Genomic DNA, 230686 nt, shown 5'->3' on the forward strand with positions numbered 1-230686 from the left:
AGGCTCCACGGCCAGCAGCTCCATCACCTCATCGAGGTAATCGTCGACCGGAACGGCCGCCGGGTTGAGCTTCGCCATCGCCGGGGTCGCGACGGCCGGTGGCACGAGCTCGGCCACCTCCACGCCGGTCCCGGCCAGGTGCGCCCGCAGCGACTCGGTGTAGGAGTGGACCGCGGCCTTCGTGGCGCCGTAGGTGGCCATGAGCGGGAAGGGCAGGAACGCGATTCCCGAGCTCACCGTGATGAACGTTCCGGCGCCGCGGCCGATCAGGTGCGGCGTGAAGGCGTCGATCACCCGGATGGTACCGAGCAGGTTCGTGGCGACCATGTTCTCGGCGTCGGTGATGTGCGCGGGGTCGCGCAGGTCTTCGGTGAGCAGGACTCCGGACATCGTGACAACAACGTCGAGGTCGGGGTGCGCGGCGAGCACTTCGTCGCGGGCCCGCAGGACCGAGGCGGGGTCGGTGACGTCGATCTGAACGGACTGCAGGCCGTCCCGTGGCTCGGGCTGGCGCCCGCCGACGACGACCGTGTTGCCGTCCTTCGCGAACCGGTGCGCGAGTTCGAGCCCGATGCCAGAGGTGCCACCGACGATGAGCACTGTGCGATTGGTGAGCTTCACCAGAACCTCCCTATAACGTTCGGTAGCCGTCCAACAACTACCCGTTCTTCCGCAACCAGGCTCGCTCACATGCTTTGGAACTAGAAAGGCCCTGCCGATCCGGGGTGTGCCAGGACCCCCTCTGCGACCGTCGGCCGCGGCTACCGTGGGAGGTATGCCTCAAGACGACGCGAACCGGCTGGGCAAGTACCTGCACGCCCGCCGCGACCTGGTCACGCCGCAGCAGGCCGGCATCCCCGGTGGCGCCAACCGGCGCGTCCCAGGGCTTCGCCGCGAGGAGGTCGCGATGCTTGCCGGTATCAGTGCGGACTACTACCTGCGGCTGGAGCGCGGCAGGGATCACAACCCCTCCCCGCAGGTGCTCCAGGCCATCGCCCGTGTCCTGCACCTCGACGACCTGGAAACCGAGTACCTGCTCGGACTCAACGTGCCCCGCCCGCCGGCCCGCCGCAAGCAGCGCACGCCGCGCCTGCCCGCCCGGTTGCACCATCTGTTGGCGGCCGTGGACGTGCCGGCGTTCGTCGAGGACCGGCACTTCGACGTCCTGGCCTCCAATCGGCTCGCGATGGCGCTGTCGCCGCGGCTGCGGCCTGGCGGGAACCGGCTGCGCTCCCTGCTGCTCGACCCCGAGGAACGCCACTTCCAGCACGACTGGGAGGCGGCGGTCGTCGACTCCGTCGCGGCGTTTCGCCGTTCGGTGGACGACAGCGTCACCGACCAGCGCTCAGTCGAACTCGTCGGCGAGCTGTCCCTGGCCAGCAACCGCTTCCGCACCCTGTGGGCACGGCACGACATCAAAGCGCTCGGCTACACCAGCACCGTCAACCATCCAGTCGTGGGCGAACTGCACCTCAACCGCGAGAAGCTCGCCGTCGGAGACCTGCTGCTCGTGCTCTACTACCCGGACCAGGACAGCGACGCCGCCGAGAAGCTCCAACTGCTGACCTCCCTCGCCCCCGCCGGCGGGCAGCAGCCCGCTGCGGCCGTCGACCCGCTGACAGGCCGCGACGCCGACGCCTGCCACCAATCGCAGGGCAGTCGGGGCCGACGCAGACCGTGACGCCCTGCTCGCTCCGACCGTTGCTGAGGCGGTCACAAGAGACTCGGGGCATGCGGGTCCGCCGCCTGTGTGACCGGCCTCAGCCGCCGGCACCGCGATTCCTCGCCGCGATGTGTCCTAGGGGCTGTTTGGGATTCGGATCATGTGGTTGCGGTCAGGAGTTTCAGCCACATGATCGATCCTCGGAGGTGGAGTCCGGCCTCGAAGCTCGCGGGCGTCTTGTCGTAGCGGGTGGCCAGGCCGCGCCATGTTTTGATCTTCTGGAAGCAACGTTCAACGGTGTTGCGCTGTTTGTAGCGTTCGGGGTCGTAGGTGACGGGCCGGCCGCCGGCCGAGCCCTTCTTCTTCCGATTAACCTGCTGGTCGGTCTTCTCCGGGATGACACCGCTGATGTGGCGCCGGCGTAAGTAGGCCGGTTGGCCCGGGAGGAGTAGGCCTAATGGGAAGCGAAGGTCGGCGGGAGCTGATCTTCAGGGCGCGAGCCGAGCCTTTGAGTAGGCCCGGGCCTGAGAGTCCTGTTGACAAGACGAGGCTGGCTCGCGCCCAGCAGCATGGACCTCAAGTGGGCAAGAACAGGTACAGATCCGTCTCCGACGGCATTCACGTGGTCCCGTTTGTGTAGGCAGGCCCGTATCTGACTGCTCCGCGGTTTGCTGTTCGTAGTCCGAGCCGGTTATGCGGATCACCTCTCACCTCTGCCTGAGCCCTCAGCTCTGACACGGACCGAGGACCGTATGACTCGCTGGGGTTGCGAACGGCTGGTGGGATGACGTGCCTTGAGCACTTCCATTAGGGAGCACGCGCACCCTGCACAGGCTCTGGCCTGGGAAAAGAGCCGGGACGAAGGAGAGCCGGATGGAGATCGTCGGGTTACCGACGCCAGTTTTCTGTGGGGTGGACTGGGCCGAAGGCCACCACGACATAGCCCTGGTTGAGGCCGGGGAAAGCAACTCGCCAAAGTGCGGATCAGTGACGACGCGGCGGGGTTCGCCCAGCTCACGGCCCTGCTGACTGAACATGGCGATAGCGAGGACGCCCCGATCCCCGTGGCGATCGAGACATCGCGCGGGCTCCTCGTCGCCTGCCTGCGGGCCACCGGCCGGCCGGTCTTCGCGATCAACCCGCTGGCAGTCGCCCGCTATCGGGACCGTCACTCCGTCGCCCGCAAGAAGTCAGACGCCGTCGACGCCGCGGCCCTGGCCAACATCCTGCGAACCGACATGGCCGCCCACCGGCCGCTGCCCGCGGACTCCGAGCTCGTGCAGGCCATCGCCGTGCTCGCGCGTGCCCAGCAGGACGCCGTCTGGGCCCGCGGCCAGGCCCAGAACAAGCTCCGTTCTCAGCTCAGGGAGTTCTACCCGGCGATCCTCGACGCCTACGCCCAGCACAAACACGGCCTGTGCTCGAGAGAAGCCCGCAGCATCCTGGCTGCAGCCCCGACCCCGACCATGGCGGCGAAGCTGACACGGCGACGCCTGCAGTCCCTGCTCAAGCAGGCCGGCCGGGTCCGCGGCATCCAGACCGAAGCCGAAAGGCTCCACGAAGTCTTCAAGCGGGAGTATCTCCACCAGCTCCCGCAGGTCGAAACAGCCCTCGGGCATCAGACATCCGCCCTGCTCAGGCAGCTGAACACCGCCTGCGATAACGCTGAACAGCTCGAAGAAGCCGTCACGCAAGCCTTCGCAGAGCATCACGATGCCCCGATCATCCGCAGCTTTCCGGGACTTGCCTCACTGACCGGCGCCCGGATTTTGGCAGAGATCGGCGATGACCGGACCCGCTTTGCCAACGCCCGATCCCTCAAGGCCTACGCAGGAAGCGCCCCGGTCACCAGGTCCAGCGGCAAGAGCTGCATGGTCATGAGTCGGAAGATCAAGAATCAGAGATTGGCTGCCGTCGGCTATGTCTGGGCCTTCGTCTCCCTTACCCGCTCACCAGGCGCCAGAGCCCACTACGACCGCCGCCGAGCGGCCGGCGACCGCCACGTTGCCGCACAGAGGAACCTCTTCAACCGCTTCATGGGAATGCTGTTCTACTGCCTCCAGAACGGTCACATCTACGACGAAACAATCGCCTTCCCGCAGCCGTCACCCGAACTTGCTGCAGCAGCGGCTTGACGCTTATCGGCGTGGGATGTCTTGTCTGCGGCCACGGCGTTCGGTCGGGTGCGGGGGCGGCCGACAGGTCCGGGGATGCGGATCTTGTCCAGCACGGCCTGGAACTGCGGGCAGTCCCCGGCCTGTCCGGGGGTGAGGACGAATGACAGGGGCAGTCCGGCGGCGTCGACTGCCGCGTGGATCTTGCTGCTCAGTCCGCCTCGGGACCGGCCGAGCCCGGCGGCGTCCGCCTTGGCCCTGCGGCGGCGACGCGCTGCGGCCCGATCCTCGTCCGAGGCCGCGTCCGCCGTGTCCGGATCGGCAGTGGCTGTTGCCGGATCACCCGCAGCACTGGTGGCTGCTGCGGAAGTGGAGCCCCCTTTTCCTCGGTCAGTGCCTGCTCCAGCGCGTCCAGGGTCTCTCCGGCCCCCGCCAGCCCAGCCGATTCCTGGTGTGCCCGCACGATCGTGGAGTCCACGCTGACCAGTTCCAGACCGACCTGCCCCCGCGCAGCGGCCTCGGCGATCAACGCGTCCATCAGGGACTGGAACACCCCAGCCTTGGCCCAGCCGTTGAACCGGGAGTAGATCGTGGACCAGGCCCCGTACCGCTCCGGGACATCACGCCAGCCCGTACCGGCGCGGAACCGCCAGAGCACCCCGGAGCGTGTCCCAGTAACCAGCGCCCCGCCTGTGTTTCGTGATCATTCGTGCGGGATGATGGCGGTATGCGTGGCGGTGATGGGTTGTTCGAGGTCGAGCCGGTCGAGAAGAGGCAGCCGCAGGTTCGTCCGGCGGTGGTGGACAAGCAGTTCCGGGCGTTCGACCCGCACTAGGTTCTGCTGCTGCCCCCGTCGCTGGACGACTGGCTGCCCCAGGACCACCTGGCCCGGTTCGTCGCCCTGGTCGACGATGTGCTGGACCTTACGCCGGTCCTGGCTGACTACACCGAGAAGCGCGGCTATCCGCCCTACGACCCCAGGTTGATGGTGCGGCTGTGGACGGGGAGTCGGTCATGACGACCTTCCAGGTTGCGCTCCGGTGGGGTTACCCGGCGCACTGAGCAGCCAGCGCCAGCGCGGTTGTTCGGTGACTGTCACGGTCAGGCACAGCACGGTCGCTGCTGTGGCAGCCCACCAGGGCCAGAGCGCCCACGTTGCCGCTGTGGCGGCTGCGAGCTGCATCAGCACCAGGAGGATCGTCACGATACCGGGCACCAATACGGGCGTGCGGCCGCCGGGCCTGTCGCCCGGCGTACTGAAGACCGCGGGCAGCCCGATCAGTATCACCACGGCGCCGATCGCCAGGGCTATCGAGTGCGGCCACAGGGCCCAGGGAGCGCCCACCCACGCGATGAGTTCGGTGAGGAATCGCAGTGCCCCTCGGGCATAGTCGTTCTGGGACGGATTCTTGTCGATCACAGTAGTGGCCGCCTGTCGTTTGTCAGGGCGTGGGCGCTGCGGGCCCGGGGGTTGGCGTGGTGGCCTGGAGTCCTTGGTCGATGAAGGTGATCATCCAGGTGAAGCTGTCGTCGGCGTCTGTGTCGTACTGGAAGCCGCCTGCGACTTCGAGGGTCGAGAACCCGTGCAGCATGCTGCGCAGCATCCGCAGGGCGTGGACCTCCTGGGCGGGGTCCAGGTGGTATCCGCGCAGCACGGCCGAGAGGGAGCTGAGCGCCCGGTTGCTGGCTGGGATGAACGGGTCGTCGGGCCCGTCCGGGCGGGCACTGTTGACTGCCGCGTACCGGCCGGGATGTTCTCTCACGTATGTACGCATGGCCTGCGCGGCGGCGGCGAGGGCGTCGCCGCCGGCGCGGCCCTGCGTTGCGTCGCGGATGGCGTCGCCGAGCTCGGTCACGGCCAGGATGGCGATCCGGTGGGCGAGGTCGGCCTGGCTGGTGAGGTGCTTGTAGAGCGAGGGGGTCTTGACCCCGAGCCGTTCGGCGACCAGGCCCATGCTGAGCTGGGCGAACCCGATCTCGTCGACCAGCATGGCGCCGGCCTCGGTGATCGACGCCGGGGACAGTCCGGCCCTAGGCAAGGGTCAGCGTCCTGGCCAGGAAGGGCAGGGCCAGCGCGACGACCTTCTCGGGTGTCTGGGCGTGCATGTAGTGACCGGCACCCTCGATGACCACCAGTTCGCCGAGGCCCTGGGGCAGGTCGGCGATGATCCGCTCGCCCTCGGCGCGCGGGTCGGCCCAGTCGGGGTCGGCGCTGCCCTCGATCACCAGGACCGGGCAGGCGACGTTGGGCAACTGCGCGCCGGCGTCGGCCGCGGACTGACACATGGCCTGCAGAACCTTCATCCGGCCGGGCTCGCTCATCTTGGCCTCGATGCGCGCCAGTTCGCCGTCCCAGTCGGCGGGCTTGACCGGGTACGCCAGGTCGAGGTACTTCTTCCAGGCTGGCAGACTTCCCAGCAAGGCGACCCGCCCCATCAGAGTGGCACCGGCCCGGTAGCGCTTCACCCGCACCAGTCCGCCGAGGTCGTTCAGCTGTTTGCGGGTGAACGGTGCCAGTTCGATGACGCCGGTGATCAGGTCGGGCGCGGTGGCGGCCGCGATGGTCGCAGCTCCGCCGCTCATCGACTGGCCGATGATGACGGCCGGGCCGCCGAGGAGGCGCACCAGGGCGACCAGGTCGCCGGCGATGTCGGAGCGGCTGTAGCCGTCCCAGCCGAGGCCGGAGTCGCCGCAGCCACGCACGTCGACGTTCGCGACCCGGTAACCGGCCGCGGCCAGGGCCGGGGCGACGAAGCGGTAGGAGTGCCGGCTGTCGCCCAGGCCGTGCGCCAGAACGACGAGAGGGCCCTCACCAATCAGGTCGTAGGCGATGGTGTTGTCGCCGATGGTCAGGTGCTCGGTCATGACTTCCTCCATTGGGAGTTGGCTAACTGCATTAGCTAGAGGCTAGTGACGTTAGCTGCATGTGTCAACGCACCTCCCCGATCATCGGCTGGTTCCAGCACCCGAGGGTGGCGGAGTAGCGCTGGGCGGCGGGGCAGCTGCCCGGCGCGTAGTCGTTGGTTCCAGCAACCGGCAACCCGCCTACGTTTCGTGATCATTCGTGCGGGATTATGGCGGTATGGGTGGTGGGGATGGGCTGTTCGAGGTCGAACCGGTCGAGAGGAGGCGGTCACAGGGCCGTGGGGCGGCGGTGGACAAGCGGTTCCAGGCGTTCGACCCGCACCAGGTCCTGCTGCTGCCCCCGTCGCTGGACGACTGGCTGCCCCAGGACCATCTGGCCCGGTTCGTCGCCGACCTGGTCGACGAAGTCCTGGATCTGGGGCCGGTCCTGGCCGACTACACCGAGAAGCGCGGCTACCCGCCCTACGACCCCAGGTTGATGCTGCGGCTGCTGATCTACGGCTACACCACCGGGGTCCGCTCCTCACGGGCGATCGAGCGCAAGTGCGCCGACGACATCGCGTTCCGGTTCCTGGCCGCCGACCAGGCCCCGGACTTCCGCTCGATATCGCGGTTCCGCCGCCGCCACCTGGACGCCCTCGCCGACCTGTTCGCCCAGTCCCTGCACCTCGCGCAGAATCTGGGCATGGTCAAGATGGACCGCGTCGCCCTGGACGGCACGATGCAGGCCAGCGCCTCCAAGCACAAGGCGATGAGCTACGGCCGGCTGGTCGACAAGGAAGAACGGATCGAAGCCGAGATCGCAGCCCTGGAGGCCCAGGCCGCCGCTCTGCTGGCCGACGCCGAGCACGTCGACACCGCCGAGGACCACGCCTTCGGCAGTGACGGCAAGGACACCGACCTGCCCGCCGAACTCGACCGCCGCGAGAAGCGCCTGGCCAAGCTGCAGACCGCCCGCGCCCAGATCGAGGCCGAAGCCGCACAGAAGGCACGCGAGCACGCCGAGGACAAGGAATGCCACCGCCAGAAGCGTGAGCTGCCCGTCACGTGGCCCCTGCTCGTTGACGGCACTCTCGGGGCGGGCCTCAAGGCCGGGTGGACAGGCGGCGCAGGGCGCGGGCGGTCGGTGTGTCGGGGTCGGCCGTCATGAACAGCACTTGCTGGTCGTCCTCGGGGAGATTGAGCACGTCGCAGTTGAGGCGAAGCTCGCCGAGTTCGGGGTGGACCAAGGTCTTCATCCGGTGCCCGGGGATCCGCAGCGGGTGGGAGGCCCAGATCTCGCGGAACTCCGCGCTGTTCGCCGTAAGGTCCGCCAGGAGGCCGGACAGATTTTCGTCGTGGGGGTAGCGGTCGGCGGCGGTGCGCAGGCGGGAGACGACGATCTCGGCGAAGTCCTCGTGGCCAGTGGTCAGGACCTGCTCGCGGAGCAGGAAACGGCGGTGCGCAAGGTTCGGCCGCCGGTCCAGGTCGCCGAGCAGTGCTTGGGCCAGCGGGTTCCAGGCCAGGACGTCGTAGTTCGCCGCGGTGACCAGGGCGGCGGTGTCCGGGAGCCGGTGCAGCAGGTCGGCAATGTGCCTGCGCACGCGCCGCGGGGGTGCCGTGGGCGGCTGGGGGGTCTGGCCGGCCAGCTGGAAGAGGTGAGTGCGCTCGGCCGGAGCCAGTCGCAGCGCAGCCGCGAGGCCGTCGAGGATCCGCGGGGAGGGACGCGGCCCGCGCGCCTGCTCCAGGCGGACGTAGTAGTCGACGGACATGTGCGCCAGGTCCGCGATCTCTTCCCGGCGCAGACCGCCGGTGCGGCGCCGGGGCACCGCGGGCAGGGCGACGTCCTCGGGGCGCAGTCCCGCACGACGGTCGCGCAAGAAGCGGGCCAGTTCGTCTCGGGCCACCGGGCATCTCCTCGGGCTGTGTCTTCCTGGTATCGATTGTCCCTGGTCGCGTGCCGGGCCGGCGGCGAGGCTGGTGGCATGGAAATCTTGACTGCGCTGGTCACCGGCGCGAACAAAGGGATCGGCAAGGAAATCGCCCGCCAGCTCGTCCAGGCGGGACTGACCGTCTACGTCGGCTCGCGGACCGCCGAACGTGCGGAACATACCGTCGCCGACATCGGCGGTGACGCGAGGCCTCTGGTCCTCGATGTCACCGATCCTGTGAGCATCGCCTCGGCGGCGGACCGTATCGCCGCTCTGGACGTCCTGGTCAACAACGCGGGCGTCTCCCCCGCTGAGGGTATGGGCGCGCAGGACGAGGACGTCGATACCTTCCGCCGGGTCTATGAGACGAACGTATTTGGCGTGGTGGCGGTGACCAACGCGCTACTGCCGGCCCTGCGGCGCTCCGCCCACCCAAGAATCGTGAACATCTCCAGCGGGACCGGGTCGCTTGCGGCCGCCGCCACCGAGCACTCCGGGTTCCGGGGTGCCTTCGCCTCCTACCGCTCATCGAAGGCGGCCCTGAACGCGTTGACCCTGTTCTATGCCCAGAGCCTTGCCAGCGACGGATTCAAGGTCAACGCCTTGGCACCTGGTCTGCGACGAACCGATCTGAACGCCGCCGCGGCTGCGGGCGGGGACCCGGCCGAGGCGGCCGCCGGCGCGGTCCGGCTGGCAACGCTGACTGACGACGGACCCTCCGGCGCGTTCTTCTCCTGGGACGGAACACCGGTCCCCTGGTAGCCGCCCCATGGTCATCGGCAAGGCACACCGCGCCACCGGGACCCCTTCATCTCTCGGGTGAGGCTTCCGGTGCGCCGATCCACTCCTGGACTGGCGAGCGATGTCACCGCGATGGGCTCCGCTGGCGTCCGGCTGCGGACTCGGCGCGCATCCCGGTGGCCTCGAAGGACACGCGCTTGCCCTGGCCGGCGAGTACGACCGTGTTCCCGCCGAGGGCGGCGGCGGTTGGGGGCCGGCCGGACCAGCCGTCCACCTCGACGTTCTTCACGCCGATGCAGACCAGGACGGACTGTCGCGCCAGGCCGGATTGGGTGCGCGGGGTGGCGGGGCGGCGAGGCGTGTTCGCGGTGGAAGGATCAGTGGACGCGTGAGGTGGAGTTGTCGGGCAGGGTTGAATGAGGTCACCTCCCTCTCTGAGAACTGCGGGCAGCGGTCTTGGCCGGGGCCGCCGGGGCGGCTGGGGCTCTGGTGGTGTCCTTCTTGCTCTTGCGGGGCCGCATCACGGACCACAGGGGACTGCCAGGGAGGGTCTTGTTCTCCGCTGTCTCCAGCAGCGTCAGTTTGTCCTGGTGGGTGAGGCGGCTCAGCTCACGCTGCCCGGTCTTGTCCCCCATTTCGCGCCAGGTGGTGACCCCCTCCTCACGGGCCGCCTTCTTCACGCTCCCATGACGAACGGCGCCAGGTAGCCGAGTTTCTCGGCGCGTTCCCGCTGCGCCTGGCGCTCCGCTGCCTCCTCTTGTTCACGCTGCACGGCCAACGCCCGCTCCACCCGCTCCCGTCGGGCGGCCTCGTTCCGCTCGCGCCGCTCCGTCAGCTGCTGCTCCGTCTGTTCGCGCCGCTCCTTCTCTCGCTGAGCCGCACGCCGCTCCTCCTGCTCACCCGCCACCTACGCAGCCCGCCTCTTCGACGCGCAGGCCGCCGGCGCCCCGGAGCAGCAGCTCCAGGCCGTCCTCGCCGAAGGCCTCCAGCAGGAGTACTTCAAGGACCGCGGCCGCCGTGCCGACGGGGTCCTGGTCGAATTCACCGACATCGACTACGTAGAACTCAGCTTCTGAATGCCTCCGGCCTGATGGTCGGATACACCCCATATGAGCCGAGGCGCGATAGCTGTCACATAAGCAGGCTTGCGGTGGGCAGGGAGCGAACTCGGGAGGCGCGCACGCGGTCAGGGGGTCGTCGGCGTGAGGTCCTGCAAGCCCACCACCCGCAGCAACTGCAAGCGCTCGTACGACGCCGTGCCCGGGCGGGCCGTGTGGATGACGAGCTGCTGGTTGTGGTCGGAGTTGACGAGGATCTCGCAGTCGAGTTCGAGGATGCCGATCGTAGGGTGCCTGAAGCGTTTCGTGGCGGCGCGGCGTACGGCGACCTCGTGTTCGTCCCAGAGGTGGGCGAACTCCTCGCTTGCGGCACACAGTTCGGCGACGAGGGCGGCGGGTTCGGGGTCCGTGGGGCGGGCCGAGGCCACCGCTCGCAGGCCGGCGACCTGCTCGCGGGCGCGCTCCGGGCGGTCCTCGGGCGGGAACAGCTCCTGGGCCGCCGGGTCCAGGAAGAAGCGGCGGATCATGTTGCGTTCTCGGGGCGGGCGGGCGAGAGCGTCTCCGCTCAGTGCCCGCGACAGCGCGTTCTGGGCCAGGACCTCACCGCAGTCGGTCGCCACCATCGCCGGGGTGTCGTACAGCCGGTCCAGCACCAGGAGCAGGCCCGGGAGCACATGCGTGCTGGTTGCCTCCCGGCGCGGCGGCTCTTCACCGGTGAGGTGGAAGAGGTGGTCGCGTTCGTCCTCCGTCAGGCGCAGGGCGCGGGCCAGCGCAGTGAGCATTTGGCGGGAGGGACGCGGGCCCCGGGACTGTTCCAACCGCGTGTAGTAGTCCACGGACATGCCGGCCAGCTGGGCCACCTCCTCGCGGCGCAGCCCCGGCGTACGGCGGCGGGCGCCGGCCGTCAGACCCACGTCGGAGGGGTCCAGGCGGGCACGAGCGCGGCGCAGGAAGTCGGCGAGTTCGGCTCGGTTCACCTCGCCAGGGTGCGGGATGCGGGCCGGCTTATCCAGGGACTCCCGATCCCCTGATGAAGAGGTCTCTCCCGGTCGTCCCCGCATCCGCCGAGGCTGGTCATCAACGACAGGCGACACAGTGCGTTAAGGAGCACATCATGCTGATCTTGGTGACCGGTACGACGGGACAAGTTGGACGGCGCTTCGTGCCGAGGCTGCTGGCCCAGCGACAGCCGGGCGAGCAGGTGCGGGTCCTGGTGCGGGACGCGGCCCGTGGCGAGCGCTTCGCAGAGCTGGGCGCCCAGGTCGCCGTAGGAGACATGCGCGACGAGGAGGCACTCGGCAAGGCACTCGCCGGTGTGGACGCCGTCGTAAACGTCGCCGCCGCCTTCCGCGGGGTGCCGGATGAGGAGGCGTGGGCCGTCAACCGGGACGCCGCGGTGGCCCTGGGCCGCGCCGCGCAGACCTCCGGCGTGGAGCGGTTCGTGCAGGTCAGCACGAACAATGTGTACGGCCTCGGACGGGGCCGCCCGCTGACCGAGGAGGACGAGAGTCGGCCGGGCGGCGCGATGTGGGGCGCCTACCCCGAGTCCAAGGCCGAGGCCGAGCGCGAACTGCTCGCGCTCAAGAGCCTGGACGTACGCATCGGGCGGCTCCCCTTCGTCTACGGCGAGGGCGATCCGCACCTCGCCAACTCCTTGCATTGGGCCGCCCGCTGGGCGCCGCACCAGCGCCTGCAGATGGCCCACCACGCTGACGTCGCCCAGGGCCTGATGCGTCTGCTGTACGCGCCGGGTATCGCCGGCCGGATCTACAACATCGCCGATGACGCTCCCGTCACGACGGTCGAGCTGTACCAGCTCAACGGCGTCGAGGTGCCCGCCGGACTCCACGAGCTCACGGACCCCGACCCGTGGTTCGGGATCGTGTCCAACCAGCGGATCCGCCGGGAGCTCGGCTTCCGGCCGATCTACCCGAGCGTCTGGACGGCCCGGGACGCCGGAGCCCTGTGACGGTCACTGCGCCGTCAGTCCACCCTTGTGATCCGCCCAACCGGCATCCGTCCGCGGGGTGCAGGGGCGGTGACATCGCCTCTGCTTCACGTGCTGCTGGTGACAGGTGACCTTCCAGCCGAGTTGCCCGGCCGCTTTGCGCATCGCGGCCCGGATCAGCTCCACCCCGCCCAGTCCGACGGCTTCCTCATCGTCCAGGCTGGCAGTTCCTTGTCCAGCCACTCCTCGACGGTCCTTCGCCAAGGCTCCGAGGGATCACTGTCGGCGACGTCGGCCCAGGCGTCCTCCGCCATGCCGGGGTCGATGAACAGGCTGTCGAGGTAGGCGTGCCGGCAGCCCGCGGAACAGGCGCCTTCACTGCCTGTGGAGCACGTCACCGTCGGGGCCGGGCTACGAACGAAGGCCCCTGGCCGACCAGGCCGGGCCAGCGCGCACTTGGAGCACCAGCAGCCACACCGGTCTGTCGACCACTCCTTTGGGCACGGCTTCGCACGCGAGGTGCCACTCAAGTTTCACCGTGCCTGCAGACGTTCCGGGCCGGCCGCGATCTTGCGGGTCTGCCTGAATGACGGCTCCACGACGTCAGCATCCACGCACCTGCTCTGGAAACGGTTCGGGTACCTGCTGCTTCGCACCTGTGCAACTGCGCTTACTGGCCCCGGAGATCCCCTTGTGGTTCATCTGCGGGGCGACAAAGGTGCAGTCCGAGCCGCGGGCGCGATGGTGCGCCGATTATCTGATGTCCCACTACCGGACCCGGGCTGTACCGGGCCGTCGGAGGCACTTGTACATGTCATCACACATACGGCATCGGCCTGCCCGCAGACCCGGACGCGCCGGTCTGTCGGCGCTGCTTGCGGTCACAGCGGCCCTGAGCGTCACCGGCCTGACCTCTCCCGCGCAGGCGACCGGGGCGGCCACACCGAGCGGGGACACCGTGCCGGGTACGGAGACACCCGCCGCGGCCGCCTACGGTGCCGCCCATGCCCCCGGTGCCCATGTGGCTTATGAGGGACACGGCGGCTCTCAGAGTGCGCCGATCACGGTGACGCTGATCACGGGTGACAAGGTGACGTTGGCTCAGGGCAATGGTCGTGGCCCTCTGGTGGACGTGGAGCGTGCGCCGGGAGCCAAGGGGTCGGTTCGCGTCGCCACTGAGGGGGGTGACACCTTTGTGTACCCCGATGAGGCCATGCCCTACATCGCCTCCGGCCGACTCGACAAGCAACTCTTCAACGTCACACAGTTGGTGGCCCAGGACTACGACGACGCCCACACCGGCGCGCTCCCTCTGATCATCACCCGGTCCGATGGTGTGTCCGCTCACAAGAGCGGCGCGTCCGACGACGGACTGCCGTCCGCTGCCGCGCTGCCGGGGGCGAAGACCACCTTGGGCCTTCCGTCCGTCCGCGGAGCGGCCGTCGAAGCCCAACGGTCGAAGGCCGCAGCCTTTTGGTCGGCCCTCACCGGCCCCAGCGGGCAGGACCCCTCGCGGTCGACGGCGCGCACCGGTCCAAGCTCGGACAACGACGTAGCCGCGCCGTCCTTCACCGCCGGTGTCGACAAGGTGTGGCTCGACGGCAAGGCGGAGGCGGCACTGGCCGACACCACGGCGCAGATCGGCGCCCCGCAGGCATGGGGGGCGGGGGGCACGGGTGCCGGGGTACGGGTCGCGGTGCTGGACTCCGGGGCGGACACCACCCACCCGGACCTCGCCAAGCGCATCGTGGCGTCCCGCAGTTTCGTCGCCGGTGAGGACGTCATTGACCGGAACGGCCATGGAACGCACACCGCGTCCACTGTCGCCGGAACCGGCGCTGCCTCCCACGGCTCGGAACGGGGTGTAGCTCCTGGCGCGGATCTGCTGGTGGGCAAGGTCCTCGGCGACAACGGATCAGGTCCCATCTCGGGGATCATCGCCGGCATGGAGTGGGCGGCGCGGACCGAGCACGCCAAGGTGATCAACATGAGTCTGGGCACGCCGGTGTGGCACACCCAAGACGATCCCCTGAGCCGGGCGGTCAACCAACTGAGTGCCGAGACGGGTGCGCTCTTCGTCATCGCCGCGGGCAACTCCGGGAACAGCCCCCACAGCGTAAGCTCGCCGGGAACTGCGGACGCCGCACTCACCGTTGGCGCGGTCGACTCGTCCGACCAACTCGCCCCGTTCTCCAGCGCCGGGCCACGCCTCATGGATGACGCCCTCAAGCCCGATCTGACAGCCCCCGGTGTGGACGTGCTGGCGGCGCGTTCGCAGTACATGGACGGCGGGGGTGAAGGCTACTACCGCACGGAGAGCGGCACCTCCATGGCGGCTCCCCATGTTGCCGGGGCGGCGGCCCTGCTGGCCCAGAAGTATCCGAAGTGGACCGGGCAGCAAATCAAGGACGCTCTGATGAGCACCAGCGCGCCGACCCCCGCCTACACTCCTTACCAGGCCGGCACTGGTCGCTTGGACGTCGCCGCCGCCTACCTGAGGGACCAGGTGATCGCGAGCGGTTCGGTGGACGCGGGACTTGTGCGGTGGTCGGCGGACCAGAAGCGGAAGCCGGTCAAGCGGAAGATCACCTACACCAACACCACCGACCGCCCCATCACGTTGCAGCTCTCGGTGGACCGCGGAGACTCGCCCGCGGGGGTGTTCACGTCGGCCACCGACCGCGTCACGGTACCCGCGCGCGGAACCTCGACGGTCGACCTCGTGGCGGACCCGAAGGACCTCGCGCCGGGCCAGTACGCGGCCCAGGTCACCGCACGCTCCGCGGCCGGTGCCGTGCACACGGCCGTGGGACTCTCCGTCGAGTCCGAGAAGTATGACCTGACCGTCCACCTGAAGGACCGATCCGGCAAGCCCGTCAGCGGCGACGTCGAGATCACAGGTGCCGACGGGAAGACCACCATCATGTGGGCCCCGGACGGCACGCTCACCAGCCGCTGGGCCCCCGGCTCCTACACCGTCGTCTCCACACTGGACGTGGAAGGCCGCCACGGTCCGCACTCCCTCGGATACGCGGTACTGACCGTTCCCGAACTCGACCTGAGGTCCGACCGGCAGGTGGAACTCGACGCATCGCGCATCCGCCAGATCAAGGTGGCCACCCCCAAGCCCACGGCTGTCACCACCAGCAGGATCGACCTCTTCCGCTCCTTCACCTCAAGTGAGCCCACACCCAACGATGGGCAGGCTCTGCACCAGATCCTCTTGCCATCCGCCGAGTACGACAGCCTGTGGGCGCTTCCGACCAAGGGCAAGGTGAAGAACGGCAGCTTCGTCTTCACCACCCGCATCCGTGCCAAGCAGACCCCACTGGAAATCACCTACGGCCGCCGCAGCCTCGACGACACCCTGCTGGTGCAGCCGGGATCCGCTCAGTTCCGCGACGGCACCGCGCACGTCAACGCCGTCTTCGCCGGTACCGGCAAGCCCGCCGACTACGCCGGTCTGTCCGCCCGCGGCAAGGCGGTAGTCGTTCGCAGCGGCGGCGCCGTGGTCCCGACGGGCCAGGCAGCCGCGGCGCGCGCCGCGGGTGCGGCGATGCTCCTGGTGGTCAACGACGGCAACGGCCGCAGCACCGACTGGTACGGCGACGCGGACGGAACGACGACCGGACGGATCCCGGTCGCCTCGCTCACCATGGATGAGGGCGAGGATCTGATCAAGAGGATCGGGTCCGCAGGAAATTCCGGCACCAAGCTGGCAGTTGAAGCTCATCCCACGCCGCAGTACTTGTACGACCTGGCCGACTACCACCAAGGCGGCGTGCCGGACGACCCCTCCGCGGCAACGGATCCCGGCAGCCTCGCCCGCATCGACAACAACTTCGCCCCGCCCGCCGGCAAGCAGGTCAGAGAGAGCCGGGAGGACAGCCCGTCGTACGAGTACTGGCCGGCCGCCTATCCCTATGCCGGCTACGGGATGACGCGCGTCCCGCCGTTCCCGAGGGAGCCGGTCGCCGCAGGACACCGTACCGACTGGGTCTCCGCCGGAAACGGCGTCAAGTGGCAGCAGTACGCATCCATCGACGGCTGGTCCACCTTCACCGACGTCGTGAGCTACCGTCCGCGCAGCGTGCAGAGCGAACACTGGTTCGGGCCCATCACCCGGCCGCGTATGGTCAGCTTCGAGGTCCCGCACCGTTTCGGCAACGCCATGGGCGGAATGATCGCCGGATTCGGCGACGGAGGATCCGCCCACAGCGGTGACACCGGCATGATGTCGCGGAGCTTCTCGCTCCACCAAGGAGACAAACTGCTGATGCAGAACGGGGCACGACCCGAATTCGGAGTGGGCGACCTGGAACCGCAGAAACTCCCGTACCGGCTCGTCGTCGACACGAAGGGGAACACCGACTCCATTCCTTACTCCACCACCACACACACCGAGTGGAGATTCCTCTCCGGCACCACCAACAACCTAGCCATCCCGCTGGCCCAACTCGACTACGGAACGGACCTGGACCTCGCGGGGCGCGCGAAGCGCAAGTCGGCCTTCTCCATCACACCCGTCGTCCTCGGCAGTGACGCCGCGAAGGACGCGGTCTCCTCCCTCAAGCTCGAGGTCTCCTACGACGATGGGGCATCCTGGCGACCGCAGGACCTGAAGGAGAACAAGGGCACCTGGCAGACGACCGTCAACGCGCCCTCCCGGGCGAGTTACGTGTCCATCCGGATCACCGCCAAGCAGCGCAACGGCGGCGGCATCACCCAGACCATCACCCGGGCCTTCGGCCTCAAGTGACCGTCGAGAGCAGCCGGCGCCCCCCCACCTTTGATGGCATAGGGCACCGGCTGTTCTGCCAGATCCCCCTTAGTGAGTGTCCGGAAAGGCCGGATACCGGCACTGGAGGCCCAGACGACTCTGCAAGGGTCGGGGATCGACGGATGAACAGGCTTCGGCCTGGGAAGCCGCCGCAGGCGGCTTCCCAGGCCATGGTGGAACCTCAGCCCGACCGCATGACTACTCCGCAACGTTGGTGCTGTTCGGGGGATTGAATACGCAGAACTCGTTGCCCTCCGGGTCGGCAACGACGATCCAGCGAAAGCCGTGTTCGCTGAGTTCTTCAGAGAGCCTCGCAGCGCCGAGCCGTTCGAGGCGATTGACCTCCGACACCAGGTCTGCGGTCCCAAAGTCGAGGTCAAGGTGCATGCGGTTCTTGCCCTGCTTTGGTTCTGGGACGTGCTGCAGGAGAAGGGTTGGTGCAGGAGCGGGCCCGACCAGGCTCAGGTAGGGAGGTCCGTGGAAGCCGCGCCGGTAGTCCAGCGGGGCGAGCGCGGAGAGCCAGAAGTTCGCTTGCGCTTCGGTGTCAACACAGTCCAGCGTCACAACGATCTGCATGGCGGAACGGTAGGAGGCTTTGTCCGCCCTGGCGATCTATTTTTCGGCAGCACCCGAGGCGGTGCTGCCGCTCTTCAGGCCCAGGTCGGACCGAAGGCGATCCAGGTACGTCGGCGGAGCTTGTATGGCGGCCATCTGCCGATGATGCCGCACGCCTCTGACAGTCCAACAACACTCAGCGCAGCCCCGGGCCCCGGCCGACACACTGCAACACGGTGGTGCAACATCGGTCCCAGAAGCCTGATCCGGGGTTCCGCAGCAGGTCAGGGGTGAAACGCGCGGCGGTGTTTCCTTGGCCGTGTTTCAGTGCCAAGAGCTGGGGTTGCAGTCGGCGGCGCCGGGCTGAGGAGAAGCTCTGCGAGGCCGGGACCGGCGCGGCTGCGTCGTGATCACCGAACGCCGACAGAGGACGCGTTAAGAGGCTCCGCCAGTAGGTGCGGATCGATCTGAGCGCGGGGGCCCTCGGCGGTGCAGTCCCGGGACCTCAGTAGGGTCGTGCAGGGGAAGGGGGGACCACGTGTGGCGGGCCCGAGTCCTGCTGCTGGACGCGGCTCCTGGAGAATTGCTTGGTCGGGAGCTGGAGCGTCTGCTCGGCCACGGGCTGGCCGTCACGCTGAACCTCCGGCGGGTGGCCGATCACGCCGGGGCGCGGGCTGCCTGGGCCGGCCGGGTGGACTTTACCGACTTCGACGCCTTCGACGAGTCCGCGCTGCTCGCCGAGACCGTCCGGGACGGACTCGGCTACCACGCGGTCAAGTCCCGTGCCGGTGTGCCGCTGCGCGCCGCGTTCCTCGCGGCGGCGACCGACGCGATGCTGATCAACCGGCTCCGCGTGGTCGGGCGGGCCGGGGCGGGCACCGATCACGTCGAGTTGGCAGCAGCCGCCCGTCACGGGGTCACGGTCACCCATACCCCGGGGTCCAACGCGAACGCGGTTGCCGAGTTCACCCTGGCCCAGCTACTCTCCCTGATCCGAGATCTCCCGGCACACAACGAGGCCTCGCACGACGGGAATTGGCGCCCACCGGCCACACCGGCGATGGAGCTGCCGGAGCTGACCCTGGGCATCGTCGGGCTGGGTCGGATCGGCCTAGCACTGGCCGAGCGGGCGACCGCCCTGGGCATGGAAGTCCAGGCCCTCTCGCGGCGTCCGGCCGAGGCGTCGGTGCCCCGGGCCCACTCCCTCACCGCACTGCTAGCGACGAGTGACGTCGTCTCCCTGCACGTGCCGCTCACTGCGCAGACCCAAGGGCTGGTCGGGCGGGCGGAACTGGCACTGATGCGTCCAGGGTCGATTCTGCTGAACACAGCCCGGGGCGGGATCGTCGACGAACAGGCGCTGGCCGACGCGCTGCGCGACCCCGCACACCCGCTCGCGGCAGCCGCCATCGACACCTTCGAGCACGAACACGCCGCCTTCGCCTCACCGCTTTCGGCCTGCCGAACGCCCTGCTGACCCCCCATGTCGCCGGCATGACCAGGAGCGCCATGGCCACGGCCACCCTACGTTGCGCGGACCACATCGCGGCTCTGCTCGCCGACCGCCCGGACGGCGTACCTGTGGTGACCGTATGACAGTCGCTATCAACGCAACGAGGCCCACCGCCTCGCAGAGTCGGGCGACCGACTGCCCGTCTGCGTCCGCCGCGTGGGTCATCGGATGCTGGGGCTCCGAGCGCAAGTAAACGGGTGCTCTCAGACTGGGAATCGTGAGCCGTTCCGGGGGTGCCGCCCTGAACCGAGACCTGGCGCGAGGCGGGCTGGACCGTCCGCGCCCTCGGACGCCCCTGAGCCCCTCACCGCCTGCCAAGGCCCGTCCAGGGAAAGCTCCAAGGTCACGGGCTTGCAGTCATTGACAGGGCCAGACTTAAGGACAAGCGGGGACCAAGGGCAGTGGGCTACTCCATTGCGGCCTGCGGCCCCCGGACCGCCAAGGAGGAAGCCAGAGACTCCCCCGCTTGCCGTTGGACCGCGCGGCGGCTGTGCCGCGAACTGGGCATCGCGGAGGCCGCGACGGTCGGAAGACGGCTCGCCGCCGCAGGCACGGCCACACCGCCACGCTGCGGCAACTGGTCCTGCAGGCACCGCCATCTGCGGTCGCCGAGATGCTCGGCTACCACACCATCCACGCTGAGGCCATTGCCGCCGAAGCCGCCGGAACCTGCCAGCACTTACACCCCCGGCGACCACACTCGATAGCGCTGACGCCGTCACCGGCCTCAGCCCGTCAGCGCCCGGAGGCAGCAGCTACCGATTCGATGACACCGTGCCAGGTCCTGCGATAGCCCTCGCGAAGCGGCTCGCCGACCAGGTCGAGGATCCCTGATGCCGCGTCCATCATGGGCCCCGAGTCCCCCGACTTACACAGGTTGGCTTTGTTCATGAGAACGGACAGCAGATGTTCACCACTTCGGGAGGCGGGAGCAGCGCCAAGAAATCGAACGATGCTTGATCTACGACCGCGCAGGGCGGAGCGTTCAGTCCCACCAGTCGTCGCCGGTGTGCCAGCGCTGAACCCACTCCTCGAAGCCCCATGCCTGGTCGCCAGGCGCCGGGACGGCACCGACGTCGGCGACCATCCAGACCTCGCCACGGCGGGGACCGGTGGTCAGTAGGAGCCAGAAGGAGAGCCCGTCCTCACAACCGAGAACGATGGACCCGCTGTTGAATGTGGCTTCGATTCTGGGGTCCTCGGGGTCCACATCGTCGCTCTCCCAGTGCCAGGCTGCCCGCAGAGGGAACGGCTTCCCTGGCTGGCGGGGGCCGAGATCGGGCCAGGTATCGGGCAGCCAGCCGAGTGGCTGGAGACCACCGTCGCCGGCGGGGCCAAGGCTCGATCCGTTGCTGATGTCCGCGACGAAGGTCCTGTACGGCTCCGGAAGGGCCACGCCGTTCTCCGCCTCCCACGCTGCAACGGCTTCATGGCCGAGCGCCGGTTCGCGCCATTCCAGCGGGAAGGCGGAGCGCAGGAAGTCCAGAGTGGCTTCGGCGGGACGCTGATCATGTGTGGTTGTCACGGCAGCATGCTGACAGAAGGGGCTGACAGCCGATCTCGGCACCGTCCAGCGCTGGTGCCGTCCGAAATCCCGAACATCGAACACGGCCCGGCCGAGGCGCCTCCCGAAGTGGTGAACATCTGCTGTCCGTTCTCAGGCTCTGGCTCAACTTGTGTGACGCGGCCACTCTGAGTGACAGTTGAGCCGCTTCGGAACGTACTCAAAGTTGCCCGAAAACGGCCGGTGGAAGGGCGGTTGGGCTGACAGTTCGGGGCCGTGGAAGAGGTCATGCTCCGGCTGAAGGAATTGTTGTTCCCGTCGATCGCGGACGTCGCGGTGCTGTCGGTGCACGTGAACATCGAGACAGTGCGCGTTGATGCGCAGTGCACCACGGGCGGCGCCGTGTGCCCGGGCTGCGGAGTCTGGTCGAGCCGGGTTCATGGCTCTTACCTGCGGTTTCCCGCTGATGTTCCAAGCGGTGGACGTAGCGTTGTTCTTCAGCTGAGGGTTCGTCGCTTCGCCTGCGGGGACTCGGGGTGCGCACGCCGTACCTTCGTCGAGCAGATACCCGGCCTGACACGCCGACACGGTCAGCGGACCGAGCGGCTGCGGTCGACCCTGGCCGCGGTCGGTCTGGCCCTCGCGGGCCGGGCTGGAGCCCGTATGGCCCGCGTCCTGGGGGTGTCCGTCAGCCGCAGTACCGTGCTCCGGCTGGTCGATGCTCTTCCCGAGCCTGAGGTGTACGCCCCGCGTGTGGTCGGCGTCGACGAGTACGCCACCCGCAAGGGCCGTCACTACGGCACCGTCCCCATCGACCTGCTGCCCGACCGGGAGGCATCGAGCCTGGCGGCCTGGCTCGCCGAACGGCCAGGCGTTGAGGTCATCTGCCGGGACCGGGCACCGTTCTTCGCCGAAGGCGCCACCGCCGGCGCCCCGCAGGCCGTCCAGGTGGCGGACCGGTGGCACCTGTGGCACAACCTGAGCGAAGCCGCCGAACGGGCCGTCGCCCAACACCGCCATTGCCTGCGAGCCCTGGTCCCTGCGGCCGCCGAATCCGAGCCGGAGTCCGCCCAGGAAGCGGAGCAGTCCGGCTCACCGTGGCCGACCGGCCACAGGTTCGCCGACCGAACCCGGTCCCGGCACGCCGCCGTCCACGCACTGCTGGAGGCCGGGCACAGTCACCGCTCGATCCAGCGGCAGCTCGGAATGACCTGGCGGACCGTCAAACAGCTTGCCGACGCCGCCCGGCCGGAAGAACTCTTCACTGGCCAGTGGCAGAACCGACCCTCCATCCTCGATGAGTACAAGACCTACCTCGACGAACGCTGGAACGAGGGCTGCACCAACGCCTGGAGGCTGTGGGAGGAGATTGTGCCGCTCGGCTACAAAGGCAGCTACCAGCGCGTCCGCGCCTACCTGTACAAGAAGCGCACCTCGCCGCGGCCGGTGACCGCCCAGCCGCCCTCGCCTCGAGCCGTCGCCGGATGGATTCTCAGCCGCCCAGAAACCCTTACTGAGCCCGAACAGCTCCAGCTCAAGACCGTCCGAACCCACTGCCCCGAACTCGACGCCCTCGCCCGGCACGTCCGCTCCTTCGCGATCATGCTCACTGAGCGCCAGGGCGAACGTCTGCCGCACTGGCTCGACGCCGTCCGGCAGGACGACCTGCCCAGCCTCCACACCCTCGCAGTCGGCATCGAACGCGACCTCGACGCCGTTATCGCCGGATTGACCCTGCCCTGGAGCTCGGGCGCGGTCGAAGGTCATGTCAACCGGATCAAGATGCTGAAACGCCAGATGTTCGGGCGCGCCGGATTCAACCTCCTACGGAAGCGCACCCTGCTTTACACATGACACCCCGCGCCACGCCGACTCGACGACGCTATAGCCTCCGGCTGTGACCTATCGCCGCAGTCGGACCGGGCATCCTCGTCCTCACGAGCTACCTCACTATCAAGCGCTCCTGGACGATACAGACTGGGCGTCGCTCGCCACCGTACGCGGGACAGGCGAATCCCTGCCGACAGCGCTGGCACACATCATCAACTCCGACCCGGCCGTCAGGGCGGCCGCCACCGACAACGCGCTCAGACAAGTGACCCACCAGAACACCATCTACGAAGCCACTGTGCCCGTAGCGCTCTACGTCGCGGCCGTCCTCAACCACCCGGCCATCGCGGTAGACGACTTCGGTCACTACGCCGACACGCCATCGCACCGCCCGACCCTCGTGAGACTACTTGAGTGGCTCAGCGACACCGCCTACGACGCCGACGACGAGTGCGTCGCCATCGGCGAACGCCACTGCGGCAAGGGGTTCCTCGACGAGGACAGGGAGATGCGAGCGTTCCGAGACCTGCGCCCGGCGATCTTCTCCGCTGTCCATGCCCTTCTCAGCCACGACAACGCGGACGTACGCGACGCGGCCCTCGTCGCTGCGATCCCCCTCGCAGAGCACCCCGTCCTCACCGCGCACCGGGCCGAGCTGGTCGACCACGCCCGTCGTGTGCTGACCACCAGCACCGACCGCCACAATCGAGACCGCGTCCTGGACGCCATGAAGGCATGGGGTCACGACACCAGCGCCCTGGAGAACGCGGACGACATCGCAGCCCGCGAGCGTTACGCCCGTCTCAAGGCGGAACATGATTCCTGGTGGGCGACCGACCGGACAGGTGGTTACTCCGAAGACCCACCGTTCTGACTCAGGGACACGCAGCACCCCCAGGCATCTGTTGATCACTCAGAGTGGCCGCGTCACACAAGTTGAGCCAGAGCCCGTTCTCATGAACAAAGCCAGGTCAAGGCACACGGCGACACCGAGGGCACCCGGGCCTTGATCGAGGTGCTCCTGATGGCCCGGCACATCCCGCACGAGTACCTGGTCGCCGGTCTGGCGACCGCGTTGCGGGCCGGGGCCCTGACCGCGGACGCGGTCGCCCTGGAGGCCCGCAAAGCCGCCCAGACCGAGGATGAACCCGGTCCAGCCACCTCGTCTGCGCTGGCCACCGGGCAGCCGCCGGCGACCGTGACGTTCCTGCACGAGTGGAAGCTGAACCACCTGCCGCCGGACACCAGGCCACTGCCCTCGGTGACGCCCTACGACCAGTTGCTCCGACGTCGCGCCAGCGGCGGTGACCACCGAGAGGGAGAAGCACAGTGACCCTGCCTCGCCAGCGAGGACTGACCGAGCAAGCCGCCACCACCGCCATCGACACCGCCTGCCGTCTGCTGCGGCTGCCGTCGATCCGCAACAAGTTCGCCGACATCGCCGACCGGGCCGCCAAGGACCAGATGACCTACCGCGGCTTCCTCGCCGAGCTGCTGATGGCGGAGTGCGACGACCGGGCCCGCCGACGCTCGGAACGGCGGATCAAGGCGGCCGGGTTCCCGAGGGAGAAGTCACTACGGGCCTTCGACTTCGACGCCAACCCCAACGTCGACGCGGCCACCATCAACACCCTCGCCAGCTGCGAGTGGATCAAGAAGGGACAGCCGCTCCGCCTGATCGGCGACTCCGGCACCGGCAAGTCCCACATGCTCATCGCCCTGGGCACCGAGGCCGCCATGAAGGGCTACCGCGTCCGCTACACGCTCGCCACCAAGCTGGTGAACGAGCTGGTTGAAGCCGCCGACGAGAAGCAGTTGAACAAGACCATCGCCCGCTACGGCCGCGTCGACCTTTTGTGCATCGACGAGCTCGGGTACATGGAACTGGACCGGCACGGCGCCGAGCTGCTGTTCCAGGTTCTGACCGAGCGGGAGGAGAAGAACAGCGTCGCCATCGCCTCAAACGAGTCGTTCGGAGGCTGGACGAAGACCTTCCCCGACCCCCGTCTCTGCGCCGCCATCGTCGACCGGCTCACCTTCAACGGCACCATCATCTAGACCGGATCCGACTCCTACCGCCTGGCCAGCACCCGAGCCCGTGCCGAACACGCAGAAGCGGGCTGATCAACCGCTCCACCGCCTGGCCGGCAACCGTTAAAGGTCGGCCAGGCCGACATCATCCGAGCGGGACAGGCCCTCCAACCCGGGGACCAGCGTCCAGATGAGCTGCGATGCGCGTAATCGTCCGGGCATTGTCCTGGAACAGATGCGCCTGCATGCCCGCCGCCTGAGCAGCCTCAACATTTACTGCGAGATCGTCGATGAACAGACAGCTCTCCGGCCGCACCTCCAGGCTGGCGCATACGGTCTCGAAGGCACGCGGGTCCGGCTTCTCGATGCCGATCTCGTGCGAGTACACGATTTGCTCGACCAGTTCGTCGAAGTGATACAGCGCGGTCTCCCGTTCCCGGGCACCGACGAAGCTGTTGCTTAGGATGCCCAGCCTGCAGCTTCCTCGCAGCCCACGCACGTAAGCGATGAGCTCCTCGTTAGGCGTTCCCAGGTACTCCGCCCAGAGATCAGCCATGAAGGCTTCAACCTGGGGCGCGTCGAGCCCCAAGCGTGCTGCCACCTGCTCGTGAACCTCTCGTTCACTGATACTCCCGACGCTCCCGGCTTGCCACACGTCGCGCATCCGCTCATGCACAGTGCCGAACGGCAACCCCAGCCGCTCTTCCCACCGCTGCACACACCCCGTTTCCGGCGTGATCTCCAGCACGCCACCGATATCGAGAATGACGCAGGTCGCCGTCACTCGAACTCCCCCTCTTCGTCCAGCCCGGCTGGCGAGCGCACACCGCTCGCTCGTGTGATCTACGGAGACACTGTCGCCCTTCCCTCTGGGGCAAGGTCAAGCGATCTTGAAACCTTGTGGCAGCCCTGTTGCGAGCCTGCTGCTGCCGAAAACCTCATCCGCCCAGTTCAGGCGGCATGTTGGTACTCGTGGAGGATGCCGCCGAGTCGTTCGCGTTTCCGTATGTCGAGGCGGGTGATCTGCTCCGGATCGGTGATCGGCACCGGCAGCGGGTGCAGCGGACGGGCGTTGGCGATGCCCTGATGCGGCCGGTGGGAGTTGTAGAACTCTTCGAACTCCCGTAGCGCGTGGAGCAGGTGCCGCTGGTTCCAGATCAAGGTGCGGTCCAGCAGCTCACACCGGCAGGTCTGCACCCACCTTTCCATGATCGAGTTCATGCGCGGCATCCGTACGCCGCTGAGCACGACCTCGATCCCCGCGTCCTTGAGGACGGTGTCAAACAGGGCGGGGAACTTCCCGTCGTGGTCACGGATCAGGAACCTTGCCCGGCATTCGGCGTCTTCGAGGTCCATGACGAGGTTTTTCGCGGCTTGCGTCACCCACGCGGCGGTCGGGTGCGCGGTGGCGCCCAGGATCCTGATCCGCCGGCTGGCGTGCTCGATCACCGCGAACACATACAGCCGCGCCCCGGACAGCGTGACCGTCTCCAGGAAGTCGCACGCCAACAGGGCGTCGGCCTGCGAGCGCAGGAAGTCCGACCACGTGCTGGAGGCCCGTTCGGGCGCCGGATCAATCCCGGCCTCCTTGAGGATTTCCCAGACGGTGGAGGCGGCCACCTTGATACCGAGAACGAGAAGTTCACCGTGGATGCGGCGATACCCCCAGCTGGGATTCTCTTGGGCGAGCCGCAGGACCAGGGCGCGGATGGAGCGCAGGATCCGCGGCCGTCCCGAGCGCTTCGGCCGGGACCGGGCCGCATGGCGGCGTGCGACCAGATCGCGGTGCCAGCGCAGCACCGTGTCCGGACGCACCAGCAGCCGCACCCTGCGCAGCACCTCAACCGGCATCCGATGCAGCAACGCCGCCAAGAACGCGCGATCGCTCGGGGTGAACCGGATCTTCTCGCCACCGAGTTGACGCTCCAGCACCGTGATCTGATGGCGCAAGGCGAGGATCTCCGCGTCCTTGTCCCGATCGCTCATCGGCAGCACACGCAGCATCGCGAACGCATTCGTCACGGTCAGGTAAGCCAATCGCAGCAGCACGATCGGCAATCATGCCGGGGCGGTTACCAGTCGCGCGAGAGGACCAATTCGAGCCCCCGGGCCCGAGACCCCGCACACCCCGCACACCAAGCTCCCACCAGGGCGGATGAGGTTTTCGGCAAGGGCACGGTTCGTGTTCGGCGTAGTCCTGCAGGTCACCCCAGGTAGCGAACAGAACCAGCTCAGGGTGGGAGGTACGGCGGCCTTCTTTGAGGTCGTTGGCCGAGCGGGCCAGTGCCATGAGCGCGGCATCGTTCCTCTCGCGGTCTGGGTGGTGACTCTGACCATCGGCGGTGTCGCGGATGTCGTCGGCGCCGCGAGCCCCACTGCCACAGTGGTCGAAGTGCTCCTCGTCCTTGGCTCGTTGCCGTTGCTGGTGTTGCATGCACCATCGCGTGGTTCAACCGGCCAGAGTCCCTGGTGCCGCCCCACCGGCGCGGCGAGACGGGATCGGTGACCGAGTGGTGGCGTCACCGCCGAGCCCTCCGCGCGGCCTGATACCGGGCGGCGCCGTCCTGACCCTCGATAAGGGCAATGTTCCGACGGCCCGCCGGTGGTGCGCCAAGTCGCCGCCGCTGAAGTGGCATCGTCGAGCGCGTCGAGCGGCGTGTGCGCACTTTGACGACAACTCCCAGCCTTCACACGGATTCGACGAGGCCGAGCACATCCAGCGGAGGCAGTGGTGCGCGGTCCGCCCCGCGACGAGGTCAGTTCGCCCGCCACCAGTCGGTGACGATCCTGGCGTAGTCGTCCGCGCCCTCCTCCCAGGTGTAGTGGCCGACTTCGAGGACATCGAGGGTGCTGTTGGGCAGGTGCTCGTGCAGGTATTCGGCGTTCGCCACGGGCACCACGTGGTCCCTGCGGCCGGCGATGATCTGTACGGGCGTCTCGATCCCGGGCAGCAGCTCGCGCAGGAGCGGCAGTTCGATGGGGAAGGCGCGGAGGTAGGCCATCTGGTCGACGATCCGCTGGCCCACGTAGGGCGCGAGATAGTCTTCGCGCACGATCTGCGGCAGCTGGTAGCCCTGCATCTTGTCGAGGGCGATCGTCACGATGTCCTTGGGGCCCAGGGCCCGGTACGGCGCCAGGTCCTCGGCGTGCACCCAGTCGTTCACCGGACTTCCCAGCTGCACCGGGGCCGCGGCCGCGCCGCTGCCCACGACGGCGCTGCGGAATCGGTCGGGGTGGTGGGCCGCGGCGAAGAGCACCGCGCTGGTGCCGATGTCCGGGCCCACGACGTGTGGCTTCGCCAATTCGAACTCGTCGGCGAGCCGCACGATGAATTCGCTCATCGCCGTGGGCGACAGCAGGTCCTCCCGGAGTTCGGAATGCCCGAACCCCGGCAGGTCCACTGCGACGAGGTGAGCGTGCTCGGCCAGCCGCGACCAGGTCGCGTCGTAGGCATACAGGCTGACCGGGAACGGGCTCAACAGCAGGGCTACGCGGTCGCGGGGCCCCTCGCTCTCGGCGTACCGGACGGACAGCCCGTCGATCGTCCGGAACCGGGGTTTGATCTCACTCATGCGTTCGCCCTCTCGTGTCATCGGGGTTCACGCGTGGATCGCCCCACTAATACGAGTATATACTCCTAACTGGCGGATGCGTACGCGCGCCGGACCATGTCCCCTATGGAGCGGCCCCGTCGAGGCGCCCTCCGGCAAGACCCAGCGCCGCAGACTCAACCGAGGCAGTGACCGACAGGCCAACGCCACCCTCTACAGGATCACCCTCAGCCGCCTGCGCCGGGAGGAGCGTTCCCAGGACTACCTGCGGCGACGCCTCACGGAGGGCAAGACCAAACGCGAGATCATCCGCTGCCTCAAGCGGTACGTCGCACGAGAGATCTACCGACTCATCGTCCCCACCAACATCGCGGCCAACGACACGGAACCAGCTCGAGGTGCCGCCTGACATCCATAGGACATCAACGCCCCGCCCGAGAGCCTGTGGCAGAGCCTGAAACGCGAGGCCCTGACCGGACGACGTTCTCAACAATGAGCCGGGCCCGGCTGGAAATCTTCCGCAGGCTCACGCACTACAACGCACGTCGGCGTCACAGTGCGCCGGCCTACCTGTCCCCCATGGAGTTCAAACAGCAACACCACGCGACGGCTAACTCTCACTCGCGGCATAAACCCCCGCGTCCACGTTCCGGGGGTCACCTCACTAGCACCTGGACAGCGGTCAGCCTGTCTCTCGAAGTGTTCTGGCGAGCACGGAGCGGTGTGTGGGTTGGGCCTCCAGATAACGCTTGCGGCCCTCGTCGGTGAGGACGGCGAGGATGCCGCGGCGGTCGGCTTCGCATATGGCGCGCTCGAGGAAACCGTCGCGTTCCATTCGGGCGATCAGTCGGCTCGCGGCGCTCTGGCTCAGGTGCACGACGTCGGTGAGGTCCTGGGCGCGGCACTGGGTGTTCTCGGAGCAGGCAAGGGCTTCGAGCGCTTCGAACTCGCTGACGCCGATGCCGTGCCCTGCCTGCAACTCACGCTCGAGGGTCTGGTACACGACGGCATGCCGAACCTGGAGATCGCGCCACTCCTTGACCAGGTGCCGCTCGTCACCAGCATTCATGCGGCCACCGTATCATGCACCGACATTTAATGCGTTTGCATTAGATGCACTTGCATTCGAAGTAGGAGCATGTCAGCGTATCGGCATGAGTCCTTCCGCACCACCACCCTTGTCCACGTCCTCGCTCGCATGGAACGTGCGGCTGTGGGGGATCCTGCTCACCGTCTCGATCGTCGGGTTCCTCGACGCGCTGGACGTGAACATGGTGGGTGTCGCCCTGCCCTCGATCCAGGCCGACCTCGGCCTGTCCACAAGCGCACTGCAGTGGATCGTCAGCGGTTACGTCCTCGGCTACGGCGGCTTTCTGTTGCTGGGCGGACGCGCCGCCGACATCCTCGGCCGCCGCCGCGTCTTCCTGACGGCGGTCGCCGTCTTCGCCCTGACCTCACTGGTCGGCGGCCTGGTCGACGACGGGAACCTTCTGATCGTCGCCCGTCTCCTGAAGGGCGTGTCGGCGGCGTTCACGCTACCCGCGGCGTTGTCCATCATCACGACCACGTTCGCCGAGGGGCCGGCCCGCAACAAGGCGATCGGGATCTACACGCTCATGGGTGCCAGCGGCTTCTCAAGCGGCCTGGTGCTGTCCGGTGCACTGACCGAGCTCGGCTGGCGCTGGACGTTCCTCCTGCCTGTGCCCGTGGCGCTGATCGCCCTGGCAGCGGCCATCCGCGTCCTGCCCAAGGACGGCCCGCGCACCGTCGGCAGCTATGACCTGCCCGGCGCACTCACCCTGGTCGCCGGAATGCTGCTGCTCGTCTACGTCGTGGTCGAAGCGCCGCAGAAGGGATGGACCACGGCGAGCACACTGGTGGAGTTCGGGCTCGCAGCCGCACTGCTGGCCGCCTTCGTGGTGATCGAGCTCCGCGGCGCGCAGCCGCTGATCCGTCTGGGCATCCTGCGCTCCAGCTCCCTGGTGCGCGCCAACGTGGGCCTGTCGATGTTCTTCGGCGCCTATGTCGGCTTCCAGTTCGTGGTGACGCTGTACTTCCAGCAGGTGCTGCAGTGGTCGGCGCTGCAGACCGCGTTCGGCTTCCTTCCCGCCGCCGCCATCGTCACCTTGGCCTCGTCGCGCATCCCGCACCTGATCGCACGATTCGGTACCTCGCGCAGCATCATCGCCGGCGTCATCACGCACGTGGCCGCCTACGCGCTCCTCCTGGCCATCGCCCGGGACCACTCCTACGCCGTGGGTGTGCTGCCCAGCATGCTCCTGCTCAGCATCGGCATGACACTGGCATTCGCGCCCTTCCAGATCGAGGGCACCTCGGGAATCCCTGACCACGAACAAGGTCTGGCCGGCGGCCTGTTGAACACCTCCATGCAGATCGGCGGCGCGATCGGCCTCGCCATCGTCACCGCGGCCCTCACCGCAGGAAACGAAGGCAAGAGCGGGCCCGACGCCCTGCTCGCCGGTTTCACCCCCGCCATGATCACCGTCAACGTGCTCGCGGCCATCGGCCTGCTCGCCGCCCTGTCCGGAACGCTGGGGCGCCGCAAGACGACTGCGCAGACGGACAGGAGCGCCGACCAACTGGAGCTCGACAAGGTGCCCGAGATCACCAGGTGACGGCCGACCGCCGAGCCTGAACTGCCACTTCCTTCCGCAGACTTGAAAGGCAAGACCACTCACATGAGCAAGATCGTCCGATTTCACGCCACCGGCGGCCCCGAGGTCCTGACCCTGGACGACATCGAGGTCCGCGAACCCGGACACGGCGAGATCCGCGTCCGCACCAGGGCTCTCGGGGTGAACCGAGCGGATTCCGTGCTCCGCAACAACCACCTCGTGGAGCTTCCCTCCGGTATCGGATGGGAGGCCTCCGGTGAGGTCGACGCCATCGGCCCGGATGTCGAAGGTTTCACCGTCGGCGATGCCGTCAGCCTGATCCCCTGCTTCAGGCCCATCGACTACCCCATCCACGGCGAGCTGGCCATCGCGCCCGCCACCGCGGTGGTCAAGCACCCCGACACACTGTCCTGGGAACAGGCCGCGGCCCTGTGGGGGCAGTACCTGACCGCCTATGGCGCCCTCATCGAGACCGCGGACCTGAAGGCCGGTGACACGGTGCTCATCCCGGCGGCCTCCAGCAGCGTCGGCCTGGCCGCGATCCAGATCGCCCGCAGCGTGGGGGCCCGGCCCGTGGCACTGACCCGCACCAGCGCCAAGCGCCAGCGGCTCCTGGACGAAGGCGCCGAGGCAGTGATCGTCACGGGCGAGGAAGACGTGGTCACCCGCGTGAACGAGCTCACCGACGGCCACGGCGCCCGCGTCATCTTCGACCCCGTGGGAGGACCTGCTCTGGCGGGCTTGATCGGCGCCGCCGCGCCCGGCGGGACCGTGATCATCTACGGTGCGCTGAGCAGCGAGGCCACGACAGTGCCGGTGTGGGAGTTGATCGGCAAGAGCCTCACCATCCGGGGATACAAGGTCTTCGACCTCACCACCGACGTCGAACGCCGCAAGGTCGCCGTCGACTGGGTCCTCGACGGCCTTGCCCGCGAGACCCTGCGACCGGTCATCGACACCGTCTTCCCGCTGGAGGACATCGTCAGGGCCCACCGTCGTCTCGAGTCAGGATCCCAGGTCGGCAAGATCGTCGTGACCGTCCCCCGCTGACCCGACACACCTCATAGGCGCCAAGAACCGCGTCTTTCCTTACACAACGCAAGTTACTCGTCTTAGGAGATGTCCACCCATGCGATACACCACCTTCGGGCGCAACAATGGCCTGCGCGTGTCCGAGTACGGCCTCGGCACCGCCAATTTCGGCACCGGCTGGCGCGCCGGTGGCGGCTGGGGCCCCGGTGCCGAGCCCGCCGAGGCCCGCAAGATCTTCGACCGGTTCGCCGAAGCCGGCGGCACGCTCATCGACACCGCCGAGAACTATCAGGCCGGCGAATCCGAGCAGCTGCTCGGCGAGTTCCTGGGCGCCGACCGGGACCACTTCGTGCTGACGGGCAAGTACAGCATGAACGGCGTCGGACCGCAGACCGTCTCCAACACCGGCAACAGCCGCCGATACATGGTCCAGGCTCTCGAGGCCAGCCTGCGCCGCCTGAACACCGATCACCTGGACATGTACTGGGTGCACGCCCCTGACGGCCTGACCCCGATGGAGGAGATCCTGCGCGGCCTGGACGACCTGGTCAGCGCCGGAAAGATCCGCTATTTCGGGCTGTCGAACTTCCCGGCCTGGCGGGTGTCGCGCGCCGCCGCCATCGCCGAGCTGCGCGGCTGGTCCCCGGTCGCCGGTATCCAGGTCGAGTACAGCCTGGTCGACCGCACCGCCGAGCGGGAGCTGCTGCCAATGGCGCAGGCGCTTGGCCTGGGCGCGGCGCTGTGGAGTCCGCTCGGCGGCGGTCTGCTGACCGGCAAGTACCGCCAGGGCGCCACCGGCCGGATCAGCGACCTCAAGGCCGTCGGGTTCTTCGAGGACACCGCGCAGAAGACCGCGATCGTCGACGCCGTCCTCGACGTCGCGGCCGAGCTCGGCGTGCCGGCCTCCCATGTCGCCATCGCCTGGATGCGGCAGGAGGGCGCGCGGGCGGCCACGGCGTACGTGCCGATCATCGGCCCGCGCAGCGTCGCGCAGCTCGACGACTACCTGGGCGCGCTGGAAGTGACGCTGACCCCGGCGCAGTTCGCCCGGCTCGACGAGGTGAGCGCGATCAGGCTCGGTACCCCGCACGAGCTGAACGCGTGGAGCGTGAGCCCCATCCGCGGCGGTGACGCAAGCGTGATCGACGAGCCCACGATCCCGGTAGCGTGATCTCAGGCGGCGGACCAGTTTGGAGGACATGGAGTGGCCCGATCGCGCGCAGCCTGGAATACGTCGGCGAGTGATGGAGCATGCTGATCATGCCTGATGCCTTCGACGGCTTCACCCACTTCGACGGGTTCGAGCGCAGCCTCGGCATCGCCCCGAACATGCTGACCGCCGCTTGAAGTCCCTGGTGGACGCCGGCCCGCTGGAGCGCCGGCGTTACCAAAACCGGCCGCCGCGCTACGAGTACGTCCTCATGATGACCGGGCGCAGCCCGCGCCCGGTCATCATTGATTGAAGGGCCGTCTGCTGGGGTGGGCGTGCCGTGGACAACAAAGCTTGTTCGAGCGCGGCACCGCCGTCGATCAGGGCCGTCTTGCCTCATGAATTCACCGTGCCGGCCAGCTCTGGTAACGGATCGTGAGATCGGCAGGGAGGGTGCCTGTACCTGTGATCTGGTTCGACCAGAACTGGATCATGCTGGGAAGGAGGCACCCTCCGGGTGTCGAAGTTTACCGAGTGGGCGGAGGGCCTGTCGCTGTCGGCGGGTGGGCGGAAGCTGGTGGGCAAGGCGGGGATCGTGCCGGTGCGCAGGGTGGCGGACAAGACCGGGCTGACCGACGCGCTGTCGTCGGCGCTGGTGCGCAGGGACTTGGAGTTTCCCCGAGATCGGATCGAGGGGAAGCTTCAGACATGACAGCCCACCAGCCCCGCCCGATCGCCACCGCTATCCCTAACCAGCGGGAACTGACGCTCTGCGAAGAGGAGAACGCAGAGGCCGAGAACGGCTGCGGTCTCCTCATCGTGGAGGCCCTGGCCGGACTGTGGAACAGCTCCCCGAACGGCCGGGGCAAGACAGTCTCGGTGGAGGTGCCCATCTTGGAAACCTGAGCCAGAACGCTCCTGTGCTGTCAATGCAAGCGCCTGATGCGGCGCACTGGAGGCCGGTCGGTGGACAGGAATCCGGTGACTACCCGGCAGCCGGGGCTAGGCTCTCCTGCCCTCTCGGCAGCGGTGCAGAAGTCGTACCTCACTCGGCCCAGGGCGTGAAGCCGGTCTGGAGGACGGCTTCGAGGGCTGCGCGCAACCGGGCTGCATCGTCGGCTCCGAAGCTCTCCTCGAACCGGTCCTGCATCTCCCGCCACAGCGGCAGCGCCGCCTTCATCCGGGAGACCCCATCCGGCGTGATCGTGACGATCCGTGCGCGGCGGTCGGCCGCCGACGGCTCGACGGTCACCAGGCCCTCCCGCGCCAGCGGCTTGAGGTTCGAGGCCATCGTCGTACGGTCCATGGCGATCATGTCAGCAAGGCCGGTGATCGTCATTTCTCCGTGAACACTGAGCTTCTGCAGGATGCTGAACTGCGTCGCACGAAGACCCACCGAAGCCAGAGCCTTGTCGTACGTCGCGCCAAGATACCGGGCCGCCTTACGCAGAGCCAGGTTGTTGCACGAATCGCCGGGGTCCGTCGGTGTAGTGACCATCATCCCCTCCAGAGCTTCCTCACCCAGGATAAGAGTATATACTCGCACCGTAAAATGCCAGCTCAGACATACAGTGGCAACGATCCGCAAACCGGCCGGTTCGACAATCAGCTCTTGCCACCGGGCACATAGCGCGCAGCGAAGGGCGGCGTTACGTGCGCCGGATGACCAGGACGGCCACGTCGTCGAGGTGGTCCACCGCGACCGCGGCGTCGAGGATGCGGTCAGCGGTCGCCTCGGCGTTCAGTCCGTCGTGGAGGGCTTGGGCGGCCAGCATTCCGGCTCGTTCCAGTCCGGCTTCCAGCGTCAGGCCCGGCCCTTCGACCACGCCGTCGGTGACCATGACCAGCGCGGTGTCCTCCTGCGTGAAGCTCGGAAAGTCGTCGCTGCAGGTCAAGCCGCATAGCGGTACTCGTTAATGGCGCCGCCGAGGATGCGGGTGCGCAGGAGTCTGCGGACTTCGAGGTCGTGCACGGTGATGGGCTGCTGGTCGGCGCCCGGAGGTAGTTGGTTGCGTGCTCGGTGGGGGCGGTGCTCGTTGTAGCGCCGCTCGTAGGCGGCCAGGACGTGCCGGGCGTGGGCCTCGTTCATGATGAGGACATGGTCGAGGGCCTCACGCCGGATGCTGCCGATCACCCGCTCACAGTGGGCGTTCATCCGAGGAGCTCGCGGTGCACTCTTGAGGATCTCCATCTCCTCGGCCTCGAAGACGGCGTCGAAGGACTGGCCGTACTTGCCGTCGCGGTCACGCAGGAGGAAGCGCAGGGGTTCCATGCGCGTGCACAGGTCGGCGGTCAGGTTCCGCGCCTGTTGCACTGCCCACTCGCGGGTGGGGTGGGCGGTGATGCCGGCGATGTGTAGGCGCCGGGTGCCGTGTTCGAGGAACGCCAGCGCGTACAGGCGTCTGCCGAGGACAGTGCCGATATGCAAGAAGTCGACGGCGATGATGCCCTGGGCCCGGTTCGTGAGGAACTCCCGCCAGGTCGGGCCGGCGCGGCGTGGGGCCGGGTCGATGCCCGCCGCGTGGAGGATCTTCCATACCGTGGATGCGGCGACGGGATGTCCGAGTCGGGCCGGCTCGCCTTGGATCCGCCGGTGCCCCCACTGTGCGTTCTCTCGAGCAAGCTGCAGGATCAGCTTCTTGAGCGCTGCCTTGGTCGGTGCGGTTCCGGAGAGCGACATCAAATGGACGGGCCAGACCCCCACGTACACAGGCAACGGCGAACTTAGCTACTGGTGAGCCCCGCCTCGCCAGTACCCGAGCACGAGCAGCCCCAAGGCCGTCTGACCGCATCCTACGTTCCTCGACGGCCACCACCCTGGCGGACGGCTGGCCGTCTCGCGTTCGCTGTGTCCTTGGAAGAGGTCTCAAGAATCGAGCACGGCGGCGACCGCTTCGATCTCGACGAGTTGGTCCTTGTAGCCGAGCACGGTGACACCCATCAAGGTGCTGGGGGCATCATGGTCAGCAAACAAGTCCCGGACTACCTGCCAGGCAGCCACCAGATCCTCCCGCCGGGCCGATGCGACGAGGACCCGGGTACTGATGACGTCCTGCAGCGACGCACCTGAGGCAGAGAGGGCAGCCTTCATGTTCTCCATGGCTTTCGCTGCCTGGCCCGCGTAATCCCCGATCGCTGCCGTGGAGCCGTCCTCGTTCAGCGGACACGCCCCAGCGAGGAAGATCAGGCGTGACTCGGCGGGCGCCGTGGCCGCGTAGGCGTACTCGGCGATGTCGGACAGAGAGGCGGAGCGGATCAAAGTAATGGCACGAGCCACGGTCGTCGGGTCCTTTCCTGTCGGGTGTTGAGCGCGGCCATCCTGCCAACGCGCCGCTGGTTTCCGCCTCCCCATTTATCGCCGCCTCCACGGCAGCGCCGTCATGTCTGCTCGACATTCACGGGCCGAGTGATCACGAACTCACTCCCGCACCTGTCGACAAACGCTGTTTTTTAGAGATCAACTCGTCGTGGCTGATGCCCAGGACCTGCCAAACGAGCGGTGTACTGGGTTTGTTGGAGTTATTGACGGGCTGCGGAGAGGCGCCCGTCGACGCTGATGTCGAAGGCGTTGAGTGCGGTCTTCCAGCGCATGGTCCAGCGGGCTTGTCCCTTGCCGGTGGAGTCCAGGGACATGATCGCCATGTAGACGCACTTCAAGGTGGCCTGCTCGTTGGGGAAGTGTCCGCGGGCCTTGACTGCCCGCCGGATCCTGGCGCATCTGGCGGACACCTTCAAGCTGTCGACGGACCCGTTGTTCGTGGAGAAGGTCTACGACGTCGTGGGCCTGTACTTCAACCCGCCATGTCCTCCTCGGTCACGTGCACGATACGCGTGACGTCGTTGGACCGGCACAGCCCGTCGAGCGCTTCGTCCACGCCGTCGCTGTTCGGGTAGTCGTCGACCTCGATCAGCGTTGGGAACCCGTCCCGGTAGCCGTCGGCCGCCTGCAGGCTCGTGACGAGCGCCACGTCGTCCGCGACTTCGGCGAGCCATTCGCTCAGCGGTGTGAGGCTGGCAGGAACGCGATTCATTACCACGATCACGGCACGACCTCCGCTACCGGTGCGCGGCGGGCGATGTTCCGTACGAGCAGGGGAACACACCCGAAGATCGCTACCGCCATGGTGACGAAGTAGATCGTGGCGCCGATCGCCAGCAGACCACCGCCGATGACGGGGCCGACGAAGAATCCGACGTAGCGCAGCTCCGCCAGCCCGAAGTAGGTGCCCTTCTGCCCGTCCTCCGCCATCTTGTGGATGGCGATGTCGGGCATGGGCAGCAGGATCGCCTCGCCCAGGGTCCAGAGCACGATGCCCACGTAGAGGAACACCGGGCTCACCTGCATGCCCAGGAACAGGATGAGCCCCGCGGCGAAGGCGACGCAGCCCATCACGACGAGGGACCGCTCGGGCAGCTTCTTCCCGAGCCATGCGATGGGCGCCTGCACGAGGATGCCGAGGACGGCGTTGACCATGAGGAGCGAGGCGATGATGGCCACCGCCCGGTCCTCGTTCTCCGCCTTGATGAACAGGGGGATGATCGAGTCGATCTGGGAGAACACCAGGAAGATCACCATGCCGGCACCGATGGCGGCCATGAGTCGGCGGTCGCGGACGAGGCCGCGGAAGAGGTCGGCGTAGGACTGCTTGGCCTCACCCTCGCCGGTGGCGGCCGCCTCCGGCTCCAGTGCGATGAGGGTCGAACCCCGGACCGCCAGGAGCAGCAAGTACGCGGCGAACAGCGCGGCAGGGCACACGAAGAGGTAGACCGAACCGCCCAGATAGAGAAGGCCGCCGACGGCCGGCCCCACGATGGCGCCGATGCACAGGGTCATGTACCGGAAGCGGAAGATGCTGCCGTCGTCCCCTCCGGCGAGGGACATCAACTTCTTCATCGCCGGCTCGATGAGCAGCCGCCCGAAGCCCAGCAGCATGATCAGGGCGACGATCACGGCCGTCGCCTCCACCAGGGCGAGCAGGAGGTAGATGACGATGTAGATGGCCAGGCCCGCCCTGATGCAGATCACGGCGCCGAGGCGGTCCACCATGACGCCGCCGACGATGCCGCCGATGGCGCTGATCAGCGCGATGCTTCCGACGACCCCGCCGATCACCGCCAGGCTGAGCTGGCTGTGGTCCTTGAGGTACAGGGTCAGAAACGGTGAGGCCGAGAAGAAGGCAATCGCGTTGAGCAGACTGCCTGCGATGATTAGATGATTCGCTTCCCGATGTTTCTTGGCATTGCTGTCCTCGGGAGCGGACTCCTGTGCGGGTTTCACGTGTATCCCCTGGTCTTCGTTGCCGGCAATGTGATGCTTGTGCGTCAGACGATGGGGAGGGAGACCATACGGCGCTCGCCGTCCGTGATGCCCCGCACGCGGTCCTTCAGCGCAACGAAGTCGTCCAGGATCTTCTGGTCCGAATCGGGGGACATGTAGTACATCATGTTGACGTACCAGTACCAGCCGAGCTCGGTGATGCGGTATTCGTCCGTGTCCTCGACGATGAGACCCTCGGCGATGAGGTTCCCCAGCTTGTCCTTGAACTCCTGCGGAATACGGTCCCATTCAAGGCGGCTCTTGGGTACGTAGCCGAAGAACGGGAGTCGGAAGACCAGGGACTTCTCGTAGGGGATGTCGTCGGCCTGGATCAGGTTCATCCTGAAGTCGCCGGTCTCCAGGAGGTTCTTGGTGTAGGTGGCCCGGTTCTCGTCGTTCGAGATCGTGTAGGCGCCGGTCTGCGAAACGGCAGAGTTGCCGAAACCGATGAGGTCGTCGTCGCTGTGGGACCAGAAGAAGCTGTTGTAGAGGTTGGTGTACGCCCGCGAGATGAAGGTCGGGTCGGGCTGCCGACCTTCGGGGATCCGGTAGAACCCGTTGCCGTTGTGCTGCTGGAAGCCGCAGGCGCGGATGTAGTGGTTGAGATAGATGGACATCGCCATCTTGTTCATGAAGCTGAGCGGCTTGAGGTTGTTCCGCACATATCCATGGTGCAGCGAGGCCTGCGTCACGATGTTGGTGATCGGGTAGAACTCGATCGTTTCGGTGCCCATGTCGACGGCCGACTGTATTTCCTTGCTGAACTGCTCGATGGTCTGGCCGTGCATGCCGTAGATGATGTCGAAGCTGGTGTAGTCGAAGTACTTGGAGCAGGGCGGCGGCTTCGTACGTCTGGTCCAGCGTCGCGGTGATGTTGAAGAGCTCCCGGTAGACCGGGTCGAACGTCTGCATGCCGAAGCGGGCCTTGTTCACTCCGATCTCCCGCATCGCCACGACCTTCTCCTCGTCGATGCTCTTCACCTCCATCTCGAAGGTGAACTCTTCGATCTGGGACATGTCGAAGTGATCGTGAATGGCCTTCCCGATGCGGCGAATCTGCGCCGGGGTCAGCGTGGTCGGCGTTCCTCCGCCGAAGAAGATGGCCTTGATCGGGCGGCACGTGACCGACTCGTACTGGGCCTTGATCTGGATTTCCTTGATCAGCGCCTGGACGTAGAGCTCGATCGCCTCGTCGCCGGTCGTGCCGAGACCTCGGTTCAGTGTGCAGAAGGAGCAGATGGTCTCGCAGAACGGGATATAGAAGAAGCATCCCGGACAACGCGCTGAACTAATTGCAGGAAAATGCACGAAACCAGAGTCGGCGACTTGGTGGAAGCCGATCCGCTGGATGTGGAAGTCGTTGATCTTGCCCCCCGTAATCCCGAGGCATGCTGCCAGAGCGCCATCGGCAGCGCAAGCATGGATGCAACAACTCGATGGACGTACAAGGAAGTTGGAGGTCAGACACGGCAGCTGTAGATCGTGATCTTTGCGGGTGGTGGTGTCACGTGGCGGCCGCGGTGAGCTCGTTCCACTGACGATGGCCGGCTCTCTCACTCCGAGCAGGCGGCGTGGAGCCCGGCCCGGCGCGAGACGTACGCGAACGTCCAAGACGGCCGCGACACTCATGGCTGGGCCGGCACCGCGCAAAACCGACACCGACCACCGTGCCGCCGCACAGCCACCGAAGGATCAGAAGCGCCGTTCAAACAAGGCGGGGTGTACCGCCCCATGACAGCCACGACGGCACCAGACACCGCTCCATGTCAGTGACTCCCCCGTGCTCAACACCCCACCAGCAGCAAAAAACAGCCTGGCCTGACATGCCGTCACTGACACCCACCCACCGACACCAAACCGGCACATCGCAGTCAGGCGCGTAGACCCGCTTGCCGCAGGCCGATCGCCGCCAGGTCGGCGATGACCTGTTTGTCGCCGCGCCGCCAAGCCTCTGCGAGGCCGCCGGGTGGCGTGGGCAGCGCTGCGAGTTCGCGCTGCGAGCCGGTGAGGACGCGCAGCGCGAGGAGGTCGGCGCCGCCCGGATCGGCGGCGAGGCGCCGGGTGACGGCGCTGCGGCGGATCCAGCGCAGGCGCGGGGGCAGCCACAGCAGCAGCACGAACACCACCGGGATGACGATCAGGGCGACCGTGGTCAGCATCGCCACGTGGCCCACCGTGTCCTGGAGCGAACGACCTGCGTCGGCCAGCCCGGTGCCGGCCTCGGCGGCGGACCTGAGCGGCTTCTTCAACTGACCTCCGACGAACGGCACCTTCGAGGCGGCGTCGCCCGCGTCGACGAGTCCGTCGGAGAGGCTGTTGCCGGCACTTTCCGCCTTGCGGCCCGGACCGGCCAGTCGCCCGATCGCGTCGTGCACGGCCAAGGCCAGCTTCACCGCGGCGTAGATCAGGGCCGCCGCGATCAGGTCTGCGAGGACCTGGCGGCTCCGACGTGCCGGGGTCTGGGCGTAGAGGCGCATGGGCGTGCTCCTTTTCCGGTAGGGCATCGGCGGGCGTCGGCTGCCCGCACGGCTACCCCGATCGGGAGGGCGGGACACCGGGCCACCGTCGGCCCATGGACCTTCAGAGATAGACCAGGCCCTGCTGCATTTTCGCGCGAAGGCGGTCGGCACCGTCAACCACACCCGTTCGCGAGCCTCATCTGATCCATGTGGGCCTCTCGGTGAGCCAGACCGCTCGACGCCGCCACGGCATCGGCGCCGCCCTGCGCCCCGGGGCCCGTCACCGCGGCCACCCGGATCGACGGTGCGCAGGTGACATGTCCGCGTGATCGAGGTTGTGCCGGTGCGCGACAGCAGGTGGTGATCCTTGCCCGGGCTCTCCAGCACCTTCCCGACCGCCGACCACCTCGCCGCCTGCGCCGGCCTCGCCCCGGCGACCCGCAGTTCCGGGTCCTCGATCCGCGGCGAACAGCCCTCCCGGAGGGGAAACGAACAGCTCAAACGGGCCTTCTTCCTCTTCGCGTTCGCTGCCTTGGGCGACCCGGCATCGCGGGCCTACTACGACAGGAAGATCAGCCAGGGCAAGCACCACACGCAGGCCCTGCTCTGCCTCGCCCGGCGCCGGGCAGATGTCCTTTTCGCGATGCTCCGAGACGGCACCTTCTACAAACCGCAGCCGGTCCGGGCCGTAGCTCCGTCGAGGTGATCTCCGAAGGGCAACGGACGAAGTTCAGGTCATAGCAGCCCGGCATTCGTGACGTCGCGCCGTTGGACGTGACCTTGTCGCCTTGCAGCACTTCCTAGCTGGAAGACTCATGAAGATCGCCAGCACCTTGAAGTGCAGGGCCCATCCGCCCTGCTCGGCAATGACGAACCGATCGCGGCCCGGCATCATGCAGATCATCGAGGTGACCGGGTATGCCGTGCGATCTGCTGTGATCACCATGAGGCGGACAGGGACGCCACTTGAATTCGTGATCTTCCCGATGCTGCATGTGGCGTCGCCGACGTTCTACTCCCAGGTCCGCATCAGGCTCAAGTCATCGAGGGCCCCGAACTCGTTGTGCTGCGGCGCGCCTGACGCCGTCCGCTCCCCATGCGGGCCGGCCCAACATCACGACGCCGTGGCATGTAACCGCGCCACGGCGTCTCAAAGTCTTGGCGAATCGGCCGCACCCAGGTGAGGTGTCACCTGGGTGCGGCCGAGCCGAATCAGCAGGTGGCGTTCAGACCGGCCCAGTTGGCGCGGTCGTTGTAGCCGCCGTCGCCGCCGTCGCCGACCACCAGGTCGAGCACGCGGACGCCGGTCAGGTCAATGTCGGCCTGGCGGGTGTCGTCGCGGGTCAGCACACCGCTGTCGAACAGCACCCGGCCGTCACCGATCACCTGGAAGGTCGACGTGCCGCCGTCCGGGCCGACGTTGCGCACCGCATCGTCGATGCCGACGGTCGCGGTCAGCCGGCTGCACTTGTCGCCGAGGTAGTAGCGGACCGCGGAGGGTGAGGCGACCCCGATACCGGTCGGGTGGACCTGGCCGAGCATGCTGATCGGCGACGAACCACCGACGCTCAGGTCGACCGTCGGGCTCATCCACCCGCTGGTGGCGCTGATCCACTTGTGGTGCGACAGTACGACGTCGCCGTCCGGCGCTGCCGGTGCGACGACTACCGCCGTGGCCGTCTCCTGCCGCAGGCGTCCCTTACCGATCACCTTGTACGACGTCTTGCCGGTCAGCGCGGTGCTGCCCGGCGCGGCGGTGGCCGGCAGGGTCACCGTGAAGGCGAAGGTCGCGGAATGGTTGGAGCGCAGCAGCTTCGGCGCTTTGCCGAGCGGACGGGCCGTCCAGCCGGCGGGCACCGTCAGCTCAACCTGCGGCGCGAAGACCGGCTGCGCACCGTCGTTACGGACGGTGACCTCGACCCGGGCCTGGTCGCCGCCGGCGACCAGCGGGGCGGCCCCGGCCGGCACCGCGTCGCCACCGACCTGCGTCACCTGCGGAAGGCCGGCGACGACGTGCGGGACACCGGGCTTGCCCGTGGCCGGGCCGACCCGGAACAGGGCCGCGCCGTGGGCCGGGACGGCGGCACTGATGGTGCCGGCGCTCTCGGTGACCCGGTTGGTCCAGGCGTTCTTCAGGGTGAACCGATCCCCGGACAGCCCGACCGACGACGCCTTCGTGGTCAGGGTCGTTGGGCTGTCGCCCCGGTTCAGCAGCATCACGGCACGGTCACCGTTGACCAGCCGCTTCACCCAGGTCTCCGTCGTACCGGCGGGGCCGACGCGGACGGCCTGGATGCCGGCGGTGTCCTGGTTGATCGCGAGTACATCGGGGTCCGCGAGAATGTCGAGCGAGGTCTGGCTGAGCTTACGGACGTCGCTGCCGATCAGCAGCGGCGCGGCCGCCACCGACCAGAGCGTCATCTGGGTACGGAACTCCTCGTCGGTCATCCCCAGCTCAGGTCCCAGGTAGTCCGGGTCGTTGAAGTGCCCCGGCCCGGCGGCCTCGGGGTGCCGCGCGTTCGCATCGTAGTTCCGCAGCACGTCCTTGAACTTGATCTCGCCGACGAAACCCACATCCGTGTACGTCCGCCAGGACTGCGCGATCGCCGGCGCGTAGGTCCAGGAGTGCGTCGACTGCTGCTCCTCCGGGTAGTTGCCCCAGTCCGGGGAGGTCACCGGGTTGCAGAGGTTGAAGATCATGGGGCGCCCGCTGGCGTTGTTCCGCAACGCCTGCGCGAACTCGGTGTAGACGGTCTTCGGGTCGAGGTCCGCGGCGATCCCGCAGAGGTAGTCCACCTTGACCGCGTCGAACTCCCAGGCGGCGAACTGGTCCGCGTCGCGCTGATAGTAGCCGTGGCTGCCGAGTCCGCACTTGCCCGGGATGTACGGGCCGGCGTCGGTGTAGATGCCGGCCTTCAGGCCCTTGGCGTGGATGTAGTCGACCAGCGGCTTCAGCCCGTTCGGAAATTGGTCGGGGTTGGCCACCAAGTCGCCGGCCGAGCTGCGTGGGGTCGGCGCCGCCCAATTGCCGTCGATCCAGACGTACTGGTAGCCGGCGTCGCGCAGACCGCTGCTGACCAAGAAGTCGGCTATTGACTTGACCTCGGCCTCGGTCGGATCGCCACCCAGCGCGTAGTAAGTGTTCCAGCCCATGTACGGCGTCGGGCTCAGCACCTGCTGAGGTGCTGGCGCCGTGACGGCGACAGTGCCGGCCGCCGGCCCGGCGTGGGCGGGTGCTGCCACGACCAGCAAGCCGGTCAGGAGGGCGAGGAGGACGGTGAGATGTCGTTTCACATCGGATCCTTCGATCAGGCGTGCCGACCCGGACTGGTCGTGAGTCTGAGGTACCGCTCCCTCGTGGAGGGTGCGGCGGTCGGCCTTCGGACCAGTCAATCCCCGCGCGCCTGCGGTCGGTTTCCAGGATCTTGCAGCGGTTACCGGCGCGTGTCAATAATAATTCCTAAATTACGAGTTACTAGTAGAGCTTCGTTAGGTACCCCAACTGCCGTCTGCCGGGTACCGCGTGAGCTTGTATCAGGTGTGACCCCTGAGGAGATGTGCGAGGTCCGTCCTCGCTTGAGGCATTCACGGCAGAGATGGTGGCGCCGTAGGAGCGCAGCATCGACCTGCTCGGGACTCTGAGCCGCGCAGCCGGGCCCGCAGCCGCTCAGGGCGTTAGCGCCGGAATGCGCCGCAACCCCCTGCCAGCACGCTCGCCACGGTGAGCAGACTGCCAGCGAGCGCCAGTACGCCGGGCCAGCCGGCGTGCGACCACGCCGTACTGCCGAGGTTTCCGAACATCGACGAGCCGATGTAGAAGGACACGAGTTGAAGTGCTCTCCTGGCTGAAGCCGGGAGATTCCTGCTTACCTTGCGGCAGCGGGCTTGACGCGCTTCGCGCGCCTGACGACTGCCCTCCCGGCAGCCGGGATGAGCGCGAGGCCCATGCGGTACAGGTGCAAGATGTTCCGGGCTGCGTTGTGGTCGGCGTTGCCCGACCAGCCGCAGTCCGGGTTCTTGCACACGAACACGGCCTGGTCCTCCCGGTTGCCGGGCGTGGTGAAGCCGCACGCTGAGCAGCGTTGGGAGGTGCCGGGGGCGGGGACCTTGTGCAGGGTGCCGCCGAGCTGGGCGGTCTTGTACGTCAGCATGGTGACCGTCCGGCCCCATGCCTCCCCGCTGATGGAGCGGTTCAGCCCAGACTTCTGGGCAACGTTCTTCCCCGGCTCCTCGATGGTTCCCCTGGCTGACTTGACCATGTTCGTGATGGTGAGTGCTTCGACCACTACGGTGCCGTACCGCTTAGCGATGACGGTGGTCGTCTGGTGCTGCCAGTCCAGGGCCCGGCGCTTGGCTTTCGCGCGCAGTCCTGCGATCTGGTCGTAGGTGCGGTGCAGCCGGCGGCTGGTGCGCTCGCCGGGCTTGCGGTGCCGCTTACGCTGCGCGGCGCGCTGCTCCAGGTGCAGAAGCCTGGCCTTCTCCTTGCCGGTCAGCCATTCGCCGTGCTCGTACGTTTCGCCGTCCGAGAGGGCCAGCGGCACGGTGACACCCACGTCGATGCCGACGTCCGGCCCCCGGTGAGGCTCGGGCCTGACCTCCAAGGTCTGAACACGGAAGGCGATGTGCCAGCCGAGCGCGTCCTTGACCAGCCGTGCCCCGGTGATCCGGTTCTCCGCGCCTGCACGCTTGCCGACCGGAAGGTCTCGGGTCCACCGGAAGCGGACCCGGCCCACCTTGGGAATGCTGACCACGCCCCAGCGGCGGTGCACACGGACGACGTTCAGGTCCCGGCCCTGCGGGATGTCCACCGACATCACCGTGCGGAAGCGGCCCTTGAAGTTCGGGGCGTCGGCGCGACCCTCCCAGCAGTTCTTCCACGCCTGGAAGTACGTCTTCAGCACGGCCTGCGCGGCCTGGGCCGGCAGCACGGCGAGGAAGTCAATGTCCTTACGTGCCTGACGGATCGCTTCATCCGCGTTCGCGAGCGTCCGCCTCTCCTTCGGCATCATCCGCCACCACGCGTGGAGAAGATTCCACATCGTGCGGGCCGCGTGCGCCTGATCATCCGCCGTGCGAATCCCAGCAGGAGACAGCGAAAGCCGGGCACGGTGCCCGAACTGCCGCTTTACCAGGGTGCCTTGACTCACAACCGAGAGCATAGCATTGGTCTATGTCACCGCGCTGGAAACCCAATCCCGATGTGCGCACCGGACGTCACGTCGTCTACAACCTGCACGTTCACTTGGTTTTTGTCACGAAGTACCGGCGGAAGGCGTTCACCGACGCCATGCTGACCCGCACCGAAGAGATCATGCGGGAGGTCTGCGCCGACTTCGAGGCCGAGCTTAAACAGTTCAACGGCGAGCAGGACCACGTCCACCTGCTCGTGCACTACCCGCCCAAGGTCCAGCTCTCCAAGCTGGTCAACTCCCTCAAGGGCGTCAGCTCCCGCAGGCTCCGCCAGGAGTACGACAGCCACGTCCGCCGGTACCTGTGGGGCGGACACTTCTGGTCCGGCTCCTACTTCGCAGGATCATGCGGCGGGGCACCCCTGACCGTCGTAAAGCAGTACATCGAAAACCAGCAGCGTCCCATCTGACCGTCACCCCGCAGCCGCAGAGCACTCCGGCGCTGCGCGCCTCCGGGCCAAGGATGGCCTTCACCCCCGCCCTGAAGGGCGGAGCACTGGCCAAGAACAGAGGTAGAAGGACGCGGCCTGGCCGGTGCTGATGTCGGCGGCGCGGGCCGTTACCCAACCGCTCGCGAGTCCGTGGATGATGAAGAATCCGATCACCAGGACGCTCAGGCCGCCCACGACGAACACGAGTGCGTCAACCGACATGAGGGCGACTCCGGCCAGGGCGAGCACACACCCCAGCGGCAAGACGGCACGCCGGCCGAGCCGGTCTGCCGCGCGGGCTCGCCCACCGGACCGCACCCCGCACTCGCCTACGATCGACCTCGTGTGCGCAAACGTGATAGTCGCCGAAGACGACGAGAAGCAGGCCGAACTCGTACGCCGTTACCTCGAACACGAGGGCCACGCGGTCACGGTCGTCGGGGACGGGCTCGCCGCGCTCGACGAGGTGCGGCACAAAGACAAAGAGCCCGACCTGCTTGTTCTCGATGTGATGATGGAGCGGGCGGACGGTCTGGACGTGCTGCGTGTGCTGCGTGCCGAGCGCCGGGAACTGCCCGTCCTGATGCTGACGGCCCGCACCACCGAGGACGATCTGCTGCTCGGCCTCGACCTCGGCGCCGACGACTACATGACCAAGCCGTACAGCCCGCGTGAGCTGATGGCCCGGGTCCGTACGCTCCTGCGCCGCACCCGCCGGACACCGGATGTGCCCCCCGCCACCGGCGCCACCGGCGCCACCGACGAGGTGCTGTCCGTGGGCGCGCTCCGGGTCGACCCCGTCCGGTACGAGGTGTCGGTCGACGGGGCGTACGTGGAGTGCACCCCCGGCGAGTTCCGTATCCTCGCCGCGATGGCCGCCGAACCCGAGCGGGTCTTCAGCAGACAGCGGCTCCTGGAGGAACTGCACGGCTTCGACCGGTACATCAGCAACCGCACGGTCGACGTGCACATCATGAACCTGCGCAAGAAGATCGAGCCCGCGCCGCGCAAGCCGACCCGGCTGCTCACCGTCTTCGGTGTGGGTTACAAGCTGACCGACCCGGCCGCCAAGAGGGCGCCGCGTGCCTCGTCGTAGCCGGAAGGACCGGCGTGGCCGGCCGTGGGACCCGCAGCGGCTGCCGCTCCGCAAGAGCCTGCTCGGACGGCTGCTTGCCGTATCGGTGCTGGTGGCGGCCTGTTCGGTGGCGGCCACCGCATGGCTCGCCGTCCAGACCACCTCCGGCGCGATCAAACAGGAGCAGGGCCAGAACCTGACCGCCGACGCCCGGATCTACAACGAACTGCTCGGCTTCGCGGCGGGCCACCCCCGATGGGACGACGTCGGGGCGACGGTGCGTGATCTGGCCCGCCAGTCGGATCGCCGGATCGCACTGACCACCCAGAACCGGGAGGTCATCGTCGACTCCGCGGCCGGGTCCTCGCCGCCGGCGTTGCCCACGCAGGCCTCCGCGATCGTCGACCCGCTGTCCGTGGACACCGCGCTCGCGGCGCAGACCACCGGTACGAGCGACACAGCGGCCGACCGCGTCGACCCGCGGGCCGTCGGGCCGTTCCGGTTGCCGACGGCGGAACGTACGCAGTTGCGCCGAGCCGCCGACGAAGTCGTGTCGTGTCTCAATGATGTAGGGATCGCCTCGGACGTCGTCGAGGGGCCCAGCGGGCGCCCTCGCATCCAGATCGTGGGCAACGATCCCGACCGCATCCTGGGCACCAGATGCAGCACCGACGCACTGGACGAGCCCACCAGGACCGAGAAGAAGGCGCTCGGCACGCTCAACAAGCTGGCCAATGCCTGTCTGGACCGCCAGGGCCGGATGGTCGTCGACCTGCGGCTGGACCTCTCCTGGGACCAGGGAAGCAAGCCTGAGCCGAGCGCGGCACCGGTCCGCCGGTCCTCCGCCCCCACACCCGTACCGGCCGTCCGGAGCAGTGACGCCGACCGGGCCATCGCGTCGTGCGTGGGCACCGCCCGCCACGAGCAGTTGAGCTCGTATGTCGCCTCGCCCGCGCTGCTGTTCATCGGGGACGCGAACGGCGCCACCGTGCCCGGTTTCGACCTCTCACCGGCGAACACTGCTCGGATCGCAGGCGTCGCCGCCCTCGTCCTCGCCCTCACCGTCGGTGCTTCGGTGCTGGCCGGGGCCCGGCTCGTACGTCCGCTGCGGGCGCTCACGGGGGCCGCCCAGCGGATGCGGGACGGTGAGGAATCGGCGGCCGTACTGGTCGCCGATGACAACGAGATCGGGCGCCTGGCCGCAGCCTTCAACGACATGACGGCGCACCGTGCGCGCCTCGAGGAACAGCGGAAGATGATGGTCAGCGATGTCGCCCACGAGCTGCGTACCCCGCTGAGCAACATCCGCGGCTGGCTGGAGGCCGCACAGGACGGCCTGGCCGACCCCGAGCCGGCGTTCATCTCCTCGCTCCTGGAGGAAGCGGTCCAGCTGCAACACATCATCGACGACCTCCAGGACCTGGCCGCGGCCGACGCGGGCGCGCTGCGTCTGCACCCGGAGCCGGTACGGATCCTCGACCTCTTCGGACAGATCACCGCGGCGCACCGGGCCCGGGCCGAAACGGCCGGTGTCACCCTGACGGTACGCAAGCCGGCGCCCGGATCCCCGTCCCCCGAACTGACCGCCGACCCGGTGCGACTGCGGCAGGCCATCGACAACCTGGTGTCCAACGCGGTGCGTCACACGCCGTCGGGGGGACGCGTGACCCTGTGCGCGTACGGCACCGAGTCGGGTGACGAGGTGGTCGTGGACGTCGCCGACACGGGAACCGGTATCTCGGCCGAGGACCTCCCGTACGTCTTCGACCGCTTCTGGCGAGCCGAGAAATCCCGGACCCGCCGCACCGGCGGCAGCGGTCTCGGCCTGGCGATCGTCAGGAAGCTCGCCGAGGCGCATGGTGGCGGCGCGAGCGCGGTGAGTACGCAAGGGGAAGGCTCGGTCTTCACGCTACGGCTGCCGGCAGGCCGGCCAGCGAGCGAGCCGGTGCAGGTCCCGGGCCGGCGACCAGAGGGCGCGGACCGTCGGGGATCGTCCGCCGGTCATCCGGGCTGATGCGATGACCACAGCGCTCTGACAGCTTCTTCACAAGGTCCCGCCAGGCTGACGGCATGTCCGGCGCCTGGTGCGAATCGGCGTCCAGGCACCACCAAAGCCGGGCTGGAACTGGAGCCACGTATGTCCCACCGTCCCCGAATGTCCTTGCGCACCGCCGTCCTGACCGCTGTCGCGGCGGGCGCGGTACTCGTCCCGTCGGCCACGGCCGTCGCATCGGTCGCCTCCGACGCAAAGCCCAAGCCATCGGTGGCCGCCACCGAGCGGACCCCGGCGCCCACCAGGGGAACCGATGCGAGCAAGCCCACCCGGGGCGAGGCGCCGTCGGCGGCACCCCGTGGCGGCGTGGCCGCGGGCGACCGGCCCAGCGCGGTCCCGGCCCGTCCCTCGAAGCGCGACTCCGCCGAGCCCCGTGGCGGCGTGGCCGCGGGCGAGCGCCCGTTGGGACCGACGAGCGACAACACCACTGCCCTCGCGGGCTCGGCCGCTGCCGCGTTCGTCCTGGCGGGCGCGGGCACCCTCGTACTGCGCCGCCGCGCGGCCGCGCACCGCAACGGCTGACCACCAGCAGTGGCGCCGCCCCTCAGGGCGGCGCCACTGCCTGTTCCCGCACCACCTCTCCGCACTGGAACCCACATGCCCCGTACGCACCACCGGCTGCGGCGATCCGCCGCACACCCGACGCACGTCTGCCTTGCCCTCGTCCTCGCTCTCGCCCCACTCACCGGCTGCATGACCCACGCCGCGGAGGAACCAGCCCACGCCCCCTCGCACCGCTCCGCCACCACGCCGCCGTCCGGCTCCTCCGTCACCCCCAGGGCCGAACAACCCGCGGCTCCCACCCAAGTGGCCATCCCCTCGATCGGCGTGACGAGTTCCCTGATACGACTCGGCCTCAACGCGGACGGCACCGTAGAAGTCCCGCCGGCGGAGAAGGGCATGACAGCAGGGTGGTACACGGGAGGCGCGATCCCCGGCGAGCGCGGAGCAGCCGTGGTCATCGGGCACAACGACACCCGATTCGGCAGGGCCGTCTTCCACGATCTGAAGAAGATCGGCAAGGGCGCGGACATCGTCATCCGCAACGAGCGAGGTCAGGTGGCCCACTTCACCGTCACCGGCACGGAATCCGTGAGCAAGAAGGCGTTCCCCACGAAGAAGGTGTACGGCGCGACCGACGACCGCGTCCTCCGCCTCATCACCTGCGACGGCGCATTCGACGCTCAGGGCCACCCGGTGGACAACCTCATCGTCTACGCGACGCTGCGCTGAGGCACCTCCACAGCCGTTGGTACGCCGATGGAAGGACTCCCGACATCCAACTTCTGCCCGTGAGTAACTCCTGCTGATGTGATGTGTGTTGCCTGTTCCACACCTCATCAGCAGAAGCAGGAGACCCCGTGCCGCTCACCGCGCTCCGTCGCACCTCCGGCGTGGCTCTGACCGCCGCGCTCGTCGCCGTCACGCCGGCCGCCAACACGCCGCGCGCATCGGCGGCGGACACCCCGTCGCTGCGGGTTCTGACGTACAACACGTTCCTGATGAGCAAGAACCTGTACCCGAACTGGGGTCAGGACCACCGGGCGGCGGAGATACCGGCTGTGGTGTCCCCGGTGCGTATCACGGTGGCCCGGGTCCGGACGTGCTGTTTCAGACTCATATCGCCCCCTCTGTGTGCTTGTTATTGCGTGTGGGGGTGGACGAATCATGTACCCGATTCGTCGCAAAAGTAGGCCGAGGCTTAGGACTCCTAACAAAAGTGGTGGGCTTTGACCTGGTCAGAGGTCGGTGTCGTGCACGAGACCGCCGGGTATCGGGACGTGGTCAGCCGTGTAATCGCACGCGATAAACCCGGCGACGTCGGCGATCATCCCCGGGATACTGGTCGCCCATGGATGAGGTCGAAGTCGTTGTCGCCCATTCCGAGCGCGCGACCCTGCGCGTCGGCGACGTGTTCCTGAAGGTGGACGCCGATCAGGCACGCATCGACGTCGAGGTCGATGCGATGTCCCTCGCGCCGGTCCCGACCCCGGAGGTCCTGTGGCGCAAGCCGCCCGTGCTCGCCATCGCCGCACTCCCGGGGACGACGCTTGGGCGCCTCGGCGGGCCGTCGACCGGGTCGTCGGCGGCGTGGGCCGCGGCGGGCGCCGCCATCCGGAAGCTGCACGACGCGCCGCTGCCGCCCCGGCCCGGCCGGGCCGGCCGGAGCATCGTCGCGCTGGCGGCGGAACTCGACGACGAGTGCGAGTTGCTCGTGACGAACGGCCTCCTGCCCGCTGACCTGGTCACCCGCAACCGCCAGGTCGCCGAGGCCGCGCTCCGGCCGTGGACTCCGGCGTTCACGCACGGCGACCTGCAGATCGCGCACGTCTTCGTCGACGGCGACGAGGTCACGGGCGTCATCGACTGGTCCGAGGCGGGCCAGGGTGATGCCCTGTACGACCTCGCCACCTTCACGCTCGGACACGAGGAGCACCTCGACGACGTCATCGCCGGCTATGGCACCGACATCGACCTCGACGTGATCCACGCGTGGTGGTCGTTGCGAAGCCTGCTGGCAGTTCGCTGGCTGATCGAGCACGGCTTCGACCCGTTCGCGCCGGGCTGTGAGGTCGACGTGCTGAGATCCCGGATGTGAGGCTGCGCGGGCCCGACTGCTACGAATGCGTTCTGACGCATCGAGCAGGCCATCCCCTGGGGCGCATCGCCTGCCCTTACTCTCGACAAAGTGCGGTGCGCAGTCGTCGCCAGCAGATGGCGGCGCAGCCAAGGGCGACGAACGCGTGGTGGATGTCGTCGCGGATCTCCCAGCGGATGCGCAGGCGGCGGAACCAGTCCGGATGCCGCCGCGCCGTCTACGACGCGATCTGGGCGCGTTGCGGCGCCCGGTAGGCCGGGAGATTGGCCACGTAGTCAAGGGCTGTCCCGTAATCCCTGGCGGGCACACGACGACAGCTCCGCTGAGGCCGGGGGCTTGCTGACGGGGCACGCGCTGAGTTCTTGTCGATCCATTCCCGGAGAGGAACATTGGTGGTGTCGTCGACAGAGGGGTCATCCACTGCGGGGCTCGGTGTAGCGGTCGGCGATGATGCCGCGGAGCCCTGCGGCGTCCCGCAACCGCTCCTGGCGAGACGTGACGTCCTGCAGTATTGCCGTGTCGGGAAGCGTGGGTATGGAGACGAGTTCGCCGAGGTCCAGACCTACGAGCGCGGCGCGGACGAAGTCGTCCGCATCGACGAACGACTCCTGCGGGAATGCAGAGGACTCCATGCCGGCGGCGTCGAAGAACTCCGTGCGGACGGGGCCGGGCAGCACCACCTGGACGCGGATTCCGCTGCCCTCGACCTCGTGTTGCAGTCCACGCGAGAAGAGCAGGTCGTACGCCTTGGAGGCGCCGTAGGCTGCGCCGTTGGGCGGGACTTTGAACGCGCCGATCGACGACACGTTGATCAAAGTGCCGGAGTCGCGCTTGGAGAAGGAGAGTAGCGCCGCGCGGGACAGGCGGGTCAGCGCCAGCACGTTCACCGCGACGACGTGGTTGAGCGTCGCGGGCTCGATCTGGAGCACCGGGCCCAGTCCGCCTAGACCCGCCGCGTTCACGACCACGGCAAGGGTGTCGTGGTCGATGACCACCTTCTCGACCCTTGCCAAGCCGGCCTCCTCAGCCAGGTCGGCGGCGAGCACGGTGGCCTTGAGTCCCGTGTCCCGGTGGATGGTTTCAGCGAGTTCGGCCAGCCTGTCCGCGCGGCGGGCAACCAGGATTGGCGCGTACCCGCGCCGGGCCAGCTGCTCGGCGTAGGAGCATCCGATCCCTGAGGACGCGCCTGTGATCAGTGCGGCCGGTGCGTAGGTCGTAGTCATGGGAGCCTTCCAAATGGTGAGCAGCAGCCTGCCGCCCCGGAGAGGACTAACCGTCCGCGTCCGGTCGGCGCGCGGGCCGGGCCGTCTGGCCAGCGACAGATGAGTCTGTGTGTCATCTGCGGCATCCACTGAGCCGTACCTCGCCTTTGAGGCTACGGCCCTTCGGCCGCGCTGTCCGTCGGGGCCGGCAGCGGACGCCGGGCGGCGGGAGGGGACCACCGGGCCGAGCACGATCAGCACGCCGATCAGGGATCCGTACCCGGTCCAGGAGTGGCCCCGCCATTCGTCGAGTGGAGACCGGCTTACGGTGCGTCCGAGCCCCTTGTTTTGTCCTGTGCGCTCACCGTGGAAAAGGTGGGGCTGAGGACCGATTTCACGCGCCCAGCCTATTAAGGCTGCCGTGGACTATGAACGGAGCGATCATGTCCGACACGGGGACCCGGCAGTCGGGCACTTCCCCCAGGTCGAGGCCCCCGAGATCGTTGGCCCGCTCCTCACCGGCTGGCTCAGCGACCACGCGTAAGACTTGCCGCACGGAGAAGTTCCCCTGACGCCGACCCGGACCGGTCCCGAACAGCACGACATATGAGCTCACGCCTACGACCGCACCGGCACCCAGTCGTCGACCACCGGGGCGGGTCAGGCACTCCATCTGCGACCCGCCCCTCGCAAGGCACGCCCAACCAAGATGTCTCATATCAGTTGGCGGACCCCACGAAGCGTCCTGCCTGCTTCACCTTGCCCATCCACACCCCGGGCGGGCCCCGGCCTCTTCCTGCGCCTGATCCAGGTTCTTTTCCCCCCGGGGCCGACGGCCGTCGCCGACCGCGACCTGGCGCAGGTAGTAACGGTACTCGGAGCCCGTGCTCACTTGCCTGAACGTCATCATGCAACCCAGCCCACCCCCTTAAGGGCCTGTCCGGCGGATCGGCTCCCTTCATCGGCCCGATCGGGCTGCGCCGACGCAGTCGCCCTCACCCGCTGGTCAGCACGCGCCGGCGCAGTGACCTACCCGATCAACTCCGCCAACCACCTATGAGACGCCGCGAGTTCATCCGCCCTCATACTGGCGGCGGACCACCAGAGCGCACCGCCCGTCCAGACACCTGACAAAGCCCTACCGGAGCGGCTTCAGGCAGCCATGCGGGGGGATGAACTGCTGGGGTGCCTGAGGGCAAGGAGGTCCCGTGCGGTCATTGTGTCCGCGATCCTCATGTGCGGAGCGGCCTCGGAGCAGCGGTGCTGGCGTTCCAGGACGCGGGCGAGAGCGAGGTGGGCCGAGGCGTGGGTGGGTTCGGCGCGCAGGACTTTGCGCAGCTCCGCCTCGGCCAGGGAGAGCTGTGCCGTGTAGTAGTAGGAGCGGGCGAGGAGCATGCGGAGGTCCAGGTTGCGGGGTGCCGCGGCAACCAGGTCGGTGAGGACCCGGGTAGCCGCGCGGTAACGCTGGGATTCGAAGAGACGGCTCGCGTATTGCCGCCGCTCGTTCCAGGTCACTCCCTGTACACCGGCCATCACATTCTCCGTTCCTTCTACGAGCATCCGCTCAGTCGTCCAGGCGCCTGGCGCCCGAGGTCTTCCGGGGCGAGGAGCCGATGGCCCCCTTGCCCGCCTGTTCAGGCTTCGTTCGAATTCGAGTCATGGAATCCGGGTTGGTCTCGGTTTGTTGTGTTCTGGCTGGATGAGTGGAATGCGTCGCCCCGGTTTGCCATGATACGAACCTATTACACACTTACCTCTTGCACAAGCAAAGCTTGGGGGTTGAGAGTGTGACAAAGGAATCATTCGGTCAGTGGTGCAGCGACGGCGTCTTCGGTCTGATCAATGCATGGACGGGTGTCTGGCCTGGCGGAGAAGCGGGGAAGAAAGGTGAGGGCCGTGGCTTTCGGCTCCTCTGACCGGGGCTATGGCTGCTCAAGGGAGGCGTAGTGAACTTCAGGGCTCTGCTTCTCTACGGGTTGCTGCCCGCCTTCGGATTACTGCTTGCCTGGCACGTAGCCCGCTCCGATCGTTGCCGAGCCGCGGCAGGCGACGAAACAGCCCACCCCGCGCCGCCATTCTGGCGGGAGTACCTGAGGGCGTGGGGCATCGTGCTAATGGCAGTGCTACTGCTCATCCTCCACATTGCCTTCAGCGGCCACATTCCCTGAACAACCCGACCCCACGTGACGTTCGCCCCTCGGGCCGGGAGAGACAGCCACACTCGTCCACCCGCCCGACACGGCGAGACGACAAGACGTTGAGGTGTTCCCGACTTCCACGTGGACTCTCTGCGCATAGCGCCCCGCGGACTCGGCCGTCTCGGCCGTCTCTGCCGTCTCTGCCACGGCGGGCTCTCCTTGAAGCAGCGCGAAGCGAGGAAGCCGGGCGCGGAGCGGCCGATGACCGGCTGCCCCAACCCGCAGCTCGTGAGAGCGCGGGATGCCCGGCACACGGTGAGACGGTACGGGGAAGCGCAGCGGACCCGCACCGCCGCGCGGCACGGACGGCGCAGCGCCCCGCCCCGCCCCGCCCCGAAGCAAAAGCACGAACGCTGCGCCCCGCAGCGCCGCACCCTCCCCGCCACACCGCGCCCCGGTTACCGCCCAGTGGGGCTGGGCGAGCTGCCGCGGTGCCCTGACGGCCTCCTGGCACCGCCTGGATCTTCCCCGGCTATAGCGCAGGAACCCATCGTTCCGCCGCCACCCTCGCACGCAAGCTCCGCCGCCATGGCCTGCCCGCCCACCCTTGTCGGTACACCGCGCTTCTCGCGCTGGCCACGGGATCACCGGTTCTCCTACGGAGCAGGAAAATGCCTGCCCGTCCCCGGATCCCACCACACCGCAAGGGCCACAGCATGAGTGAAACAGCGCTCTTCGCCCGCGAGTTCCTGCGCAGCCCGCTCCGGACGGCCTCCCTGATCCCGAGTTCGGCCCGCCTGGTCGAGCGGCTCATCGCCGCCGTGCCGGAGCGGGGCGAGCCCGTGGTGGTGGAACTCGGTCCGGGCACCGGGCCGGCCACCGAGGCGATCCAACGCAAACTGGCACTGATTCTCACTCGCCCTTGCACGATCCTCCGGCGTGGCGCGGCCTGCTCAAGGAAGGACACCTGCCGGGGTGCGCACAGCCTGACGCAGGCGGGCGGCGTCCCGGCTGGGCGGCGCGCCGAACTGGCGGCGATACTCCCGGCTGAACTGTGACGGGTTGTCATAGCCGACGCGGTGTCCGACCCCGGTGACGTCGCCCGGGTGCGTGGCGAGCAGCAGCCGGGCCTCCTGCAGCCGGATCTGCTTCTGGAACTGGATGGGGCTCATCGCGGTCACCGCCTGGAAGTTGCGGTAGAAGGCGGAGACACTCATGCCGGACATGCGTGCCACCTCGTCGACCCGGAAGGGCTCGGCGTAGTGCTCGCGGATCCAGCGCACGGCCCGGGAGACGTGGCTGAGGCTGCTGTCGGCCAGGTCACGCGCCGCCGCGCCCGCCCCAGAGCCGGGCGGGAGACCGGCTGATCACCCGGTCTCCCGCCCGGACGGCGGACGCCACCAACGGGGAAGCGGCGCACCATCCAGCCTCGATGGCGGGTGCCGTGGTCGCCTCAGCCGCGTGGCCGAGGTCGCGTCTCCCCTCAACAGGTGAGCGCGCCGCGGTGGTGGTTCTTACGGCGGACCGGGTATCCGTCACTCGTGGGCAGGGGCGTCGACCGGGGCGCACCACGAGGTCCCGATGTGTGGCAGGTGTGACCGCTTCGGGCAGCGACCGTGCCAGGTCCGCGAGCTAGATTCGGCGGTACACCGTCCCGGGGCGATACCGGCCGATAGGGCCGGCCCCGTGGGTCGGGGCAGACGCATCGACGACTGCCCGACCGCCCCTGAGACGCCGCCCGCCTGCCGGGGTTCTCCTCGGCAGAGGTACGCAAGTACCCCCCTCCTAGCGGAACGTCGTCGCGCTGGACGTCGTCCGCACCGTACATACGAAGGACCGCTATGCCGGCCGTGACCGTCGAGGATCTCCTGGTCCTCCCCCGCCTCCCGCGCCTTGACGCGACCGCCATCGACCGCCCCGTCCGCCGCCTGGTCACCGCACCCCAGCAGCGGGAGGGGGCCGGCTTTCTGGTGCACCGCCCGTTCCCGAGTGCCGCTTTGCCCGATGCGGACCCGTTCTTGCTGCTCGACCACGTCGGTGAGACCGTCTACCAGCCCTACGAGGCCAAGGGCGCCCCCTGGCACCCGCACCGCGGATTCGAAACTGTCACCTACGTCATCGACGGCACGGTGGTGCACCACGATTCCAACGGTGGCGGAGGCGTGATATCGGACGGGGACACACAGTGGATGACCGCAGGGTCGGGGATCCTGCACGACGAGGTCCCCAGCGAGGAGGTCCTGGCCAAGGGCGGCCTCAGCCACGGCATCCAGCTGTGGGTGAACCTGCCCCGCACCCGCAAGTGGGCGCAGCCGCGTTACCAGGACGTCCGGGCGGACAAGCTGCGGCTGCTCACCTCCGATGACGGCGGGGCGCTGGTACGCCTGATCGCCGGTGGGCTTGGCGGCTACCAGGGACCGGGCGTGACCTACACCCCCATCGTCTATGCGCACGCGAGTCTGCTTCCCCAGGCGCAGTTGCGTACCGGGTGGGATCCGCAGTTCAGCGCGATGGTCTACGTCCTGCAGGGAGCGGGGAGCGTGGGCGCCGACAGGCGCCCCGTCGGGGATGGGCAACTGGCGGTGTTCGGTGCGGGCGATGTCCTCACCGTCCAGGCGGGGGCCCATCAGCGCGGCCGCACCGGCCGCTTTGAGGTGCTGCTGCTGGGCGGCGTGCCGCTGCGGGAGCCGATCGCCCGCTACGGCCCGTTCGTGATGAACACCGAGGCGGAGATCCGGCAGGCCGTCGAGGACTACCAGCAGGGCAGGAAACCACCGCCGCGACCAAGTTCGATTTCCGGCATAGCAGGCGCCACGTAAGGAACATGCAGCTGCCGGTGGAGCGCCGCTACGTTTCCGCCCAGGTCAGACAGTTGGGCCCATAACTCGTTGGTGAACGCGAAACCACCACGCCGCAGCGACGTCGTCTCAGCGCACCCCGACGCACGGGCCACGGCCAACCAGCGCCACACCGTACGTACACAGACCCCCGCCGTATCGGCGGCGATCCGCACATGCACAGACGCCAGCTTGCCGGGCTCATCCAGAGCGAGCAGACGACGCACCACCACCTGGCGTGCCAAGACCCGGTCGCGGGAGGGCGACACAATGGAATTCAACTCGGCGACGATGTGCCTGACCCGAGGTGCGGTAGGGAGACATCACCTGCAGGGCGTAGGGCGACCTGCGCCGCTGGCCGGGGTTTCATTCAGTCAGTTCTTCAGTGCGGGTAGGCCGGCCAGGCCAGTGTCGCGCATGATCCGGTCGACGGTCTCGGGCAGGGAACTGTCCGCCCCGATGACGGTTTCAACGCACCCGGGCAACACATCACGTTCCCGGTACCAGTCGCGCAACGCCTCCTCCCCGACATCGTTCACGATCGGCTTGGTCGCGTGCCGGGCAAGGGTTTCCGCGAACGGCACGTCCAGGTAGTAGCCGCGGTTCGGGCCAAGGTGGTCGGCGCGCAACTGGGCAAGCACGGCGCCGTCGTGGCCGGCGTACAGGATCCCTTCGAGAACAACGTGGTACCCGTGGTACCCCGCGTCCAGCGCGTAGCGGGCCGTCAGGTCGATCAGGCCGATGTCCGCCACACCGGCCCGGTCCCGCTCACGCAAAACGATCCGGCGGAGGTTGTCCTGACCCACGAGCGCCAGACCGCGGCCAAAACGGTCGCGGAGGCCGGCCGCGACGGACGACTTCCCCGAGGCACTGTTCCCTCGCAGCACGACCAGCCTCGTCCTTTCGTTGGCCACCATCACCCGGGCGAGGCTACCGACACCACCCGTCCGTCGGCGCAGCTCTACCCCTGTGGGCCTGGGCGGAGGGGGCACGGATGGTGACGTTATGCTCACGCGGTGGGCTGGAATCCCGTCGCGCCGTCGTCGGGGCTGTCGGAGGATCGGGGAAGGAGCCGGTCCGGTCGAGGGCCGTGCCAGGGGAGGCGATGGGATGCGACAGGCAGGTGTGCTCGATGTCGGGTGCCACAGTGCGTTGCTGACGGTGGTGCGACGGCGCCCGGGGACGGTGCTGGAGCCGGTGTTCTCCCGCAAGGTGCGGCTGAGCCTGCACGAGACCCTCGACCGCAAGGGACGGCTGGACAAGGCCGGCGTGAAGAGCGTCGAACGGGCAGTGGCCGAGGCCGTCGCCGCTGACCCGCGTCTGCGCGGGCCGGAAGTGTTCGCGTTCGCGACCTCCGTCATCCGGGACGCGCCCAACCGCGACGAGATCATCGCGCGGGTGGCACGCACCACCGGCACCCGCCTTCGCGTGCTGACCGGCGAGGAGGAGGCGCGGCTGGCCTACGTGGCCGCCCGCCAGTGGGCAGGCTCGATGGCCGGGCAGCTGCTGGTCCTGGATATCGGCGGCGGTACTGTAGAGATCGCCTCCGGCACCGGAGACCGGCCCCGCGTCGTCTACTCGCTGCCGCTGGGCGCCCGCAGGATCACCCGGGACTGGCTTCCCGGCGGCACCGCACCATCCCCACACCGGCTGGCCGAGGTCCGGCAGCACCTCCGCCGGTCCCTGGAAGCCGTCCCCGGCCTGCCGCGGGCCGAACCGGGCGGGCGGGTGCTGGCCTGCTCCAAGACCTTCGAACAGCTCGCCCGGCTCGCCGCCGCTCAGCGCAAGACACCGCAAGCCGGACAGCAGCTCGCGCTACCCCAACTACGCGCATCAGTCTCCCTGCTGGCCGCCGCGGGACCGTCCCGCCGGTCCAAGCTGCCGGGCATCTCCCGACACCGCGCCGAACAGTCCCTGGCCGGAGCCCTGATCGCACAAGCCCTCATGGAAGCCTGCGGGGCCAAGAACGTCGAGATCTGCCCCTGGTCCACCCGAGAAGGACTGCTGCTCGAACGCCTCGGCGTGCCCCACACCACAGCCGGGCGCTCCCGAGCACACTGACTGGCTACACAGGTGGGAGCAGCACATCACCGGCAGAGCTCCGGTGCTGCACCGGATGCACGCCCCATGAGCGAGCAGACACCAGCAGACGAGTCGGCTGAAGGCCAACCAGGTGACGAACACACCGCCCGCTCGCGCGTCACCACCCACGCACCCCACCCGGCACGGAGAGTGAGTCAGCAGCGCCCAGGCCGACCCTGTATGGCGCCAGCCCCCTGAAGCTCCCGGAACGGCGCCGTGTCACCGCCCTCCCGGGAGCCACGGCACCCACGACCGGCAGGCGGGCGACCTTCGCCAGCCGCACCGCCGGCCGGCCGTGGTGAGCCCCGAAAAAACCACCACAGCTCGTGGCCACAGCCCGATAGCGACTTCCACACACCACACCCATCCGCAGACGACCAGCATGGACTCCCCGCAGTGGCAACGGCGGGAATTCGTCCCGGAAAGCGCGCGGTGAAGTCCTCGAAACCGAGCAGCACCTCGTCCTTCGGACGGGAAGACCGTTTGCCGGGGCGCGGCTGGCGGACGTAGCCGGGCAGGGATGCCAGCAACATCGTCTCCACCGCACGGTTCAGGCCCTCGACCGTGCCCTTGAGGTGGGGGGTATAGGCGGGCAGATCCTCCACCGTCACGTCCAGGACCTCAAATGCGGCAGTCACCGTCCTGGACAAGAAGTCCTTGCCGCGATCCACCCGCACTTCCTCCGGCAGCCCGCCGAACGGGCCGTAGGGGTCCTCACGCAGCACCGCGGAGCGCAACGCAGCCAGCACCGACTCCCTCGACGGATACACCGGCGTCACCGTGACGCCGGTGATCGCGTTCGTCGCGCAGTCGGTGAACCACGTGATCCACGGCTTGCGCGTCACACCGTCGACATCGACCAGCACCGGCGCCTGGACATGATTCGGTCTCCCACACCTGGTTACGCCACCCCCGCGGCCGCGCCAAAAACACGTCATGCTTACGGGCCTCACGCTCCCCTCCTCGTAGCGGCAGCACCGGACCATGCAGGCGTCGCCTCGGCTGGGGTGCGCGTGGGCTCACTCGTGAGGCGCCCCGGTCCGCGAAGGGCCTGATCTCGCCGACCATGAGGCAGGCCACCGTGCGACGACGGCGGGTGCCGGGGATCTCACCCCAGGCACCCGCCGCGACGGTCCGGCGAGCGCCTCCGCGGGAATCCCGCGGAGGCGCTCGCTCACTTGCCGAGCAGGTAGGCCCGCTCCACGGTCTGCCGGACCGTGTTGCCCGCCTTGTCGGAGGCCGTGACCCGCAGGGTCACGTACGCGCCCTGCCGCTGGTCGCCCGGCCGCTCGACGGTGGCGGTGAACCGGTTGTGGCCGCGGTCCTTGACGCGGACCTGGCCCTTCCAGGTCTTGCCGTCGTCGAAGGAGGCCTCGACCTTGAGCTCGACCCCGGTGGGGGCGGCGAGCCCGTCCTGGTGCCGCACCGTCAGGTCGAGCTCGTGACGCTTCCCGCCCTCGACCCTGTTCCACAGGTCGGCCGGGACCCCGTAATCGACCTGGAGGAGAGGCAACAGCGTGTCCTCCGCCGCGGTGTCCGAACGGAACGTCCACGACGTGGCGGTCCTTGTACCGGTCTGCCAGTACTCGGTCTTACGCTCGGTCGTCAGGTCCAGCCGGTAGTCGGCCGCTCCGGCAGGAACCTCGAAGTCTCCCCAGGCGGCTGCGGCCTCGCCGACCTTCTCGCCGTCGCGGTAGAGGACGGCCGCCACGGTGTCGCCCTGGGGGTAGGTCGGTACGTCCATCGTCCCGGGCGTTCCCGCCCTCCCGATGCCACCCAAATCGAGGGGAAGCGCCCGGCGCGCCCAGTGGCCGGTCACCGCGTCGGTGAACTCCGGGATCGCCAGGCTGAGGACGTCACCGGAGCGGACCGAGTGACGGTTCCAGCCGCGAGGGATGGACGGCCGCACCACGGCCTTGTACCACTCCTCCTTGAGCTGCTCGCCCGACGCGAAGGTGCGGGGGGCGTCCCGCAGGCCTGACAGCAATGGGATGTCCGCCCACGGGTTGGGGAAGAAATCGACGTGGTGTCTCCACTGCGTGTCCCCGGAGGTGACGTACTCGGTGCGTGTCTTGCCCGTCGGCACCCAACGCGAGGTCTCGAAACTGTAATCCGAGTAGGGGCGCCAGCTGAAGCGCTGCTCGCTGGACCAGTCCAGTGCGCCGGTGTCCGTGTAGGTCGCCTTCACCTGTGCGGTGTTGCGGTCCGAGACGGTGTAGGTCACGTCCTGCGGGATCTGGTGCTCCCAGATCGCCCGGATGTCGTACAGGTACGGGCTTTCGACCGTCCCGGAGATGTCGATGACGGCCTTGTGCTTCTCCATGTACCGCAGCAGCTCCGCACCGTCGGTCGCGTCCACCCGGATTGTGGGGATGGCAGAGCGCGTGTCCGTCGGCTTCCAGGGGGTCCAGGCCAGCATCCCCTTGGGCAGGACGATCATGAGGCCCTTGGCGCCCGCCTTCGCGGCCTTCTCCGCGAGGTCGTACTCGGCCGCCGCGGTCTCGTCGCGGATCACGGCGAGCTTGCCCTGCACGGTGCTGGACCGCAGGTCCGGATTCTCCCTGGTCCCCGCGTCCACGGCGGTGAGCTGCTCCCCCTTGGAGTCGAACGGGGTGGACAGTTGGACGTAGTACGACTTCAGGTCGATGTCCGTGCCGCGGACCTCAGTCCTGATCTGGGGAGCCGTCATCTCCCAGCGGGAGTTGAACTCGAACTCGCCGTCGGTGACCTTGGACGTGGGGTTCACGTACAGGTCCACCGCCTCGGCCCCCCCCAGGGCGAACTTGAGGGTGGCATTCAGCGATAGCCCGTCGATCTTCCGGTACATCTGGTACGTCAGGTCATTGCGCCGCACGGCGGGCTTGGGCGTGCGGACGCGCACCAGCTTGGTTTTACGCGTGTCCAGGGTCACGGTCATGTCCTTGGTGACCTTCACCTCGGGCTCCACGACCTGGACCATCCGTGCGCCGTTGGCGGTCCATTCCACCGTCGTGCCATCGACCTGGTACGTGCCCTCCTCGACCTCGACGACCAGGGGGTCCAGGCTGGTGACCTGGGTCTCCGCGTCCCCTCCAAAGAGGTTCAACAGTTCCCACCGAATGGGGTCGCCGGTCGGTCCGTGGGACTCGATGGTGAGCTTGTGCATCGGGGCGCGCACCCACAGGCTGACGGTGGTGTGGACCGGCACGCCGTCGGCGGACGTGGCGGTGACGTAGCCGTAGTAGGAGCCGCGGCCCGCCTTCGAGGGGTCGATGCCGACCGGCACCTCCGCGGTCGCGCCCGGGGCGACCCGGACCGTTTCCGCGCCCAGTGTCAGTGCCTGCGCGGGGAGTGCCTTGCCGCCCCTGGTTGCCAGCGCGGCGCGCAGATTCAGCGAGACCTCGTCGTCGGAGTGGTTGGTGTAGCGGACCACGCCGGCCCGCTCCACCGGGGAGCTGTCCCTGTCGACCGGGTCCAGGACGATTGTGCCGGTGGTGGTGACGGGGGCGGAGATTGCCGCCTTGACGTCGACGCGGCCGCCGCCCTGCTCGGTCGGCACCTGGTCGGACGCCGTACGGGACGTGCTGATCAGCGCGTCCTTGAGCTGCTGCGCACTCCAGTCCGGGTGCTGCCCGGCAAGCAGCGCCGCCGCACCGGCCACGTGAGGCGTGGCCATCGAGGTGCCGCTCATCTTGACGTAGTGGTCGCCGACCGGGTCGCCGAGTAGCGTGCCGGCGGCGCGCGCGGCGACGATCCCGACGCCCGGTGCCGTGATGTCCGGCTTGGCCGCCCTGTCGCCGAAGCGCGGACCACGGCTCGAGAAGGAGGCCAGCTTGTCGTCGCGGTCGACGGCGCCCACAGTCAGGGCCGCGTCGGCCGCACCGGGCGACCCGACTGTCGTCGGGCCTGGACCGCTGTTGCCTGCGGCAACGACGAAGAGCGCCCCGCTGCTGCGGGAGATCTCGTTGACCGCCAGGCTCATCGGGTCCGTGCCATCGGTCTCCATGTCCGCGCCCAGGCTCATGTTGACAACCTTGGCGCCCTGCGCCGCGGCCCACTCCATGCCCGCGATGACCTCGGACTCGCCGCCGGAGCCGTCGTCCCCGAGCACCTTGCCGATCAGCAGGTCCGCACTCGGTGCGACGCCCTTGCGCAGGCCGTCCGAAGCCGCGCCGCTGCCGCCGACGGTGGCGGCGACATGCGTGCCGTGTCCGAAGTGGTCCTCGGTCGAGCCGCTGCTGGAGAAGTCCTTCGCCTCGGACACGCGGCCCGCGAGGTCGGGATGGTTCTGGTCGGCTCCGGTGTCGAGGACCGCGACCTTGACTCCCTTGCCGTGGTAGCCGGCCGCCCACGCGGCCGGCGCGTTGATCTGCGCGGTGCTGCGGTCCAGTGTGGGACGCACCTTGTGGTCCAGCCAGATCTTCGGGGTCGTCGCCGCCGCACTCGTCATGGACGCGCCCGCCGCAGGTGCGAGCTGCTTCCAGAAAGCGGCCAGGTCCTGGTCGGCGACGCGCAGCGCCTGGGCGTCGATGCTCGGCAGTTGCCGCGGCCCGGCGGAGCCCTCGTGGAACTTCGCGAGGGCATCCAGCCGGTTGACGGCCGCACGCGCCGAGCCCTTGGGCGCGGATATGATCAGGGGCAGGGCCTCGGCGTGTGTTTCGTCGTACCCCTGGGCGATGAGACTTGTAACGTTGAAGAGGTCCGCATCCAGCTGCTCCGTGCGGACCAGCATTGCCGCATCGGAAGGCAGAACGGTCAGAGCGCCGTCCTTCTCGGTGATCCGGAAGAAGACCTTCTCACGGCCCGGTGCGCGCTGCACCGATGCTGTCTTCTTGCCGTTCGGCGCGCCGCTGACGGTGACCAGGTCGCCGGTGATCAACCGCACGGTGGTCGTGCGGTCGTGCGGTGCCGGCGTCCGTGCCTCGGTCCCTGGCGGAGACTGGGCGGCAACAGGCACCACCGCGCCCGTCGCCATCACTGCCGACATCGATATCACCGCCCAAAGGCGGATCCGTCTCATGGGTGTCTACTCTCCTTCTGTCATATCGGCATCTGGGCAGAACATCTGTGAGTGGGCGTCATGGCGCATCGCCGCGGCACCCGACCGCAGTTGACGGTGTTGCGGGTCAGGGCCGAGGTCGACCGGCCCCGCCGGCCTGCGACCAGGCCTCGCCGGTGACCGCGGATCCCTCGATCACACGAACCGTGAGCCGGTGGCAAAACCCTTCGTACACCTGCGGTTCACTGCCCGTCCGGAATCATCAGCCACACCAAGCGGACGTGTCACCGATCTCACGTGGCACGAATGGCCATGTCCCAGAGGCGCCATGCGTCGCCTGAACCGTCTTCAGGACGTTCAGCGCGGTCGTGTGACGAGAAGTCGACGCCGCTGCTTCGAGCCCCGGGGCCTGCACGCCGACGAAGCCCACGAGGTCCCTGGTTTGCGAAGTGGCTACTCGGCGGAGGCGTCGGCCTGTGCATTGCCCGCGACGGTATCGAGTCCGGTGAACGGCCGGGCCACCACGGGTGGTGTGCAACGGCGGGTGGACCGCAGGTCGGTTGGAGTCGTATTGCCCGTGTCCACGGTGTCCATTCTGTGAAATGGCCAACTCTGCTAATTTCAACCGGTTCTGCGGCTGACCGTGACGTTGCCAATCTCCGGATTCCCATCCGAAATCCACTCACAGTGCTGTGTATTGCCCAAGTGCTGCTGGCCCTGGCGTCCGCCATGGCCTCGGGGTCGCCCGCACCGCCCCCTGCTCCGGGGCCTTCGGCCTCAGGTGACCTCACCCGCGTAACGAGGGGACCGCAGCCTGCGGTCCTCCCTTCCATGGGTCTCCGCATCCGTCCCACGGGTGCTGTCTGAGGGGCCACGTAGTTTCCGGACAGGGCCCCGTCCCCAAGCAGGGGCGACGGCCACCCACGGTGACTACCAGGCGGCAGACCACACCGAATTGCAGGACATCGGCGACGTCCTGGCCCTCGTCGAGTTCGCCGAGAAGGGGACGGCGATCGAAGCCGGTCCCATGCCGATGCCTGCGCCCAGATGGTTCGACGCGGACACGAGCGACGCCACGCCGGGCTGGGGGGTGTCCGGGGTCCCGGGCTCCGCCGGAATCAGCATGATGTATCCCGTACGGCGACTCCCGGAGCTGCTCAACCAGGCCACGACGATGGAGGACAGGGCGTCAGGGCTGCCCGGTACTGCGTCATGCTCCCGCTGCGCGCCCACGCCCTGGTGCTCACGGCTGCCAGTGAGGGCCGTCTGTGGGTCCTGGGGCACAGCGGAGAGTCCTCCAGGCTGGTCCGTAACCTCCACGGGGCCGGCCTGGACGCCCAGACGCTGGCGGCCAAGGCCTACCGTGGTCGCCCCCTCTTCATCTCGGACGGCCGGCCCTCGTTCTCCGACTGGGACTCCACCGGTTCACAGGCCGAGGCGCGCCTTCCCCTCACGGGAGGCGGGGAGCTCCTGAAATTCTCTTTCCTCAAGAGCCGCTACGTGGTCGGCGTCTGCTGCCTCTCCTTCCAAGGGCCCCGTGAAACTGCCGTCGGCGCTCCCTGAGTCGCCCAGGCTCACCATCTCAGGCGCGCTACCGCCCCGCCACCATCACCTCCAAGGCGGGCGGCGACTGGTACGACGTGATCAAGTTGCCGGACGAGCGGATGGCTCCGACGACCTCATGGCACCACGCACGGAGAGCCTGCACATCCAGCAGCGTGACCTGCAGGGAGTCAAGGCGGCGCGCAGTTTCGTCAACCAGCAGTTGACCGCCTGGGGGTTGACCGACATGGCGGACAGCCTTCAGCTGATCGTCTCCGAGATCGTGACGAACGCGCTCATCCACGCGGGTAGCGACGTCGACGTCCGCCTGCGGGCGTTCGACGACCATGTCCGGCTCGAGGTACGGGACTCCGGCAGCAACCCGCCTGTCCCGTCACCGCTGGCGCTCTGCGAGGAAGGCAACGCGGAGGCGGAGCACGGCCGCGGTCTGCTGATCGTGGATGCATTGGGCGGAGTGTGGTGCAGCTCGCCGAACGGACGGGGCAAGACGGTCTCGCTGGACCTGCCCATCGACGTACCCGAAGAAGAGGCGATCGGCGGTCCTGATCCGAAGGGGGACTCTAGACCCAGCCCCGACGGGTGGCGTGCCATGCGAGCTGCATGCGGGTCGTGGCGCCGACGACGGCCATCATGTGCTGGATCCGGCGTTGGACGGTGCGGCGGCTCAGCCCCATCTGACCGGCGATCGACTTGTCGGCGAGGCCGGCGAACAGCAAGGAGAGCAGCCTCCGGTCGGCCTCGGGCAGGAACCCCGTGGCCTCGGTGTCGTCCGCGCCGGCGATGGTGCCTGAGTCGCTGAGGTGCAGGGGTGCTGCGTCCTCCCAGTAGCGCTCGAAGAGGGCGGTCATGGCTTCCAGGAGGCTGCTGTCGCGCAGCAGTGCAGCCGTGGGCTCGTTCGGACTGCCGTGCGGACCGCCGGGCACCAAGGGGCAGATGGCTATCTCTCTGTCGGCGATGGCAAGTCGCAGCGGGAGATGGGGCACGGAACGCGCGAGTTCCCCGGCACGTACACCGGAGATAACGTTGTCGACGGCGCCGTGATCGTTGAAAAAGGCTCGCTCGTACAGGACCCGGTAGCGAACCCCGCGGGCCAGGGCTTCGAACTCCGCGCGATTGCTTCCCGAGGGCATGGCCACGTACTGGGCCTTGCAGAACCACAGCATTTCGTGTCGTGCGTTGTCTTGGAGTTGACGCAGGTGCTGGCGCAGTGCCCCGGCCCCGGTGATGACCTCGATGAGATGGTCGGCTTGGTGCCGCCGGGTGCTGCGGTAGCTCTCCAGGAGGTCGGCGATCGAAGCCCGGGCCAGGTCGAGAGCTTCCGCACGGCGTTGCAGACGCGGCAGCAATGCCACGTCGGGAGGGGACGCGGTGAAGTGCAGGGAATTCCGGTCACTGCGGTTGGCCAGCCCTTTGACGGTGAGCGCCGCGAGCACGCTCTCGACCTGGTTGAGGGCGAGTCCGGTCTGTGAGGCGATTTCGTCGGCCGAGGCCGTGGACGTCATGACCAGAAGCCGGTAGACGGTCTCTTCGACCGATGTGAGGCCAGCTGCTTCGAGCATGGCGGAAATCCTCCCGCTTTCTTTCGAGCTGCCACGACGCTCGTGGTTCACCCGGGATGGCTGATGCGACCTGATCGCGGGCCCCAGAGGCAGCAGCCCACCCTGCGGTCAACTGCGCTTCTGGGTGGAGATCAGGTGATTGCGTCGTTGTAGGGGTAGCTCAGCAAAGACCAGGTGTTCCAGGGCGCGAAGTACCCGTAAGTCCCCGTGAAATTCGCGTCATTCCACGTCTCCGTGGCGGCGGCAGAGGAATCGGCGGTGGCCGGTACCGCGACAGCGGACCCGCTGGTAGCGCCGACGAGGCCGCCAGCCAAAGCAAGGCTCGCAGCCGCCCCCAACAGGACCTTCTTGAATCGCGTTGACATTTCCCTCCTTGACGATCGAACCGCGACGGGTACCCGTGGCGAACCTGATTTCACCACTGTCCTGAAGCATTCATTAGTCTCGTGCAAATTGATTAGATCATCAACTAGCCAAACGTGGCAACCTGCGTACCATTTGCGTATTAAGTCCCTCAAACATCCTCAATGTGACGGGCGCTAGGGGTTGTTCCAGGTTCGGATCACTGGTTTCTGGATTCGCCGGTGCGCGGGAGGCTGGGCCTGATAGCTGTCGAGGGTGGCGCGTGGTGAAAGAGGGAGTGAAGGCCCAGGTGAAGTGGGCCCGCGCCTCAGCGCTAGGTCCGTCCAATGCCGAACGCCGGTTCAGGTCCTCCGTCGTAGTTCCCCACTGGGGTGGGCTCAGTTCAGGGTCTGGGCGGCGTACAGAGCGCCGAGGGCTGTGGCGAGGGTGCCGAGCAGAAGCCGTAGGGCTCGTTCGGGCAGGCGGGGTTGGAGGCGGGCCCCGAGGTAACCGCCGATCAGTCCACCGATGCCGCAGGCGAGGCCAAGCCACCAGTCGGGGGCGACCTCTCTGGAGCTCACGAGTGACAGCAGCGCGTAGGCGGCGGCGCCGACAAGGGACGTGGCGAAGGTAGCGGCGAGCGCAGCCGGGGCGAGGAAAGCGCCGCCTGCCGCAGCTCCTCAAAGGGGGCCGACAGGGGGACGAACCAGGTCGATCCGGTGCTGCGGAGACTGGTCGTCCGGCTGGCGGAGGTGGTCAGCTCGGCGAATGCCTGGGACGCTCTCGGGGAGGCTTCACCACCAAAATCCACCTTGTCGCAGAGGGGCGATGCCGGCCCCTCGCTCTCGTCCTGACACCCGGCCACTACGGTGACGGCCCTCAACTCGAGCGCGTGCTGGAGAGCAGGTCTCCGTTCCCCGTGCCGGAGTTGGACGGCCTCGCACCCGTCCCGACCGCCTGTTGGCGGACAAGACATCCCACGCCGATAAGCGTCAAGCCGCTGCTGCAGCAAGTTCGGGTGACGGCTGCGGGAAGGCGATTGTTTCGTCGTAGATGTGACCGTTCTGGAGGCAGTAGAACAGCATTCCCATGAAGCGGTTGAAGAGGTTCCTCTGTGCGGCAACGTGGCGGTCGCCGGCCGCTCGGCGGCGGTCGTAGTGGGCTCTGGCGCCTGGTGAGCGGGTAAGGGAGACGAAGGCCCAGACATAGCCGACGGCAGCCAATCTCTGATTCTTGATCTTCCGACTCATGACCATGCAGCTCTTGCCGCTGGACCTGGTGACCGGGGCGCTTCCTGCGTAGGCCTTGAGGGATCGGGCGTTGGCAAAGCGGGTCCGGTCATCGCCGATCTCTGCCAAAATCCGGGCGCCGGTCAGTGAGGCAAGTCCCGGAAAGCTGCGGATGATCGGGGCATCGTGATGCTCTGCGAAGGCTTGCGTGACGGCTTCTTCGAGCTGTTCAGCGTTGTCGCAGGCGGTGTTCAGCTGCCTGAGCAGGGCGGATGTCTGATGCCCGAGGGCTGTTTCGACCTGCGGGAGCTGGTGGAGATACTCCCGCTTGAAGACTTCGTGGAGCCTTTCGGCTTCGGTCTGGATGCCGCGGACCCGGCCGGCCTGCTTGAGCAGGGACTGCAGGCGTCGCCGTGTCAGCTTCGCCGCCATGGTCGGGGTCGGGGCTGCAGCCAGGATGCTGCGGGCTTCTCTCGAGCACAGGCCGTGTTTGTGCTGGGCGTAGGCGTCGAGGATCGCCGGGTAGAACTCCCTGAGCTGAGAACGGAGCTTGTTCTGGGCCTGGCCGCGGGCCCAGACGGCGTCCTGCTGGGCACGCGCGAGCACGGCGATGGCCTGCACGAGCTCGGAGTCCGCGGGCAGCGGCCGGTGGGCGGCCATGTCGGTTCGCAGGATGTTGGCCAGGGCCGCGGCGTCGACGGCGTCTGACTTCTTGCGGGCGACGGAGTGACGGTCCCGATAGCGGGCGACTGCCGGCGGGTTGATCGCGAAGACCGGCCGGCCGGTGGCCCGCAGGCAGGCGACGAGGAGCCCGCGCGATGTCTCGATCGCCACGGGGATCGGGGCGTCCTCGCTATCGCCATGTTCAGTCAGCAGGGCCGTGAGCTGGGCGAACCCCGCCGCGTCGTCACTGATCCGCACTTTGGCGAGTTGCTTTCCCCCGGCCTCAACCAGGGCTATGTCGTGGTGGCCTTCGGCCCAGTCCACCCCACAGAAAACTGGCGTCGGTAACCCGACGATCTCCATCCGGCTCTCCTTCGTCCCGGCTCTTTTCCCAGGCCAGAGCCTGTGCAGGGTGCGCGTGCTCCCTAATGGAAGTGCTCAAGGCACGTCATCCCACCAGCCGTTCGCAACCCCAGCGAGTCATACGGTCCTCGGTCCGTGTCAGAGCTGAGGGCTCAGGCAGAGGTGAGAGGTGATCCGCATAACCGGCTCGGACTACGAACAGCAAACCGCGGAGCAGTCAGATACGGGCCTGCCTACACAAACGGGACCACGTGAATGCCGTCGGAGACGGATCTGTACCTGTTCTTGCCCACTTGAGGTCCATGCTGCTGGGCGCGAGCCAGCCTCGTCTTGTCAACAGGACTCTCAGGCCCGGGCCTACTCAAAGGCTCGGCTCGCGCCCTGAAGATCAGCTCCCGCCGACCTTCGCTTCCCATTAGGCCTACACGTCCCGAAAGAACCGACGCTACCTGCGACGACGCGGAATCCAGCACATCATCCCCGAACGCCTCGACCAGCAAAGACACCGGCAGAACCGAGGCTCCCGAGGCGGCCGGCCCACTGGGTTCGACAGCGAGCGCTGCAAGAAACGCAACACCGTCGAACACGCCATCAACCGACTCAAAGGCTTCCGCGCCGTCGGCACCCGCTACGAGAAACGCGCCTACATCTACCTCGGCACCATCACCCTCGCGACCCTCTTCATCTGGCTCCGCACATGATCCAAGAAACAGCGCCTAGTTGATCGATTCCAAGGGGTCAGTGGTCCCTACCTTGTTGATCGGGATGAGCGAGCCATTCGTAGGGTTGGCTCACCCAGGGGTGTCGGGTGTGGCTTTCAGTGGTCTGCCGTCCGTGTGGCTTCCTACGATTCGCCGCCCGACACCCCCCGACGACTCGGCTGCTGATTAGGAATTGCGATCCGATCGCTGAGTAGGGACTCGCCAGCGAGGTCGTCTGTGGTGCATGTAGGCAAACGACCCGTGGAGAGCGCGTGACAGCGATCTGGGCCGGCATCGACGCCGGCAGGACCCATCACCACTGCGTGGTGATCGACGACACCGGCAAACGGCTGCTGTCGCGGCGCGTGGCCAACGACGAGCCGGAACTGCTGAAGCTCCTGGCCGATGTCCTCGCCCTGGGCGATGAGGTCACCTGGGGCATCGACCTTGCCGACGGCGGCGCCGCCCTGCTGATCGATCTGCTCCTCAACCACAGCCAGCACACGCTCTACATCCCTGGCCGAGCCGTCAGCCGCGCCTCCGAGGGCTACCGGGGCGAAGGCAAGACCGACGCCAAGGACGCCGCGATCATCGCCGACCAGGCCCGGATCCGCCGGGACCTGCAGCCCTTGCGGCCCGGCGACGAACTCGTCGCCGAGATCAAGGTACTCACCGGCCATCGCCGCGACCTCGCCGACGACCGCACCCGCGTGATCAACCGGCTCCACAACCACCTCACCAGCATCTTTCCCTCTCTGGACCGGGCACTGGACCTCACCAACACCGGCCCGCTGATCCTGCTGACCGGCTACCAGACCCCGGCCGCCATCCGCAGGACCGGCGCCCGGCGACTGCAGACCTGGTTGCGCAACCGCAAGGTCCGCGGTGCTGCCCAGCTCGCAGAGACGGCCCTGGCGGCTGCCGAGAACCAACACACCAGCGTGACCGGGGAGAAGCCGACGGCCCAGCTCGTGCACACGCTCGCCAGGGAGGTAATGCGCCTCAATGAGCAGATCGCCGAGACCGACAAGCTCATCGAGGCCCGGTTTCGCGAGCACAAACACGCTGAGGTGATCGCGAGCATGCCCGGCATCGGACCCCTGCTCGGCGCCGAGTTCCTCGCCGCCACCGGCGGCGACATGACGGCCTTCGATAGCCCGGACCGCCTCGCCGGGTTCGCCGGCGTCGCCCCCGCTCCGCGTGACTCGGGCAAGATCAGCGGCAACCTGCACCGGCCCAGACGTTACAGCCGACGCCTCCAGCGCGTGTTCTATACCTCGGCGTTGATCAGCATCCGCTGCTGCGAGGAGTCCCGCCGCTTCTACGACCGCAAACGCGCCGAAGGCAAACGCCATACCCAGGCCGTCCTCGCCCTCGCCCGCCGCCGGGTCAACGTCTTGTGGGCCCTGTTGCGCGACGGACGGTGCTACGAACCCATACCCCCCATCACGAACGCCGCTTGACAAAAAGATTAGGAATCGAAGGCGGTTGGTGATTGCAGTACTGGCTGTCCGGTATGGCCGTTGTGCCAGATCGCGCTCCTGCGGTGCCGACAGCGAATCTGCGGTGGCTGGCCGGCGAGGGCGTGAGAGCGCGCAGCGCTCGGACCGGGCCGCAGCGCAGCGCCCCCGCACCGCCACCCGGCACGGTCCGCGCAACGCCCCACCCCGAAGGCGAGAAAAGGCGCTACGCGCGCATGCAGGCGCTGCGCGCGTCAGGCAAGGGCGTGTTGGTGCGCAGTCGCGAGTTCGGTCAGGTCGGGGACTCCGAATGTGTTGCGCAGCGAGTGGAAGGCGGCCACCTTGTCGTCACCGAAGCGGCTGACGTAGGTGGCGTCGGAGTCCGCGGTGACGAACTTGGGCGGTGTGGTCCTGTGTGGCGGGCACGATCGGGCAGGCCCACGCGGTACAACTGCCGCGTGACGGACCAGGGATCATCAGGCGATTGTCAGAGGGGCATGGTCCGGTGGTGAGCCGTGACGCACTGAGCTTCAGATGCGCACCGCGGCCTGGAAGCTGCCGATGGTGTTCATCGACTCGTAGCGGACGTAGGCGCCCGGGTACGGGGCGTGCAGCACGGTGTTGTTGCCTGCGTAGAGGCCCACGTGCGTGGTGTTGTTGAAGAAGACCAGGTCGCCCGGCTTCAGCTGGCTGCGCGCGATCCGGGTGCCCTGGTTGATCTGGGTGTACGTGGTGCGGGTGATCTGGGCGCCGGCCTGGGCGTAGGCCCACTGGGTCAGGCCCGAGCAGTCGAAGGAGCCGGGACCCGTGGCGGAGCGGACATACGGCTTACCCACCCGGGTGTCGGCGGCCTGGAGGGCGGCGGCGCCGAGGGCGGAGGCGGGGACCTCGTTGCCGAGGTCGACCCGGTCACCGGCGGCGCGGCTGGCACGCAGGTCGTCCTCGCGCATCTTGTTGCGCTCGGCGACGGTGAGAGTATTGAGCACCTCGCGGGCCTCGGCGAGCTTCGCCTGCTGCTGCTTCTTCTTCTCGCCGAGCGTCTTGCGGACGTCCGCGAGGTCGCTCAGCTTGTCCTGGGCCTCCTTGCGCTGCTGCGCGAGGGACCGCTGCTTCTCCTGGATCTTCTCCAGCGACTCGGTCTGATTGGCCGTCAACTGGTCGAGCGCGGAGGCCTGTTCAAGGAAGCTGTCCGGGTCTGAGGCAAGGAAGAGCTGCACGGAGGGGTCGATGCCTCCGGAGCGGTACTGCGCGGCGGCGAGGGAACCGAGGCCGCTGCGGAGGTTGTTGAGCTCCTGCTGACCGCGGGCCACCTTGTCCTGGAGCGCGCCGATCTGCTTCTGGAGCTTCTCCTGCTTCTCCTTGGCCAGGCTGTGCTGCTCGGTGGCCTCCTCCGCCTCGTGGTAGAGCTTGTCGACCTTCGCCTTGACCTCGCTCTTGGTCGGCTTGGGGTCGGCATGGGCGGCCTGGGAGGTCAGGGCAACGGCCGCAGCGGCGGTCGCGGTGAGCACGGTCACGCGGGTACGGCTCGGCTGCTTGGGACGACGGTGGGACGCCACGGAGGCGGGCTCCTTCTTCCTCGAGCCGCCTACCGGGCTATGAGGGGATGTGAATCCCCGGCTCCGTGCACGTCACGGACTCGGCGGTTCCTTCACCGCCACCCCGAATGGGTGATCAATCGAGCGAAGGTTCGAGGCTCGACCCTAGTGACCATCTTGTGATCATTCAAATCTTCACGGGAAGAATCTCGTCACAGGATGCACTTCTTTTACTCACATCACACAGGGTGTAGCGGTGACTTGACGGACCGTTCGGTGATTTCCGGCAAGTCGCACGGTCATGTCTCCGCCCACCGGTCGCCGGCGACTGCCAGCCGGCTGGGTCGCCCACTTGGCGACGGTGTGGGCCTGCTCGACCGGGACCTCATCGGCGATGGCGGAGAGGTTCAGGGTGTCGGCGATGGGTAAAGGGTGCTCGCATTCTCCTGGGGTTTCGGCCGGTTCCTGCCGCACGGGCCCTCCGCGAACGCGCGGATCAGGTTCTCCGTGGTGCGGGTGACGAACAGTCCGGTGCGTGCGTCCATGCCATGGTTGTGGCCGTTGTCCTGAGTTCCGGCCATGAGGGCCTCGACCCATCGCATCGTCCCGGATGCGAAGACGCCCGCTCCGCTCGGGACGGTGTAGTACGCGGAGTCGGCATGGCTTGGCGCGCCCTTGCAGAAGACTGGGGAGTGCGCAATGACCTCGAGCGGCGCCGGGGTGGGCGTCCCCGGGGTGACCCGGTCGTACTCCACCCCGACCAGATGGTCGAAGGAGTCTCCGCGTCTGACCCCGGTCCCTTCGAAGAGCCAGTGATTGTCGGCGTGGACCACATACGGAGCGTCGACCGGATAGCCCTCGTAGAGGACGCCGGTCAGGGAGGATTCGGGGTCGGCTCCGGGCTGCCGTCGGAAGTCATTGGTCGGCATGGTCGGATGGTCGGTCAGGTACGGGTCCGCCCGGTAGTCGGTTTTGTAACAGACCACTGTGCGTGCGTCGCCGGTGGGTCCCCGCTCCAGCCTGATCCGGCGGAAGCAGGCATTGGCACCGAGGAAGGCCACATTGGTACCGGAGTCACGAGCCCGGGTCACGTGGTCCCGTTGCTGTTGGCTCCAGTACTCGTCGTGCCCGAGGGAGAGCACCGCGTGCGCGCCGTGAAGCACGCCGGGTTCGCGGTGGACGTCCACCCCCGTGGTGTAGGCGAGCGGAATTCCCAGCCGCTCCGCGAGCACCACTACCGCCCTCTCGTAGACCATGAACTTCTCGGCGCCGCTGCGATCGTATGGCCGGTCGAAGCTGACCGCGAGCGACCGTGTCCCGTACGCACCGTCCTCGCCGTGATAGAGGCTGTACCCGCCCCATGCGTTGTATGCCTGCCAGGTCGACACCGCGTGCATCAGGACGGTCCTGCCCGCGCCGGACGCCGAACGGACGATCAACGGCACGTAGCGCTGGTGCCCGTTGTCCGCTTCCAGTCGAAGCAGGTACGCCCCCTCCGGCCAGCCGTCGGTGCGTACGCCGAGCGTGCGGTTCCAGTCGGCCCGTACGGTACGAGTGACCTCCAGCAGGCGGCGCCGGGCCTGAACCGATCCGGCGATACGGGGCGAACGCCACACCAGGCGCGCCTGCTGTCCCCCGTACCAGCCGACCCGGAAGGCCGAGACCCGGAAGCTGGAAGCGGTCGTGGACACGTACAGACCGAACTCCTCGCCCGGCAGCACGCTGGATCTGTCGGTGTACCCCTGGACGGCCTCGGGCGTTCCCTCCCCACGGATACGCCAGTCGGGGTTTCCTGCCCGCGTTCGCTCACCGTCCCCGGTGAACCGGGTGGAGCCGGGCGAGGCGGTCTCGGTGTGGGGCCCCTTGGGGCCGGAGGAGCGGCAGCCGGCCGCCATCGCACCAGCCACAGCAACGGCGAGAAAATGCCTGCGCTCCAGACGACCGAGCGCCTCGGCATCCTGCCTTCCGGCCCGCTCCATGCCATCCACCACGTGTTCCCGCCGCGACACCGTCACAGCCCATCGTCACCCGGCGCGCGCCGGCGGACGAGCCGAATGGGGCACACGGGTCGACTGACGCCGCACTCCGCGAGTCGCTGGCGAAGCTGAGTAACCCGCACTTGTTCAAGCGTTGCGCCGAGTTGGAACCTCAGCGCTCAAGTGGGCCGGCCGGGGCTGCCCGCCACACTCTGAGGCTGCCGGCCCGCCGTATCCGGCACCTGTCCGAGGAAATCGACGAACTCAACAAGCGGACAGCCGAGCCGTCGAAGCGAGTACGCCGGGCCTGCGGGAAGTCCGTGGTGTCGGACCGGACAGCGCCGCAGCCCTACTCATCACGGCCGGCGACAACCCCGAGCGACTCGCCAACGAGGCGTCCTTCGCAGCCCTATGCGGCACCAGCCCGGTCGAGGCGTCCTCCGGCAAGACCCAGCGTCGCAGGCTGAACCGCGGAGGCGGCCGTCAAGCCAACGCCGCCCTCTACCGCATCGTCCTCAGCCGCCTGCGCTGGGACGACCGCAGTGACCCGATCAACGCCACGTCATTGAACCGCCTGAACGGTAGGGGGTGCATACCCCCGGACATCACAGCCCCGGGTCACGGGCTGCCAGCGCGCCAAGCAGTCTCAAGCCGTCCTGCCTCGGCACGAGGGCAGGACACGGCGTGCGGATGTGAAGGCGCGGGTCTGCCCAAAGAATCTTCCGAACATCGGTAAGGAGCCGTGGCCGCTGCACATAGACAGGGTGGAGGGGAAGTGGAGACTACGAGCGACGAGCAGCGGTTCACCGAGCTCTACAGGCGGCACTATTCGGCCGTCGATGCCTACGTGCGCCGGCGGATCCACGGCGACCACGTGGCGGACGTGGTCGCCGAGGTATTCCTGGTCGCCTGGCGCAGATTTGCTGAGCTGCCCGAAGGCAAGGCGTTGGCCTGGCTGTACGGGGTGGCACGCCGGACCCTGGCCAATGCCTATCGGTCGGACGAGCATCGATTGCGCGTGTCCGAGTGGTTGAAGGCCCAGCCGCACCACGAGGGCGGGGATCACACCCAGGATGTCGCGCTGCGCCTGGAGATGGCCACTGCGTTCGACGCTCTGAGCGAAGCGGACCAGGAGGTGCTTCGGCTGGCGTTGTGGGACGAGGTGGCTTCCTCGCAAGGAGCCAAGATTCTTGGCTGTGGCGTGGGTGCTTATCAGGTACGTCTCCATCGTGCACGCAAGCGCCTCAAGAACGGGCTCACTCTCCGGCTTCTTGATGAAACTGCACCGCAATGGGATGCCTTGGTGCAGTCGGCAACGACGAAGCGGGGTGAAGCAGGTGCGTGAGATGGATCGTGTCTTGCGGTCTTTGGACCCGGCTCGAGAGGCAGCCATGCCGGCTGACGAGCGGGTGCTCACATCGATTCTTTCCACGCCGGCCGAGGGCGCGCATGCGAGTGTTCGCCGTTCGCATCGGCGTGGCCGGCGTTGGCTGCTGGTCAGTGGCCTGGCCACGGCTGCTGCGGCTTTCGCTCCGGTGGTCACCAACATGTGGGGGACGGCGCCCCAGCCCGCGTACGCCATCACCCCCAAGCCCCTGGCCTACCAGGCCGGTAACCGTCCGGCCGCGGAAGTCCTGGAGGAGATCGCCCAGCGCATCGAGGGGCTTGCCAATGATGCACCCCACGGTGGCACACAGCGCTTCGTCCAGGAGAGCTGGTCACTGTCCACCCGGATCGACGGCGCGCAGGTGACCTCGGCGATCATTCCGGAGCGGCGCACGACCTGGAAGAAGCCCGACGGGTCGCAGAAGTGGACCGTCCGTACCCTCAAGCCTCAGTTCCAGAACGACGCGCAGCGCGAGAGGTGGGGAGCAGCCGGGTCAGTGGGCGCCGATCCGCAGGAGCACTCGGATTCCTCCGGGCCCGCCGACATGTCCGACCCGAGAAACCACGAGGCCCCCACCGGCCCGAGCGCCATGAAGCGCTGGCTCGCCGAGGGCTACGAAACATCCGGTCCCGGCGAGACGTTCGACTCCGTCGCCGAGCGCCTCCTGGACCGGCACTTCTCGCCCGCCCAGAGGGCAGCCGTCCTGCGTGCGCTCAAGGACACGCAGGGCATCAAATATCGGGGCAGCGTCGAGGATCGCGCGGGCCGGGTCGGTGCCGCCTTCACCGTTGCATCGCGATACGGAGGACTCCCCAAAGAACAGACCCTGCTGTTCGACCCGAAAAACGGGAATCTCCTCGCCTATGAGGAAGAACTCACCCACGACGCAGGAAAGTTGAACGTCAAACCACCCGCTGTCGTCCTCTACATCACCTACCTGTAACCCGCTCGGGACGGGCCCTGCAAGATCCGCGCCCCGGAAGCGGCCGACCTCTGGACCTGGCTCATCCTCGCCGCCTGCACCCGACTCCGTCTCGCCCGCCCGCCGGCAGCAGCACGCCTCCCACGAAGTGGATCTCGAAACATCAAGAACCACTTCTGAGCGCACCCTAGTGCCAGCCGTGCCCGGACCCGGGCACCGTCACCGGCTTCCCCCGGAAACATCCGATGGAGTACGGATACTCTCCGTTGAGGTGGTAGTGGTACATGACGACCTTCTTGCTGTCCCACATGATCGCGTGTGTGTGACCGTGACAGACGTCCAGATCCCTGTTCCTGACGATCTTTCCGCCCTCGCCGCGCGGCCCGAAAATCCCGAAGCCGTCGATGGCGTATCCCACCAGCGGTGAGTGCCGGGAACGGGAACGGGTGCTCGCGGACCCCCTCGAAGGCTTGCTGCCGAAGCAGGTCTGCGAGGGGCCGTGGTAGTGGTACTGCGTGTCGTACGGATGGCCCCAGCAGCGGTCCAGCGGCAGGGCTGCGTTGGGGTCGACCGGTCGGTCCTCCGCGTCGGTGGCCACCTCCAGGTGAAAGGTGCCGCCCGCCAGAGCCATCCCGGTCGTCAGCTGGTCGATGCACGTGGGCTGCGCCTGGACCGACGGATCGCGTGGAACGGTGACGTCGAGGTTCCACGGCTTGATGGGGATCGCGGCGGCGTTGGGGTACCCGTGCGCGGGAATCTCCGCGTAGTACTTGTAGGCGGGGGTGCCCTTCTGGACGGGGAAGCGCCCGGTGGGATGGTCCGGGAGCCCGTTGCCCTTGAAGCGCCTCTCGGTCGCGGTCGTCGTCACCCTCAGGTACTTGTGCCAGTGCATGGTCCCCGACACGAACGGGCGCTTGAGTACGTCGATCACACCGCGTGCGTCGATCCACGGGCGGTCGGGTCGAGTGAGGGTCCCCCCTTTGCAGGCGAAGAGGGTGTCGCGCGCGGGTCAGGCGATCGACGTGCCGGTACGGGGTGTGCGCAGGCGGGTGATGAGGGTGCCGTCTCCCCCGCCTCGTACGTCCTCGGCCGCCCGTACGGGGGAGGCGCGACCACCGCCACGGCGCCGGAGTCGGCCGGGAACATCGCTGGACCCAGCAGCGCACAGGCGGCACTGGCCGTCACGGCAACGGATCTGAGTGCGCCGTACATGAACGCTCCCCATCTCGACAAGGAACAGACGGGCGGCGAGCCGGCCGATCCCGGCCCGGTTCCCGCCGCCCACATCACCTCAGCACGCCCGGCTACCGATGCCCCACCGACACGTACGCGCGTTCGGGTGAGCCCGCGTCCGGAGCGGGTCGCGCCGCCGCCTGCACCCAAGGGAGCAGAGGCGCTCGGCCTCGGTCTCCCAGCCCTGCAGATGCCCCAACCCGCGTGGCCTTACCGGCAGCACCCGCTCAGGGACAGGGCGAGTAGTGCGGCGGGCGACGGGCTTCGTCGGCATCGGCGGGGACTGGCGGAACGCGTCGATCGTGTCCACAACCGCCAGAGCGTGCGGGGCGCCGGCCTTCGCCGCGTCCCTCGCGGTGCCGCCCATCTCCGGGACCGGCCGCCCCAGCTCCGACGCAGCCGCCGCCAACCCGGCCGTCGTCAGGCTCCACAAGTCCCGCCGCACCGGCCGCCCGTTCGCCCCCGGACTGGACGTCCGACCGACCGACTCCGCCAGCCCGGCGTGCCGCAGGTCCTTGCACGCGTTGCGTACCGTCTGCAGATCCGCAGTGCCCGGCAGCACCAACTGCCGCAGCTGGTCCACCGTCGCGACCTTCACCACCCCCCGCGCCAGCAACACCGCGCCGAGCCGTCGAGTTGTACGGCCACTCCGCCATACCCACCCCGCTCCCTCCAACCCTGGCCAGCACCGCAACGGAGAGTTCGCGGCTACTCGTGGCCCGCGGCGCCGCGTCTCCTCAAGTACCCCTTCACCGACAACAAACAGTCGGTAAAAGGGTGTCGGAGCGGCGGGCAAGCCCCGAAGCGGGCGCTGATGTGCACGGAGACCGGTCATCTCGCGCTCGATGGCGAGGGCAGAGGCGGACACCGGCGCCGAGGAGCTCCGGGACTTCGTTCGGGAGCGGGTTGCCGCTTATAAGTACCCGCGGGAGGTCTGGCTGCTCGACGCCCTGCCCAAGGGTCCCACCGGCAAGATTCTCAAGCGGGAGATCACTGCCGCCCCGGCGCCAGGAGTCTGACGCAGCCGTCGGGCGGTACCGAGTGCGAGCACTCGATACCGCCCGATCGTCCCTCCTTGGGCGGGTGACCTGCATCACCGCGGACAGGGCGGTGCGGACGCGCCCAGCAATGCCAGCTTGTCGAGGCACCGTTGCGCGCGTGCGTGTGCGCCGGGCAGATCAGACTGTCCCGGCGCACACGCACGCGTGGCGGGGCTCTCAGCCCGCCGTCGACAGGCAGACACTCACTGCCGGGTGTCAGCGGCGGTAGTGGCCCCAACCCCGGCCCCAGGACTCGGTGTCGACAGTGCGGCCACGGTCGTCGCGCAGGGTCGCAGTGTCGGAGCGGTCGCCCCATACGTAGTTGCGGCGGTCCTGATAAAGGTCGGTGCGGGTGTCACGGCCGATACCGGTGTGGATACGGACGGTGGCACGGCCGGCGAGGCGGACATCGTCGAAGCGGTAGCGGCGGCCGTTCTCGCCGCGCAGCGTCCAGCCATCCAGGTTCACCGCGCGGCGGTCGTTGTTGGTGAGCTCGACCCACTCGGCGTTCAGCGACCGGTTGGTGCGGGTGTCGCGGCCGGGGCTGTCGGCCTGCACGGCGCTGATCTCGACCCGCGGCTGCCGGTGGCGGTCGTTGTCATGCGCGGAGGCCGGCAGGGCGACAGCGGAGACGACGGCGCCGGCGGCCAGGACAGTGGCCGCGATACGGCGGGCGGATACAGAAGCAGACATGGTGATGCCCCCTCAAGAACAGTGCCCCACCAGCCGATACAGGCCGAAGGTCGGTACGGGTTCCCGGCCTCTCGTGGGCCGAGGACCCAAACTGTGACCCGTCGGCGAGGCCAGCAGCAGGCCCATCGCAGCCGGTTACCGAATGCGGATATTTCCGTTACTGTCGCCTGCAGCTGACACCCATACACGGCGGGCGCGCCCCCAGCCTTCACTGGCCGCTACACCCACCCCTTGAATGATCAACAGCAAGCCCTTCCACGCTCCGGCGCACAACCCACCACACCACCCGGCGCACCACCCCCAGGACGGGCACGATCTTGGTAACGGGCACCGTGCACGTTTCTTCGCACACCCAGGCCCACATCGCACAACAGCACGGGAAACAAGGGCTCCTGTCGCGACGGGGGAATACGCGACAGGAGCCCTCACCGGACCGACTGCCCCGAACTCCGCCGGCAACACACAGCGCAGCCCACATGCAGCCGCTCCGCACACGGCTCTGCGCATTCCCCTGAACGCCGACACGGAAAGGAGGGACGCGACGCCAGATGATCAAGGTTACTGAGGCCGAAGATTGACCTGGAGCCGCGCCCGCATGCTCTTCTCTGATCAGCGTCCTCGCGCCCCACTGCGAGGACGCCCGTGCCCTGCCTGTCCGTGAGCTCATGCGAACTGGCTACGCTGGCCGCGGTGCTCGACCGCCTCCCGGATCGCGCCGTAGACGCAGCGCAGCTACCGCCTCGGCTCGCTCCTTCGCGCTGCGCGGGTCAAGGTGGCGCTGGCCCGGGCGGTCCCGACGCTGCCCGAGGGACCGGGGTGGTGGTACGAGCCGAAGTTCGACGGTTCTCCAGACATTCAGATGTGTCTCGCGTCGTTAATCACTTGCCTGGTACGACCTCACCGGTGAGGATCAGCGGGTGCTTACAGCTGGTGCGGACGGGCGCGCGGGAATCAACACCGCCCTGGTGAAGCGGTTGATCACCACCCAGTTCCCTCAGTGGAGCCGTCTGCCCGTGGTCCCGGTGGCTGTGGACGGCTGGGACAACCGCACCTACCGCCTCGGTGACGGCATGACGGTCCGCCTGCCCACCGCAGCCGGCTACGCCCCTGCGGTCGACAAGGAATGCGACTGGCTGCCTCGCCTGGCCCCCGCGCTGCCGGTGGCTGTCCCCACCGTCCTGGCCAAGGGAGCCCCCGGCGCGGGATACCCCTACCCCTGGTCCGTGCGCGGCTGGCTGCCCGGCGAGACGGCTTCTCCCGAACGCGTCGACGACATGACCCAGTTCGCCACCAGTCTCGCCGGGTTCATCCTCGCCCTTCAGCGCTGTGACCCCACGGGCGGTCCTCTCGCCGGGGCGCACAGCGGCTATCGCGGCGCGTCACCCGCCCACTACGACGACGAGACGCGTCGCTGCATCACCGCTCTGAGCGGCCGGATCGACACCGTGAGGGCCACCGAGACCTGGCAAGCGGCACTCGAGGCCCAATGGCGTGGAACTCCGGTGTGGTTCCACGGCGACATCGGCGGCAACAACCTTCTTGTCACCGACGGCAAGCTGTCGGCCGTCATCGACTTCGGCACCTCGGGCATCGGCGACCCCGCCTGCGATCTCGTGATCGCCTGGACGATGCTCCGCGAGGAAAGCCGCGAGGCATTCCGGGACACAGTCGACCAGGATGACGGCACCTGGGCCAGGGCCAGGGGCTGGGCGCTGTGGAAGTCCCTGCTGACGTTGACCCAGTGCTCCGATCCCAGGGACGGGCAAGTCGCTATCCATCTCGATGTGATCGACGCGGTGCTGGCGGACCACGAACGCTTCGCGTAACCCGGACCGACGCCGGCGCACTCCCTCACCGCCCAACGCCACCCACCAGCAGGTCACTTCGTGTCTCATGAGACACACCGAAGTCTGGAGAACAGCAGACGCCGAGTCGTGCTGCGGCGTACCGATGACACGGTGATCCTGTACGCCCGGTCCGGGAGGGTCGTCACGCTGTGCTGGATGGACCTGGCCCTGGCCGGCATGGCGCTGCGGCCGGACACCGCGCTGGACGGCGAGGCAGTGATCTGGTGCGACGGGCGGCTCGACTTCGGGGCCGCTCAGTCGCGGGCCGCGTCGTCCGTGACCCGGTGCCCGCTCACCGGCCGCCCGGCACCCGGCCTCGTACGCCTGCTGGGACCCCGTGCAGCACCCCGACCCGGCCATCGGCGACACCCGGGCAACTGCGCTCCCGGCAGCCGCACCCCACCGGGCAGATGACCGGCGTGGCTGCCTGGCGGTGGCATCGGCTTCGAGGGGACAACACCGCCAGGCACGAATCACCATCGCAGACCACACCCGCTTACTGAGATCGCGTAGCGCCCCTGACTGGGCGTCAGCGTCGACCGCTGCGGCTTGTCAACCCCAGATACGGGAGGCGACCGAGCTGGTTGGTGACCGGGGCGATGATGAAGGAATCCGGCTCAGTGAGGCTTTCTCAACGGTGATCACTTCCAGCTCCCGTTGAGAACGAGGGCAACGCAGGCCACATCACCGATCCTGCTGGGACTGAGAATGACGTGCTGCGCGAGGCGGCAGGCCGAACGCCGGGCGCCGGCGAACTCACCCCTTCATAAGACTGCTCATTTAACGGGATCGAGGCAGAGCGTGAAGTCCCGGCCGGAGCCGCCCTGGGTGTATCTCCTGTGCTGGGGGTCGCAGGTTCCGTCTGTGCCGGATTCTCTGCTCATGACCTTGAACTCGGCCTTGGGGTCACCGCAGTCCACGATCTCGAACTCAGGATCGCCGACGCTGACCACGCTGGTGGCCGTCCAGTTGGCAGCGTTCAAGCAGTCGCCCGCATCGGCGGTCGCGGCGCCCGCAAACCAGGTTTCGTAGATGCCGAAGACGACAACGGCGGCCACGACGACACCGCCGACTCCCCTCACGATTCCCTTGAGACTCATGCGGCGGGCAGGGACCGGCGCGACGGCGGGGTGGCTGTACGGGTTGCCGCCCTGATGACCGTAGGGAGCGTTGAGGGGCTGGGTGTGCGGATCACGGCCAGGCGGCGGAGTGGTCAACGTGGTTCCCCTTTGAGGTGTCGTATCGCAAGGTCAATTGGCCGGTGAAATTACCATCGGGACGTATCCGGGGGGCTCAGAAGTTGAGACCTGTGGCCTTGACGTGACAGTCGGACGCGACGACGGCTGCCGGGCCTTCGGCCAGCGCCGGCGGGGAAGTTGTGGCCAGGATCCGTCAGCGGGGCATCCAGCCGGGAGGCCAGGGATTCGCCGAGACCAAGACCACCCTCGGCCCGGCCGCCGCATCGCGCAGCGGACGGCAGCACATGGCTTCTCAGCCGGAGTGTGAGAGGCCCTCCACGAGCTGGTTCAGGACGCTCAGCAGGGCGGGACGAAACCGCGGAATCGTTGGTTTGGTCTCCCGCGTCACGGGGAGTTGGCAGCCACGTTTCCCACCTCGGCTCCAGACCGGCAGAGCTCCGGCACCACAGGAAAGTTCACGACGCCGGCGCATGGGCGTCTGGCCAATTCCTGTTGCGGGTTGGACGCAAACCGGCGCGTTGGCCAGCCGCGAAACTCAGATCATGCGTCGTAGCGCGGTCTCAACGGCATCGATCAGCGGATCGCCTTCGGATCGTGGGTGCCGTGCGAGGCCGAGCTCGACGTCCGGCAGGGTGGGCAGGGCGTCCGCGTCGTGGCAGGCCATGGCCGGTTCTAGGTTCGTGGGCATGAGCGCCGCGACGCCGAGCCCTGCCCGTACTGCGGCGAGCACACCGACCAGGCTGTTGCTTTCGAACGCCACCCGCCAGGGCCGATCGGCGCGTTCCAGGGTTTCCAGCACCGCCGTACGCCAGGAGCACATGTTCGAGAACAGCACCACCGGCAGCGGATCGGCAGCCACGTCCACACCCTGGCCGATCGCCCAGACCAGCGGGCGGCGTACCGTCCAGCGCGGCGGTCCGGGAACGGCCGGCACCTCGTTGAGCACGAGTTGGACGCGGCCCGTGTCGTAGGCCTCCCGCATCGCGGCGTTGGACATGCTGAGCACTTCCAGGGTTGCGCCGGGGTGCAGCCGGGCGAGGTCGGCGAGGGCCTGCGGAAGCTGGGACGCAGCGAGGTCTTCGAGCAACCCGACGCCGCAGCGGCCGGTAAGCGTGCGCCCGGTTTCGGTGAGTGCCTGTGCGGAGAGCGAGAGAATGCGTTCGGCGTACGGCAGGAGCTCCTCGCCCGCCCGGGTCAGCGAAACACCGGACGGTGATCGGTAAAGCAGCGGACGGCCGATGGCCCTCTCAAGCTTGCGCACCTGCTGGCTGAGCGCGGACTGGGTATGTCCAAGCGTGGTCGCGGCGCGGCTGATGCTGCCCGCTTGCACGATGGTGACGAAGGACCGCAGCAATGCGGTTTCAAGATCCCTGGCCATAACGATTCATTATGTCAGCCCCAGTAAATGAACCACTACCTATGGCATGGCGGAGGATCTAGCGTCACGCAAGTGACCGGATACCGGCAGATACTCGCCGTGCCAGGGATGGCATCGCTGTTGGGCGTTTCCCTTCTCGCCCGTACCGCGATCACGGCTGTCGTGATGGCACTGACGATGTATGTCGTGCTGGGCCTGAATATGAGCTATGCGGCAGCCGGCGGTGTCACGGCGGCTCTGACCACCGGGCTGGCGCTGGGCGGGCCGCTGCTTGGCCGCGTGATCGATCGGCGGGGCCTGCGTGCGGTGCTGCTGGTAACTGTCGCAGTGCAGGTCGTGTTCTGGCTGAGCGTGCCGATCCTGCCGTACAGGGCCCTATTGGGTGCCGCCTTTGCGGCGGGTCTACTGATGGTGCCGGCCCAGCCGGTGACCAGGCAGGCGATCGCCGCGATGACGACGGCGGAACAGCGCCGGGCCGCGTTCGCGCTGGAGTCGGTGCAAGGCGAGCTGTCGTACATGGTGGGCCCGGCGGTCGTGATCCTGTGCGCCGCGAAGGTGTCCCCCGGTGTGGTGGCGTGGGGGCTCGGCGCCGCGATCGTGGCCGGCGGAACCGGGATCGCCTTGCTCAACCCGCCGCTGCGTGCCGAGGACGAGGCGGATGCCGGCGCGACGGGACGGCCCCCGCGACGGGAGTGGCTGCGCGTCGGCATGATGGCCGTACTGACGATGGCGTTCGGTACTACGACGCTGCTCAGCGGCGTCGACCTCGCCATCGTCGCCACGCTCGAAGAAGGAGGTCAGGTGTCCTGGGCCGCCGTGGTCGTGGCCGTGCTCGGCGTGACCTCTGTCGTCGGCGGGCTGATCTACGGCGCGCTGTCCCGGTCGGTGCCCACGTGGTTGCTGCTCGGCTTGCTCGGGCTCGTGACGATTCCTGCGGGGCTTGCCCACGACTGGCCCTGGTTGTGCGTGGCCGTTGTCGGCACCGGGTTTCTCGCCGCGCCGACCCTTTCCGCGGTGGCCGACGCGGTGAGCCGACTGGCGCCGGCCAGCGTGCGGGGTGAGGCGACAGGTCTGCAATCCTCGGCGCAGAGTGCGGGTTTCGCGCTCGGATCCCCGATCGTCGGGGTGGTAATCGACGCCTCCGTGCCGGCGGGCGGCTTCGCGGCGGCCGGGCTGGCCGGCCTCGCCGCCGCGCTGACTGGATGCCTGCTGTCCCGCCGCTGTCCGTCGCCTCGGCCGCCCACTTCAGCTCGTCGCGAGTCGGCGAGAAGAACAGATGCAACTCATGTTCAGTGATCAGCCGCTTGAACCACGGGGCACCGAGCCAAGCGAGTGACGATCTCGGCCCTTCACGGCCTCGAAATCAAAAGCCATCAGTAAACAGCGTCATACGATCACGCGGATCTTCCACCGGCTCGTCGAGGAGCGCTGTTTCCTACCGGATGGTGCGGCGCAACGTCTCTGACCGGAAGCCGGAGATCCTCGCGGCCTCGGGCAAGGCCCCGGTGGAAGCGTTCGTGCCGTAAACCCACCTGCCCGGCCACGAGGCGGAGGTCGGCCCGCGCTCGCGACCGCGGGTTCACGGCCGGGGCCAGGGGCGTCCGGCGAGACGTTCGATGTCGGTGTTGAACCGTTTGAGGTAGGCGGCGAAGCCCGCGATGTCCTCGTCCGACCAGTCGGCCATGACCCGGTCCAGGTTGTCGACGGTGCGTTCGCGTTCCTCGTCGAGCAGGCTCGCACCCTTGTCCGTGACGCGGAACTTGCGGGCCATCCCGCCGTCGGGGTCGGGGATGCGGTCCACGAGGCCGGAGCGCATCGCTGCGCCGGTCTGCCGGTTGAGAGTGGATGTGTCGAGTCCGAGGGCGGCGCTCAGTTCACCGATGGACATGGGTCCTTGGACACGAATGCGGCTCAGCAGTATGTAAGCGCTGCGCTCCAGCCCGCCTTCGCGCCGGACGTTCCTGTGGTGAACGAGTCCGTGGCGGCTGAGCAACATCTGCTCGTACTCGACGTCACTCGTGGGCCTGACCATATGCCTGCTGCCTTCCCTTTCCTGCCAGTCCGACGCGCTGACCTTGTCCTTCGCGACGGCCTTCTCCTGCATCCTCTCATGCGCATATGTGTCACGCACAAGATGTGATGGATACATGAGACGTGTACGATGCATATCGTTCTCTCATCATGCAATCAAGGAGTCCTCTATGGATGCCTCCCAGGCATCAAGCCGCTCACGCGGTGTGGTCGCCACGCTGGCCTTCGCGGGCATCACGGCAGCGATCATGCAGACCCTGGTCACGCCGCTCATCGCGGAGCTGCCTCAGATCCTCCACACCACCTCGTCGAACGCCGCCTGGGTCATCACCGTCACCCTGCTCGTGGCGGCCGTCTTCGTGCCGGTCTCCGGACGCCTGGGCGACCTGCTGGGCAAGCGCCGGATGCTTATCGCGTGCTCGGTGCCGCTGATCGCGGGGTCGGTGGTGTGCGCACTGTCCTCCTCGGTCATCCCCATGATCATCGGACGTGGTCTGCAGGGCATGGGCATGGGCATGCTGCCGCTCGGCATCGCCCTTCTGCGTGACGTGGTCCCTGCGGAGAAGCTCAGCTCCTCGATCGCTCTGGTCAGCGCTTCCATGGGCATCGGCGGTGGCCTCGGCCTACCGATCGCCTCAGCGGTCGCCCAGTACACGAACTGGCGCGTGCTGTTCTGGGGCTCCGCGGTCCTGGCCGTAGCGGTTGCGGCTCTCATCTGGTTCCTGATCCCGGACGTACCGGCCGGCGCCAAGGGTCAGCGCTTCGACCTGCCGGGAGCGCTCGGCCTCGGCGCCGGCCTGGTCTCCCTGCTGCTCGCGGTCTCCAAGGGCGCCGACTGGGGCTGGGGCTCGGCGACCACGCTCGGCCTGTTCGCCGCAGCCGTCGTGATTCTGGTCGGATGGGGGATGTGGGAGCTGCGGACCCGCGACCCGCTGGTCGACCTTCGCACCACCGCCCGCCCCCGGGTGCTGCTCACCAACCTCGCCTCGATCTTCGTGGGCACCGCCATGTACGCCAGCATGCTGGTCGTGCCGCAGCTGCTGCAGTTCCCCGAGGCCACTGGTTACGGTCTGGGCCAGTCGATGCTCGCCGCCGGCCTGTGGATGGCTCCCGGCGGGCTCATGATGATGATCGTCTCCCCGCTCGGCGGGAAGCTCACCGATGCCCGAGGCCCGAAGTTCACGCTGATCTCCGGGGTCCTGGTCATCGCGGCCGGTTACGGTCTGTCGCTGGCACTGATGGGCTCGGCCTGGGGTCTCATGCTGGTCACCATCGTGACCAGCAGCGGTGTGGGCCTCGCCTACGGTGCGATGCCCGCCCTGATCATGGGTTCGGTCCCGCTCTCCGAGACCGCCGCCGCCAACGGCTTCAACACGCTGATGCGCTCGCTCGGCACCTCGGTCGGCTCGGCCGTGATCGGAGTGGTCCTCGCCCAGATGACCACCACGATGGGCGGCTACACCTTCGCCTCCGAGGACGGCTTCCGCACTGCTCTGATGATCGGCGGCGGCGTCGCCCTGCTCGGCGCGGTGATCGCAGCTGCCATTCCGGCAGTCCGCGTGGTGGCAGGCTCCGGCGACGAGACCGCCCCTGTCACCGAATCCGATCAGGCCGCGGTCAAGGCCTGACGGCTCAGTAGCGCCGGACGAGCCCGGCATCTGCTCGACCGGCCGGCCCGGTCCTGTATCCGGCATCTCGCCGCGGATCCGACATCGAATCCGCGGCGAGAGGTCTCTGTGGGCGAGCTGGGCGCTTCCTCACGGGTGGATCACTCGCGCCCCTCACGCGGCAACGTATGTCACCGGCACGGTCTCCGCGGGTCCCAGCTTCGGCGCAGATGTGCCCCCGTCCCGGAGACGGCGAAGTTCCGTGAACCGTGCGAGATCTGTCCCCACGGCCTGTTCCACCCCATCCGCTCGGCCAGCTGCCACGGTGTTAGCGGGGTGGCCAACAGCGCGAGCAGGCCGGTCAGCCGTTCCTCGTGATGGTCGAGGAGTTCCCGTACGGCCCTGCCGCGTCCGTGAACGCGTACTGGTGGGCCAGCAGCACCTCGGCGACCCCGAGCCGGCCGATGCACTCCAGTGAGTCGAGATAGTCACCCAGGGGGTCGGTGGGCGTGAGACATCGCCGGGGTGTGGCCGGGGGCCTCGCCGACCCGGAGGGCAACGAGTTCTGCGTTGAACAGCACGACCACGTCAACAGCCATCGGTAGAGCGCGGGGTTCACTGCGGTGGCTGAGTCGTTATGCGCCTGTCGTCGAGCCGGGGCGGACGATCATCAGGACCACCACGATCAGCCAGGTGAGGGCGAACAGGCCGGTGATCATCGACAGGCGGGGCAGCCGGGCGATCAGGGACTCCGCGGCGGTCGACGTCTGGTCGGGCTTGTCGAGCTGGGTGACCACGTTGTCCTGGGTGCCGAGCACCGCGATGCCCAGCAGGACGGCGGCCACCGCTGTCAGAGCCATGGAGGCGATGAGCCAGGCGCTGCCCATCACGCCCATCACCTGGGCGGTGCCGATACCGAAGGCCGGGACGGAGACGCCGGCCACAGCGTAGACCCGGCAGATCCGGTGCAGCAGCCGGACCGATCCCTTGGCCGATTGCTGCTCGGGTCCGTCGGCCAGTGCCTGGCGTGCAAAACGCGGGAACAAACTCGCCGCAATGGTGACCGGTCCGATGAGCAGGATCGCCGCCAGCACGTGGATGCTGAGCAGGAATTTGGCCATGGCGGTGTCTCCCTTTCGCGCGCACGCTGACGCGGGACGTCAGGCGCACGGTTTCAGTCTGGCTTGAACTGGGCCGCCGGTTGATCACGGCGTCGCCCGGGGGGCCGGCCCTCCGTTTGACCGGTGCTCGGTTCGCGGCCGGTGCCGGTGTTGATGGTTGTGCTCAGCGATCAACACCGGCTGTTCGGGGGGACGTTGTTCGGCCAGAAGTCCTGTGGCCGCCTCACACCGTCCCGTTGACGTGCCGCTTACGCTTCGGCGGATGTCCGGGGACTGTGAACCTTGTGGCGGACAAACAGCGCCGTAGGCACGGCCATGACGATCAGTACAACTCCGCCTATGACGTTGCCCAAGTGCACGGCGTCGGTGAACGCCCTCGGTACCGCGGTTCCCACCACGCGAGCGAGGGATGCGGGGAGGTCTGTCGCGCTGCCGCCGTGTGACGCACCCTCCACGATCCTGTCCGCCTGCGGCGACGGGACGCCTGCCTCGACGAGACGGTCATGGAGGTTCCGGGGGAAGCGACTGGTGACGACAGTTCCGAGCACGCTGGGGCCGAGCACCGTTCCCAGCTGACGAGCCATGTTCACCGCTGCTGCCGCCATGCCCTCCTGTTGTGGCGGGACACTGTTGACTGCGGAAGCCGTCGAAGGCGCCGTCAGCAGGCCCGCGCCGATGCCCGCCACGAGCAGCCCGGGCCACATCGCCCCGTAACCTCCCGAGGCATCGGTCGCGAGCAGAGCGAGAGACCCGGCTCCGATGAGGACCAGGCCCGCAGTGATCAAGGGTGTGAAGCCGACCCGGTGTACCAGCACTCGGGCGGCCGCCACGGTGACCAGGAGGAACGTTCCGAACAGCGGCAGCAGGCGCACGCCGACGTCAAGGGGGCTGGTCTGTCCCACACGTTCCATGTAGAGCACGCTGAGCAGGGCGACACCGACCAGTCCGAAAACGCTGACAGCAGCCACGCCCATGACGGCCGAGAAGGAAGCGCTCCGAAAGAGCTTCAGGTCCAGCATGGGGTCGGGGTGACGGAGTTCTACGCGTACGAACATGAACAGAGATACGGCGAAGACCACATACATGGTGATGATCGGCGCCTTGGTGTATCCGGTGGCGCCACCCTGAATGATCGCGTAGGTAGCCGAAGCCGTCATCACTGTGCCCAGGACGAGGCCCGCAAGATCGGGCTTGCGCGTGGGGTGCCTGGACTCGGCTACGAAGACCGGGGCCAGGAGGAGGGCCGCGCCGGCGATGACGATGTTGGCGATGTAGACAGCGTGCCAGGAGAAATGTTCGAGCAGGGCTCCGGCGAGGATCGGGCCGATGGCCAGGCCCACTCCGGAGCACGCGGCCCAGATGCCGATCGCGGAGGTGCGCTCGTGCGGGTCGGTGAAAGTGGCACTGACAATCGCCAGGCTTGTCGGCAACACGGCTGAGCCGCCGAGGCCCGCGATCGCCTGTGCGGCGATGAGCATGCCGGCGCTGTCGGCGAAAACAGCGACTACGCTGCCGGCCAGGAAGACGGCGGCACCCAGGCTGAACACGCGCCGACGCCCCACGAGGTCGCCGAAGGTCCCGGCGGACATCACGAAGCTCACGACAGCAAGGCTGTACGCGCTGGTGATCCATACCAGCGTGCTCGCAGTGACGTGCAGGTCGCTTTGTATATCGCCCAGGGCCGAGATGGTGGAGGTGACGTCGACGAAGGCCATCATGACGCCGAGACACACCACCAGAAGGCCAAGCCAGCGGGCCTGTCCGCTGCCGGGGTCCGCGGCGCGGGAAGCCTGGGCCGGAACGGACGCCGTCATCCGGCTGCCGCCCTTTTGATCTTGCGAAGACATGCGTCTCATCCGTTCTGCGGGATGCCGTGAGTGACGGACACCAGGGTTCTGGACCGCTCTGTCAGGAACCGTAAGAAGTTGTGGAACGGAATGTCAAGAATGCTCGTGCGGCCTGTAGGCTGGCCCCCATGGGGCGCCCACCAGGATTCGACAAGGACAAGGTCGTACAGGCCGTCGAGCGACAGTTCCGCCGTACCGGATACGCCGGTACCAGCGTTGACGACATCGCCAAGGCCGGCGGGCTGGGCCGCGGCAGCCTCTACGCCGCCTTCGGCGACAAGAGCAAGCTGTACCTGCGGACGCTGCAGGCGTACTGCGACCGCAACGAGACCGCCTGGGTGGCCGTACTCGAAGGCCCCGATGACACCGCGCTGGAACGGCTGCACGCGTATCTCGTGAAGTCAGCGCGGTTTGTGCACGATGACTCCGACGGGCTCGGCTGCATGGTGACCGGCTTCGTCGTCGAGGGAGCCGACCACGATCCGCAGGCCACTGCACGCGTCCGGCAGGCCTTCACGAGAATTGAAGGTTCACTGACCGAGTGCGTTCAGGCTGCGCAGCGACATGGCGACCTCGACCCCGAGGCGGACGCCCCCGAAATCAGCCAACTGCTCATGGCAACCAACCGGGGCATGGAAGTACTGGCCAGGGCCGGGTTCGACGCGGTCGCACTGGAGCGCGTCGCCGATCAAGCATTCGCAGGACTCCCGCTCACGGCACGGGCCCGGTCCCAGCAGGCGCCCCGCCCGCTCGCCTCGGACGCCTCCTGAACGCTGCTTGCTTGAGGGTCACAACTGCTGGGCACACAAGCCGCTTTGGCGAACATGGGCACGAATGAGCGAACGGTGCGACGGTCTGTGGGCATGGCTGGCGGGGTGTGCGTAATGTTCGCGCTGCGATCTGGGACGCCGGGTGTGGCGTCAGCAGTCGGGGCCCCCGTGTCACCAGCGAGATGGTTCGGGGCCTCCCCGTCGCCTCTGGCCACACCCATATGGCCAGATCGTAGGGATCCCGCCCACCCGGGACGGACCGCATACGGGATATGCGTCGCCGACCGGGACGCGAAAGCGGAGGACCAGCGCGCCCAACACCGTTCGGAGCGCGCCGGTGAGCCAGGACTCACTCCTGCTCACCGCCCAGGAACGGTCCGTACTCCGCAGTGCGGTCAGCGTTCTGCGGCGAATGACTCGACGTAGGCCAGGGCCCCGTACAGCGCGTCACGCAGGGGTGTGGACTCGCCGGCCGCCTGGTCCAGCAGCGCTCCGCCCTGGAACGCGGCGGCGAGCAGGTGGGCCAGCGCGGCCGGGTGGGCCTCCGGCCGCAGTTCGCCGCGCTCGCGCATCTTGCTCAGGCCGCGCTTGAACAGCTCCTGCCACCGCTCGAAGCCGTCGGCCACCACGTCCCGGTGGGAGGGCTCGATCTTGACAACCTCGGCGGCCAGGGAGCCGAACGTGCAGCCGCCGCGCATCATGTCCTGCGAGGCGATGTAGGAGTCGGCCCACCGGCGCAGGGCGGCGAAGCTGTCCAACTCTCCCAGCTCCGGCGCCTGGTGGCGGGCGACGATGCTGTCGGCCTGCCAGGCGAGCACCGCGTGCACCAGGGACTCCTTGGTGGGGAAGTGGCGCGTCAGCTGTGAGCCGCTGACTCCGGCGGCCGCACGGATCTGCTCGTTGTTGGTGTTCTGCGCCCCGTGCTCGTAGATCAGCTCAGCTGCCGCCCTGACGATGCGTTCGCGTGTGGCCAGGCCCTTGGCGGTCAGCTTCCGATCCGGCGCTTCGCTGGTGGCGGTCATGGTGTCCACCCTACCGCAAAAAAGGGGCTTGACAACCCATTCTGTGAGGTGTCTCCTGGGGGCAGGCGGAAAAAGGGCTACCAAGCCCATTCCTTTGGAGAGGCTGACAGGATGTCCACACAGGCTGCACCGCAGGCGGTCGCGACGACACCGCGCACCGGCCCGGCCCCGGCCGTCACCGAGGCGGGTCACCCGCGCCGCTGGAGCATCATGGCGGTGCTGGGTGCCGTCGCCTTCATGGCGCAGCTCGACTTCTTCGTCGTCAACGTCGCCCTCGATGGGATCGGCCGGTCGTTCCCGGGCACGGGAGTCGCGAGCGTGTCGTGGGTTCTGTCGGCCTACGCGATCGTCTTCGCCTCCGTGCTCGTGCCCGCGGGCCGGATCGCGGACCACTGGGGGCGCAAGAAGATGCTGCTGTCCGGAGTGGCACTCTTCACCCTCACCTCCGCCGTCGCGGCCGCCGCACCCAGTCTCGGCGTGCTGGTCGGTGCCCGGGCTCTCCAGGCCGTCGGCGCGGCGATGATCGTGCCGACCTCGCTCGGCCTGCTCTACCCGAGCTTCCCCAAGCGCCGGCACACCCTGGTGGTCGGCCTGTGGGCGGGCATGGGCGCGATCGCGGCCTCGGCGGGCCCGCCCGTCGGCGGACTGCTCGTCACCCTCGACTGGCGGTGGATCTTCCTGATCAACGTTCCCGTCGGCATCGCCACCCTCGTCGCCGGCGCGCTGCTGCTGCCCGAGGTGCGCCAGCCCAAGGGGGCCGCTGTGCCGGACGCGGCTTCCGCCCTCGCACTGCTGCTGGCCGTGAGCCTGCTGGTGCTCGCCACCGTCCAGGGATCAGGGTGGGGCTGGACGGACATCCGCACCGTGGCCCTGTTCACCGCAGCCGCCCTGGCCGCTGCCGCGACCATCGAGCGCACCCTGCGCGCCAAGGCGCCGGTGATCGAGAAGCAGCTGTTCGCCGGCAGGCCGTTCACCGCCGCCACTGTGGCCCTGTTCCTGTTCTCCGTCGGCTTCGCCATCGTCCTGCTCAGCACCGCCCTGTTCATGCAGGAGGTCTGGCACTTCAGCCCGCTGCGCGCAGGCGTCTCCATCGCCCCGGCTCCCCTGGCCTCGATCGCCTTCGCCATGAACGCCGGCCCCATCCAGAGCCGCTTCGGACGCACCGCCCCCGTCGTGACCGGCACGCTGGCCATGGCACTCGCCGCCGCCTACTGGATCGCGACCGTGCACACCACCCCCGACTACTGGGGCGGCATGTTCCCAGGCCTGATCCTGGTCGGCCTGGCCGGCGGTCTGGCCCAGGCGCCGCTGTTCGCCGCCGCCGGCACCCTCGCACCCGAACGAGCCACCACCGCCAGCGCCGTACTCAACATGAGCCGCCAGATCGGCAGCGCCGTGGGCGTGGCCCTGCTCGTCGCCCTCACCCCCCAGGCCACGACCACCGGGTTCGACCGCGCCTGGTCCGTCCAGGGCGGCGCCGGAATCGCCGCGGCCACCGCGCTGCTCGCCCTCCGGCCCCGCCACACACCCTGACCACACGGCCGCGGCCACTCGGGCCGGGCCCGCAACCACAGCCTCCTGCTGGACGGGCATCGCACCGCCTCTCACCCATCTCGTGCGACACCCGCTCGAAGGACTGACGCTGAAGTTCCCACCAGCTCCCTCTCGAACAACGGAGATCACCATCATGGAACGCAACCTCCTCGTGATCGGGGCCACCGGCAAAACCGGCGGCCACACCACCGAACTCCTGCTCCAGGGCGGACACCGCGTCCGCGCACTCGTCCGCGGCCTCGACGGGCGCGCCGAGCGGCTCGCCGCCCTCGGAGCGGACGTCGTGGAAGGCGACGTCCTCGACCTGGACTCCCTGGCCCAGGCGGCCAAGGGGATCGACGCCCTGTACTTCACCTATCCGATCCGCCCCGGACTGATGGACGCCACTGCGAACGTGGCCCAGGCGGCGGCGGAGAACGGGGTCCAGGCGATCGTGAACATGTCGCAGGTCTCCGCCCGCCGCAAAACCGCCAGCAACGCGGCACGTCAGCACTGGGTCGCCGAACGCGTCCTGGACCACGCCCCGGTCCCCGTCACCCACATCCGCCCAACCTTCTTCGCCCAGTGGCTGATCGACACCTGGGCCGACGGAACCGGCGAACTGCGCCTGCCGTTCGCCGACGGACGCCACGCCCCCATCGCGGAAAGCGACCAGGCGAAGGTGATCGCGGCCATCCTGGAGGACCCCGCCCCGCACGCCGGCCAGATCTACCCGCTGTACGGGGCCGAGGAACTCAACCACTACGAGATCGCCGAGAAGATGTCGCGGGCGCTGGACCGTGAAGTCACCTACGTTCCCATCGAACTCGACGAATTCGCCGCCATCCTGCACGGACGCGGCGCGCCGGATCACCTGATCCAGCACCTGCTCGCCGTGGCCGTCGACTACCGCAACGGCGTCTTCGCCGGCACCAACGACCTCGTGAAGACGATCGGCGGCAGCGACCCCCTCGACGTCGAGGGCTTCATCGCCCAAAACCGCGCGGCCTTCGACCTGCCCACTGCCTGAACACTGGAGAAGACAATGAGCGTTTGGTTCATCACTGGATCATCCCGGGGCTTCGGCCTGGAAATCACCCGTGCCGCCCTCGCCGCCGGGCATCAGGTGGTCGCGACCGCGCGGAAGGCCGAAACCGTCCGCGAGCAGTTTCCCGACGCCGGCGACGCGCTGCTCCCCGTGCCGCTGGACGTGACCGACCACCGGAGCATCCAAGTGGCCGTCGACGCGGCGGTCGAGCGGCTCGGCCGGATCGACGTCCTGGTCAACAACGCCGGCACCGGACTGCTCGCCGCCGTCGAAGAGTCCGACGACGACGCGGTCCGCGCGGTGTACGAGACCAATGTGTTCGGCCCGCTCGCCGTCCAGCGCGCCGTGCTGCCGGTACTGCGCCGCCAGCGCTCCGGCCACGTGATCAACATCAGCTCCATCGTGGGCTTCGCCACCGCGCCGGGCTGGGGCATCTACGCCTCCACAAAGTTCGCCGTCGAAGGCTTCACCGAGACCCTCCACACCGAACTGTCCCCCCTCGGCATCCACGTGACGCTCGTGGAACCGGGCTTCTTCCGCACCGACTTCCTCGACCCCGCCAGCCTGCACACCGGCCCCGACACCATCGGCGACTACGCGCCCACCGTCGGCGCGATGCGTGCAGCCGCCGCGAGCCTGAACCACGCCCAGCCCGGCGACCCGGTCAAGGCCGCGCGCGCCATAGTCGAGATGGCCGCCGCCCCCGAGCCGCCCCTGCGCCTCCCGCTCGGAGCCGACACCCTGCAAGCCTTCGACGCCAAACTGGACACCTTCCGCAAAGAGATGGACGCCTGGCGGCACGTCGCCCTCACCACCGATCACGACTAGGACAACACCGCTGAATCCGCCTTCTTCGCCACCACGGTCCGAAGCCACTCAGGACCTTCGGCCGCGCTTCAATCACCCATGACCGTGACGTACTCGTTCTCCAGCTCCGTCAGACAGGCGGCGATCCGCTCGCCGCGCCGGGCGTCCAGCCGATCAGCTCGTGCGGTACCGTTCCTGGGCAGTGAGCAGGAGTGAGTCCTGACTCACCGGCACGCCCCGAACGGTCTTGGGCGCACTGGTCCTCCGCTTTCGCATCCCGGCCGGCGACGCATATCCCGTATGCGGTCCGTCCCGGGCGGGCGGGATCCCTACGACCTGGCCATATGGGTGTGGCCAGAGGCGACGGGGAGGCCCCGAACCATCTCGCTGGTGACACGGGGGCCCCGACTGCTGACGCCACACCCGGCGTCCCAGATCGCACCGAGAACATTACGCACACCCCGCCAGACACACCCACCGATCGTCACACCGTTCACTCAATCGTGCCCATGCTCGCCAAAGCAGCTTGTGTGCCCAGCAGTTGTGAACCCCGGCGATCTCCATGACCGGTCGGCGTCCCGGCGTGACCGTGCGCGGCTCAGAGGCCGACCCCGGGGCCTCGCAGACCTCAGCCATGACCAGCTCGTTGCAGAGCGCGGAACCGGGTTCCCCGGGCCGGAGCCTGCGCGGCCTCGCTGCATCCCGACCGTCAACCTCCTTGAGGCAGCTGGGGCTTGATCCTGAAGAGCTCGCCGCCGACCTGGCCGATGAGGTCGTGGCCGTAACTCATGAGCTCGGGAGCGATCCCGCCCTGCACCGGGCTCTTCGGCAGCGGCACCCGGCCGCGCCAGCGCACCGCACCACTGTCCAGATCGAGGCCCACCAGGTGCCCGGACGGGTCGAGGTAGTACGCCACCCGGCTGGTGAGGTCCACCGCGGCGGCGGAGGGCAACTCCCGCATCCCGCGGTCGCGCGGATCCTTGCGCAACGTCAGCCCGAGGTCGCGCGACCACAGCCGCTTGCCGTTGTCGGCGGAGTACGCGACGGCGCTGCCGTTGCTGCCGGCGGCCAGGATGAGGCCGTCCGCGACCACACCCGTCGGCAGGCCGTCGACACGGTGCTGCGTCACCGAGCCGGAGCGGGTGTCGACGCGGGTCAGGGTGGCGGGACCGGGGTCGCCGAAGAACTTCTGTCCGCCGGCCATACCGCCCAGCAGCACGGCGTCCCCGTCCGTACCGATGTACGTGGTCGGGCCCTTGACGGTCGCGACCGTCCGCGGCGTGCCCGTCGCCGGGTCAAGGCGGACTACGGTGCTCTGCTGCGGCGCCTTCTCGCTGTCCGGCGAGCATGTCAGGTACGGAACACCGCCGATCACGGCCCGGTCGCAATCGGCCTTCTTCCATCTGTACGTCCACAGCGCCTGGCCCGTCGCTCCGTCCAGCGCGAACACGCTCTTGAACGACGGAGTGTTGGCGAGGATCCCGCCGTCGAACAGCACGGCGGAGGTCCGGCCTCGGCTGTCGTCGGCCAGCTCGAGCTTCCACAGCACCCGCCGACTGTCGATGTCGAGGGCGACGAGGTCGGTGCCGGCCCGGGGCGCCCCCGGGGCGTGATCGGCGTAGGTGTACAACACCCCGTCACGGACGCCGGGCATCGATCCTGATGGGGTGCTGCTGCCGTTGGCGTCCTTGGCCTTCCGTTGCCATTCGACCTTTCCGGTACGGGCATCCACGCCGATGCTGTCGTACTCCATCCCCCGGCAGTACACGTCACCGGTATCGGCACCGATGGTGCAGGCGTCCCAGGACTTGCCGGGCAATGTGGTCTGCCAGGGCTTGCTCTGCTTACTCACCCGCCCGGCCGGTGGCTGCGCCTCGTTGTCGCCGCCCGCACCGGTGGCGAGGGCGGAGCCCAGGGTGATGCCGGCCAGGCCGAGGGCGGCTCCGGTCACACGAACGAGGTTGCGTCGTCGGCGGCGTCGCACGATGCGATCGGCGATGTCCGCAGGAGCGCCGGGGTCGTTGGGGGTCCAGGCGTGCAGGACGTCCCGGATCGCGCGGTCCAACTGGTCGGCGTTCTGGTCGGCGTTCATGTGCGGGCTCCCTTCAGGGACATGTTGCTCGGGGTGGTTGTTGCGGTGGGCGCGGGGGAACCCAGCTCCGGTGCAAGTCTGCGCAACCGGGCCAGCGACCGGTGGGTGGTGCTGCGTACGGTGCCCACCGAGCAGCCCAGCGCGCCGGCGACCTCGGTCTCGGACAGGTCCTCGAAGTAGCGCAGCACCAGTACGGTGCGTTGTCGCGGCGTCAGCCGGGCCAGTGCCTGGCTCACGGTGATCCGCAGGTCGGCGGCGGATGTGCCGTCGGTGACACCGAAACTCTCGGGCGGCGCGGCGAACGTCGCCTCTCTGTGCGGCCGGCGCAGCCGCCAGCGGCTGATCTGGTGGCGGTACATCACCTTGCGCACGTAGCCTTCCGGGTCCTCGATATGCCGCCAGCGGCCCAGCGCCTTCATCAAAGCGGTTTGCACAAGGTCTTCGGCCTCGTGGCGGTCACCGCCGGTGAGCAGGTTCGCCAGGCGCAGCAAGGCGCTCCACCGGGCATCGACGAAGTCCCGGAATCTCTCGTGGTCCTGCGGGTCCATGACCCCTCCCGTTCTCTAACGCCCACAAGGACGTGTGGACCGCAGGCAATCTATGTCTGTCGTTGCGGGTTTCTTCCGGGAGACCTTGCGCGCGCCGCGCGCTACCAGCGCGCTCGTGCACCTCGCCGACGCCTTCGCCGTAGCCCACAGGCACGCCGCGAACCTCGCCGTCTGGCTGAAGAACCAGCGCGCCGCCGCACACCGCACTGCGAGCAACGGCGTTTGGGTGAAAGGTGCGTGCGGGCCACCGCCGCCTCGTTCCGCTCGATGGCCCGCCGCGCAGACTGCTGGCCGTGCCGCCGAAGCAACTCCCGTCCACCGCTCATCCGCCCAGCCCCGAACCATCGCGCCTTCCGGCAGGAGTGGCTCGAGTACGGCGAAGTCACTTGCCGGAGGTGCGGGCGCACCGGTCACGGCAGCTCTTGCTCGGCCCAGATGGTCTTGCCGCGTCGGTCGGGGCGTGTGCCCCAGCGCTGGGTCATCTGTGCGGTGAGGTAGAGGCCGCGGCCGCCTTCGTCGGTGTCCGCGGCGTGCCGCAGTTGCGGGGACGTGCTGCTGGTGTCGGACACTTCGCAGATGAGGGCCCGGTCGCGGATCAGGCGCAGCCCGATCGGGCCGTCGGAGTAGCGGAGGGCGTTGGTGACCAGTTCGCTGACCACCAGCGAGGTGGTGTACTCGAGGTCGTCCAGGCCCCAGGCGGCGAGTTGGCCGGCTGCGAGCTTGCGGGCCTCGGCGACGACCTCCGGCGCCGGGCGCAGTATCCAGGAGACCAGGTGGTCGGTGTCGAGGACGCGGGTTCTGGCGAACAGGAGGACCACGTCGTCCTCGGGCCCTTCCGGGGCCAGGCCGTCCAGGACGGCGTCGCAGGCTTCCTGCAGGGAGCGGTTGTCGGATGCGAGAGCGGTGCGGATGCCGTCCAGGCGTTGTCCGTCGTGCTGTGCGGAGCTGTGGAGATACAGGGCGGTGTTGTAAAGCACGAGGGTGCTGCCCTCGGGCAGCTCCCTCTCGACGCTCTGGTAGGCGGGGAGGCCGTGTCCGAGTGGCGGCCCCTGAGGGATGTCGGCGAGCTGCACGGTGCCGTCGGGGAGGGCGATGACCGGTGGCGGGTGGCCCGCCCGGACCATGCTGCACTGCCGGGTCGTCGGGTCGTAAACCAGGTACAGGCAGGTAGTGCCCACGGTTCGGCTGTCGGGGCCGTCATGCCGGGGTTCCCGGCTGCCGAGCCGGGTGACGAGTTCGTGCAGGCGATCGAGCAGCTCGTCGGGCGGCAGGTCCAAAGAGGCCAGGGCGCCGATGGCGGCACGCAGTTCGCCCATGGCTGCCGCAGCGCGGATTCCCCGGCCGGGCGTGTCGCCGGCGACCAGGGCGACGCGTGCGCCGGACAGCGGGATGACGTCGAACCAGTCGCCGCCGGCACCCGAGGGCACGTAGCTGTGAGCGGTCTCCACCGCGGTGTGCACGGGAACCTCGCGCGGGCGCAGACTGAGCTGGAGGAGTTGGCCGGCAGAGCGTTCGCGGCCGTAGAGCCGGGCGTTGTCCAGGCACACTGCGGTACGTGCGGCCAGTTGCACGGCGAGTGCCAGATCGTCGTCCTCGTACGCATCCGGGCACTGTCCTCGGTAGAAGCAGACCAGGCCCAATACCACGCCCCGGGCGAGCAAGGGGACCACCATCATCGAGTGGACCCCGGCCCCGAGCAGTACCCGGGCCCGGACCGGGTCTTGGGAGAGCCATTCGGCATCCGCATCCAGCCGCCCGATCAGCCGGGGCCGCAGGTCGGCCATGCTCCATCGGTACGGCGTTCCGGCGGAGACCGCGTTCGCGTCCCCCACCGGGTACACCTCCGAGCTCTCGGCACTCTCATGCACGCGCCGGCCGGCCCGTCGCATAGGGAGGTTCTCGATGAGCGGCCCGGGTTCCGGTGCCTCACCGCGCAGTACCAGGTCGAGCAGGTCCACCGTCACCGTGTCGGCCAGCTCCGGGACCGTGACATCGGCCAGTTCCTGCGCGGTTCGGAACAGGTCCAGGGTGCTGCCGATGCGGGCCGCGGCCCGGTCCAACAAGGCGAGTCGCGCGTGAGCGCGGTATCTGTCGGTGACATCCATGATGGTGCCCGCCACGCCCAGGGGGCGCCTGCCCTCACCCGTCAGCCGGAACCACGACACCGATGCCACGACCTGGGCAAACGGATCACGCCGCGAACGCACCGTCACCAGCACATCCCGTCTGGGCCTGCCGGTCTCCAGGACCTCAGTCACCATGGCCTCGATGGCGTCCGCCTGCGCGACGTCATAAGTGCGCAACACATCGGTGAACCTGCGCCCCAGGAACTCCTCAAGAGGAAACGCACGAATGTTCCGTGCTGCGGAGTTGTACCGGACCAACCGCAGCTCCGTATCCAGAACATGCAGACCGACCCGGGTTTCGGAGAACAGGGTGGTGAGGACTGCGTCGTCCAGCTCGCGGTCAGGCTGACTCGACGAGTCCTGCGGAATACTCACGGCGCGCCATCCATCCCGCTCATGAAGGCCGACATCCCCGAAGGGGGTTCTTTGTATCGATTGGCATGAATTATTACATTTCGAGCTTCGAAATCTCATAGGTGGCGGACTGCGGAGTAACGCGGCGAACCAGTCCGGGCGCATTGGGACGATTGCCGGGCGCACGTACAAGTCGCCGGGCCAGATCTGGAGCACCTGCGGTGACAAGCCTCTGCCTGAGGCTGTGAATCGCCACCGTCGACGCGAAGACCTGGCGGTTCAGCCCCCGTGGTGGTCGGCAGCACGACCGAACGACGTACTGGTGCGCCCCTGTCGCCCATGCGGAAGCGGCTGCTGTGCCGGCGGGAGAACCACTCCAGTGCGGCGGCGAGCATGCACCGTTCCCCTTCAAGGACGATCTCGTCAATCAAGGAGTTCGGCGCCCTCCGGATACCGCTCGTCGGCCGTCGTGGCCTCCCGTAGCGCATCCGCTACCGCCTCCGCCCGCATGCCTCACATCCTCCGAAGGAGACCTCGCATGAACCCGTCCGCCCCCTCGCACACCCCCCGCAGCATGGCCCCGGCCTGGACCGTGGGCGACCTTGTCGTACACCGCATCGACGAAACCGAACTCCCCCGCAGACCGGCCCCTGGCTACTGCCCGACGCGACACCCGACGTCGTGAACGAAGTGCCGTGGCTCCAGCCATCCTTCGCAGGCCACGACGGCATCCTGCATCTGGCCAGCCACAGTTTCGCCCTGGAAGCGAACGGCCTGCGCGTACTCGTCGACACCGGAATCGGCAACGGCAAAACCCGTGCCAACCCGGCCTGGCACAACCTGAACACCGACTACCTGCAGCGGCTCACCGAGGCCGGTTTCGCACCCGAGACCATCGACCTGGTCGTCCTGACCCACCTGCACGCCGACCACGTCGGCTGGAACACCCGCGACGACAACGGCACGTGGGTCCCCACCTTCCCCAACGCCCGGTACGTGGCATCCACCACCAAGTGGGACTACTGGGCAGGCGTCGAGTTGGAAGCACCCCGCCAGCAGATGTTCCGCGACTCGATCTACCCGATCCGCGAGTCCGGCCAACTCGATCTCATCGACGTACCCGCGACCACCGACCTGGGCGGCACGGGCGTCGAAGTGGCTCCCGGCATCCGGCTGTTCGCCACACCTGGTCACACTCCGGGGCAGGTCGCCGTCGAACTCCGCAGCGGCAGCCGATCGGCCGTCATCACCGGCGACTGCATCCACCACCCCGTGCAGCTGCCGCATCCCCACATCACCAGCTGCGTGGACATCGACGCCGACCAGGCCACACAGACCCGCCGCGACCTGCTGGCCGCGCTCGCCGACACCGACACCCTGCTCCTGGGCAGTCACTTCCCGCCACCCACCGCCGGGACAGTCGTCTCCGACGAAAACAACTACCGTCTCGTGCCGGTCCCCGGGCTCACCATGCCGGCCTAGCCGCCGGGGCCTGTCCGCTTCACACCGCCCGCGACCACCGTCGGCGCACTGCCGCCCACTGCTGCGGTGCTCAGCACCGGCCTCCGCCAACGAGTCCCGGGCAGACAGCGAGGTCCGGGCCCGGGCACCGCGTTCCCCGGAGGCACGCCCGCCGGCTATCGGCTACTCAAAGGAGACACCCAGTCCGGCCCATGTCATCGGGCTCGTCGGCGTCCGGTGGTGGGGTGAAGTCGTCGGCGATTCGCACGCGGAGCCATCGGTGAGGTCAGCCGTTTATTCGTCGTCGAGTTGGTCGACGGCGCTGAGGATGGCGTCGGTGCCGTGGGTTTCGACGAGGTCGACGAGTGGCTGCAGGTCGCCACCGGCGGGATCGTGATCGGCGTAGTCCGGCAGCTCGCCCCAGGTCGGGAAGAGAATGAGTTCGGGGTGAAAGGTGCGGCGGACTTCTTTGAGATCGTTGGCTGCTCGGGCCAATGCTCGCAGCGTCTCTCCTCCCCCGACCATCGCGACGCGGTGGTCTGTTTCCAGTAGCTGCATGACTTCGCGCATGGCGCCGACGTTGGTGCCGCACAGGACGGCGTCGGGGATCTCGACCGGGCCGAGCTCGGTGGCAATCGTCTCGTTACCTTTGAGGCGCAGGGGGGCATTGGCCATGGTGAGCCAGCGGTTGGCTTCTGCTGCGAGATGGGGCCGAAGCGGAAGGATTTTGACAGGGCGAGGAGTATGCCGGGGAACGTGGTCATGACGTCGCGGGCTCCGCGCCATTGGTAGATGGCCTGGGCGGAGTCGCCGACCATGACGAGCTGGGCGTGGTCGCGTTGGGTGTTGAAGGTCTGCTCGACTACGGGGTTGGTGTCCTGGGCCTCATCGAGGAGCAGGAAGTCGGTGTTGATCTTCGGTTCGGTCAGTGACCACATTTTGAGGTAGTGGTCGTGGTCGAAGCGGACAGCGCCGGCATCGGGATTCTGCAGGTCGGTCGGCCCATGCTTTGCGTGCGAAAGGCATGCCTGCTGCTGTGAGTTGGGCGTGAGGTGCGGGTGCTTCGAGGCTGCGCAGTGGTGGGACGTAGTGGTGGGTGAGGGCTGGGTCGGAGGAGTGGCAGAAGCGGGTCACGGTGCGCAGCGTGGCGTAGGAGAGGAGTCGGAGTGAGAGGTCTCGGTGGCCGATGCGTAGGGGTTTGGTGATGCCGAGATCTTGTCCGGTTTTCCAGCCTGGCTGGCGGGGGCCGTTCAGGCGGGTGAGCTCCTGGTGCCGTGGCGGGAGCTCGCCGGGCCGCACCTGCGCCTGGAGGTCCTCCACTGGGGGCTGCAAGACCTCGGAGCAGGCTCGTTGCGACTCGCCGCCCACACCCTCGGCCTGGCCGACCGACTCTCCATCCCCACGGTGCTGACGAACGCGGTGCGCTACGCCGACCCCGCTCAGCACCGGATCGCGGACGTCCTGGACGCGGCCCGGCTGCTGCGCCCGATCAATCGCCGCCGACTGGACTGCGGCGAACGCTGGCTGAACGGCCGGGTGTCTGGCCTGGCGAGAAGCGGGGAAGAACGTGAGGGCCGTGGCTTTCGGCTCCTCTGACCGGGGCTATGGCTGCTCAAGGGAGGCGTAGTGAACCTCAGGGCTCTGCTTCTCTACGGGTTGCTGCCCGCCTTCGGATTACTGCTTGCCTGGCACGTAGCCCGCTCCGATCGTTGCCGAGCCGCGGCAGGCGACGAAACAGCCCACCCCGCGCCGCCATTCTGGCGGGAGTACCTGAGGGCGTGGGGCATCGTGCTAATGGCAGTGCTACTGCTCATCCTCCACATTGCCTTCAGCGGCCACATTCCCTGAACAACCCGACCCCACGTGACGTTCGCCCCTCGGGCCGGGAGAGACAGCCACACTCGTCCACCCGCCCGACACGGCGAGACGACAAGACGTTGAGGTGTTCCCGACTTCCACGTGGACTCTCTGCGCATAGCGCCCCGCGGACTCGGCCGTCTCGGCCGTCTCTGCCGTCTCGGCCGTCTCTGCCACGGCGGGCTCTCCTTGAAGCAGCGCGAAGCGAGGAAGCCGGGCGCGGAGCGGCCGATGACCGGCTGCCCCAACCCGCAGCTCGTGAGAGCGCGGGATGCCCGGCACACGGTGAGACGGTACGGGGAAGCGCAGCGGACCCGCACCGCCGCGCGGCACGGACGGCGCAGCGCCCCGCCCCGCCCCGCCCCGAAGCAAAAGCACGAACGCTGCGCCCCGCAGCGCCGCACCCTCCCCGCCACACCGCGCCCCGGTTACCGCCCAGTGGGGCTGGGCGAGCTGCCGCGGTGCCCTGACGGCCTCCTGGCGGGCCGTAATTCTCAAGAACCAGCGACAAGCGCTCTCGGATGCGGCCTACGCAGCCAACCCCAGGCTCCCGGCGCACACCGACTGGTCCCAGCAGTCCGCCGCTCTCACTTCCGACCCCGTAACCGGCTGACACCGGCCCGGCCTCCGAGGCCGGGCCGGAATCACCTGCGGCCTGCCAGCCCGGGCCCCAGGTCAGGCAGTGGCCAGGCTCTCCTTGAAGAAGCCGGTCAGCTTCGCGACCGCGGTCGGCACGTACTCGTCCTTGTCGTAGAGGTCGATGTGCGTGGCACCGTCGATCCAGAACAGCTCCTTGGGCTCACGGGCCCTTCCGATCGCCTCACGGCTGAAGTACGCCGTGTCCGCCTCGGTGCCGGCGATCATCAGCAGGGGGCGCGGGGAGATCAGGTCGACCAGGTCGTACGACGAGTACTGGGCGATCTGGTCAACGCTGCGGAGCAGGTACCGGTTGGGAGAGTTCGGGTGCTGCGCGCGCGGGGTGCGGTAGTAGTCGTGGCCCTCCTGGTAGAGGGTCGGCCAGCCGCGGGCCTCTTCCTGGGTCTCCGGGACGACCGGGCCCAGCTGGAAGATGCCGTCCACGGCTTCCGCGGTACGGGCCTGGGCCGCGGCGTCGAGCATGCCCCGCAGGACCTGCTCGTCCTGGCCGCCGCCCAGCCCCTCGCGGAACAGGGCGCCGATGTCCGCCGCGCTGACGGTCGCCACTGCCTTGATGCGGTGGTCGGTCGTCGCCGCGAAGGGGACGTAGCCGCCTGCGGCGCAGATGCCGAGTGCGCCGATGCGCTCCGGGTCGACCGCATCGCGGGTGGTCAGGAAGGTTGCCGCGCTCTTGATGTCTTCCGCACGGGCGAACGGGTTCTCCAGGAACCGCGGCTCTCCCGCGCTCTCGCCCTGGTAGGCGGCGTCGAAGGCGAGCGTGACGAAGCCCTGTGCGGCGAGCTTCTGCGCGTACAGTCCGGCCGTCTGCTCCTTGACACCGCCGAAGGGGTGCGCGATGAGCACCGCCGGCCGCCGGTCACCTTCCGCATGGTCCTCGGGGAAGAACAGATTTCCGGCAAGCGTGATGCCGTTGCTCTGGAATTCCACACTGATCGGCTTCATTTTCATGCCCTTCTTGATATCGGCAAATTTCCGTGATGGTTTGTGTCTGCGAGGCCTCTCGGGGAGGCGTTTCCACCACGATCACACGCCGCATAGAGGGCAACAAGAGAGAGCTATTTCCTGGGAAAGGGCGTTCCTGGGAAAGATTCCTCCCCCTCACAGGAGGCGTACCGCCTGCCACACTGAAGACATGGCTACCGCAGACGCACAGCGCAACGAGCTCGGGGAATTCCTCAAGGCGCGGCGGGCCGAACTGACCCCCGCCCAAGCAGGTCTTCCCCAGTCCGGAACCGCCCGCCGGGTCCCCGGCCTGCGCCGCGAGGAAGTGGCACACCTGGCTGCCATCAGCACCGACTACTACACCCGCGTCGAACAGGGTCGGCTCCAAGCATCCGAACAGGTCCTGACCTCCTTGGCACACGCTCTGCACCTCGACGAGGATCAGACCGCCTACATGAGGGGCCTACACGGAGCCAAGCGCCGAGGACGCTCGCAGCGACGACCCGCCCAGCGAGTCCGTCCGCAGCTGCAGCGGCTGCTGGACCAGCTCACGGACTCGCCCGCCCTGGTCCTGGGGCGGCACATGGACATCCTGGCTTGGAATTCACTCGCGGCTTCTCTCATCACCGATTTTTCGGCCTTGCCACCAGTGGAGCGAAATTATCTCAGACTGGCTTTCGTCGACCCGCACGTGCGTGGACTCTTCGCGGACTGGGAAACAACAGCCCGCACTTGCGTGGCCTACCTCAGAATGGACGCCATTCAATACCCGGATGATCCCCGGCTGGCGATACTGGTCGGCGAGCTCTCCGTACGTGACCCCGATTTCCGGCAGTGGTGGGCCGCCCACGACGTCGCACACAAGACATGCGGCACCAAGAAACTCAACCACCCCGTCGCCGGAGAGCTGACCCTCGACTGGGAGATCCTCAGCTGCGCCACCGATCCCGACCAGCAGCTCATGGTCATGACAGCCGTACCGGGATCCGCCGCGCAAGAAAGTCTCCGGTTCCTCGCATCCTGGGCCGGCCCCGACAACTCTCCGCCGCGGGAACCCAGCGCACCCGCGGCCGACCGGCCCGGGGAAACACACCCCCGCCCATAGGGCTACGGCGGCCCGACGGCACCCCGTGCGGCCGATGAAGTCAGTGGTCGCCGGACAAGAATTGGATCAGCGGTCGGCTGTCGTGGCGACGGCTTCGTCGTACGCGGCGAGGGTGCGGTACAGGGTCGAGCTGCCTGAACCGGGGCTGGTGCCGACCGCTCAGGAGTTCTGCGGGGCTCGCTGCGCGGGCGGTGCGGCGTGTTGCCGCCCATATGTAGTTCCCGGGCGATTTCACGGATGCCGTGCGCCTGGGCCAGCAGAGCACTGACGGTCGCGTGATGTTCGCGGTTCGGGCCTCGATCGGAGACATCCTCCCTTGGTATCCACGCGGTCGGCGACGGCATCGCTCGGCAGGCCGTCAGTCCCGACGACTGCTGTCTTCAAGCAGTTGTTGTGGCGGCTCACACTCCGCTCGACGGCGGTTCCCAGGTTCTGCTGCCAAGTAGAGCGGACCCGCCCGGGCGATCCCCTGCGGGCGGGGCCGCATCACGTCCGCGACGTGGAGGGACCGGGGCTACCGCCTGCCCGGACACCGACCGGGGCTCGTGCCTTACGTCCCGTACACGGCCTTCCCGCAGTGTGACCGGGGCGGGAAGGCTGCGTTTTCGCGCCACTTGGCACTGGAAAGTCGAGCTAGTGCCGGATCAGGCAACGTTTGCCCTGTTGTGATGTGACGCGCCGTCCGGGTGCTGTAGTGGACGGCGCGTGGGCATCATTCTGTCCGGGTGCCAGAACGAGTGCGTGTCCGAGAGATCGATGATGATGAGGGGCGGCGACTGCTGCGGATTATCCGCAGAGGCGCCGGGTCGGTGGTGACCTGGCGGCGGGCCCAGATGGTGCTGCTGTCCGCGCAGGGCATGCCGGTGGCGAAGATCGCCGAGGTGTCGTTCACCAGCGACGACCGGGTCCGGGACGTGATCCACAACTTCAACGCCGACGGCTTCGACTCTCTGTATCCGAAGTACTCCGGTGGCCGGCCGAAGACGTTCACGCTGCCGGAGCGCCGTGAGATCAAGAAGATCGCGAAGTCGAAGCCGACCGAGCACGACCTGCCGTTCTCGACCTGGAGCCTGACCAAGCTGGCGGACTTCCTGGTCGCCGAGGGGGTGGTCGACGACATCAGCCACGAGGGCCTGCGCATCCTGCTCCGCGAGGAAGGCGTCTCGTTTCAACGCCTGAAGACCTGGAAGACCTCACGCGATCCGGACTACGCGGCCAAGAAAGCGCGGGTCGAGCACCTGTACGCCATCGCCGACGGCGAGGTTATACCCGAGGACGGCGAACCCGAAGTCATCTTCTGCATGGACGAGTTCGGGCCGCTCAACCTGATGCCCCACCCGGGCCGGCAGTGGGCCGAGCGCGGCGGCACACACAAGGACCCCGACCGTGAACCGCGCCGACGGCGACGAGCGACCTACAACCGCTACGGCGGGGTGCGACACCTGTTCGCCGCCCTGGACCTGGCCAAGGACAAGCTCTACGGCCACATCAAACCGGTCAAGAAGCGCACCCAGTTCCTGGAGTTCTGCCGCTACCTGCGCAGCCTCTACCCGGACACCGTCCGGATCGCGATCGTGGCCGACAACTTCTCCCCGCACCTGACCACGAAAAGGTGCCAGCGGGTCGGCACCTGGGCTGCCGCGAACAACGTCGAGATCGCCTACACACCGACCAACTCCTCCTGGCTCAACCGCATCGAGGCCCAGTTCACGGCCCTGCGCTACTTCACTCTGGACGGCACGGACCACGCCGACCACAAGGAACAGGGCAGCATGATCCGCCGCTACATCATCTGGCGAAACCGCCATGCCGACGACCAGCACCTACAAGCCGTCGTCGACAGGGCAAACGTTGCCTGAGGCGGCACTAGATGACACCTACGCCGGGTTTTCCGGCCAGTTGTCACCTGCGCTTCAGCAGCTGGGCAGCCTCGGAAAGGGGCAGCCATGGTCCGGCTCTCCCCCATCGAGTTCGTCGAAGGCATGAGCCGAACACAGTACGTGCGGACCAGGTCCACTTCCTCAGCCTTCGACCGGTGGCCGGGAGCTGACGAACAGGCTAGGGACGGTCGCAGGCCGGGTCGTCGATCGCGCTCACGGTGTACGGGGGCTCCCCCGGGGGGTCGTCGTTCTGGCTGTTCACCACGTAGAGCCGGCAGCCATGGCGGGCCAGCGTGGTGGGCAGGTCGAACGGCTCGCCCGTGATCCGGTGGGTCACCGATCCGGTGCGCAGCTCCTCGTCGAGCGTGGCGACGTAGACCCCGCTCGGGGCGCCGTAGTTGAGCACCGCGTACAACGTCCGCCCGCGCAGCAGCATGCCGTCGGCACCGAAGGACGCCCCGTCCAGATCCAGTTGACCGACCTCCCGGGTGGCGACGTCGACCCGCCACACGGCCTCCGTCCCGTTGGAGGCCACCAGCAGAGTTCGCCCCGACCGGTCCGCCACGATGCCGTTGAGCAGCCAGAACTGCGCCGGGAACTGCGGGAAGGCGGAGCGGACGTCCAGCCAGGGCTCCAAGGGCCCGAGTTCGCCGCCGTGGATCTCGGCGCGGTGCACGACGGGATTGGCCCAGTCCGTGACGTAGACGGCGTCCTCGGTGATCACAAGGTCGTTGAGGTCGGACGCGCCGAGCGGTCCGCTCTGCGCGGTACGCGTGGCCAGCAGGCGCCCGCGGCGGTCGTGGACGGTCAGCTCGGCGCCTCCCACCGAGAAGACCCGCCCCCGGGCGTCGGTGTGCACCCCCAGGGTGCTCGTACGGTCCTCGACGCCGTCCGCGCGGAAGGGACGCAGGCGCGGGTCGCGGACGGTCCCCCGGTACAGCGCGCCGGTGCCGTCGGAGGACACGTACATCGTGCCGTCGCGGTCGATCGCGATCCCCTCGGGCAGGACCCCCGGGGACCGTGAGACTACATAGGTGCGCGGCAGATCGTGCGCGACGGCCGGGGCGGGCTGGGCTGCCAGGCCGGCCAGCAGGACCGAGGCGCCGAGGCACAGAAGACGGTTGGTGCCAGGCATCGTTGCGACCTCCGGGTACATGGGCGGGCCCCGCCGTACGGGGACGCTCGAGAGCCTGCCCAGGGTGCCCCGCGGTCGCATGGCCTTTCACGTCTGGGCGAAAGGCTTCGCCCAGACGATAATCGGTCGACGTGATTCGCTTACACCTCGACGCCGCCGACCTGCGCCGGGTCACCCTCGCCCCGGCACCCAACGCCCTGTTCGAGGCGGCCCTCAGCGTCCGCGGCCTGCGCACCGGAACGACCGCCCAGGGCCGCGCGCGGCCCGCCGTCGACCAGTGGCGACGCCGGGTGAACGGCAGCCTGGCCGAACGCGCCGGGGTGCTCCTCGACCTGGTGCCACGCGACGGCTACCTGCCGGACTTCCTGCTGCAGCCGTCCGCCGGGGACTTCGCCACCGCTGTCGACCTGGCCGGACGGACGCCGTCCGAGCTGCTCGTCAAGGATCTGCGGATCGCGGGCTCGCCCGGGCGCGACGGTGGCCCGGTGGCGCCCAGCCGGTGGTCGCGGGAACTCGCCGCCGGGTCGGCCGCCGCCCGACACACTCTGATGGACGATCTGCGGCGGTACTACACCTCGTCCATCGCTCCGCTGTGGCCGCAGGTCCGCAACGACGCCACGGCCGATCGCGCCCTACGGGCCGAGATGCTGCTGCGCGGGGGCGTCGACGCCCTGCTGACCACTCTCAGCCCTACCTGGCTCTGGGACCCGCCGACCCTGCACCTGCCGTCGCGCTCCTCGTACGACATCCCGCTGTGCGGCCGGGGACTGCTGCTCATGCCGTCCTGGTTCGCGACGGGCCCCATGATCATGTACCGGCCCGAGGAGTCGACCGTGCTCGCCTACCCGATGCATCTCCCCGACGCGCCGGCCGGCCCGCCCGAGGTGCTCGGGCCGCTGCTCGGACGGACCCGCGCCGCGGTCCTCGCCGGTGTGCGCGATCCGGCGACGACCACCGCGCTCGCCGAACGCGTCGGCGTCTCCCTGGCCGCGGCCAGCCAGCACGCCACCGTGCTGCGCAACGCGGGGCTGGTGCGCACGACCCGGATCGGCATCGCGGTCCTGCACAGCCTCACTCCACTCGGCCGGGCCCTGCTGGACGGCGAGCCCCCGGCCCCTCTCGGCTGAGACCGACCGGCAAAGGGCTGTCCGGCTCCGGGGCCGGGTGGGCCCCTGCGGCTCGTGGGATGCGCGCCTCCGGCTACCGAGCCGAGATGATCATCCGCTTCGCCATCCGGGACCGGATCACCGGCGTCGCCGGCCGCTCCACCACGGCCTGAACACTGACCCGAAGCCCAGCCTCCGCCACACCCAACGCGCCGTCACGGACCTGCGCACCCAACAAGTGACAACGCCTCAATTCATCGTGTCGCCCGCGCTACCGCGCACCTCGGTCGGCCGTGCCGCGGGGAGACGGTCAGCGGGAGGTGAGGGGGGTTTCGGACTCCACGCGGGTGAGCTTTTCGGGGTTGCGGACGTAGTAGAGGCCGGTGACGCGGGCGTTCTCCACGCCGAAGGCCAGCACGCCGTCGATCACACCGTCCAGGCGCAGGATGAGCCCGGGGTTGCCGTTGACCGTCGTGGGCTCACTGGTGAAGGTGCCGCCGGCCTTGCCGAGACTTCCGGCCATGTAACGGAGCACCTTGTCGGCGCCGACGACCGGCCGCAGGGCCGCCAGCCTGAGGCCGCCGCCGTCGCTGACGAAAACAACGTCCGGGGCGAGTACGTCGAGCAGCCCCTGCAGGTCCCCGGTCACGAGCGCGGACTGGAACGAATTCAACGCTGCCCGGGCTTCTTCCGGGGAAACCGGTGTGCGCGGCCGGCGGGCGTCGACGTGCCGGCGGGCGCGGTAGGCGATCTGGCGTGTGGCGGCGGGGCTCTTGTCGATCGCGGCCGCGATGTCGTCGTAGCCGATGTCGAAGACCTCGCGCAGCACGAAAACGGCGCGTTCGGTCGGTGAGAGGATTTCGAGGATGAACATGAGTGCCAGCGACAGGTTCTCGGACAGTTCGACGTCCTCGGCCACGTCAGGCGCGGTGAGCAGTGGCTCGGGCAGCCAGGGGCCGACGTAGGCCTCCTTGCGCCGTTTGAGGGTGCGCAGCCGGTTGAGTGCTTGCCGGGTCGTGATCCGTACCAGGTAGGCGCGCTGGTCCCGCACCTGCGCCAGGTCGACCTTGACCCACCGCAGCCAGACCTCCTGGAGCACGTCCTCGGCGTCCGCCGCCGATCCGAGCATCTCGTAGGCGACGGTGAACAGCAGGTCGCGGTGGGCGACGAAGGCCTCCGTCGCGGGGTCGGTGACGTGGTCGTTCATGTCGTGCGCTTCGCTCTCTCGTGGTCGGCCCCATGGGCCGGAAGCAGACCGTGGAACATGTACCCGGTCTGATGACGGGGTTGTCGGCAGCTGCCTCCCCACTGATCAGGCCGCGTGGGGCGGGCTGGTGGGAATGGCGCCCCGGCGCCCGGCCACGGCATACGAGACGTTGTGTGCTTGTCACTCCGGCTCGGTCCTCCTCGGGCCGGACCGGTCAGTCCGGCCCGAGGTTGGCGGCTAGGCCGCGCGTCGGGTGCTGGACGGCGTCGTGCGGTGTTGCGACTGAGGCGATTCCGGGCGGTCGGTGCTGTCGCCGTGGGATGCGCGGGAACTGGCCTTGCGTGCCCCGGACACCAACTGATTGAGGGTGAACCGGCAGGCGATCTCCTTGACGCCGGCACCGAGCCGCCCGCTGACGTGGAGCGCGTTCACCCTGTCGTTCAGGTAGGAGAACTGGGTGACGCCCTCGTTTCGGCCGAGGCTGAGGCACTGCCCGGCGAACAACATCCGGACGGGAGCGGGTGTTTTCCCCGCGATCCGGCGCAGGATCGTGGCGGCGGCCCCCGGGCCCAGCTGCACGGCGGCCTGGCAGCTCATCCGGAACGGCCGGTCCGTCATCACCGCCGCGTCCCCAGCGGCGACGATGCGCACGTCGTCCACGCTGGTCAGCGTCGCGTCGGTGACCAGCCGGCCCTCGGCGTCGGTGCGCAGCCCGCTGCGGGCGGCCAGGTCCGGGACACGGAATCCCGCGGTCCAGATCGTCACAGCGCTGGGCAGCTCGCGGCCGTCGTCGAGCTGTACGCCGTCGCGGGTCACTTCCGTCACCCGTGCACGGGGACCTTCGAGGACGGTCACACCCAGCTTGGCGAGTCGGCGGGCGACCGGGCGGCGGCCCTGGGCATGTAGCGAGGGGCCGAGCACGTCACCGCAGACCAGGGTGACTTTGCGGCCCAGTTCCGCCAGCTCGGCGGCGGTCTCCAGGCCGGTCGGGCCGGCCCCGACCACGGTCACCGGAGCCGACGCGGGCGTCGCGGCCAGCGCCGACCGCAGTCGTTCCGCCCCCTCGAGGTCCGACACCGAATGAGCGAACTCCGCCGCTCCGGGTACGCCGGGATCGGAGGCGCCGCTGCCCACCGCGTAGACGAGGTAGTCGTATGAGACCGTGCCACCGCCCGCCAGCGACACCCGGCGCTCGGCAGCGTCGATCAGGGTCGCGGTGTCGACCACCAGCCGGACGTTCCCGCCCAGAACCTCACCGAAGCCCTCGACCGCGTCATCGGAGCCGGTCACGAGCTGGTGCAGGCGGATCCGCTCGACGAAGTCGGGACGCGGATTGACCAGGGTCACCGACACGCCGTCGCGCCGAGCCAGGCTGTTGGCCGCCGTCACGCCCCCGTACCCGCCGCCGACGACGACCACCTCGACGTTCCCGTTCATCATGTCTCCTCGCGTTGTGGACTCGGCATGGAGACACCAGCCGCCCATCCGGTGTAACGGCCCGCGGATGAGACGTAGCGCACATCGGACACGGCGGAAACACCGCCCGCTGCTGAACGCGTTGGAGCTGAAGTGCAACACGGCCTACCGGCCGGTGATGGACGCGATCGGCCTACTCAAGCGATACCTGGACCAGCCCATCGCCAAGGAGGGCTCCTACTTCGACGAGGCCGAGCGGATCCCTCTCTCCGGGGTGGTGCGCGAGGATCAGGCTCCGGAGGAGTCTGATGCCCAAAGCCTCCATGACCGAGGCCAGTTCGGAGCCCCACGTGCCTCGAGCGGGGGCCGGTCAGGGCGAGCTGCACCTGTGTGCGGGTCCGCTCGGGTTCGTGCCGACGGCACGGTCTGACCAGAACGCGGCAGGGTGGTTCCCCGCCGACCCGGACATGACGGTCCCCCTGCCCGGGCGGGACGGTTTCGGCTGCCCAGCCCGCGTCCCGGTGGCGCCCGACCACCGGGGTGCTCCGCAGGCGTGGGGTCCAGTGGGAACGGCACCGTCACCGGGTGAATCACGCCCCTGGCCGACGGGCGGCCGCGTCCTCGCGCATCCTCGGCCCGCCGACATGACACGCCGATGCAGCACGCCAACCTGGCTGCCAACTTGATACGCCGACAGCAGTGCCTCGGCCAGGCGGGACCCTCTCAGGACGTCGCGCGGACGAAGCGGAGGGATGCGGTGACGGTGGTGAGGCCGCGGATCATGCCCAGCTGGTTCCAGCCCATGCTGAACTGTTCCCGGTCCACGGTGAACTCCGTCGTGAGTGTGACCGCGTCGGCGCTCGCCTCGGTGAGGTGCGCGGTGAAGGACTGTGGACGGCTGATGCCCCGCGCGGTCAGCTGACCGGCGACCTGGACCGTCTTGTCGTCCCCGGGAGCCGCGCTGCGCACGGCGAAGGTGAGCTCGGGGTACCGGTCCGCGTCGAAGAAGTCGGCGGACCGCAGGTGCGTGTCGCGCTTGGCGTTCTTGGTGTCCAGGGAGGTGGCATCCAGGGTGATCGAACCGCTGGCGGAACCGTCGGGGCCGACCTCACCCCCACCCGTGAGACCGGTGAAGGTGCCCTTCACGGTGACCATGCCCCACATCGTCTTGTGCCGGACGCCGACTGTGGAACGGGCGGGGTCGAGCTGCCAGGTGCCGGTTTCGACTGCCATGGACATGCGGTCCTCCTGATGGGATGCCTGAGGTGAGTGGAACGGAGGCGGGGCGCGATGCCTCCGCTCCAGTCATCCAAATTTGGATGACTGGAGGCTAGCCGATACTCCAAATTTGAACAACAGGTAGACTGGGGCACCATGGCCACCCTCCCCGTCCCCGACGACCTGCCCGGACGTGACGCGACCGGCGAGTCCGCGTTGCTGCCGCCCGAACTGCGGGCCTGGATGGGGCTGCTGGCCGCGGCCGGCGCGATCGAGCAGCAGCTGCGTTCCCGCGTGAAGGAGACGCTCGGGGTCTCCCACGACGAGTTCCTCGTGCTGTGCCTCCTGGCCGACGGGCCCGCCACCGGCCTGCGCATGACGCAGATCGCCGAACGTCTCGGCCGCCCCAAGACCCGGCTCACCTACCAGGTCGCCTGCCTCCAGCACGCCGGACTGATCACCCGCAGTACCGCCTGCGGCGACCGGCGGGGCGTCCAGGTGACGCTCACCGACAAGGCACGGCAGCTCCTCCGAGAAGCCTCCGGCGCGCTGGCCGAAGCCGTCACCCGAGCCATCAAGGGCCTGGAGGGCCCGCACGACTGCGCGCTGATGCACAGCCTGCTGCCGAAGCCGGCGGATACCGAGGACAACACGTAGTCCTCGGACCCAGCCCTTGGCCTCGGCCATCTCGATCAGAACTCTCCGGAGCCTGACCCGCCCATCACAGCCGGTCCGACTTCGATGACAAACGGTCCGACTTCATTGTCGGAGGACAGCCCGGAGCAGATTTCTCCTCGCCCGGCCCCGGACTCCATCCACAGGCCCGCGCTCCCGGTCTCGATCTTGAGCCGCCGCGACCAGCGAGGCGGCCCGTCCGTGCAGAGCCGTCATGCCCGAGACCGCTGCCGGGCGGCCGGAGCACGAGATCAGTCCCGGACCACTTCTGCACCCGGTAGCCGAGCCAGGAGGCCGTTGCCGCGGCCGCTTCGGCGCTGTCGCCGGCGGCAAGACGGCCGGCACCGATACGGTCCGCTTCGGCGAGCTCGACGCTCCTCGTATCGCGGCCGGGGGCTCGTGGCGGCTCCGCGCAGGAGCACGTCCAACGCACTTCATTGCGACGGACTGTCCGGATCCGGTCTGCGGGGAAGGCGGACGGTGAACACCGCCCCGGTGCCGGGCTCGCTGTCGGCGGTGACGGTTCCACCGTGCGCCTCGACGAACTGGCGGACGATGGACAGGCCCAGTCCGCTGCCACCGGTGCGTCTGCTGCGAGACTTCTCGGCTCGCCAGAAACGCTCGAAGACTTGGGGTAGGTCCTCGGGGGCAATGCCGTCGCCCGTGTCCTCCACCGTGAGGACGGCAAGGTCGCCGGCCGGCTGGGCGATGACCGTGACCGTGCCGTCCGTGGGCGTGTGCCGGAGCGCGTTGGCGACGAGATTGCCCAGAGCCTGGCGCATCCTCACAGGGTCGGCGTCCAGCCAGAGGCCGGGGTCGGTGCGGGTAAGCAGGCGGATGCCCGAGGCCTCGGCGCGGGTGCTGTGGGCCGTTACCACCTGGGCGACGAGTTCGTCCACGCCAACCGGCTCGCGATGCAGCCTCAGGGTGCCGGCGTCGACGGCGGCGAGGTCCTGCAGATCGTCGATGATGTGCTGCAGCAGTAGTGCCTCGTCGTGCAGCGAAGCAATGAGGCCCGGGTCCGGGTCGAGCAACCCGTCGCGGGTGACTTCCAGCCAGCCGCGAATATTGGTCAGCGGGGTCCGCAGCTCGTGGGCGATGTCGCTGACCATGGCCTTGCGCTGGGATTCCATCTGTTCGCGGCGAGCGGTGAGATCGTTGAAGGCCGCCGCCAGGTATCCGGTCTCGTCCTTGGTGGTGACGGCAACGCGCGCGTGCTGCTGCGGTGGCTGTTGGGCCGCGGCCGTCAGCGCTCGCAGGGGACGGACGAGGCGGATCGCGACGACTGTGGTCATGGCGACGGTGACGGCCAGAACGAGCCCCGTGACGCCGAAGATCTTGGCCTTGTTGGCGGGCGAGAGGTCGAAACCTGCCGGTTGCTGTCTCAGGTTGCCCAGATAGAGGCTGGCTCTGGGGGCGACGTACGGGTCGAGTTGTTTGCGGGTCGCGCTGTCGACGCAGCTCTGCGTCTGCTGGTTGCCACCGACCCAGCGGACATTGCCGTGCGCCGGGATACTGACGCGACCGGGAGTGAAAGGGGCCCCGGCTTTACCCTTCAGGGTTGCGTGCTTCGGCTCGCGATCGAGGCAGGCTTCGGTCAGGGCGCTGAGGACAAACAACGCCCTCTTCTCGGTGAGCGTGGGCGCGTTGAGTGCTCCGTCGGCGCACTGCGTCGGCACGGATGCCTCCCCGCCGTCGGTGATGATCACCGTGCGGCCACCGGGAACCCGTCCGATGCTGCCGTTGCTTCCGTACCGCCGCATGCATGCCAGGCGCTTCTCGGCGAGCGCCTTCACCTGTTCCCTTTCCGCGCGGGGGAGCAGATAAGGTCCCACCACCCGCGGGTCGATGCCGACGAGTTGGGCACCCGGTTCGGTGTAGGTGTCGGTGCTCAACGGGTCGACGGCGGCCGAAGCACGGACGGGCAGGGCGGTGCCTGGGGCGGCGGAGTCGGCGATGGGACGGCCGTTCGCGGACGTCAAGGCGATCCGCCGGTCCATGGTGCGTGACAGTGTGCGCACCGTGGTCTGCACGCCTGTCCAGTCGGCGTGGGTCGCGGCGAAGCCGCTGAGCTTTCGGAGGATGGTGGAGTCGTCGGAGAGCACCTGGCCGCGTTCCTCCTGGACGGCGCGTGTGGTGATCTGCACCGCCAGCCAGGCTGTGGCGCCCACGGAGAGGACGGCGATGGCCACGGAAGTCAGCAGAAGCCGGACCAGCAGGCTCTTGCGCCAGGGGATGACGGGACTAGGAGGCGTCATACCGGCCGCTGGCAAGTTTGTAGCCGACACCGAAGACCGTCAGTAGTCGATCGGGCTTGCGCGCGTCGGTCTCGATCTTCTTGCGCAGGTTCATGATGTGCACGTCGATGGCACGTTCGGTGGAGGCGCGGTCGTGGCCTTGAGTGTGCTGCAGCAGTTGCCGGCGTGAGAAGACCCGCTCAGGTTCTGCGGCCATGGCGTGGAGGATGGCGAATTCGCCGGGGGTGCACGTGACGGGGGCGCCGTCACAGGTCACCACGTGCCGTATGGGGTCGACGGTGATGCAGCCCGCGCGCAGCACAGGGGGGTTCCCGGCAGGGCGGACGACGCGGCGCAGCACGGTACGTATGCGAGCCATCAGCTCTCGTGGGCTGTACGGCTTGGTCATGTAGTCGTCCGCGCCGAGTTCCAGACCGAGCAGCACGTCGTCCTCGGTGGAGCGGGCGGTGAGCATGAGGACGGGTACGTCCCCGTCCTGGTGCAGCGTGCGGCACACGCCGAAACCGTCGACCTCTGGAAGCATCAGGTCCAGGACGACCAGGTCGGGTCTGCGGCTCCGGGCCTCGTCGATCGCCGACCGGCCATCGTGGACCACGACGGCGGTGTGACCCTCCTGCAGCAGCAGCCGGCGTATGAGCTCGGCCTGCATTTCATCGTCTTCCGCCACCAGAATATGTGCGCACACTCCGCTGACTCTATGCGCGCGGGACCCGGCATCAGACCGCTGTGCGAGCTTTCCCACACCCTGACAACTTCCTGATATCCGTACGCCAGGTTGGGCGCTGCCCTCGGTCGCGTTCCGCGCCGCCATCACGCCGGGCAGCTGTCGGGTGTGCGGCAACGGCTCGCCGAAGAGCTGTGGCCGGGCCGCGGCCACGGGAGCGGTTGTCACCCGGCTCGGCCGCCACGCCGAACAGTGCCGACACCCGCGGCTCGAACCCGGGCCCCCTTTCCCACGACTCGGTGGTTCACGCCACCCCACGCGCATGACGGAGACCGCTATGCATCGCACCCGCCCCGCCCCGGCCCTCGCTGTCCTGTCGATCTCGGCATGTCTTCTGGCCGGATGCAGCAATGGGCCAGGAGAAGCGAGCGCCCCGGCGGAGGCGTCACCTGCGGCCGCCAGGGTCACCGTCACGCCGCGCATACACCTGAACGCGGTCGATGGGCAGAGGCACGTCTCCGTCGGACGCGGCGGCCGCGTCACGGTCCGGGCGGGCACTATCACCAAGGTGTCCCTCGCCACCGCGGACGGCCGAGCCGTGCGCGGGGAAAGCTCCCCGGACAAGAGGAGCTGGGCACCCGATGCGCCCCTGGCCCATGACACCGCCTACCGGCTGACCGTGGTGGCTGCCAACGGCGACGGACGCGAGGAGACGAAGAGGATCGCCTTCAAGACCCTCGCCAGAACCGACCGATTCACCGGTACGTTCACTCCGGACAACGGATCCACAGTCGGTGTGGGGATGCCGGTCTCGTTCACCTTCGACAAAGCGATCACTGACAAGAAGGCCGTCGAGTCCGCCATCGAGGTCACCTCCAGCAGCGGACAGCCTGTCGTCGGCCACTGGTTCGGCGCGCAGCGCCTCGATTTCCGACCGCAGCAGTACTGGAAGGCACACTCCACCGTCACCGCCAGAATTCGCCTCGACGGTGTCAAGGGTGCCGAGGGCGCCTATGGCGAACAGGACAGGACCGTCCGGTTCACCGTCGGTCGCAGTCAGGTCTCCACCGTCGATGCCGCTGCGCACCGAATGACGGTCGTCCAAGACGGCAAGGCCCTGAAGACCCTGCCCATTACGGCGGGTGCCAAGAACTCGCCCACGTGGAACGGCCGGATGGTGATATCGGAGAAGCTGATCACCACGCGGATGGACGGGGCCACGGTGGGTTTCGCCGGGCAGTACGACATCCCCGACGTCCCGCACGCCATGCGCCTGTCCACCTCGGGCACGTTCATCCACGGCAACTACTGGGGCGAGGACTCGGTGTTCGGCCGGTCCAACATCAGCCACGGCTGCGTAGGGCTGAACGACGCCCAGGGCGGCAGCGACCCCGATCAGGACGCCGCCTGGTTCTACAACCACTCCCTCGTCGGTGACGTGGTCGTGGTGCAGAACTCCAACGACCGGACGATTGCCCCCGACAACGGCCTCAACGGCTGGAACATGCCATGGAAGCAGTGGAAGGCGGGCTCCGCACGCTGAGTGGACCGGACCCCAGGCCGCCCTCGGGAAGGGACACCGGAAGTGCTCTGCTCCCGGCGTCGCCTCCGATGCGCACCCGTGCCGCAACGCGTTGCCTCTCGTGTGACTTCGTCCGGCCCCGTCGTCTGACCTCGCGCGACGGAGCTGACCGGTTCCTCACATGTCTCATCCAGGCTGACGACATGGCTTCATCAACCAGTCGTGTGTTCCGACGGCCTCTGCGGGCCCCGCTCGGGAACCGTCATGCGACCACCTTCACAGCTCCGGGCCTGAACCGTCTGGGGATACCCGCCGCCGTCCTGACTCTGTCCGTCACGCTCGCCGGATGCGGGGTCATGGGCGCAGGGACGACCTCCGACGCCCGGTCGGCGGCCGTCCCTGCGGGCGACGCATCTGCCGCCGCGTCCGCACCCGCCGGCACGACAAGGACCATGCCCCGGCAGACATCCGCGGGCAACGAGGCATCCGCCGCATCCGCCCCTGCGCAGTTGTCCGGCCTGGGCCCCCGGACGCTGGCCGAGATACCCGAGAACGCGCGGCAGGTAGTCCTGGTCACTGGTGAGGACAAGAACTCGTCGACATCACAGGTAGTGCTCTACCGGCGCACGAGCGCGGGCTGGGAACCGGGAGCCACCTGGCCGGCCCGCAACGCCCTCAAGGGCTGGACGGACGACCACCACGCCGGCGATCTCCACTCGCCCATCGGCGTGTTCACCCTCACCGATGCCGGCGGGCTGCTGGCCGATCCCGGCACCAAGCTGCCGTACGACCGGTCGCAAGGCTTCACCATCGGCGGCCCGGGCTTGGAGGGCGAGCCGCTCGCCGGCTCCTTCGACTACGTCATCGCGATCAACTACAACCGCAAACCCGGAACATCCCCCCTCGACTGGACCCGCCCCCTCGGCAACGCAAAAGGTGGTGGCATCTGGCTGCACGTCGACCACGACGGGCCTACGCACGGCTGCGTGAGCCTGACACGGGAGCACATGAAAGAACTCCTGCGCACCCTCGATCCCGGGCGACACCCGGTGATCGTCATGGGGGATGCCGACTCCCTCACACGCTGAGGCGAACGGTTCGTCCCGCGGGGTCTGGGCGGTCACCTTGTCGCTCACAGCCGTGACCGGCCGCCAGAAACTCAACAGTTGCCGGGCGCAGTAGTTGATGCCGGCCGATCCGGTTCGTGGGCGACGGTGGATCACATCGCCGGATCTTGAGGCCATCGCATCAGGTGGGTCGTGGACGGCAGGCCGGGCCGCCGACCCGGCCATCGGCACGGTTGCCCATCGCTCCCGTGCCCGCAGTCAGACGTCCGTGCCAAAGGCTTGCCTGAGCGTGGCGATGGCCTGGGCAGTTGCTGCGCGGGCTGCGTGCGTGGACGCCAGTGCGTCGAGCGTGACGAAGTCGTGTGTGGTCCCGCTGTACCGGGTCGCGGTGACCGGCACTCCCGCAGCGCGGAGCTTTGCCGCGTAGGCCTCACCTTCGTCCCGCACGATGTCGGCCTCCGCGGTGATGACGAGCGCCGGGGGCAGACCGGTGAGCTGGTCCTCGGTGGCCCGCAGCGGACTGGCGGTGATCTCTGCGCGGTGCGCCTCGTCGGTCGTGTACTGGTCCCAGAACCGTTGCATGGCGTCGCGGCGCAGCAAGTAGCCCTCGGCGAACCGGTGGTAGGAGCGGGTATCGAAGCTCGCGTCGGTGATGGGGTAGAACAGCACCTGCTGGATGAACGAGACGTCCCCGCGTTCCTTGGCCAGCAGTGTCAGGGCCGCGGCTATGTTGCCGCCTGCTGAGTCGCCGGCGACGGCCAGCCGTTCGGGGTCGATGCCGTGTTCGGCGCCCTTGCTGGTCAGCCACCGGGCCACCGCGTAGCACTCCTCCAGCGCGACGGGGTAGCCCGCTTCGGGGGCCAGCGTGTATTCGGGGAAGACCAATGCGGTTCGCGCGCCTACTGCCAGCTCACGCGCCAGCCGGTCGCGTGTGTCGGCATTGCCGAAGGCCCAGCCAGGGCCGTGGATGTACAACGTGGCGGGCAGTGTGTCGGCGACTCCCTTGGGGCGCAGGATGCGCACCGCGACGCTGCCGTTCGGTCCGCCGGAGACCGCGACCCAGCGGTCGTCCATCTCCGGCTTGTCGTGCGCTCCGGACTGCGCCTTCTCCAGCGCGGTGCGGCCCTGCACGGGTCCTGGATCGGACGGGAGCGGCGGTGGCGCGGTCGCCTCGGCGAGCTCGCGAGCGGCCGGTTCCAGAACCGGTTCCCTCGGGGGTGGGACGTAGTCAGGCATCGTATTCCTTGGCTGGTGAGGGTACCGCGCGCAGGGCACGGAAATCACCGCAGGTAAACGCCCATTGATTGTCAAGGGCTGGCCGCAACCGTGTAGCGCGGGACTGCGTGCAATTCAACTTTCCCAAGAGCGTCTGCGCATCGGTCATGTGACTGTGGGCGCGTTCGCGAGTGTGCGACAGCCGACCTGGCGGAGCCTTCAGAACGCCCACCGGCGAGGCGATCATCGCCCTGGAGTCCTATCGGAATCGGTGCTCACCGTGATTGATCGAGCACCGGCTTCTCAGGTGCGCTCGTCGCCGCCGTTCAGGAGCAAGAGCAGTTGCAGCGCCTCGAGGTAGATCCACACCAGGGTCAGTGTGAGTCCGAATGCCGCCAGCCAGGACTCCTCGCGTGGCGCACCGTGGGCAATACCGTCCTCGACCTGCTTGAAGTCCAGGGCCAGGAAGCACGCGCCGAGGATGATCCCGATGATGCCGAAGAGGATGCCGAGGCCACCGCTGCGGAAGCCCAGGCCGTCACCACCAGCGAAAGCGGAGAACAGCAAGTTGGCGACGGTAAGCAGCAAGAAGCCCATCGCAGCGGCCGTCACGAAACCGTAGAAGCGTCGAGTGACGCGGATCCAACGCATCTTGTACGCGATCAGCACGCCGGCGAAGACCGCCATCGTGCCGAGCACCGCCTGAATCACCACACCGGGGCTGGTGTAGGTGCTGGCCGTGCTGGAGATGACTCCGAGGAAGATGCCTTCGAGAGCCGCGTAAGCCAGAATCAGTGCCGGGACCGGCTTGGCCTTGAATGTTTGGATGAGCGACAGGCCGAAGGCCAGTAGGGCGACTCCGACCGCTATGCCGTACGACCTGCTCAGGTTGGTCTCATCGACAGGCAGCAGTACCCACGCAAGGACGGCGGAGGACACGACCGTGCCGAGTGTCATGGCTGTGCGGGCCACGACGTCGTCGATGGTCATCGCAGTGCCGGATACCTGCTGCGCAGCAGCGAGATGGGTGTCAGGCGGAGTGTCCGCGTTCTGTGCTGTCTGAGTGAGGCTGGGCGTGTCCTGCGCGTAGGGGTTGATAATCGCGGCGGAGTCATCGGTGTGCGGCTTCTGTTCGTTGAAGCCCCTGTTGTTGCGGTTGAACACCCGTCGCGAGAAGACGGGATTGCTGCTCTTCATTTCACTCGTTCCTCTGTGGTCGCATCCCTGGTTCCGATAGGGATCCGGGATCCGAGTACCGGCGCTGCGGGATGCCTCGAAACGGCTTTCATCCCTGCCCTGTGACGTGGGTGCCGACAGTGTCAGTCGCCCGTCAAGGAGGAGGTGCGTGGCGGGATCTGTCTTCATCGTCTGGGTAAGGCCGTCGCCGCATGCCTGGGACAGCGCGCACTCCTGGCCCTTCGCCGCGGCACGAGACAACTTCGAAGAGGAACTAGCCCTCGACCTGGTGGGACCAGCTTGTCCATGGGCCCCTACGTGCTCGCCAATGCGTCGGGGAGGACAGCCACGTCGGCTGGAGGCGGGCGGACCCGCCACCCAGGTAATCCCTTTGTGCGGACGCCCGCCTCAAACGCGCTGCGGTGCTGACGTTTTGGCCCTGGCCGACGAAGCGGCAGGATCAGGCGTCGGCCCTCTTCGGCAGCTGCCAGTTCGGTCGCGGAAAGTGGCAGGTGTACCCGGCCGGATAGCGCGTCAGGTAGTCCTGATGCTCCGGCTCGGCTTCCCAGAATGCGTCGGCCGGCACGACTTCAGTCACGACATTTCCCGGCCACAGGCCAGACGCCTCGACATCGGCGATGGTGTCCTCCGCGACGCGCCGCTGCTCGCCGTCGAGGTAGAAGATGACGGAGCGATAGCTGGCACCGAAGTCGTTCCCCTGCCGGTTCTTCGTCGTCGGGTCGTGGATCTGGAAGAAGTACTCCAGGATGGTGCGGTAGTCGGTGACGGCAGGGTCGAAGGTGATCTCGATCGACTCTGCGTGGTTTCCGTGGTCGTCATAGGTCGGACGGGGCATGTCGCCGCCGCTGTATCCCACCCGGGTATTCACGACACCGGGGAGCGTCCGGAGCAGTTCCTGCATGCCCCAGAAGCAGCCGCCGGCGAGCCATGCTTTCTCGAGTTCGCTCATAACTTGTTCATCCTTCTTCCATGTTCAGGAACACATGCATACAGGCCGGTGCCCGTCCAGGGTGACGGGGCGGAAACGTCTGGGCTGAGGTACTTCCGGGCGACCCATGCGTCTGGCCGGTTCGTACTCCTGCGGTCTGCTGCCGGCAGTATTTCGGCGGCGGACAGCCGGGCACGAAGGCCCAGACTGTTGGCCCGTACCCCCACGTCACCGCCGTCTGTACCCATGACCACATCAAGGAGGGTCGCGGCCATCCGTCGCAGCGGACCGTGTCAAGCGTCCGGGGAGCTTCACGGAGCCTGCCGGATGTCGTTTGGGCGTCGCACGGACAATGGCGATCGGTTTGTTCAGGTGTATTTGTCGCAGGCGGCACGCCTTGCCTGCCTTGTCTTGGGTATCTCATCTGTACGTACGAAAGGTGCGAGTGCATGGGAAAGCGGGTCCCGCGCTGCGGTCTCACGCCCTGAGGCATGGGACGGGACCGCAGCCGGGGGTGTTGCGGGACCCGCCGTTCGAGGGGGCCGTATGAGGTCGGCCCAGTACCCGAGTGTTCAGGAGTAGGCAGCTTGGGGCGCTCGTGGACGCGGCGCACAAGGTGGCCGCGCAGAATAGCCCCGGTGTCGAGCCGCCTGGCCGCCCCGCCGGGCTACGGCCCTTGTGTATGGCGCAGGGTGACCGGTCAGCGCATGGGGCGGAAACCGGTGCGGACCTCGTTCACGAAGTACTCCGGCTGCTCCCAGGCGGCGAAGTGACCGCCCTTGGGAAGCCGGTTGTAGTGGACGAGGTTGGGGTAGGCCTGCTCGGTCCAGCTCTTGGGGGCCTGGTAGAGCTCGTCGGGGAAGGCGCTGACCGCGACCGGGAGCTTGACGTTGTTGATACCGAAGAACGAGGTCGTGTTCTCCGCATACAGACGGGCCGCGGAGATCGCCGTGTTGGTCAGCCAGAACAGCGTGATGTTGTCCAGGACGTCGTCCCGGGACAGGCCCTCGGTCACCCCGTCGAAGGACCGGGAGATCATGGCCAGGCTCTTCGCGTCGTGGTCGAGCATGAACGCCGCCAGACCGACCGGGGAATCCGCCAGCCCGGTCAGCGACTGAGGGCGGTCCCCCATCATGTATGCGTAGTAGACGTGCCGGTAGGTGAAGCCCAGCTGCTCGACGGCCGCCTTCTCCTCGTCGGAGAGCGACAGACCCTCGGGCAGCGGGTCACCCTTGGCGAGCGCGGCATCGATGCCGGCCGGGATCACCTTGGGCATGTTGGTGTGGATGCCCACCAGACCCTCGGGCTCCTGCGCACCCATCAGGTCGGTGACGATCGCACCCCAGTCGCCGCCCTGCGCCACATACTTGGTGTAGCCCAGGCGCTTCATCAGCTCACCCCACGCACGGGCGATGCGCTCCGGGCCCCAGCCCTTCTCCGAAGGCTTGCCGGAAAACCCGTAACCGGGCATCGACGGAATGATCACGTGGAAGGCGTCCGAGGCCTTCCCGCCGTGGGCGGTGGGGTTGGTGAGCGGCTCGATGATCTTCAGCTGCTCGATGACCGAGCCCGGCCAGCCGTGCGTCACGATCACCGGCAGCGCGTTCTCGTGCTTGGAACGGACGTGGACGAAGTGGATGTCCAGCCCGTCGATCTCGGTGATGAACTGCGGGTAGGAGTTCAGCTTCGCCTCGACCTTGCGCCAGTCGTACTCCTTCGCCCAGTACCGCGCCAGCTTCTGCATCGTGGCCAGCTGGGTCCCCTGCGACTGATCGACGACGGTCTCCCTCTCCGGCCAGCGCGTGGCCTCGATGCGCGTCCGCAGGTCCTTGAGGTCCGCCTCGGGGAACTCGAACGTGAACGGACGGATCGCATGCTGGTCAGAGGTAACAGACATGGTGGTCTCCTTGATGTCTAGTTAGTTGCAGGAGAAGACGGGATTCAACACCGAGTTCGCAGACGTATCCGCGACGCGTCTCCCCGCCGGTGCAGGGTCGGGTTACCCGATCCCGCTTTCCGGCGCAGTTCCAATATTGGGCGTGGGATGCCGCCTCGGTAATCCGGAATGTGACCTAGATTCCGCACGGGGTGGTGCCGTTCTTCCTCGGTAACTTGACGCAGCATCTCGCTGGTGTCGCGGCCAGTCATGCGACTTAGACGGTGTCTTGATTGGCGATCGCTCGTTGCTCCGGGCATGGACATAGTTGTGCGCCTGGTGCCGGACGGGCTGTGGGAGATCTTCCAGGACGTGGCGCCGGAGCCTCTGGTACGCCCCCAAGGCGGAGGCCGCCGGAGGTGCGATGATCGCGCGGTGCTGGCCGCGATCATCTTCGTCGCTACTTCAGGCTGCACCTGGCGGCAAGTGCCATCGGTCTTCGGGGCCTCCTGGCAGACGGTCCACCGTCGCTTCACCGACTGGTCCATGGCCCGGGTCTGGGCCAAGCTGCACCGTGTGGTCCTCGACCGGCTCGGCGCGAACGGCGAGCTGGACTGGTCGCGCTGCGCGATCGACTCGGCCAGTGTCCGGGCGGTCAAAGGGGGCCCCTGACCGGACCGAATCCGACCGATCGCGGCAAGCTCGGATCGAAGATACACGTCATCTGTGACCGCAACGGGCTGCCGATCTCGGTGGGTATCTCCGGCGCTAACCTCCACGACAGCCAGGCCCTGATCCTGCTGACGCGCGGCATCCCGCCGATCCGTTCCCGCTATGGACCCCGGCGCCGCCGCCCCGGCCAAACTCCACGCCGACAAGGGCTACGACTTCGACCACCTGCGAGGATGGCTGCGCCGTCGGCAGATCGTGCCACGCATCGCCCGCCGCGACATCGAACCGTCCGGCCGCCTGGGTCGGCACCGCTGGGTGGTCGAGCGCACGATGTCCTGGCTGAACGGCTGCCGCCGCCTGCACCGACGCTACGAACGCAAGGCCGAGCACTTCCTCGCCTTCGTCGGCATCGCCTGCACCCTCATCTGCTACCGCAGAGCGGTGCAGGACTAGGACTTGGCCCAATAGATCATGCGCTCGTGAGGCTGCATGTTGGCCGCGTCCGGCACACCCACCATGACGCGCGGCTCGATCAGCGGAATCTCTGGATAGAGAAACGCCTCCAGGTCGCCAATCGCATCGGCGATGTCTTCGTCGATCTCGGCGGTATGGCGACGTACCCAGAAGGAGAGCAGCACTCTTTCCTCCTCGGCCGCAATCGCTACCGCTACCACATCGGATGAGATCAGCCCTAGCAGGGCCTGCACCGCAGTGAGGGCAATGTCGTTGACGCGCTGAAGCTCGGGGTCTGCCATGCCGGTGCATCCTGCCGGTCACCAATCGATCGCGCCAACTGAGACATCGTCTTAGGTGATGTCGTTTGGGTCAGCGGGCAGACCGGAGCAAGACGCCTACGATGTGCAGTCCGGCCACGTAGATGGTTGCGGCCTTCTCGTAGGGGTGGCATCGGCGCGGTTGCGCTGTGACATCCGCGAAGGCAGGCCCGTCTTCGGCCCACAGCTCCGACGCCATGAACGCTTGCAGCGCCTGCGCCACCCTGTCCCCTGGCCCGCTCTGCCCGTGCCTCATCCATACCGGCCCGAGCGCCGGCCTTGGAGTTGGCACCCGTGCAACCGTGACCAGCGCCTTGGCCCGCGGCCTGTCCGAGAGGACCCGGGGGCTGCGATCAAGCGGAGAAGCCGGGCAGACCGGCGGCCATCCCATGCCCTGAGCAAAAGACTCCGGAGCGATCACTTCGGAATCAAGTCTGTGGTCAGGGCTCAGGCGTTCCTCGCATGCCCAGCCGTCGCCCACCTCAGTCCATAGGACACGGTCTTCAGTCAGCTGACTGATGCCCAGGACGGGCCCTGGCGGTCAAGGTAGATGGAACACTCCCGCATCCTGAAAGGGGCGCCGCCCCATGCCACTCAAGAAGCAAGGCCTTTCGGCTCGCGACCGGTCTGACCACTGCATGCGCTCGCTGCGCCTGAGTATCAACAGGGTTCTTTGGCCGTCGATCCGTCTCCCACTCAAGGCAGAACTTCATTACACCGAGGCGGACCCTCTTGTCGTGCTGTTGGAACTGCGCTCGCCGGGGGGCGGTGTGGTCACGTGGACAGTCTCGCGTGACCTGCTCTTCGACGGCACCGAGGAACCGAGCGGCATGGGGGACGTACGGTTGTGGCCGTCGGTCGTCCACGGACGCCGTGTGGTGTGCATGAGGCTGGAGGGACATGGCCGGTCATGCCTTCTCGAGATGGATCGAGGGCAGCTGGAGGAATGGCTGATGGAGACCTTCGATCTGGTTCATCCTGGCACGGAGTTCTGCCAGGTCGACTGGGACGCCAGTGTGGCTGCCCTTGTCGAAGGGAAGCGGAATCAGCCCTGAATCAGGAGCCACAGAGCGCAGGGGGCAGGGTGCGCAGGGGCGTATCTCGTATGAGATCGCCCTTGGTGGCGGAGCCGCGCTCGTCGGGGCAGGGGCAACCGGGCAGTGTGCCCGGCCGCGGGTGCTTACGGTCAGCCAGGGCGGCCGGGGCAACGACATCGGCGTGCGATCGGCGGCAGTGGTTTCAGTGTCCGCGGCGATGGCGTGTCGAAAGTGCACCGAGGGTTCTCAGTCACATGACTGATGCACAGACGCTGCCGCAGGAGTGTGGACGCAAGCAGCGGTCTTGGTGATCACTGGGCGTCGTGCACCTGCATTGAATTCATGTGCGTGTGCCACTGCCTTCGCTCCGTTTGCCCGGGGCTGTCCTGTGCGCCGCGACGCCATGCAGTGGTTCCCCAGTTGTGTCGTCCGTCAGCCGAAGCGTCCGGTGCGGTGTGGGCGGATCGCGGCGGCGACGGCGTCGGCCAGGGTCGGCACCTCGTCCACGGTGAGAGGCGAGATGGTGATACGGATGCCGGGCGGCGAGGAGAGCCGGAAGCGCGCGCCGGGTGCGACCGCCCAGCCGGCCTGCAGCAGCCGGGTCACCGCCCCGGTCTCGTCGGGGACGGGCACCCAGACGTTCATGCTGCTGCGGCCGTAGGCCGTGACGCCTCGGTCGGCCAGGGCCCGCACGAGACCGTCGCGCCGCGCGGCGTAGGCGGCGGACACCGCCGCGATGTCCACGGCGTCGGTGCGCCACAGGTGGGTCACGGTGTGCTGGATCAGGTGGCTGACCCAGCCGGGGCCGAGGCGGTAGCGGCCGCGGACCCGGTCGACGGTGAGGGGGTCGCCGGTGAGGGCGGCCAGGCGCAGGTCGGGGCCGTAGGCCTTGGCTGTCGAGCGGACGAGCATCCAGTGTTGTGTGCTGCCGGCGAGCGGGTGGAGCGGCAGTTCGGTGAGTCCGTGCACGTGGTCGTCGTCGATGACGAGGACCTGTGGGTGGCCGGTGAGGATGGCGCGCAGGTCGCGGGCGCGGGTGGCCGAGATCGTGGCGCCGGTGGGGTTCTGGCCGCGGTCGGTGACGATCAGTGCTCGTGCGCCCTGCCCAAGCGCCCGCTCCACGTCGTGGGGCAGGGGGCCGTCGTCGTCGACGCCGACCGGGATCGGCCGCAGTCCGAGGGCGGGGACGAGGTCGAAGAGGCTGCCCCAGCCCGGGTCCTCCACCGCCACCGCGTCGCCGGGGCGCAGGTGGGCAAGGAGCGCGCGCTCCATGGCGTCGAGCGATCCGGAGGTGAGTCCGACCGGGCCGTCGGGGACGCCGTCGGCGTCGAAGGCGGCGCGGGCCAGGCGGCCGAGCTCGTCATCGACCGGGGCGTGGCCGTACAGCATGGGCTGTCGCGCGTGCCGGGCGGCGGCCTCGGCCAGTGCCTCGCCGAGTGGGGGTAGCAGCGCGGTGTCCGGGTTGCCGGCGGAGAGGTCCCGTGTTCCGGGCGGCACCTCCAGGCGGATCTCGTCGTGCGCGGTGGTGGCGGGGCGTGGCCGCACGCGGCTGCCGCGCCGGCCCGCGGTCTCGATGACGCCGCGGTCGCGCAGCAGGCGGTAGGCGGCGGCGACGGTGTTGGGGTTGACGCCGAGTTCGGTGGCGAGCTCCCGCAGCGGTGGCAGCGCGGTGCCTGGCGCAAGCGTGCCCTGTCCGATGGCCTGCTCGATGCTCGCCGCGATCTCCGCCGCGCCACGTCCAGCAAACGTGTATTCTCCTATCACAAACATCCAGTATGCACTAGTTCAAAAGGATTGCGCTATATCTTCCCCGCCCTCCGTCAGCGATGCGTACGCCGCTACGGACCGCACCGTCCCGACCCGCATCCGCAGGCACGCCTCGTACGACCGTGAGCTGGTGCACGCGATTCTCGACGCGGACTACCTCTGCCACCTCGGTTTCGTCCGTGACGGTGCCCCGGTCGTGCTGCCGACCCTGTACGCCCGCGTCGGGGAACGGCTCTACGTGCACGGCTCCGCCGGCTCCCGGCCGCTGCGCGGCGCCGGCGAGGACACCGGGCTCGCGGTGTGCCTGACCGTCACGCACGTGGACGGGCTCGTGCTGGCCCGGTCCGCCATCCATCACGCGATCAACTACCGCTGCGTGGTCGTGCACGGCGTCGCCCGCCAGGTCACCGACCCCGTCGAACGCTCGGCCGCCCTGGACGCCCTGATCGACCACATCGTGCCCGGCCGCGCCGCAGACTCCCGCCCCGCGAACGTCAAGGAACTGGCCGCCACCGCCGTCGTCGCCCTCGACCTCCACGAGGTCTCCGCCAAGGTGCGCACCGGTGACCCCAACGACGACCCCGACGACCTCGCCCTCCCCCACTGGACGGGCGTGCTGCCCGTGACGCGTACCTACGGGGAGCCTGTGCCCGCCGACGATCTCGACCCGTCGATCACCGTCCCCGGCTACCTCACGGAACGCTGAAAGAAGTCCCGCGCACAATCATCCGTCCCCGGGACGCCGCCGTCGGCGACAGCGCATGGCAGGGCCGGCTCACTGCGCACGACTTCACCCGGCCGTCCTTCGCCCAGCTGCTGCACATCGCCCACGATGCGCAGCAACGCGAGGCCGTCACCCACCTCGCCCGGCCCACCCCCCAGGCCCGCGAACAGCAATGAGAGCGTGTAATGATCGGCAGTCACTCCCCCGCACGCGGCACCGCCGACCGCCTGATCGGCCGGGACCGCGACCTTCAGCGGATCCGTGATCTGCTGGGCATCGGAGCCGGAGGCGGCGCACTTCTGCTGTCAGGAGAAGCGGGCGTCGGGAAGACGGCAGTGCTGGACGCCCTCGCCGAGGCGGCCCGGGCGGACGGAACCCGGGTTCTGCGCGCCGGTGGTGTGGAGTTCGAGGCGAACTGCAGCTACTCGGGTCTCAACCAGGTCCTCTTTCCCTTCCAGGACGCGCTCGGCGAACTGCAGGCGCCCTTCCGTGACGCCCTGCGCGTCGCCCTCGGTTTCGAAAGCGGCTCACCGCCGGAACGGCTCATGGTCTCCAACGCCGTACTGCTCCTGCTGCGAACGGTCGCAGCCGGTGACCCGCTTCTGCTCGTCATCGACGACCTGCCCTGGCTCGACCGGGCGAGTGCGGCCGTACTGGGTTTCGTCGCGCGCCGGGCAACCGGCATCCGCGTGAGCTTTCTCGCCACATCGCGTTCCGGTTCGCAGAGCCTGCACGACAGCGGTGTCCTGCCCGAATACCAGCTGCAGCCGTTGGACGAAGCGTCGGCGGACCACCTGGTCAGTACAAGGTTCCCGGACCTGGTCGCCAGTGCCCGCCGGCGCCTGCTGACCGTGGCGCATGGCAACCCACTGGCCCTGCTGGAACTGCCGTCCGCACTGTCCGCGATGCGGGGACCGGCCGGCGAAGTCCCCGCCGTGCTGCCGCTCAGCCGGTGCCTGGAGACAGTCTTCGGCTCCCGGATTACGAGTCTGCCGCAGCCGTCGCAGCGTCTTCTGCTGCTGGCCGCGCTGGAAGGTGTAGGCGATCTCGGGGTGCTGCAGGCTGCCACGCGGCAGGCGAACGACGGATACGACCTGGACGACCTGACACCTGCCGAGCGCGACCAACTGGTCCACATCGACGAGGGAGCGCGACGGCTGAGGTTCCGTCACCCCCTCATCCGCTCGGCAGTGGTGGAGAACTCCACCAGCGGCGAACGGCGCGCGGTGCACGCCGCGCTCGCCCACGTCCTGGTGGACCAGCCCGAACGGCGGGCCTGGCACCTGGGCGAGGCGACCCTGGAACCGGACGAGAACGTGGCCGCCCTGCTGGAGCACGCGGCGCGGATCACTTTGCGCCGCGGTGATGCCGCGGGCAGCATGCGGACACTGATCCGGTCCGCGGACCTCACCCCGCCCGGCTCCGACCGCGGCCGCCGGCTCGCCGAGGCGGCCTACGTCGGCGCCGAATCCACCGGGGCCCTGCCCAGCGCCCAAAGGCTCCTGGACGAGGCCAGGCAGGCGGCCCCCGATCACAAGAGCTCCCTGCACTCGGCGGCAACCACTGCCGTTCTCATCCTGAACGGCGACAGCGATGTCGACACGGCCCACCGTCTGCTGGTCGACGCGATCGAAGCCGGAACCCACGCGTACGACGCCGACGACAAGGCGCTCGTGGACGCGCTTCACGCGCTTGCGCTGGTCTGCTTCTTCGGTGCCCGACGCGACCTGTGGCAGCCCTACTACCGGGCGCTGGAGAAGCTGACGCCCGAGGTGCCCGTGGTCCTGTCCGCGCTGGGCAAGACGTTCTCCGACCCGGCACGCACAGGCGCCGCGGCCTCGGAGGAACTCGACCACCTCGTGGCGGAGTTGACCGAGATGACCGACCCCGCCCCGATGCAGCGGACCGGTTCGGCGGCCCTCTATGTCGACCGGCTGGGAGATGTCCGCGAAGCGCAGTGGCGGATGGTACGCATGGGACGCGACGGCGGCCCGGCCCGCCGGCACATGGCCGGACTGATCCACCTCTGTCTGGACGACTACCTCACCGGAATGTGGGACGAAGCGGCGCAACTGGCCGACGAGGGAGTCCAGCTGTGCGAAACACACGGCTACACCGCCTTCGCCTGGTACTTCCTGTACGTCCAGGCCCTCCTCGCCGGCGCCCGCGGGGACGCGGACCGAGCGGACGCGACAGCCGAAGGCGTCATCCACTGGGCGACGCGCCGCAGGGCGTTCTGTGCCGCGCACTATGCCCATCACGCGGCAGCCGTGGCAGCCCTGGGACGCGGTGACTTCGCCGGCGCATACGAGCACGCAGGCGCCATCAGCCCCGCAGGAACTCTCGCCTCGCACGCGCCGCACGCTCTGTGGGCGACGATGGACCTGGTCGAGGCCGCCGTCCGGACCGACCGGCAGACGGAGGCCGCCGCCCATGTACGCGCGATGCGGGAAGCCGACGTGGCCAGGATCTCCTCACGCCACGCCCTGCTGATGGAGGCCTGTGCCGCCCTGGCCACCACAAACGACGACGAGGCCCTCGCACTGTTCACGAAAGCCCTGGCGGTCGCGGGCGCTGAGCGGTGGATGTTCGACTTCGCCCGCGTCCAACTCGCCTACGGCGAACGATTGCGACGCGTCAGGGCAACCACAGAATCCAGAGGACCTCTCAGCGCCGCACTGTCCACATTCGAACACCTCGGGGCCCGTCCATGGGTCGAACGCGCCGAGACGGAACTGCGGGCCGCCGGCTCCGGCAGGCGCCGACCCGGGGCTTCCACAGCACATACGCTCACACCCCAGGAACTGGAAATAGCCCGGCTCGCCGCCTCCGGCCTGACCAACAAGCAGGTAGCGGAACGTCTGTTCCTCTCCCACCGGACCGTCGGCGCCCACCTCTACCAGATCTACCCGAAGTTGGGCATCACCTCCCGCGCCATGCTGCGAGACGCCCTGGAATCCTGATCCCCCTCAAACTCGGAGCGGGTGCGAGGCCGGTGCGAGCAGAAGCACGGGGCACCCCCGACGGGGTGCGCGCGCTGGGGAGCGAGCAGCCGCCTCTCGGGGGCGGTGACGACCGCAGGGGCGGTGGTCGCGACGGGACCGTTCCTGGGCAGTGAGCAGGAGTGAGTCCTGGCTCACCGGCGCGCCCCGAACGGTTTTGGGCGCGCTGGTCCTCCGCTTTCGCGTCCCGGTCGGCGACGCATATCCCGTATGCGGTCCGTCCCGGGCGGGCGGGATCCCTACGACCTGGCCATAGGGGTGTGGCCAGAGGCGACGGGGAGGCCCCGAACCATCTCGCTGGTGACACGGGGGCCCCGACCGCTGACGCCACACCCGGCGTCCCAGATCGCACCGAGAACATTACGCACACCCCGCCAGACACCCCCACAGACCGTCACACCGTTCACTCAAACGTGCCCACGTTCGCCAAAGCAGCTTGTGTGCACAGCAGTTGTGAACCCTGCCCGTTGCACCGGACCACGAGTGCCGCCTCCGGTGTGGCGGGAATCGCGGGCGGTTGCTTGCAGGGCAACCGGCGAGGGACGGGTGCGTCAGTCCTGGGTGGGGTGCCCGTCGACCAGCCGCCGCAGCCCCAGGGGGTTGTCCGCGGCCAGTGCGTCCGGCAGCAGCGCGTCAGGGAAGCCCTGGTAGGTGACGGGTCGCAGGAAACGGTCGATCGACGTCATGCCGACCGAGGTGAAGCGGCTGTCGGTGGTGGCCGGGAAGGGGCCGCCGTGGATGGTGGCGTGTCCGACCTCCTGCGGGTGGGCGAACGCGTTCACCACGATCCGGCCGGTACGGCGCTCCAGGATCGGCAGCAGGCGCGCGGCGTCACTGTGGTCGGCCTCGTCGAGGTGCATCGTCGCCGACAGCTGACCGCGGAATGTCCGGGCCACCTCGAGGAGCTGGGCCATGCCGGTCAGGCGGACCAGGAGCGCGGCCGGTCCGAAGACCTCCTCGGCCAGGCCGGGATCTGCCAGGAACCGCTCCCCGTCGACCTCGAGCAGCCGCGAGCGGCCCTCCCAGGAGCCCTGGGGCTCCGGGCCCTCGGTGAGGGTCTCGGCGCCGGACTCGCGCAGCCGCTGCGCGCCTTGGTCGTATGCGTCGTGGATGCCCGGGGTCAGCATGGTGCGCGCACCCATGGCGTTCACCCGTGCTTTGGCCGCGTCGCGCATCTCGGCGTAGCCCGGACCGTCGACAGCGAGCAGGATGGCCGGTTTGAGGCAGGCCTGGCCGACGTTGACGAGCATGCGCTCGGCGAAACCGTCACCGGCCTCGGCGCCGCGTGCTGCGAGCGCCGCGGGCAGGATGAAGGTGGGGTTGACGCTGGTCATCTCGGCGAAGACCGGGATCGGGTCGGGGCGCAGCTGGGCCCGCCGGTACAGCGCCATGCCACCGCGCTCGGAACCGGTGAAGGTCACCGCCTTGATCAGCGGGTGGTCCACCAGCGCCTCACCGATCTCGTTGCCCGCCCCCCGCACCATGGAGAACACTCCCTCATGCAGCCCGGAGTCGACGACCGCGCTCCGGATGGCGCGCGCCTGCAGCTCCGAGGCGCCCGGGTGGGCGTTGTGGGCCTTGAGGACGACTGGGGCGCCCGCGGCCAGCGCGGAGGCGGTGTCGCCGCCGGCGATGGAGTAGGAGATGGGGAAGTTGCTCGCGCCGAAGATGGCGACCGGCCCGATAGCGATCTTCTGCATGCGGTGGTCCATCCGCGGCCGCGGATGCCGCTCAGGCTGCGCCGGGTCGACGGTGGCGTCGCGGAAGCGGCCCTCGCGGACCACGTCGGCGAACTGCCGGAACTGGGAGGCGGCCTTGGCCGCCTCGCCCTGAAGTTGCGCTGCGGGCAGGCCGGTCTCCAGTGCCGCCCGCTCGGCCAGCTCCTGGTTGATCCCGTCCAGCCGGTCCGCGATCAGCTCGAGGAACGCGGCGCGTTCCTTGAGGCCGGTGCGGTTGTAGCTGTCGAAGGCCTCGTCGGCCAGGCGCGCGGCACGGTCGACCTCGGCCGGGCCGCCGAGTGCGAACTGCGGTCCGATGTGCTCGCCCGTCGCGGGGTTGAGTGCCTTCATCGTGCCGGCGGATGCCGGGACGTTCGACGAGCCGATCAGCATGTCTCCGGTCAGTGCCATCTCAGTACTCTCCGTTGTCCAGCGTCCGCAGCAGTTCTGCGGTGGTGGTGATGGTGTGGGCGTAGGTGGGGCCGTTGAGTTCGTGGGCGGCGTGCATCATCTCGGGCATGAACGCGGCGGTGGCGTCGCGGACGAGGGTCACGTGGTAGCCGAGCTCCATCGCGTAACGGCCGGTGGATTCGATGCAGGTGTTGGCGAGCAGGCCGATGACGATCACGTGGGTGATGCCGTGCTGCTTGAGCTGGAAGTCCAGATCGGTGTTGGCGAAACCGCTCTGCGCCCAGTGCTCCTGGACGATCACGTCACCGTCGGCGGGCTGGAGGTCCTGGTGGAACTCGCCTCCCCAGGTGCCCAGCGCGAAGCTGTGGCGCTGCTGTATCAGCTGCTGGGTGGGGTTGGGGTGGTCCCAGTCCTCGTAGTCGCCTTCGTGCCAGCGGCGGTGGGGGACGAAGGCGATCTGCAGCTCCGCCTGGCGGCCGGCGGCGACGACGGCGCGCAGGTTGTCCAGCAGGCCGACGTCGGTGGCCACCTGCTGGACCGCCGGCCAGATCTTGCCCCCCTCGGACAGGAAGTCGTTGTAGGGGTCGACCAGCAGGACCGCGGTGCGGGTGGGGTCGTAGGTGTCCGTCATGGTGCGTCCTTCTCTAGCGTGGATGACTGTCATCATCCACATTCAGGATGATTGACGTCATCCTGAATGTCAAAGGGGGGCACTTGGCGTGGGGTCATCTGTATGATGAGCATCATCCACAATGGCGTCGCCACCGGAACCCTGCGGCGACGCGCCTGCGGGCGGCGTGAGCACACCCCCGATTGCCACCCCTGGCTCGACGGTCACCGGAGGGACGGTGCCGAGGATCCGGGCGCCATGCGCCTCCTCGCCGCCCTATCGCCCCTCGAAGCGCCCCGGAGGAACCACATGAATCCCGATGAACTGCGCAAGGCCCTTGTCGGCGCCTGGCGCCTGGTGTCGTACAAGGCCACCGCCGTCGACGACGGCAACGTCATCGAGCCCTTCGGCCCGCGGCCCCAGGGCCTCATCACGTACACACCCAGTGGCCACATGTCGGCCCAGATCATGCGTCCACTGCGGCCCCGTTTCCGGCAGGGGCGCCTCGAGGAGGGGCTGCCCGAGGAACTGGCCACGGCGGCCGGCGGCTATATGGCCTATGGAGGGACCTACGAGGTTCCCGAAGACGACTTCGTGGTCCACCACGTCGAACTCAGCCTGTTTCCCAACTGGGTGGGCACCACCCTGGCCCGGGTCGCCGACTGGGACGGCAACAGGCTCCGGCTGACCCTGCCCGAGCCCGCCCTGATCCGGGGCGCCCGCCGCACGGGCGTCCTCATCTGGGAGCGCGCGCGGTGACGGTCGCCCCGTTGCGCTTCACGTGTGCCGGATGGCGTATGTGAGGCGTCCGAGGCACCCCCGGCTTCACTGCTGTGCGGCCTCGGCCGGCCCGACAGCCCGGGAGGGCGAGTGGGTGCATGGATGGATGTATGATGACCGTCATCCACATTTGCTCGGTGCAGTCTGTCGCAGATCGGGAGGTCTTGAAATGGGTCACTCCCAGGCAGCCAAGGCGGAGTCGCGTGAGCGGGTCCTACGGATCGCCGCTCGCCGTATCCGCGAGGAGGGGCTGACCCGCCCGGGCGTCGCGGAGCTGATGAACGAGGCCGGTCTGACCCACGGCGGGTTCTACAAGCACTTCGCCTCGCGCGACGACCTGATGAATCAGGCTGCGGCCCTCGCCCTGGCCGATGGGGAGAGCAAGATGGCGGATGCCGCCCGTCGGAACCGCGAGGAGCCCCGCACAGGACTGATCGACTCCTACCTCAGCGCCCGCCACCGTGATACTCCCGGAACGGGCTGCGCAGTGGTGACGCTCGGCGCCTCGGCAGGGCGCGGCGAAGCCGAGATGAAGGAGGCGTACGAAAAGCAGGTGCGAGGCTATCTGGAACTCATCAGCGAGACGGCGGGCGGCGACGACTCCGATGAAGTGCAGGCCGACGCCATGCTCACGCTGAGTGCGATGGTCGGCGCCCTGCTGATGTCGCGGGCGGTTGCCGACCCCGAGCTCTCCGATCAGCTTCTGCAGACGGTCGCCGCGCGGCTCAAGCGCACGCCCGTGAAGGCCTGACCGAACGCATCCCGCTGCCCCAGGGCCGACGCCATCAGGGCGCGGGCCGCCCCCCGGCCCGCGGCGTTCCGCGCTCGGCGGTCGGCGTCCTGAGCAGGAGTTGTTGCTCCCGGCGATCACCGGTGTGACGGTCGTGTCCGCCCCAGGAACCTGCCCGGCACGACCGTCACCGGGCTGCCGACTGGGCTCTGCGTGTGGTCTGCCCGCCACGGCTGCGCGCCTTGCCGACCGCAGGGATGGGAAACGAGGTGATGCGCACCCTGTACGGCGACGACTGACAACGTCGTGCGAATGCTGCGCAGCAGCACCGCTCAGCGAGTCGTGGTGCCCTCGTCCCACGCCAAGGACCCTCGCTGTCGGTCGGTCGTCCGCTCCCCCGGCTCCATCTCAATCGCTTGAGGTCAGGGTCGTCGTCGGCCGGGAGGCCACACGTCGGGCTCGGCCGATTCGAGGCGGCAGCGGCTGCTGTGCGGGGACCGGAGATGGCAGTTCGCCGGAGGCGCTGCGGCGGCAGGCACCAGGCCGAGAGTCCGTAGTCGGTAAGCAACAGGGCGGTACTGCTGGGGAGATTCCCCGGGTATCCCACGCGGGTATCCTGCTGCCTGAGTTGCAGGTGACAGGGACGATCGGGCGCAGTTTCAGCCGGGGGCAACGTGGTGCGTGCACTTAAGGCGATAGTCCCGGTCCTCGCCCTGATGGCGGTGGCGGCGGGGTGTTCCTCGTCCGAAGCCAAGGACGAGGAGCGGCTGACCGCGCAGCGGGAGAACTACTGCACGCAGCTGGGGACGTGGCAGAAGGCGCGGAACGCGGCGGGCACGGACACGCCGGAGTCGTCAGGGTACGACGAGGTCGGGGCCGTCGCTCAGGACGCCTTCCTCGCGATGCGACCGCTCCGGGACGAGACCGTCGGCGGAGGCCGCACCTTGGCGGAGGCGACGGTGGCAGCCATGAACAACAGTGACTCCGAGGCGGAGGGGCGCATCGTGCAGTACTGCGGAGATGTCGGCTTCGAGACGCTGACCCGCTAATTACCCGAGTCAGAGAATCTCTGACTCAGGACAGTAGTTGGCGGGCGGCACCCAAGGTGGGAAGTCGTACGGGTGTCCTACGATGCGGCTGGTGAACAACCATCGCGGCCGAATACTGCTGGCCTGCTCCGTCGTCGCCGTCGTTGCGTTTGGGTGGTACGCCACCCAGACCGTACGTCCTCCTGACTGCGAGGTCACTGTTTCCGCATTTGCTGACGGTGACGGACAGCCGCTCCCCGAGGGCGGGGAGGAAGTGACCTGGGGTGAATTGGACGAACGTGCCTACCAGGACCTGGTCGCGTCAGGACGTTGCGAGCCGCCGGCAGCTCGCTGGCGCCACTGGCTCAGCTGACAACCCGAAGTGCACGGTCGATCTGCATGCGGCTCTGCCGTGATGCAGGACGCTCCAGGCGCGGAGCCCGGACGGGATTCGTTCGTAGATCACACCGCCGACGCGGTCTTCGTCCAGTCGTCCGACAGGCTCCGACCAAGTGAGCAGAAGACCGCACCTCGCAGCATCCGTGCCGGCGGCGGACGAGCTGATCGCTTCCCGCCTCGTCGGTGCACGACTGGGGGCTGCTCAGCCGGATGAGCCGGCTCGCGGACCGCCCGATGCCGTTCCGCTGACATTCACCTCCGACATCAACAGCTACGAACGACCGCAACCTTCCGGCAGGAACGGCCTCAGCCGTTCCCACTCGGCATCCGTCAGATCGCCCCGCCCCATGTCCACAACAACGATCCGGATGTGAAGTAGTCACATGAACGGCTGGACAGGCCCTGGGGCAGGCCCCGCGCGGCCGGCGCCCTCGGCGCACACCGGTGTCCGCGCTCATCACCCTCATCGACGGCGAGTTCGACGCGCTCAGCAGCCCTGTCTGACCGACGCTGGATGCCGACGCCGGATACCGAACCACTCTCGAAGGGCAGCTCATGAAGATCGGCATCATCGGAGCAGGCAATATCGGCGGCAATCTCACCCGTCGCCTCACCGCGCTCGGGCACGACGTGTCCGTGGCCAACTCCCGTGGCCCTGAGACCTTGGCCGACCTGGCCGAGGAGACCGGTGCCACCCCGGTCACTGCCGCCGAAGCCGCCCGCGGCGCGGAAATCGTCGTGGTGACCATCCCGCTCAGGAGGGTCCCCGGCCTGCCCTCCGGCCTCTTCGACGGCGCGGCCGAGGGGTTCGCCGTCATCGACACCGGCAACTACTACCCCAAGGAGCGCGACGGGCGGATCGCCGCGATCGAGGACGAGGGTCTGACCGAGAGCCGCTGGACCGAGCAGAACCTCGGCCATCCGGTCGTCAAGGCGTTCAACGGCACCCTCGCCCAGGACATCCTCGCCATGCCGCGGCCGGCCGGGCACCCCGAGCGGATCGCGCTGCCCGTCGCCTCGGACGACGAGACCGCCAAGGCGAGGGTCCGCGCTCTGATCGATGAACTCGGCTTCGACACCGTCGACGCCGGCGGCATCGACGACTCCTGGCGCCAGCAGCCCGGCAGCCCAGTCTACGGGCTCCGCGCCGACGTCGACGGCGTGACGAAGGCTCTCGCCGACGCCTCACCCGAGCGCAGGTCGGACTTCCGGGCCTAAGGCGTGTTCGGCGTCTCTGACGAGGCAGTGGGTTCCCAGTTTCGGGAACGTGAGGTCTGCTCAGGGATCTTGGGTCGTGCCTGGTCGGTGAACTCGGTGGCGAGCACAAGGGCCCGGCGGGCTTCGTCGGTTGCCCGCCATCCCCGCGGGTGCGGGGAGCAGTTGAGGCGCTTGGCCATGGTGAGGGCGTAGCAGGACCGCAGCGCGGCACCGTGTGGATGGTCGCGGACGTCGGAGCCACCCCGGTTCCCGCGGACAAGCCTGGGGCTTCCTGAATGGATACAGCGCCGGCAGACCGGCGAAGGCTGGTGGGACCGAGCCGAGTCAGCGCCGCGCCGTAGGCGCTTGAGGCAATACCTCCCGCTCGAACGTTTGGGCGGGAAGGTTGGTGCTGCTGGTGGGGAATTACGTGGCCGTCGACGTCCGGCGACGCCCAGTTCCCAGGGCGATGCGGACGGAGCCAGGTGCGAGCGCCGGGTCGCTGGATCGTCCGCCTGAGGGAGTGAACAACAGTTCCCACTTTTTTCAGTGGATATCCGTCATTTTCAATGAATACCCTGATGTCGTGAAGCTTTCCGAGTGGGCAGCGCGCAACGGCGTGCACTACCAGACCGCGTGGACCTGGGCGAAGGAGAGCCGTATGCCGGTCCCGGTTGTCCAGACGCCGTCGGGTACGTGGCTCGTGACCGAGCCCGCCGCGCAGGCTGCGGGACGGGTCGTGGTGTACTGCCGTGTCTCGTCCGGTGACCAGAAAGCGGACCTGGAGCGTCAGGTCGCCCGGACCGTGCAGGGCGCAACGGCTCAGGGCCTCATGGTCGCTGACGTGGTGACGGAGGTCGGCTCCGGCTTGAACGGGCGCCGCCGCAAGCTGTACCGGCTGCTCGCCGACCCGGGTGTCGGCACGATCGTGGTCGAGCACCGCGACCGCCTCGCCCGGTTCGGCGTCGAGCACCTCAAAGGAGCCCTCTCGGCCTCGGGGCGGCGCCTGGTCGTCCTTGACCCGGCGGAGACCGCCGACAACCTCGTACGGGACATCACCGAGGTCCTGGCCTCGATGTGCGCACGCCTGTACGGCCACCGCTCCGCGAAGAGTCGTGCCGACCGGGCCATCGCCGTCGCCACCGGCCCGGATGTGGCCGGATGAAGAAGTTCAAGCCGCAGCCGGGCTTCAACGTCCTCTCGCACAAGCTCGCGCTGGATCCGAATGCCACGGCCAACCGCCACCTGCACTCGCATGGAGGTGCCGCGCGGTCCGCGTACAACTGGGCGGTCGCGTACGTCACTGCCGTGTGGTGGCAGCGTAAGGCCGAGCAGTCGTACGGCATCTGCGAGGACGAGCTGACCCAGTGGCGGTCGTGGTCGCTGCCCTCGCTGCGGAAGGCGTTCAACGAGGACAAGCGCACCAACCCGCGCTTCGCCGGCTGGTGGGAGGAGAACTCCAAGGAGGCATACAACACCGGTCTGGCAGGCGCGTCGGCTGCGTTCGAAAACTATGCGAAGTCGAAGAGCGGTAAGCGCAAGGGTCCAAGGATGGGCATCCCCCGCTTCAAGTCGAAGCGAACAGCGCGCCTGACCTGCCGGTTCACTACCGGAACGATCCGTATCGAGCCTGACGGCAGGCATATCACCCTGCCCAGGATCGGCACCGTCCGCCTGCACGAGCACCGAGCTGACCTGCGGGCCATGATCGACACGGGGAACATGCGGATCCTGTCCGCGACCGCACGTCTTAACCGGGGGCGCTGGTTCGTGTCGCTCCAGGTCGAGGAGAAGCACGAGCTGGTCAAGGTTGCCCGCCCTAACGCCGCGGTCGGGATTGACCTCGGCATCAAGACCCTGGCAGTCCTCGCGGACAGCGACGGTGTCCTTGGCGCAGAACCCAACCCACGCCACCTCGACCGCGCGCAGAAACAGCTGCGCCGCGCCAGCCGTGTCGTCTCGCGTCGGCATGGCCCCGACCGGCGCACCGGGCAGCAGGCCTCCCGCCGCTGGGAGAAGGCCAGTCAGGCGCGGAATAAGATCCATCACCGGGTCGCGAACCTCCGCGAGGACACCCTCCACCAGATGACGACCCGCCTCGCCTGCGAGTACGGCACGATCGTCATCGAAGACCTGTGCGTCGCCGGAATGGGCCGCAACCGGCGCCTGTCCCGCCGCGTCGCGGACGCCGCGTTCGGCGAGATCCGACGCCAGCTCACCTACAAGACCCGCCGGCGTGGCACGCGACTCATCGTCGCCGACCGCTGGTACCCCTCCTCGAAGACCTGCTCCCGCTGCGGTGCGGTGAAAACCAAACTGCCCCTCAGCATGCGCATCTTCGAGTGCGACAACTGCGGCCTCGTCCTCGACCGGGACGCCAACGCCGGACACAACCTGGTCGCCCTCGCGGCCCGCACCACAGGTACCGGAGTGGCCGGAGACCTGGACCTCGCCAAGGCGGAGTCGAAGCCCCGTGGAGCCGACCGGAAGACCCGCGTCACCCGCCCGCGCCGCAAGGCCGGGACGGGGCGGGCAGGTGGCGCGATCCCCAGCCCCCGGGCCGGGAAGGAAACGGGAGACCGTCAACAGGACACCGGCGCGCAACTCGGCTCTGATGACCCGTTACGGACCATTCCGGTGGAAACCTCGGGATTGCTGAGATCGCTTGATGATCAAAGCAACGGCGTCACCCCGCTGGTGTGCCCGGCGGGGACCCCGGCTTCTTCTCGTCGGCTGCGTGGTGCAGAGCGCGGTGCTGTGACGTGACCGCCGAAAGCGGCGCAGCGATATGTTCCAGCGGCTTCTGGTTCTGCGGCCACTGCGAAGAAGACGGCCACCAGGCCCGCGATCACCATCAGGGTCGCCCCCACGCTGAACGCGAGAGCGGCGTCCCCGACGACTCCGCTCTGTGTCAGGCCCGCGAAGAGCAGGGGGCCGGAGATACCGCCGGTCGCCGTCCCGATGGCGTAGAAGAAGGCGATCGCCATGGCTCGTGTCTCCATCGGGAAGATCTCACTGACCGTGAGGTAGGCCGAACTCGCACCCGCCGACGCGAAGAAGAGGACGACGCACCAGCACAGCGTCATCGTGATGGCCTCGAGCCGTCCGGCATCGAACAGCCAGGCAGTGAGGAACAGCAAAGCTCCGGAGAGGATGTAGGTCCCCGCGATCATCGGCCGGCGGCCCCAGGTGTCGAAGAGACGGCCCAGGAGCAGGGGGCCCAGGAAGTTGCAGAACGCGATGGCGGCGAAGAAGTAGCCGGTTGTTCCGGTGGAGACGTCGAAGAACGTGACCAGGATCGAGCCGAAGCCGAAAGTGATCGCGTTGTAGAGGAACGCCTGTCCGACGAAGAGCGCGAAGCCGAGCGTCGCACGCTTGGGATAGTCACGGAAGACGGTCTTCCCGATCTCGATGAAGCCGACGCTGCGTCGCTGTTCGACAGTGATCTCGCTCTCCGCCTCGGGGAGCGGGCGGCCCGTCTCCTCCTCGATCTCCCTTTCCACCTCGTCGACGAGCTTCTCCGCCCCCTCGGACTGTCCGTGGATGAACATCCACCGCGGGCTTTCCGGCACATGACGGCGTACCAGAAGGATGACCAGTCCCAGAACGACGCCGAGGGCGAACGTCAGCCGCCAGCCGACATCCTTGGGGAAGATGTCGGTATCGAGGGCGAGGACCGACAGGAGAGCACCACCCATCGCGCCCAGCCAGTAACTGCCATTGATGATCAGGTCGACGCGGCCCCGGAACCTGCTGGGGATCAGCTCGTCGATGGCGGAGTTGATGGCCGCGTACTCGCCGCCGATACCGAACCCGGTCAGGAAGCGGAAGAGGAAGAACCACCAGACGGAGAAGGAGATGGCGGTGAGCGCGGTCGCCGCGAGGTAGACGGTGAGAGTGATCAGGAAGAGCTTCTTACGGCCGTGACGGTCCGTGAGCCAGCCGAAGAAGAGGGCGCCGGAGCAGGCGCCCGCCACGTAGAGCGCTGCGGCGACGCCCGTGACCTGAGCGCTGCTGATCGGCAGGCCGCTGCCGGCTTCGGAGAGCCGGCCGGCGATGTTCCCGACGACGGTGACTTCCAGGCCGTCGAGGATCCAGACAGTGCCCAGGCCGATCACGATCATCCAGTGCCATCGCGACCACGGCAGGCGGTCCAGTCTCGCGGGGACCTTTGTCGTGACTGTTCCGGTGACTGCTTCTCCGCCTCGGCTCATAGGACTCTGCCTCCTGACAGGGCGGCCTGCGTCGCCGCCCTGGGCGCCGAGGCCGGGTACCTAGGGTCCAAACGGGTAAACAGCATCATGAAGCGATGCCCAACTGGAGAGGCGCGCCGGTCGACGTGGAGAGGGATGCACCCGACCAGGTCCTGTCCGCGGCGGGCTTCGGAGGCCATATGCCGCACGAACCGTAGCCGCGTTCACAGGCGACCGAGGCCGATCGCTACCCTGAGCGGTCTTTGACAGCAACGATCACAGTCGTGCGCTGGGGATCTCGGTGTCCGGGTGGGGCCGGGGGACATCGGCGTCCCCGGGGACGCAGTCCGATGGTCTGCGCGTAGAAAGTGCCCTCCGCTTGGGCCGGCAGAACCCTCAGCAAGGTTCATCGTCCCAGGTCAGGAAGGCACTTTCGCGTTTTTACCCCATCAGCTGCCGTCCCCGGATGAAACGGCGAGGTCAAGCTCAGCCTCGGTGGGTTTCCAGCAGTCGCAGCCAGATTTCGCCGAGGGTGGGGAAGGCGGGGACGGCGTGCCAGAGCCGGTCGAGGGGTACCTCGCCGGCGACGGCGATGGTGGCGGAGTGCACCAGTTCCCCGACGCCGGGTCCGGCGAAGGTGACGCCCACCACGGTGTTGCGGTCGGTGTCGATGAGCATGCGGGCCCGGCCGCGGTAGTCCTCGCCGTACTGGTGGGCGCCCGCAACGTGTGCGAGGTCGTAGTCCACCACCTCGATGCGGCGCCCGCTCTGTTCGGCCTCGCGGCTGGTCAGACCGACGGAAGCGACCTCGGGGGTGGTGAAGACGACCTGCGGGACGGCCACGTGGTCAGCGGTGGCGACATGCGCGCCCCAGGGCGCGTCGTCGACCGGTTCCCCGTTGGCGCGGGCGCCGATGACGGCGCCGGCGATCCGGGCCTGGTACTTGCCCTGGTGGGTCATCAGGGCGCGGTGGTTGACGTCGCCGACGGCGTAGAACCAGCCGTCGGCGACGTCGGTCACTCGGAAGGTGTCGTCCACCTTCAGCCAGTCGCCCGGGGTGAGACCTATCGTCTCCAGCCCCAGGTCCCAGGTCCGCGGAGCACGGCCGGTGGCGAGCAGGATCTCGTCCGCCACCAGATGCCCGCCGTCGGCCAGGGTGATGTGGACCTCGCCGTCCTCGCGCGCCAGAGAGGTCACGGAGGTTTCGAACCGGATGTCGACACCGGCTTCCCGCAGACCATCGGTGACCAGTTCGCCGGCGAACGGCTCCATCCGCTGCAGCAGCCCGTTCTCGAGGACCAGCATGGTCACCTGGGAACCGAGCGCCTGCCAGGCGGTGGCCATCTCGACGGCCACCACACCGCCGCCGACCACGGCCAGACGGCCGGGGACCTTGCCCGCACTGGTCGCCTCACGGCTGGTCCAGGGGCGAACGGTGTCCAGGCCCGGGATAGGGGGCAGAGCCGCGCCGGTTCCGGTGGAGACGGCCACCGCGTGCCGGGCCGTGAGGGCGACAGTCTCACCGCCGGGAGTCTGCACCGACACCTGCTTGGGACCGGTGAGGCGGCCGTGGCCGCGTATGAGATCGACGTCGACCGAGTCCAGCCAGTCGACCTGGTCCTCGTCCTTCCAGTACGAGGACATCTTGTCGCGGTGCGCGAGAACCGCCTCGACGTCCAGCGGCCCGGCCACCGCCGGGTTGAGTCCGGGTATGCGGCGTGCGTCGGCGCGCGCCACCACCGGGCGCAGCAGCGCCTTGCTGGGGTCACAGGCCCAGAACGAGCACTCCCCGCCGAGCAGTTCACGCTCCACGATCACGGTACTGAGACCGGCGGCACGGGCACGTTCGGCCACGTTCTCACCGACCGGCCCAGCGCCGATGACAATCACATCGTAGGTGCGGGTGGTCTCGTTCATTACTGCTCCATTCATCACTGCTTCTGCAACTCAGGTGGGTGGGTGGTTGGTTGGTTTGGTGTCAGCGGCCGGGGAGGCGCTGCGTCACTTCCTGGAGCACCCAGCCGTTGCCGTCCGGGTCGCTGAAGGTGAGGAAGGAGCCGTAGGAGGCGCGCTCGGGGTGCAGGCCGGCCAGCCGCTCCTGGCCGGGACCGCGGTGGGTGACGTCCCCGTCCTCGTGGCCGTGGAACAGCCCTCCGGCGTCGTGGAACACCTCGCTCACGTCGATGCCGCGGCTGGTGAGCTCGGCGTGGGCCTCTTCGATGTCGGTGACGATGAGGTAGAGGCTCTGGATCGTGCCGGGGGCGGTGGAGGTCATTCCCTCGCCGAAGATGATCGAGCACTCGGAGCCGGGCGGGGTGAAGTGGACCACCCGGAAGTCGTCACTGGCTGTGTAGTCGACGTCCAGGCGGAATCCCAGCGCCTCGTAGAAGGCCTTGGTCCGGTCGATGTCGGAGACGGGCAGCACGATCATTTCGAGTTTCAGATCCATGGGGATGTCCTTGTTTCTTGAGGCGTGTTCACGGTTTCTTGAGGCCGGTGTTCACGCGTCCAGTGCGTCACTGGTTCAACGGGTGCACGGCGGCCGGGGCTGGGGGGTGCGTACTGCCCTGGCGGCCGGGTCTGCCAGCTGCGACGGCCGGGGAGACGGCCGGTGCTGTGCAACCTGATGGAAAAAACCTATCCGACGCTTAGCTTGTGTGCAAGGAAAACGTGAAATAGGAGGATGCGGCAAAGGTATCAGTGGGTGGGGTGGCGGTCCGGAATACCGGAGTGGGCGGGTTCTTCCGCCGCAGGGCCCCGGGGCACGCCACAGACAGGCGCAATCTGCACCGGGAGCCAGAAGTGCCATACCGGCGCTGACCTGCGTGTTTCGCCGGTGCGTCCCCGTCGGGCAGTGCCGCGGCACTCGTGGATCAGTCCGCCGAGAATGTCGTGGCGTTGGATGCGTCGCGCCCAAAGGGGATGACGTGCGGGTCGTCGGCGGGAGCTCGAAGATCGAGGGCGTGGTGCGACCGTCTCGGCGATCTCCTGCGGCGAACCGAGCCGACCGCACGGGTCCGCTCCGTTCGCCGCAGCGAGCATCGCGGCCGCCCGGTCGCCGGACGCGCCGCAAGCTCTGCGCATCGGCGTCTCGATGGCCACCGGTGCCCCGCGGACGAGCGCCGGACGCGCCGGTGAAACGGCTCGTCCCTAAGCGACCGTGAGCACGATCTTGCCCTGGATGTGCCCTCGGGCAGCGCGTTCGTGCGCGGCTCGGGCATCCGCGAGCGCAAACGTGCTGTCGATCGCGACGCGGACCGTGCCCGCGTCGAGCAGGCGTGCCAGTTCGGCAAGCTGCGCGCCGTTCGAGCGGACCGTGGTGCCCGTGACGGTCACGCCCAGCTTCGCGTTCTCTTCTTCGTCGAATTCGCCGAAGAACACGGGGAACTGGGAGCCGCCGCGCTTGAGCGTGCGCAGGAAGCGTTTGCTGGCGGGGCCGCCGACGGCGTCGAGAACGAGGTCGACGTCGTGCACGAGTTCCTCAGGACGGCTCTTGGTGTAGTCGATGAACTCGTCGGCGCCGAGCTCGCGCAGGAACAGTTCATGCGCGCCCGACGCCACCGCGATGACACGTGCACCCTTCCATTTCGCCAGCTGCAGCGCGAAGTGCCCCACGCCGCCCGCGGCGCCGTTGATGAGCACCGTCTTGCGGGCGTCGAGTGGCACCGGACGATGCTGCGCCGCTTGGAAGCCCGAGGGGTGATCGTGTCCGACCTCGATCAGGAACTGCCACGCGGTGAGCCCGGACATGGGCGCCCCGGCGGCGTGCACGTGATCGATGCCGGCCGGCTTGAGTGCGAGATCCGACGCAGGCGCGGCCACGTACTCGGCATAGGTGCTGCCATCGAAGCCGGGGAAGCGAAGGAGACCGAAGACTTCATCACCGACGGAGAAGCCGTCCACATCCGCGGCGACGGCCTCGACGACGCCCGACAGGTCCGTCCCCGGGATCGCGGGCAGGCTGAACTTCGGCCTCACCTCCACAGGCAGGTTGGACATCCCGTCGCGCAGGTACCAGTCGGGGGGGTTGACGCCGACCGCGTGCACGCGAACGAGCACCTCACCCGGCCCCGGCTCGGGAATCGGCACCTCGTCGTGACGCAGAACTTCAGGGCCGCCGTGCTCATGGAGCCGGACCGCCCTCATCGTGTGTGTCGGCATGGTTTTCTCCTGCCCGCGCTGCGGGATAGGCTTATTCGGATCAGCGATCCACATAAGCGGACCACTGATCCGAATATATGGACCACTGATCCGGATAGTCAAGAGGGACAGATGCGCGCCGACGCCAGGAAGAACCGCGACCACCTGCTCGCAGTAGCGGGCACCGCCATCACCGAGCAAGGCGTCGACGTGTCGCTGCGCGACATCGCGCGCAGGGCCGATGTCGGACTCGCGACGCTGCTGCGCCACTTCCCGACGCGCGAGGCGCTGCTCGATGCCCTGCTCCGTACGAGCTTCGACGAGCTGACCGCTAAGGCAGGCGCCCTCGAAACGTCCAGCTCGCCCGCCGATGCTCTCGTTTCGTGGCTACGCGACTGTGTCGCGTGGACAACTGAGTACCGGGGCGCGATCGTGCTGATGGCAGCCGCCATCGAGGACACCGAGTCCGCACTCCACGCTTCGTGCGCCACTCTGCGCGCGGCCGGTGCGCGGCTCCTCACCCGTGCCCAGGCCGCGGGCATGGCGCGGACCGACTTTGATGGCGCCGATTTGTTCGCGCTGGTAATGGCGCTCGCTTGGCTCGGCGATCAACCCTCGCTCGCGCCACGCGCCGATCACCTCTTCGACGTTGTCGCAAGCGCGATCCTGACCAGCACAGCGAGCAGCGATGCCGAGGGGGAACGCCGCCCTCGCGTCCGTAGCTGAAATCGTCGCGCACGCGGACCGGCGAACTCGGCCGCGCGCTCGGTAAGAGCGGATCGACGCCGAGTTCGCCAAGGCGGTCAAGGTCACCGGCATCGAGCCGCGCGCTCCCCGGGAGCGGACCGCGGCCGCTGGGAAGCGGCTGACGAAGGCGGAGGCGCGCCGGCTGATCACGCCCGGGTCGGCTCCTGACGGTCGGTCCTGCCCTCCGTCGTCGTCCTCGTCCAGCTCGGGCGCGTCCGGATCACACAGGGGCCGCAGCCCCTCGCCCGGCCCACCAGCCGTGAAACCGAACTGGTAGCGGCCCATGAGGTTGATGTGCCTGTCCTTCAGCGGAGACAGACGGGCCACGTCCCCGTCCTTGAGGTCGTGGCCCTCGGCGCGGAGCTGGGCGACGGCAGCGTCGAGATAGCGATCATTCCCGGAAGCTCCCCACCCGGGGAGGCCGCTGTGGTGACCCCCTGTACCTCAACTACTCACACCGGTGACCACACGTCCTCGCCCGGCGCTGTGCGTCGCCGGTCGTCTCAGGAGACTATGGAAGCACCAGAAAGGCACGAAAAACATCCCAGCACTGCAGCTCCAGGGCCTGCGCTGGGCGCGCGTCGCCCTGGCAGGTGGAAGGAGCACCTGGGATGAGTGAAGCGGGACCTCTCAGTGCCGACAGCGGCTCGTCCGACCTCCGGCTGGAGCTGCCGACCGGGGTGCTGGATACGCTCGGTGTGGCGGTGGTGGCGCTGGATACGGCCGGACGGTTCGTGTTGTGGGGCCCGCAGGCCGAGGAGCTGTTCGGCTACTCCGCGCAGGAAGTGCTGGGCCGGCACGCGGCTCAACTGTTGGTCCACGACCCGTACATGGACCTGGTGGCCGGTAAGTGCGAGCAGACGATGGAGACCGGCCAGAGCTGGGCCGGGCTCATTCCCGTCCGGAACAAGGACGGCAGTACGCGGCTGGTGGAATTCCGCTACAGCCGTCTGCCGGACAACCAGGGCGACTTCTACGCTCTGGGTATCGCCACCGATGCGTCGACGCTGCGCAAGGTGGAGCAGGACTTGGCGTTGTCCACGCAGCTGATCGCCCAGTCGCCGGTCGGGCTGGAGGTTCTGGACACCGATCTGCGTTATGTGGCCGTCAATCCGGCGATGGAACGGATGCACGGCCTGTCTGCCAAGGACCACCTCGGCCGGGGCTTCCGCGAGGTCCTGCCCTCCGACAGTGTCGACGCGTCCGAGGCGGCAGTCAGAGAAGTGCTCGAGACCGGACGCCCTCTGGTCGACAAGTACACCATTGGCCGCACCCCGGCCGACCCTGACAACGATCATGCCTGGTCTGTCTCCGTCTACCGGTTGGAGGATCCCAACGGTCAGGTTCTTGGTGTCGCCACGTCGGTGGTGGATGTCACCGATCGGCACGGCGCGATCACAGCGGCGGCCCAGGCCCGGCAGCGCCTGGCACAGGTCGCCGAGGGCTCCGCCCGTATCGGTACCACCTTGGACATGAAGCAGACCGCCCGCGAGCTGGCTGACGTCGCAGTGCCCGAGCTCGCCGACCTCGCGGTCGTAGACGTACTCGACTCCGCCCTGGACGATCGCCGCCCCCCGGCACCCGACAGCGGCCCGGCGCTCTTTCGCACCCTCGCCGTGAAGGCCGCCTACCTCGCCGAGGCGAGCGGCGCCGCCGGCACGGCCGACCAACCGGTCAGCTATGACGCCGACCGGCTGCCCACCCAATGCGTACGGACCGGTCAGCCGATCATGGTGACTCGCGTGGACGAGTGGGATCTGGCGCGCATCGCCCGTGACGCCGGAGCCGCCGCTGTCCTGGCCAGTGTCGGCATCCACTCATATCTCGCGATACCGCTGGCCGCCCAGGGCCGGGCACTGGGCGTCCTGGGGCTGATGCGCGGCCGCAATCAACTGCCCTTCAACGCGGACGACGTCACCCTGGCCGATGAGCTCGCCGGCCGAACCGCAGTGTCCCTCGACAACGCGCGCCTGCACCAAAGCGTCCGCAACACTGCGGTGACGCTCCAGCGCAGCCTGCTGCCCCAGCCGACGCCACCCGAGAATCTGGAGGTCGCCACCCGCTACCAACCCGCCGGAACCTCTACCGAGGTCGGTGGCGACTGGTTCGACGTCATCCCCCTCGCGGAGGACAAGACCGCGCTCGTGGTGGGCGACGTGATGGGCTGCGGCATCGATGCGGCCGCCACGATGGGCCGCCTGCGCACCGCTACCGCGACCCTGGCCGACCTCGACCTCCCGCCCGCCCAGGTGCTGCAACGCCTCGACAAGATCACCGCCGGTCTGGACCCCTACATCGCCACCTGCATCTACGCCGAATACGACCCGCACAGCGACCGGTGCCGAATCGCCGTAGCCGGACACCTGCCCCCCGCACTGACACCTGCAGGCGGGCCCCCCGAACTGCTCGACCTACCATCTGGTGCACCCCTCGGGGTCGGCGGCGTCCCCTTCGAAACGACCACCGTGCCCTTGCGCCCCGGCGATCAACTGGTCCTCTACACCGACGGCTTGGTCGAGACACGCCGCGACGCCATCGACGAACGCCTCGACCTCCTCCTCCGCGTACTCGACGGCCACGACCTTTCCCTGGAAGAAACCTGCGACCGGCTCCTGGAAACACTGCGTGGTCCGGACGACCACGACGACGTGTCCATACTCATCGCCCGACCCAGACCGCGGCCCTGACTCACCGCGGACGTCGGCCGGCCGGGGACAGCTCTTGGTGCCCAGGGCCTCGTGCCGTCAGTGCTCCAGCGCGGGAAGGCCGGTCAGGCCGGTGTCGAGCATGATGCGGTCGACCGTCTCGGCGAGGGTGCTGTCGGCCTCGATGACGGTCTCGATGCCGCCGGGCAGCAGGTCGAGTTCCCGGTACCAGTCCCGCAGCTGCGGCTCACTGACCTCGTGCGCGATCGGCTTGGTGGCGTGGCGGGCAAGGGTCTGATCGAACGGCACGTGCAGGTAGTAGCCATGGGTCGGGCCGCGATGGTCGGCGCGCAGCCGGGCGAGCATCTCGCCGTAGTGGTCGGCATACATGAGCCCTTCGACGACCACGTGGTACCCGGCGTCCAGGGCGTAGCGGGCCGTCAGGTCGATCAGCCCGATGTTCGCCGCGCCGGGCCGGTCCCGCTCGCGGAGCACGATCCGGCGCAGGTTGTCCTGGCCAACGAGGGCCAGGCCGCGGCCGAAGCGGTCGCGGATACCGGCCGCGACGGACGACTTGCCCGAGGCGCTGTTCCCTCGCAGGACGACCAGCCTCGTTTCTTCGGTACCCACCATCACCCGCGCGAGGCTACCTGCGGCCACTGACAGCGCCGGTGAGTCGACAGGGGCTGCATCGACATGGCCGTTCGCGCCCTGAGCGGCGACGTACCCGAACCGCGCATCCGCGCCCTGGCCCCGGTCTTCATCGATCGCCTGCGATACCAGAGGTCAAGGGAGTACCCAGCAGACCGTTGTCCCCCTGGGGCCGTCCCATTGCGGGGCGCAGAACGCCACGCAATCACTGGGACGAGATGGTCGTGGAGCAGCGGCCGGCCGTCGCGGGATTCGTAGTGCCGCAACCGGGCGGCGATCACCCCGGGTTCGGCGCGCTCGGGGGTGCTGTCCCTTCCGCGGCGCACGATCAGCAGGCCCGAGCGCGTCATCTCTGTTCGAGATGACAGACATCATGATTCATCTCACCCATCGAGGAAGCATCGGAACCGTGCCGACGCTGGACGAGGCAGCCGAGCGGCCAAGAGCCGCGCGGCCACCGTCCAGCCCACCGGGACCGCCCCGCCGGTTCCCGTCACGAGAGGGTGTCGTGTCCGCTTCCCCCGCTCCCCAGTCCCCGCAGCGGCCCGCGTCCGCCAAGTCCGCCGAGTCCGCCCACAGCGTGCCGGGATGGCTGGTCGGGCTGCTCGCCGTGGGCTCGGGCATGACCGTGGCCAACCTGTACTACGCCCAGCCGCTGCTGTCCTCGCTCAGCCAGGTCTTCCACCTCGACACGGCCACGGCCGGCTTGCTGATCACCGTGACCCAGATCGGCTTCGTGGTCGGCATGCTCTTCCTCGTGCCGCTCGGCGACCGGCTGGAGAAGCGCCGGCTGGTCACCGTGCTGCTCGCCGTCGCCACCGTCGCGCTCGCGGTGGCCGGTTTCGCGACCAACTTCCCGATGCTGTTCGCCGCGTCGCTGGTCAGCGGCGCCACATCGGTGGTCGCCCAGATCCTCGTCCCGTACGCCGCGAGCCTCGCGCCCGACCACGCCCGCGGCCGCATCGTCGGCCGCGTCATGAGCGGCCTGCTCGCCGGCATCCTGCTCTCCCGCACCGTCAGCAGTCTGGTCTCCGACGTCGCGGGCTGGCGCTACGTGTACTTCGGTTCCGCGGTCCTGATGGCGCTCCTCGCCCTGGCGCTGCACGTGGCACTGCCGAAACAAGCCCCCACCACGTCGCTCGCCTACGGCCAGGTGCTGCGCTCCACGTTCCAGCTGGTGCGCACCCACCCCGCGCTGCTGCGCCGGGGGCTGTACCAGGCGGCGATGTACGCCGCGTTCAGCGCTTTCTGGACCACCGTCTCCTTCGTGCTCACCGGGCCGCGGTTCCACTACTCGCCGATCGGTGTCGGAGTGTTCGCGCTCGTCGGCGCCGCCGGTGCCGCGGTGGCACCGCTGGCCGGCCGCTGGGCGGACCGCGAGCTCGCACGTCCCATGACGGGCATCGCCTTCGTCGTGGCGGCGCTGGCCTTCGCCGTGGCGGGATTCGGGCAGCGCCAGATCATCCTGATCGCACTCGCCGGGATTCTGATCGACGTGGCCGTGCAGACCACCCTCATCCTCGGCCAGCACACCATCTACCGGCTCGACGCCGGCGCCCGTTCACGGCTCAACAGCGTCTTCATGGCCGTCTTCTTCGCAGGCGGCGCACTCGGCTCCCAACTCGGGTCGCTGGCCTACCACGCCGCCGGCTGGACAGGGGTGAGTGTCCTCGGTGCCGCTCTGCCGCTGATCGCCCTCGCCTACTGGGTGACCGAGCGCCGCTCCGGCCGAAAGGGTACCGAGGCCATGACCGCGGCGGCCTCGATCCGGTAACGCCCCTCACCAGCCCGCCCGCCACGCCCCGGGGCGTGGTGGGCGGTTGCTCGCAGGGCCGAGGCACGTGCGCGGGCCGCCCGCGCCGCGCTCATCCCACCGTCTCCGCCGCCGTGCGGGGGGTGATGTGCCGCAGCAGCGCCTCGACCGCGGGGGACATGTCTCCGCGACGGCGGACCACCATGACCTTCCAGGCGGGGGCGTGCTGCACGAACCGGCGGACGGCGAGATCCGGGAAACGGGCCGCGATCGACGCCGGCATGATGCACACCCCGAGGTCGTGCCGGACCAACTCGGAAGCCGCCACGATGTCGTTCACCTCGAACACCGTGGACCGCTCCACGGCGGCGGCCCTGAAGGCCCGGTCCACCGAGTAGCGAATGGCCCAGCCGGGCAAGAAGTCCACGAAGGGCATGCGGGAGATCCCGTCGAGGGTCACCAGGTCGTCCTCGGCGAAGGCGCGCGCGGGCGACGACACCAGCAGCATCTCCTCGCGCGACAGCAGACGGGTCACCAGTCCCCGTTGCTGTTGCCGGTCGAGCGCCACCACGGCGAGATCCACCGTGCCCTCGCTCAGCGCCTGCCGGACGTTGGCCACCGGTGCCTGCTGCAGACGCACGCTCACCCCGGGGTGCTCCGCGCGCAGCCCCGCCAGGGCACGGTGCAGGCCGGCCCAGACGCCCTGCATGATGGCTACCGTCACGCGTCCGCGCACCTCACCCCGTACGGCGTCGACCACCGCTCGCGCCTCCTCGGCCGCGCGGAGCGCCGCACGAGCGGCGGGCACGAACGCCTCCCCCGCCGGGGTCAGCGACACGCGGTGCGTGGTCCGCTCGAACAAGGCACTGCCCAGTTCCCTCTCCAGCGCCCGCACCGTACCGGACACCGCGGACTGCACCACGTGCAGCCGCTGCGCCGCCGCCGTGAACCCGCCCTCCTCGGCGACCGCGACGACCACTTCCATCTGCCGCAGATCCATGCGAACCGCCGCCGACCTTTCCCGTCATCCGACCCAGGTGATCATCTCCACCGGCGATGACCCGCCCTGTCCAGCATCGCATCCGGTGGCAGCTTGCGCCGGAGGGAACCACGGCCCTGGGCGGGCTCGTGTCCTGATACGGGTGGAAGGGAAACCGGACGAGGTCGCGGGGGAATCATGCAGATCATCGAGGTGACCGGGTATGCCGTCCGATCTGCTGTGATCACCATGAGGCGGACAGGGACGCCACTTGAATTCGTGATCTTCCCGATGCTGCATGTGGCGTCGCCGACGTTCTACTCCCAGGTCCGCATCAGGCTCAGGGAATGTGACCTCATAGTCATCGAGGGAATCCGAGGGAAGTCGGTCGGAGTGAGTGCCCTCACGCTTGCTTACCGGTTCGCCCCACGCCGGCGGCGCAACGGCCTGCAGGAGCAGCGCGAAGCGCTGCTGCTTCCCGAGGCCGTGCAGGTCATCAACCCGGATGTGACCGCGGCGGAGGCGATCGCGGACCTGAAGACACTGCCACGGTGGACGTACTTGCTGCTCATGGTCGCGGCTCCCGTGATGGGCCTGGTGTTCGCGCTGCGCGGTCCGCGCGCCTTCCTCGACGAAGACCTGGTGGTCGAGGATCTGCCGTCGACACTGCGGGCGGAGATGATGGCCGACGATCCTGTGGGGCACGCGATGACCGGTCGGCGCGACCAGCGGTTGCTCGACGCGCTCGGCGAGATCCACGCGGAGCGCGGCGACGAGCCGATCCGGGTGGCCATCGTCTACGGAGCCGGCCACGTCCCGGCGATCGTGTCGGGGCTGAGGAATCGTTACGGGTACCGGCCACGTGAAGCGGAGTGGCTTACCGTCCTTGTCCCGGCGTAGACCGCCGGGCGAAACCGGTTCTGCGCGGCCCGGCAGACAGCGGCGGCGTTACGGCTGGTCCGATCACGTGATGCCGAGGGCGGTCAGCCACCAGCCGGTCCGGATGCCACTTGTGCCCGGGATGCCGGGTCCGACGCTCGACCTCGGGCAGCAGCGGCCAGATCACCGCCCACAGCTCGTCATCGACTTCCCACGGCTTCGGCCGAGCCACCCAGCACCCCCGGATCATCAGTCCCGGAGTGATCCGAACGAAGGCGAGCAGACCGTCCTGCCTGACGCCGGCCAGACCATCTCGACCGAGAACATCGTTTTCTGTCCACATGTCAGAGATGGCCGGGCTGTCTCGTCTCAGGTTGCGAAGACAGGTTCTGAGAAGAACCCACCTCGACAACAAGGAGCTGGTCATGAGCGAGGAGACCACACACCGGAAGGTCGCGCTGGTTACCGGGGCGAACAAGGGGATCGGCCGTGGGGTTGCCGAGCAACTCGCCGTGCTGGACATGACGGTCCTGATCGGCGCCAGAGACCCGCGGCGCGGCGAGGAGGCAGCGGCGGCGCTGCGCGCGGCAGGCGGCGACGCGCACGCGGTCACCTTGGACGTCACCGACCAGGCCACCGTCCGCGAGGCCGCGAAGCAGGTTGAGGAGCGCTTCGGCCACCTGGACGTGCTGATCAACAACGCCGGCATCACCGGCTCCGGACAGGTCTCGCCCGAAGACGCCCACGATCAGGTCCCCAGCACCGTCGGCCTGAACATGGTCCGGGCGGTGTTCGAGACCAACGTCTTCGGGGTGATCGCGGTGACCAACGCCATGCTGCCGCTGCTGCGGCGGTCACCGGCGCCGCGCGTCGTGAACGTCAGCAGTCACGCCGCGTCGCTGGCCCTCACCAGTGATCCGGACGGCCCCTTTGCCGCACTGCTGCCGTCTGCGGCGTACTCGCCGTCCAAGAGCGCGCTGACCGCGCTGACCGTGCAGTACGCCAATGAACTGCGCAAGGACGGCTTTCTCGTCAACGCAGCCGCCCCCGGCTACGTCGACACGGACAGCAACAACCACACCGGCTTCCTCACGGTCGCGCAGGGCGCCGCAGTCGTGGTGCGCCTGGCCACCCTCGGCGCAGACGGACCGACCGCCGGGTTCTTCAGCGAGGACGGCTCGGTGCCCTGGTGACGGTGGCCCTGAACAGCGGCGCGTTTCACGGGCCACGGCGCCTTCGCGGATCACCACGTGGCCGGCCCCTCTGCCGGCGAATCAACAGGCAGTGGTAGTTGATGACCGAGTGGCGCGGCTCCTCCCACGGGAAGCCGCGCCACCCTCGTGGCGGCCAAGTTCCAAGGAGGAGCCGGCGTGACGAAGACCGAAGAGTTCCAGGAGCTGCGGCCGCTGCTGTTCTCGATCGCCTACCGGATCCTGGGCAGTGTGAGCGAGGCCGAGGACGCGGTCCAGGAGACCTGGCTGCGCTACCAGGCCACCTCCGCCCAGCCCGGGTCGGCCAAGGCGTTCCTGTCGACCGTGGTCACCCGGATCTCGATCGACGTGCTGCGCTCGGCCCGCGTCCGGCGGGAGGAGTACGTCGGGCCGTGGTTCCCCGAACCGCTGCTGACCGACCCGTACGAGGATCCGGCGCGGTCGGCGGAGCTGGCGGACTCACTGTCGATCGCGGCCCTGCTCCTGCTGGAGCGGCTCACTCCGCTCGAACGCGCGGTCTTCGTGCTGCGGGAGGTGTTCGCCTTCGGCTTCCCGGAGATCGCATCGGCCGTGGGACGGTCGGAGGCCGCGTGCCACCAGCTCGCGGTACGGGCGCGCCGTCACATGGAAGCGGGCCGACCCCGGTTCGAAGCCGACCGGAAAGAGCGCGAGGAGCTCGCCGAACGGTTCTTCGACGCCTTCCGGGAAGGGGATGTCGACGGGCTGGCCGAGCTGCTGGCCGCCGACGTTCAGATGATCGGTGACAGTGGCGGCAAGGCCCCGCAATTCAAGCCCGTCATCCTCGGTGCCGAGCACGTGGTCCGGGTGCTCGCGGCGTTCGTCCCGCTGGTCATCAGGGGGGCCGGCATCGTGGAGCCGCAGCAGGTGAACGGCCAGCCGGGTGCGATCCTCCGCGACCGGGACGGCCAGGTTCTCAGCACCTGGGCGCTCGACGTACTCGACGGGCGGATCCAGATGATCCGCACGGTGAACAACCCGGACAAGCTCGGGCACGTCGGCCCCGTAGCAGATGCCTGGGCGGCCCTCCGCGAGGCGAACCAGGCACACCGGCCCACGGATTGACCGAACAGCCGACTGCACTCCAGGGCTGGGCTGCCGTTTGGCTCAGGCCCGCACCGGCGGGTCGGCGTGAACCACATCGTCCGCTCACTGCCCCGGAGATGTCCTGGCTCAAGGAGCGCACAGGCTCACCGGCCACGGCGCCGGGGACGAGGGGGCGGCCGCGTCCGGTGCAGGCGCCGGCACCGGTGTGCACATGCATCGTCGGCACGAGGCCACCCAAGCGGGGGGCCGCCCTGACGTACGGCGTGCCACCGCCCTGTGCGGGTGGTGGCACGCCGGATCAGATGCAATCAGTGGCAGGGTCGGGTCAGCGGCGGTAGCCCCAGGAGTGGGTGTCCACGGTGCGGCCGTGGTCGTCGCGCAGGGTGGCCTTGTCGGCGTAGTTGCTCCAGATGTAGTCCCGGCTGTCCTGGTAGACGTCCCGGCGGGTGTCATCGCCGCGCCCGGTGTGGACACGGACCGTGGCCCGGCCCGCCAGGCGCAGGTCGTCGAAGCGGTACAGGTTGCCCTCACGGTCCCAGAGCGTCCACCCGTCCAGATCGACCGCGCGGCGGCCGGTGTTGGTGACCTCCACCCACTCCCTGTTCAGGGACTGGTTCGACCAGTCGTCGCGACCGGGGCTGTCGTACTGGATGTCGCCGAGGACGACGTTGGAGTACGACTGGTGGCGGCCGTACCCGTGGCCGTGGTTGCTGTCGGCGGAAGCCGGCATCGCCACCACGGCGACAACGGAACCGGCCGCCAGAGCGGTAGCGGCAATGCGGCGGACGGTACGGGAAGCAGACATTGACGTCCTCTCAAGTAAAGGCGCCCAGGACCTGGTCAAGGGCCATGCCGCGCGGTGCGGGCCCCGGCCCTTCAGGCCGAGAACCCACAGCCTGCGGCACCTCCCCCACCGCCGACAGCAACACCGGTCCGCGTTACTGAATGCGGATATTTCCGTAACTATCGACTGCGTGAATCACACACCGCGCCCGGACGTGACCCTGACACCGACTGCCGGATGCACGCACCCGCCCCACAGCCGGGAGCAAGCCATTTCCAGCTCGCCCGCACGCCTTGCCGCACCACCTTGTGAGCCACCCATCCAGCAGCACGCCCATCGGTAACAGCCACAACACTGCGCAATCCAGACACACATCGCACGACCGGACACCTGATCGACGCGGCCCGGTTTGCCGGGGTCCCGGCCAGGCGCGCGGCCAGCTCACGGCCGACGGGCGGTCAGGGGGGCGGCAATCGCGAGCGGGAACAGCGCGGGCTCTGGGGCCGGACGTGGGCGTGTGAGGTCACCGGCGAAGCGGCCCGCAGCCCTGCCGCGGCACGGTCCGGCTGCGGGATCGCCCCAGGTTCATCGGGTCTGGTCGGTCGGCCGGATCAGGATCTCGTTGACGGCGACATGTTCGGGCTGGGTGACTGCGTAGACGACTGCGGCGGCGATGTCCTCGGGCTGGAGGGTTGCGAGCTGCTGTCGGTTTGGTGTGCGGAAGTGAGTTGTAGCGCCCGGGAGTGAGTCCGGTGGTGGGCCGGCAGGGATCGGAATGGGAGTTCTGGAGTCGAATGGGTGACCTTGGTGGTGGTTTCTCGTTGTGCTGAGTGGCAGGTGCGCAGGTTCTTGGGGGTGTTGTGGTGGGTGGTGTGCGGGAGTTGGCGGCGTCGTTCGTGGTGCCGGGTCCTTCAGGAGTGGCGGTGCGGGACCGCCTGAAGCACCTCACACCCCAGGACGAGAGGGTCCTGCGAGCCGTCGGTGAACACCAGGGCGCGCTCGCCTCCCATGACCTCAAGGCCCGCTGCGCGGACGGTCTGGATCACAGTGCTGATACGTGGGCATCGCGTAAGCGGGAGCTGACGAGGGAGTCGTCGTCGCGGATCGCGGGTGCGATCACGAAGGCCACGCACGATCAGTGGGCGCTCGCCCGTCGCTGTCAGGCCGCGCGCATCCGCACCCTCGATGCCGGGATCAGAACGCTGCGGCACCGGCTGTCCCTCCCCATCGGACAGAAGGGCACCAAGCGGGCAGCCGGTGGCTACCGGTCCAAGGGAGAGTGGTTCCAGAAGTCGCGTCGCCTCAACGCCCTTCAGTCGCGGCACACGGCGGTGGTCGCGGACTGGCGTACGGGACGGGTCCGTGTGGTGCGGGGCGGTAAACGCCTGCTCAACACCCGCCACCATCTCTCCGCGGCGGGGCTCACCGAGAAGCAGTGGCGGGAGCGGTGGGAGGCGGAACGCTGGTTTCTTGCGGCGGACGGTGAGTCGGGGAAGCGGTTCGGGAACGAAACGATCCGCGTCACTCCGGACGGCCAGGTGTCCATCAAGCTACCCGCCCCCCTCACGCACCTGGCCAACACCCCGCACGGCCGCTACACCCTCACCACCACCGTGGCGTTCGCGCACCGGGGTATGGAATGGGCCGACCGCATCGCCGCGAACCGGGCTGTTGCCTACCGCGTCCACCTCGACGTGGACCGTGGGCGCTGGTATCTGACCGCGTCCTGGCAACGCCCCCTCGTGCAGACCATCGGGTGGGAGACCGCCCGGGCCCACGGCATGATCGGCGTCGACACCAATGCCGACCACTTCGCCGCTTACCGCCTCGACCCGCACGGCAACCCGGTCGGGGCACCGCACCGCTTCGCCTACGACCTGTCCGGCACCACCACCCACCGCGACGCACAGATCCGCCACGCCCTCACCCGCCTCATCAACTGGGCCAAGCAGACCGGCGTCACCGCGATCGGCATCGAAGACCTCGACTTCCAAGCCGAGAAGACGAGGGAGAAACACGGCCGCCGCAAAAAGTTCCGGCAGCTGATCTCCGGCATCCCGACCGGCAAACTCAAGGCCCGGCTCGTCTCCATGGCCGCCGAACAAGGCCTCGCGATCGTCGCGGTCGACCCCGGCTACACGTCGATGTGGGGTGGACAGCACTGGCAGAAACCGCTGACCACCCCGCACCGCAGAATGTCCCGTCACGATGCCGCCGGTATCGCGATCGGACGACGCGCCCTCGGACACCCGATCCGGCGTCGGACGACACCGCCCCCACACGACCGGAGTGATCGTGTCGGGCATCGGACCGCCCAGGCCGGACCAGATGCACGAGGGCGTGAGGGAACCCGCCCACCCACCACGGACCACGCCCCCGGAGACGTGCAGCCGAACGGGACGCGAAAGCGGGAACCCAGTGCATCCAACACCGTTCGGGATGCACCCAGAACACATAGGTGGGTCCAGGACTCACTTATGCACACTGGCTAGGAACGGTTCGCATCGACTCGGCCATGCTCTTGGCCGCGGCCTGGATGGCCGGGTCCGTGATGTGGCTGGTGAGCTCGGTCGCGACGAATCCAGGCTCGATGACGACGACGCGCACGCCCTGCGCGGTGACCTCCTGCCGCAGCGCCTCGGAGAAGGCGTTGATGCCGAACTTCGTAGCCGCGTACACGCTGCTCGTGGCTGATGCCGCCCGTCCCGATGTCGAGGAGACCTGCACCACCGAGCCCTTGGTCTCAAGCAGGTGAGGCAGAGCCGCGTGGACCATGTACATCGATCCGAGCAGGTTGGTCTCGACCATACGAGTCCACTCGGTGGTGTCCGCGCCGAGGACCGGGCTGCTGAGCATGACGCCCGCGTTGTTCACGAGGACGTCGAGGGCTCCGAAGTGCTCAACGGTTGCCGCGACCGCATCATTCACCGACTGGCGGTCGGTGACGTCCAGTTCGAGAAGGAGGATCTCGCCAAAGGCGTCCTCCGCCAGGGTCTTCAGCCGATCGGTCCGCCGAGCTCCGACTGCAACCCGGGCTCCCGACTTCGACAAGGCGAGTGCGGTGGCCCGGCCGATGCCCGAGGACGCGCCGGTAACGAGGACGACTTTTCCTTCCAGGGTGGTGCTCACGTTTTCCCTCCCGGGGAGTCAGTGGTTCGAAGCCCGGGCCGCCAGGGGTGCTGGGCAGCCGGCGCCAGGCGAAGTGCACAGCAGAAGGAGGCACCGATGACTGCAGCGACAACCACTCCCGGCCAGCGGGCGGACATGGTGCGCAATCGACGCCTCCTGCTCGACGCCGCGGCCGCAGCCTTCGCCGAACACGGCCTGGAAGCGTCGATGGGCGAGATCGCCCAGCGCGCAGGCCTCGCCAAAGGCACCGTGTTCCGACACTTCCCCACCAAGGAAGACCTGTTGGCAGCGATCATGCTCCGGCTGCTGGACCGGCTCGCCGGCTCGGCAGGCCGCGCCCTCGAAGCCGACGACGCGGCCGCGGCACTGAGGGAGTTCATGACCAACGGCGTCGAGGCGCTGGCCGCCGACCGCGCCTTCTGCGAAGTGATCGGGCGCCCGTCACTGCAGCACTCCGAGGTGCGGGATGCGATCGCAGAACTCTGCGTCGCCGTCGAGGCACTCACCGCTCGCGCACGCGAACAAGGCGCCATCCGCAGCGACATCACCGGAACGGACATCGTGCTGCTGCTCGGCGGCATCCACCAGACAGCAGCGCCCCTGCTCGCTACGCAGCCGCAAGCCTGGCGCCGCTACCTCGAACTGACCCTCGACGGGCTGCGCACCTCCACCCCGAGCGCACTGCCACACCGGCCGCCCCTGCGTCCGGAACTCACCGACTCTGCACTCACCTGACCTACGAGGCCACGGAGCCCTGTCTCCAGGCCCTCACGCCCAACGCCCCCAACAGTGGTGGGCGAACTGACCGACCCCGTCGTCACCCCGGCCCGCCCAGGACCTGTTGCGAAAGTCGGTCTCGGCCGTATCGCGTCAACGCCGCGCTGCGCGAGCTGTTCGCGGGCCGCAGCCGGCTGACCGGTCTTCCGTTCCCCTCGTACACGCCCGACCTCAACCCGGCCGAGGGCGTGTGGGCACACCTGAAGGACAGTCCGGGCAACCTGGCCCCGTGCAGCATCGGCGAACTGGCCGCACCGGCCCGCACCCGAACCTCAGCAGCCGACGGGGCCGGGCCGGGCCCGGGCCCGATCGCGGGACCACGTAGCCGCCCCCACCAGCACCGCCGCCCCCAGCCCGTACAGGGGCAGCCACAGAGTTGTCGTGGCCGCCAGGCACTCGGCAACGGCCTTGCGGGCCTGGACCTCCTGCGTGAACGCCAGCGCAGCACCGTCACTGCCGGCCAGGTTCCCCAGCGCGGCCTTCACCTGGAGGGCCTCGTACCTGCCCATCAGCTCGCACTCGCTGCGCGTGCCCGGCATCGGGAACAGCCAGGCCCGGCGCTGCAGCATGGGTGCAAGTGCGATTGCCACGCACAGGCCGACGACCAGGGCGTACGCGACCAGGCCGCGCATGTACGCCGAGCCGATGCCCGGCGTCCACTCCGCCCGTCGCTGGAAGGCGAGCATCACTGCAAGGAGCGTCACCCCGATGAACGTGGCGAACCACTGCCACGAGCCCTGAGCGAGCGCGAACGTCAGCACCGCGGCGAGTCCGATGCCGATGACCCCGGGAGCGGGAATGTCGCCTGCTGCGAGAGATGCCGGCCTCGGGGTCACTCGGGGGCTGGGATCACTCACGGGCCTCTCCTGCAGGGGGAGGCATCAGCATCCGCCGCGGGGCGCCGCGGCCCTGGGCACCATGCCGTACGGGTCCGGCGCCTCGCCCGGATGGCCCGCATCCTGGTCGGCCGCGGGGCCACCGGCCGGGGGCGCGCCTGGGCCGTCTCCGGGGCTCTTGCGGACCGGCGCCGCCACCGCAGCGTGTCACAGCGTCGCGGTCGTCCCCTCCCCGGAGGCGCTGCCCGCGAGCCACTGGTCCCATCCCAGGTTGAAGGCGGCGTAGCCGTTGTCGGCCGGCGCCTTGGCACGGGGCGAGCCGGTGATGGTGACGGGATCGCCCTGCTTCACCTGGCCGTAGAACCACTTGGCGTCCGACAGGGACAGGTGGACGCAGCCGTGCGAGCCGCGGGCGCTGCCGCTGCCCGGATTCGGGTCGCCGGTCGAGTAGTGCACGTATGTGCCGGACTGGGTGAGGTGGACGTCCCAGGGCAGCGTCAGGTCGTAGTAGTTGGGGTTGCCCTTGTCGCAGCTGATACCGACGCTGCAGGAGGTCATGTGGACCTTCTCCTGCTTGTCGATGACGGCCATCGTGCCGTTCCACGTCGGATACTGGGCGCTGCCCGCATTGATCGACAGGGTACGCACCACGTTGCCGTTCCGGGTCACCTTCATGGTGTGGCCGGTCACCGAGACATCCGCGCGCACATCGTCACCGATCTTGAAGGTGTGCGTGTAGCTGTGCACGCCGTAGCGCCCGTTGCCGTTGCTGACGCCCTTCATGTCGGCGTCGATCTTCACCGTCGTACCGGAGGGCCAGTACTCCTTCGGCCGCCAGTCGGCGCGCTTGTCGCCGAACCAGTGCCAGGCGCCGGGCACCGGCTGCGAGGCGCTCACCTTCATGTGCTTCTCCACCGTGGCCCGCGCCTTGGCCGCGACCGGGTTCGTGAAGATCACCGAGATCGGCATGGCCACACCCACAGTGGTTCCCGTCTGTGGCGTGATCGTCTCCAGCAGCATCGGCGGACCCGCGGGTTTTGTCGGTGACGGCGAGACACTCGCGCTCGGCTTGCGCGACGCCTTTGCGTCGTCCCCGCTCGCCTTGTGACTGCCGCCCCCGCCGCAGGCACTCGCGCCCACCAGCATCACACCCGTGACGAGTGCGATCCCTATGCCGCCCTTGTGCCGTCTCACGACGTGCCCCGCTCTCTCGTTCCACAGCCCTGACGGGCCCGACTCCCTGTCAGACGGCAACGGCGTGGACCGCAGTTGCGTGCGTCGCGTAAAGCGTGTCTCAAGACTCGCTGCGCACCGATCCCGCCCCGCCTGCGGCTCATGGATACCTTCCCGTCGACCGTCAGCAGTATGGCGGTCGGATTCCGGGTAGCGGCGGCGCGGGACCTCGTGGCCGGGTGATGAACCGGATCAGCGGATCTCGGTGACCCGGTATTCCTTGAGCGCTGCACAGTTGGAGTTTTCCACCGACACGTACACGTTGGCGATGTTGCCGCCCCAACTCACGCAGTGGGCCTTGCCGTAGACGTAGGCCGGCCCCGCGTACGACTTGTAGTACCCGGAGTCCCCGGCCCACTCGTCGGTGTCGGGTACGTAGATGTACGTGGACATGGCCTTGGCCGTGCCCGGGTTGGCGCGGATGGTCGCGACGCAGTTCTTGCCGTTCGAGGCGTTGTACGTCAGATAGACGGTGCCCAGCGAGCCGACAGGCACTGAGTTCACGGTCTTGTAGGCACTGCCGCAGACGCCCTGCGGTGTGACGTTGGGTGCGGCAGAGGCGGTCGTGCCGAACACGGCCGTGGCACCCACCACCAGTGTGGTTAACGCCCCAACAGCCGCGATATTACGCACGCTTCCCATATTTCCCCCTTGCGTCTCCGAGAGCGGTTTGCTCCCACTTGATGTGACCCCCGAGCGGCAAGGATGGTTGTGCCGGCTGCACACAGAGATGCCGGGTGAACCTATGGTCCCAGCGGCTCCCGCAGCCCCTGGTACGCGTGGACGAGGAACGCCCCGAACGCGCACGCCATCAGGGTCGGTACGACAGCGATCACGGCCACCGCGGCCGGCATCCGGTCTTCGGCAACGACAGCTGGGCGGACTGCCTGGCAGCTCGCCGAAACTGGGACATGACCGCCGTCCGGAAGCGGTTGCCGGTGGTAGTGGATCGAGTTTCGGTACCGCGGAATCGTTCCTCTGGTCCCCCGGCCGCCGGGTGGCGACGCTACGTCGGATAAGGACCCACGGGCTGTCGTCCCGGCCGCGGCTTTACGCCTCGTGCTGTCTCAGCCATTCCTTCTCCTGCCCCGGGTCGGGCAGGACGTGGCCGGCTTCGACCGCGGAACGCGCGGGACTGTCCTGGATCACTACCAGGATGCGGCGTTCGGGTATCCCGGTGATGCGGGAAGCGGCCGCCGACAGTTCGAGTGCCAGGCGGGTCGTCTCCTCCTGCGGGTGGCCCCGGCGTGCCCAGCCGCCGATCAGGAGCGGCGCCCCGGGTTGTCCACCGACGTAGACGCTGTCCTGGGGCAGTTCGGAGAAGACCACGTTGACGTAGGCGGGCGGGACGTGATTGACCTCGGCGTGGATCCGGGTGATCTCGGCGGCCAGGTCGCCTTTGACGCCGGCCCTCAGCGTTCCCTGGGCGGTGGTGCAGGTGTAGATGGGCATGTCGAATCCTGAGCTGTGGGAGCTGTGAGAGCTGTGGGCGTGCCCCCCAAGGCATCGGGGGGCACGGCTGCGTGGGGATGGTTCGTGGTGCAGGAGGGACCCCGGGGTGAGGGCCGGCGGCGGGGCGCTCGTGGCGTGCGGGGTGGTCAGTTGCTGTGGTCGGCGAGGGACTTGAGGTCGGTGACGGTGTAGGCGAGGTCGAAGTGGAATCCCTTGCCGGTGCGCTGGATGGGCAGGTCGGCAAGTTCTTCGCCGTGGGCGGGGAGGAAGGCGAGGTCGGCGGTGCCGACCCAGGCGTCGCTGATGGCGGTGTCGTCCAGGACGGACATGACCAGTTCGTGGACGGCGGGCTTGTCGTGCTGTCCGGCGGCCAGGCGGGGGAAGTGGCGGAGGTTGATCACGGGGCGGTTCATCAGGGCGGTGGGGTCAGGGACCGGCTGTTCCAGGGTGATCTTGGCTTCGGCGATGCGCTGTCCGGCCGCGGAGGCGGTGGCGCCGAACTGTCCGCCTGGACCGAGGACCGGGGTGCCGGGGCCGCCGACGGAGTAGGCGCGGGTCTGGTGGACGGCGCCGAGCTTCTTGGGGAAGCCCTGGACCCAGCCACGGGCCATGGCGGAGTCGTTGTCGACGTAGATGTAGGGGCACCACGCCACGGGGGTGTCGTTGTAGCGGGCGTCCAGGGTGATCAAGAACTCCCGGTACTGCGAGCGTGCGGGGTCCAGGTACTCCAGGCCGGTGGAGGAGTACTGCCAGTCGATGAACATCGCGACGCCGCGGCCGGCGGAGTCCGGGTCCGGGGTCAGGCCCTCGGGCAGAGTCGCCGCGGCGGCGGCCGGGTCGGTGAAGAACTCCACGCCCACCACGGTGCCGGCGTAGTGCCACGGCGGGGCGGGCGCCAGGTTCGCGATGCCACGGGGAGACAGGGGGACGGTGTAACCCTTCATGCCATGTCCTTCGGGAAGAGACAGACCGAAACGATACGTATCGTTTCATCGATGGACGCGACGGTAGCACGCCTTGACCCATGAGTGAAACGATACGTATCGTTCTACTCATGGCACTCGTCTTCTCCTCAGGTTCGGTTACCGGCGGGCCGCGTTCTGTTTCAAAGATCCTCGACGCGACACGGGGTGTCCTGTCGGGACAGGGGTACCCGGCGCTGACCATCGAAGCCGTCGCGGCGGCCGCGGGCGTCGGCAAATCGACCATCTACCGCTGGTGGCCCAGCAAGGAGGCGCTCGTCGCCGACGCGCTCGCCGAGATCTTCCGCGCCGAGGAGATCCCCGATGAGGGCGACACCCACGCCGAACTGCGCCACGCCGTCGACATGACCATCGACAACTACGCCAACGAGGACATGGCCGCCTCACTGCCCGCACTGGCCGGCGGCCTTCTCCCCCACCCCGAACTCATGGCTCGGTTCCGGGAGGCTTTCCTGTCCCGCAAACGCGAGAACATCGCCGCAGCACTGCGCCGCGGAATCCAACGCGGCGACCTGCCCCACAACCTCGACACCGACCTCGTTCAGGACATTTGGGCCGGCACCATCCTCTACCGACGACTCATGACCGGCTCCCCCCTCGACGCCGACCTCGCCGAACACCTTGTCCGACTCGTCACCAACACTCCCCCGCTGCTCCCTCACCGAGAAGCAGAAGTGCGTCCAATCACGGACCCGTGAACCGGGCCACTGCGCTCGAGCTGCGATTCGGATGGGCGATCCACCGCCGCCGGCTTCGGTCCGCCGATGCTCAGTGGGACCGTCGAGGCCCGGCTCCTCTTCCCTCACGTGCGGCATGCGCAAGAAGAGGGCGTCGAAGCCCCGCACCGTGAGGGGAGAGGGTGACCGTTGGGCTCTCGTCCCCGGTGTACCTTGCCCAGTCCACTCCAGGGAGTCCGGGAACGTCAGGTGCTGCGGTGCGGGCGGGGCGGTATTCCTGTACTGCGGTGTCCGCCCTGCTGTCACCGTCCGTCGATCCGGCCACGATGCTCGAAGACGCGGCGGCGTTCAGCGCGCAGTCACCCAGCTCGGCGCCCAGGTCCCGGTGGCGTCGTGGCCGGCCGTTGTGGCGGCGAGGTGGGCGCGGAGGGTGGTCAGCGCCGGGTGGGGGTTGTCGCGGTGCCACAGGAGCGAGTGCGGGTAGACGGGCGTCGGGTCGGTCACCGGGATGCGGCGCAGGCCGTGGTCGGTGGGCCAGACGAGGCGGGTGTGCTCGCCCATGAAGGTGGCCAGGGCCGGGGTGTCGGCGATGGTGTCCAGGAGCGCGTCGGAGCCGAAGTTGGGGCCGGTCGCCTCGATGGTGAGGCCGAACTCGGCGACGAGGTCGTCGTAGTAGGCGGCCCACTCGGTACCGGGGACGATGCCGGGCATCCAGATCCGGTGTCCGGTGAGCTGAGCGAGGGGCACCGACCGGGCGCCCGCCAGCGCGTGGGCGGGGCCGGTGAGGAGCTGGAGCGGTTCGTCGAGCACCCGGACGGACTCGATGTCCTCGGGAAGGGGCCGGCCGGGTACGGCGACGGCGCGGAAGGACGCGTCGATCGCACCGGACCGGATGGCGGCGACGGCTGTCTCGATGTCGAACAGCATCACCACGTCGAGGTCGATCTCGGGGTGTGCGCGGTGGAAGCCGCGCAGCAGGCCCGCCGCCGCGCCGCGCGAGGCGATCACGTCGACGCGCAGCGGACGGCGGCCGGTGCGCACGGACGCGACCGCGCGCTCGGCGACGCGCAGCAGCTCGCGTGCGTGGGGCAGGAACGCCTGCCCGTCGATGGTGAGTTCGGCGCCGCGCGCGGTGCGGGTGAACAGCCGCACGCCGAGGGTGCGCTCCAGCGCGGCGATGCGCTTGGAGACGGCCTGCTGGGTGACCGCGAGCTCGGCGGCGGCCTCCTGGAACTGCCCCGCGTCGGCGGCGGCGACGAAGGTCCGGACGGTGTCGAGATCCATGCAGACACCCTATGGACACAACCATTGGTTGTGGCTGACGGCTCTGTGGTTGTTTGATTCCTGGTTGTGGTGCTCGCTTTGATGCTTCCGATCGCGGATCGGTTGTGCAGGGTGAGTGCGAGGGGCATCGGGCATGAGGAGCGGGCACCGGCTGGGACATCTGCTCGGACATCGGCTGGGGCCGCAGTTCGGGTGGCTCTGGGGAGCGTACGGGACCAGTGCGCTCGGCACGTGGCTCGCCTTCGGCGCGTTCCCGCTGATCGCCATCCAGGTGCTGCACGCCGGGCCGGCCGAGGTCGCCGCGCTCTCCTGCGTGGGGGCTGCGGTGGGCGCGGCCGTGGCGGTGCCGCTCGGCCCGTGGGTGGAGTTCCGCCGCAAGCGGCCGGTGCTGATCGCGATGGACCTGGTGCGGTTCGCGGCGCTGCTGACGATCCCTGCCGCGTTCGCGCTCGGCGTCCTCACGTTCCTTCAGCTCCTGCTGGTCTCGGTCGTCGTCGCGGCGGCCGACATCACCTTCCGCGCCGCCTCCGGCGCGTATCTCAAGACGCTGCTGCCGGCCGAGGACCTGCTCGTCGCCAACGCCCGGTTCGAGTCCACGACCTGGACGACCACGATCATCGGACCGCCGCTGGGCGGCGCGGCGATCGGGCTCCTCGGTCCGGTGGCGACGGTGGTGGCCGATGCGGTCAGCTACCTGCTCTCGGCCCTGGGTATCCGCGCGACGGGCGGGCACGAGCAGCGGCCCGAGCGCCGGGAGGCCGCGCGCATGCGGGCCGGGGACCTGCTCGACGGCTGGCGGTACATCCTCGCCGACGCGACGCTGCGTCCGCTGTTCTTCAACACCGCCTTGTTCAACGGCCTGGTGATGGCCGCCCAGCCGCTGCTGGCCGTCCTGATGCTCGGCCGACTCGGGTTCGCACCGTGGCAGTACGGCCTCGCCTTCGCCGCGCCCTCGATCGGCGGGCTGCTCGGTTCGCGGCTGGCCCGGCCGCTCGTCGCCCGGTTCGGCCGGCACCAGGTCCTGGTCGTGGCCGGGGCGCTGCGCGCGCTCTGGCCCGTCGGCCTGGCCTTCCTGGGGCCGGGCGCCGGCGGGCTGCTGCTGGTGATGGGCGTCGAGCTCGGGCTCATCTTCTGCTGCGGGGTCTTCAACCCCGTCTGCGCCACCTACCGCCTCGAGCGCACCGCGACCGACCGGGTCGCCCGCACACTGTCCGCCTGGGCGGTGACGACCAAGGCCACGACCGCGCTCCTGACGGCTGTCTGGGGCGTGCTGGGCGGCCTTCTCGGCCCGCGTACGGCCATCGGCCTGGCCGGCGTGCTCCTGCTGGCGACTCCGTTGCTGCTCCCCCGCCGCGCGACAGCGCTTCTCTCCGAGCCGGAGCCGAGCCGTACCTGACGGGCCGCCACGGCCGTCGTCGCGATCGGGCTGCGCCGCCCCTTTTTTGAAGGTGCGTGACTTTCCGGCGGTCAGGGAGCCTGCTTGCCGGCGCAGTTGGGCGCAAGTTGTGGCCTCGGGTGCGGGAGCAGCATCCGGTACGCGCAGGCGCTTGGGCCCGCCGAGGGTGACGAACGGGGGCCCTTGTTGGTCACGGTGAGGGGCTCGGCGGTCTGTCGCCATTTCGGTGTTGAATGGCACCATTGCTGCTCATGACGTCCGGGCCCGTCTTCCGCCTCGCGCGTGCCGCGGTGTTCGCGGCCGTGTGTGTGGCGGCGGCGGGCCTTGGTCACGCCCTGATGTTACGGACGGTGCCGGGTTGGGCGGTGGGGTATGCGTTCGCCGCCACGACCGCCGGAGCCTGGTGGGTGGCCGGACGCGGTGAGCGCGGTGCCTCAGCGGTGACAGGCGCCACGGTAGTGGCGCAGTTCGCCCTGCACGGCTGGTTCAGCCTTGCTCAGGCCTTCGCCGCCGCGCCCACCAGTACCGGCGAGATGGCTGTTGGCCATCAGGCCATGGATGCGATGCCCATGACCTCCGCAGCCATGGGGGGCTGGTCCACCGGCATGGCCTTGGCCCACGTCCTCGCCGCAGTGCTGTGCGGGCTATGGCTTTGGCGCGGCGAGGCTGCGGCTTTCCAGCTCGCCCGCTCCCTGGCCCTGTTCGTCTTCGCTCCCCTGCACAGGGCCTGGCGCGTCCACGTCGCCGTCAGTACACCCCCGGCCCCCGCAAGCCCCGCGTCCTTCCACATCCCCTCGCGCTTGCCCCATCAGGCAGCCCTGTGGCACAGCGTCACGCGGCGGGGCCCACCGAAGGCGGCGATCTGCTTCTGACCGTCCGTCCCGCTCTGTCGCGGTGACGGGCGCAGTCCGGCGTGCCCGCACGCACCGCCTGCCCGGCGCCCTTCGGGCGCTTCGGCTGCGGCAGCCGTGTCACGCCGTACCGCCTTTGTGGCGGACCGAATCGTTGACTTCGCGGGCGCCCGCGCCCTTGCGCGCCGGGTGCCGATTGGGGATGCACGCATGTCTTCAACACAGGAACAAGCACCGAGGGACGACCGCGGTGAGGCCGTAACGGCCGTGGTGGAAGCTGCCGGCCCCACCGGGCCGTCGCCCGCCGCGGAGGCCGGCGCCTCGCAGCCAGGTCGTTCGTGGAGGGGTGTACGAGCGCTGCTCGTGCGGCTGCACTTCTACGCCGGGGTATTCGTCGCCCCCTTTCTGCTCGTGGCCGCGCTGACCGGGCTGGCGTACACCTTCACGCCCCAGCTCGACCAGCTCGTCTACGGCGACCAGCTCCGGGTGGAGCAGGTCGGCAACGGGCCGCGCCCGCTCACGGAACAGATCGCGGCGGCCCGGGACGCCCACCCGGAAGGCACGCTGGCTTCGGTGATCACCCCGCCCGGACCGGAGGACACCACGCGGGTGGTGCTGTCGCTGCCGGAGCTGGGCGACAAACAGCGCACCGTCTTCGTCGACCCCTACACCGCCAAGGTCCAGGGCGAACTGACGACCTGGTACGGCTCGACGCCTCTCACCACATGGCTGGACGACCTGCACCGCAATCTGCACCTCGGTGAGACCGGCCGGCTCTACTCGGAGGTCGCCGCGAGCTGGCTCTGGGTGATCGTCGCAGGGGGGCTTGTCCTGTGGCTGGGACGCGCCCGGGGACAGCGCGTCAGGTCGGCGCGCGGCGTTCTGCTGCCCGATCGCTCCGCCCGGGGCGTACGGCGTACTCGCAGTCGGCACGCGGCCACCGGCGTGTGGCTCGCTATCGGCCTGTTCTTCCTCAGCGCCACCGGCCTGACCTGGTCCCACTACGCCGGCGACCACTTCGGGCAGCTGCTGGATGCAGCCAAGGGCCAGGCGCCGGAGCTGGTCACCACGCTGCCCGGCGGGGCCGAGACAACCGAGGGCGAGCACGCGGGGCACGCCGGGCACGGCACGGGCCACGACTCGGCGTCGACGGACCCCGCTGATTTCGACGCAGTCCTCGCTGTGGCGCGCGACGCCGGGCTGGGCGGCCGGGTGGAGTTGACGCCGCCCGAGGACGCGGTGAGCGCCTGGACCGTGGCTCAGGACGATAACCGCTGGCCGGTGCAGTACGACCAGGTGGCCGTCGACCCCGTCAAGGGTGAGGTCACCGCCGAGAGCCGGTGGTCCGACTATCCCGCCCTGGCCAAGCTCAGCAAGCTCGGCGTCCAAGGCCACATGGGCCTGCTCTTCGGCCTCGCCAACCAGATCCTGCTGGCGCTGATCGCGCTCGGTCTGGTCTTCGTCATTGTGTGGGGTTACCGCATGTGGTGGCAGCGGCGCCCCATGCGTGACGACCGTACGGCGGTCTTCGGCAAGGCTCCGGCACGGGGGACGTGGCGGCAGCTGCCCCTGCCGGTGCTGATCATCGGCGTTCCGGCCGTCGTCGCCCTCGGCTGGGCACTGCCCGTTCTGGGGATCACGCTGATCGGGTTCCTCGTCCTGGACGTGACAGCCGGGCTCGTCCGGCGAGGCCGCGCCGCGTAGCGCCGAAGCCGGGAAGGCCTCATCTGACTCCGGCTCGGCACGCATTGTGCCGGGCCGGAGTCAGATGCCTGCGGCCGGCCCCGCATGATCCTGGGCCCCTACTACGAGTAGCTCGGCTTCACGGTCCTACGGCCGGGGCCCCAGCAACTGGCCAACCGCCGGCCCACGCACTCCCCCACGCCCCGCATCCGGCAGACCGACCCGCTCCTCCACCACCATGCGCTCCCCCGCCACCGAACCGGCCTACGCGTGGCCGGCCTCGCCCCCGGACAAGCCACAGGGAGCAGAAACACCCGTTTCCACGACAGTCAGGCACTCGGGGATGTACCGGCCCACGACAGCGACAGCCACGCCTGACATCACCCACATGTCAGTGGCATCCGCGTCACCCACTCACACCGCCAGCACGAACCCATCAATTTGACGCACCGTCACTGGCGCCACCCCGCTGACACCAGCGGGCGCATCGCAGCCGGTCGCGGTCGGCGCCGGTGCTGCCACTTGCCTTGTGGGCGGCTTTACCCGCAGTACCGTCCGGCATCTGTCATGCGGCGGTCATGCCGCCGTCGATGGCGAGTGCGGCTCCGGTGATGAACGTCGCTTCGTCGCTGAGGAGGAAGGCCACGAACGCCGCGATCTCGTCCGGCTGGGCGATCCGCCCGATCGGGTGCAACGCTCCGGCCACGCGGACGGCCTCTTCCGGCGGCAGGCCCATGTTGTTGCGGAGCAGGGGGGTGTCGACGCCGCCGGTGACGAGCGCGTTGATACGTACGCCGGTAGCGGCCACGTCGAGGGCGGCCGACCGTGTGAGTCCGACGACGCCGTGCTTGGCGGCGCTGTAGGAGGCCATGCCGGGGGCTCCGGTGATTGCGAGGTTGGAGGCGTTGTTCACAATCGCGCCGCCGCCGGATGCTTGCAGCACTGGCAGCTGGTACTTCAGGCTGAAGAAGACACTGCTGAGGTTGAGCGCCAGGTCGGCGTTCCAGGCCGTGCTGTCGATGTCGGTGAGCGGGCCGACGGCGGTGGCCGCGCCGACGTTGTTGAAGGCCCCGTCGAGGCGTCCGTGCCTGTCGACGACCTGCTGGACCAAGTCCGCGACCTCGGCCTCGGCTGTCACGTCGGTGGGTACGAAGACGGCGTCTGCTCCACCGGCGCGCAGTTCGGCGGCCAGCGCGTCGCCGGCCTCCTTGCCACGGGCCGCGAGGACGACCTTTGCGCCCTCGGCGGCGATTCGCCCGGCGGCGGCCCGGCCCATGCCGGAGGTGGCGCCTGTGATGAGGACGACCTTGTTGGTGAAACGTGCTGGCATTGCTGACTACTCCTGTTTTTCTTGGAGTTGGGTGGGATTCAGAAGGTGACGACGAGGCGGCCGCGGACGCCGCCGGCCGCCATCCGGCGGTGCGCGTCACCGGCCTCAACAGGGGAATAGGTCTGCGCGACCCGTGGGATGAGGACGGCCGTCTCGGCGAGTTCCCGGATCTGGTTCAGTTTGTCCGTGCGTCCGAAGTAGTCGGGGACAAACGTCGTCCGCACGGTGATCCTGCCGCTGTTCTCGAGCTCGTAGCCGCCGGGTTCCTCGGCACTGCGGAAGCGGACGAAGGTGCCGCCGTCGCGGACGGTTTCGGACAGTCGTTGACCGAGCAGCGCGACATCGGCGACCGCGTCCACGCCGTCGGGATACCGGGCGCGGAGATGTTCGGCGACGTTGGGTCCTCTGGCCACGATCTCGTCCGCGCCGAATCCGCGGACCAGTTCCTCATCGGCGGGTGCTGCATCGGCTATCACGGTGAGTCCCGCGTGCTTGGCCAGCTGCACCAGATAGCTACCGAGCGTCCCGGCAGCCCCGACGACGGCGAGGACCGATCCCGCCGGGAGGGCCAGCAGGTCGAGCGTCCGCAGTGCGGTGAGTCCGTTCATGGGCAGGGTTGCCGCACTCGCGTGGTCAAAGCCCGCTGGTGCACGAACCACCCAACTGGCCGGCAGTACCCTGTACTCGGCGTAGCCGCCGGCGGCAGTCCCCAGGGGCATGAGCATCGCCATGACCGGGTCGCCCACGCGAAGTTCGGTCCCGGTCGCCGGGCCGACCTCGTCGACCACGCCCGCGATGTCCATCCCGGGAACATACGGGCCCGGAAACTCCCGGAGTCTTTCCGCATGCGCACCTGCTCGCAGCAGTGCGTCCGCCGGATTCACCGCGGCTGCGTGAACGCGCACACGGACCTCACCGGGCCCGGGGTGCGGATCCGGTAGATCGACAACCTGCAGTACGTCCGGTTCGCCGAACTCGTACAGTCCAACGGCTTGCACGTCACGACCCCTAGAGCAGTAACCAATGAATACCTTGTACGTCTTCCGTACCTGGTATCGAGTCTCGCGAACCACACGAAAAGCGACAAGAGGGCACTTCGAAGTGCGCAGGTATCCCGGGGGGAACCACCCCGAGCGAGGTCCGGCGTGACGCGTACCTGGTTCCCCGGCGGTACCCGGTTTCGCTCGTATACTTACTGCTATGACGCAGTCGCTCACGGATCCCGGCGACACAGACCCCGCTCTGTGCGAACAAGGACGCGACCTCATCCGCGACGTGCTGGAACGGATCGGCGACAAGTGGTCCGTAGTCGTGATCTGCAAGCTCGCCGACACCACACGTGGGTTCAACGAACTGCGCCGCCTCAGCAGTCCCATCACCCAGCGGATGCTCAGCGCCACATTGCGCAGGCTGGAGCGCGACGGGCTCGTAACGAGGACCGTCCACAACACCAAGCCCCCACGCGTCGACTACGCCCTCACCCCGCGCGGGCTCAGCTTGCTGAAAATTGTCCAAGCTCTGGCCAGGTGGGCAGAGGACAACGCCGACGGAATCCTGGACTCAAGGACGATCTTCGACGCCGAACAGTTGTGACGGCCTGTCGGAACGAACCCACCGGTGCTCCCAGGGCGTGTTCGTGGTGCCGGCCGGTGGTGGGCTGGGCCAGGTCGCCAGTACCCAGATGGTGTGGTGGCGAGGTTCAGGTCGGTGCAGATCTCTTCGAGGACGCACTGGTTGTACAGCTCGGACAGCGCGACGGTGTACTCAAGCAGGGTGCGGGTGCGGAGCGTGCGCGCGTGCCCCACTGGCCGTCGGTGCGGCGGACCTTGACCGACAAAACGAGATGGTCACGGAGCAGCGGCTGGCCGTCGCGGGACTCGTTGTCTCGTCTCACTCAATCGAGTCGTTTCCTCAACGAACCGAGTCGTTCGGGCTCTGTCTCATCGAACCTGGGCGCGCCACGCCGCCCTGGCGCGGCTCACGTCCCACCCCGCGCATGGGAGGGATCCCATGGCTCTCGACCGTCGAATCGGCCAAGGTGCAGTAGTGAGCACTGAAGAGAGTCCCGTCGAACACGACGACCGGTGGGTCCTAAGCCTTCGCGGGATGAGCGTGACCAAGATCAGTGTGGACTTCAGGCTCGTGCTGGTCGTCGGCTCGGACTGGGAAATCGCATTGGAAGCGCCAGTCAGGCTCTCGTACGGGACAGTGCATGCCAGCCCGTCCGTACTCCTGAATCCGCAGTCACAGGACGTGGCCGCGGCCCTTGCTCTCTTCGGAGCGAGTGTCCTGTCGGTGGTCGCGTTCAAGTCCGGCACCCTGCGTCTCGTTTTCGACACAGGCCACCACCTGACTTGCTCATCCGATCCGTCTTTCGAAGCGTGGCAGGTCACGGGCCCACCCGTCGTCGGGCAACGACCTACGCGAAATGCCTGCTTCGACGAAGCCGTCGACGCCGGTGAGCGGGCTGCGGCGATGCCGGCCGAGGCAGGTGACGTCCGCTTCGGTCCTGTCCAGCGACAGGTGGCCGGGGCGGCTGCGGTACGGGTTCGACGGGAACCACTCCATGAACACATCCCGCCACAGGCCCTGTATCGCATGCGGTCGCATGCCGGCGTCCGGCCGTCGTTCGGCGGAGCGGGCACCGGAGCAGTGCCAAAAGCCGCCATTCGGATCACCGCTGAGGGTCCTTCCGGTGATTGCGGCACGTCTCGCGCACACTGCACGTCCTGCGGCGGGTATGCCGTCTCCGCAGAAGGCGGCCCAGCGATCCAGTCAGGAGATCAGCCATGTATGCAGTGGTTCGGCGGTACGAAGGGGTGACCGATCCGGCCGAGGCGGGGCGCCAGGTGAACGAGGGGTTCCTGCCGCTCCTCCGCCAGGTCCAAGGTTTCGTGGCCTATTACTGGGTCGATGCCGGGGGCGGGGTGATGGTCTCGACGAGTGTCTTCCAGGACCCGTCCGGCGCCGAGGAGTCGACCGATCGGGCGGCGGATTTCGTACGGGACCGCCTCGCCTCCCTGCTCCCCAGCCCTCCCCAGGTCACGGCCGGCGAGGTCGTGGCTCATTCGTAACGGCCTGCCGGAAAGTGGAACGGCCGTGACACCGCGAACCGCGCAGGTCGCCGCGTACGAGCAGCTGCGCCCAGCACAGCCTGCCCACGCTGCCTTCTGCTCGGCCACTCCGCCGCTGCGGTTCGGTGAAACGCCGCCCGACGGCCCGGATGCCGGCAGTCCGCCGGTCGTACCTTCAGCGCCCCCCGCGGTCGAGGGCGGCAACCTCGCGTACGGCCTCGGCGATGGCCTGGAAGTCCTTCTTGAGGATCGCACCGTAGTTGCTGGCGACCTTCGCGCCGATCTGGATGTTCGGGTGGTGGGCGGTCACCGCATCGAGGCTGGTGCGTATCCGTTCCTGCTCATCACCGCGGCTCCCCAAGGACGTCCCCGAAGCGACCACATACCGCACTGGGACGGTGATGTTGTCCAGCACGGGGCCCAGCTCACGCTCGCGGGAGAGTTAGCCGAGCTCGATGTTGCTGTTCGGCGGTCATCCGCGGGGCCAGGCCCGTCGGGCGCAGCAGCGGCAGGAACCAGCTCATCCGCCGGAACAGCTTCCGGATCCGCTGCTCCATGGCCTCGTCGAGCCAGTCGTACGGGAACGCGCCAGGACCGCGCCCAGGGCACGCTCCGGATTCCGGCCGGCCCAGTGCGCCCCGACGAACACCCCGTAGGACCAGCCCACTAGCAGCGCCCGGTCCACGCCCCTGGCCGCGAGAACGGCATCGACGTCCCGGACGGCTGCCTCGAAGGAATAGTCCGCCGAACGCTTCGATTTGCCGCGGGCCCGCTCGTCGTAGGTGATGTGCCGCCGCCCTGTCCCCAGTTCAGTGATGCCCCGCCGCCAGTACCCCTGAGTAGCAGTACCCCTGAGTAGCGAACTGGCCGTTGAGTTGAAGTGCTCTCCTGGCTGAAGCCGGGAGATTCCTGCTTACCTTGCGGCAGCGGGCTTGACGCGCTTCGCGCGCCTGACGACTGCCCTCCCGGCAGCCGGGATGAGCGCGAGGCCCATGCGGTACAGGTGCAAGATGTTCCGGGCTGCGTTGTGGTCGGCGTTGCCCGACCAGCCGCAGTCCGGGTTCTTGCACACGAACACGGCCTGGTCCTCCCGGTTGCCGGGCGTGGTGAAGCCGCACGCTGAGCAGCGTTGGGAGGTGCCGGGGGCGGGGACCTTGTGCAGGGTGCCGCCGAGCTGGGCGGACTTGTACGTCAGCATGGTGACCGTCCGGCCCCATGCCTCCCCGCTGATGGAGCGGTTCAGCCCAGACTTCTGGGCAACGTTCCTCCCCGGCTCCTCGATGGTTCCCCTGGCCGACTTGACCATGTTCGTGATGGTGAGTGCTTCGACCACTACGGTGCCGTACCGCTTAGCGATGACGGTGGTCGTCTGGTGCTGCCAGTCCAGGGCCCGGCGCTTGGCTTTCGCGCGCAGTCCTGCGATCTGGTCGTAGGTGCGGTGCAGCCGGCGGCTGGTGCGCTCGCCGGGCTTGCGGTGCCGCTTACGCTGCGCGGCGCGCTGCTCCAGGTGCAGAAGCCTGGCCTTCTCCTTGCCGGTCAGCCATTCGCCGTGCTCGTACGTTTCGCCGTCCGAGAGGGCCAGCGGCACGGTGACACCCACGTCGATGCCGACGTCCGGCCCCCGGTGAGGCTCGGGCCTGACCTCCAAGGTCTGAACACGGAAGGCGATGTGCCAGCCGAGCGCGTCCTTGACCAGCCGTGCCCCGGTGATCCGGTTCTCCGCGCCTGCACGCTTGCCGACCGGAAGGTCTCGGGTCCACCGGAAGCGGACCCGGCCCACCTTGGGAATGCTGACCACGCCCCAGCGGCGGTGCACACGGACGACGTTCAGGTCCCGGCCCTGCGGGATGTCCACCGACATCACCGTGCGGAAGCGGCCCTTGAAGTTCGGGGCGTCGGCGCGACCCTCCCAGCAGTTCTTCCACGCCTGGAAGTACGTCTTCAGCACGGCCTGCGCGGCCTGGGCCGGCAGCACGGCGAGGAAGTCAATGTCCTTACGTGCCTGACGGATCGCTTCATCCGCGTTCGCGAGCGTCCGCCTCTCCTTCGGCATCATCCGCCACCACGCGTGGAGAAGATTCCACATCGTGCGGGCCGCGTGCGCCTGATCATCCGCCGTGCGAATCCCAGCAGGAGACAGCGAAAGCCGGGCACGGTGCCCGAACTGCCGCTTTACCAGGGTGCCTTGACTCACAACCGAGAGCATAGCATTGGTCTATGTCACCGCGCTGGAAACCCAATCCCGACGTACGCACCGGACGTCACGTCGTCTACAACCTGCACGTTCACTTGGTTTTTCTCACGAAGTACCGGCAGAAGGCGTTCACCGACGCCATGCTGACCCGCACCGAAGAGATCATGCGGGAGGTCTGCGCCGACTTCGAGGCCGAGCTTAAACAGTTCAACGGCGAACAGGACCACGTCCACCTGCTCGTGCACTACCCGCCCAAGGTCCAGCTCTCCAAGCTGGTCAACTCCCTCAAAGGCGTCAGCTCCCGCAGGCTCCGCCAGGAGTACGACAGCCACGTCCGCCGGTACCTGTGGGGCGGACACTTCTGGTCCGGCTCCTACTTCGCAGGATCATGCGACGGGGCACCCCTGACCGTCGTAAAGCAGTACATCGAAAACCAGCAGCGTCCCGTCTGACCGCCACCCCGTCCTTTCCCTCCGGCCGGCACACCCCCTTCTCGTCGCGGTGGATCCAGGCATTCCGCAGCACCTGCACCGCTTCGATCTTGCGCAGCCGGTCCGGAGCCGTGGGGGCGTAGGCTGCCTCCAGCAGGACGAATCCGTCCCGCCCGACCTGCTCTGACCACTGTTCACGGACCTCTTCGCCCTTGGGGAAGCGGTAGTTGTCCACGCGCGGCCCGTAGCGCTCAGCCCACTCGGCTGTGACCAGGCCGGACAGCCATGCCTGGGCCGCGACCGCCACCACCTCCAGTGCGGCTCGCAGCGTCTCACCGACGAACTCCATCCGGTTCAGCGTCCGCACCGCCACGAACACATGCGTGGAATCGGTCCGCTGCCGGCCACCGGCCTTCAGCAGGTCCAGCCCGCGCAGGCGTTCCAGCACCACCTCCAGCGTCGCCTGTTCCAGTCCGTGCTCGATGAGACGGGAACGGAACAGGCTCAGTACGGAAGCTCCGAACCCGGGACCGTACAGCTCCAGGCCGAGCAGGAACTTCCAATCCATCCGGGCCCGCACCTGGTCAGCGGCCTGCCGGTCGGTCAGCCCCTCCGCGCAGTGCAACACCGACACCAAGGCCAACGCCCCCGGCGAGACAGCCGGACGTCCCCGGACGGCGAACGCCCTGGCGAACGCCTCGTCCTCACACAGCGGGCCCAACGCCTCCCGGATCCGCACCGGCAGCGTTCCCTTCGGGAACGCTGCCCGCACCACCCGGGCCGTCGGCTCCGGCACCCCCTGATCAGCCCGTGGCTCCAGCGACATCTCTCTCGGCCCTCCCACTCAAGACCACAACAATCGTGGAGAACCGACGATCCAGCCCTGCCCGAATCACGCATCCCTCAGCAGAGTCCTGAGGGCCGGAGCACTGGCCAAGATCAGGGGCCGTATCGTCAACCGGCACTATGCCGGTCCACTTCGAACTGGTCGAGGAAGTGCTGTCTTCGTCATGTGTTCCCCCTGGTCGTGTGAGAGCGTCTTGTACGGCTTCTCCAGGCCCCGTACGTGGATTGCGGGCACCTTGGGACAAACGGCCGTGTTCTCGGCGACGACCGAGGGTTCTCGATCGCGGTGGGCCCTGCCGGATCGTCCTGGTTCTGCTTCTTCAGAGGCTGCGGGCGGTGATGTCGCCGCGGGAGGTGGTGGCGCGGATGTCGAGTTCGGTGGTGCCATCGTTCTTGAGGGCGTTGCTGACGCGGCCGTAGTCGGTGCCGGCGTCCAGGGCGGCCGAGACGCCGGCGGCGGCGGCGACCGAAATGTTGCCGGACCGGGTGCGGAGCACGACCGTGCCGCGTACGGCCTCGGTGATCCGGATGTCGCCCCTTGCGGTGCTGATCTCCGCGGGGCCGCCCAGCCGGCCGATCTCGACGTCGCCGTCGATCGCGGTGAGGTGGACGCTCGCGGCCTCGTCGATCTTGATCTGGCGGTACGCGCCTTCGAAGGCGATGTCGCCGAGGCGTCCGACGCCGCGGAGCTCGGCGCCGGCGGTCTTGACCTCGATGCGGGAGCCGGCGGGCAGCTGGACGGTGATCTCCAGGGATCCGGAGGGGCCGAAGAGCTGGTTGTCGGGGGTCGGGGCCGTGATCCGCAGGACGCCGTCGGCGTAGGCGACGGCTGTCTGCTCGGCGGTCTTGGTGTCGCGGCTCTTGGAGGGGGTGGCGGGCAGGACCTCGACGGTGGTGTCGGCGCGGTCTGCGGCGATGAACTGGATGCGTCCGGCGGGGATGTCCAGGACGGCGGAGATCGGGGCGGGGGTGTCGAACTTCTGCATCGTGTTCTCCCGTGCTCGCTCGTTGTTTCTGACACTGGAAACGCTACGTTGCTTTCAAGAATCCGACAACGTACCTGTTGCATAGAATTGACATTCACGCAGGTGGATACCGGGAAACTGTTGCAACGACCTTGAGGGTAACGCAACGACGATTGCCCTGATCATTGCAATGGATGAGAAGTGAACGCTATAGTGGGGGGTCAGGGACCGCCACGGAGGATCACCAAGGAGATCGCGATGCCGGGAGGCAGACTCACCCAGCAGGAACGCCAGCAGATCGCGCTGGGGCTGGCCGACAGCCTCCCCTACGCCGAGATCGCCCGGCGCCTCGACCGTCCGACCTCGACGATCACGCGTGAGGTGATGCGCAACGGCGGCCCCACCGCCTACCGCGCCGACCTGGCCCACCGCGCCACCGAACGCCGCGCCCACCGGCGCAGGCCCGCCTCCTCCCGGGGTCCGGAGTCAGTCCCCCAGGCGCACGGGCGCGACGCCGAGGCCGTGGCCGAGTACGAGGAGACGTTCACCACCGTCCTCATGGCTTCGGGCCTGTCGAAGATGGCGGCCCGGGTGCTGACCTGCCTGTTCACCACCGACGCGGGCAGCCTCACCGCGTCCCAGCTCGCCCAGCGCCTCCAGGTCAGCCCGGCGTCCATCTCCAAAGCGATCGCCTTCCTGGAGAGCCAGAGCCTCGTCCGCCGAGAACGCGACGAACGCCGCCGCGACCGCTACGTCGTCGACGACGAACTCTTCTACCAGGCGACGATCGCCAGCGCCCGGGCCAACGACCAGCTCGTCGAAACCGCACGCCAAGGCGTCGCCGTCCTCGGCCCCCACACCCCCGCCGCCACCCGCCTGGAGAACATCGCCCGCTTCCTCGACTTCATCAGCGAAAGCATCACCCGCGCCGCCGAACAGGCCCGCGAAGTCCTCCACACCAGACCCGCAACAACCTCGAACGACACCGCCCAGCCAAGTCCGGACCACGGATAGACAGCCGTCTCGATCGTCACAGCGACGAGACGAAGCCGGCTGCGTCCTCGGGCAATCATTGGGTTCCACCACGGCGGCCGTCCGCGACAGCGCGCGGTTTCGATGTGGCGGGACGTCAGATGGGCTTCAGCTGCGTGCGCAGGAGACAGAACTCGTTGCCCTCGGGGTCGGCAGGACATCGGCTTCCTCGGCACCGCGAGCGTCTCTCCTGCAGTACCTGCGCCGTCGCATCCACCACCCGGGTGCGGTACGAAGTCCGGTGTGAACGATCAGACTCAGCGCGCGACCGTTCGCGTGTTCATCGCCCTCGCCCCGCCCGACCACGCGAAAGAAGAACTAGCCCGGGAGCTGCGCCCCGCCTATGACACACACCCTCACATGCGGTGGAACCGCATCGAGGACTGGCACATCACCCTGGCGTTTCTCGGGGAGCTGCCGGCCGAGACAGTTCCGCTCCTGCGACCGCCTCTCGCCAGCCTTGCAGCGGACCACCAACCACCCTGTTTGGCACTGCGCGGCAGCGGAACCTTCGACGACCGGGTGCTGTGGAGCGGAATCGACGGAGACCTCGATGAGCTGCAGCTGCTCGCCGCCGATGTGCGTACCGCCGTCAAGAACTGCGGGGTCGTCTTCGAGGATCGGCCCCTGCGCCCTCATCTGACGTTGGCCCGTGCCCGCCGAGGAGATCGATCCTCGGCGGGAGAAATCGCCGAGGGGTTCGCCGGCTTCACCGGACGCCGATGGCCCGCCGAGCGTCTGCACCTGGTCGGCAGCAACGTCGGCCGTAGCCGCGGACCGATCCACTACCGCGACATCGAGGCTTGGACCTTCGGCAACGGGAACTCCACCGGGTGTTGAACGAAGCAACGGCGACCTGAGGAAACGTGATCACCTCGGGGGCCCTCCGAGAACGCGCGCATCAGGCCCTGGGTGATCACAGCACCGTGGCGGCGTGGGCCCGGCAGGCGGCAAAGAACGCGGACGGGGCGGCGTACGCCGACGCGGTGCCGGAGTACGCCGCCCTGGAGTGGGACGGAGCTGGGGGCCGTGGCCCGCAAGGCTGCTGCCCGGTCCTGCTCCCGCTACTTCGGGTCGCGGTTGAACAGCGACTTGCACCAGAAGTAGCCGAGCACGGCCAGCCCCAGGCACCAGACCATGGTGATCCACCCGTTGTTGCCGATCTCGGTGCCGAGGAGCAGTCCGCGCAGGGTCTCGATGGCCGGGGTGAACGGCTGGTACTCGGCGATCGGCTGGAACCATCCCGGCATCGCGTCGACCGGGACGAAGGCGCTGGAGATGAGCGGCAGGAAGACCAGCGGCAGCGCGTTGTTGCTGGCCGCCTCGGCGCTCGGGCTGACCATGCCCATCCCGACCGCGATCCAGGTGAACGCCAGGGCGAACAGCGCGAGCAGCCCGAACGCCGCGATCCACTCCAGGACCGTGGCGTCCGTGGACCTGAAGCCGATGGCCACGCCGACGGCACCGACAAGAACCACGCTGATGACCGCCTGCAGCACGCTGCCGATGACGTGTCCGATGAGTACGGAGCCGCGGTGGATCGCCATCGTGCGGAAGCGGGCGATGATGCCCTCGGTCATGTCGTTGGAGACGGACACCGCGGTCCCGACCAGGGTGCCGCCAACGGTCATCAGCAGGATGCCCGGGACGAGATACGCGATGTACTGCGAGCGATCGGCGCCGCCACCACCGATGCCCGCGCTCATCACGTCGCCGAAGACGTAGACGAACAGCAGCAGCAGGACGATCGGCGTCAGCAGCAGGTTCAGGGTGAGGGACGGGTAGCGCCGGGCGTGCAGCAGGTTGCGCCGCAGCATCGTGTTCGAGTCGCGTACGGCGAGGGAGAGGGCGCTCATCGGACTGTCTCCTTGGGCTGGTCGGGGACGCTGGAGCTGGTCAGGGCGAAGAACACGTCGTCGAGGTCGGGGGTGTGCACGGTCAGTTCGTCGGCCTCGATGCCGGCGGAGTCCAGCCAGTCGAGGATGGAGCGCAGCTCGCGCTGGCTGCCGCCGCTGGGGATGGTCAGGGACAGTGCCTCGTCGTCGCGGGTTACTTCGCGCAGTGCGGAGGCGGCGCTCTGGTAGGCGGCCGGGTCGGTGAAGCGGAGCCGGACGTGTCCGCCGGGGATCAGCCGCTTCAGCTCGTCGGCGGTGCCTTCGGCGGCGATCTTGCCGTCGTTGAGTACGGCGATGCGGTCGGCGAGCTCGTCGGCTTCTTCCAGGTACTGGGTGGTGAGGAAGACGGTGACGCCGCCGGAGACGAGCTCGCGGATGATCTGCCACATGTTGTGGCGGGAGCGGGGGTCGAGGCCGGTGGTGGGTTCGTCGAGGAAGATGATCCGCGGGTCGCCGACCAGGGTCATGGCGATGTCCAGGCGGCGCTTCATGCCGCCGGAGTAGGTGGAGGCGGGCTTCTTCGCGGCCTCCACCAGGTCGAAGCGCTCCAGCAGTTCGGCGGTGACCCGCCGCCCCTCGCGCTTGGACAGGTGGTGCAGGTCCGCCATGAGGAGCATGTTCTCCTCGCCGGTGATCAGCCCGTCGACGGCGGAGAACTGCCCGGTGACGCCGATCGCGGCCCGGACCCCGTCCGGTGACGTGGCGACGTCGTGGCCGGCGACCTGGGCCTGCCCGCCGTCGGCGGTGATGAGCGTGGACAGGATCTTCACGACGGTGGTCTTGCCGGCGCCGTTCGGCCCGAGCAGCGCGAACACGGACCCGGCCGGGATGCGCAGATCGATGCCGTCGAGGACGGTCTTGTCGCCGTAGGACTTGCGCAGACCGGCGGTGGAGACGGCGGCCGGCAACGGGTGACCGTCACCCCGCCTGGATGTGGGCATGACAGAAGAAGGCATGGAACCCTCCCGTTCGAAGGATGAAGTGGCAGGGGAAGTGAGTGAGTCGAGGATGGTGCGGGGTGCGAAGGCGCTCAGACCTTCGCGCGGCGGACGTCGATGTTGCCGTACCGGGTGCGGGCACGGACCTTGACGGTGTCCTCGGTCTTCTCCGGGGTCTCGGACGCGGTGAGCGTGTTGCGCACCTGGCCGGAGCCCGAGCTGACGTCGAGCCAGGCGGCCGTGCCCTCGCGGACGCCGACCTCGATGGCGCCGTAGGAGGTCTCCAACTGGACGGTGCCGCGGGCCACGTCGCCCACGCGCAGGGTGCCGTGGGCGGTGGTGGCGGTGACCGAGTCCTCGGCGCGCCGGATCTCGATGTCGCCGTTGGCTCCGCTCACCCGCAGCTCGCCGGTGGCGGCGCCGACGGTCGTGGTGCCGTGCGAGTTCTTCAGGACGGCGGGGCCGTCGACGAGGCCGACGCGCAGGCTGCCGGAGCTGGTGGTGATCTCGGCCATGCCCTCGACCCGGTCCACGGTGATCGAGCCGTGCGACGCGGTCAGCTGCAGCGGGCCGGTGGTGTCGAGGCGGACGTCGCCGGACGAGGTCTTCACGCGGACCTCGCCGAGCCGGCCCTCACCGAGCACCTGGACCCAGGCGCCGGTCGTGTCGATGCGCGAGCCCGTGGGCAGTTCGACCGTCACGTCGACGGTGCCGGTGCGGCCGAACAGATTGGACTTGGGTGTCCTGACCGTCAGTACGCCGCTCGTGTACGTGACCTCGGTCTGGCCGGCCGCCCGTACGTCCTGGTCCCGCTTCGGGTCGCGGGGTTGCACCTCGACGACGGTGTCGAGGCGGTCGCCCGCGGTGAACTGGATGGAACCGGCCTCCACGTGCGCCGTGGCCGAGATCGGTTCGGGGGTGTCGAAAGAAGGCATGGCTGTCCCGTCCTCTTGGGTCTTTGGGACGTCCCCGCTGGTGGGACGTGGTGTGGGTGAAGTGGTGCGGGCGGGGGCGCGGCTAGCGCACCCAGCCCGTGAAGCTCTGTCCGATGGTCTGGGTCTTCTCCGTCGTACGCGGCCGGGTGCCGCCGTCGACCGCGGCCGACACGGCGCGCACCAGCCACGCGTTGACCGACAGGCCCTCGCGGCCGGCGACCTCCTCGGCGCGGGCCTTGAGGTGGGCCGGCAGACGCAGGTTGACGCGGGCGGTGCCGCCCTCGTCGCCGTCGGCCGGGACCGGGGTCTTGAGTGGTTCGACGGGCTCGGCCGGCTCCGCGGGGGCGCCTCCGTCGGTGGGCGGCAGTGTCACCACGAAGTCGGGGTCGAGCCCGCGCAGCCGTACGTCGACCGAGCCGGGGGCGAGTTCGCGGGTGATCTCGTCCATCGCGGCGGAGAGCACATTGAGCATGGTCAGCCGGGTCGCCGACTCCAGGGGAGCGGTGAGCCTCTCTGCCAGCTCGCGGGCTTCGTCGCCGCCGGCTTCGGCGGCCACCGCAAGTTCGCGGCGGAGGGTGTCGATATACGGCGTGAGGTCCATGACGCCATAGTGGCACCACAATGGCTCCATGCGCAAGCAGTGCGGCGATATCCGTGGGGCGCCAGCCGACTTAACTACTCTGACCTGCGAAAACATACTGGCGTCCACCTGAGTGATTGTGGCGCCATGGACGCTCATGCGCTTCCGGGAGCGCGGAGTGGCACCGGGTGACGCCGGATGGTGCCAAGCGGTGCCACCCGACATCATGTGACGCCATGCGATGTCGCAAGGGGCGTGGCCCACCCCCCGCCTCGCGGTCTGCCACTGGGCCGAGCCCACCCGAGGCGGCATGATCGGGCCCGCCCGGCCCAGCGGGGGCATGTGCGCGCGTGGGGCCCCGGGTTGAAGGAGCCGGGGCCCCGGCCATCCGCTACGGCAAGACTCCGCGCAGCTACCGGGCCGCGGGGCCAGGTCTCGCGCAGGGCGTGCCGGCGCGCTGCGGAGATGCCGGGCCGGTGTGCTCGGGGCGGCGTTCCAGGTGAGTGGGGTGCAAGGCGGGAGGTGCGGGTGGGCTTGGTGTCGGCGGTGAGGGTGCGGATGCGGTCGGCGGAGTTTCAGCGCGAGTCAGCACAGGGCCGCTCGACCGGCGGCGCCGCCGCGTCCTCGCCGACCTGGCCGACGCCGACGGCACCCCTGCCCGCCATCCGGCCCGGCGTCCTCTTCGAACTACGTGTGCTGGCGGCGCCCTGGGATCCGGGCCGAGGAGGGCCGGGGCCCAGCACCGGGCGGTTGCAGGAGCCGGCGGTCATCGAGGCCAAGAGGAGGAGCCGGGAGACGGCCGCAGTGCCGGACGGTCATCGGTAGTAGCCCTCGACCACGGCCCGCACCTCGTCGAGCAGCGCGGGGCCGTCCTGCGGCACGGGCGGCCGGCCGCTGCCCGGCCTGATGTCCAGAAGCTGTTGGTTGGACAGGGCGAACACCACCCGCCGTAGCCCCGCCTGTTGGATGACCGCCTCGCACATCTCGCACGGCTGGCAGCTGGTGTACATCGTGGTTTCCGCCGCCGTGGCCGTGTCCAGCTCTCTTGCGGCCCACCTCGCCAGCTTCAGTTCCGGGTGCGCGGTGATGTCCTGGTCGGTGAGGGTCGTGTTGTGCTCCTCTGCCACAACCGTTCCGTCCGGTCCCGACAGCAGCGAGCCGAACGGCGGGTTGCCGGCCGCGCGTGCCTGGGCCGCGAGCGCGATGGCCCGCCGGAGGAGGGCGTGGTCGTCGGGTGTGGTCATGACTGCTCCGTTCTGGTGCGGGGTGGGTGCAGGTGCGCGGCCACCGTGTCGAGTGCTTGCCAAGCCGCCTGCGGGTGGCAGGTCTCGCGGGGGTCGCCGTCGTACGGGTCGAGGACGACGGCCTCGGCACCCAGCAGCCGCAGCTGGTCGAGGTCATCCATGATCTGGTCGATGGTGCCCTCACCGGCGAGTCGGCCCGGTCCGCCGACCGGCGCCTCGGTGAGTCTGAGCGCGATCCGGGGGGCCAGGGCGGGCACGGGCAGACGTTGCTCGTCCGCGAACGCCTTCAGCCTGACCGCGGCTTCGCGCAGCCACGGCATGGTGCAGCGCAGAGGATGCCATGCGTCCCCGAGCCGCACGGCGCGGCGCAGCCCCGCGTCGCTGTTGCCGCCGACCCACACGGGGATTCTCCGGTCGCCGTAGGAGGCGGTGTCCGCCCACGCTGCCCGCATGTCCCGCAGGTGCTCGTCGGTCAGTTGTCCACGCCGCTCGAACGGGACCCCGAGGGCGGCGAATTCCTGCCGTGCCCAGCCCACTCCCACGCCCAGGACCAGCCGGCCGCCGCTCAGCTCATCCAGGTTGGCCGCCATCCGGGCGGTGAGCAGCGGGTGCCGGTAGGGAGCGATGAGGACCGTCGTGCCGAGTCGGACCCGGGTGGTGAGGCCGGCCAGCCAGGACAGGGTGGTGAAGGGCTCGTAGAAGGGTGCCGGATAGCGCTCGGCGACGTCGGGCGTGATGGCGATGTGGTCCGAGACCATCAACAGGTCGAAGCCCAGGCCCTCCACGGTCCGGGCCCAGCTCCGAAGGACTCCCGGGTCGCTGCCGGGGCCGAAATTGAGGACGTTGACTCCGATCTTCACGCCGCCGAGCCTAGCCAGGGCGCACCGGACGTCAGAAGGGTTTCCCGCCTGTCCAAAGGGGGTTCGGCCGTGGATCCGCCGGTATTGTGGGCGGATGACCGAGAGTCTTGACGCGACGGACTGGGCGATCCTGGCCGAAGTCCAGCGGGAGGGCCGGATCGCGTTCACGGAGCTGGCACGGCGGGTCAACCTGAGCGCGTCGGCGACGAAGGAGCGGGTGCGGCGGCTGGAGGCGGCCGAGGTGATCACGGGGTACCGGGCGGAGGTGGACCTGGAGCGGACGGGGTACGGGGTGCTCTCGGTGGTCCGGCTGAAATACCCGGGGCCGGGGACCCGGCACGAACCGTTGCGCCGTCTGCTTGAGGAGCGCCCGGAGATCCTGGAGTGCCTGCGCACCACCGGGGACGACTGCTACATCCTCAAAGTGGCGACCACCTCGATGGGCCACCTGGAGGAGATCGTCGACGAGCTGGCCCAGTTCGGGAGCACGACCACCAACCTCGTCCTCAGCCGGACGCTCCCGTTCCGCGGCCCGCGGGTGCCTCGGACCGGCCGCTTCGAGGAATCGCCTCAACACGGTCGGCCACGGCAGTGACGCCGGTCGGCCACGGCCGGGTCAAGGTCATGATCCGAGGACGGCGAACGGTCAGGATTCGGTGGCGCAGGACACCAGCAAGGGGAACGGGTCAGGAGAACGCCTAGAACGGCGGGCAGCCCTCGCCCGAGATCGGCACGATCGTGAACTCACTCTCGTGAGCGTGACTGGCCGGCTCCTGGCGGACTCGACGCTCCTGGCCGTTCGGCATGCACAGCCGGAGCTCGTCGCTGTCGAGCAGGTCAAAGATCCGGCTCGTCGGGACACCGCGCAGACTGCCGCGCCAAGCGTCAGGTCCGGCCATCAGCTCGGCCTGAACGGGGATCTGCAGATGCCCAGCGACCAGCAACGCATCGCCTTGATACCGACTCGCCATGTGTCCCACAGTCCCGCCACCCCCACACGAGGGCAACCGCACGCCCGGCGCTGAGCGCCCGCTCGCTGCCACAGGAACGGGGTGATGAGACTCTTTGAAAATTCCCCGTGCTCAGGGTCTCCCCCGGACCTGCTCACCTTGGCTACCCACCCGAACCGCACTGAGGAGCCCTTGTCCCGGGTGGCTCGCGGTGCCTTCGTGGACGACCAGGAGCGCCCGCGCGCCCGCCGCGGCGGCCTTCGCCCGCTCCTCGATTCCGATGGTGTCGCTGCGCCGCATCATTCATGGCCTTGCCGCGCACGTCCTTCTGGGCCAGCGCCTCAGCCGAACCCTCGCCGGCGAAGACCGCTGCCGGCTTCCGGGTGTCGGCCGGCAGCGGCCTGGCCGCGCGCTCGACCGGCAGGCCGAGTGTCTGACTACGCTGTAGCGTCGCCCCGCATCAAGACGGGCAGCCTCGGACGCTCGCGAACGGTTCTCGCCGGTTACTGCCAGATCCGTGCCAGAACGGAGAGCGCTTTTTCGGCCAGTGCTCGCGGCTCTCGCGGGTGGAGGCCGCTCAGGTGAATCCTCCCCGGCTGAAGCCGGGGATACCCACCCAGGACAATCGGAGGGCGCCGCGCGCAGGCACGGGACCGTCGGCGCCCGGCGGGCCGCGACCGGTGACTGTCAAGGACCGCGGCTCCGCTCAGGCGTGGGACTACGTGCGATGCAACTCCCGCGGGAGCATCTGCGCATACGACCCGGCGGTCGGCGCGAATGTCCTTGCGTGTACTGGTGCGACGGCGGACCCACGTCGCTCTCGTCGAACCTGCGCCGTACGACTACAGGTCCAGCAGGGCCTGTTCGACAGCTTCGGTCAATGCAGGGTGGATATACAGCACGTCCCGGCCGATCCGGTCCACCGTCAGGCCCAGCGTCATCGCCTGGATCAATGGCTGAATGAGCGTCGCAGCCTGCGGGCCGATGATGTGCGCGCCAAGGATCGTACGGTCAACAGGGTTCGCCAGGACTTTCACGAAGCTGGTGGTGTCCTCCAGAGCCCACCCGTATGCGGTCTCTGCGTAGTCACGGACACTCACCAGGTATTCGATCTTGCGACGGCGCGCCTCCTGCTCGGTCAGTCCGACACTCGCGATCTGCGGGCTTGTGAAGACCGCATGCGGGGCGACCTTGTTGGCCAGCGTGCGCACGTCCTGCGGATGGAGCACGTTGTGCCGCACGAGCCGCGACTCGGCATTGGCCATGTGCTTGAGCTGGAAGTGGTTCACCACGTCGCCGAGCGCCCAGACCCCCGGTACAGAGGTGCGGTAGGCGCTGTCGGTCACGATGTGGCCGTGTTCGTCGAGTTCCAGCCCGCCTGCGGCCGCGTCCAGCCGGTCGCTGTTGGGGCGGCGGCCGACACACACCAGCAGCGTCGCCGCCCGCACGACATGGTCGCCCCCCGGACAGGTCACGGTGACTGCGACGCCGTCACCATCCCGTTCGACAGAGGTGACGGCAGCATCGACAAGTACGCGATGTCGCTGCGATACGAGTTCGGTGAACCGCGCCGACACCTGCTCGTCCTCCGCCATCAGCAGGCGCGGCCCCCGCTGCACGATCGTGATATCCGTGCCGAATGCACCGAATACATGGCTGAACTCGGCCGCGATGAAACCTCCACCGACGACGGCCATGGATGCGGGCACGTCGTCGATCCGCATGATGGTGTCCGAGGTGTGGTACGGCACGGTGTCGAGTCCAGGGATGTCCGGCACCACAGGCCGTGACCCGACCGCGACGATGAACGTGTCAGCGGTGATCTGCTCGGTTCCGACCTGCAGCACCCGCGGCGCGACGAATCGGCCCTCTTCGGTGTACACGTCGACGCCGTTTTCCCTGCGGTAGTTCAGCGCGCTGTCGTGCAGGGGATCGATATGGTGGAACACCCGGTCGCGGATGGCTTTCCAGTCGATGGGCTCAACGGTCGTATTGACGCCGAGCCGCGCTGCCGCCCGCGCGCCCTCGACCGCGTCGGCGGTGACGACGAACATCTTGCTCGGGATGCAGCCCCGGTTGAGACATGTGCCGCCGAAGCGGTCCGGTTCCACGATGGCGACGCGCAGATGAGCGAACCCGTCGAGCAGCATGTTGCCGCTGCCCGTCCCCAGAACCACAAGATCGTAATGCTGCATGCCCGTCCACCTTCCGCCGGCGAAATTCTGGCCTTACGGGCATGGCCTCCCGGGAGACCGCGAGTCCGTTCCATCCCGATTCTGACCTCGCGGCCCTTTCCGTGCACGTCCCGACGGCTCATCGTGTCGCCGTGTCCTGTCGGCGGCCGGAATGATCGAGCCCTGTGAGCGCGGCCGGGAGCGCTGTGGTACGGCGACGCCGCCCTTGTCCGGCGAGCCAGAGGTCTCGCAGGCGTTCGGACGCTGCTCCCCCGCTGTGCCGGCCCTTCGCGTAGTCCGTGACGGCCGGCAGCCACGAGGCGTCGACGGGCAGAGCTGCTGCCCAAGGACATGCGTTCTCCGGAAATGACGGTGACTCCTCCCCCTCGTAAACGAGGCGGCTTCTCACTTGACCGCACTGGGTCTCATGACGGCCAAGCCCTGACCGCTGCCGAAGCAGGATCGCACCGTACTACGCCGCTTCGCGGCTCCGGGTCTCAGGATGCGTTTCCCGCCCGGCCTGAAGGCCGGGATTCCCACGCAAGATCTGGGATGGCACCCTTCCGGGGCGGAAGGGTTCACAACTGCTGGGCACACAAGCCGCTTTGGCGAACATGGGCACGATGGAGTGAACGGTGCGACGATCGGTGGGTGTGTCTGGCGGGGTGTGCGTAGCGTGCTCGGTGCGATCTGGGACGCCGGGTGTGGCGTCAGCGGTCGGGGCCCCCGTGTCACCAGCGAGATGGTGCGGGGCCTCCCCGTCGCCTCTGGCCACACCCCTATGGCCAGGTCGTAGGGATCCCGCCCGCCCGGGACGGACCGCATACGGGATATGCGTCGCCGACCGGGACGCGAAAGCGGAGGACCAGCGCGCCCAACACCGTTCGGGGCGCGCCGGTGAGTCAGGACTCACTCCTGCTCACTGCCCAGGAACGGTGCTGTGGGGAGTCTGCGTCACCGACATGGCGGCCGCTGCAAAGGGACAGAGCGTGGGGATGTGATCTCCGGCGTCCGCACGCGCCGGCGGGAAACCGCACATGATGTGCCGGTGGCGCGCCCGGAGTGAGCTCGTGGACGAGACGCTCGGGGCGGCCGTGGGCCCCGGGGCGGCCGGGTGGCTCGGTGTCGAGCCGCCTGGCCGCCCCGTCGAGCGAGGGCGTGTGTTGTCGGTCGGGCGCGGTCGGTCAGCGCATGGGGCGGAAGCCGGTGCGGACCTCGTTCACGAAGTACTCCGGCTGCTCCCAGGCGGCGAAGTGGCCGCCCTTGGGGAGCCGGTTGTAGTGGACGAGGTTGGGGTAGGCCTGCTCGGTCCAGCTCTTGGGGGCCTGGTAGAGCTCGTCGGGGAAGGCGCTGACGGCGACCGGGAGCTTGACGTTGTTGATACCGAAGAACGAGGTCGTGTTCTCCGCATACAGACGGGCCGCGGAGATCGCCGTGTTGGTCAGCCAGAACAGCGTGATGTTGTCCAGGACGTCGTCCCGGGACAGGCCCTCGGTCACCCCGTCGAAGGACCGGGAGATCATGGCCAGGCTCTTCGCGTCGTGGTCGAGCATGAACGCCGCCAGACCGACCGGGGAGTCCGCCAGCCCGGTCAGCGACTGCGGGCGGTCCCCCATCATGTATGCGTAGTAGACGTGCTTGTAGGTGAAGCCCAGCTGCTCGACGGCCACCTTCTCCTCGTCGGAAAGCGACAGACCCTCGGGCAGCGGGTCACCCTTGGCGAGCGCGGCATCGATGCCGGCCGGGATCACCTTGGGCATGTTGGTGTGGATGCCCACCAGACCCTCGGGCTCCTGCGCACCCATCAGGTCGGTGACGATCGCACCCCAGTCGCCGCCCTGCGCCACATACTTGGTGTAGCCCAGGCGCTTCATCAGCTCACCCCACGCACGGGCGATGCGCTCCGGGCCCCAGCCCTTCTCGGTGGGCTTGCCGGAGAAGCCGTAGCCGGGCATCGACGGGATGATCACGTGGAAGGCGTCCGAGGCGTCGCCGCCGTGGGCCGTGGGGTTGGTGAGCGGCTCGATGATCTTCAGCTGCTCGATGACCGAACCCGGCCACCCGTGCGTCACGATCACCGGCATGGCGTTCTCGTGCTTCGAGCGGACGTGGACGAAGTGGATGTCCAGCCCGTCGATCTCGGTGATGAACTGCGGGTAGGAGTTCAGCTTCGCCTCGACCTTGCGCCAGTCGTACTCCGACGCCCAGTAGTGCGCCAGCTTCTGCATCGTGGCCAGCTGGGTGCCCTGCGACTGGTCGACGACAGTCTCCCTCTCCGGCCAGCGCGTGGCCTCGATGCGCGCCCGCAGGTCCTTGAGGTCCGCCTCGGGGAACTCGAACGTGAACGGACGAATCGCATGCTGGTCAGAGGTAACAGACATGGTGGTCTCCTTGATGTCTCAATGAATTGCAGGTGAGGCGGGATTCGGCGACGGGTTCGCAGACGTTTTTGCGACGCGTCGATCCCACTGGCCGGCGCTGGGACCGTGTGGCCCTCTCCTGCTTTCCGGCGCATTTCCATGCTGGGCCTGGGCTGCCCCATCGGTAATCCGGAATGTGACCTGGGCTCCGCACGGGGTGGTGGCGTCTTCCTAGGTAACTTGACGCGGTACGCCGGCAGGCGTCATGACAGTCATGCGGCTCAGTGCCGCCGGCGTCACCGTGGTGAGGGGACGGACAAGCAGGGTCGCCGCTTCACCGCGTGCCGTCATGAAGAGGCTCACGTAACAGGGCGGGTCCTGGGACTGTCCAGCGGTCCCGTGTCGGCGTACTCGTCAAGGTGCTCAGCCAGGTACACGGGAACGTGCCCAGCGACTGGCCGGCGCGGGACCCGAGATCAAGGTCCGGCCGCCTGGGCTCAAGGGATGACGATGACCTTGCCTCGGGTCCGTCCGGCTTCGCTGAGGTGATGGACGTCTGCGAGGTCGGTCAGTGGCCGCGACTCGCTGATGTCGATGCTGAGCGCGGCCGCGTCGACGAGTTCCACGAGCGCCGCAAGATGTGCGACATCGTTGCGGGCGACCATGTGCATCGCGCTCACCCCGGCGTCGGCAGCCGGCTCGATCGGGGTTGCGATCGAGATGATCCTCCCGCCGCGCCGCACCAGAGGCGCCAGAGCTGCGGCGCCCGGCGGGCTCAGCGGGACCAGGTTGAGCAGAGTGTCCACCGGACCGTCGAGCGCGGCGCTCACCGGCCTGGCGGTGTAGTTGATCACTTGATCCGCCCCCTGCCGCAGGACCACCTCGGTGCTCCGAGGACTGGCCGTGGCGATCACCTCCGCCCCCGCGTACTTGGCGAGCTGCGTCACGAAGCCTCCGACGCCGCCACCCGCACCGTTTACCAGCACCCGCTGACCAGCGGCCACCTTCCCGTGCTCGAACACCGCCTGCCAGGCCGTCAGTCCGGCCACGGGAAGGGCTGCAGCGTTCGCGAGAGGGATGGACGCCGGCGCGGCGACCAGCACGGCAGCGGGCGCGCGGACGTACTCGGCAGCCGCACCCCCGCTGTCGAGCCGCCCGATGACCCGGTCGCCGACGGCGAAGCCCTCCGTCCCTGCGCCGATCTCGGCCACAGTGCCGGCGACGTCCCAGCCGAGCGTGTAGGGCAGGTCCACGGGGAAGAACGCGTGCAGCAGTCCGGCGCGCAGAGCGGCCTCGGTGGGATTGAACGAGGTCGCGGCGACATGGACAAGCACTTCACCGAAGGCGGGCCGCGGACGGGGGACGGCGTCGTAGCGGACCACGGAGGCATCGCCGTACTCGTGGATTCGCGTGGTCTTCATCATCGTCATGCCGCGAATCTACGACCGCACTCGGAGACGATCCATGCGCCAGACCGCCCAGTTCATGCGCGTGCGTCTCGCACCCGTACTCTCGGCGCATGGATGTACTCAGCGACGTAGTCGCGGTGACACGGACCGGCCGGCCCCGGTCGGCGCATGTGCGGTGGCATGCCCCGTGGGGACAGGAGTTCGCCTCCGTCCCCGGGTCGGCGGGCTTCCAGGTGATCCTGCAGGGTTCCTGCTGGCTGCTGCCTCCGAACGCGGAGCCCGTCCAACTGGGCACGGGCGACGTGGTGTTCCTCCCCCACGGCAGCGGGCACACCCTGGCCGACAGCCCCGAATCCCTCGTGACAGCCTCTGCATGCGGCCCCGACAACCACGAGCAGTACGACGCCTACGCCTCGGACAGCGTCGACCGGAGCGGAGACGGCGGTCCGGTCACCGTAGTGCTCTGCGGGGCCTACCAGCTCGACCCGTCCCGCACTCACCCGCTGCTGCTGACCCTCCCGGATCTGATCCACTTGCCGGCACACTCGGGCCGCCATCCCGAGTTGCGCTCAGCCGTGCAACTCCTGGCCGCCGAGATGGAGTACCCGCGTCTGGGCACGGACGCAGTCGTCCCCGCCCTCCTGGACACACTGCTGCTGTACATCCTGCGCATCTGGTTCACCGAACAGCCCGCCCGAGGAGACACCACCGGATGGGCCGCCGCACTGAACGACCCACCGGTCACCGCCGCCCTCCACGCCATCCACCGAGACCCGGCAGCACCCTGGACCGTGGCGAAACTCGCTGCGGAAGCCGGACTCTCCCGGGCACCGTTCGCCAGACGCTTCGCCCTGCTGATCGGCCAACCGCCCCTCGGCTACCTGACCTGGTGGCGGATGACCACGGCAGCGCGCCTGCTACGCACATCGGACGCACCGTTGAGATCCATCGCTGCCCAGGTGGGCTACACATCCGAGTTCGCCTTCGCCAACGCGTTCAAACGCACGCACGGGACCGCACCCGGAGCGTACCGGCGGAACAGCTGATCCGGAGCGGCAAACCTGAGCACGTTCAGTCGTACGCGGCTGGGCACATTCAGGTGTACGCCGACATCCCGCCCCGTGCGCCGGTGCCGGTGCCATGGACCGGCAACAGTTTTGTGATCTTCGGTCGTCATCAAGTGGTCCTCAACCCGGGCCAGTTGTGGCGCACGCGCACTCAGACGCAGACGCAGACGCAGACGGGCGATACCTGCCGGAGGGCTTTCCGGCTGGGCTCGCCGGCGTTGGGGAAACAACGGCCGTGCGGCGAACCGCCGGAAAGCTGGTCGGGTCCGGGCGTCCCGCAGTGGCTGCCTTCAGCCTCGGTGGGTTTCCAGCAGTCGCAGCCAGATTTCGCCGAGGGTGGGGAAGGCGGGGACGGCGTGCCAGAGCCGGTCGAGGGGTACCTCGCCGGCGACGGCGATGGTGGCGGAGTGCACCAGTTCCCCGACGCCGGGTCCGGCGAAGGTGACGCCCACCACGGTGTTGCGGTCGGTGTCGATGAGCATGCGGGCCCGGCCGCGGTAGTCCTCGCCGTACTGGTGGGCGCCCGCAACGTGTGCGAGGTCGTAGTCCACCACCTCGATCCGGCGCCCGCTCTGTTCGGCCTCGCGGCTGGTCAGACCGACGGAAGCGACCTCGGGGGTGGTGAAGACAACCTGCGGGACGGCCACGTGGTCAGCGGTGGCGACATGCGCGCCCCAGGGCGCGTCGTCGACCGGTTCCCCGTTGGCGCGGGCCCCGATGACAGCGCCGGCGATCCGGGCCTGGTACTTGCCCTGATGCGTCATCAGGGCGCGGCGGTTGACGTCGCCGACGGCGTAGAACCAGCCGTCGGCGACGTCGGTCACTCGGAAGGTGTCGTCCACCTTCAGCCAGTCGCCCGGGGTGAGACCTATCGTCTCCAGCCCCAGGTCCCAGGTCCGCGGAGCACGGCCGGTGGCCAGCAGGATCTCGTCCGCCACCAGATGCCCGCCATCGGCCAGGGTGATCTGGACCTCGCCGCCCTCGCGCGCCAGAGAGGTCACGGAGGTTTCGAACCGGATATCGACACCGGCCTCCCGCAGACCGTCGGTCACCAGCTCGCCGGCGAACGGCTCCATCCGCTGCAGCAACGCGTCCTCGAGGACCAGCATGGTCACCTGGGAACCGAGCGCCTGCCAGGCGGTGGCCATCTCGACGGCCACCACACCGCCGCCGACCACGGCCAGACGGCCGGGGACCTTGCCCGCACTGGTCGCCTCACGGCTGGTCCAGGGGCGAACGGTGTCCAGGCCCGGGATAGGGGGCAGAGCCGCGCCGGTTCCGGTGGAGACGGCCACCGCGTGCCGGGCGGTCAGGGCGACGGTGTCGCCGTCGGGAGTCTGCACCGACACCTGCTTGGGACCGGTGAGGCGGCCATGGCCGCGGATCAGATCGACGTCGACCGAGTCCAGCCAGTCGACCTGGTCCTCGTCCTTCCAGTACGAGGACATCTTGTCGCGGTGCGCGAGAACCGCCTCGACGTCCAGCGGCCCGGCCACCGCCGGGTTGAGTCCGGGTATGCGGCGTGCGTCGGCGCGCGCCACCACCGGGCGCAGCAGCGCCTTGCTGGGGTCACAGGCCCAGAACGAGCACTCCCCGCCGAGCAGTTCACGCTCCACGATCACGGTACTGAGACCGGCGGCACGGGCACGTTCGGCCACGTTCTCACCGACCGGCCCAGCGCCGATGACAATCACATCGTAGGTGCGGGTGGTCTCGTTCATTACTGCTCCATTCATCACTGCTTCTGCAACTCAGGTGGATTCGGCGGCCCGGCACCTGGCCGCGCGCTGTTCCCCCGCTTTCACCGGGGAGATCCGCAAGGGCTGCAGTGCTCGGTTGATGCGGTTGCGTGCTCTCCGGACCGCTGGTGCCGGGGCGCGCCTTCGCGCCTGGCGGTTCGGTGCCGACGTGCTCTCCGGACCGCCGGTGCCGGGGCGCGCCTTCGCGCCTGGCGGTTCGGTGCCGACGTGCTCTCCGGACCGCCGGTGCCGGGGCGCGCCTTTGCGCCTGGCGGTTCGGTGCCGGCGCCCTGGGCCGGGTCGGTGCCGCCGTCCGGTGTCCGGCTTTGCGGGTGCTGTGGCCAGGGCCTGAAAGGGGGTGGCCGCGGTCCGGGTCGGTCATGACCGTTGCACCGCCGGGTGGTTGATGCGGTGTCAGCGGCCGGGGGCCCGGTTCACCACTTCCTGGAGCACCCAGCCGTTGCCGTCGGGGTCGCTGAAGGTGAGGTAGGAGCCGTAGGAGGCGCGGTCGGGGTGCGGGCCGGTCCGTCGTTCCTGGCCTGCGCCGCGGTGGACGGCGGTTCCGACGTCGTGGCCGTGGTGGAGGAGTCCTCCGGCGTCGTGGAACACCTCGCTCACGTCGATGCCGCGGCTGGTGAGCTCGGCGTGGGCCTCTTCGATGTCGGTGACGATGAGGTACAGGCTCTGGATCGCGCCGGGGGCGGTGGAGGTCATTCCCTCGCCGAAGATGATCGAGCACTCGGAGCCGGGCGGCGTGAGGTGGACCACCCGGAAGTCGTCACTGGCCGTGTAGTCGACGTCCAGGCGGAATCCCAGCGCTTCGTAGAAGGCCTTGGTCCGGTCGATGTCGGAGACGGGCAGCACGATCATTTCGAGCTTCAGATCCATGGGGATGTCCTTGTTTGTTGGCGTCGGTGAATTTCACACATCCGTGCGTCACCGGTTCTTCTGGTGATTGCGGCATTCGGGGCGACAGGTGCGGCCCCGGCTCGCTGTGGTGAACGGCCGGGATGGGCGGTGGGGTGGCTCATCCTGCGGTTCAACCTGATAAGAAACCTATCTGACACTTAAATCGTGTGCAAGTAAAACTTGAAAACTGAGAGTGTGGCAAAGGAAACATCCGGCGGCGGCCCCGGCCTCCGGGGCCGGGTGGCGGCCGTCCCGGACGCGGCCGAGTCCGGGGCCGGGGCGGGGTTCGGGGTGCACCCCGGGCGGCCGCCGGTACAGTCGGCGCGTGCGGGACCTTCGGGGAAGCTTCCGCGAGGCGGTCATCCTGCGGTGCGAGCCCGGCGGCGCCGACACGGCGTCCGGAGTTTCAGCGCTCCGGAGGGCCGCTTCTCACGCGGCCCACGGTTTCGACGGGAGGCACACCGTCTCGCCCGCATCGCCGATCAGCATGTCGAGCCCGCCCGCTCCCGGCGACGGCGTCCCCGGCCGAGCCGGTCCGTCACGGCGGGAGCCGGGCGAAGGCCCACCGGAAGATCCTCAAAGACGTGGAGGGATGCGGGCCACACAGGCACCGGATGGCCGCGACCGGCCCGGCTCGAGGGCGCGCCGACGAACAGGATCCTGGGATACTCCGCACACCGGCCGCCTGCAGTGCACCGAGCCATCGACGAGCGGACCCCCGCTCGAGCTCGACCTGCACTTGAGCTCGAACCCGCGCTTGAGCTCGACCTGCGCTTGAGCTCGACCTGCGCTTGAGCTCGACCTGCGCTTGAGCTTGACCCGCGATTGCACCGCACAGGACCGGCCCGTCGGCCAGTTCTGTTTTCGCGGGCCGGCGGCGGGCGAGAACCGGCGCGACCTGATCCAGCCTATTAAGTGTGCACAATATAATGTTGAGCATGTAAGTTTTGGGGTATGCTAACTATGCGTGAAAGATTCGCGCGGAGGAGGAGTCATGATGAGCAAGATCGAGACCGGTGCCGGACAGGGCGAGACCGCCGAGGTCAGCCTGCTCCTCGAGGACCAGATGTGCTTCGCCCTGTACGCAGCGCAGCGCGCGGTGACCAGTCGCTACCGCCCGCTGCTGGAGGAGCTCAATCTGACCTATCCCCAGTACCTGGTGATGCTGGTGCTGTGGGAGCACGGCGCCCTCCCCATCAAGTCCCTGGGCACGCTTTTGCAGCTCGACTACGGCACCTTGACCCCGCTGCTCAAGCGCCTGCAGGCTCACGGGTTCATCCGGCGCGAGCGCCAGGCGAGCGACGAGCGCTCGGTGCAGATCACCCTCACCGAGCAGGGGACCGAGCTCCGCGAGCGCGCTCTCGCCGTTCCCGTCGCCATGGGGGAGGCTGTCGGCTTGGGCCCTCGTGAGATCGAGGATGCCAAGTGCTTCCTCGAGCGTCTGACAGCCAACCTCTCCGCAGCCTGACCCGGCTGCCGCCCGTCACTGAATCGCCGCCCCGTCCACGCTCGAGCATCCACCGCCGGTCCGCCACCTGCGCCCTGCGCCTCGCGCTCCGGTATCAGCCGGGACCGCGAGGTTCGGCGCAGCTGCCACTGAAGCGGCCGGGCTACGTGTCTCGCTGAGCGCCGGGCGCGCCCGCTCGGCGCAAGAGCCATTTCCGAGGTGACGTCGCCCCGAGCCCCGCGGTGAGAGAGCCGCATCGCTCAGCGCCGGCTTTCCCGTGCCCCCGCTCCCCCACCCGGCCCGTGCTCCGGCGCGGCCGGCTACCGCGGGTGGATGTTGCGAGGTCCGGCCACGTACATCCCGCTCTCGAGATCGGTGCCGCTGAAGGGGATGACGTCGCGGTGGCGTCCGCCGTGCGTCCACACGCTGCGCTCTGCGACGACGCCCACCAGCACATGCGCGAGTAGCGCGAACCGTCCGGCACAGGCTTCTCCCCCGGTCCGCTGCGCCCGCTTGCGCCCGCTCCTGGACGGCCACCGGACCGGCGGGACACCGATGCCGCCCGCCCGCACGAAGGCACGGGCGGCGCCCCGTGGCCCCGGGCGGCGACGGCGCGCAGGCGGCGGCGATCTCCTCGGTTGTGAGCCCGGAGCCCGACGGCCTCGCCGGGGCGGGGCATCGGCGAGGATGCGTTCGCGCATCGCGGCATCCTCCTCGGGGAGGGGCACCCCGACGCCCTGTCCGTCGCCGGCCGACGCCGGCGTGCACTGAGGGCCGTTGACCTCCGGGCAGCGGCGTGAGGGTCGTCAGGTCGACCGCCCCGAGCGATGGCCGGTACACGCCGGTCACCGTGCGGGAGGCGGCGTAGCAGGTGAAGTGCAACCGGGTCGTTCACGAGCAGGAACAGCCCAACTGTCCCTTTTCTACCGATTTGGTGTGACAGGTCACAGGAAGCGCTTCCGTTCCTGTGACATCGCTGGTCAGGCGCGTCGCGCCCATGATCCATCATCTCTTCCGCGAGCGAATCACTCACTTGTAACTTGTACACGAGGTAATTTCGCTCTAGGGTTTTGATGTGGCGCCGGACAGTCCGCATCCCGGAGCCGTCACCGACGCATCCGACAGGGAGATCACCGATGAACCGCAAGCTCAAGAGCCACTCTTTCCGGACATACGCCGCCCTCGGAACCGCCGCCGGTGCGGCAGCGCTGGCCCTGATGGTCACCACGCCCGCCGGCGCCACCGAGGCGACCGAGATCGAGTCTCACCACCCGGGCGCCAAGCCGCCGGTGGTGCTGGTGCACGGCTCCTTCGCGGACTCCTCCAGCTGGAACGGCGTCGTCAAGGATCTGAAGCGCTCCGGCATTGCGGTCATCGCGCCCGCCGACCCGCTGCGGGGCTGCTGCACAGCAACGTCGACCAAGAGTGCGTACATCAACAGTGCGTACATACCGCACGACCGGGCCGAAGCCCGTGAGCAAGCAACCACCACTCAGGCCGGGGCCGTATCCCGACCGTGCGGGGAGGATGGATCCGGCAGGCCGAGGCCGATGCTGGCGAGTGCGATGGCCGGCTGACCACCGACGAACTGGAAGAACCGGCCCAGCTGCGGCGGGAGATGAGCCGGCCGCGCCGGGTGAGCGAGGCCCAGCGCACCGCTGAAGGAGCCCCGCGCATCCTCATCCGCCCCTGGGGCCCCGCCGAATGGCAGGACTGACTCTCGCCGCCCACGACCTCGGCCGGCTCACCGTCAACGGCCTCACCGGCGAGCCACCGTTCCTGGGCAGTGAGCAGGAGTGAGTCCTGACTCACCGGTGCGCCCCGAACGGTGTTGGGCGCGCTGGTCCTCCGCTTTCGCATCCTGGTCGGCGACGCATATCCCGTATGCGGTCCGTCCCGGGCGGGCGGAATCCCTACGACCTGGCCATATGGGCGTGGCCAGAGGCGACAGGGAGGCCCCGAACCATCTCGCTGGTGACACGGGGGCCCCGACCGCCGACGCCACACCCGGCGTCCCAGATCGCACCGAGAACATGACGCACACCCCACCAGACACACCCACCGACCGTCACACCGTTCACTCAAACGTGCCCACGTTCGCCAAAGCGGCTTGTGTGCCCAGCAGTTGTGAACCCCACCTTCGACGCGCGGCGGCACGCGGCCGTCGAACCTACCTCGCCCAGCCCCCCTCTGACCCACGAACTGCGATGGGAGCGTGTGATGACCGGCAGTGACTCCTTCAAGCACGGTACGGCCGGCCCCCTGGTCGGCCGGGACAGTGACCTGCGGCGGATCCGTGACCTTCTGGGCCTCGGGGCCGGGGGTGGAGCATTGCTGCTGTCGGGAGACGCGGGAGTCGGGAAGACGGCAGTGCTGGACGCTCTTGCCGAGGAAGCCCACGCGCAAGGAACCCGGGTTCTGCGTGCTGCCGGTGTGCAGTGCGAGGCGAACTACAGCTACTCGGGTCTCAACCAGGTCCTCTATCCGTTCCAGGACGCACTCGGTGAACTGCAGGCACCTTTTCGTAGCGCCCTGCACGTCGCGCTCGGCTTCGAAAGCGGCTCACCTCCGGAACGGCTGATCGTCTCCAACGCCGTACTGCTCCTGCTGCGAACGATCGCCGACCGCACCCCGCTTCTGCTGATCGTCGACGATCTCCCCTGGATCGACCGGGCGAGTGCGGCCGTACTGGGTTTCGTCGCGCGACGGACGACCGGCATCCGCGTGAGCCTCCTGGCCGCGTCGCGTTCCGGAGCGCGGAGCCTGTACGACGGTGGTGCCCTGACCGAATACCGGCTGCAGCCGTTGGACGAAGCGTCGGCGGCCCACCTGGTCAGTACAAGATTCCCGGACCTGGTCGCCGGCGCCCGCCGGCACCTGCTGGCGCTGGCGCATGGCAACCCACTGGCTCTGCTGGAGCTGCCGTCCGCGTTGCCCACGGCGCCGGGCCCGGCCGGCGAAGTCCCCGCCGTGCTGCCGCTCAGCCGGCGCCTGGAGACAGTGTTCGGCTCCCGGGTCACCGCTCTGCCGCGGCCGTCGCAGTGTCTGCTCCTGGTGGCCGCGCTGGAAGGCACGGGCGATCTCGGGGTGCTGCAGGCGGCCACGCGGCAGGCGAACGCCGGGTACGGCCTGGACGACCTGGCGCCCGCCGAGCGTGAGCAACTGGTCCACATCGACGAAGGAGTACGACGGCTGAGGTTTCGTCATCCGCTCATCCGTTCCGCGGTGGTGGGGAACTCCACCAGCGGCGAGCGGCGTGCGGTGCACGCCGCGCTCGCCCACGTCCTGGTGGACCAGCCCGAACGGCGGGCCTGGCACCTGGGCGAGGCGACCCTGGAACCGGACGAGAACGTGGCCGCCCTGCTGGAGCACGCGGCGCGGATCACTCTGCGCCGCGGTGACGCCGCGGGCAGCATGCGCACACTGATCCGGTCCGCGGACCTCACCCCGCCCGGCCCCGACCGCGCCCGCCGGCTCGCCGAGGCGGCCTACGTCGGCGCCGAATCCACCGGCGCGCTGGCAAGCGCCCAAAGGCTCCTGGACGAGGCCAGGCGCGCGGCCCCCGATCACAAGAACTCCCTGCACTCGGCGGCAGCAACTGCCTTTCTCCTCCTGAACGGCGACGGTGACATCGACACAGCCCACCGCCTGCTGGTCTGTGCCATCGAGACGGGAACCCACGCGTACGACGCCCAGGACAAGGCGCTCGTAGACGCTCTCGACACGCTTGCGCTGATCTGCTTCTTCGGTGCCCGGCACGACCTGTGGCAGCCGTACTACCGGGCGCTGGAGAAGCTGACGCCCGAGGTGCCCGTGGTCCTGTCCGCGCTGGGCAAGACGTTCTCCGACCCGGCACGCACAGGTGCCGCGGCCCCGGAGGAACTCGACGAGCTCGTGGCGGAACTGGCCGGCGTGACCGACCCCGTCCAGATCACGCGGGCCGGCACGGCAGCCCTCTACCTCGACCGGCTCGGCGACGTCCGCGAAGCGGCCTGGCGTGTGGTGCGCATGGGACGCAACGGCGGCCCGGCCCGCCGGTACCTGGCCGCTCTGATCCACCTGTGCCTGGACGACTACCTCACCGGGATGTGGGACGAGGCGGCGCAACTGGCCGACGAGGGGGTCCAGCTGTGCGAGACACACGGCTACACCGCCTTCGCCTGGTACTTCCTGTACATCCAGGCGATCGTGGGTGCCGCCCGCGGGGAGGCGGACGAGGCGGAGGCGACAGCCGAGCGGATCATCCGCTGGGCCGTGCCCAGAGGAGCGTCCTGCGCCGCGCACCATGGCCATCACGCCGCGGCCGTGGCAGCTCTGGGACGCGGTGACGTTGCCGGCGCATACGAGCACGCGACCGCCGTCAGCCCGGCGGGGAGTCTGGCCTCACACGTACCGCATGCTCTGTGGGTGACGATGGACCTGGTGGAGGCGGCGGTCAGGACCGACCGGCAGACGGAGGCAGCCGGCCATGTCCGCGCGATGCGCGAGGCCGACGTGGCCGCGATTTCTTCACGGCACGCCCTGCTGACGGAGGGCTGTGCCGCCCTGTGCGCCGCCACCGACGACGAAGCTCTCCAGCTGTTCGCGAAAGCCCTGGCGGTACCCGGTGCGCAGCGGTGGCCGTTCGACTTCGCCCGCATCCAGCTGGCCTATGGCGAGCGGTTGCGGCGCGGCAGGGCGACCATCGAATCCAGGGGGCCTCTCAGCGCCGCGCTGTCCGCGTTCGAACATCTCGGAGCCCGGCCATGGGCGGAACGTGCCGAGGCGGAACTGCGGGCCGCCGGCTGGAGCAGGCGGCGCACCGAGGCGTCGAAGGTGCATACGCTCACGCCCCAGGAGCTGGAGACAGCCCGGCTGGCCGCCTCCGGACTGACCAACAAGCAGATAGCGGAGCGTCTGTTCCTCTCCCACCGGACTGTCGGTACCCATCTTTACCAGATCTACCCGAAGTTGGGCATCACGTCCCGTGCCATGCTGCGAGACGCCCTGGAATCCGGGTCGTGGTCGCAGGGCAGGCATTGAGGTGCTCTGCCGGCTGACGCCGGGAGATTCCTGCTTGTCCTGCGGCGGCGGGCTCGGCGGGCTTCGCGCGTAACGGTCTAGAGGTTGGCGCGTTCCACGAAGAGGTTCCGCAGGTGGGTCAGGCTCCGCTCGGCCAGCGGGCGCAGGGCTGTGGCGGCTGCGCGGGCGTCAGCTTGCAGCCGGGCCGTGGCGTCGGGGCCGAGGGCGTGCCTGGCCTCGGTGGCGAAGGATGTTTCGGCGAGCCAGTCGTCCAGAAGGCCGGGAGTGACCTCCAGGTGGAACTGGAGGCCCCAGGCGGCCGGGCCGGCCCGGAATGCCTGGCACTGGGTGGTGTCGGTGCGGGCCAGGACGCGAGTGCCGGGAGCGGGCACGATGCGGTCGCCGTGCCAGTGGAGCACGGCGGGGGCGTCGGCCAGCGGGCCGACGACCGGATCGTCACGGTCCACGCCGTACAGCGGGGACCAGCCGATCTCGCGTGGGTGGCCGAGCTCGGCACCTGTGCGTACAGTCAGGCCGTGGGCGCGGGCGAGGAGTTGGGCTCCCAGGCACACGCCCAGCGTCGGGGTCCCGGACCGCAGCGCGTCGGCCAGCAGCTCCCGCTCCCGCTTCAGGGCCGGATGGCCTGCCAGGTCATCGGCGTTCATGGGACCCCCCATCACGACCAGTCCTGCCAGGTCGGATACGGGCGGCAGTTCGCTCGCTGAGGCGTCCCGCCCGTCGACCAGGTTCCGGATGTCGATGTCGAGACCGCTGCCGTCCAACGCGTCCAGGATCAGTCCGGGCTTTTCGACCTCGATGTGCTGGAGGACGAGGACAGTGCGCGCGGGCATGGCGGCGGTCTCCTCGCAGGAACGGGGAATCAGGGACAGGAGGGACATCCATCCTAAACATGGCAGGTCACCCGGGGCCGGACAGGCGCAGCCGGTGCGCATCGCGTGCCATGGCTCGATCCTGCACCGCGTTTGTCAGGGACGCGGGACGGCGGCACGAGGGGCGGGCGTGGCCGTGAACGCGCCCCGGCCCCGGTCGCGCACCCGGGCCGCCGGTCCAGCTCGCACCGTCGTCGCAGGGCGCCTCGACTGTGAGCTTGACGGTCTTCCGGGGCGGCAGGCCGTCCTGACGGCGCACCTCACGGCATGGTCGCCCGTCGCCGTGCCTCGGATTTCGTCGCCGGGATCGGTCTTCTTGTGCGGTGCCACCGTGATTCCGACGGTGCAGTCGCGCTGCTCGGGACGGCGATCGGCCGGGCCGGGGTAGGGGTGTGACCGCGCCCCAGCGGTGGTGCACGCGGGTGATGTTCAGGTCCCGGCCGGGATCGACGATGAACGGCTTGGGGCGGTCATGCCGACGGCCCGCGATGATGAGCAGGAGGTGGGACTGTGACTGGGGCAACGGGCAGGGTGGCACTGGTGACAGGCGCCGGCAGCGGAATCGGTGCGGCCACCGCGCGCCTTCTGGCCGCGCGAGGGATGCGCGTGGTGGTCAACTACCTGCGCAGCGGCAAGTCGGCCGAAAAGGTCGTGGCGGGCATCGAGGCCGCGGGCGGCCGGGCCATGGCCGTGCAGGCCGATGTGCGCGAGGCAGCGGCGGTCGAGAGCATGGTCGAGCAGGTCCAGGCGGCATGGGGCGGCGTTGACGTGCTGGTGCACAACGCGCTGATCCCGTATGCGGTCAAGCCGTTTCAGGACATGACGTGGGAAGAACTGGGCGGCAAGCTCGACGCCGAGATGCATGCGGCGTTCCTGGTCACGAAGGCTGTCCTGCCCGCCATGACCGGACAGGGCTGGGGGCGCATCATCTATCTCGGTACCGGCCTCAGCCGCCGGCCCCGGGAGGGCATGATCGCACTGGGCACGGCCAAGGCCGCACTGGAGCAGTTCGCCCGGTACGTCGCCCAGGAACTGGGCCCGCAGGGGATCACGGTCAACGTCGTCGCGCCCGGCCCGGTGGAGTCCCGCATGGCGGATGACGTGTTCGACGATGCGCACAAGCAGCGGCAGGTGGCCGCTACTCCCCTGGGCCGCCTGGCGTACCCGGCCGACGTCGCCCAGGCGGTCGCCTTCTACGCCGGTGAGGACAACGCCTTCATGACCGGCACCACGGCCGCGGTCAACGGCGGAATGTCGATGGACTGACGCCCCGCTGTCCCCCGCGCACCGGGTGCGTACCGTCCCGGTCCGGCACGCACCCGGCGCACCGCCCCTCCTTCGGGACCATGGGCCGCAGCGCCCGCGTCATGCGCGGGCGCGTGACGGCGGCACGATCAAGGAAAACCATTCATGCACACGATCGATCTCGCCTACGTCGGGCGGGGCCTGCACGAGGAGCTGGCCGCCTACATCGCCGATCAGCAGGACTACTACGCCGACGAGGGCGTCCACGTCGCGCTGCGCGACGGCTGCGCCTGGGACGAGGAGCGGCTGCGCCGCGGTGTCACGATCGGGCTCGGCCGGGCACTGCTGTCCCGACTGACCGACGGCATCCCCTGGGTCGCACTCCATGTCAACACCCACCGCCCGCTGTTCTGGTTCCTCGCCCGCCCCGGCCTGGCCTCCCTGGCCGACCTGGCCGGCCGGCGGCTGGCGGTACACGCCCCCCACACCGCACCCGGGTGCTTCACCCGGATCGTGCTGCGCCGGGCCGGCCTCGACCCGGACCGCGACATCCACACCGTCGTCCGCTCGCCCGGCGACTACGGCATGGACCTGCGCCGGCTGCACAACGGCGAGATCGACGCCGCCCTGGTCGGCAGCACCATGGCACCGGAGGCGGTCGCCGCCGAGCACGGCTGGCAGGTGCTGGCCTGGGTCGGCGACCACTTCCAGATCCCCACCGTGGGCCTGGCCGTCGACCCCACCTGCATCCACCCGGACGCCCCCGCGGTCCAGGCCGTCGTACGAGCCCACCGGCGCGCCCTGCAGGTGATCCGCAACGACCCCGACACCACGGTGCGACACATCCAGACGTTCCTCGGCGGGCACACCTCAGACGAAGCCCGAGCCCACTACGAGAGGTTCGTCGCACCGTATTTCACCACCGACGGCCAGGCCGACCTCACGGTCGGGGCCACCGCGATCGCTGCGGTCGCCGCCGAACTCGGCGTGCCCGCCACCGTCACCGCAGCCGATTTCTACCGCACCGCCACCACGCCCGGGACATGCAGTTGATACCGCATACCCGACAGGGTGCTCGCTCCCGCATGCTGAAAGCGGACCTCACCCCGTTATCGGACCGGGTCCTTGTCAGTCAGCGAAGGCATCGTGCGTGGACGCAGGACCATGAGCGAGCCTTCCAAGGCCGCCACCATGGCAAAGGGGAACCGGTCGACCTCAAGACAGAGCGCGACGTCATCAGGATGGACTCCTTGACGCACCCCCTGCGCCAGTTCGGCGGCGGCGCGCGACTCGGCAGCGCGGCGGAGGAACTCAGCAGCGTCCGTCCCGGCCTCGGTGGTCCTGCGAGCGATGTACTGAGCACACGCCAGATCTTCATCGGCCTGCCCGTCGTCGCCAGTGACCACGAACGTGACACTGTCACTCTTGCGCGTCCGCAAGAGCTGAGCCGTTGCCTCCGCCACCACGAAGCTGGCGCACAGCACCAGGTGCGCCTCCTTGACCGCAAGGGCGCCGACCGTCCCTGCCGTGGTTTTCTGCACAACGGTCCGTCCGCCGACGTCAACGGACCGCAGCAGGCCCGGGGAGTTGACGGTGTCGAACCCGGGCGCGGGCGGACCGTCTTTGAGCGCCACCCAATCCGGGTGGCGAGCCTTGAGCGCCAGGGCTTCGTCCAGCGACTCAGCAAGAACGATCTTTTCCGCCCCCTGGGCAAAGGCCCAGGCAGCCACGGTGAAAGCACGCATGACGTCGACCACGACCGCCACGGACGGGGCTTCGACCAGATCAGCGATACCGAGGAAACGCGTGCCCATTCCGATCATGATCGCGCATGCCCGACCCGAGACACCCGGACAGTGATGCGCATCACGTCGAAGGGCTCGCAATGCAACACCTCCGGCTGCCTGCGTCGCGAACGCGGTCCGCGACGACACGCCCGCTCCATCGCCACACCGGTGACCTGCGCACGGTCTCTGCGGGCACAAGGCGCATCGTCGTCCCCGATGCCCTCATGAACGGCCTGCCACCGCACATCACCGAATGCCTCCGAGGATGCCCCGGCCTTCAGGCCGGGGAGGAATCGGACTCCTGCGGAGCAGGGCAGGGAAAGCCGGATCGCCGCCAGGGCGATCGGGCTTCCGCCCACCGCGACGGTGCGCTTCCCCACCGTGGTCAATTGTTCTCAACTGTCGGTCCTCCCCGATAGGTTGATATGCATGACGACAGCGGCAGAGACGGCAGGTGACGGGCATGCCCGGTACACCTACCGGCTGCGCGTGTCGTCGACCGCAGCCTCCGCGCTTGAAGCGGAATGGGCGCGATGCCGGTGGATCTGGAACGAGTGCGCGGCCAGGTCGAAGAAGGCGCACGCCGACGACGAGAAGTGCGGGCCGGCCCGGCTGGACAAGATGCTGACCGAGGCCCGTACCGCGATGGCGTGGTTGCGCGAGGGCAGCTCGGTGCCGCAGCAGCAGATCATCCGCGACTTCGCGAAGTCCCGCGCCAAGGCGCTGAAGGACATCAAGGCCCGGTTGCCGATGCGGCAGCGCGCCGGGATGCCGAAGTACAAGAAGAAGCACCAGACGGACCCGAGTTTGAACTACACGCAGCGCGGGTTCCGACTCAAGGATGGGCGTCTGCATCTGGCCGGCGGGATCAGCCTGACGGTGGTGTGGTCGCGGGACCTGCCCAAGCCGCCGTCTTCCGTGCGCGTGTACCGCGACAGCCTCGGACACTGGTACGCGTCGTTCGTCGTCGCGACCACCACCGAGCACCTGCCCGCGACGGGCCGTGTGATCGGCATTGACTGGGGCGTGAAGGAAACCGCCACGACGACGTCCGACGCACACGACCTTCCCCACGCGCAGCACGGGAAGAACGCCGCCCAGCGCCTGGCGAAGTACCAGCGGATGATGGCCCGACGCCGCCCAGCGAAGGGGCAGGCCGGATCGAAGGGCTACCGGCACGCGAAGCGGCAGACCGCGAAGCTGCACAAGAAGGTCGCCAGGCAGCGTCAGGACACCGCCCATAAATGGGCCAAGTCCGTTGTCCGCGACCATGACGCCCTTGCGGTTGAGGACTTCCGGCCCAAGTTCCTGGCCAAGTCGACCATGGCCCGCAAAGCTGCCGACGCCGCGATCGGCGCCACCAAAGCCGCACTGATCGAAATGGCCCGCAAGCACGGGCGCACCGTGCACCTGGTCAACCCCGCGCACACCACCATGGACTGCGCACCCTGCGGAGCGAGAGCCAAGCACCGCCTACCTCTTTCCGAGAGAACGTATACGTGCACCGTGTGCGGAACCGTCTCGCCCAGGGACAAGAACTCCGCCCACGTGATGCTCGTCCGGGCTGGTCTCAACCCGGCTAGTGCTGATCTTGTAAGCCCTGCCACCTGCTAGGTGCCAGGCGAGGTGAGCTAGGAATCCCCCTGCTTTAGCTGGGGGAGGATGTCAACCAAGTGATCTACGGACACACCCGCACCGGCACTGCCCCTTTCCTGGGCTAGGCCTTGCGGGCGAGCAGTTGAATTTCCTGGAACTGCCGTCGGTCGGTGGGCTGAGGCTCGCGAACCATCCTGGCCACCTCGGCCAACCCCGACTTGCGCAGCATCGCGGCGAGGTGATCAGGCGACCACCGATAGGCCGGTACGACCGCGTGATCGAAGACCTGCGTCGGGTGAGACGGATCATCGCTTGCCGAAAAGCCGACCAGAAGGTGGCCGCCAGGCGCCAGCACACGGTGGAACTCCGCGAAGACGGCAGGGAGTTCCTCCGGCGGAGTGTGGATGATGGACCAACGTGAGAGCACGCCGCCCAGCACACCGTCGGCGATGTCCAACGCGGCCATCGAGCCCACGTCGAACCGCAGGCCCGGATAGGCCTGCCGAGCCAGCTCGATCATCGCGGGAGAGGCATCGACACCGAACGCCGCCAGCCCCAACTCATCCAGATGAGCGGTGACATAGCCAGGTCCGCACCCCAGGTCCGCGACCTGACTGTCCCCACTCGCACTGACGACCTCGGCGAAGGCGCTCAAGATCGCACGGTCCAGGGGCCGCTCACGCAGCGTGTCGCAAAACAGTTGCGCATAGCTGGGGGCAGCAGCGTCGTAGGCCTCGCGGGTGGCACTGAGAACATCATGTTCGACCATGCTCGCAACGGTAGTTCCCGCGCCGAGGCGAGCCGAGAGAATCACGATCTTCCCTCCCGCCCGCTCGACCGGGCTGTCGCCGGCTCACAGAGGCCTTGCGTCCGCCGCTGTGTGCTTCGCCCCGAGCCGTCCCGGTGTGGCCGGCTGGTGGAGATCCGCGACCACCTCATCACCCGCACCGCCGGGGCCGGGCGCGAAGGCCGGCCGGGCGAGGCGGACGGCCTGCGGGGCCGGCCTCGCCGGCGCGGAGGACAACCGTGCCCCGCTCGACCGCAGACCCAGCCCCGTCAATCCCGGGATCCCCGCTCTGCCCTCAGCTTCGAGTCCGCAACGGGCTCCGAGCGATGAGCGCTACTGCAGTGCGCTCCTCAGCGCAGGCACTGCGGGCCCTGAACTCGTGGAAGGGACCTTCCAGTAAAAAGCGACGCCGTCGCCATCGCCGTAGACGAGCGTGCCGCCCCTCTCGGCGGCGGTGATGTCGAAGGCAACGGTCTCGGCCTGGTAGGTGTGGGGCCGCACGGCCGGGCCGCCCTCACTGAAACCGACGGGAGCGATCTTTCCCGCACCCTTCCCCTCCCCCTGCTCGACGGTATGCCCGCCGGGTGTCTTCCACCTGAAGCCACCACTGCCGGCCGTGGTCTTCACCGCGGCCTTGCCCCGATTCATGGCCTGGAAGGTGACAACGGCGAACAGACCGCGCTCGGGGGTGCCAAAGCTGGTCCTGTCGGTATAGACGACGGTATCCGGGGTGATCTGCACCGTCCCCCTGCCCTCGGCACCGGCGGTGTCGGCGCCCTGGCCCAACCTGAGAACAGCGCGCGGACCGGGCTGCCGATGGTTTGTGCCGTCGCTGCCGGTACACGCGGTGAGACTCAACAAGCCCGCCCACTGCTGCGAGCGTGGACGCTGTGACGATGCGGCGCATGATTCCTCTGGCTGGGAGCAGGCGAAGAAGTAGACAAGTCTGCTCCACACCGGCACGTCAGCTGAATCAACGTTGCCCTGTTGTGACCAACAAGGCGATCCTGACGGGCACTTCTCACCGCCGTACGACAACGAAGCCGGCCCGGGCAGGACGAGCCGTCAAAATACGTACTTCGGCGGCCGGCACAGAACACGAACGACCACATCGGTGACGACGAAGTACCCCGGGCCCACCCAACCGTCCTCTTTGCTCACGAACCGCGGACCGACCTCGCGAAAGCAGCAACGGAACACGCGGCGGCACAACAAAGCCCCAGCGGCCAGCAGGACCCCAGCGGCAACAACTGCACCGACCGTCACGGCGAGCCGGACCGCCTGGATCCTGACGACATTCTCTCTACGCATCGCACCAGCCTGCCGAACCGCAGAGACTCGCCCACCGCTCTCGCCGGAAGGTGTGCCAGCGCCCCGTTCTCACCTCCGCAGCCGGCGGCCCGGTGGGCGGTGAGCGGTGGGCGATGGCGGGGGCCGATCACATGGTCTCCCGCGCCGGCCCGTGTCGGGTGCGGCGGCACACACCGCCTCCGCACGGCCCTGGCGCAGGCCGCTGACGCAACCACGCGAGCAGGGCCGGCCGTGTGCCGCGGTGAAAGCACAGGGCCCTGACCTGCCCGAAGACGATTTCCATCAGCCCCACGTGAGTGACCCGTGCATGTAACGCAAAGGTCTCCGTCCAACGGCATTCCATGATCGCGGCGTGGGAATGGTCCGGGCGTTTGACGATGACCCCCACAAGGAGTGATCCGCCCCATGAGCACCCCCGCCTCGCCGGCAGCCCCCACGCCGGCCGCACCCGGCGCCCTCCCGCTGATCGGGCATGCTCTCCAGCTCGCCCGCCGGCCACTGCCGTTCATGACCTCACTTCGCGAGCACGGCAGCGTCGTGCGCATACGTATCGGACCCACACCCGCGTTTGTCGTCACCGACCCCGCCCTGACCCGCAAGGTCCTGGTGACCGACTCCGCGCATTTCGTGAAGGGCGGCAAGATCATTGACGCGCTGCGCATGTTCTTCGGTGACGGGCTCGCCACGGTCGCCGACGGCGATACGCATCTACGCAACCGGCGCCTGATACAACCCATGTTCAACAAGGCCCACATCGCCGATCGCAGCGCCGCGATGATCGACCAAGTGCGAGGCGTGGTCACTGCTTGGCCCGCGGTTGTGCCACGCGACGTGTACGCGGACATGAACGAGGTCGCCCTCTCCGCGTTCCTGGTCGCCCTGTTCGGCGCACACCTCCCCGAGCACCTGGAGGGCGAGTTCGTCACCCTCATGCCCGAGATCATGAAAGGGGCGATCCGGCAGACGATCCTGCCGCCCTGGATCACTCGCCTCCCGCTGCCCGCCAACCGCGCGCACGCGGACCGTGTGGCACGGCTACGCACTCTCATCGACCAGGCGATCGACCACCACGCCGACCGGTCCCCGGGCCCACCCCCCTCAGCCGACACGCCCTCAGCCGATGCGGTCCCAGCCGATGCGCAACGGTGCCCGCATGCCGCAGCCCGGACCAAGGACCAGGGCGGACTCTTCACGACCCTTCTGACCGCCGAGGACCCCCTCACGCGGCAGCAACTGCAGGACGAGGCCATCACCTTGCTGACCGGAGCGATCGAGACCACCGGCACCACCCTGGCCTGGACACTGTACGAGATCACTCGGAGCGACGAGATACAAAGGCGCCTGCGCGAGGAACTCACCGCCGCCTGCGGTGACCGCCCCCTGCGCTACGACGACATCGCGCAACTCCCCTACGCCCGCCAGGTGCTGCAGGAAACCATCCGCAAGTACGGGCCGGCCTGGATGGTGACCCGCACCGCAGCCCGCGACATCGACCTCGGCGGCCACCGCATTCCCCAAGGCGCAGACATCGTGTGGAGCCCCTACCTCCACCAGCACGACACCCGCTACTTCCCCGACCCCGACACATTCGACCCGGACCGCTGGACAGCCGAGCGCGCACCCGCCGCCCGCGGTTCGTTCCTCGCCTTCGGCGACGGACGCCGCAAGTGCATCGGCGAGAACTTCGCCTGGGCCGAACTCCAGATCATCCTGGCGAGCATCCTCCAGACCTGGCCTTCCTTCACACTCACCTCCCGCCCCCCTCGCGCGCAGGCCGTCGTCACCGTCAAACCGGACACCCTGACCATGGCGTACCACCCGCAAGCACCATCGATGTCGCAGACAAGCACCGAACAGGCCCGCCCGCCACAGCCTCAAAAGCCCCAGCCGAAGCAATAAACGATGGGCACACCAGGGGAACGTGAATACCGGCTCAGCTCTCCCACCCCCTACCGGCCGCGATCCAACCCCACCGGCAAAACACGCACCTCAGGGCCCCGACACACGGAACACCCCCTCGAGACCCCCGGCACACGGAACACCCCTCGGGACCCCGACACACGAAGCACACCCCTCAGGGCCCCGGCACACGGAACACACACCTCGGGACCCCGGCACACGAAGCACACCCCTCGAGACCCCCGGCACACGAAGCACACCCCTCGGGGTCCCGAGGGGCGGAGCGCCGGGGGGGGCAGGGAGGCGGGCAGTTTCGACCAGCTGCCCGGCCCGACGGCACGTCGAGAGCATCCCCAGCGCTCCGGAGGGCCACCACACGCCTCACCCTTGCCTGTCCCTCAGGCTGCCACCGTGCACGGCCGGATACCTGCCGCACTGCCCGTGCCGCGGGCGATGTCCCACACACCGCCGCGCCCGGTGTCCTGCCCGCACCGTTCGGCCATTTGCTTGGCTGACCGAGGGGGCGGCCAGAGCCCCGACGGTGGTCTGGAAACGGGTGCCGATGAGCGCACCTGCGGCACTCAGGACCGGCGCCGCGGCCACGCCACGGCCCATCAAAAGCGATCGAAGACCGCCGGGCCGTCAGCGTGCCGCGGGAGCACTTCACCCGGGGCACTGCGCGTGCCCTCCACTCCGGGGAGGCGTACCAGAAGCCGCAGCGACGGAAGGACCGGCCGACCTGGTCTGTGAGCCAGGTCGGCCTCGACAAACGACGGTGCCCTCGAGCGCTGACCGGGCCGGCAGCTGCGCCGGAACCGGGCTGGACCCGGGAGCCATGACTCCGGACATACGGGCTCGCCCTCATCGGCCAACCGGAACGGGACCGGCCGGAACGGAGCCGACCGGAACGGATCCGGACGGAACGGAGCCGACCGGAACGGGACGGGACGGCCGGGACGGGACGGCCGGGACGGAACGGGACGGCCGAGACGGAACGGGGACGGGGACGGGACGGGGACGGGACGGGGACGGGACGGGGACGGGGACGGGGACGGGACGGGACGGGGCCGACCGGGACGGGGCGGCCTTGCCTTCCGGTTCCGCGGCAGCGCGCTCTTCCCGGGCGTGGCGGTACTGGCTGCTTTCCGGCGGTCCCGGCTGTTACGGAGTCCGGGTCGTTCACACCCATAGTTCAACGGTGGTCCGGCAGATGACGCCGGGCGTACGCGCCCCCGAGGCATCCCGGGCCCGAGCGCACCGGGTCCCGGCATCCTGCTTCACCTGCTTCACCTGCGGCCGGGTGAACCGAGCCGCGTCCCGCGCGACGTCACACCCGCATCACGCGTTGCAGATCTCACGGCATAGATCGTTTAGGCTCTGGGCAGTCTCGAGACGTACTTGAGTCGTCAACTTCCGGCTCAAAAGGTGCAGTTCGAGTCAGTGGGCGTCAATTCAGATCGCCCTTTCGCAGGGGCGGGGGCCTGTGAATCGTCGCAAGAGAGGACGGCAATGCCGCAGGACATCACATTCGACCTCCCCTTCAAGACTCCCGTGAGCGAGCATCTCCAGTACGCCCGGGAGCGCCACCTGCGCTGGGTGTGGGAGATGGGTTTGGTACGCAGCCAGGCCGGGTTCGAGGAGTACCAGTCCTGGGACCTTCCCCAGGCAGCGGCACGAACCTACCCCCACGCCTCGGCCGACGACATGGTCGTGCTGATGAACTGGTTCTCTCTGGCCTTCCTGTTCGATGATCAGTTCGACTCCGGGAGTCCGGACCGCGCGGACCGTATCGCCGAGGTCGCACGGGAGTTGATCGCCACCGCGCTGCGTCCCGCCGGGACCGCACCCCGCGTGGTGTGCCCGATCACCGTGGCCTGGGCCGAGGTCTGGGCCCAGCTCTCCGATGGCATGTCCCTGACGTGGCGCAGCCGGTTCGCCGCCTCCTGGGGGCGGTTCCTCGTGGCGCACACCGAGGAGGTGGACCTGGCGGCCCGGGGCCTTGCGGGAACGCTCGGACTGCAGGAGTACGCGGAGTTCCGCCGCCGCACCGTCGGCATCCACCACAGCATCGACGCGGGCGAGCGCAGCCGCGGCTTCGAGGTACCGCCGCAGGTACAGGCGCACGAGCTGATGGTCAGGATGCGGGATCTGGCCGCGGACACCATCGGGTTCATGAACGACATCCACTCCTTCGAGCGCGAGAAGCGCCGGGGGGACGGCCACAACCTGATAGCCGTGCTCCACCGGGAGCGCAGCTGCAGCTGGCAGGACGCCGCCGCGGAGGCGTACCGGATGACCACCGACTGCCTCGAGGAGTACCTCGAACTCGAGGCACGGATACCCGAGATGTGCGAGGAACTCGGTCTCCGCTCCGACCAGCGGGTCCAGGTGTGGATGGGCGTGGAGGCCATCCAGCACTGGATCAACGGCAACTACGAGTGGGCACTGACCTCCGGCCGGTATGCCGCGTCGAAGGAAGGCCCCGCCGCCACCGCCGAGTTGGCGGGCAAGGGCTCGCTCGACGATCTGCTCGCGGTATAAGACAAGACCCCGCCTGCTCTGCCCGGCCGGCACGCCCGGCCGGGCAGAAACCCATCACCCACCAGCAGCCTGGCCAGCACCGCACCCGATCAACAGCAACCACCAGCAGGCACCGACCACCGGCCGGTATGCCGCGTCGAAGGAAGGCCCCGCCGCCACCGTCGAATTGGCAGGCAAGGGTCCGCTCGACGAACTGCTCGCGGTATCAGACAAGACTCTGCCCGGCCGGTATGTCCGGCCGGGCAGAGACGGATCACCCACCGGTGGTCTGGTCAGACGGCGGCGGTCTGTGCCGCGAACTCGACCGGGAGACTGTCCAGGCGTGCCTCCCAGGTGGAGGCGGTCGAGGTGAGGTCGTCGGCCGGCACGGCCAGGCGCAGTCCCGGCAGCCGGTGCACCAGGACGTCGACGGCCGTCTCGATGATGGCCTGGCCGATGTTCTGGCCCGGACACTCGTGCGCGCCGCCGCTGAACGCGAGGTGCGACTGGTTGCCCTGGATGGAGACCCCGGTATCGGGACGGATCTCCGGGTCGAGGTTGCCGGCGGTGAGCCCGAGCACCAGCAGGTCGCCCTCCTTGATGTGGTGACCGGCGAGTTCGAGGTCAGCGGTGGCGAAGCGCCCGGGCAGGACCGCGAGCGGCGGGGTGTTCCACATCACCTCTTCGACGACCGTGGTGATGTTGAGCTGTCCGCTCACCAGCCCCGCGAGCCGGGAGGTGTCGGTGAGGATCAGCTGCAGCACCCGGGCCAGCAGATTACTGGTGGTGGTGTGCGCGGTGATCAGCACCAGCCGCAGATGGCTGAGGATCTCGTCGTCGTCCAGGCCGGCCTCGTGTCCGAGCAGCCCGGTGGTGAAGTCGGAGCCCGGCTCGGCACGCTTGCGCTCGGCGAGTTCCCCGAGGATCTCCATGATCCGGTCGTTGTGGGCGAGAGCTCCCTCACCGCCCTTGATGACCTGGGCACAGGAGACGGCAAGGTTGTGCCCCTCGGCCGCCGGGAGCCCGAACAGCCTGGTCAGTACGAGCATCGGCAGGTACTCGGCGTAGTCGCCCACCAGGTCGGCGCCACCCGCGTCGGCGAACGCGTCGATCTGCCTGTTCGCGAAGTGCGTGACATGGCGGCGGATGCCGCGGCCGGCGAGAGTCTGCAGATTGTCGGTGACCGCACCGCGGAGCCTGCGGTGCGGCTCACCGTCCTGGGACACGCAGTCGGGGCGCCAGCCCAGCATCGGGATCAGCGGCGAGGTGGCCTCGACACGTCCTTCCTTCCAGTCCCGCCAGATACGCGAATCCCTGCTGAACTGGCGGGGGTTGTCCAGCACCCGCCGGTTCTCGCGGTAGCCCAGGACCAGCCACGCCGGGATGTCGCCCTCAAGGAGTACCGGCGCCACCGCCCCGTGCTCCTTGCGCAGCCGCCCGTAGATGCCGTGCGGGTCCAGTGCCGCGTCCGGCCCGTACAGCCGGGTGAGATCGCCGGCGCCGCCGTGCGCGACAGGGCAGCCACCGGGAGCGGAGGAGCCATGTGTGAGCTGGTCGTTCATCGAGGCTCCACAACAACAGCAGCGGCGGCGGAGCGTTCCTTCAGATGGCGTATCAGCGCGACAAGGACGTCACGGCTCGACGCCCGGTCCCGGGCATCGCACGCCACGATCGGGGTGTGCGCAGAGATGTCCAGGGCGTCACGGATCTCCTCGATCGGATGCTCCTTGGAATCGGGGAAAACATTCAGCGCGATAACAAAGGGGACGTCCTGCCGCTCCATCTCCTCGATCGCCCTGAAACTCGACGCCAGACGACGCGTGTCCACCAACACCACCGCCCCCAGAGCCCCCTTGAACAGACCGTTCCACAGAAACCAGAACCGCTCCTGGCCCGGCGTCCCGAACAGATAAAGCACCAACTCGTCGTTGATACCGATCTTCCCGAAATCCAGACTGACGGTGGTCTGCGTCTTGTCCACCACACCGATCAGATTATCGACACCGACACTGGCCTGAGTCAGCGTCTCCTCGGTCGTCAGCGGCTCGATATCGCTGACCGACCCCACCATGGTGGTCTTTCCCGTGCCGAACCCGCCGGCGATCATCACCTTCACCGAGCGGGTCCCGCCGCCCGACCTCTGGTCGGGATGATCAAAGCCTTTGAAGTCCACTGAGTACCTCCTCAAGGAGCGCGAGGTCGGGCCCGCGGCCGGCGCCTGACGCCGGGATGGGATTACGGGCCTCGACGCGGCCTGCGTCCAGCAGATCGGCCAGGAGCACCGCGAGAATGTTGAACGGCAACCCGAGATGGGCGCCCAGTTCGGCCACCGACAACGGATCACGGCAGCGCCGGATGATCTCCTCGTGCTCATGCTGCATACCCGGGGCGGCAGCAGCGCGCGCAACGACAAGAGTCGCCACGTCAAGACTCGCCGCGGAACCGCCCGGCCCGCTGCGGCCACCGGTAAGGACGTAGTAGCGCTCAAGACCGGACGGGTCCGTGGGACGACGGGAAACACTCATCCAGAGTGCTCGTCCAGGCGAGCAGTGGTACCCAGGAGCTCACCCATCCTGCGGGCCAGATCCCTCATCTGATGACCCAGAAGACCCTGATCAAGACCCTCCCTCGCCAGCACCCCGAGATACGTCTCCACACCCGCCCGCACCACGAACAAATGACCCCCGTCGACCTCGATCATCGCGAGCCGCAGCTGCCCCGCATACTTCGGGAACTGCTTGGCCACCGGCTGGGCCAACGCCTGCAACCCCGCGACCACAGCCGCGAACCGGTCCACATCATCGGGGTCCTCGGCACCATACGAAGTGATCGCCTTACCGTCACTCGATGCCACGAGGGCGAAACGAATCTCCTTGATGCTCTCCGTCAGATCACGGAGCGCCCAACTCACATCGGTTCCCTGTTGCGTCATGGGACTAGTCGCTCTCTTCAGTGCGGTGCTCGTTCAACTCGCGTACGACAGCCATCTCGCCATCCAAAACCCGCTCACCATCCACAACCGGGACACCATCCACAACCGAGACACCGCCCGTGACCGGAACACCATCGACGACCGGGGTGCGGTCCGTGACCGGAACACCATCCGTAGCCGAGGCACGGTCCGTGACCGGAACACCATCCGTAGCCGAGGCACGGTCCGTGACCGGAACACCATCCACGGCCGAGGCGCGGTCCGTGACCGGGACACCGCCCGTGACCGAGGCGTTGTCTGTGACCAGGGCGTTGTTTGTGACCGGAACACCATCCACAACCGAGGCGCCGCCCATGACCGAGGCACGGTCCGTGACCGGGACGCCGCCCGTGACCAGGGCGTTGTCTGTGACCGGGACGCCATCCAAGGGCGGGGCACCATCCACGACCGAGACACGGTCCGTGACCGGGACGCGGTCCGTGACCGGGGCCCGGTCCGCCGGGACACCATCCAAGGCCGGAGTGCGGTCCGTGACCGGGACGCCGCCCGTGACCGGGGCGTTGTGTGTGACCGGGGCACAGTCCGTGACCGGGTCGCCGCCCGTGACCGGGGCGTTGTCTGTGACCAGTGCGTTGTTTGTGACCGGGACACCGTCCATGACCGAGGCACGGTCCGTGACCGGGACGCCGCCCGTGGCCAGCGCGCCGTCCGTGACCGGGACGCGGTCCGTGACCGGGGCGCCGTCCGTGACCGGGGCCCGGTCCGCCGGGACACCATCCAAGGCCGGGGTGCGGTCCGTGGCCGGGGTGCGGTCCGTGGCCGTCTCATGCGGCGGACCGCTTTCCCGCCCGGCCGTGGCAAACGCGGCAAGGCCCGCGAACGACGCATCGGGCGGCACCGCGGCCACGCTCTGCCCACGGACGGCACCACCGGGCTGCGGACCCACAAGGTCGTTACGGATACTGCGGCGCCTGGGCAGCCCACCGGGCGTGGTGTCCACCGCACCAGACGTCTCCACCGCCACCGTGCGCACCGGCTCCGCCACCGCCACCGCGGCCGGGGCCGGGGCCGGGGCCGGCCCGCTCACCACAGCAGGCAACTGGCTGAAAAACTTGTGCGGCACGACCACAACCACCGACGTGCCCAGCCACGGCGAGTCCGCGAAAGTCACCCGGATCCCATAACGACGCGCCAGAGCCCCCACCACACGCAGACCCAGATTCGCGTCCTCCGAGATACCACCGAGACCCGGGCCCCTCGACGTACCCGCCAAGGACTGCTCCGCCTCGCGCTTCTTCTCCTCGCTCAGCCCCTTGCCCGCATCCTGGATCTCAATACCGACCCCGTTGGGCACCTCCTTACCGGAGACGACCACAGCCTCGGTCGGCGGCGAGTACCGCGCCGCGTTATCCAGAAGATGCGCAAAAATCAGCGTGAGGTGGTCCACCAGACCCCCGTCAACACCCAGTTCAGGCAGATGACGGACCTGGACACGATCGAAATCCTTGATCCGGCCGATACCACCACGCACCACACTCAGCAGCCGCTGCGGCTCCTGCCACTGCCGCCCCGGCCGGTCCGAACCCCCCAGCACACCGACACTGGCCGCCAGACAGTCAGCAGGACCGATCTCCTGGTCCAACTCCATAAGACCCCGGGCCACCACAGGCAACCGCCCGTGCTCACCCTGCATCTCATGCAACCGCCCACGCAACTTACTCGTCAGCACATGAATCCGGCTGCCGATACTGATCACAGCCTGCTCCGCCGACGTCGACCGGTCGAACTCCTCCTCCACACCGATCAACGCAGTCCGCAGAACCTTCCGCAACTCCGCACCCAACTGCGGTCCCGCATCCGCGTCCCGGCCGACCTCCAACAAAATGTCATCAATGGCCTCCCCCTCCCGCAAACGCTTCAACGCATCAGGCAAATACACATCCCCGAGCCTGCCCACCACAGCCCGCTGAACAGCAAGCCGCTCCTCCCACACCCCCGCCTGCGCCACCACACCAACCTCATGCGCCCGCGCCAACTCAACAAGCCGAGCCTCGAAATCCCGGGCCTGCTCGACCAGTTCCGCACGCAGACCCGACCGCTCACCCCCGAAACTCCTCTCCAGACCCGCCACATGCTGCTCCCACTGCCGCGACAACTCAGCCTGCGACCGGCGGAAACCCTCATCACCACGCCGCAACTGCCCCCGAGCACGCACCAACAAACGCACACACACAGCACTGGCCGCAGTAGCCGCCACACCCACAAACGTCGCAGGAACCTGAACCTGATCAGGACCCCCGACCACCGCAGCGACCGTCCCAGCCCCTAAAGCCAACGGCATCAACCACCAGCTATACGAAACAACCAACGCACGCCCCGCCGAAGGCGAAGAGGCAAGTTCCATCTGCATCCTTCGAAGCAAACGACCGAACAAAAAAGACAACACACACCAGACACCACACGAAACACAACGCGAGACAACCCCACACACCCACGTCAACCCGCAGCGCCACAACCGACCCTATCGGGTCCCACACCAAAAGGATCAACCCCCACCACCCACCAAGACACACCACGACGCACGCCAACCACACCCACACAACCCACCCAGCAACCCCAGGGCTTCGGCGAACTTGCGTGGCGTCCGTTTTGCGCTCGAGCGAGGCCGGCTTCGACAAGATCAAGACGGTTCGCGCGAACGCCATGCCATGGGAGGAGGCGGCGACGTCCCGCCGTGGCGCGAAACCACCGCCCACTCACCGCCCCAGCCCTTGCTTCACCTATCGATATTCGATAGATTCCCATCGTAACTCGATGGAGGGATGGGTCATGGGAAAGCTGACAGTGCGTGCGCTGCGGGCCGTGCTCGTGGTGGTGCTCGCCGGCACCGTGTTCGTACAGGCAGGAATGGTGTGGGCGTTGGCCAGCGGGAGTGACCCGGAGGACGGGTCGCTCCCGCTGACCCCACTGCGCGTGATCACGATCCTGGGCATGGTGTCGGTCCAGGTCGCCCTGGTCTGCGTATGGCGGCTGGTGGCAATGGTGCGACGCGGAACCGTGTTCTCCCACGCCGCCTTCCGGTACGTGGACGTCATGATCGGCGCGATCGTGTCGGCTTCCCTCGTATGGTTCGCCGTCACGGCCCTCAACGCGCCGGGCCAGCGGGACGACCCGGGCGTCACCGTCATCATGGGCGGGGTCGGCATGGCCATCCTGGGGGTCGCACTCATGGTCCTCGTGCTGCGGATGCTGCTCGCCCAGGCCGTCGCGCGCGACGTCGAAGCAGCGAAGATGCAGGCCGAGTTGGACGAGGTGATCTGATGCCGATCGCCGTCGACATCGACGTGATGCTGGCCAGGCGGAAGATGTCCGTGGGCGAACTCGCGGACCGCGTAGGAATCACACCCGCCAACCTGGCGGTACTCAAGAACGGCCGCGCCAAGGCAGTGCGCTTCGCGACGCTCGCCGCACTCTGCGACGTGCTCAACTGCCAGCCGGGCGACCTGCTGCGCTGGGAAGCCGAGGACACCACGACCCGATGACATGCCCCAGGGGCGTAAAAACGCCTGGCACCACCAGCCCGTGACACGCATACCCGCCCGGGATACCCCACAGCCAGCAGACCGGATGAAAGGCCGTGGCCGGGTGCGGTTTACTGGCTTAATGTCTGATGGCCCGGCTACCAGCGCTTGAGTCTCTCTGCCAGGTCGTCGTGCCATTCCCAGCGCTCGGGATGTCGTCGGTCTCCGGCCCAAGAGCAACCACTGTGTCGGTCACCTGGTAAGTAGCGCGGTAGGCCAGGACCTCGGTGGCCAGGTCCATCCACTCCTGAGTCTTCTCTGTCGGCGGTACGGCGCCGAGGACCGTCACAAACCACATGGGCATCAATGAACGGTCGCGGATCGCGTCGGCCAGGCACCCGCGCAGCAGCGCTGTCAGCTCCTTCTCCGCCTTGTCGCTCTCCTCGAGCAGCGAGGCCTTCGTCTCGCGCAGCGCGTCGTCCTGGTCCAGGGCAGCGCGTGCCTGTTGTGCGGGACCGTTCAGCTTCACGGCGCGCTGGTGGTGGTTGTCCGCGTGGGCGCGGGCCGACTCGAAGGTGAGGACTGCCTTCTGGTGTTCGGTCGCCCACGCTGGCGCAGGGTTCGCCGGCGACGGAGTAGTCGAGGTTGTTGGTGCCGTGTTGCATCGCGGTGCCATTCTGTGTGGTGTGGTCGGCGGTCGGCAGGCGCTGCCAGGAAGCCGTCTGGCGTCTTGGGCCGGGCGGCGGGTGCTCAGGTGCGGCTGTTGGGCCTGGGAGCGCTGTACGGCCGCAGAATCGCGTCACCGCCCCAGTCCCACATCCCCGGCTCGGCCTGGTCGCACAGCAGCAGGCAGAGCAAGCCGTCGTCGCCGGCGTCGTCCTCGTTGTAGGCCGACTCCGGCAGGATGTCGAAGCATCCGCCCACGCCCTCCATGCGGCGGGGGCAGGATGTCGAAGCATCCGCCCACGCCCTCCATGCGGCGGGCCAGGTGCAGCAGGCGCATCGGTCGGTGCGGGTCCAGCTCTCCCACGCCCAGCGCAGTTCGGTTCCACGCTTCAGGGAAGCCCGGACATTCAGCGTTCCCCGGACCGTCGCCCCCCCGGCCGGATCTTCATGCGCGAGCACCTTCGGATCGGATCTGGCCGGCCACCCGCCCCGCGGCTCCACCTGTACGACGCAACGGCCAGCCGAACGGCACCCGTCGTGTACGTCGGATACGTCGGCCCTCACCTCCCCAACAGCCTTACCAACTAGTGTCCTGCGCCAGAGATCCGTCGGCAGAAGCGGGCGAGGGAGTCGAGGATCTCTTCGGCGGTCTTGGTCCAGATGAACGGCTTGGGGTCTTCGTTCCAGTCCTTGACCCAGGCCCGGATATCGGCTTCCAGGGCCTGGATGTTCTTGTGTGCGCCACGACGGATCATCTGGTGGGCCAGGTAGCCGAACCACCGCTCGACCTGGTTGATCCACGAGGAGCCGGTCGGGGTGAAGTGCAGCTCGAACCGCGGGTGTTTGGCCAGCCAGGCTCTGATCGCTGGAGTCGTGTGGGTGCCGTAATTGTCCACGATCAGGTGGACCTGCAGGTGAGCGGGCACCTCCTTGTCGATCCGGATCAGGAACTTCTTGAACTCCACGGCCCGGTGCCGGCGGTGCAGGGCCGTGATGACTTCCCCCGTGGCGACATCGAACGCGGCAAACAGTGCGGTCAGGCCGTTGCGCACATAGTCGTGGGTACGCCGCTCGGGCATACCGGGCATCATCGGCAGCACCGGCTGAGACCGGTCCAGAGCCTGGATCTGCGACTTCTCGTCCACCGACAGCACCACCGCACCCTCGGGCGGGTCGAAGTACAGGCCCACGACGTCGTAGACCTTCTCCACGAACAACGGGTCCGTCGACAGCTTGAAAGTGTCCGCCAGATGCGGCTTGAGCTGGAACCGCCGCCAGATCCTGCCCACGGTCGACTTCGACAGGCCACTGTGCTGAGCCATCGACGTCCGCG

187 protein-coding genes and 32 pseudogenes (2 of these 219 cut by a window edge) are annotated in these 230686 nt (G+C 68.5%); 95 read left to right on the forward strand and 124 right to left on the reverse strand.

The annotated features are described in order from the left end of the window. Positions 1 to 621, reverse strand: the 5' portion of a protein-coding gene (locus OHA88_RS00760; RefSeq protein ID WP_328623759.1) for an SDR family oxidoreductase. 120 nt of this gene lie to the left of the window's left edge; the window shows 621 of its 741 coding nt (coding positions 1-621); its start codon is at positions 619 to 621; its stop codon lies beyond the left edge, outside the window. Positions 622 to 775: 154 nt separating this feature from the next. On the opposite strand from OHA88_RS00760, the gene OHA88_RS00765 reads away from it, so the two are divergent. Beyond that, a complete protein-coding gene (locus OHA88_RS00765; protein ID WP_328623760.1) occupies positions 776 to 1681 on the forward strand; it encodes a helix-turn-helix domain-containing protein in 906 nt (301 codons plus the stop codon). 140 nt (positions 1682 to 1821) lie between these two features. Here OHA88_RS00765 and OHA88_RS00770 read toward each other — a convergent pair. Then, positions 1822 to 2117: pseudogene (locus OHA88_RS00770) on the reverse strand (transposase); the annotation flags it as partial. A gap of 419 nt (positions 2118 to 2536) precedes the next feature. Here OHA88_RS00770 and OHA88_RS00775 point away from each other — a divergent pair. Continuing rightward, positions 2537 to 3798: pseudogene (locus tag OHA88_RS00775) on the forward strand (IS110 family transposase). Positions 3799 to 3818: 20 nt separating this feature from the next. Here OHA88_RS00775 and OHA88_RS00780 read toward each other — a convergent pair. Both OHA88_RS00780 and OHA88_RS44365 read right to left on the reverse strand, forming a co-directional pair. Next, positions 3819 to 4028 (reverse strand): annotated as a pseudogene (locus OHA88_RS00780) (transposase); the annotation flags it as partial. 298 nt (positions 4029 to 4326) lie between these two features. After that, positions 4327 to 4414 (reverse strand): annotated as a pseudogene (locus OHA88_RS44365) (transposase); the annotation flags it as partial. A gap of 201 nt (positions 4415 to 4615) precedes the next feature. Between OHA88_RS44365 and OHA88_RS44370 the strand changes: the two are divergent. Continuing rightward, positions 4616 to 4774, forward strand: a pseudogene (locus tag OHA88_RS44370) (IS5/IS1182 family transposase); the annotation flags it as partial. A 15-nt stretch (positions 4775 to 4789) separates the two neighbouring features. Here the strand turns inward: OHA88_RS44370 and OHA88_RS00795 are convergent. From OHA88_RS00795 to OHA88_RS00805, 3 genes are read right to left on the reverse strand one after another with little or no spacing between them, the layout of a single operon-like run. Beyond that, the gene (locus OHA88_RS00795) at positions 4790 to 5197 is read right to left on the reverse strand and encodes a hypothetical protein (protein ID WP_328623762.1); all 408 of its coding nucleotides are present in this window, start codon (positions 5195 to 5197) and stop codon (positions 4790 to 4792) included. Positions 5198 to 5219: 22 nt separating this feature from the next. Continuing rightward, positions 5220 to 5816, reverse strand: coding sequence for a TetR/AcrR family transcriptional regulator (locus OHA88_RS00800; RefSeq protein ID WP_443044141.1), 597 nt, complete (start codon positions 5814 to 5816; stop codon positions 5220 to 5222). After that, the gene (locus OHA88_RS00805) at positions 5809 to 6642 is read right to left on the reverse strand and encodes an alpha/beta fold hydrolase (RefSeq protein WP_328623763.1); all 834 of its coding nucleotides are present in this window, start codon (positions 6640 to 6642) and stop codon (positions 5809 to 5811) included. Before OHA88_RS00805 ends, OHA88_RS00800 begins: the two co-directional genes overlap by 8 nt. A gap of 289 nt (positions 6643 to 6931) precedes the next feature. On the opposite strand from OHA88_RS00805, the pseudogene OHA88_RS00810 reads away from it, so the two are divergent. Continuing rightward, positions 6932 to 7669 (forward strand): annotated as a pseudogene (locus tag OHA88_RS00810) (transposase); the annotation flags it as partial. A 58-nt stretch (positions 7670 to 7727) separates the two neighbouring features. On the opposite strand, the gene OHA88_RS00815 reads toward OHA88_RS00810, so the two are convergent. Further along, positions 7728 to 8528, reverse strand: coding sequence for a helix-turn-helix transcriptional regulator (locus OHA88_RS00815; protein WP_326580615.1), 801 nt, complete (start codon positions 8526 to 8528; stop codon positions 7728 to 7730). Positions 8529 to 8606: 78 nt separating this feature from the next. Here OHA88_RS00815 and OHA88_RS00820 point away from each other — a divergent pair, with 78 nt between their 5' ends. Then, the gene (locus OHA88_RS00820) at positions 8607 to 9314 is read left to right on the forward strand and encodes an SDR family NAD(P)-dependent oxidoreductase (protein ID WP_328629547.1); all 708 of its coding nucleotides are present in this window, start codon (positions 8607 to 8609) and stop codon (positions 9312 to 9314) included. Positions 9315 to 9417: 103 nt separating this feature from the next. Here OHA88_RS00820 and OHA88_RS00825 read toward each other — a convergent pair whose 3' ends face one another. From OHA88_RS00825 to OHA88_RS00845, 5 genes are all read right to left on the reverse strand, one after another. Continuing rightward, positions 9418 to 9582: a hypothetical protein gene (locus OHA88_RS00825; RefSeq protein WP_328623764.1), complete on the reverse strand. Its 165-nt coding sequence runs from the start codon at positions 9580 to 9582 to the stop codon at positions 9418 to 9420. Between the two features lie 133 nt (positions 9583 to 9715). Then, positions 9716 to 9973, reverse strand: a complete 258-nt coding sequence (locus OHA88_RS00830; protein WP_328623765.1) for a hypothetical protein — start codon at positions 9971 to 9973, stop codon at positions 9716 to 9718. Further along, entirely contained in the window at positions 9970 to 10200 is a 231-nt protein-coding gene (locus tag OHA88_RS00835) for a hypothetical protein (RefSeq protein ID WP_328623766.1), read from the reverse strand. The genes OHA88_RS00830 and OHA88_RS00835 overlap by 4 nt, the downstream gene beginning before the upstream one ends. After that, a complete protein-coding gene (locus tag OHA88_RS44375) occupies positions 10190 to 10402 on the reverse strand; it encodes a hypothetical protein (protein WP_443044142.1) in 213 nt (70 codons plus the stop codon). The genes OHA88_RS00835 and OHA88_RS44375 overlap by 11 nt, the downstream gene beginning before the upstream one ends. A 77-nt stretch (positions 10403 to 10479) precedes the next feature. Further along, the gene (locus OHA88_RS00845) at positions 10480 to 11328 is read right to left on the reverse strand and encodes a helix-turn-helix transcriptional regulator (protein ID WP_328623767.1); all 849 of its coding nucleotides are present in this window, start codon (positions 11326 to 11328) and stop codon (positions 10480 to 10482) included. 137 nt (positions 11329 to 11465) lie between these two features. On the opposite strand from OHA88_RS00845, the gene OHA88_RS00850 reads away from it, so the two are divergent. Continuing rightward, positions 11466 to 12320: an NAD-dependent epimerase/dehydratase family protein gene (locus OHA88_RS00850; protein WP_328623768.1), complete on the forward strand. Its 855-nt coding sequence runs from the start codon at positions 11466 to 11468 to the stop codon at positions 12318 to 12320. Positions 12321 to 12475: 155 nt separating this feature from the next. On the opposite strand, the gene OHA88_RS00855 is transcribed toward OHA88_RS00850, so the two are convergent. Beyond that, entirely contained in the window at positions 12476 to 12697 is a 222-nt protein-coding gene (locus OHA88_RS00855; protein ID WP_328623769.1) for a hypothetical protein, read from the reverse strand. Between the two features lie 413 nt (positions 12698 to 13110). Between OHA88_RS00855 and OHA88_RS00860 the strand changes: the two genes are divergently transcribed. Then, the gene (locus OHA88_RS00860; RefSeq protein WP_328623770.1) at positions 13111 to 17058 is read left to right on the forward strand and encodes a S8 family serine peptidase; all 3948 of its coding nucleotides are present in this window, start codon (positions 13111 to 13113) and stop codon (positions 17056 to 17058) included. Between the two features lie 219 nt (positions 17059 to 17277). Here OHA88_RS00860 and OHA88_RS00865 read toward each other — a convergent pair whose 3' ends face one another. Then, positions 17278 to 17655 (reverse strand): VOC family protein, encoded by a 378-nt coding sequence (locus OHA88_RS00865; RefSeq protein ID WP_328623771.1) that lies wholly within the window; start codon positions 17653 to 17655, stop codon positions 17278 to 17280. Positions 17656 to 18172: 517 nt separating this feature from the next. Here OHA88_RS00865 and OHA88_RS00870 point away from each other — a divergent pair. Next, positions 18173 to 19111, forward strand: a complete 939-nt coding sequence (locus tag OHA88_RS00870) for an NAD(P)-dependent oxidoreductase (protein WP_328623772.1) — start codon at positions 18173 to 18175, stop codon at positions 19109 to 19111. Between the two features lie 1021 nt (positions 19112 to 20132). On the opposite strand, the gene OHA88_RS00875 is transcribed toward OHA88_RS00870, so the two are convergent. After that, positions 20133 to 20672 carry an SMI1/KNR4 family protein gene (locus OHA88_RS00875; protein WP_328623773.1) on the reverse strand — a complete coding sequence of 180 codons (540 nt, stop codon included), beginning with the start codon at positions 20670 to 20672 and terminating at the stop codon, positions 20133 to 20135. Positions 20673 to 20927: 255 nt separating this feature from the next. Between OHA88_RS00875 and OHA88_RS00880 the strand changes: the two genes are divergently transcribed. The 4 genes and pseudogenes from OHA88_RS00880 to istB all read left to right on the forward strand — a co-directional run bounded on the left by OHA88_RS00880 (position 20928) and on the right by istB (position 24605). Beyond that, the gene (locus tag OHA88_RS00880; RefSeq protein WP_443044143.1) at positions 20928 to 22505 is read left to right on the forward strand and encodes an ISL3 family transposase; all 1578 of its coding nucleotides are present in this window, start codon (positions 20928 to 20930) and stop codon (positions 22503 to 22505) included. Positions 22506 to 22746: 241 nt separating this feature from the next. Further along, the gene (locus OHA88_RS00885) at positions 22747 to 23355 is read left to right on the forward strand and encodes a hypothetical protein (RefSeq protein ID WP_328623775.1); all 609 of its coding nucleotides are present in this window, start codon (positions 22747 to 22749) and stop codon (positions 23353 to 23355) included. 150 nt (positions 23356 to 23505) lie between these two features. Further along, complete coding sequence (locus tag OHA88_RS00890; RefSeq protein WP_328623776.1) at positions 23506 to 23814, forward strand: hypothetical protein; 309 nt, start codon at positions 23506 to 23508, stop codon at positions 23812 to 23814. Then, positions 23811 to 24605, forward strand: a pseudogene (gene istB / locus OHA88_RS00895) (IS21-like element helper ATPase IstB). The gene OHA88_RS00890 and the pseudogene istB overlap by 4 nt, the downstream one beginning before the upstream one ends. Positions 24606 to 24657: 52 nt before the next feature. On the opposite strand, the gene OHA88_RS00900 reads toward istB, so the two are convergent. The 3 genes from OHA88_RS00900 to OHA88_RS00910 all read right to left on the reverse strand — a co-directional run bounded on the left by OHA88_RS00900 (position 24658) and on the right by OHA88_RS00910 (position 28084). Then, a complete protein-coding gene (locus tag OHA88_RS00900; protein ID WP_302004021.1) occupies positions 24658 to 25296 on the reverse strand; it encodes an HAD family hydrolase in 639 nt (212 codons plus the stop codon). Positions 25297 to 25463: 167 nt separating this feature from the next. After that, positions 25464 to 26561 carry an integrase core domain-containing protein gene (locus OHA88_RS00905; protein ID WP_328623778.1) on the reverse strand — a complete coding sequence of 366 codons (1098 nt, stop codon included), beginning with the start codon at positions 26559 to 26561 and terminating at the stop codon, positions 25464 to 25466. A gap of 707 nt (positions 26562 to 27268) precedes the next feature. After that, positions 27269 to 28084, reverse strand: a complete 816-nt coding sequence (locus tag OHA88_RS00910; protein WP_328623779.1) for an alpha/beta fold hydrolase — start codon at positions 28082 to 28084, stop codon at positions 27269 to 27271. A gap of 109 nt (positions 28085 to 28193) precedes the next feature. Between OHA88_RS00910 and OHA88_RS00915 the strand changes: the two are divergent. After that, positions 28194 to 28472: pseudogene (locus OHA88_RS00915) on the forward strand (IS110 family transposase); the annotation flags it as partial. Between the two features lie 273 nt (positions 28473 to 28745). On the opposite strand, the gene OHA88_RS00920 reads toward OHA88_RS00915, so the two are convergent. After that, a complete protein-coding gene (locus tag OHA88_RS00920) occupies positions 28746 to 29132 on the reverse strand; it encodes a MarR family winged helix-turn-helix transcriptional regulator (RefSeq protein WP_328623781.1) in 387 nt (128 codons plus the stop codon). An 85-nt stretch (positions 29133 to 29217) separates the two neighbouring features. Here OHA88_RS00920 and OHA88_RS00925 point away from each other — a divergent pair, with 85 nt between their 5' ends. The 6 genes from OHA88_RS00925 (at position 29218) to OHA88_RS00950 (ending at position 33787) form a co-directional block, all read left to right on the forward strand. After that, positions 29218 to 30699, forward strand: coding sequence for an MFS transporter (locus OHA88_RS00925; RefSeq protein WP_328623782.1), 1482 nt, complete (start codon positions 29218 to 29220; stop codon positions 30697 to 30699). 63 nt (positions 30700 to 30762) lie between these two features. After that, positions 30763 to 31749: a zinc-dependent alcohol dehydrogenase family protein gene (locus tag OHA88_RS00930; protein WP_328623783.1), complete on the forward strand. Its 987-nt coding sequence runs from the start codon at positions 30763 to 30765 to the stop codon at positions 31747 to 31749. Between the two features lie 79 nt (positions 31750 to 31828). Next, positions 31829 to 32902, forward strand: a complete 1074-nt coding sequence (locus tag OHA88_RS00935) for an aldo/keto reductase (protein WP_328623784.1) — start codon at positions 31829 to 31831, stop codon at positions 32900 to 32902. Between the two features lie 184 nt (positions 32903 to 33086). Further along, a complete protein-coding gene (locus OHA88_RS00940) occupies positions 33087 to 33194 on the forward strand; it encodes a hypothetical protein (RefSeq protein WP_328629548.1) in 108 nt (35 codons plus the stop codon). A 204-nt stretch (positions 33195 to 33398) separates the two neighbouring features. Then, positions 33399 to 33593 carry a hypothetical protein gene (locus OHA88_RS00945; RefSeq protein ID WP_328623785.1) on the forward strand — a complete coding sequence of 65 codons (195 nt, stop codon included), beginning with the start codon at positions 33399 to 33401 and terminating at the stop codon, positions 33591 to 33593. Then, positions 33590 to 33787: a hypothetical protein gene (locus OHA88_RS00950; RefSeq protein WP_328623786.1), complete on the forward strand. Its 198-nt coding sequence runs from the start codon at positions 33590 to 33592 to the stop codon at positions 33785 to 33787. Before OHA88_RS00945 ends, OHA88_RS00950 begins: the two co-directional genes overlap by 4 nt. Positions 33788 to 33926: 139 nt before the next feature. On the opposite strand, the gene OHA88_RS00955 is transcribed toward OHA88_RS00950, so the two are convergent. The 10 genes and pseudogenes from OHA88_RS00955 to OHA88_RS01000 all read right to left on the reverse strand — a co-directional run bounded on the left by OHA88_RS00955 (position 33927) and on the right by OHA88_RS01000 (position 40675). Further along, on the reverse strand, positions 33927 to 34469 hold the full coding sequence (locus OHA88_RS00955) for a MarR family winged helix-turn-helix transcriptional regulator (protein ID WP_328623787.1): 543 nt from the start codon (positions 34467 to 34469) through the stop codon (positions 33927 to 33929). Positions 34470 to 34530: 61 nt separating this feature from the next. Next, the gene (locus OHA88_RS00960; protein WP_328623788.1) at positions 34531 to 34776 is read right to left on the reverse strand and encodes a SpoIIE family protein phosphatase; all 246 of its coding nucleotides are present in this window, start codon (positions 34774 to 34776) and stop codon (positions 34531 to 34533) included. Continuing rightward, positions 34773 to 35549 (reverse strand): annotated as a pseudogene (locus OHA88_RS00965) (integrase core domain-containing protein); the annotation flags it as partial. The pseudogene OHA88_RS00965 and the gene OHA88_RS00960, both read right to left, overlap by 4 nt. A gap of 198 nt (positions 35550 to 35747) precedes the next feature. Continuing rightward, a complete protein-coding gene (locus OHA88_RS00970) occupies positions 35748 to 36158 on the reverse strand; it encodes a RidA family protein (RefSeq protein ID WP_328623789.1) in 411 nt (136 codons plus the stop codon). Positions 36159 to 36400: 242 nt separating this feature from the next. Further along, a pseudogene (locus OHA88_RS00975) lies at positions 36401 to 36595 on the reverse strand (transposase); the annotation flags it as partial. 77 nt (positions 36596 to 36672) lie between these two features. Beyond that, positions 36673 to 36924, reverse strand: coding sequence for a hypothetical protein (locus tag OHA88_RS00980; protein WP_328623790.1), 252 nt, complete (start codon positions 36922 to 36924; stop codon positions 36673 to 36675). Next, entirely contained in the window at positions 36921 to 38159 is a 1239-nt protein-coding gene (locus OHA88_RS00985; protein ID WP_328623791.1) for an MFS transporter, read from the reverse strand. The genes OHA88_RS00980 and OHA88_RS00985 overlap by 4 nt, the downstream gene beginning before the upstream one ends. 44 nt (positions 38160 to 38203) lie before the next feature. After that, a complete protein-coding gene (locus OHA88_RS00990; RefSeq protein ID WP_328623792.1) occupies positions 38204 to 38986 on the reverse strand; it encodes a hypothetical protein in 783 nt (260 codons plus the stop codon). Between the two features lie 97 nt (positions 38987 to 39083). Further along, positions 39084 to 39827: pseudogene (locus OHA88_RS44380) on the reverse strand (radical SAM protein); the annotation flags it as partial. 242 nt (positions 39828 to 40069) lie between these two features. Beyond that, on the reverse strand, positions 40070 to 40675 hold the full coding sequence (locus OHA88_RS01000) for a hypothetical protein (protein WP_328623794.1): 606 nt from the start codon (positions 40673 to 40675) through the stop codon (positions 40070 to 40072). Positions 40676 to 41045: 370 nt separating this feature from the next. Between OHA88_RS01000 and OHA88_RS01005 the strand changes: the two are divergent. After that, positions 41046 to 41363, forward strand: a pseudogene (locus tag OHA88_RS01005) (transposase); the annotation flags it as partial. A 506-nt stretch (positions 41364 to 41869) separates the two neighbouring features. Here OHA88_RS01005 and OHA88_RS01010 read toward each other — a convergent pair. From OHA88_RS01010 to OHA88_RS01020, 3 genes are all read right to left on the reverse strand, one after another. Continuing rightward, positions 41870 to 43951, reverse strand: a complete 2082-nt coding sequence (locus tag OHA88_RS01010) for an NPCBM/NEW2 domain-containing protein (RefSeq protein ID WP_328623795.1) — start codon at positions 43949 to 43951, stop codon at positions 41870 to 41872. Between the two features lie 381 nt (positions 43952 to 44332). After that, positions 44333 to 44482 (reverse strand): hypothetical protein, encoded by a 150-nt coding sequence (locus OHA88_RS01015; RefSeq protein ID WP_328623796.1) that lies wholly within the window; start codon positions 44480 to 44482, stop codon positions 44333 to 44335. Positions 44483 to 44523: 41 nt separating this feature from the next. Beyond that, a complete protein-coding gene (locus OHA88_RS01020) occupies positions 44524 to 45804 on the reverse strand; it encodes an RNA-guided endonuclease InsQ/TnpB family protein (RefSeq protein WP_443044144.1) in 1281 nt (426 codons plus the stop codon). Positions 45805 to 45827: 23 nt separating this feature from the next. Between OHA88_RS01020 and tnpA (OHA88_RS01025) the strand changes: the two genes are divergently transcribed. From tnpA (OHA88_RS01025) to OHA88_RS01055, 7 genes and pseudogenes are all read left to right on the forward strand, one after another. After that, a complete protein-coding gene (gene tnpA, locus OHA88_RS01025) occupies positions 45828 to 46256 on the forward strand; it encodes an IS200/IS605 family transposase (protein ID WP_328623798.1) in 429 nt (142 codons plus the stop codon). A 364-nt stretch (positions 46257 to 46620) separates the two neighbouring features. Next, a complete protein-coding gene (locus OHA88_RS01030) occupies positions 46621 to 47373 on the forward strand; it encodes a response regulator transcription factor (RefSeq protein ID WP_328623799.1) in 753 nt (250 codons plus the stop codon). Then, positions 47360 to 49366, forward strand: coding sequence for a sensor histidine kinase (locus OHA88_RS01035; protein WP_328623800.1), 2007 nt, complete (start codon positions 47360 to 47362; stop codon positions 49364 to 49366). Before OHA88_RS01030 ends, OHA88_RS01035 begins: the two co-directional genes overlap by 14 nt. Before the next feature lie 123 nt (positions 49367 to 49489). Then, a complete protein-coding gene (locus tag OHA88_RS01040; protein ID WP_328623801.1) occupies positions 49490 to 49927 on the forward strand; it encodes a hypothetical protein in 438 nt (145 codons plus the stop codon). A 75-nt stretch (positions 49928 to 50002) separates the two neighbouring features. Then, entirely contained in the window at positions 50003 to 50638 is a 636-nt protein-coding gene (locus tag OHA88_RS01045; RefSeq protein ID WP_328623802.1) for a class F sortase, read from the forward strand. A gap of 128 nt (positions 50639 to 50766) precedes the next feature. Continuing rightward, a pseudogene (locus tag OHA88_RS01050) lies at positions 50767 to 50964 on the forward strand (sphingomyelin phosphodiesterase); the annotation flags it as partial. 293 nt (positions 50965 to 51257) lie between these two features. Beyond that, positions 51258 to 52004, forward strand: coding sequence for a phosphotransferase family protein (locus tag OHA88_RS01055; RefSeq protein WP_328623803.1), 747 nt, complete (start codon positions 51258 to 51260; stop codon positions 52002 to 52004). A gap of 413 nt (positions 52005 to 52417) precedes the next feature. On the opposite strand, the gene OHA88_RS01060 is transcribed toward OHA88_RS01055, so the two are convergent. From OHA88_RS01060 to OHA88_RS01070, 3 genes and pseudogenes are all read right to left on the reverse strand, one after another. Beyond that, positions 52418 to 53227 carry an SDR family NAD(P)-dependent oxidoreductase gene (locus tag OHA88_RS01060; protein ID WP_328623804.1) on the reverse strand — a complete coding sequence of 270 codons (810 nt, stop codon included), beginning with the start codon at positions 53225 to 53227 and terminating at the stop codon, positions 52418 to 52420. Between the two features lie 1131 nt (positions 53228 to 54358). Continuing rightward, entirely contained in the window at positions 54359 to 54739 is a 381-nt protein-coding gene (locus OHA88_RS01065) for a tetratricopeptide repeat protein (protein WP_328623805.1), read from the reverse strand. A gap of 1558 nt (positions 54740 to 56297) precedes the next feature. Beyond that, positions 56298 to 56666 (reverse strand): annotated as a pseudogene (locus tag OHA88_RS01070) (helix-turn-helix domain-containing protein); the annotation flags it as partial. 519 nt (positions 56667 to 57185) lie between these two features. On the opposite strand from OHA88_RS01070, the gene OHA88_RS01075 reads away from it, so the two are divergent. Continuing rightward, complete coding sequence (locus OHA88_RS01075) at positions 57186 to 58163, forward strand: pirin family protein (RefSeq protein ID WP_328623806.1); 978 nt, start codon at positions 57186 to 57188, stop codon at positions 58161 to 58163. A 392-nt stretch (positions 58164 to 58555) separates the two neighbouring features. Here the strand turns inward: OHA88_RS01075 and OHA88_RS01080 are convergent, their stop codons facing one another. Further along, positions 58556 to 59098, reverse strand: a complete 543-nt coding sequence (locus OHA88_RS01080) for a kinase (RefSeq protein WP_328623807.1) — start codon at positions 59096 to 59098, stop codon at positions 58556 to 58558. A gap of 193 nt (positions 59099 to 59291) precedes the next feature. On the opposite strand from OHA88_RS01080, the gene OHA88_RS01085 reads away from it, so the two are divergent. Further along, the gene (locus OHA88_RS01085) at positions 59292 to 60242 is read left to right on the forward strand and encodes a Ppx/GppA phosphatase family protein (protein WP_328623808.1); all 951 of its coding nucleotides are present in this window, start codon (positions 59292 to 59294) and stop codon (positions 60240 to 60242) included. 176 nt (positions 60243 to 60418) lie between these two features. Here OHA88_RS01085 and OHA88_RS44385 read toward each other — a convergent pair whose 3' ends face one another. The 3 genes from OHA88_RS44385 to OHA88_RS01100 all read right to left on the reverse strand — a co-directional run bounded on the left by OHA88_RS44385 (position 60419) and on the right by OHA88_RS01100 (position 65826). Beyond that, on the reverse strand, positions 60419 to 61129 hold the full coding sequence (locus OHA88_RS44385) for a hypothetical protein (protein WP_443044145.1): 711 nt from the start codon (positions 61127 to 61129) through the stop codon (positions 60419 to 60421). Positions 61130 to 61437: 308 nt separating this feature from the next. After that, entirely contained in the window at positions 61438 to 65262 is a 3825-nt protein-coding gene (locus OHA88_RS01095; protein WP_328623809.1) for a S8 family serine peptidase, read from the reverse strand. Positions 65263 to 65694: 432 nt separating this feature from the next. After that, entirely contained in the window at positions 65695 to 65826 is a 132-nt protein-coding gene (locus OHA88_RS01100; protein WP_328623810.1) for a hypothetical protein, read from the reverse strand. A gap of 627 nt (positions 65827 to 66453) precedes the next feature. On the opposite strand from OHA88_RS01100, the gene OHA88_RS01105 reads away from it, so the two are divergent. Next, a complete protein-coding gene (locus OHA88_RS01105; protein ID WP_328623811.1) occupies positions 66454 to 66804 on the forward strand; it encodes a hypothetical protein in 351 nt (116 codons plus the stop codon). A gap of 28 nt (positions 66805 to 66832) precedes the next feature. On the opposite strand, the gene OHA88_RS01110 is transcribed toward OHA88_RS01105, so the two are convergent. Continuing rightward, entirely contained in the window at positions 66833 to 67132 is a 300-nt protein-coding gene (locus tag OHA88_RS01110) for a hypothetical protein (RefSeq protein ID WP_328629952.1), read from the reverse strand. On the opposite strand from OHA88_RS01110, the pseudogene OHA88_RS01115 reads away from it, so the two are divergent. Next, a pseudogene (locus tag OHA88_RS01115) lies at positions 67022 to 67255 on the forward strand (ATP-binding protein); the annotation flags it as partial. The gene OHA88_RS01110 and the pseudogene OHA88_RS01115 overlap by 111 nt on opposite strands. Before the next feature lie 109 nt (positions 67256 to 67364). On the opposite strand, the gene OHA88_RS01120 reads toward OHA88_RS01115, so the two are convergent. The 3 genes and pseudogenes from OHA88_RS01120 to OHA88_RS01130 all read right to left on the reverse strand — a co-directional run. Next, positions 67365 to 68363 (reverse strand): helix-turn-helix domain-containing protein, encoded by a 999-nt coding sequence (locus tag OHA88_RS01120; RefSeq protein ID WP_328623812.1) that lies wholly within the window; start codon positions 68361 to 68363, stop codon positions 67365 to 67367. A gap of 131 nt (positions 68364 to 68494) precedes the next feature. After that, positions 68495 to 68728: a hypothetical protein gene (locus OHA88_RS01125; RefSeq protein ID WP_328623813.1), complete on the reverse strand. Its 234-nt coding sequence runs from the start codon at positions 68726 to 68728 to the stop codon at positions 68495 to 68497. Positions 68729 to 69103: 375 nt separating this feature from the next. Continuing rightward, a pseudogene (locus OHA88_RS01130) lies at positions 69104 to 69367 on the reverse strand (TSUP family transporter); the annotation flags it as partial. A gap of 110 nt (positions 69368 to 69477) precedes the next feature. Between OHA88_RS01130 and OHA88_RS01135 the strand changes: the two are divergent. After that, positions 69478 to 69677: pseudogene (locus OHA88_RS01135) on the forward strand (IS5/IS1182 family transposase); the annotation flags it as partial. Positions 69678 to 69697: 20 nt separating this feature from the next. On the opposite strand, the gene OHA88_RS01140 reads toward OHA88_RS01135, so the two are convergent. Further along, positions 69698 to 70960 carry an IS110 family transposase gene (locus OHA88_RS01140; protein WP_328623814.1) on the reverse strand — a complete coding sequence of 421 codons (1263 nt, stop codon included), beginning with the start codon at positions 70958 to 70960 and terminating at the stop codon, positions 69698 to 69700. Positions 70961 to 71394: 434 nt separating this feature from the next. On the opposite strand from OHA88_RS01140, the pseudogene OHA88_RS01145 reads away from it, so the two are divergent. Both OHA88_RS01145 and OHA88_RS01150 read left to right on the forward strand, forming a co-directional pair. Beyond that, positions 71395 to 71661, forward strand: a pseudogene (locus OHA88_RS01145) (IS5/IS1182 family transposase); the annotation flags it as partial. A 272-nt stretch (positions 71662 to 71933) separates the two neighbouring features. Next, positions 71934 to 73124: an IS110 family transposase gene (locus OHA88_RS01150; protein WP_328623815.1), complete on the forward strand. Its 1191-nt coding sequence runs from the start codon at positions 71934 to 71936 to the stop codon at positions 73122 to 73124. Positions 73125 to 73651: 527 nt separating this feature from the next. Here the strand turns inward: OHA88_RS01150 and OHA88_RS01155 are convergent. Both OHA88_RS01155 and OHA88_RS01160 read right to left on the reverse strand, forming a co-directional pair. Next, the gene (locus tag OHA88_RS01155; protein ID WP_328623816.1) at positions 73652 to 74677 is read right to left on the reverse strand and encodes a C40 family peptidase; all 1026 of its coding nucleotides are present in this window, start codon (positions 74675 to 74677) and stop codon (positions 73652 to 73654) included. 386 nt (positions 74678 to 75063) lie between these two features. After that, positions 75064 to 76635 carry a N,N-dimethylformamidase beta subunit family domain-containing protein gene (locus OHA88_RS01160; protein WP_328623817.1) on the reverse strand — a complete coding sequence of 524 codons (1572 nt, stop codon included), beginning with the start codon at positions 76633 to 76635 and terminating at the stop codon, positions 75064 to 75066. Positions 76636 to 76966: 331 nt separating this feature from the next. Here OHA88_RS01160 and OHA88_RS44390 point away from each other — a divergent pair. The 3 genes and pseudogenes from OHA88_RS44390 to OHA88_RS01175 form a co-directional block, all read left to right on the forward strand. After that, positions 76967 to 77176 (forward strand): annotated as a pseudogene (locus OHA88_RS44390) (transposase); the annotation flags it as partial. Positions 77177 to 77407: 231 nt separating this feature from the next. Then, the gene (locus OHA88_RS01170) at positions 77408 to 77977 is read left to right on the forward strand and encodes an RNA polymerase sigma factor (RefSeq protein ID WP_328623819.1); all 570 of its coding nucleotides are present in this window, start codon (positions 77408 to 77410) and stop codon (positions 77975 to 77977) included. A gap of 46 nt (positions 77978 to 78023) precedes the next feature. Beyond that, on the forward strand, positions 78024 to 78962 hold the full coding sequence (locus tag OHA88_RS01175) for a CU044_5270 family protein (protein ID WP_328623820.1): 939 nt from the start codon (positions 78024 to 78026) through the stop codon (positions 78960 to 78962). Positions 78963 to 79128: 166 nt separating this feature from the next. Here OHA88_RS01175 and OHA88_RS01180 read toward each other — a convergent pair whose 3' ends face one another. Further along, positions 79129 to 79872 carry a YHYH protein gene (locus tag OHA88_RS01180; RefSeq protein ID WP_328623821.1) on the reverse strand — a complete coding sequence of 248 codons (744 nt, stop codon included), beginning with the start codon at positions 79870 to 79872 and terminating at the stop codon, positions 79129 to 79131. Positions 79873 to 81046: 1174 nt separating this feature from the next. Between OHA88_RS01180 and OHA88_RS01185 the strand changes: the two are divergent. Beyond that, a pseudogene (locus tag OHA88_RS01185) lies at positions 81047 to 81193 on the forward strand (AMP-binding enzyme); the annotation flags it as partial. Positions 81194 to 81430: 237 nt separating this feature from the next. Here the strand turns inward: OHA88_RS01185 and OHA88_RS01190 are convergent. Continuing rightward, entirely contained in the window at positions 81431 to 81907 is a 477-nt protein-coding gene (locus tag OHA88_RS01190) for a lamin tail domain-containing protein (RefSeq protein WP_328623822.1), read from the reverse strand. A gap of 917 nt (positions 81908 to 82824) precedes the next feature. On the opposite strand from OHA88_RS01190, the gene OHA88_RS01195 reads away from it, so the two are divergent. Continuing rightward, positions 82825 to 83733 carry an aminoglycoside phosphotransferase family protein gene (locus OHA88_RS01195; RefSeq protein ID WP_328623823.1) on the forward strand — a complete coding sequence of 303 codons (909 nt, stop codon included), beginning with the start codon at positions 82825 to 82827 and terminating at the stop codon, positions 83731 to 83733. Positions 83734 to 83793: 60 nt separating this feature from the next. Further along, entirely contained in the window at positions 83794 to 84168 is a 375-nt protein-coding gene (locus tag OHA88_RS01200; RefSeq protein WP_328623824.1) for a hypothetical protein, read from the forward strand. Between the two features lie 362 nt (positions 84169 to 84530). Here OHA88_RS01200 and OHA88_RS01205 read toward each other — a convergent pair whose 3' ends face one another. Both OHA88_RS01205 and OHA88_RS01210 read right to left on the reverse strand, forming a co-directional pair. Beyond that, the gene (locus OHA88_RS01205) at positions 84531 to 84971 is read right to left on the reverse strand and encodes an LppU/SCO3897 family protein (protein ID WP_328623825.1); all 441 of its coding nucleotides are present in this window, start codon (positions 84969 to 84971) and stop codon (positions 84531 to 84533) included. A gap of 517 nt (positions 84972 to 85488) precedes the next feature. Next, a complete protein-coding gene (locus tag OHA88_RS01210; protein WP_328623826.1) occupies positions 85489 to 86331 on the reverse strand; it encodes a LysR family transcriptional regulator in 843 nt (280 codons plus the stop codon). A 72-nt stretch (positions 86332 to 86403) separates the two neighbouring features. Here OHA88_RS01210 and OHA88_RS01215 point away from each other — a divergent pair, with 72 nt between their 5' ends. Beyond that, the gene (locus OHA88_RS01215) at positions 86404 to 87627 is read left to right on the forward strand and encodes an MFS transporter (protein WP_328623827.1); all 1224 of its coding nucleotides are present in this window, start codon (positions 86404 to 86406) and stop codon (positions 87625 to 87627) included. A gap of 283 nt (positions 87628 to 87910) precedes the next feature. Here the strand turns inward: OHA88_RS01215 and OHA88_RS01220 are convergent, their stop codons facing one another. Beyond that, on the reverse strand, positions 87911 to 88363 hold the full coding sequence (locus OHA88_RS01220) for a MarR family winged helix-turn-helix transcriptional regulator (RefSeq protein ID WP_267008261.1): 453 nt from the start codon (positions 88361 to 88363) through the stop codon (positions 87911 to 87913). 169 nt (positions 88364 to 88532) lie between these two features. On the opposite strand from OHA88_RS01220, the gene OHA88_RS01225 reads away from it, so the two are divergent. Beyond that, a complete protein-coding gene (locus tag OHA88_RS01225; protein ID WP_328623828.1) occupies positions 88533 to 89990 on the forward strand; it encodes an MFS transporter in 1458 nt (485 codons plus the stop codon). A gap of 153 nt (positions 89991 to 90143) precedes the next feature. Here the strand turns inward: OHA88_RS01225 and OHA88_RS01230 are convergent. From OHA88_RS01230 to OHA88_RS01240, 3 genes and pseudogenes are all read right to left on the reverse strand, one after another. After that, positions 90144 to 90474, reverse strand: a pseudogene (locus tag OHA88_RS01230) (MBL fold metallo-hydrolase); the annotation flags it as partial. 130 nt (positions 90475 to 90604) lie between these two features. Further along, the gene (locus OHA88_RS01235) at positions 90605 to 91090 is read right to left on the reverse strand and encodes a DUF2269 family protein (RefSeq protein WP_267007533.1); all 486 of its coding nucleotides are present in this window, start codon (positions 91088 to 91090) and stop codon (positions 90605 to 90607) included. A gap of 248 nt (positions 91091 to 91338) precedes the next feature. Continuing rightward, complete coding sequence (locus OHA88_RS01240; protein ID WP_328623829.1) at positions 91339 to 92937, reverse strand: MFS transporter; 1599 nt, start codon at positions 92935 to 92937, stop codon at positions 91339 to 91341. 128 nt (positions 92938 to 93065) lie between these two features. On the opposite strand from OHA88_RS01240, the gene OHA88_RS01245 reads away from it, so the two are divergent. Continuing rightward, positions 93066 to 93707, forward strand: coding sequence for a TetR/AcrR family transcriptional regulator (locus OHA88_RS01245; protein WP_267007531.1), 642 nt, complete (start codon positions 93066 to 93068; stop codon positions 93705 to 93707). Between the two features lie 395 nt (positions 93708 to 94102). On the opposite strand, the gene OHA88_RS01250 is transcribed toward OHA88_RS01245, so the two are convergent. Next, positions 94103 to 94729, reverse strand: a complete 627-nt coding sequence (locus OHA88_RS01250; RefSeq protein ID WP_328623830.1) for a TetR/AcrR family transcriptional regulator — start codon at positions 94727 to 94729, stop codon at positions 94103 to 94105. Positions 94730 to 94840: 111 nt separating this feature from the next. Between OHA88_RS01250 and OHA88_RS01255 the strand changes: the two genes are divergently transcribed. The 3 genes from OHA88_RS01255 (at position 94841) to OHA88_RS01265 (ending at position 98138) form a co-directional block, all read left to right on the forward strand. Further along, on the forward strand, positions 94841 to 96262 hold the full coding sequence (locus OHA88_RS01255) for an MFS transporter (RefSeq protein WP_328623831.1): 1422 nt from the start codon (positions 94841 to 94843) through the stop codon (positions 96260 to 96262). A gap of 154 nt (positions 96263 to 96416) precedes the next feature. After that, the gene (locus tag OHA88_RS01260; protein WP_328623832.1) at positions 96417 to 97292 is read left to right on the forward strand and encodes an NmrA family NAD(P)-binding protein; all 876 of its coding nucleotides are present in this window, start codon (positions 96417 to 96419) and stop codon (positions 97290 to 97292) included. Between the two features lie 15 nt (positions 97293 to 97307). Beyond that, positions 97308 to 98138, forward strand: a complete 831-nt coding sequence (locus OHA88_RS01265; protein ID WP_267007527.1) for an oxidoreductase — start codon at positions 97308 to 97310, stop codon at positions 98136 to 98138. A 688-nt stretch (positions 98139 to 98826) separates the two neighbouring features. Here the strand turns inward: OHA88_RS01265 and OHA88_RS01270 are convergent. The 3 genes from OHA88_RS01270 to OHA88_RS01280 all read right to left on the reverse strand — a co-directional run bounded on the left by OHA88_RS01270 (position 98827) and on the right by OHA88_RS01280 (position 103258). Then, a complete protein-coding gene (locus tag OHA88_RS01270) occupies positions 98827 to 100209 on the reverse strand; it encodes an outer membrane protein assembly factor BamB family protein (RefSeq protein WP_328623833.1) in 1383 nt (460 codons plus the stop codon). Next, a complete protein-coding gene (locus tag OHA88_RS01275) occupies positions 100206 to 100757 on the reverse strand; it encodes a SigE family RNA polymerase sigma factor (RefSeq protein ID WP_267007525.1) in 552 nt (183 codons plus the stop codon). The genes OHA88_RS01270 and OHA88_RS01275 overlap by 4 nt, the downstream gene beginning before the upstream one ends. A 410-nt stretch (positions 100758 to 101167) precedes the next feature. Next, complete coding sequence (locus OHA88_RS01280; protein WP_328623834.1) at positions 101168 to 103258, reverse strand: SpoIIE family protein phosphatase; 2091 nt, start codon at positions 103256 to 103258, stop codon at positions 101168 to 101170. A 517-nt stretch (positions 103259 to 103775) separates the two neighbouring features. Here OHA88_RS01280 and OHA88_RS01285 point away from each other — a divergent pair. Continuing rightward, a pseudogene (locus OHA88_RS01285) lies at positions 103776 to 104719 on the forward strand (MBL fold metallo-hydrolase). Between the two features lie 184 nt (positions 104720 to 104903). On the opposite strand, the pseudogene OHA88_RS01290 reads toward OHA88_RS01285, so the two are convergent. After that, a pseudogene (locus OHA88_RS01290) lies at positions 104904 to 105970 on the reverse strand (UvrD-helicase domain-containing protein); the annotation flags it as partial. On the opposite strand from OHA88_RS01290, the pseudogene OHA88_RS01295 reads away from it, so the two are divergent. Then, positions 105953 to 106276: pseudogene (locus OHA88_RS01295) on the forward strand (hypothetical protein); the annotation flags it as partial. The pseudogenes OHA88_RS01290 and OHA88_RS01295 sit on opposite strands and share 18 nt — an antisense overlap. A 954-nt stretch (positions 106277 to 107230) precedes the next feature. Here the strand turns inward: OHA88_RS01295 and OHA88_RS01300 are convergent. Beyond that, positions 107231 to 108154 (reverse strand): alpha/beta hydrolase, encoded by a 924-nt coding sequence (locus tag OHA88_RS01300; protein ID WP_328623835.1) that lies wholly within the window; start codon positions 108152 to 108154, stop codon positions 107231 to 107233. A gap of 190 nt (positions 108155 to 108344) precedes the next feature. Here OHA88_RS01300 and OHA88_RS01305 point away from each other — a divergent pair, with 190 nt between their 5' ends. Continuing rightward, positions 108345 to 109259, forward strand: coding sequence for a helix-turn-helix domain-containing protein (locus OHA88_RS01305; RefSeq protein WP_328623836.1), 915 nt, complete (start codon positions 108345 to 108347; stop codon positions 109257 to 109259). 725 nt (positions 109260 to 109984) lie between these two features. Next, positions 109985 to 111118, forward strand: a complete 1134-nt coding sequence (locus OHA88_RS01310) for an IS630 family transposase (RefSeq protein ID WP_328623695.1) — start codon at positions 109985 to 109987, stop codon at positions 111116 to 111118. Between the two features lie 199 nt (positions 111119 to 111317). On the opposite strand, the gene OHA88_RS01315 is transcribed toward OHA88_RS01310, so the two are convergent. Next, positions 111318 to 112274 (reverse strand): hypothetical protein, encoded by a 957-nt coding sequence (locus OHA88_RS01315; RefSeq protein WP_328623837.1) that lies wholly within the window; start codon positions 112272 to 112274, stop codon positions 111318 to 111320. 131 nt (positions 112275 to 112405) lie between these two features. Here OHA88_RS01315 and OHA88_RS01320 point away from each other — a divergent pair, with 131 nt between their 5' ends. After that, entirely contained in the window at positions 112406 to 113401 is a 996-nt protein-coding gene (locus tag OHA88_RS01320; protein ID WP_328623838.1) for a winged helix-turn-helix domain-containing protein, read from the forward strand. A 289-nt stretch (positions 113402 to 113690) separates the two neighbouring features. Here OHA88_RS01320 and OHA88_RS01325 read toward each other — a convergent pair whose 3' ends face one another. The 3 genes from OHA88_RS01325 to OHA88_RS01335 form a co-directional block, all read right to left on the reverse strand. After that, positions 113691 to 114587: an RNA polymerase sigma-70 factor gene (locus tag OHA88_RS01325; protein ID WP_328623839.1), complete on the reverse strand. Its 897-nt coding sequence runs from the start codon at positions 114585 to 114587 to the stop codon at positions 113691 to 113693. Between the two features lie 237 nt (positions 114588 to 114824). Beyond that, positions 114825 to 116024, reverse strand: coding sequence for an NAD(P)/FAD-dependent oxidoreductase (locus tag OHA88_RS01330; protein WP_328629549.1), 1200 nt, complete (start codon positions 116022 to 116024; stop codon positions 114825 to 114827). 702 nt (positions 116025 to 116726) lie between these two features. After that, the gene (locus tag OHA88_RS01335; protein WP_328623840.1) at positions 116727 to 117242 is read right to left on the reverse strand and encodes a YceI family protein; all 516 of its coding nucleotides are present in this window, start codon (positions 117240 to 117242) and stop codon (positions 116727 to 116729) included. Between the two features lie 135 nt (positions 117243 to 117377). Between OHA88_RS01335 and OHA88_RS01340 the strand changes: the two genes are divergently transcribed. Next, on the forward strand, positions 117378 to 117878 hold the full coding sequence (locus tag OHA88_RS01340; protein ID WP_328623841.1) for a MarR family winged helix-turn-helix transcriptional regulator: 501 nt from the start codon (positions 117378 to 117380) through the stop codon (positions 117876 to 117878). Between the two features lie 452 nt (positions 117879 to 118330). On the opposite strand, the gene OHA88_RS01345 is transcribed toward OHA88_RS01340, so the two are convergent. Next, the gene (locus OHA88_RS01345) at positions 118331 to 120154 is read right to left on the reverse strand and encodes a sensor histidine kinase (protein WP_328623842.1); all 1824 of its coding nucleotides are present in this window, start codon (positions 120152 to 120154) and stop codon (positions 118331 to 118333) included. Then, positions 120141 to 120839 carry a response regulator transcription factor gene (locus OHA88_RS01350; RefSeq protein ID WP_326600964.1) on the reverse strand — a complete coding sequence of 233 codons (699 nt, stop codon included), beginning with the start codon at positions 120837 to 120839 and terminating at the stop codon, positions 120141 to 120143. Before OHA88_RS01350 ends, OHA88_RS01345 begins: the two co-directional genes overlap by 14 nt. A 301-nt stretch (positions 120840 to 121140) precedes the next feature. Between OHA88_RS01350 and OHA88_RS01355 the strand changes: the two genes are divergently transcribed. Further along, a complete protein-coding gene (locus OHA88_RS01355; protein WP_328623843.1) occupies positions 121141 to 122361 on the forward strand; it encodes a L,D-transpeptidase in 1221 nt (406 codons plus the stop codon). Between the two features lie 182 nt (positions 122362 to 122543). Next, positions 122544 to 123428: a L,D-transpeptidase family protein gene (locus OHA88_RS01360; protein WP_328623844.1), complete on the forward strand. Its 885-nt coding sequence runs from the start codon at positions 122544 to 122546 to the stop codon at positions 123426 to 123428. A 237-nt stretch (positions 123429 to 123665) separates the two neighbouring features. On the opposite strand, the gene OHA88_RS01365 is transcribed toward OHA88_RS01360, so the two are convergent. The 4 genes from OHA88_RS01365 to OHA88_RS01380 form a co-directional block, all read right to left on the reverse strand. Then, the gene (locus OHA88_RS01365) at positions 123666 to 124643 is read right to left on the reverse strand and encodes an alpha/beta hydrolase (protein WP_328623845.1); all 978 of its coding nucleotides are present in this window, start codon (positions 124641 to 124643) and stop codon (positions 123666 to 123668) included. 282 nt (positions 124644 to 124925) lie between these two features. Further along, complete coding sequence (locus OHA88_RS01370; protein ID WP_328629550.1) at positions 124926 to 125819, reverse strand: Bax inhibitor-1/YccA family protein; 894 nt, start codon at positions 125817 to 125819, stop codon at positions 124926 to 124928. Between the two features lie 439 nt (positions 125820 to 126258). Next, entirely contained in the window at positions 126259 to 126768 is a 510-nt protein-coding gene (gene msrA, locus OHA88_RS01375; RefSeq protein ID WP_326624047.1) for a peptide-methionine (S)-S-oxide reductase MsrA, read from the reverse strand. Positions 126769 to 127447: 679 nt separating this feature from the next. Then, entirely contained in the window at positions 127448 to 128644 is a 1197-nt protein-coding gene (locus tag OHA88_RS01380) for an epoxide hydrolase family protein (protein WP_328623846.1), read from the reverse strand. 297 nt (positions 128645 to 128941) lie between these two features. Between OHA88_RS01380 and OHA88_RS01385 the strand changes: the two are divergent. Then, positions 128942 to 129748 (forward strand): annotated as a pseudogene (locus tag OHA88_RS01385) (IS5 family transposase). Here the strand turns inward: OHA88_RS01385 and OHA88_RS01390 are convergent. Then, positions 129745 to 130050 (reverse strand): hypothetical protein, encoded by a 306-nt coding sequence (locus tag OHA88_RS01390; protein ID WP_328623847.1) that lies wholly within the window; start codon positions 130048 to 130050, stop codon positions 129745 to 129747. The pseudogene OHA88_RS01385 and the gene OHA88_RS01390 sit on opposite strands and share 4 nt — an antisense overlap. 605 nt (positions 130051 to 130655) lie before the next feature. On the opposite strand from OHA88_RS01390, the gene OHA88_RS01395 reads away from it, so the two are divergent. Next, entirely contained in the window at positions 130656 to 131123 is a 468-nt protein-coding gene (locus OHA88_RS01395) for an SsgA family sporulation/cell division regulator (protein WP_328623848.1), read from the forward strand. A gap of 414 nt (positions 131124 to 131537) precedes the next feature. On the opposite strand, the gene OHA88_RS01400 is transcribed toward OHA88_RS01395, so the two are convergent. Next, positions 131538 to 132869 (reverse strand): aminotransferase class I/II-fold pyridoxal phosphate-dependent enzyme, encoded by a 1332-nt coding sequence (locus tag OHA88_RS01400; protein WP_328629551.1) that lies wholly within the window; start codon positions 132867 to 132869, stop codon positions 131538 to 131540. A gap of 37 nt (positions 132870 to 132906) precedes the next feature. On the opposite strand from OHA88_RS01400, the gene OHA88_RS01405 reads away from it, so the two are divergent. Both OHA88_RS01405 and OHA88_RS01410 read left to right on the forward strand, forming a co-directional pair. After that, the gene (locus OHA88_RS01405; RefSeq protein WP_328629552.1) at positions 132907 to 133578 is read left to right on the forward strand and encodes a pyridoxamine 5'-phosphate oxidase family protein; all 672 of its coding nucleotides are present in this window, start codon (positions 132907 to 132909) and stop codon (positions 133576 to 133578) included. A gap of 203 nt (positions 133579 to 133781) precedes the next feature. Beyond that, positions 133782 to 136559: a helix-turn-helix transcriptional regulator gene (locus OHA88_RS01410; RefSeq protein WP_328623849.1), complete on the forward strand. Its 2778-nt coding sequence runs from the start codon at positions 133782 to 133784 to the stop codon at positions 136557 to 136559. 590 nt (positions 136560 to 137149) lie between these two features. Here the strand turns inward: OHA88_RS01410 and OHA88_RS01415 are convergent. Then, a complete protein-coding gene (locus tag OHA88_RS01415; protein WP_328623850.1) occupies positions 137150 to 138727 on the reverse strand; it encodes an aldehyde dehydrogenase (NADP(+)) in 1578 nt (525 codons plus the stop codon). A 1-nt stretch (position 138728) separates the two neighbouring features. Continuing rightward, positions 138729 to 139358 carry an isochorismatase family cysteine hydrolase gene (locus OHA88_RS01420; protein WP_328623851.1) on the reverse strand — a complete coding sequence of 210 codons (630 nt, stop codon included), beginning with the start codon at positions 139356 to 139358 and terminating at the stop codon, positions 138729 to 138731. A 102-nt stretch (positions 139359 to 139460) separates the two neighbouring features. Here OHA88_RS01420 and OHA88_RS01425 point away from each other — a divergent pair, with 102 nt between their 5' ends. The 6 genes from OHA88_RS01425 to tnpB all read left to right on the forward strand — a co-directional run bounded on the left by OHA88_RS01425 (position 139461) and on the right by tnpB (position 146237). Next, positions 139461 to 140096: a lipocalin-like domain-containing protein gene (locus OHA88_RS01425; RefSeq protein ID WP_328623852.1), complete on the forward strand. Its 636-nt coding sequence runs from the start codon at positions 139461 to 139463 to the stop codon at positions 140094 to 140096. 190 nt (positions 140097 to 140286) lie between these two features. After that, positions 140287 to 140868: a TetR/AcrR family transcriptional regulator gene (locus OHA88_RS01430; RefSeq protein WP_328623853.1), complete on the forward strand. Its 582-nt coding sequence runs from the start codon at positions 140287 to 140289 to the stop codon at positions 140866 to 140868. Between the two features lie 653 nt (positions 140869 to 141521). Beyond that, positions 141522 to 141896 (forward strand): hypothetical protein, encoded by a 375-nt coding sequence (locus OHA88_RS01435; protein WP_328623854.1) that lies wholly within the window; start codon positions 141522 to 141524, stop codon positions 141894 to 141896. Between the two features lie 933 nt (positions 141897 to 142829). After that, positions 142830 to 143492, forward strand: a complete 663-nt coding sequence (locus OHA88_RS01440) for an NADPH-dependent F420 reductase (protein WP_328623855.1) — start codon at positions 142830 to 142832, stop codon at positions 143490 to 143492. Between the two features lie 565 nt (positions 143493 to 144057). Continuing rightward, positions 144058 to 144636, forward strand: coding sequence for an IS607 family transposase (locus tag OHA88_RS01445; protein WP_328623856.1), 579 nt, complete (start codon positions 144058 to 144060; stop codon positions 144634 to 144636). After that, on the forward strand, positions 144633 to 146237 hold the full coding sequence (gene tnpB, locus OHA88_RS01450) for an IS607 family element RNA-guided endonuclease TnpB (RefSeq protein ID WP_328623857.1): 1605 nt from the start codon (positions 144633 to 144635) through the stop codon (positions 146235 to 146237). Before OHA88_RS01445 ends, tnpB begins: the two co-directional genes overlap by 4 nt. Here tnpB and OHA88_RS01455 read toward each other — a convergent pair. The 4 genes and pseudogenes from OHA88_RS01455 to OHA88_RS01470 form a co-directional block, all read right to left on the reverse strand. Further along, positions 146158 to 147685, reverse strand: a pseudogene (locus tag OHA88_RS01455) (MFS transporter). The gene tnpB and the pseudogene OHA88_RS01455 overlap by 80 nt on opposite strands. A 465-nt stretch (positions 147686 to 148150) precedes the next feature. Then, a complete protein-coding gene (locus tag OHA88_RS01460) occupies positions 148151 to 149581 on the reverse strand; it encodes a dihydrolipoyl dehydrogenase family protein (protein ID WP_328623858.1) in 1431 nt (476 codons plus the stop codon). Between the two features lie 61 nt (positions 149582 to 149642). Then, on the reverse strand, positions 149643 to 150113 hold the full coding sequence (locus tag OHA88_RS01465) for a VOC family protein (protein ID WP_267007489.1): 471 nt from the start codon (positions 150111 to 150113) through the stop codon (positions 149643 to 149645). A gap of 701 nt (positions 150114 to 150814) precedes the next feature. Next, a complete protein-coding gene (locus OHA88_RS01470; RefSeq protein WP_267008255.1) occupies positions 150815 to 151825 on the reverse strand; it encodes an NADP-dependent oxidoreductase in 1011 nt (336 codons plus the stop codon). Positions 151826 to 151936: 111 nt separating this feature from the next. Here OHA88_RS01470 and OHA88_RS01475 point away from each other — a divergent pair, with 111 nt between their 5' ends. Further along, a complete protein-coding gene (locus tag OHA88_RS01475) occupies positions 151937 to 152530 on the forward strand; it encodes a TetR/AcrR family transcriptional regulator (RefSeq protein WP_328623859.1) in 594 nt (197 codons plus the stop codon). A 207-nt stretch (positions 152531 to 152737) separates the two neighbouring features. Here OHA88_RS01475 and OHA88_RS44395 read toward each other — a convergent pair. Further along, positions 152738 to 152941 (reverse strand): annotated as a pseudogene (locus tag OHA88_RS44395) (Tn3 family transposase); the annotation flags it as partial. A 221-nt stretch (positions 152942 to 153162) separates the two neighbouring features. On the opposite strand from OHA88_RS44395, the gene OHA88_RS01485 reads away from it, so the two are divergent. Beyond that, a complete protein-coding gene (locus OHA88_RS01485) occupies positions 153163 to 155238 on the forward strand; it encodes a SpoIIE family protein phosphatase (protein WP_328623860.1) in 2076 nt (691 codons plus the stop codon). 57 nt (positions 155239 to 155295) lie between these two features. Here OHA88_RS01485 and OHA88_RS01490 read toward each other — a convergent pair whose 3' ends face one another. Beyond that, complete coding sequence (locus OHA88_RS01490) at positions 155296 to 155829, reverse strand: kinase (protein ID WP_328629553.1); 534 nt, start codon at positions 155827 to 155829, stop codon at positions 155296 to 155298. 526 nt (positions 155830 to 156355) lie between these two features. Here OHA88_RS01490 and OHA88_RS01495 point away from each other — a divergent pair. After that, positions 156356 to 157621, forward strand: coding sequence for an MFS transporter (locus OHA88_RS01495; RefSeq protein ID WP_328623861.1), 1266 nt, complete (start codon positions 156356 to 156358; stop codon positions 157619 to 157621). A gap of 91 nt (positions 157622 to 157712) precedes the next feature. On the opposite strand, the gene OHA88_RS01500 is transcribed toward OHA88_RS01495, so the two are convergent. Further along, entirely contained in the window at positions 157713 to 158600 is an 888-nt protein-coding gene (locus OHA88_RS01500; protein ID WP_328623862.1) for a LysR family transcriptional regulator, read from the reverse strand. A 258-nt stretch (positions 158601 to 158858) separates the two neighbouring features. On the opposite strand from OHA88_RS01500, the gene OHA88_RS01505 reads away from it, so the two are divergent. Further along, complete coding sequence (locus tag OHA88_RS01505; protein ID WP_328623863.1) at positions 158859 to 159479, forward strand: hypothetical protein; 621 nt, start codon at positions 158859 to 158861, stop codon at positions 159477 to 159479. Between the two features lie 94 nt (positions 159480 to 159573). On the opposite strand, the pseudogene OHA88_RS01510 reads toward OHA88_RS01505, so the two are convergent. Next, a pseudogene (locus OHA88_RS01510) lies at positions 159574 to 159690 on the reverse strand (IS5/IS1182 family transposase); the annotation flags it as partial. Between the two features lie 193 nt (positions 159691 to 159883). On the opposite strand from OHA88_RS01510, the gene OHA88_RS01515 reads away from it, so the two are divergent. Together OHA88_RS01515 and OHA88_RS01520 are read left to right on the forward strand one after the other, a co-directional pair. Continuing rightward, entirely contained in the window at positions 159884 to 160651 is a 768-nt protein-coding gene (locus OHA88_RS01515; RefSeq protein WP_328623864.1) for an SDR family NAD(P)-dependent oxidoreductase, read from the forward strand. Positions 160652 to 160828: 177 nt separating this feature from the next. Then, a complete protein-coding gene (locus OHA88_RS01520) occupies positions 160829 to 161752 on the forward strand; it encodes an RNA polymerase sigma-70 factor (protein WP_328623865.1) in 924 nt (307 codons plus the stop codon). A 307-nt stretch (positions 161753 to 162059) separates the two neighbouring features. Here OHA88_RS01520 and OHA88_RS01525 read toward each other — a convergent pair whose 3' ends face one another. Next, positions 162060 to 162539: a lamin tail domain-containing protein gene (locus OHA88_RS01525; RefSeq protein WP_267007481.1), complete on the reverse strand. Its 480-nt coding sequence runs from the start codon at positions 162537 to 162539 to the stop codon at positions 162060 to 162062. Between the two features lie 842 nt (positions 162540 to 163381). On the opposite strand from OHA88_RS01525, the gene OHA88_RS01530 reads away from it, so the two are divergent. Then, positions 163382 to 165010: a transposase gene (locus tag OHA88_RS01530; protein ID WP_328623866.1), complete on the forward strand. Its 1629-nt coding sequence runs from the start codon at positions 163382 to 163384 to the stop codon at positions 165008 to 165010. Here the strand turns inward: OHA88_RS01530 and OHA88_RS01535 are convergent. Further along, the gene (locus OHA88_RS01535; RefSeq protein WP_328623867.1) at positions 164994 to 165647 is read right to left on the reverse strand and encodes an SDR family NAD(P)-dependent oxidoreductase; all 654 of its coding nucleotides are present in this window, start codon (positions 165645 to 165647) and stop codon (positions 164994 to 164996) included. The genes OHA88_RS01530 and OHA88_RS01535 overlap by 17 nt on opposite strands. A gap of 96 nt (positions 165648 to 165743) precedes the next feature. Here OHA88_RS01535 and OHA88_RS01540 point away from each other — a divergent pair, with 96 nt between their 5' ends. Further along, positions 165744 to 166382 carry a TetR/AcrR family transcriptional regulator gene (locus OHA88_RS01540; RefSeq protein ID WP_328623868.1) on the forward strand — a complete coding sequence of 213 codons (639 nt, stop codon included), beginning with the start codon at positions 165744 to 165746 and terminating at the stop codon, positions 166380 to 166382. 128 nt (positions 166383 to 166510) lie between these two features. Then, positions 166511 to 166693 (forward strand): annotated as a pseudogene (locus OHA88_RS44400) (IS630 family transposase); the annotation flags it as partial. A gap of 3 nt (positions 166694 to 166696) precedes the next feature. Here the strand turns inward: OHA88_RS44400 and OHA88_RS01545 are convergent. From OHA88_RS01545 to OHA88_RS01565, 5 genes are all read right to left on the reverse strand, one after another. Next, the gene (locus OHA88_RS01545) at positions 166697 to 167281 is read right to left on the reverse strand and encodes a hypothetical protein (protein WP_326624073.1); all 585 of its coding nucleotides are present in this window, start codon (positions 167279 to 167281) and stop codon (positions 166697 to 166699) included. A 186-nt stretch (positions 167282 to 167467) separates the two neighbouring features. Next, the gene (locus OHA88_RS01550; RefSeq protein ID WP_267008254.1) at positions 167468 to 168406 is read right to left on the reverse strand and encodes a L,D-transpeptidase; all 939 of its coding nucleotides are present in this window, start codon (positions 168404 to 168406) and stop codon (positions 167468 to 167470) included. 279 nt (positions 168407 to 168685) lie between these two features. Next, complete coding sequence (locus OHA88_RS01555) at positions 168686 to 169135, reverse strand: spore-associated protein (protein WP_328623869.1); 450 nt, start codon at positions 169133 to 169135, stop codon at positions 168686 to 168688. 408 nt (positions 169136 to 169543) lie between these two features. Beyond that, positions 169544 to 169945 (reverse strand): tautomerase family protein, encoded by a 402-nt coding sequence (locus OHA88_RS01560; RefSeq protein WP_328623870.1) that lies wholly within the window; start codon positions 169943 to 169945, stop codon positions 169544 to 169546. A 146-nt stretch (positions 169946 to 170091) separates the two neighbouring features. Continuing rightward, positions 170092 to 170889: an acetoacetate decarboxylase family protein gene (locus OHA88_RS01565; protein ID WP_328623871.1), complete on the reverse strand. Its 798-nt coding sequence runs from the start codon at positions 170887 to 170889 to the stop codon at positions 170092 to 170094. 110 nt (positions 170890 to 170999) lie between these two features. Here OHA88_RS01565 and OHA88_RS01570 point away from each other — a divergent pair, with 110 nt between their 5' ends. Beyond that, a complete protein-coding gene (locus OHA88_RS01570) occupies positions 171000 to 171626 on the forward strand; it encodes a TetR/AcrR family transcriptional regulator (protein ID WP_328623872.1) in 627 nt (208 codons plus the stop codon). A gap of 327 nt (positions 171627 to 171953) precedes the next feature. Here the strand turns inward: OHA88_RS01570 and OHA88_RS01575 are convergent, their stop codons facing one another. Beyond that, the gene (locus OHA88_RS01575) at positions 171954 to 172889 is read right to left on the reverse strand and encodes a LysR family transcriptional regulator (protein ID WP_328623873.1); all 936 of its coding nucleotides are present in this window, start codon (positions 172887 to 172889) and stop codon (positions 171954 to 171956) included. Between the two features lie 133 nt (positions 172890 to 173022). On the opposite strand from OHA88_RS01575, the gene OHA88_RS01580 reads away from it, so the two are divergent. The 3 genes from OHA88_RS01580 to OHA88_RS01590 all read left to right on the forward strand — a co-directional run bounded on the left by OHA88_RS01580 (position 173023) and on the right by OHA88_RS01590 (position 176840). Beyond that, a complete protein-coding gene (locus tag OHA88_RS01580; protein WP_328623874.1) occupies positions 173023 to 174285 on the forward strand; it encodes an MFS transporter in 1263 nt (420 codons plus the stop codon). A gap of 251 nt (positions 174286 to 174536) precedes the next feature. Further along, positions 174537 to 175157, forward strand: a complete 621-nt coding sequence (locus OHA88_RS01585) for a hypothetical protein (RefSeq protein WP_328623875.1) — start codon at positions 174537 to 174539, stop codon at positions 175155 to 175157. A 189-nt stretch (positions 175158 to 175346) separates the two neighbouring features. After that, on the forward strand, positions 175347 to 176840 hold the full coding sequence (locus OHA88_RS01590) for a PepSY-associated TM helix domain-containing protein (RefSeq protein WP_328623876.1): 1494 nt from the start codon (positions 175347 to 175349) through the stop codon (positions 176838 to 176840). Positions 176841 to 177384: 544 nt separating this feature from the next. Here OHA88_RS01590 and OHA88_RS01595 read toward each other — a convergent pair. Then, positions 177385 to 178149 carry an SDR family oxidoreductase gene (locus OHA88_RS01595; RefSeq protein WP_328623877.1) on the reverse strand — a complete coding sequence of 255 codons (765 nt, stop codon included), beginning with the start codon at positions 178147 to 178149 and terminating at the stop codon, positions 177385 to 177387. 38 nt (positions 178150 to 178187) lie between these two features. Next, positions 178188 to 179147: an NADP-dependent oxidoreductase gene (locus tag OHA88_RS01600; RefSeq protein ID WP_328623878.1), complete on the reverse strand. Its 960-nt coding sequence runs from the start codon at positions 179145 to 179147 to the stop codon at positions 178188 to 178190. Between the two features lie 202 nt (positions 179148 to 179349). Between OHA88_RS01600 and OHA88_RS01605 the strand changes: the two genes are divergently transcribed. Both OHA88_RS01605 and OHA88_RS44405 read left to right on the forward strand, forming a co-directional pair. Further along, complete coding sequence (locus tag OHA88_RS01605) at positions 179350 to 179742, forward strand: winged helix-turn-helix transcriptional regulator (RefSeq protein ID WP_326601045.1); 393 nt, start codon at positions 179350 to 179352, stop codon at positions 179740 to 179742. Positions 179743 to 180255: 513 nt separating this feature from the next. Then, positions 180256 to 180489, forward strand: a pseudogene (locus OHA88_RS44405) (DUF6188 family protein); the annotation flags it as partial. Positions 180490 to 180645: 156 nt separating this feature from the next. On the opposite strand, the pseudogene OHA88_RS01610 reads toward OHA88_RS44405, so the two are convergent. Continuing rightward, positions 180646 to 180765: pseudogene (locus tag OHA88_RS01610) on the reverse strand (AraC family transcriptional regulator); the annotation flags it as partial. A gap of 173 nt (positions 180766 to 180938) precedes the next feature. On the opposite strand from OHA88_RS01610, the gene OHA88_RS01615 reads away from it, so the two are divergent. After that, positions 180939 to 181223, forward strand: a complete 285-nt coding sequence (locus tag OHA88_RS01615; RefSeq protein WP_327238948.1) for a hypothetical protein — start codon at positions 180939 to 180941, stop codon at positions 181221 to 181223. A 175-nt stretch (positions 181224 to 181398) separates the two neighbouring features. On the opposite strand, the gene OHA88_RS01620 is transcribed toward OHA88_RS01615, so the two are convergent. From OHA88_RS01620 to OHA88_RS01630, 3 genes are all read right to left on the reverse strand, one after another. Then, positions 181399 to 181638, reverse strand: coding sequence for a hypothetical protein (locus OHA88_RS01620; protein ID WP_328623879.1), 240 nt, complete (start codon positions 181636 to 181638; stop codon positions 181399 to 181401). A gap of 105 nt (positions 181639 to 181743) precedes the next feature. After that, on the reverse strand, positions 181744 to 182130 hold the full coding sequence (locus tag OHA88_RS01625; protein ID WP_328629554.1) for an alpha/beta fold hydrolase: 387 nt from the start codon (positions 182128 to 182130) through the stop codon (positions 181744 to 181746). Between the two features lie 6 nt (positions 182131 to 182136). Next, positions 182137 to 183417 carry an RNA-guided endonuclease InsQ/TnpB family protein gene (locus OHA88_RS01630; protein WP_443044148.1) on the reverse strand — a complete coding sequence of 427 codons (1281 nt, stop codon included), beginning with the start codon at positions 183415 to 183417 and terminating at the stop codon, positions 182137 to 182139. 23 nt (positions 183418 to 183440) lie between these two features. Here OHA88_RS01630 and tnpA (OHA88_RS01635) point away from each other — a divergent pair, with 23 nt between their 5' ends. Next, positions 183441 to 183869, forward strand: a complete 429-nt coding sequence (tnpA, locus tag OHA88_RS01635; RefSeq protein WP_328623881.1) for an IS200/IS605 family transposase — start codon at positions 183441 to 183443, stop codon at positions 183867 to 183869. Positions 183870 to 184323: 454 nt separating this feature from the next. On the opposite strand, the pseudogene OHA88_RS01640 reads toward tnpA (OHA88_RS01635), so the two are convergent. Together OHA88_RS01640 and OHA88_RS01645 are read right to left on the reverse strand one after the other, a co-directional pair. Beyond that, a pseudogene (locus OHA88_RS01640) lies at positions 184324 to 184674 on the reverse strand (transposase); the annotation flags it as partial. Positions 184675 to 185014: 340 nt separating this feature from the next. Beyond that, entirely contained in the window at positions 185015 to 185680 is a 666-nt protein-coding gene (locus tag OHA88_RS01645) for a DUF4097 family beta strand repeat-containing protein (protein ID WP_328623882.1), read from the reverse strand. A 237-nt stretch (positions 185681 to 185917) separates the two neighbouring features. On the opposite strand from OHA88_RS01645, the gene OHA88_RS44410 reads away from it, so the two are divergent. Together OHA88_RS44410 and thpR are read left to right on the forward strand one after the other, a co-directional pair. After that, complete coding sequence (locus OHA88_RS44410; protein WP_425898578.1) at positions 185918 to 186673, forward strand: helix-turn-helix domain-containing protein; 756 nt, start codon at positions 185918 to 185920, stop codon at positions 186671 to 186673. A 261-nt stretch (positions 186674 to 186934) separates the two neighbouring features. Next, positions 186935 to 187531 carry an RNA 2',3'-cyclic phosphodiesterase gene (thpR, locus tag OHA88_RS01660; protein ID WP_328623883.1) on the forward strand — a complete coding sequence of 199 codons (597 nt, stop codon included), beginning with the start codon at positions 186935 to 186937 and terminating at the stop codon, positions 187529 to 187531. 224 nt (positions 187532 to 187755) lie between these two features. Here thpR and OHA88_RS01665 read toward each other — a convergent pair whose 3' ends face one another. From OHA88_RS01665 to OHA88_RS01690, 6 genes are all read right to left on the reverse strand, one after another. Then, positions 187756 to 188547, reverse strand: a complete 792-nt coding sequence (locus OHA88_RS01665) for an ABC transporter permease (protein WP_328623884.1) — start codon at positions 188545 to 188547, stop codon at positions 187756 to 187758. Further along, positions 188544 to 189542 (reverse strand): ATP-binding cassette domain-containing protein, encoded by a 999-nt coding sequence (locus OHA88_RS01670; RefSeq protein ID WP_328623885.1) that lies wholly within the window; start codon positions 189540 to 189542, stop codon positions 188544 to 188546. The genes OHA88_RS01665 and OHA88_RS01670 overlap by 4 nt, the downstream gene beginning before the upstream one ends. 74 nt (positions 189543 to 189616) lie before the next feature. Continuing rightward, entirely contained in the window at positions 189617 to 190459 is an 843-nt protein-coding gene (locus OHA88_RS01675; protein WP_328623886.1) for a DUF4097 family beta strand repeat-containing protein, read from the reverse strand. Positions 190460 to 190541: 82 nt separating this feature from the next. Further along, positions 190542 to 191060 carry a hypothetical protein gene (locus tag OHA88_RS01680; RefSeq protein WP_328623887.1) on the reverse strand — a complete coding sequence of 173 codons (519 nt, stop codon included), beginning with the start codon at positions 191058 to 191060 and terminating at the stop codon, positions 190542 to 190544. Positions 191061 to 191854: 794 nt separating this feature from the next. Beyond that, on the reverse strand, positions 191855 to 192283 hold the full coding sequence (locus OHA88_RS01685; protein WP_328623888.1) for a nucleoside deaminase: 429 nt from the start codon (positions 192281 to 192283) through the stop codon (positions 191855 to 191857). Beyond that, positions 192280 to 193143 carry an LLM class flavin-dependent oxidoreductase gene (locus tag OHA88_RS01690; RefSeq protein ID WP_328623889.1) on the reverse strand — a complete coding sequence of 288 codons (864 nt, stop codon included), beginning with the start codon at positions 193141 to 193143 and terminating at the stop codon, positions 192280 to 192282. The genes OHA88_RS01685 and OHA88_RS01690 overlap by 4 nt, the downstream gene beginning before the upstream one ends. 94 nt (positions 193144 to 193237) lie before the next feature. On the opposite strand from OHA88_RS01690, the gene OHA88_RS01695 reads away from it, so the two are divergent. Further along, the gene (locus tag OHA88_RS01695; RefSeq protein ID WP_328623890.1) at positions 193238 to 193738 is read left to right on the forward strand and encodes an Lrp/AsnC family transcriptional regulator; all 501 of its coding nucleotides are present in this window, start codon (positions 193238 to 193240) and stop codon (positions 193736 to 193738) included. Between the two features lie 103 nt (positions 193739 to 193841). On the opposite strand, the gene OHA88_RS01700 is transcribed toward OHA88_RS01695, so the two are convergent. The 4 genes from OHA88_RS01700 to OHA88_RS01715 all read right to left on the reverse strand — a co-directional run bounded on the left by OHA88_RS01700 (position 193842) and on the right by OHA88_RS01715 (position 200057). After that, positions 193842 to 194114 (reverse strand): hypothetical protein, encoded by a 273-nt coding sequence (locus OHA88_RS01700; protein WP_267007449.1) that lies wholly within the window; start codon positions 194112 to 194114, stop codon positions 193842 to 193844. A gap of 821 nt (positions 194115 to 194935) precedes the next feature. After that, complete coding sequence (locus OHA88_RS01705) at positions 194936 to 196288, reverse strand: mycothione reductase (protein ID WP_328623891.1); 1353 nt, start codon at positions 196286 to 196288, stop codon at positions 194936 to 194938. A 1163-nt stretch (positions 196289 to 197451) separates the two neighbouring features. Then, positions 197452 to 198648, reverse strand: coding sequence for an epoxide hydrolase family protein (locus OHA88_RS01710; RefSeq protein ID WP_328623892.1), 1197 nt, complete (start codon positions 198646 to 198648; stop codon positions 197452 to 197454). A 476-nt stretch (positions 198649 to 199124) separates the two neighbouring features. Then, complete coding sequence (locus OHA88_RS01715) at positions 199125 to 200057, reverse strand: NADP-dependent oxidoreductase (protein ID WP_328623893.1); 933 nt, start codon at positions 200055 to 200057, stop codon at positions 199125 to 199127. Between the two features lie 89 nt (positions 200058 to 200146). On the opposite strand from OHA88_RS01715, the gene OHA88_RS01720 reads away from it, so the two are divergent. Beyond that, complete coding sequence (locus OHA88_RS01720) at positions 200147 to 201082, forward strand: AraC family transcriptional regulator (protein WP_328623894.1); 936 nt, start codon at positions 200147 to 200149, stop codon at positions 201080 to 201082. Between the two features lie 311 nt (positions 201083 to 201393). On the opposite strand, the gene OHA88_RS01725 is transcribed toward OHA88_RS01720, so the two are convergent. Beyond that, a complete protein-coding gene (locus OHA88_RS01725; protein WP_328623895.1) occupies positions 201394 to 202824 on the reverse strand; it encodes a dihydrolipoyl dehydrogenase family protein in 1431 nt (476 codons plus the stop codon). Positions 202825 to 203256: 432 nt separating this feature from the next. Further along, the gene (locus tag OHA88_RS01730; RefSeq protein ID WP_328623896.1) at positions 203257 to 203730 is read right to left on the reverse strand and encodes a VOC family protein; all 474 of its coding nucleotides are present in this window, start codon (positions 203728 to 203730) and stop codon (positions 203257 to 203259) included. A gap of 1015 nt (positions 203731 to 204745) precedes the next feature. Here OHA88_RS01730 and OHA88_RS01735 point away from each other — a divergent pair. Next, complete coding sequence (locus OHA88_RS01735) at positions 204746 to 205219, forward strand: MarR family winged helix-turn-helix transcriptional regulator (RefSeq protein WP_328623897.1); 474 nt, start codon at positions 204746 to 204748, stop codon at positions 205217 to 205219. 299 nt (positions 205220 to 205518) lie between these two features. On the opposite strand, the gene OHA88_RS01740 is transcribed toward OHA88_RS01735, so the two are convergent. Next, positions 205519 to 205899: a hypothetical protein gene (locus OHA88_RS01740; RefSeq protein ID WP_328623898.1), complete on the reverse strand. Its 381-nt coding sequence runs from the start codon at positions 205897 to 205899 to the stop codon at positions 205519 to 205521. A 435-nt stretch (positions 205900 to 206334) separates the two neighbouring features. Between OHA88_RS01740 and OHA88_RS01745 the strand changes: the two genes are divergently transcribed. Both OHA88_RS01745 and OHA88_RS01750 read left to right on the forward strand, forming a co-directional pair. After that, on the forward strand, positions 206335 to 206775 hold the full coding sequence (locus tag OHA88_RS01745) for a hypothetical protein (protein ID WP_328623899.1): 441 nt from the start codon (positions 206335 to 206337) through the stop codon (positions 206773 to 206775). Between the two features lie 643 nt (positions 206776 to 207418). Next, positions 207419 to 210220, forward strand: coding sequence for a helix-turn-helix transcriptional regulator (locus tag OHA88_RS01750; RefSeq protein WP_328623900.1), 2802 nt, complete (start codon positions 207419 to 207421; stop codon positions 210218 to 210220). Between the two features lie 77 nt (positions 210221 to 210297). On the opposite strand, the gene OHA88_RS01755 is transcribed toward OHA88_RS01750, so the two are convergent. Beyond that, on the reverse strand, positions 210298 to 211050 hold the full coding sequence (locus OHA88_RS01755) for a type 1 glutamine amidotransferase (protein ID WP_328623901.1): 753 nt from the start codon (positions 211048 to 211050) through the stop codon (positions 210298 to 210300). A gap of 549 nt (positions 211051 to 211599) precedes the next feature. Here OHA88_RS01755 and OHA88_RS01760 point away from each other — a divergent pair. Continuing rightward, positions 211600 to 212355 (forward strand): SDR family NAD(P)-dependent oxidoreductase, encoded by a 756-nt coding sequence (locus tag OHA88_RS01760; RefSeq protein WP_328623902.1) that lies wholly within the window; start codon positions 211600 to 211602, stop codon positions 212353 to 212355. A 144-nt stretch (positions 212356 to 212499) separates the two neighbouring features. Then, positions 212500 to 213387, forward strand: a complete 888-nt coding sequence (locus tag OHA88_RS01765) for an ABC transporter substrate-binding protein (protein ID WP_328623903.1) — start codon at positions 212500 to 212502, stop codon at positions 213385 to 213387. 56 nt (positions 213388 to 213443) lie between these two features. On the opposite strand, the gene OHA88_RS01770 is transcribed toward OHA88_RS01765, so the two are convergent. After that, positions 213444 to 214148: a 2-phosphosulfolactate phosphatase gene (locus tag OHA88_RS01770; RefSeq protein ID WP_328623904.1), complete on the reverse strand. Its 705-nt coding sequence runs from the start codon at positions 214146 to 214148 to the stop codon at positions 213444 to 213446. Positions 214149 to 214550: 402 nt separating this feature from the next. Here OHA88_RS01770 and OHA88_RS01775 point away from each other — a divergent pair, with 402 nt between their 5' ends. Then, entirely contained in the window at positions 214551 to 215735 is a 1185-nt protein-coding gene (locus OHA88_RS01775) for an RNA-guided endonuclease InsQ/TnpB family protein (RefSeq protein WP_328623905.1), read from the forward strand. A 103-nt stretch (positions 215736 to 215838) separates the two neighbouring features. On the opposite strand, the gene OHA88_RS01780 is transcribed toward OHA88_RS01775, so the two are convergent. After that, on the reverse strand, positions 215839 to 216486 hold the full coding sequence (locus tag OHA88_RS01780) for a class I SAM-dependent methyltransferase (RefSeq protein ID WP_328623906.1): 648 nt from the start codon (positions 216484 to 216486) through the stop codon (positions 215839 to 215841). A gap of 351 nt (positions 216487 to 216837) precedes the next feature. Beyond that, positions 216838 to 217290 (reverse strand): hypothetical protein, encoded by a 453-nt coding sequence (locus OHA88_RS01785; RefSeq protein WP_328623907.1) that lies wholly within the window; start codon positions 217288 to 217290, stop codon positions 216838 to 216840. A 930-nt stretch (positions 217291 to 218220) separates the two neighbouring features. On the opposite strand from OHA88_RS01785, the gene OHA88_RS01790 reads away from it, so the two are divergent. Continuing rightward, the gene (locus OHA88_RS01790; protein WP_328623908.1) at positions 218221 to 219714 is read left to right on the forward strand and encodes a cytochrome P450; all 1494 of its coding nucleotides are present in this window, start codon (positions 218221 to 218223) and stop codon (positions 219712 to 219714) included. A gap of 1509 nt (positions 219715 to 221223) precedes the next feature. Beyond that, positions 221224 to 222255, forward strand: a complete 1032-nt coding sequence (locus OHA88_RS01795; protein WP_328623909.1) for a 7-epi-alpha-eudesmol synthase — start codon at positions 221224 to 221226, stop codon at positions 222253 to 222255. Positions 222256 to 222527: 272 nt separating this feature from the next. Here the strand turns inward: OHA88_RS01795 and OHA88_RS01800 are convergent, their stop codons facing one another. The 5 genes from OHA88_RS01800 to OHA88_RS01820 are packed head-to-tail and all read right to left on the reverse strand — an operon-like array spanning position 222528 to position 227570. Continuing rightward, complete coding sequence (locus OHA88_RS01800; RefSeq protein WP_328623910.1) at positions 222528 to 223796, reverse strand: cytochrome P450; 1269 nt, start codon at positions 223794 to 223796, stop codon at positions 222528 to 222530. Beyond that, complete coding sequence (locus OHA88_RS01805) at positions 223793 to 224407, reverse strand: GTP-binding protein (protein ID WP_328623911.1); 615 nt, start codon at positions 224405 to 224407, stop codon at positions 223793 to 223795. The genes OHA88_RS01800 and OHA88_RS01805 overlap by 4 nt, the downstream gene beginning before the upstream one ends. Beyond that, complete coding sequence (locus tag OHA88_RS01810) at positions 224388 to 224759, reverse strand: DUF742 domain-containing protein (protein ID WP_328623912.1); 372 nt, start codon at positions 224757 to 224759, stop codon at positions 224388 to 224390. The genes OHA88_RS01805 and OHA88_RS01810 overlap by 20 nt, the downstream gene beginning before the upstream one ends. Beyond that, complete coding sequence (locus OHA88_RS01815) at positions 224756 to 225166, reverse strand: roadblock/LC7 domain-containing protein (RefSeq protein ID WP_323181295.1); 411 nt, start codon at positions 225164 to 225166, stop codon at positions 224756 to 224758. The genes OHA88_RS01810 and OHA88_RS01815 overlap by 4 nt, the downstream gene beginning before the upstream one ends. Before the next feature lie 4 nt (positions 225167 to 225170). Next, positions 225171 to 227570, reverse strand: coding sequence for an ATP-binding protein (locus OHA88_RS01820; RefSeq protein ID WP_443044343.1), 2400 nt, complete (start codon positions 227568 to 227570; stop codon positions 225171 to 225173). A 425-nt stretch (positions 227571 to 227995) separates the two neighbouring features. On the opposite strand from OHA88_RS01820, the gene OHA88_RS01825 reads away from it, so the two are divergent. Beyond that, positions 227996 to 228487 carry a DUF2975 domain-containing protein gene (locus OHA88_RS01825; RefSeq protein ID WP_328623914.1) on the forward strand — a complete coding sequence of 164 codons (492 nt, stop codon included), beginning with the start codon at positions 227996 to 227998 and terminating at the stop codon, positions 228485 to 228487. Next, positions 228487 to 228708 (forward strand): helix-turn-helix domain-containing protein, encoded by a 222-nt coding sequence (locus OHA88_RS01830; RefSeq protein ID WP_328623915.1) that lies wholly within the window; start codon positions 228487 to 228489, stop codon positions 228706 to 228708. The genes OHA88_RS01825 and OHA88_RS01830 overlap by 1 nt, the downstream gene beginning before the upstream one ends. A gap of 118 nt (positions 228709 to 228826) precedes the next feature. On the opposite strand, the gene OHA88_RS01835 is transcribed toward OHA88_RS01830, so the two are convergent. The 3 genes from OHA88_RS01835 to OHA88_RS01845 all read right to left on the reverse strand — a co-directional run. Next, positions 228827 to 229216 (reverse strand): hypothetical protein, encoded by a 390-nt coding sequence (locus OHA88_RS01835; RefSeq protein ID WP_328623916.1) that lies wholly within the window; start codon positions 229214 to 229216, stop codon positions 228827 to 228829. Between the two features lie 221 nt (positions 229217 to 229437). Further along, the gene (locus tag OHA88_RS01840; RefSeq protein WP_328623917.1) at positions 229438 to 229620 is read right to left on the reverse strand and encodes a hypothetical protein; all 183 of its coding nucleotides are present in this window, start codon (positions 229618 to 229620) and stop codon (positions 229438 to 229440) included. A gap of 317 nt (positions 229621 to 229937) precedes the next feature. After that, on the reverse strand, positions 229938 to 230686 hold the 3' portion of the coding sequence (locus OHA88_RS01845) for an IS630 family transposase (RefSeq protein WP_328623918.1). 373 nt of this gene lie beyond the right edge of the window; 749 of the gene's 1122 nt are visible here — the last part of the coding sequence; its start codon lies off the right edge, out of view; it ends in the stop codon at positions 229938 to 229940.

This window comes from Streptomyces sp. NBC_00353 (genome assembly GCF_036108815.1).
GTDB lineage: Bacteria > Actinomycetota > Actinomycetes > Streptomycetales > Streptomycetaceae > Streptomyces.

What these genes read in the sequence shown, in the direction of transcription:
- OHA88_RS00765 (WP_328623760.1), top strand. Translation starts at nt 776, where the DNA reads ATGCCTCAAGACGACGCGAACCGGCTGGGCAAGTACCTGCACGCCCGC.
- OHA88_RS00805 (WP_328623763.1), bottom strand. Translation starts at nt 6,642, where the DNA reads ATGACCGAGCACCTGACCATCGGCGACAACACCATCGCCTACGACCTG.
- OHA88_RS00820 (WP_328629547.1), top strand. Translation starts at nt 8,607, where the DNA reads ATGGAAATCTTGACTGCGCTGGTCACCGGCGCGAACAAAGGGATCGGC.
- OHA88_RS44375 (WP_443044142.1), bottom strand. Translation starts at nt 10,402, where the DNA reads ATGGGGTGTATCCGACCATCAGGCCGGAGGCATTCAGAAGCTGAGTTC.
- OHA88_RS00850 (WP_328623768.1), top strand. Translation starts at nt 11,466, where the DNA reads ATGCTGATCTTGGTGACCGGTACGACGGGACAAGTTGGACGGCGCTTC.
- OHA88_RS00860 (WP_328623770.1), top strand. Translation starts at nt 13,111, where the DNA reads ATGTCATCACACATACGGCATCGGCCTGCCCGCAGACCCGGACGCGCC.
- OHA88_RS00865 (WP_328623771.1), bottom strand. Translation starts at nt 17,655, where the DNA reads ATGCAGATCGTTGTGACGCTGGACTGTGTTGACACCGAAGCGCAAGCG.
- OHA88_RS00890 (WP_328623776.1), top strand. Translation starts at nt 23,506, where the DNA reads ATGGCCCGGCACATCCCGCACGAGTACCTGGTCGCCGGTCTGGCGACC.
- OHA88_RS00910 (WP_328623779.1), bottom strand. Translation starts at nt 28,084, where the DNA reads ATGAGTGAGATCAAACCCCGGTTCCGGACGATCGACGGGCTGTCCGTC.
- OHA88_RS00920 (WP_328623781.1), bottom strand. Translation starts at nt 29,132, where the DNA reads ATGAATGCTGGTGACGAGCGGCACCTGGTCAAGGAGTGGCGCGATCTC.
- OHA88_RS00925 (WP_328623782.1), top strand. Translation starts at nt 29,218, where the DNA reads ATGAGTCCTTCCGCACCACCACCCTTGTCCACGTCCTCGCTCGCATGG.
- OHA88_RS00930 (WP_328623783.1), top strand. Translation starts at nt 30,763, where the DNA reads ATGAGCAAGATCGTCCGATTTCACGCCACCGGCGGCCCCGAGGTCCTG.
- OHA88_RS00935 (WP_328623784.1), top strand. Translation starts at nt 31,829, where the DNA reads ATGCGATACACCACCTTCGGGCGCAACAATGGCCTGCGCGTGTCCGAG.
- OHA88_RS00950 (WP_328623786.1), top strand. Translation starts at nt 33,590, where the DNA reads ATGACAGCCCACCAGCCCCGCCCGATCGCCACCGCTATCCCTAACCAG.
- OHA88_RS00990 (WP_328623792.1), bottom strand. Translation starts at nt 38,986, where the DNA reads ATGCACGGCCAGACCATCGAGCAGTTCAGCAAGGAAATACAGTCGGCC.
- OHA88_RS01000 (WP_328623794.1), bottom strand. Translation starts at nt 40,675, where the DNA reads ATGCGCCTCTACGCCCAGACCCCGGCACGTCGGAGCCGCCAGGTCCTC.
- tnpA (WP_328623798.1), top strand. Translation starts at nt 45,828, where the DNA reads ATGTCACCGCGCTGGAAACCCAATCCCGATGTGCGCACCGGACGTCAC.
- OHA88_RS01040 (WP_328623801.1), top strand. Translation starts at nt 49,490, where the DNA reads ATGTCCCACCGTCCCCGAATGTCCTTGCGCACCGCCGTCCTGACCGCT.
- OHA88_RS01045 (WP_328623802.1), top strand. Translation starts at nt 50,003, where the DNA reads ATGCCCCGTACGCACCACCGGCTGCGGCGATCCGCCGCACACCCGACG.
- OHA88_RS01055 (WP_328623803.1), top strand. Translation starts at nt 51,258, where the DNA reads ATGGATGAGGTCGAAGTCGTTGTCGCCCATTCCGAGCGCGCGACCCTG.
- OHA88_RS01060 (WP_328623804.1), bottom strand. Translation starts at nt 53,227, where the DNA reads ATGACTACGACCTACGCACCGGCCGCACTGATCACAGGCGCGTCCTCA.
- OHA88_RS01065 (WP_328623805.1), bottom strand. Translation starts at nt 54,739, where the DNA reads ATGGCCGGTGTACAGGGAGTGACCTGGAACGAGCGGCGGCAATACGCG.
- OHA88_RS01075 (WP_328623806.1), top strand. Translation starts at nt 57,186, where the DNA reads ATGCCGGCCGTGACCGTCGAGGATCTCCTGGTCCTCCCCCGCCTCCCG.
- OHA88_RS01080 (WP_328623807.1), bottom strand. Translation starts at nt 59,098, where the DNA reads ATGGTGGCCAACGAAAGGACGAGGCTGGTCGTGCTGCGAGGGAACAGT.
- OHA88_RS01085 (WP_328623808.1), top strand. Translation starts at nt 59,292, where the DNA reads ATGCGACAGGCAGGTGTGCTCGATGTCGGGTGCCACAGTGCGTTGCTG.
- OHA88_RS01095 (WP_328623809.1), bottom strand. Translation starts at nt 65,262, where the DNA reads ATGAGACGGATCCGCCTTTGGGCGGTGATATCGATGTCGGCAGTGATG.
- OHA88_RS01105 (WP_328623811.1), top strand. Translation starts at nt 66,454, where the DNA reads ATGCTCCCGCTGCGCGCCCACGCCCTGGTGCTCACGGCTGCCAGTGAG.
- OHA88_RS01110 (WP_328629952.1), bottom strand. Translation starts at nt 67,132, where the DNA reads ATGGTCGTCGAACGCCCGCAGGCGGACGTCGACGTCGCTACCCGCGTG.
- OHA88_RS01120 (WP_328623812.1), bottom strand. Translation starts at nt 68,363, where the DNA reads ATGCTCGAAGCAGCTGGCCTCACATCGGTCGAAGAGACCGTCTACCGG.
- OHA88_RS01125 (WP_328623813.1), bottom strand. Translation starts at nt 68,728, where the DNA reads ATGTCAACGCGATTCAAGAAGGTCCTGTTGGGGGCGGCTGCGAGCCTT.
- OHA88_RS01140 (WP_328623814.1), bottom strand. Translation starts at nt 70,960, where the DNA reads ATGGAGATCGTCGGGTTACCGACGCCAGTTTTCTGTGGGGTGGACTGG.
- OHA88_RS01160 (WP_328623817.1), bottom strand. Translation starts at nt 76,635, where the DNA reads ATGGAGCGGGCCGGAAGGCAGGATGCCGAGGCGCTCGGTCGTCTGGAG.
- OHA88_RS01175 (WP_328623820.1), top strand. Translation starts at nt 78,024, where the DNA reads ATGCCGGCTGACGAGCGGGTGCTCACATCGATTCTTTCCACGCCGGCC.
- OHA88_RS01190 (WP_328623822.1), bottom strand. Translation starts at nt 81,907, where the DNA reads ATGTCTGCTTCTGTATCCGCCCGCCGTATCGCGGCCACTGTCCTGGCC.
- OHA88_RS01210 (WP_328623826.1), bottom strand. Translation starts at nt 86,331, where the DNA reads ATGGCCAGGGATCTTGAAACCGCATTGCTGCGGTCCTTCGTCACCATC.
- OHA88_RS01220 (WP_267008261.1), bottom strand. Translation starts at nt 88,363, where the DNA reads ATGGTCAGGCCCACGAGTGACGTCGAGTACGAGCAGATGTTGCTCAGC.
- OHA88_RS01225 (WP_328623828.1), top strand. Translation starts at nt 88,533, where the DNA reads ATGGATGCCTCCCAGGCATCAAGCCGCTCACGCGGTGTGGTCGCCACG.
- OHA88_RS01235 (WP_267007533.1), bottom strand. Translation starts at nt 91,090, where the DNA reads ATGGCCAAATTCCTGCTCAGCATCCACGTGCTGGCGGCGATCCTGCTC.
- OHA88_RS01240 (WP_328623829.1), bottom strand. Translation starts at nt 92,937, where the DNA reads ATGTCTTCGCAAGATCAAAAGGGCGGCAGCCGGATGACGGCGTCCGTT.
- OHA88_RS01245 (WP_267007531.1), top strand. Translation starts at nt 93,066, where the DNA reads ATGGGGCGCCCACCAGGATTCGACAAGGACAAGGTCGTACAGGCCGTC.
- OHA88_RS01250 (WP_328623830.1), bottom strand. Translation starts at nt 94,729, where the DNA reads ATGACCGCCACCAGCGAAGCGCCGGATCGGAAGCTGACCGCCAAGGGC.
- OHA88_RS01255 (WP_328623831.1), top strand. Translation starts at nt 94,841, where the DNA reads ATGTCCACACAGGCTGCACCGCAGGCGGTCGCGACGACACCGCGCACC.
- OHA88_RS01260 (WP_328623832.1), top strand. Translation starts at nt 96,417, where the DNA reads ATGGAACGCAACCTCCTCGTGATCGGGGCCACCGGCAAAACCGGCGGC.
- OHA88_RS01265 (WP_267007527.1), top strand. Translation starts at nt 97,308, where the DNA reads ATGAGCGTTTGGTTCATCACTGGATCATCCCGGGGCTTCGGCCTGGAA.
- OHA88_RS01270 (WP_328623833.1), bottom strand. Translation starts at nt 100,209, where the DNA reads ATGAACGCCGACCAGAACGCCGACCAGTTGGACCGCGCGATCCGGGAC.
- OHA88_RS01275 (WP_267007525.1), bottom strand. Translation starts at nt 100,757, where the DNA reads ATGGACCCGCAGGACCACGAGAGATTCCGGGACTTCGTCGATGCCCGG.
- OHA88_RS01300 (WP_328623835.1), bottom strand. Translation starts at nt 108,154, where the DNA reads ATGAAGCCGATCAGTGTGGAATTCCAGAGCAACGGCATCACGCTTGCC.
- OHA88_RS01305 (WP_328623836.1), top strand. Translation starts at nt 108,345, where the DNA reads ATGGCTACCGCAGACGCACAGCGCAACGAGCTCGGGGAATTCCTCAAG.
- OHA88_RS01315 (WP_328623837.1), bottom strand. Translation starts at nt 112,274, where the DNA reads ATGCCTGGCACCAACCGTCTTCTGTGCCTCGGCGCCTCGGTCCTGCTG.
- OHA88_RS01325 (WP_328623839.1), bottom strand. Translation starts at nt 114,587, where the DNA reads ATGAACGACCACGTCACCGACCCCGCGACGGAGGCCTTCGTCGCCCAC.
- OHA88_RS01330 (WP_328629549.1), bottom strand. Translation starts at nt 116,024, where the DNA reads ATGAACGGGAACGTCGAGGTGGTCGTCGTCGGCGGCGGGTACGGGGGC.
- OHA88_RS01335 (WP_328623840.1), bottom strand. Translation starts at nt 117,242, where the DNA reads ATGTCCATGGCAGTCGAAACCGGCACCTGGCAGCTCGACCCCGCCCGT.
- OHA88_RS01340 (WP_328623841.1), top strand. Translation starts at nt 117,378, where the DNA reads ATGGCCACCCTCCCCGTCCCCGACGACCTGCCCGGACGTGACGCGACC.
- OHA88_RS01345 (WP_328623842.1), bottom strand. Translation starts at nt 120,154, where the DNA reads ATGACGCCTCCTAGTCCCGTCATCCCCTGGCGCAAGAGCCTGCTGGTC.
- OHA88_RS01355 (WP_328623843.1), top strand. Translation starts at nt 121,141, where the DNA reads ATGACGGAGACCGCTATGCATCGCACCCGCCCCGCCCCGGCCCTCGCT.
- OHA88_RS01360 (WP_328623844.1), top strand. Translation starts at nt 122,544, where the DNA reads ATGGCTTCATCAACCAGTCGTGTGTTCCGACGGCCTCTGCGGGCCCCG.
- OHA88_RS01365 (WP_328623845.1), bottom strand. Translation starts at nt 124,643, where the DNA reads ATGCCTGACTACGTCCCACCCCCGAGGGAACCGGTTCTGGAACCGGCC.
- OHA88_RS01370 (WP_328629550.1), bottom strand. Translation starts at nt 125,819, where the DNA reads ATGAAGAGCAGCAATCCCGTCTTCTCGCGACGGGTGTTCAACCGCAAC.
- msrA (WP_326624047.1), bottom strand. Translation starts at nt 126,768, where the DNA reads ATGAGCGAACTCGAGAAAGCATGGCTCGCCGGCGGCTGCTTCTGGGGC.
- OHA88_RS01380 (WP_328623846.1), bottom strand. Translation starts at nt 128,644, where the DNA reads ATGTCTGTTACCTCTGACCAGCATGCGATCCGTCCGTTCACGTTCGAG.
- OHA88_RS01390 (WP_328623847.1), bottom strand. Translation starts at nt 130,050, where the DNA reads ATGGCAGACCCCGAGCTTCAGCGCGTCAACGACATTGCCCTCACTGCG.
- OHA88_RS01395 (WP_328623848.1), top strand. Translation starts at nt 130,656, where the DNA reads ATGCCACTCAAGAAGCAAGGCCTTTCGGCTCGCGACCGGTCTGACCAC.
- OHA88_RS01410 (WP_328623849.1), top strand. Translation starts at nt 133,782, where the DNA reads ATGATCGGCAGTCACTCCCCCGCACGCGGCACCGCCGACCGCCTGATC.
- OHA88_RS01415 (WP_328623850.1), bottom strand. Translation starts at nt 138,727, where the DNA reads ATGGCACTGACCGGAGACATGCTGATCGGCTCGTCGAACGTCCCGGCA.
- OHA88_RS01420 (WP_328623851.1), bottom strand. Translation starts at nt 139,358, where the DNA reads ATGACGGACACCTACGACCCCACCCGCACCGCGGTCCTGCTGGTCGAC.
- OHA88_RS01425 (WP_328623852.1), top strand. Translation starts at nt 139,461, where the DNA reads ATGATGAGCATCATCCACAATGGCGTCGCCACCGGAACCCTGCGGCGA.
- OHA88_RS01430 (WP_328623853.1), top strand. Translation starts at nt 140,287, where the DNA reads ATGGGTCACTCCCAGGCAGCCAAGGCGGAGTCGCGTGAGCGGGTCCTA.
- OHA88_RS01440 (WP_328623855.1), top strand. Translation starts at nt 142,830, where the DNA reads ATGAAGATCGGCATCATCGGAGCAGGCAATATCGGCGGCAATCTCACC.
- tnpB (WP_328623857.1), top strand. Translation starts at nt 144,633, where the DNA reads ATGAAGAAGTTCAAGCCGCAGCCGGGCTTCAACGTCCTCTCGCACAAG.
- OHA88_RS01460 (WP_328623858.1), bottom strand. Translation starts at nt 149,581, where the DNA reads ATGAACGAGACCACCCGCACCTACGATGTGATTGTCATCGGCGCTGGG.
- OHA88_RS01465 (WP_267007489.1), bottom strand. Translation starts at nt 150,113, where the DNA reads ATGGATCTGAAACTCGAAATGATCGTGCTGCCCGTCTCCGACATCGAC.
- OHA88_RS01470 (WP_267008255.1), bottom strand. Translation starts at nt 151,825, where the DNA reads ATGCCGACACACACGATGAGGGCGGTCCGGCTCCATGAGCACGGCGGC.
- OHA88_RS01475 (WP_328623859.1), top strand. Translation starts at nt 151,937, where the DNA reads ATGCGCGCCGACGCCAGGAAGAACCGCGACCACCTGCTCGCAGTAGCG.
- OHA88_RS01485 (WP_328623860.1), top strand. Translation starts at nt 153,163, where the DNA reads ATGAGTGAAGCGGGACCTCTCAGTGCCGACAGCGGCTCGTCCGACCTC.
- OHA88_RS01490 (WP_328629553.1), bottom strand. Translation starts at nt 155,829, where the DNA reads ATGGTGGGTACCGAAGAAACGAGGCTGGTCGTCCTGCGAGGGAACAGC.
- OHA88_RS01500 (WP_328623862.1), bottom strand. Translation starts at nt 158,600, where the DNA reads ATGGATCTGCGGCAGATGGAAGTGGTCGTCGCGGTCGCCGAGGAGGGC.
- OHA88_RS01515 (WP_328623864.1), top strand. Translation starts at nt 159,884, where the DNA reads ATGAGCGAGGAGACCACACACCGGAAGGTCGCGCTGGTTACCGGGGCG.
- OHA88_RS01525 (WP_267007481.1), bottom strand. Translation starts at nt 162,539, where the DNA reads ATGTCTGCTTCCCGTACCGTCCGCCGCATTGCCGCTACCGCTCTGGCG.
- OHA88_RS01540 (WP_328623868.1), top strand. Translation starts at nt 165,744, where the DNA reads ATGACTGCAGCGACAACCACTCCCGGCCAGCGGGCGGACATGGTGCGC.
- OHA88_RS01550 (WP_267008254.1), bottom strand. Translation starts at nt 168,406, where the DNA reads ATGCTGGTGGGCGCGAGTGCCTGCGGCGGGGGCGGCAGTCACAAGGCG.
- OHA88_RS01555 (WP_328623869.1), bottom strand. Translation starts at nt 169,135, where the DNA reads ATGGGAAGCGTGCGTAATATCGCGGCTGTTGGGGCGTTAACCACACTG.
- OHA88_RS01560 (WP_328623870.1), bottom strand. Translation starts at nt 169,945, where the DNA reads ATGCCCATCTACACCTGCACCACCGCCCAGGGAACGCTGAGGGCCGGC.
- OHA88_RS01565 (WP_328623871.1), bottom strand. Translation starts at nt 170,889, where the DNA reads ATGAAGGGTTACACCGTCCCCCTGTCTCCCCGTGGCATCGCGAACCTG.
- OHA88_RS01570 (WP_328623872.1), top strand. Translation starts at nt 171,000, where the DNA reads ATGGCACTCGTCTTCTCCTCAGGTTCGGTTACCGGCGGGCCGCGTTCT.
- OHA88_RS01575 (WP_328623873.1), bottom strand. Translation starts at nt 172,889, where the DNA reads ATGGATCTCGACACCGTCCGGACCTTCGTCGCCGCCGCCGACGCGGGG.
- OHA88_RS01580 (WP_328623874.1), top strand. Translation starts at nt 173,023, where the DNA reads ATGAGGAGCGGGCACCGGCTGGGACATCTGCTCGGACATCGGCTGGGG.
- OHA88_RS01585 (WP_328623875.1), top strand. Translation starts at nt 174,537, where the DNA reads ATGACGTCCGGGCCCGTCTTCCGCCTCGCGCGTGCCGCGGTGTTCGCG.
- OHA88_RS01590 (WP_328623876.1), top strand. Translation starts at nt 175,347, where the DNA reads ATGTCTTCAACACAGGAACAAGCACCGAGGGACGACCGCGGTGAGGCC.
- OHA88_RS01595 (WP_328623877.1), bottom strand. Translation starts at nt 178,149, where the DNA reads ATGCCAGCACGTTTCACCAACAAGGTCGTCCTCATCACAGGCGCCACC.
- OHA88_RS01605 (WP_326601045.1), top strand. Translation starts at nt 179,350, where the DNA reads ATGACGCAGTCGCTCACGGATCCCGGCGACACAGACCCCGCTCTGTGC.
- OHA88_RS01615 (WP_327238948.1), top strand. Translation starts at nt 180,939, where the DNA reads ATGTATGCAGTGGTTCGGCGGTACGAAGGGGTGACCGATCCGGCCGAG.
- tnpA (WP_328623881.1), top strand. Translation starts at nt 183,441, where the DNA reads ATGTCACCGCGCTGGAAACCCAATCCCGACGTACGCACCGGACGTCAC.
- OHA88_RS01645 (WP_328623882.1), bottom strand. Translation starts at nt 185,680, where the DNA reads ATGCAGAAGTTCGACACCCCCGCCCCGATCTCCGCCGTCCTGGACATC.
- OHA88_RS44410 (WP_425898578.1), top strand. Translation starts at nt 185,918, where the DNA reads ATGCCGGGAGGCAGACTCACCCAGCAGGAACGCCAGCAGATCGCGCTG.
- OHA88_RS01665 (WP_328623884.1), bottom strand. Translation starts at nt 188,547, where the DNA reads ATGAGCGCCCTCTCCCTCGCCGTACGCGACTCGAACACGATGCTGCGG.
- OHA88_RS01670 (WP_328623885.1), bottom strand. Translation starts at nt 189,542, where the DNA reads ATGCCTTCTTCTGTCATGCCCACATCCAGGCGGGGTGACGGTCACCCG.
- OHA88_RS01675 (WP_328623886.1), bottom strand. Translation starts at nt 190,459, where the DNA reads ATGCCTTCTTTCGACACCCCCGAACCGATCTCGGCCACGGCGCACGTG.
- OHA88_RS01680 (WP_328623887.1), bottom strand. Translation starts at nt 191,060, where the DNA reads ATGGACCTCACGCCGTATATCGACACCCTCCGCCGCGAACTTGCGGTG.
- OHA88_RS01685 (WP_328623888.1), bottom strand. Translation starts at nt 192,283, where the DNA reads ATGACCACACCCGACGACCACGCCCTCCTCCGGCGGGCCATCGCGCTC.
- OHA88_RS01695 (WP_328623890.1), top strand. Translation starts at nt 193,238, where the DNA reads ATGACCGAGAGTCTTGACGCGACGGACTGGGCGATCCTGGCCGAAGTC.
- OHA88_RS01700 (WP_267007449.1), bottom strand. Translation starts at nt 194,114, where the DNA reads ATGGCGAGTCGGTATCAAGGCGATGCGTTGCTGGTCGCTGGGCATCTG.
- OHA88_RS01705 (WP_328623891.1), bottom strand. Translation starts at nt 196,288, where the DNA reads ATGCAGCATTACGATCTTGTGGTTCTGGGGACGGGCAGCGGCAACATG.
- OHA88_RS01710 (WP_328623892.1), bottom strand. Translation starts at nt 198,648, where the DNA reads ATGTCTGTTACCTCTGACCAGCATGCGATTCGTCCGTTCACGTTCGAG.
- OHA88_RS01715 (WP_328623893.1), bottom strand. Translation starts at nt 200,057, where the DNA reads ATGACGATGATGAAGACCACGCGAATCCACGAGTACGGCGATGCCTCC.
- OHA88_RS01720 (WP_328623894.1), top strand. Translation starts at nt 200,147, where the DNA reads ATGGATGTACTCAGCGACGTAGTCGCGGTGACACGGACCGGCCGGCCC.
- OHA88_RS01725 (WP_328623895.1), bottom strand. Translation starts at nt 202,824, where the DNA reads ATGAACGAGACCACCCGCACCTACGATGTGATTGTCATCGGCGCTGGG.
- OHA88_RS01730 (WP_328623896.1), bottom strand. Translation starts at nt 203,730, where the DNA reads ATGGATCTGAAGCTCGAAATGATCGTGCTGCCCGTCTCCGACATCGAC.
- OHA88_RS01735 (WP_328623897.1), top strand. Translation starts at nt 204,746, where the DNA reads ATGATGAGCAAGATCGAGACCGGTGCCGGACAGGGCGAGACCGCCGAG.
- OHA88_RS01740 (WP_328623898.1), bottom strand. Translation starts at nt 205,899, where the DNA reads ATGCGCGAACGCATCCTCGCCGATGCCCCGCCCCGGCGAGGCCGTCGG.
- OHA88_RS01745 (WP_328623899.1), top strand. Translation starts at nt 206,335, where the DNA reads ATGAACCGCAAGCTCAAGAGCCACTCTTTCCGGACATACGCCGCCCTC.
- OHA88_RS01750 (WP_328623900.1), top strand. Translation starts at nt 207,419, where the DNA reads ATGACCGGCAGTGACTCCTTCAAGCACGGTACGGCCGGCCCCCTGGTC.
- OHA88_RS01755 (WP_328623901.1), bottom strand. Translation starts at nt 211,050, where the DNA reads ATGCCCGCGCGCACTGTCCTCGTCCTCCAGCACATCGAGGTCGAAAAG.
- OHA88_RS01765 (WP_328623903.1), top strand. Translation starts at nt 212,500, where the DNA reads ATGCACACGATCGATCTCGCCTACGTCGGGCGGGGCCTGCACGAGGAG.
- OHA88_RS01770 (WP_328623904.1), bottom strand. Translation starts at nt 214,148, where the DNA reads ATGGGCACGCGTTTCCTCGGTATCGCTGATCTGGTCGAAGCCCCGTCC.
- OHA88_RS01775 (WP_328623905.1), top strand. Translation starts at nt 214,551, where the DNA reads ATGACGACAGCGGCAGAGACGGCAGGTGACGGGCATGCCCGGTACACC.
- OHA88_RS01780 (WP_328623906.1), bottom strand. Translation starts at nt 216,486, where the DNA reads ATGGTCGAACATGATGTTCTCAGTGCCACCCGCGAGGCCTACGACGCT.
- OHA88_RS01790 (WP_328623908.1), top strand. Translation starts at nt 218,221, where the DNA reads ATGAGCACCCCCGCCTCGCCGGCAGCCCCCACGCCGGCCGCACCCGGC.
- OHA88_RS01795 (WP_328623909.1), top strand. Translation starts at nt 221,224, where the DNA reads ATGCCGCAGGACATCACATTCGACCTCCCCTTCAAGACTCCCGTGAGC.
- OHA88_RS01800 (WP_328623910.1), bottom strand. Translation starts at nt 223,796, where the DNA reads ATGAACGACCAGCTCACACATGGCTCCTCCGCTCCCGGTGGCTGCCCT.
- OHA88_RS01810 (WP_328623912.1), bottom strand. Translation starts at nt 224,759, where the DNA reads ATGAGTGTTTCCCGTCGTCCCACGGACCCGTCCGGTCTTGAGCGCTAC.
- OHA88_RS01815 (WP_323181295.1), bottom strand. Translation starts at nt 225,166, where the DNA reads ATGACGCAACAGGGAACCGATGTGAGTTGGGCGCTCCGTGATCTGACG.
- OHA88_RS01820 (WP_443044343.1), bottom strand. Translation starts at nt 227,570, where the DNA reads ATGGAACTTGCCTCTTCGCCTTCGGCGGGGCGTGCGTTGGTTGTTTCG.
- OHA88_RS01825 (WP_328623914.1), top strand. Translation starts at nt 227,996, where the DNA reads ATGGGAAAGCTGACAGTGCGTGCGCTGCGGGCCGTGCTCGTGGTGGTG.
- OHA88_RS01830 (WP_328623915.1), top strand. Translation starts at nt 228,487, where the DNA reads ATGCCGATCGCCGTCGACATCGACGTGATGCTGGCCAGGCGGAAGATG.
- OHA88_RS01840 (WP_328623917.1), bottom strand. Translation starts at nt 229,620, where the DNA reads ATGGAGGGCGTGGGCGGATGCTTCGACATCCTGCCGGAGTCGGCCTAC.